Annotated in this window: 197 protein-coding genes, 3 tRNA genes and 2 pseudogenes (1 of these 202 cut by a window edge); 87 read left to right on the plus strand and 115 right to left on the minus strand. The window is 74.2% G+C overall.

Features of this window, described 5'->3' with window-relative positions; translation table 11 throughout:
- A pseudogene (locus C229_RS31065) lies at positions 1-423 on the minus strand (DNA-directed RNA polymerase subunit beta); the annotation flags it as partial.
- Between the two features lie 303 nt (positions 424-726).
- Between C229_RS31065 and C229_RS0118770 the strand changes: the two are divergent.
- Positions 727-1,107, plus strand: coding sequence for a VOC family protein (locus C229_RS0118770; RefSeq protein WP_018656640.1), 381 nt, complete (start codon positions 727-729; stop codon positions 1,105-1,107).
- 5 nt (positions 1,108-1,112) lie between these two features.
- Here C229_RS0118770 and C229_RS0118775 read toward each other — a convergent pair whose 3' ends face one another.
- The 7 genes from C229_RS0118775 to C229_RS35455 form a co-directional block, all read right to left on the minus strand.
- Positions 1,113-1,715: a TetR/AcrR family transcriptional regulator gene (locus tag C229_RS0118775; RefSeq protein ID WP_018656641.1), complete on the minus strand. Its 603-nt coding sequence runs from the start codon at positions 1,713-1,715 to the stop codon at positions 1,113-1,115.
- 239 nt (positions 1,716-1,954) lie between these two features.
- Positions 1,955-2,326 carry a lipocalin-like domain-containing protein gene (locus C229_RS0118780; protein ID WP_018656642.1) on the minus strand — a complete coding sequence of 124 codons (372 nt, stop codon included), beginning with the start codon at positions 2,324-2,326 and terminating at the stop codon, positions 1,955-1,957.
- The gene (wrbA, locus tag C229_RS0118785; protein WP_018656643.1) at positions 2,327-2,944 is read right to left on the minus strand and encodes an NAD(P)H:quinone oxidoreductase; all 618 of its coding nucleotides are present in this window, start codon (positions 2,942-2,944) and stop codon (positions 2,327-2,329) included.
- Positions 2,945-3,038: 94 nt separating this feature from the next.
- Positions 3,039-4,451, minus strand: coding sequence for a methyltransferase (locus tag C229_RS0118790; RefSeq protein WP_018656644.1), 1,413 nt, complete (start codon positions 4,449-4,451; stop codon positions 3,039-3,041).
- A gap of 20 nt (positions 4,452-4,471) precedes the next feature.
- Complete coding sequence (gene mhpA / locus C229_RS0118795; RefSeq protein WP_018656645.1) at positions 4,472-6,052, minus strand: bifunctional 3-(3-hydroxy-phenyl)propionate/3-hydroxycinnamic acid hydroxylase MhpA; 1,581 nt, start codon at positions 6,050-6,052, stop codon at positions 4,472-4,474.
- A complete protein-coding gene (locus C229_RS0118800; RefSeq protein WP_018656646.1) occupies positions 6,049-6,831 on the minus strand; it encodes an arylamine N-acetyltransferase family protein in 783 nt (260 codons plus the stop codon). Before C229_RS0118800 ends, mhpA begins: the two co-directional genes overlap by 4 nt.
- A gap of 1 nt (position 6,832) precedes the next feature.
- On the minus strand, positions 6,833-19,354 hold the full coding sequence (locus C229_RS35455; protein WP_018656647.1) for a type I polyketide synthase: 12,522 nt from the start codon (positions 19,352-19,354) through the stop codon (positions 6,833-6,835).
- Positions 19,355-19,657: 303 nt separating this feature from the next.
- On the opposite strand from C229_RS35455, the gene C229_RS0118810 reads away from it, so the two are divergent.
- Positions 19,658-20,317: a hypothetical protein gene (locus C229_RS0118810; RefSeq protein WP_018656648.1), complete on the plus strand. Its 660-nt coding sequence runs from the start codon at positions 19,658-19,660 to the stop codon at positions 20,315-20,317.
- Between the two features lie 45 nt (positions 20,318-20,362).
- On the opposite strand, the gene C229_RS0118815 is transcribed toward C229_RS0118810, so the two are convergent.
- From C229_RS0118815 to C229_RS0118845, 7 genes are all read right to left on the minus strand, one after another.
- Positions 20,363-21,307 carry a glutathione S-transferase C-terminal domain-containing protein gene (locus C229_RS0118815; protein WP_018656649.1) on the minus strand — a complete coding sequence of 315 codons (945 nt, stop codon included), beginning with the start codon at positions 21,305-21,307 and terminating at the stop codon, positions 20,363-20,365.
- On the minus strand, positions 21,304-22,167 hold the full coding sequence (locus C229_RS0118820; RefSeq protein ID WP_018656650.1) for an ABC transporter permease: 864 nt from the start codon (positions 22,165-22,167) through the stop codon (positions 21,304-21,306). Before C229_RS0118820 ends, C229_RS0118815 begins: the two co-directional genes overlap by 4 nt.
- Positions 22,164-23,162, minus strand: coding sequence for an ABC transporter permease (locus C229_RS0118825; protein ID WP_018656651.1), 999 nt, complete (start codon positions 23,160-23,162; stop codon positions 22,164-22,166). Before C229_RS0118825 ends, C229_RS0118820 begins: the two co-directional genes overlap by 4 nt.
- Positions 23,155-24,792 carry an ABC transporter substrate-binding protein gene (locus C229_RS0118830; RefSeq protein WP_018656652.1) on the minus strand — a complete coding sequence of 546 codons (1,638 nt, stop codon included), beginning with the start codon at positions 24,790-24,792 and terminating at the stop codon, positions 23,155-23,157. Before C229_RS0118830 ends, C229_RS0118825 begins: the two co-directional genes overlap by 8 nt.
- A 63-nt stretch (positions 24,793-24,855) precedes the next feature.
- Complete coding sequence (locus C229_RS0118835; RefSeq protein WP_018656653.1) at positions 24,856-25,539, minus strand: HAD-IA family hydrolase; 684 nt, start codon at positions 25,537-25,539, stop codon at positions 24,856-24,858.
- Positions 25,529-26,617 (minus strand): Gfo/Idh/MocA family protein, encoded by a 1,089-nt coding sequence (locus C229_RS0118840; RefSeq protein WP_018656654.1) that lies wholly within the window; start codon positions 26,615-26,617, stop codon positions 25,529-25,531. Before C229_RS0118840 ends, C229_RS0118835 begins: the two co-directional genes overlap by 11 nt.
- Positions 26,614-27,777, minus strand: a complete 1,164-nt coding sequence (locus tag C229_RS0118845) for a DegT/DnrJ/EryC1/StrS family aminotransferase (RefSeq protein WP_033424560.1) — start codon at positions 27,775-27,777, stop codon at positions 26,614-26,616. Before C229_RS0118845 ends, C229_RS0118840 begins: the two co-directional genes overlap by 4 nt.
- Before the next feature lie 237 nt (positions 27,778-28,014).
- Between C229_RS0118845 and C229_RS0118850 the strand changes: the two genes are divergently transcribed.
- From C229_RS0118850 to C229_RS0118910, 12 genes are all read left to right on the plus strand, one after another.
- Positions 28,015-28,449, plus strand: a complete 435-nt coding sequence (locus tag C229_RS0118850; RefSeq protein ID WP_018656656.1) for a type II 3-dehydroquinate dehydratase — start codon at positions 28,015-28,017, stop codon at positions 28,447-28,449.
- Between the two features lie 100 nt (positions 28,450-28,549).
- Positions 28,550-28,762, plus strand: coding sequence for a hypothetical protein (locus C229_RS0118860; RefSeq protein WP_018656658.1), 213 nt, complete (start codon positions 28,550-28,552; stop codon positions 28,760-28,762).
- Entirely contained in the window at positions 28,759-29,670 is a 912-nt protein-coding gene (locus C229_RS0118865) for an ROK family protein (RefSeq protein WP_018656659.1), read from the plus strand. The genes C229_RS0118860 and C229_RS0118865 overlap by 4 nt, the downstream gene beginning before the upstream one ends.
- A gap of 301 nt (positions 29,671-29,971) precedes the next feature.
- Positions 29,972-31,018: a 3-dehydroquinate synthase family protein gene (locus C229_RS0118870; protein WP_205624516.1), complete on the plus strand. Its 1,047-nt coding sequence runs from the start codon at positions 29,972-29,974 to the stop codon at positions 31,016-31,018.
- Between the two features lies 1 nt (position 31,019).
- Complete coding sequence (locus C229_RS0118875) at positions 31,020-31,802, plus strand: shikimate dehydrogenase family protein (protein ID WP_018656661.1); 783 nt, start codon at positions 31,020-31,022, stop codon at positions 31,800-31,802.
- Positions 31,803-31,869: 67 nt separating this feature from the next.
- On the plus strand, positions 31,870-34,542 hold the full coding sequence (locus C229_RS31075) for a helix-turn-helix transcriptional regulator (protein WP_205624517.1): 2,673 nt from the start codon (positions 31,870-31,872) through the stop codon (positions 34,540-34,542).
- A 124-nt stretch (positions 34,543-34,666) separates the two neighbouring features.
- Positions 34,667-37,171, plus strand: a complete 2,505-nt coding sequence (locus C229_RS0118885; protein ID WP_081639944.1) for an ATP-binding protein — start codon at positions 34,667-34,669, stop codon at positions 37,169-37,171.
- Between the two features lie 76 nt (positions 37,172-37,247).
- Complete coding sequence (locus tag C229_RS0118890; RefSeq protein ID WP_018656664.1) at positions 37,248-38,168, plus strand: LLM class flavin-dependent oxidoreductase; 921 nt, start codon at positions 37,248-37,250, stop codon at positions 38,166-38,168.
- 52 nt (positions 38,169-38,220) lie between these two features.
- On the plus strand, positions 38,221-38,964 hold the full coding sequence (locus C229_RS0118895) for a (Fe-S)-binding protein (protein ID WP_018656665.1): 744 nt from the start codon (positions 38,221-38,223) through the stop codon (positions 38,962-38,964).
- Positions 38,965-38,966: 2 nt separating this feature from the next.
- Positions 38,967-40,358, plus strand: coding sequence for a lactate utilization protein B (locus tag C229_RS0118900; RefSeq protein ID WP_026313931.1), 1,392 nt, complete (start codon positions 38,967-38,969; stop codon positions 40,356-40,358).
- Positions 40,345-40,974 (plus strand): LutC/YkgG family protein, encoded by a 630-nt coding sequence (locus C229_RS0118905; protein WP_018656667.1) that lies wholly within the window; start codon positions 40,345-40,347, stop codon positions 40,972-40,974. The genes C229_RS0118900 and C229_RS0118905 overlap by 14 nt, the downstream gene beginning before the upstream one ends.
- A gap of 132 nt (positions 40,975-41,106) precedes the next feature.
- A complete protein-coding gene (locus C229_RS0118910) occupies positions 41,107-42,558 on the plus strand; it encodes an MFS transporter (protein WP_018656668.1) in 1,452 nt (483 codons plus the stop codon).
- A 1-nt stretch (position 42,559) separates the two neighbouring features.
- Here C229_RS0118910 and C229_RS0118915 read toward each other — a convergent pair whose 3' ends face one another.
- Positions 42,560-43,339, minus strand: a complete 780-nt coding sequence (locus C229_RS0118915) for an SAM-dependent methyltransferase (protein WP_026313933.1) — start codon at positions 43,337-43,339, stop codon at positions 42,560-42,562.
- A gap of 68 nt (positions 43,340-43,407) precedes the next feature.
- Positions 43,408-44,058, minus strand: a complete 651-nt coding sequence (locus C229_RS0118920) for a DUF998 domain-containing protein (RefSeq protein ID WP_018656670.1) — start codon at positions 44,056-44,058, stop codon at positions 43,408-43,410.
- A 123-nt stretch (positions 44,059-44,181) separates the two neighbouring features.
- Here C229_RS0118920 and C229_RS0118925 point away from each other — a divergent pair, with 123 nt between their 5' ends.
- Both C229_RS0118925 and C229_RS31080 read left to right on the plus strand, forming a co-directional pair.
- The gene (locus tag C229_RS0118925) at positions 44,182-44,844 is read left to right on the plus strand and encodes a TetR/AcrR family transcriptional regulator (protein WP_018656671.1); all 663 of its coding nucleotides are present in this window, start codon (positions 44,182-44,184) and stop codon (positions 44,842-44,844) included.
- Between the two features lie 68 nt (positions 44,845-44,912).
- On the plus strand, positions 44,913-46,193 hold the full coding sequence (locus tag C229_RS31080) for a PP2C family protein-serine/threonine phosphatase (protein ID WP_018656672.1): 1,281 nt from the start codon (positions 44,913-44,915) through the stop codon (positions 46,191-46,193).
- On the opposite strand, the gene C229_RS0118935 is transcribed toward C229_RS31080, so the two are convergent.
- Entirely contained in the window at positions 46,165-47,568 is a 1,404-nt protein-coding gene (locus tag C229_RS0118935; RefSeq protein WP_033424561.1) for an MFS transporter, read from the minus strand. The genes C229_RS31080 and C229_RS0118935 overlap by 29 nt on opposite strands.
- Before the next feature lie 131 nt (positions 47,569-47,699).
- Here C229_RS0118935 and C229_RS31085 point away from each other — a divergent pair, with 131 nt between their 5' ends.
- Positions 47,700-48,242: a helix-turn-helix domain-containing protein gene (locus tag C229_RS31085; protein ID WP_018656674.1), complete on the plus strand. Its 543-nt coding sequence runs from the start codon at positions 47,700-47,702 to the stop codon at positions 48,240-48,242.
- A 98-nt stretch (positions 48,243-48,340) separates the two neighbouring features.
- Here C229_RS31085 and C229_RS31090 read toward each other — a convergent pair whose 3' ends face one another.
- From C229_RS31090 to C229_RS0119015, 15 genes are all read right to left on the minus strand, one after another.
- Positions 48,341-49,645 carry a lysine N(6)-hydroxylase/L-ornithine N(5)-oxygenase family protein gene (locus C229_RS31090; RefSeq protein ID WP_018656675.1) on the minus strand — a complete coding sequence of 435 codons (1,305 nt, stop codon included), beginning with the start codon at positions 49,643-49,645 and terminating at the stop codon, positions 48,341-48,343.
- 173 nt (positions 49,646-49,818) lie between these two features.
- Positions 49,819-50,292, minus strand: a complete 474-nt coding sequence (locus tag C229_RS33020) for a type II toxin-antitoxin system RatA family toxin (RefSeq protein ID WP_018656676.1) — start codon at positions 50,290-50,292, stop codon at positions 49,819-49,821.
- Positions 50,289-51,884 carry an aldehyde dehydrogenase family protein gene (locus C229_RS0118955; protein ID WP_018656677.1) on the minus strand — a complete coding sequence of 532 codons (1,596 nt, stop codon included), beginning with the start codon at positions 51,882-51,884 and terminating at the stop codon, positions 50,289-50,291. Before C229_RS0118955 ends, C229_RS33020 begins: the two co-directional genes overlap by 4 nt.
- On the minus strand, positions 51,881-53,716 hold the full coding sequence (locus C229_RS33025; RefSeq protein ID WP_051109024.1) for an MFS transporter: 1,836 nt from the start codon (positions 53,714-53,716) through the stop codon (positions 51,881-51,883). Before C229_RS33025 ends, C229_RS0118955 begins: the two co-directional genes overlap by 4 nt.
- Positions 53,717-53,872: 156 nt before the next feature.
- Complete coding sequence (locus C229_RS0118965; RefSeq protein ID WP_026313935.1) at positions 53,873-55,132, minus strand: sulfate adenylyltransferase subunit 1; 1,260 nt, start codon at positions 55,130-55,132, stop codon at positions 53,873-53,875.
- A gap of 74 nt (positions 55,133-55,206) precedes the next feature.
- Positions 55,207-56,121, minus strand: a complete 915-nt coding sequence (cysD, locus tag C229_RS0118970; RefSeq protein ID WP_018656680.1) for a sulfate adenylyltransferase subunit CysD — start codon at positions 56,119-56,121, stop codon at positions 55,207-55,209.
- Between the two features lie 13 nt (positions 56,122-56,134).
- Positions 56,135-57,280: an acyl-CoA dehydrogenase family protein gene (locus tag C229_RS0118975; RefSeq protein ID WP_018656681.1), complete on the minus strand. Its 1,146-nt coding sequence runs from the start codon at positions 57,278-57,280 to the stop codon at positions 56,135-56,137.
- 10 nt (positions 57,281-57,290) lie between these two features.
- On the minus strand, positions 57,291-58,979 hold the full coding sequence (locus C229_RS0118980; protein WP_018656682.1) for an AMP-binding protein: 1,689 nt from the start codon (positions 58,977-58,979) through the stop codon (positions 57,291-57,293).
- A 13-nt stretch (positions 58,980-58,992) separates the two neighbouring features.
- A complete protein-coding gene (locus tag C229_RS0118985; protein WP_018656683.1) occupies positions 58,993-59,751 on the minus strand; it encodes an SDR family oxidoreductase in 759 nt (252 codons plus the stop codon).
- 7 nt (positions 59,752-59,758) lie between these two features.
- Entirely contained in the window at positions 59,759-60,682 is a 924-nt protein-coding gene (locus C229_RS0118990; protein WP_018656684.1) for a sulfotransferase family protein, read from the minus strand.
- The gene (locus tag C229_RS0118995) at positions 60,679-61,575 is read right to left on the minus strand and encodes a family 3 encapsulin nanocompartment shell protein (protein ID WP_018656685.1); all 897 of its coding nucleotides are present in this window, start codon (positions 61,573-61,575) and stop codon (positions 60,679-60,681) included. The genes C229_RS0118990 and C229_RS0118995 overlap by 4 nt, the downstream gene beginning before the upstream one ends.
- Positions 61,576-61,586: 11 nt before the next feature.
- A complete protein-coding gene (locus tag C229_RS0119000; protein WP_018656686.1) occupies positions 61,587-62,381 on the minus strand; it encodes a 2-amino-3,7-dideoxy-D-threo-hept-6-ulosonate synthase in 795 nt (264 codons plus the stop codon).
- An 11-nt stretch (positions 62,382-62,392) separates the two neighbouring features.
- Positions 62,393-63,661 carry an aspartate kinase gene (locus C229_RS31105; protein ID WP_018656687.1) on the minus strand — a complete coding sequence of 423 codons (1,269 nt, stop codon included), beginning with the start codon at positions 63,659-63,661 and terminating at the stop codon, positions 62,393-62,395.
- A gap of 238 nt (positions 63,662-63,899) precedes the next feature.
- The gene (locus C229_RS35810; protein WP_018656688.1) at positions 63,900-66,737 is read right to left on the minus strand and encodes a helix-turn-helix transcriptional regulator; all 2,838 of its coding nucleotides are present in this window, start codon (positions 66,735-66,737) and stop codon (positions 63,900-63,902) included.
- Positions 66,738-66,768: 31 nt separating this feature from the next.
- Positions 66,769-67,398: a TetR/AcrR family transcriptional regulator gene (locus tag C229_RS0119015; protein WP_018656689.1), complete on the minus strand. Its 630-nt coding sequence runs from the start codon at positions 67,396-67,398 to the stop codon at positions 66,769-66,771.
- 612 nt (positions 67,399-68,010) lie between these two features.
- Between C229_RS0119015 and C229_RS0119020 the strand changes: the two genes are divergently transcribed.
- The 5 genes from C229_RS0119020 to C229_RS0119040 all read left to right on the plus strand — a co-directional run bounded on the left by C229_RS0119020 (position 68,011) and on the right by C229_RS0119040 (position 72,875).
- The gene (locus tag C229_RS0119020; RefSeq protein ID WP_018656690.1) at positions 68,011-68,559 is read left to right on the plus strand and encodes a DUF4262 domain-containing protein; all 549 of its coding nucleotides are present in this window, start codon (positions 68,011-68,013) and stop codon (positions 68,557-68,559) included.
- A gap of 32 nt (positions 68,560-68,591) precedes the next feature.
- On the plus strand, positions 68,592-69,101 hold the full coding sequence (locus C229_RS0119025) for a GNAT family N-acetyltransferase (RefSeq protein ID WP_018656691.1): 510 nt from the start codon (positions 68,592-68,594) through the stop codon (positions 69,099-69,101).
- A 282-nt stretch (positions 69,102-69,383) separates the two neighbouring features.
- Complete coding sequence (locus C229_RS0119030) at positions 69,384-70,013, plus strand: hypothetical protein (RefSeq protein ID WP_018656692.1); 630 nt, start codon at positions 69,384-69,386, stop codon at positions 70,011-70,013.
- A 101-nt stretch (positions 70,014-70,114) separates the two neighbouring features.
- Entirely contained in the window at positions 70,115-72,202 is a 2,088-nt protein-coding gene (gene glgX / locus C229_RS0119035; RefSeq protein ID WP_018656693.1) for a glycogen debranching protein GlgX, read from the plus strand.
- A 19-nt stretch (positions 72,203-72,221) separates the two neighbouring features.
- Complete coding sequence (locus tag C229_RS0119040; RefSeq protein ID WP_026313937.1) at positions 72,222-72,875, plus strand: SDR family NAD(P)-dependent oxidoreductase; 654 nt, start codon at positions 72,222-72,224, stop codon at positions 72,873-72,875.
- 3 nt (positions 72,876-72,878) lie between these two features.
- Here C229_RS0119040 and C229_RS0119045 read toward each other — a convergent pair whose 3' ends face one another.
- Positions 72,879-73,286, minus strand: coding sequence for a hypothetical protein (locus C229_RS0119045; RefSeq protein ID WP_018656695.1), 408 nt, complete (start codon positions 73,284-73,286; stop codon positions 72,879-72,881).
- 110 nt (positions 73,287-73,396) lie between these two features.
- Between C229_RS0119045 and C229_RS31115 the strand changes: the two genes are divergently transcribed.
- On the plus strand, positions 73,397-74,107 hold the full coding sequence (locus C229_RS31115) for an SDR family NAD(P)-dependent oxidoreductase (protein WP_018656696.1): 711 nt from the start codon (positions 73,397-73,399) through the stop codon (positions 74,105-74,107).
- 6 nt (positions 74,108-74,113) lie between these two features.
- On the opposite strand, the gene C229_RS33035 is transcribed toward C229_RS31115, so the two are convergent.
- Positions 74,114-75,277 (minus strand): tetratricopeptide repeat protein, encoded by a 1,164-nt coding sequence (locus tag C229_RS33035; protein WP_018656697.1) that lies wholly within the window; start codon positions 75,275-75,277, stop codon positions 74,114-74,116.
- Positions 75,261-75,974, minus strand: coding sequence for a dihydrofolate reductase family protein (locus C229_RS0119060; RefSeq protein WP_018656698.1), 714 nt, complete (start codon positions 75,972-75,974; stop codon positions 75,261-75,263). The genes C229_RS33035 and C229_RS0119060 overlap by 17 nt, the downstream gene beginning before the upstream one ends.
- 62 nt (positions 75,975-76,036) lie before the next feature.
- Between C229_RS0119060 and C229_RS0119065 the strand changes: the two genes are divergently transcribed.
- Positions 76,037-77,119, plus strand: coding sequence for an ATP-dependent DNA ligase (locus C229_RS0119065; protein WP_018656699.1), 1,083 nt, complete (start codon positions 76,037-76,039; stop codon positions 77,117-77,119).
- A gap of 43 nt (positions 77,120-77,162) precedes the next feature.
- Here the strand turns inward: C229_RS0119065 and C229_RS0119070 are convergent, their stop codons facing one another.
- Positions 77,163-78,842: an alkaline phosphatase D family protein gene (locus C229_RS0119070; protein ID WP_018656700.1), complete on the minus strand. Its 1,680-nt coding sequence runs from the start codon at positions 78,840-78,842 to the stop codon at positions 77,163-77,165.
- A gap of 180 nt (positions 78,843-79,022) precedes the next feature.
- Here C229_RS0119070 and C229_RS0119075 point away from each other — a divergent pair, with 180 nt between their 5' ends.
- Entirely contained in the window at positions 79,023-81,389 is a 2,367-nt protein-coding gene (locus tag C229_RS0119075; RefSeq protein WP_018656701.1) for a HelD family protein, read from the plus strand.
- On the opposite strand, the gene C229_RS0119080 is transcribed toward C229_RS0119075, so the two are convergent.
- Entirely contained in the window at positions 81,361-82,755 is a 1,395-nt protein-coding gene (locus C229_RS0119080) for a sulfatase-like hydrolase/transferase (protein ID WP_018656702.1), read from the minus strand. The two genes, C229_RS0119075 and C229_RS0119080, sit on opposite strands and share 29 nt — an antisense overlap.
- A gap of 137 nt (positions 82,756-82,892) precedes the next feature.
- Between C229_RS0119080 and C229_RS0119085 the strand changes: the two genes are divergently transcribed.
- Positions 82,893-84,335: an aldehyde dehydrogenase family protein gene (locus C229_RS0119085; RefSeq protein WP_018656703.1), complete on the plus strand. Its 1,443-nt coding sequence runs from the start codon at positions 82,893-82,895 to the stop codon at positions 84,333-84,335.
- Here the strand turns inward: C229_RS0119085 and C229_RS31125 are convergent.
- Positions 84,322-85,545 (minus strand): methyltransferase family protein, encoded by a 1,224-nt coding sequence (locus C229_RS31125; protein ID WP_018656704.1) that lies wholly within the window; start codon positions 85,543-85,545, stop codon positions 84,322-84,324. The two genes, C229_RS0119085 and C229_RS31125, sit on opposite strands and share 14 nt — an antisense overlap.
- Positions 85,542-86,420 (minus strand): hypothetical protein, encoded by an 879-nt coding sequence (locus C229_RS0119095; protein ID WP_018656705.1) that lies wholly within the window; start codon positions 86,418-86,420, stop codon positions 85,542-85,544. The genes C229_RS31125 and C229_RS0119095 overlap by 4 nt, the downstream gene beginning before the upstream one ends.
- Before the next feature lie 83 nt (positions 86,421-86,503).
- On the opposite strand from C229_RS0119095, the gene C229_RS0119100 reads away from it, so the two are divergent.
- A complete protein-coding gene (locus C229_RS0119100) occupies positions 86,504-87,121 on the plus strand; it encodes a TetR/AcrR family transcriptional regulator (protein ID WP_018656706.1) in 618 nt (205 codons plus the stop codon).
- Here the strand turns inward: C229_RS0119100 and C229_RS0119105 are convergent.
- The 4 genes from C229_RS0119105 to C229_RS0119120 all read right to left on the minus strand — a co-directional run bounded on the left by C229_RS0119105 (position 87,087) and on the right by C229_RS0119120 (position 90,038).
- The gene (locus tag C229_RS0119105) at positions 87,087-88,280 is read right to left on the minus strand and encodes a YibE/F family protein (protein ID WP_018656707.1); all 1,194 of its coding nucleotides are present in this window, start codon (positions 88,278-88,280) and stop codon (positions 87,087-87,089) included. The genes C229_RS0119100 and C229_RS0119105 overlap by 35 nt on opposite strands.
- A 33-nt stretch (positions 88,281-88,313) precedes the next feature.
- A complete protein-coding gene (locus tag C229_RS0119110) occupies positions 88,314-89,258 on the minus strand; it encodes a cation diffusion facilitator family transporter (protein WP_018656708.1) in 945 nt (314 codons plus the stop codon).
- 3 nt (positions 89,259-89,261) lie between these two features.
- Positions 89,262-89,765 carry a GNAT family N-acetyltransferase gene (locus C229_RS0119115; protein ID WP_240487343.1) on the minus strand — a complete coding sequence of 168 codons (504 nt, stop codon included), beginning with the start codon at positions 89,763-89,765 and terminating at the stop codon, positions 89,262-89,264.
- An 81-nt stretch (positions 89,766-89,846) separates the two neighbouring features.
- Positions 89,847-90,038, minus strand: a complete 192-nt coding sequence (locus tag C229_RS0119120; protein WP_018656710.1) for a DUF4236 domain-containing protein — start codon at positions 90,036-90,038, stop codon at positions 89,847-89,849.
- 271 nt (positions 90,039-90,309) lie between these two features.
- On the opposite strand from C229_RS0119120, the gene C229_RS0119125 reads away from it, so the two are divergent.
- Entirely contained in the window at positions 90,310-90,597 is a 288-nt protein-coding gene (locus C229_RS0119125) for a DegT/DnrJ/EryC1/StrS family aminotransferase (RefSeq protein ID WP_205624518.1), read from the plus strand.
- Positions 90,588-90,746 (plus strand): hypothetical protein, encoded by a 159-nt coding sequence (locus tag C229_RS34370; protein ID WP_155884929.1) that lies wholly within the window; start codon positions 90,588-90,590, stop codon positions 90,744-90,746. The genes C229_RS0119125 and C229_RS34370 overlap by 10 nt, the downstream gene beginning before the upstream one ends.
- Positions 90,747-90,748: 2 nt before the next feature.
- On the opposite strand, the gene C229_RS0119135 is transcribed toward C229_RS34370, so the two are convergent.
- Positions 90,749-91,801, minus strand: a complete 1,053-nt coding sequence (locus C229_RS0119135; protein WP_018656713.1) for a DNA polymerase domain-containing protein — start codon at positions 91,799-91,801, stop codon at positions 90,749-90,751.
- 70 nt (positions 91,802-91,871) lie between these two features.
- Here C229_RS0119135 and msrB point away from each other — a divergent pair, with 70 nt between their 5' ends.
- On the plus strand, positions 91,872-92,273 hold the full coding sequence (gene msrB / locus C229_RS0119140) for a peptide-methionine (R)-S-oxide reductase MsrB (RefSeq protein WP_018656714.1): 402 nt from the start codon (positions 91,872-91,874) through the stop codon (positions 92,271-92,273).
- A 3-nt stretch (positions 92,274-92,276) separates the two neighbouring features.
- Here msrB and C229_RS0119145 read toward each other — a convergent pair whose 3' ends face one another.
- A complete protein-coding gene (locus C229_RS0119145; RefSeq protein WP_155884930.1) occupies positions 92,277-92,702 on the minus strand; it encodes a hypothetical protein in 426 nt (141 codons plus the stop codon).
- Complete coding sequence (locus C229_RS34375; RefSeq protein WP_155884931.1) at positions 92,693-93,271, minus strand: hypothetical protein; 579 nt, start codon at positions 93,269-93,271, stop codon at positions 92,693-92,695. The genes C229_RS0119145 and C229_RS34375 overlap by 10 nt, the downstream gene beginning before the upstream one ends.
- 384 nt (positions 93,272-93,655) lie before the next feature.
- Between C229_RS34375 and C229_RS0119155 the strand changes: the two genes are divergently transcribed.
- The 4 genes from C229_RS0119155 to ggt are packed head-to-tail and all read left to right on the plus strand — an operon-like array spanning position 93,656 to position 97,347.
- Positions 93,656-95,278 (plus strand): L-lactate permease, encoded by a 1,623-nt coding sequence (locus C229_RS0119155; RefSeq protein WP_018656717.1) that lies wholly within the window; start codon positions 93,656-93,658, stop codon positions 95,276-95,278.
- A 36-nt stretch (positions 95,279-95,314) separates the two neighbouring features.
- Positions 95,315-95,497, plus strand: a complete 183-nt coding sequence (locus tag C229_RS34380) for a hypothetical protein (RefSeq protein WP_155884932.1) — start codon at positions 95,315-95,317, stop codon at positions 95,495-95,497.
- 1 nt (position 95,498) lies between these two features.
- Positions 95,499-95,687, plus strand: coding sequence for a hypothetical protein (locus C229_RS0119165; protein WP_018656719.1), 189 nt, complete (start codon positions 95,499-95,501; stop codon positions 95,685-95,687).
- Between the two features lies 1 nt (position 95,688).
- Positions 95,689-97,347 carry a gamma-glutamyltransferase gene (gene ggt / locus C229_RS0119170; protein WP_018656720.1) on the plus strand — a complete coding sequence of 553 codons (1,659 nt, stop codon included), beginning with the start codon at positions 95,689-95,691 and terminating at the stop codon, positions 97,345-97,347.
- Between the two features lie 532 nt (positions 97,348-97,879).
- Here ggt and hemQ read toward each other — a convergent pair.
- The 3 genes from hemQ to hemE all read right to left on the minus strand — a co-directional run bounded on the left by hemQ (position 97,880) and on the right by hemE (position 101,292).
- Positions 97,880-98,584 carry a hydrogen peroxide-dependent heme synthase gene (hemQ, locus tag C229_RS0119175; RefSeq protein ID WP_026313939.1) on the minus strand — a complete coding sequence of 235 codons (705 nt, stop codon included), beginning with the start codon at positions 98,582-98,584 and terminating at the stop codon, positions 97,880-97,882.
- Entirely contained in the window at positions 98,571-100,004 is a 1,434-nt protein-coding gene (hemG, locus tag C229_RS0119180; protein WP_033424562.1) for a protoporphyrinogen oxidase, read from the minus strand. Before hemG ends, hemQ begins: the two co-directional genes overlap by 14 nt.
- A 220-nt stretch (positions 100,005-100,224) precedes the next feature.
- On the minus strand, positions 100,225-101,292 hold the full coding sequence (gene hemE / locus C229_RS0119185; protein ID WP_420804671.1) for a uroporphyrinogen decarboxylase: 1,068 nt from the start codon (positions 101,290-101,292) through the stop codon (positions 100,225-100,227).
- Positions 101,293-101,748: 456 nt separating this feature from the next.
- On the opposite strand from hemE, the gene C229_RS0119190 reads away from it, so the two are divergent.
- Positions 101,749-102,342: a DUF3000 domain-containing protein gene (locus tag C229_RS0119190; RefSeq protein ID WP_026313941.1), complete on the plus strand. Its 594-nt coding sequence runs from the start codon at positions 101,749-101,751 to the stop codon at positions 102,340-102,342.
- Between the two features lie 76 nt (positions 102,343-102,418).
- A complete protein-coding gene (locus C229_RS31130; RefSeq protein WP_018656725.1) occupies positions 102,419-103,693 on the plus strand; it encodes a ribonuclease D in 1,275 nt (424 codons plus the stop codon).
- 915 nt (positions 103,694-104,608) lie between these two features.
- Here C229_RS31130 and C229_RS0119200 read toward each other — a convergent pair.
- The 7 genes from C229_RS0119200 to C229_RS35815 all read right to left on the minus strand — a co-directional run bounded on the left by C229_RS0119200 (position 104,609) and on the right by C229_RS35815 (position 111,576).
- Complete coding sequence (locus C229_RS0119200) at positions 104,609-104,965, minus strand: hypothetical protein (protein ID WP_018656726.1); 357 nt, start codon at positions 104,963-104,965, stop codon at positions 104,609-104,611.
- A 58-nt stretch (positions 104,966-105,023) separates the two neighbouring features.
- Positions 105,024-106,217, minus strand: a complete 1,194-nt coding sequence (locus tag C229_RS0119205; RefSeq protein ID WP_018656727.1) for an ABC transporter permease — start codon at positions 106,215-106,217, stop codon at positions 105,024-105,026.
- On the minus strand, positions 106,214-106,888 hold the full coding sequence (locus tag C229_RS0119210) for an ABC transporter ATP-binding protein (protein ID WP_018656728.1): 675 nt from the start codon (positions 106,886-106,888) through the stop codon (positions 106,214-106,216). Before C229_RS0119210 ends, C229_RS0119205 begins: the two co-directional genes overlap by 4 nt.
- Entirely contained in the window at positions 106,885-107,901 is a 1,017-nt protein-coding gene (locus C229_RS0119215) for a peptidoglycan-binding protein (RefSeq protein ID WP_018656729.1), read from the minus strand. The genes C229_RS0119210 and C229_RS0119215 overlap by 4 nt, the downstream gene beginning before the upstream one ends.
- 11 nt (positions 107,902-107,912) lie before the next feature.
- The gene (locus tag C229_RS0119220) at positions 107,913-108,422 is read right to left on the minus strand and encodes a hypothetical protein (protein ID WP_018656730.1); all 510 of its coding nucleotides are present in this window, start codon (positions 108,420-108,422) and stop codon (positions 107,913-107,915) included.
- Between the two features lie 1,440 nt (positions 108,423-109,862).
- Positions 109,863-110,135 (minus strand): hypothetical protein, encoded by a 273-nt coding sequence (locus C229_RS34385; RefSeq protein ID WP_155884935.1) that lies wholly within the window; start codon positions 110,133-110,135, stop codon positions 109,863-109,865.
- Positions 110,136-111,441: 1,306 nt separating this feature from the next.
- Positions 111,442-111,576, minus strand: coding sequence for a hypothetical protein (locus C229_RS35815; RefSeq protein WP_018656732.1), 135 nt, complete (start codon positions 111,574-111,576; stop codon positions 111,442-111,444).
- A 30-nt stretch (positions 111,577-111,606) separates the two neighbouring features.
- Between C229_RS35815 and C229_RS0119235 the strand changes: the two genes are divergently transcribed.
- The 3 genes from C229_RS0119235 (at position 111,607) to C229_RS0119245 (ending at position 114,186) form a co-directional block, all read left to right on the plus strand.
- Complete coding sequence (locus C229_RS0119235; protein WP_026313942.1) at positions 111,607-112,329, plus strand: hypothetical protein; 723 nt, start codon at positions 111,607-111,609, stop codon at positions 112,327-112,329.
- Positions 112,330-112,393: 64 nt separating this feature from the next.
- A complete protein-coding gene (locus tag C229_RS0119240; RefSeq protein ID WP_018656733.1) occupies positions 112,394-113,047 on the plus strand; it encodes a response regulator transcription factor in 654 nt (217 codons plus the stop codon).
- An 8-nt stretch (positions 113,048-113,055) separates the two neighbouring features.
- Positions 113,056-114,186 carry a sensor histidine kinase gene (locus C229_RS0119245; protein ID WP_018656734.1) on the plus strand — a complete coding sequence of 377 codons (1,131 nt, stop codon included), beginning with the start codon at positions 113,056-113,058 and terminating at the stop codon, positions 114,184-114,186.
- Here C229_RS0119245 and C229_RS0119250 read toward each other — a convergent pair.
- Complete coding sequence (locus C229_RS0119250; protein WP_018656735.1) at positions 114,178-115,821, minus strand: AMP-binding protein; 1,644 nt, start codon at positions 115,819-115,821, stop codon at positions 114,178-114,180. The two genes, C229_RS0119245 and C229_RS0119250, sit on opposite strands and share 9 nt — an antisense overlap.
- Positions 115,822-116,082: 261 nt before the next feature.
- On the opposite strand from C229_RS0119250, the gene C229_RS0119255 reads away from it, so the two are divergent.
- The 5 genes from C229_RS0119255 (at position 116,083) to C229_RS0119275 (ending at position 123,506) form a co-directional block, all read left to right on the plus strand.
- A complete protein-coding gene (locus C229_RS0119255; RefSeq protein ID WP_033424565.1) occupies positions 116,083-117,285 on the plus strand; it encodes a thiolase family protein in 1,203 nt (400 codons plus the stop codon).
- The gene (locus tag C229_RS0119260) at positions 117,282-119,396 is read left to right on the plus strand and encodes a 3-hydroxyacyl-CoA dehydrogenase NAD-binding domain-containing protein (protein WP_018656737.1); all 2,115 of its coding nucleotides are present in this window, start codon (positions 117,282-117,284) and stop codon (positions 119,394-119,396) included. Before C229_RS0119255 ends, C229_RS0119260 begins: the two co-directional genes overlap by 4 nt.
- A gap of 761 nt (positions 119,397-120,157) precedes the next feature.
- The gene (locus C229_RS0119265) at positions 120,158-121,642 is read left to right on the plus strand and encodes an amino acid permease (RefSeq protein WP_018656738.1); all 1,485 of its coding nucleotides are present in this window, start codon (positions 120,158-120,160) and stop codon (positions 121,640-121,642) included.
- A 48-nt stretch (positions 121,643-121,690) separates the two neighbouring features.
- Complete coding sequence (locus C229_RS0119270; protein WP_033424566.1) at positions 121,691-123,043, plus strand: FAD-dependent oxidoreductase; 1,353 nt, start codon at positions 121,691-121,693, stop codon at positions 123,041-123,043.
- A 97-nt stretch (positions 123,044-123,140) separates the two neighbouring features.
- Positions 123,141-123,506: a hypothetical protein gene (locus C229_RS0119275; protein WP_018656740.1), complete on the plus strand. Its 366-nt coding sequence runs from the start codon at positions 123,141-123,143 to the stop codon at positions 123,504-123,506.
- A 52-nt stretch (positions 123,507-123,558) separates the two neighbouring features.
- On the opposite strand, the gene dxs is transcribed toward C229_RS0119275, so the two are convergent.
- Positions 123,559-125,475, minus strand: a complete 1,917-nt coding sequence (gene dxs / locus C229_RS0119280; RefSeq protein ID WP_018656741.1) for a 1-deoxy-D-xylulose-5-phosphate synthase — start codon at positions 125,473-125,475, stop codon at positions 123,559-123,561.
- Between the two features lie 153 nt (positions 125,476-125,628).
- On the opposite strand from dxs, the gene idi reads away from it, so the two are divergent.
- The 4 genes from idi (at position 125,629) to C229_RS31135 (ending at position 128,821) form a co-directional block, all read left to right on the plus strand.
- Positions 125,629-126,204, plus strand: a complete 576-nt coding sequence (gene idi / locus C229_RS0119285; RefSeq protein ID WP_018656742.1) for an isopentenyl-diphosphate Delta-isomerase — start codon at positions 125,629-125,631, stop codon at positions 126,202-126,204.
- A 515-nt stretch (positions 126,205-126,719) separates the two neighbouring features.
- Positions 126,720-127,574 (plus strand): hypothetical protein, encoded by an 855-nt coding sequence (locus C229_RS0119290; RefSeq protein WP_051109026.1) that lies wholly within the window; start codon positions 126,720-126,722, stop codon positions 127,572-127,574.
- Complete coding sequence (locus tag C229_RS0119295; protein ID WP_018656744.1) at positions 127,574-128,221, plus strand: class F sortase; 648 nt, start codon at positions 127,574-127,576, stop codon at positions 128,219-128,221. Before C229_RS0119290 ends, C229_RS0119295 begins: the two co-directional genes overlap by 1 nt.
- A 174-nt stretch (positions 128,222-128,395) precedes the next feature.
- Entirely contained in the window at positions 128,396-128,821 is a 426-nt protein-coding gene (locus tag C229_RS31135; RefSeq protein WP_018656745.1) for an ASCH domain-containing protein, read from the plus strand.
- On the opposite strand, the gene mug is transcribed toward C229_RS31135, so the two are convergent.
- Complete coding sequence (gene mug / locus C229_RS0119305) at positions 128,769-129,350, minus strand: G/U mismatch-specific DNA glycosylase (protein ID WP_018656746.1); 582 nt, start codon at positions 129,348-129,350, stop codon at positions 128,769-128,771. The two genes, C229_RS31135 and mug, sit on opposite strands and share 53 nt — an antisense overlap.
- A gap of 385 nt (positions 129,351-129,735) precedes the next feature.
- On the opposite strand from mug, the gene C229_RS31140 reads away from it, so the two are divergent.
- Genes C229_RS31140 through C229_RS31145 form a run of 3 tightly spaced genes read left to right on the plus strand, consistent with a single transcriptional unit; the run spans position 129,736 to position 131,020 of the window.
- Positions 129,736-130,062 carry a YciI family protein gene (locus C229_RS31140; RefSeq protein ID WP_018656748.1) on the plus strand — a complete coding sequence of 109 codons (327 nt, stop codon included), beginning with the start codon at positions 129,736-129,738 and terminating at the stop codon, positions 130,060-130,062.
- Between the two features lie 21 nt (positions 130,063-130,083).
- Entirely contained in the window at positions 130,084-130,299 is a 216-nt protein-coding gene (thiS, locus tag C229_RS0119320; RefSeq protein ID WP_018656750.1) for a sulfur carrier protein ThiS, read from the plus strand.
- A gap of 1 nt (position 130,300) precedes the next feature.
- The gene (locus C229_RS31145) at positions 130,301-131,020 is read left to right on the plus strand and encodes a beta/alpha barrel domain-containing protein (RefSeq protein ID WP_018656752.1); all 720 of its coding nucleotides are present in this window, start codon (positions 130,301-130,303) and stop codon (positions 131,018-131,020) included.
- A 59-nt stretch (positions 131,021-131,079) separates the two neighbouring features.
- Here the strand turns inward: C229_RS31145 and acnA are convergent, their stop codons facing one another.
- Positions 131,080-133,848, minus strand: a complete 2,769-nt coding sequence (acnA, locus tag C229_RS0119330) for an aconitate hydratase AcnA (protein WP_026313945.1) — start codon at positions 133,846-133,848, stop codon at positions 131,080-131,082.
- A gap of 461 nt (positions 133,849-134,309) precedes the next feature.
- Between acnA and C229_RS0119335 the strand changes: the two genes are divergently transcribed.
- Positions 134,310-134,762, plus strand: coding sequence for a DUF1707 SHOCT-like domain-containing protein (locus C229_RS0119335; RefSeq protein ID WP_018656754.1), 453 nt, complete (start codon positions 134,310-134,312; stop codon positions 134,760-134,762).
- 64 nt (positions 134,763-134,826) lie between these two features.
- Here C229_RS0119335 and C229_RS31150 read toward each other — a convergent pair whose 3' ends face one another.
- Positions 134,827-135,405, minus strand: coding sequence for a response regulator transcription factor (locus tag C229_RS31150; protein ID WP_169513849.1), 579 nt, complete (start codon positions 135,403-135,405; stop codon positions 134,827-134,829).
- 58 nt (positions 135,406-135,463) lie between these two features.
- The gene (locus C229_RS0119345; protein ID WP_240487344.1) at positions 135,464-136,390 is read right to left on the minus strand and encodes a LysR family transcriptional regulator; all 927 of its coding nucleotides are present in this window, start codon (positions 136,388-136,390) and stop codon (positions 135,464-135,466) included.
- A 73-nt stretch (positions 136,391-136,463) separates the two neighbouring features.
- Between C229_RS0119345 and C229_RS34720 the strand changes: the two genes are divergently transcribed.
- Entirely contained in the window at positions 136,464-136,616 is a 153-nt protein-coding gene (locus tag C229_RS34720) for a hypothetical protein (protein ID WP_169513850.1), read from the plus strand.
- A 4-nt stretch (positions 136,617-136,620) separates the two neighbouring features.
- Here the strand turns inward: C229_RS34720 and eda are convergent, their stop codons facing one another.
- The 3 genes from eda to edd form a co-directional block, all read right to left on the minus strand.
- Positions 136,621-137,238 carry a bifunctional 4-hydroxy-2-oxoglutarate aldolase/2-dehydro-3-deoxy-phosphogluconate aldolase gene (gene eda / locus C229_RS0119355; protein WP_018656758.1) on the minus strand — a complete coding sequence of 206 codons (618 nt, stop codon included), beginning with the start codon at positions 137,236-137,238 and terminating at the stop codon, positions 136,621-136,623.
- 430 nt (positions 137,239-137,668) lie between these two features.
- The gene (gene glk / locus C229_RS0119360; RefSeq protein ID WP_018656759.1) at positions 137,669-138,643 is read right to left on the minus strand and encodes a glucokinase; all 975 of its coding nucleotides are present in this window, start codon (positions 138,641-138,643) and stop codon (positions 137,669-137,671) included.
- Complete coding sequence (gene edd, locus C229_RS0119365) at positions 138,640-140,478, minus strand: phosphogluconate dehydratase (RefSeq protein ID WP_018656760.1); 1,839 nt, start codon at positions 140,476-140,478, stop codon at positions 138,640-138,642. The genes glk and edd overlap by 4 nt, the downstream gene beginning before the upstream one ends.
- 121 nt (positions 140,479-140,599) lie before the next feature.
- On the opposite strand from edd, the gene C229_RS33040 reads away from it, so the two are divergent.
- Both C229_RS33040 and C229_RS0119375 read left to right on the plus strand, forming a co-directional pair.
- Positions 140,600-142,126: an ROK family protein gene (locus C229_RS33040; protein WP_026313946.1), complete on the plus strand. Its 1,527-nt coding sequence runs from the start codon at positions 140,600-140,602 to the stop codon at positions 142,124-142,126.
- A 28-nt stretch (positions 142,127-142,154) separates the two neighbouring features.
- Positions 142,155-143,249, plus strand: coding sequence for a baeRF2 domain-containing protein (locus tag C229_RS0119375; RefSeq protein ID WP_018656762.1), 1,095 nt, complete (start codon positions 142,155-142,157; stop codon positions 143,247-143,249).
- Positions 143,250-143,343: 94 nt separating this feature from the next.
- On the opposite strand, the gene C229_RS0119380 is transcribed toward C229_RS0119375, so the two are convergent.
- The 3 genes from C229_RS0119380 to C229_RS0119390 all read right to left on the minus strand — a co-directional run bounded on the left by C229_RS0119380 (position 143,344) and on the right by C229_RS0119390 (position 145,159).
- Positions 143,344-143,589: a hypothetical protein gene (locus tag C229_RS0119380; RefSeq protein WP_018656763.1), complete on the minus strand. Its 246-nt coding sequence runs from the start codon at positions 143,587-143,589 to the stop codon at positions 143,344-143,346.
- A 146-nt stretch (positions 143,590-143,735) separates the two neighbouring features.
- Positions 143,736-144,491 (minus strand): nucleotidyltransferase domain-containing protein, encoded by a 756-nt coding sequence (locus tag C229_RS0119385; protein WP_018656764.1) that lies wholly within the window; start codon positions 144,489-144,491, stop codon positions 143,736-143,738.
- Entirely contained in the window at positions 144,488-145,159 is a 672-nt protein-coding gene (locus tag C229_RS0119390; RefSeq protein ID WP_018656765.1) for a nucleotidyltransferase domain-containing protein, read from the minus strand. Before C229_RS0119390 ends, C229_RS0119385 begins: the two co-directional genes overlap by 4 nt.
- A 115-nt stretch (positions 145,160-145,274) precedes the next feature.
- Between C229_RS0119390 and C229_RS0119395 the strand changes: the two genes are divergently transcribed.
- The 6 genes from C229_RS0119395 to C229_RS0119420 all read left to right on the plus strand — a co-directional run bounded on the left by C229_RS0119395 (position 145,275) and on the right by C229_RS0119420 (position 152,654).
- Positions 145,275-146,894 carry a glycoside hydrolase family 13 protein gene (locus tag C229_RS0119395; protein ID WP_018656766.1) on the plus strand — a complete coding sequence of 540 codons (1,620 nt, stop codon included), beginning with the start codon at positions 145,275-145,277 and terminating at the stop codon, positions 146,892-146,894.
- A 150-nt stretch (positions 146,895-147,044) separates the two neighbouring features.
- A complete protein-coding gene (locus C229_RS0119400; protein WP_018656767.1) occupies positions 147,045-148,310 on the plus strand; it encodes an ABC transporter substrate-binding protein in 1,266 nt (421 codons plus the stop codon).
- Between the two features lie 70 nt (positions 148,311-148,380).
- The gene (locus C229_RS0119405) at positions 148,381-149,352 is read left to right on the plus strand and encodes a carbohydrate ABC transporter permease (protein ID WP_018656768.1); all 972 of its coding nucleotides are present in this window, start codon (positions 148,381-148,383) and stop codon (positions 149,350-149,352) included.
- Positions 149,349-150,224, plus strand: coding sequence for a carbohydrate ABC transporter permease (locus C229_RS0119410; protein WP_018656769.1), 876 nt, complete (start codon positions 149,349-149,351; stop codon positions 150,222-150,224). The genes C229_RS0119405 and C229_RS0119410 overlap by 4 nt, the downstream gene beginning before the upstream one ends.
- A complete protein-coding gene (locus C229_RS0119415) occupies positions 150,221-151,597 on the plus strand; it encodes a GH1 family beta-glucosidase (RefSeq protein WP_018656770.1) in 1,377 nt (458 codons plus the stop codon). Before C229_RS0119410 ends, C229_RS0119415 begins: the two co-directional genes overlap by 4 nt.
- Before the next feature lie 46 nt (positions 151,598-151,643).
- On the plus strand, positions 151,644-152,654 hold the full coding sequence (locus C229_RS0119420; protein WP_018656771.1) for a LacI family DNA-binding transcriptional regulator: 1,011 nt from the start codon (positions 151,644-151,646) through the stop codon (positions 152,652-152,654).
- On the opposite strand, the gene C229_RS0119425 is transcribed toward C229_RS0119420, so the two are convergent.
- From C229_RS0119425 to C229_RS34395, 6 genes are all read right to left on the minus strand, one after another.
- Complete coding sequence (locus tag C229_RS0119425; protein ID WP_018656772.1) at positions 152,614-154,014, minus strand: GH1 family beta-glucosidase; 1,401 nt, start codon at positions 154,012-154,014, stop codon at positions 152,614-152,616. The two genes, C229_RS0119420 and C229_RS0119425, sit on opposite strands and share 41 nt — an antisense overlap.
- Before the next feature lie 53 nt (positions 154,015-154,067).
- Positions 154,068-155,228 (minus strand): xylose isomerase, encoded by a 1,161-nt coding sequence (gene xylA / locus C229_RS0119430; RefSeq protein ID WP_018656773.1) that lies wholly within the window; start codon positions 155,226-155,228, stop codon positions 154,068-154,070.
- A complete protein-coding gene (xylB, locus tag C229_RS0119435) occupies positions 155,225-156,619 on the minus strand; it encodes a xylulokinase (protein WP_018656774.1) in 1,395 nt (464 codons plus the stop codon). Before xylB ends, xylA begins: the two co-directional genes overlap by 4 nt.
- A gap of 256 nt (positions 156,620-156,875) precedes the next feature.
- Positions 156,876-156,948 (minus strand) — tRNA-His (locus C229_RS0119440).
- 2 nt (positions 156,949-156,950) lie between these two features.
- Positions 156,951-157,023, minus strand: a tRNA-Arg gene (locus C229_RS0119445).
- Between the two features lies 1 nt (position 157,024).
- Positions 157,025-157,097 (minus strand) — tRNA-Met (locus C229_RS34395).
- 349 nt (positions 157,098-157,446) lie between these two features.
- On the opposite strand from C229_RS34395, the gene C229_RS0119450 reads away from it, so the two are divergent.
- The 3 genes from C229_RS0119450 to C229_RS0119460 all read left to right on the plus strand — a co-directional run bounded on the left by C229_RS0119450 (position 157,447) and on the right by C229_RS0119460 (position 160,506).
- Complete coding sequence (locus C229_RS0119450; protein ID WP_018656775.1) at positions 157,447-159,135, plus strand: AMP-binding protein; 1,689 nt, start codon at positions 157,447-157,449, stop codon at positions 159,133-159,135.
- Positions 159,136-159,144: 9 nt separating this feature from the next.
- Positions 159,145-160,155, plus strand: coding sequence for a phosphotransferase family protein (locus C229_RS0119455; protein ID WP_018656776.1), 1,011 nt, complete (start codon positions 159,145-159,147; stop codon positions 160,153-160,155).
- Between the two features lie 63 nt (positions 160,156-160,218).
- Positions 160,219-160,506, plus strand: a complete 288-nt coding sequence (locus C229_RS0119460) for a TFIIB-type zinc ribbon-containing protein (protein WP_026313951.1) — start codon at positions 160,219-160,221, stop codon at positions 160,504-160,506.
- A 42-nt stretch (positions 160,507-160,548) separates the two neighbouring features.
- Here the strand turns inward: C229_RS0119460 and C229_RS0119465 are convergent, their stop codons facing one another.
- The 4 genes from C229_RS0119465 to tal all read right to left on the minus strand — a co-directional run bounded on the left by C229_RS0119465 (position 160,549) and on the right by tal (position 167,194).
- The gene (locus C229_RS0119465) at positions 160,549-163,092 is read right to left on the minus strand and encodes a polynucleotide kinase-phosphatase (RefSeq protein WP_018656778.1); all 2,544 of its coding nucleotides are present in this window, start codon (positions 163,090-163,092) and stop codon (positions 160,549-160,551) included.
- Positions 163,089-164,918, minus strand: a complete 1,830-nt coding sequence (locus C229_RS0119470) for a 3' terminal RNA ribose 2'-O-methyltransferase Hen1 (RefSeq protein WP_018656779.1) — start codon at positions 164,916-164,918, stop codon at positions 163,089-163,091. The genes C229_RS0119465 and C229_RS0119470 overlap by 4 nt, the downstream gene beginning before the upstream one ends.
- Positions 164,919-164,961: 43 nt before the next feature.
- Positions 164,962-165,795 (minus strand): DUF3152 domain-containing protein, encoded by an 834-nt coding sequence (locus tag C229_RS31160; RefSeq protein ID WP_155884938.1) that lies wholly within the window; start codon positions 165,793-165,795, stop codon positions 164,962-164,964.
- Positions 165,796-166,066: 271 nt separating this feature from the next.
- A complete protein-coding gene (gene tal / locus C229_RS0119480; RefSeq protein WP_018656780.1) occupies positions 166,067-167,194 on the minus strand; it encodes a transaldolase in 1,128 nt (375 codons plus the stop codon).
- A gap of 471 nt (positions 167,195-167,665) precedes the next feature.
- On the opposite strand from tal, the gene C229_RS0119485 reads away from it, so the two are divergent.
- Positions 167,666-168,481, plus strand: a complete 816-nt coding sequence (locus C229_RS0119485) for a TIGR02452 family protein (RefSeq protein ID WP_026313952.1) — start codon at positions 167,666-167,668, stop codon at positions 168,479-168,481.
- Between the two features lie 4 nt (positions 168,482-168,485).
- Here C229_RS0119485 and C229_RS0119490 read toward each other — a convergent pair whose 3' ends face one another.
- From C229_RS0119490 to C229_RS0119505, 4 genes are all read right to left on the minus strand, one after another.
- A complete protein-coding gene (locus C229_RS0119490; protein WP_018656782.1) occupies positions 168,486-169,412 on the minus strand; it encodes an LLM class F420-dependent oxidoreductase in 927 nt (308 codons plus the stop codon).
- 119 nt (positions 169,413-169,531) lie between these two features.
- The gene (locus C229_RS0119495) at positions 169,532-169,807 is read right to left on the minus strand and encodes a hypothetical protein (RefSeq protein WP_018656783.1); all 276 of its coding nucleotides are present in this window, start codon (positions 169,805-169,807) and stop codon (positions 169,532-169,534) included.
- Positions 169,808-169,971: 164 nt separating this feature from the next.
- Positions 169,972-171,312 carry a class I SAM-dependent RNA methyltransferase gene (locus tag C229_RS0119500; protein ID WP_018656784.1) on the minus strand — a complete coding sequence of 447 codons (1,341 nt, stop codon included), beginning with the start codon at positions 171,310-171,312 and terminating at the stop codon, positions 169,972-169,974.
- The gene (locus tag C229_RS0119505; protein WP_018656785.1) at positions 171,305-173,323 is read right to left on the minus strand and encodes an APC family permease; all 2,019 of its coding nucleotides are present in this window, start codon (positions 173,321-173,323) and stop codon (positions 171,305-171,307) included. The genes C229_RS0119500 and C229_RS0119505 overlap by 8 nt, the downstream gene beginning before the upstream one ends.
- Before the next feature lie 158 nt (positions 173,324-173,481).
- On the opposite strand from C229_RS0119505, the gene C229_RS0119510 reads away from it, so the two are divergent.
- Together C229_RS0119510 and C229_RS0119515 are read left to right on the plus strand one after the other, a co-directional pair.
- Positions 173,482-174,147, plus strand: coding sequence for a potassium channel family protein (locus C229_RS0119510; protein WP_018656786.1), 666 nt, complete (start codon positions 173,482-173,484; stop codon positions 174,145-174,147).
- Positions 174,147-174,806, plus strand: coding sequence for a potassium channel family protein (locus tag C229_RS0119515; protein ID WP_018656787.1), 660 nt, complete (start codon positions 174,147-174,149; stop codon positions 174,804-174,806). The genes C229_RS0119510 and C229_RS0119515 overlap by 1 nt, the downstream gene beginning before the upstream one ends.
- Before the next feature lie 39 nt (positions 174,807-174,845).
- On the opposite strand, the gene C229_RS0119520 is transcribed toward C229_RS0119515, so the two are convergent.
- The 4 genes and pseudogenes from C229_RS0119520 to murJ form a co-directional block, all read right to left on the minus strand.
- On the minus strand, positions 174,846-175,577 hold the full coding sequence (locus C229_RS0119520; RefSeq protein WP_240487352.1) for a DUF3159 domain-containing protein: 732 nt from the start codon (positions 175,575-175,577) through the stop codon (positions 174,846-174,848).
- A gap of 71 nt (positions 175,578-175,648) precedes the next feature.
- Positions 175,649-176,059, minus strand: coding sequence for an OB-fold nucleic acid binding domain-containing protein (locus C229_RS0119525; protein ID WP_018656789.1), 411 nt, complete (start codon positions 176,057-176,059; stop codon positions 175,649-175,651).
- A 26-nt stretch (positions 176,060-176,085) separates the two neighbouring features.
- Complete coding sequence (locus C229_RS35475; RefSeq protein WP_018656790.1) at positions 176,086-176,547, minus strand: hypothetical protein; 462 nt, start codon at positions 176,545-176,547, stop codon at positions 176,086-176,088.
- Between the two features lie 65 nt (positions 176,548-176,612).
- Positions 176,613-177,875: pseudogene (murJ, locus tag C229_RS35480) on the minus strand (murein biosynthesis integral membrane protein MurJ); the annotation flags it as partial.
- Positions 177,876-177,992: 117 nt separating this feature from the next.
- Between murJ and C229_RS0119545 the strand changes: the two are divergent.
- Positions 177,993-178,769: an ABC transporter ATP-binding protein gene (locus C229_RS0119545; RefSeq protein ID WP_018656793.1), complete on the plus strand. Its 777-nt coding sequence runs from the start codon at positions 177,993-177,995 to the stop codon at positions 178,767-178,769.
- A 1-nt stretch (position 178,770) separates the two neighbouring features.
- On the plus strand, positions 178,771-180,123 hold the full coding sequence (locus C229_RS0119550) for an FtsX-like permease family protein (protein WP_018656794.1): 1,353 nt from the start codon (positions 178,771-178,773) through the stop codon (positions 180,121-180,123).
- Here the strand turns inward: C229_RS0119550 and C229_RS0119555 are convergent.
- Positions 180,113-181,126, minus strand: a complete 1,014-nt coding sequence (locus C229_RS0119555) for a DUF418 domain-containing protein (RefSeq protein WP_018656795.1) — start codon at positions 181,124-181,126, stop codon at positions 180,113-180,115. The two genes, C229_RS0119550 and C229_RS0119555, sit on opposite strands and share 11 nt — an antisense overlap.
- A 63-nt stretch (positions 181,127-181,189) precedes the next feature.
- Between C229_RS0119555 and C229_RS0119560 the strand changes: the two genes are divergently transcribed.
- Positions 181,190-181,903 (plus strand): PIG-L deacetylase family protein, encoded by a 714-nt coding sequence (locus tag C229_RS0119560; protein ID WP_018656796.1) that lies wholly within the window; start codon positions 181,190-181,192, stop codon positions 181,901-181,903.
- A gap of 4 nt (positions 181,904-181,907) precedes the next feature.
- Here C229_RS0119560 and C229_RS0119565 read toward each other — a convergent pair whose 3' ends face one another.
- The 6 genes from C229_RS0119565 to C229_RS0119590 form a co-directional block, all read right to left on the minus strand.
- Entirely contained in the window at positions 181,908-182,690 is a 783-nt protein-coding gene (locus tag C229_RS0119565; protein WP_018656797.1) for an ABC transporter permease, read from the minus strand.
- Complete coding sequence (locus tag C229_RS0119570) at positions 182,687-183,469, minus strand: ABC transporter permease (RefSeq protein ID WP_018656798.1); 783 nt, start codon at positions 183,467-183,469, stop codon at positions 182,687-182,689. Before C229_RS0119570 ends, C229_RS0119565 begins: the two co-directional genes overlap by 4 nt.
- Entirely contained in the window at positions 183,466-184,431 is a 966-nt protein-coding gene (locus tag C229_RS0119575) for a daunorubicin resistance protein DrrA family ABC transporter ATP-binding protein (RefSeq protein ID WP_018656799.1), read from the minus strand. Before C229_RS0119575 ends, C229_RS0119570 begins: the two co-directional genes overlap by 4 nt.
- Positions 184,432-184,509: 78 nt before the next feature.
- On the minus strand, positions 184,510-185,343 hold the full coding sequence (locus tag C229_RS0119580; protein WP_018656800.1) for a DUF3710 domain-containing protein: 834 nt from the start codon (positions 185,341-185,343) through the stop codon (positions 184,510-184,512).
- A 3-nt stretch (positions 185,344-185,346) separates the two neighbouring features.
- Positions 185,347-185,826: a dUTP diphosphatase gene (dut, locus tag C229_RS0119585; protein WP_018656801.1), complete on the minus strand. Its 480-nt coding sequence runs from the start codon at positions 185,824-185,826 to the stop codon at positions 185,347-185,349.
- Between the two features lie 15 nt (positions 185,827-185,841).
- Positions 185,842-186,387, minus strand: coding sequence for a PaaI family thioesterase (locus tag C229_RS0119590; RefSeq protein ID WP_018656802.1), 546 nt, complete (start codon positions 186,385-186,387; stop codon positions 185,842-185,844).
- Between the two features lie 92 nt (positions 186,388-186,479).
- On the opposite strand from C229_RS0119590, the gene C229_RS0119595 reads away from it, so the two are divergent.
- The 3 genes from C229_RS0119595 to C229_RS0119605 all read left to right on the plus strand — a co-directional run bounded on the left by C229_RS0119595 (position 186,480) and on the right by C229_RS0119605 (position 188,824).
- Positions 186,480-186,722, plus strand: a complete 243-nt coding sequence (locus C229_RS0119595) for a DUF6412 domain-containing protein (protein ID WP_018656803.1) — start codon at positions 186,480-186,482, stop codon at positions 186,720-186,722.
- Between the two features lie 63 nt (positions 186,723-186,785).
- Positions 186,786-187,460: a YidC/Oxa1 family membrane protein insertase gene (locus tag C229_RS0119600; protein WP_018656804.1), complete on the plus strand. Its 675-nt coding sequence runs from the start codon at positions 186,786-186,788 to the stop codon at positions 187,458-187,460.
- A gap of 65 nt (positions 187,461-187,525) precedes the next feature.
- Positions 187,526-188,824, plus strand: coding sequence for a cytochrome P450 (locus C229_RS0119605; protein WP_018656805.1), 1,299 nt, complete (start codon positions 187,526-187,528; stop codon positions 188,822-188,824).
- Here C229_RS0119605 and C229_RS0119610 read toward each other — a convergent pair.
- Both C229_RS0119610 and C229_RS31170 read right to left on the minus strand, forming a co-directional pair.
- On the minus strand, positions 188,821-189,702 hold the full coding sequence (locus tag C229_RS0119610) for a metal-dependent hydrolase (RefSeq protein WP_018656806.1): 882 nt from the start codon (positions 189,700-189,702) through the stop codon (positions 188,821-188,823). The genes C229_RS0119605 and C229_RS0119610 overlap by 4 nt on opposite strands.
- Positions 189,699-190,637, minus strand: a complete 939-nt coding sequence (locus C229_RS31170; RefSeq protein ID WP_033424570.1) for an alpha/beta fold hydrolase — start codon at positions 190,635-190,637, stop codon at positions 189,699-189,701. The genes C229_RS0119610 and C229_RS31170 overlap by 4 nt, the downstream gene beginning before the upstream one ends.
- A gap of 74 nt (positions 190,638-190,711) precedes the next feature.
- On the opposite strand from C229_RS31170, the gene C229_RS31175 reads away from it, so the two are divergent.
- A complete protein-coding gene (locus C229_RS31175; RefSeq protein WP_018656808.1) occupies positions 190,712-191,347 on the plus strand; it encodes a TetR/AcrR family transcriptional regulator in 636 nt (211 codons plus the stop codon).
- 13 nt (positions 191,348-191,360) lie between these two features.
- Here the strand turns inward: C229_RS31175 and valS are convergent, their stop codons facing one another.
- Complete coding sequence (gene valS, locus C229_RS0119625; RefSeq protein ID WP_018656809.1) at positions 191,361-193,877, minus strand: valine--tRNA ligase; 2,517 nt, start codon at positions 193,875-193,877, stop codon at positions 191,361-191,363.
- Between the two features lie 69 nt (positions 193,878-193,946).
- Between valS and C229_RS0119630 the strand changes: the two genes are divergently transcribed.
- On the plus strand, positions 193,947-194,234 hold the full coding sequence (locus C229_RS0119630; RefSeq protein WP_018656810.1) for a DUF4235 domain-containing protein: 288 nt from the start codon (positions 193,947-193,949) through the stop codon (positions 194,232-194,234).
- An 88-nt stretch (positions 194,235-194,322) separates the two neighbouring features.
- Positions 194,323-194,910 (plus strand): maleylpyruvate isomerase family mycothiol-dependent enzyme, encoded by a 588-nt coding sequence (locus C229_RS0119635; RefSeq protein WP_018656811.1) that lies wholly within the window; start codon positions 194,323-194,325, stop codon positions 194,908-194,910.
- Positions 194,911-194,923: 13 nt separating this feature from the next.
- On the opposite strand, the gene C229_RS0119640 is transcribed toward C229_RS0119635, so the two are convergent.
- Together C229_RS0119640 and C229_RS0119645 are read right to left on the minus strand one after the other, a co-directional pair.
- A complete protein-coding gene (locus C229_RS0119640; RefSeq protein ID WP_240487345.1) occupies positions 194,924-195,751 on the minus strand; it encodes a hypothetical protein in 828 nt (275 codons plus the stop codon).
- Between the two features lie 16 nt (positions 195,752-195,767).
- On the minus strand, positions 195,768-196,064 hold the full coding sequence (locus tag C229_RS0119645) for a DUF4193 domain-containing protein (RefSeq protein ID WP_018656813.1): 297 nt from the start codon (positions 196,062-196,064) through the stop codon (positions 195,768-195,770).
- Positions 196,065-196,557: 493 nt separating this feature from the next.
- Between C229_RS0119645 and C229_RS0119650 the strand changes: the two genes are divergently transcribed.
- The gene (locus C229_RS0119650) at positions 196,558-198,240 is read left to right on the plus strand and encodes a serine/threonine-protein kinase (RefSeq protein WP_018656814.1); all 1,683 of its coding nucleotides are present in this window, start codon (positions 196,558-196,560) and stop codon (positions 198,238-198,240) included.
- A gap of 45 nt (positions 198,241-198,285) precedes the next feature.
- On the opposite strand, the gene C229_RS0119655 is transcribed toward C229_RS0119650, so the two are convergent.
- Both C229_RS0119655 and C229_RS0119660 read right to left on the minus strand, forming a co-directional pair.
- A complete protein-coding gene (locus C229_RS0119655) occupies positions 198,286-199,536 on the minus strand; it encodes a sensor histidine kinase (RefSeq protein WP_018656815.1) in 1,251 nt (416 codons plus the stop codon).
- Positions 199,533-200,186 (minus strand): response regulator transcription factor, encoded by a 654-nt coding sequence (locus C229_RS0119660; protein WP_018656816.1) that lies wholly within the window; start codon positions 200,184-200,186, stop codon positions 199,533-199,535. Before C229_RS0119660 ends, C229_RS0119655 begins: the two co-directional genes overlap by 4 nt.
- 198 nt (positions 200,187-200,384) lie before the next feature.
- Here C229_RS0119660 and C229_RS0119665 point away from each other — a divergent pair, with 198 nt between their 5' ends.
- On the plus strand, positions 200,385-200,573 hold the full coding sequence (locus C229_RS0119665) for a hypothetical protein (RefSeq protein ID WP_018656817.1): 189 nt from the start codon (positions 200,385-200,387) through the stop codon (positions 200,571-200,573).
- 60 nt (positions 200,574-200,633) lie between these two features.
- Here C229_RS0119665 and C229_RS0119670 read toward each other — a convergent pair whose 3' ends face one another.
- Genes C229_RS0119670 through C229_RS0119680 form a run of 3 tightly spaced genes read right to left on the minus strand, consistent with a single transcriptional unit; the run spans position 200,634 to position 203,682 of the window.
- On the minus strand, positions 200,634-201,440 hold the full coding sequence (locus C229_RS0119670; protein WP_018656818.1) for an inositol monophosphatase family protein: 807 nt from the start codon (positions 201,438-201,440) through the stop codon (positions 200,634-200,636).
- A complete protein-coding gene (locus C229_RS0119675; RefSeq protein ID WP_018656819.1) occupies positions 201,437-202,444 on the minus strand; it encodes a ferrochelatase in 1,008 nt (335 codons plus the stop codon). Before C229_RS0119675 ends, C229_RS0119670 begins: the two co-directional genes overlap by 4 nt.
- Positions 202,445-202,488: 44 nt before the next feature.
- Positions 202,489-203,682: a lytic transglycosylase domain-containing protein gene (locus tag C229_RS0119680; protein WP_240487346.1), complete on the minus strand. Its 1,194-nt coding sequence runs from the start codon at positions 203,680-203,682 to the stop codon at positions 202,489-202,491.
- A gap of 129 nt (positions 203,683-203,811) precedes the next feature.
- On the opposite strand from C229_RS0119680, the gene C229_RS0119685 reads away from it, so the two are divergent.
- Positions 203,812-205,002, plus strand: coding sequence for an MFS transporter (locus tag C229_RS0119685; RefSeq protein WP_018656821.1), 1,191 nt, complete (start codon positions 203,812-203,814; stop codon positions 205,000-205,002).
- Between the two features lie 37 nt (positions 205,003-205,039).
- The gene (locus C229_RS0119690; RefSeq protein WP_018656822.1) at positions 205,040-206,350 is read left to right on the plus strand and encodes a D-arabinono-1,4-lactone oxidase; all 1,311 of its coding nucleotides are present in this window, start codon (positions 205,040-205,042) and stop codon (positions 206,348-206,350) included.
- Between the two features lie 57 nt (positions 206,351-206,407).
- On the opposite strand, the gene C229_RS0119695 is transcribed toward C229_RS0119690, so the two are convergent.
- Positions 206,408-207,334 (minus strand): hypothetical protein, encoded by a 927-nt coding sequence (locus tag C229_RS0119695; RefSeq protein WP_018656823.1) that lies wholly within the window; start codon positions 207,332-207,334, stop codon positions 206,408-206,410.
- Between the two features lie 386 nt (positions 207,335-207,720).
- On the opposite strand from C229_RS0119695, the gene sepH reads away from it, so the two are divergent.
- The gene (gene sepH / locus C229_RS35820; protein WP_018656824.1) at positions 207,721-209,871 is read left to right on the plus strand and encodes a septation protein SepH; all 2,151 of its coding nucleotides are present in this window, start codon (positions 207,721-207,723) and stop codon (positions 209,869-209,871) included.
- Between the two features lie 623 nt (positions 209,872-210,494).
- On the opposite strand, the gene C229_RS0119705 is transcribed toward sepH, so the two are convergent.
- Complete coding sequence (locus C229_RS0119705; protein ID WP_018656825.1) at positions 210,495-211,970, minus strand: PH domain-containing protein; 1,476 nt, start codon at positions 211,968-211,970, stop codon at positions 210,495-210,497.
- A complete protein-coding gene (locus C229_RS0119710) occupies positions 211,967-212,524 on the minus strand; it encodes a PH domain-containing protein (protein WP_018656826.1) in 558 nt (185 codons plus the stop codon). The genes C229_RS0119705 and C229_RS0119710 overlap by 4 nt, the downstream gene beginning before the upstream one ends.
- A 285-nt stretch (positions 212,525-212,809) precedes the next feature.
- Between C229_RS0119710 and C229_RS31190 the strand changes: the two genes are divergently transcribed.
- Positions 212,810-213,799, plus strand: a complete 990-nt coding sequence (locus tag C229_RS31190) for an ATP-binding cassette domain-containing protein (protein WP_018656827.1) — start codon at positions 212,810-212,812, stop codon at positions 213,797-213,799.
- Positions 213,796-214,638, plus strand: coding sequence for an ABC transporter permease (locus C229_RS0119720; RefSeq protein ID WP_018656828.1), 843 nt, complete (start codon positions 213,796-213,798; stop codon positions 214,636-214,638). Before C229_RS31190 ends, C229_RS0119720 begins: the two co-directional genes overlap by 4 nt.
- A 334-nt stretch (positions 214,639-214,972) precedes the next feature.
- On the opposite strand, the gene C229_RS35020 is transcribed toward C229_RS0119720, so the two are convergent.
- The 5 genes from C229_RS35020 to C229_RS0119745 form a co-directional block, all read right to left on the minus strand.
- Complete coding sequence (locus C229_RS35020) at positions 214,973-218,113, minus strand: ATP-binding protein (protein WP_018656829.1); 3,141 nt, start codon at positions 218,111-218,113, stop codon at positions 214,973-214,975.
- 625 nt (positions 218,114-218,738) lie between these two features.
- Positions 218,739-219,458, minus strand: a complete 720-nt coding sequence (locus C229_RS0119730) for an SGNH/GDSL hydrolase family protein (RefSeq protein ID WP_018656830.1) — start codon at positions 219,456-219,458, stop codon at positions 218,739-218,741.
- Positions 219,455-219,895, minus strand: a complete 441-nt coding sequence (locus C229_RS0119735) for a cupin domain-containing protein (protein ID WP_026313956.1) — start codon at positions 219,893-219,895, stop codon at positions 219,455-219,457. The genes C229_RS0119730 and C229_RS0119735 overlap by 4 nt, the downstream gene beginning before the upstream one ends.
- Positions 219,896-219,962: 67 nt before the next feature.
- Positions 219,963-220,787: an AraC family transcriptional regulator gene (locus tag C229_RS0119740; RefSeq protein ID WP_026313957.1), complete on the minus strand. Its 825-nt coding sequence runs from the start codon at positions 220,785-220,787 to the stop codon at positions 219,963-219,965.
- A gap of 101 nt (positions 220,788-220,888) precedes the next feature.
- On the minus strand, positions 220,889-222,274 hold the full coding sequence (locus C229_RS0119745) for an NAD(P)/FAD-dependent oxidoreductase (RefSeq protein WP_033424571.1): 1,386 nt from the start codon (positions 222,272-222,274) through the stop codon (positions 220,889-220,891).
- A gap of 516 nt (positions 222,275-222,790) precedes the next feature.
- On the opposite strand from C229_RS0119745, the gene C229_RS0119750 reads away from it, so the two are divergent.
- The 3 genes from C229_RS0119750 to C229_RS0119760 all read left to right on the plus strand — a co-directional run bounded on the left by C229_RS0119750 (position 222,791) and on the right by C229_RS0119760 (position 227,793).
- Positions 222,791-223,363, plus strand: a complete 573-nt coding sequence (locus tag C229_RS0119750; RefSeq protein WP_018656834.1) for a YbhB/YbcL family Raf kinase inhibitor-like protein — start codon at positions 222,791-222,793, stop codon at positions 223,361-223,363.
- A gap of 175 nt (positions 223,364-223,538) precedes the next feature.
- Complete coding sequence (locus tag C229_RS35825; protein ID WP_020608194.1) at positions 223,539-225,395, plus strand: hypothetical protein; 1,857 nt, start codon at positions 223,539-223,541, stop codon at positions 225,393-225,395.
- A 148-nt stretch (positions 225,396-225,543) separates the two neighbouring features.
- Entirely contained in the window at positions 225,544-227,793 is a 2,250-nt protein-coding gene (locus tag C229_RS0119760) for a SulP family inorganic anion transporter (RefSeq protein ID WP_240487347.1), read from the plus strand.
- A 153-nt stretch (positions 227,794-227,946) separates the two neighbouring features.
- Here the strand turns inward: C229_RS0119760 and C229_RS0119765 are convergent, their stop codons facing one another.
- Complete coding sequence (locus C229_RS0119765) at positions 227,947-228,162, minus strand: hypothetical protein (RefSeq protein WP_018656836.1); 216 nt, start codon at positions 228,160-228,162, stop codon at positions 227,947-227,949.
- 320 nt (positions 228,163-228,482) lie between these two features.
- On the opposite strand from C229_RS0119765, the gene C229_RS0119770 reads away from it, so the two are divergent.
- Positions 228,483-229,355: an alpha/beta hydrolase family protein gene (locus C229_RS0119770; protein ID WP_018656837.1), complete on the plus strand. Its 873-nt coding sequence runs from the start codon at positions 228,483-228,485 to the stop codon at positions 229,353-229,355.
- Here the strand turns inward: C229_RS0119770 and C229_RS0119775 are convergent.
- Together C229_RS0119775 and C229_RS0119780 are read right to left on the minus strand one after the other, a co-directional pair.
- On the minus strand, positions 229,352-230,524 hold the full coding sequence (locus tag C229_RS0119775; RefSeq protein WP_018656838.1) for a PucR-like N-terminal domain-containing protein: 1,173 nt from the start codon (positions 230,522-230,524) through the stop codon (positions 229,352-229,354). The two genes, C229_RS0119770 and C229_RS0119775, sit on opposite strands and share 4 nt — an antisense overlap.
- A 105-nt stretch (positions 230,525-230,629) precedes the next feature.
- Positions 230,630-230,686 carry the 3' end of a hypothetical protein gene (locus C229_RS0119780; RefSeq protein ID WP_018656839.1) on the minus strand. 363 nt of this gene lie beyond the right edge of the window, so only the last 57 of its 420 coding nucleotides appear in the window; its start codon lies beyond the right edge, outside the window; the stop codon is at positions 230,630-230,632.

Below are 230,686 nucleotides of genomic sequence, written 5' to 3' on the forward strand. Positions count from 1 at the left end.
GGTCATGAGCGGGAAGTCGCCCATGAACACCGTCTGGCTCTTGATCTCACCGGTGGTGTTGTTGATGAACTCCGCCGTGACGAACATCGGAGCGGAGAACGTCATGTCCTTGTCCTTGCACTCCTCCACGGAGTACTTCGGCGGCTCGAACCGGTGATCCCGGAAGGACAACGACATGGTTCCGGAGAAGTCCTCGATGGGACTGATCTCCTCGAAGATCTCGTCCAGACCCGACTGGGCGGGGACGCTCCGGTCCCCGTTCTCGCGGGCGGCCGCGACGCGGGACCGCCATCGCTCGTTGCCCAGCAGCCAGTCGAACGAGTCGGTCTGGACGGCGAGGAGGTCGGGGACTTCGAGCGGCTCCTGAAGACGGGCGAAGGAGACGCGGCGGGAAGCGGAGGAGGCGTTCGAGACGGCCAACAGATGTCCTTCCGAGGGATCGCGGCGGACTGACGACACGCGCGCCGGACGACATCACCGCCAACGGAAGGGAGAGAGTCGAGGGCAGGCGCAAGAGAGCAGCATAGAGCAGAACGCAGAGAAATGCCCACACCTATTTGCAGTGTCAACCTCGATCCCGCAATCAGAATCACACACCGACCGGGAAACCGTCAAGCCGCACCTCGGAAACCTCGGAGAAACGGACGGGCGGTCCCCACCGGCGACGCGCGCATCCCCGCGCCGTCGCCCACACTGGAGGTCCGGCGAAGTTCTGGAGGTCGCACCATGACGGTCGAGCTGAACCACACCATCGTGCAGTCGCCCGACAAGCGCGAGTCCGCCGAGTTCCTGGCGCACGTCCTGGGGCTGGACGCCGGAGCCGACTGGGGGCCGTTCGTCCCCGTCGTCACCGGCAACGGCGTCACGCTCGACTTCGCGACGGCCCCGCGCGGGACGATCGTCCCGCAGCACTACGCGTTCCTCATCTCCGAAGAGGAGTTCGACGCGGCGTTCCAGCGCCTCCGGGACGCCGGGGTCACGCACTACGCCGACCCCCATTTCCGGCGCCCGAACGAGATCAACCGCAACGACGGCGGCCGGGGCGTCTACTTCCGCGACCCGGGCGGTCACGCCATGGAGATCATCACCCGCCCCTACGGCGGCTGAGCCGGTCAGAGGAGGGTCAGCAGGTCGTTCACGCCGGACTTGATCTCGTCGGCGGTGCGGTGCTGGTGGCGGCGCTGGAAGACGACGAGGCCGGGGGTGACGGCGGCCAGCAGCGCGTCGGCCAGGTAGTGGACGTCGGCGCCGGGGCGCAGGGACGTCAGGAGCATGACCGTGTGCAGGCGGCGGGCGGAGTGGTGGCCGTTGCCGTAGCGCTGGCCGGGGGTGGTGTTCTCGGTCATGAGCAGCAGGTCGGGGTGGGCCTCGACGCGGTCGACGAGGGCGTGCAGGAAGGCGCGCAGCCGGTCGGCGGGCGGGGCGCCGGGGCCGAGCGGCGGCGGGCCGTGCAGGAACGCCTCCTGGAAACGCAGTTCGGTGTCGTCCAGGAGGGAGAGCAGCAGCCCGGCGCGGTCGCCGAACCGGCGGTAGACGGTGCCGACGCCGACCTCGGCGGCGTGCGCGACCTCGGCCAGCGACAGCGCCTCGGCGCCGTCCTCCGCGAGCATCCGCGCGGCCACTTCGAGGATCTTGCGGCGGTTCCGGACGGCGTCGGCGCGTTCGGCGGGCCGCTGCCCGACCACCGGCAGAACACCGCCCGACCGGCTCGCCATCGCGCCTCCTCCACCCCGCTTCCACCCGAAGTCTAACCGGCCCCACCTCGCCCGCTCCCGCACGGCGGGAGCGGGCGAAGCGGGTTCACCCAGGCGACCTCGACCCCCGCGCGGACGCGTTAACTGCCCGGCGAGGCCAAGCCGGAGGCGAGCCTCGTCGGGCAGATCGCGAAGCGATGCCGCGTCCGCAAAGTCCTGGTTAGGCCGCGAGCCCCCGGCGAGCGGCCGTAGGCCGGGACTCATGAACGCAGCCAGGTGAGGGTGGCTCGGAAGGGGGTGCCGTCGATGGTGTCGTGGCGGGTCAGGACGAGGCGGTCGCCGTCCAGGTCGACGTCGCGGTGCTGGTCGCCGCCCGCCCAGGACGGGTCGGACGAGACCGCCACCGTGTGCGTGACCCGGCCGCCGTCCGGCGAGGGCGCCCACGTCCCGGCGTAGCCGATGTAGCCCGCGCCCTCGGCCGGGTCGCGCATGAGGTGGACGGACATGTACCCGTCCTCCCCGTAGTACAGCGAGCCGCGCGGCCGGGCGCCGAGCGGCCCGTCGCGGGGCGTCCCCGCCGGGTCGTGCTCGACCATCGCGACGAGCCGCCAGTGCCCGGCCAGGCCGCCCATCTAGACGGGCGCGCCCGCGCGCAGCCGGGCGGTGATCTCGGCCAGGTAGCGGCCCTGGAAGTGCGCGGCGGCCAGCGCCTTCTCGTCGGGGACGTCGCCCGCCGCCTTCGTCGGGTGCGAGACGCCGTAGGGGTTGCCGTAGGCGTCGGGGACGCTGGTGTCGTTGTAGCCGGGCGGAACGATGACCGAGCCCCAGTGGAACGCCTGGAGGTACAGGGCGATCAAGGTGGCCTCGCTGCCGCCGTGCAGGTTGATCGTGCTGGTGAAGCCGGTGAACGGCTTGCTGGTGAACGTGCCGTCGAGCCAGAGCTGGCCGGTGGTGTCGAGGAACTGCTTGAGCTGCGCGGCGACGTTGCCGAAGCGGGTGGGGGTGCCGAAGGCGTAGCCGTCGGCCCAGCGCAGGTCGTCGTGGTCGGCGACGGGCACCTCGGCGTGCGTCTCCTCGACGTGCGCGCGCCAGGCCGGGTTGGCGTCGATGGCCTCCTGCGGCGCCAGTTCGGCGACGCGGCGGACGCGCACCTGCGCGCCTGCCTTCTCGGCGCCCTCGGCGACCGCGTGGGCGAGGCCGTGCACGCTCCCGGTGGACGAGTAGTAGATGACGGCGATCTTCACGGACATCGTGGGGTTCCTTGTCTGACGGGGGCGGCACGGCTTAACGGAAAGATTCCGCTTAGGGTCGAGCGTACGCACGCGGACGACGGGGCGGCAACCCCTATACGGAATCATTCCGCTTGGGCTTGGTCGCGGTGACGAGCCGGTCGAACCCCGACAGCGCCCGCACCTCGACGCCGTCGAAGCCCGCGTCCCGCAGCCAGCCCGTCACCTCGCCCGCCGTGTAGCTCGGTCCGCCGCGCTGGTCCACGAGCATGTGCAGGCTGACCAGCAGCCCGGCGGCGCTGGCGGCGTCGCGGGCGTCCTCGACGAGCGTGTCCACGACGAGGACGGTGCCGCCCTCGGGCAGCGCGTCGAACGCGCGGGCGAGCAGCAGGCGGCGGACGTCCTCGTCCCAGTCGATGAGGACGTGCGCGAGCAGCACGGCGTCCGCCGCCGGGAACGGGTCGGTGCGGAAGTCGCCGCCGGCGAACCGCAGCCGCCCGGCGGTGCCGTAGCGGGCCACCGTGCGGTCGAAGCCGGGCTCGGCGGTGGGCAGGTCGAAGCCGGTTCCGGCCAGGTGCGGGTGGGCCGTCAGGACGCGGGACAGCAGCGCGCCGTCCGCGCAGCCGACGTCGGTGACGGTCGCGAAGCCGCGCCACAGGTCCAGCCCGGCCAGCGCGGCGCGCAGGGCCGTGGACGCGCCCGCCATGGCGCGCTGGAAGCCTTCGGTCACGCCGGGGTCGGCGTGGATGGCGTCGTAGGGGGCGGCGCCGCCGTACGACTGGGACTCCCCCGTCCGCAGCGCCTCGGGAAGCCTGCCCCACGACCAGTACCAGTGGCTTCCGACGTAGGCGAACAGGCCGCCGAGGTAGGGGTCGGCGTCCGGGTCGGCCAGGTAGCGGGCGGTGACGGGCGTGGTGCCGTACCGGCCGTCCGCGCGGGCGAGCAGGCCGAGCGCGGCGAGGGCGTCGAGGAAGTCGGCGGCGCCGCGCGGGTGCAGGCCGGTGCGGGCGGCCAGCTCGGCGGCGGGCAGCGGCCCGTCCGCGAGGGCGGGGAAGACGCCGAGGTCGACGGCCGAGCGCAGGAGCTGCGAGAGCATGAAGTCGGTGGACAGCCCGCGCAGCCCGTCTCCGCCGTCGGCGGCGAGCACGTCCCGCGCGGGCGCCGTCGAGTGACGCCCGGCGACCTCGACGGCCCGTCCGTCCGCGAACCGCCACACATCGACGAACGGTGCGCTGCCGGACGTCCCGGTCAGCGCGCCCCGGACGGCGGCGGTGCCGAACACGACGATCTGCTCGTCGCCCGCGACGGTCTCGTCCACTTCGGGCCGGACGTCCAGCACCTCCCGTGCGCGGGCGAGCAGCGCGCCGATCTCGCCCGGCCCCTTGACGACGCCGCTCAGCCCGGCGTCCTCCAGCCCCGGCGGCGCGCTCCACACCGCCTCGTCGCCGAACACCGCGACGGCGGCGTCCAGGTCGCCCCTCCCCCACGCCGCGTAGAACTCCCGGACCGCGTCCGTCTCGTGCGCCATGCCGTTCCCTTTCGCCGTGCTCAACTGACCGGTGCCGTCTCGGACGAGGCCGCGCGGGCGGTGAGCCGGTCGCGCAGGTCGTCCAGGAGCGCGGCGACGTCGTGGGGACCGGTGGCCGCGCCGAAGACGTAGAAGTCGGGGCGGACCAGGACGGCCCGCGCGTTGTGGCCCGCGAGGAAGGGCAGCAGCACGTCCTGCGTGTCGACCACCGCCGCCGGGCTCGGCCCGCGCGAACCGGGCGGGACCACGTGGACGATCCGGCCGCCCAGAGCGGCCAGGAGGGCGTGATGGGCCGGTTCCAGCAGGTGGTCCGGGGGGACGGCGGTGAGCAGGACGAAGCCGGTGCCCGCGACGTCGTCCAGGCGGGCGGTGCGGTCGCCCTCGCGCACGACCGGGTTGGGGGCGAGGTCGCCCGCCGCCGCGTCCGCGTGCAGGAGACCGCCGTGCAGGCGCTGCACCTCCAGGACCGGGCCGTCGTCGCCGTCCTTGGCGGCGAGCAGGGCGGCGTCGCGGGCGGCGGCGGCCACCGGGTCGGGCTCGCAGATGACCTTGCCCAGCTCGACCGACCGGTCGATGGCGGCCTGGACGTGCGCGCGCCGCTCCTCGGTGTAGGTGTCGAGCACGCCGGGACCGGCCAGCCCGTCCTGGACGAGGTTGAGCTTCCACGCCAGGTTGCGCGCGTCGCGGAAGCCCGAGCAGAGGCCCTGCCCGGCGAACGGCGGCATGAGGTGCGCGGCGTCCCCGGCGAGCAGGACGCGGCCCGTCCGCCACCGCGCGGCGTGCCCGGCGAGGAACGTGTAGACGGCGTGCCGGTCGAGCGTCACGTCGGCGCGCGACTCGCCGCCCAGTTCCAGCAGCCGCCACGCGGCCTCGGGCGTGTTCAGCTCGTCCAGGGTCTCCCCCGCGACCCGCATGAACTCCCAGCGGCGGTGCCCGGGACCGGCCGCGACGGACGTGCGCGGACGGGCGGGGTCGCAGATCTGGAGGTTGTCGGGGTCGTAGGGCCGGTCGCTGGTGATGTCGCAGATCAGCCAGTCGTGGCTGAACCCGCGCTCCTCGAACGGGACGCCGAGCGCGCGGCGGACGACGCTGTTGGCGCCGTCGCAGCCGACCGCCCAGGCGGCGCGGACGTGCAGCGGCGCCCCGTCGGGCCCGGTCGCGGTGACGGTCGCGGCGTCGCCGTGGTCCTGAACGGCGGTGACCTCGGCGCCGCGCAGCACCGTCAGGCCCGGCAGTTCCGCGCCGCGCGCGATGAGCGCGTCCTCCAGCCCCGGCTGGTACATGGACGTGACGCCGGGCCAGCCCTGCGGCCCGATCTCGTGCAGGCCGGTGAACGCGAGCAGTTCGACGCCGTCCTGGTTGCGCCACACATAGTCGCCGAGCGGGCGGCCGTGCGGGCCGAGCGACGGGTCGATGCCCGTGGTGGCGAGGATGCGGGCGGACTCGGCGTCGTAGGCGACCGCGCGCGGCAGCGGGTACGGGTCCGCCCAGCGCTCCAGGACGACGACCTCCCGCCCCGCCTGCGCGAGCAGCACCGCGAGGACCTGCCCCACCGGCCCGTACCCGACGATCACGATCTCCGTCTCCCGCACGCCGGTCATCCGGCCTCCCCTTCCCGGATGTCGCGGACGGCCGCCGCCAGGTCGTCGGCGGCGACCAGGACGCGGGTGCGCTGCGCGCCCGCGTCCACGGTGGTGAGCAGGCGGCCGATCAGCACCCGCTGCCCGCTCCCGGTCGCGCGCGACCGCATGACCGAGCCGGGTTCGAGCAGGTCGCCGTCCGGGGTGCAGCCCGCGCCGCCGACGCCCGCGTACCAGTCCGCGAAGCGGCGGGGGCGGTCGGTGAAGCGGTAGAGGGGCTGCCAGTCGCCGTCCCTGGGGCGGCGCTCCACGACGTGGCGGCCGGCGGCGTCGCGGGGGACGCGGTAGGCGACGCCGTACTGCTCGACCTCGTCGGGGGCCGCCCGGAGCGGTTCGATGAAGCCGGGTCCGGCGAAGCCGACGTCCGCGAGCCACAGGTCGGCGCCGAACCGGACGCCGACGAGCATGTGGGCGTCGGCGGTGCTGAACCGCCCGTCGGGCTCGCGGAGGGCGGCGCCGAGCAGGTGCGCGTCGAAGCCGAGATCGAGCAGCAGCCGGTGGAACGACCCGGCGAGTTCCAGGCAGTTCCCGCCGCGCCCGTCCCGGACGATCCGGTCGAAGTCGGCGTCCAGGTCGATGTCGGCGGCGACCAGTCCGGCGCGCCCGCTCCCGACCCAGTGCGCGTTGTCGTAGGGCAGCCGCCGGACGTGCCGCAGGTGCAGCCGCCGCAGCGCCTCCACGTCCGGTTTCTCCGGCGCGGTCAGGCCGAGGGCCGCCAGGTAGGCGGCGGGGTCGAACATGTCAGTGCGCTCCTTCCGTCGGGTCGAGGCGTTCGGCGAGGTGGTCCGCGAGCATGGCGGGGGTGACGTGGTCGAAGACGACGGTGGGGCTGAGCTTGGCGCCGGTGCGGGTGCTGAGGCGGTTGCGGAGTTCGGTGGCGCGGATCGAGGTGAAGCCGACGTCGAAGAAGACCGTGTCGGGGGTGAGGGGGTCCGGGGAGCCGAGCGTGGCGGCGGCCTCGGCGGCGACCAGGTCGCGCAGGGCGGTCAGGCGTTCCTCCGGGGCGAGGTCGTCGAGGGTGTCGGCGGGTTCGTCGGCGGGGGCGGGCGGGGGTGCTCCCTGGGCCGTCACCCGGGGCCAGTAGGGGCGGTGCTGGAAGGCGTAGGTGGGCAGCGGGACCGGGCGCGCGTCCGGGAACAGGGCCGTCCAGTCGACGGTGACGCCCCGGACCCACAGCTCGGCGGCCGAGGCGAGCAGGCGGTCCGCGCCGCCGTCGTCGCGGCGCAGGGTGCCCGCGACGACGCCCGTGACGCCCGCGTCGTCCAGGACCTCCTGGATCGCCGGGGTCAGTACCGGATGGGCGCTGACCTCCAGGAACGCGCGGTGGCCCTCGGCGGCGAGCGCGGCGACGGCCTCGCCGAAGCGGACGCGTCCGCGCAGCGAGCGGTACCAGTACGCCGCGTCCAGCCCGGCGTCCCGCACGGGACGCACCTCGGCGGCCGAGAAGTACGGGACGCGCGGCGCCTCGGGGCGGAGGTCGCGGAGGGCGGCGGCCAGGTCGTCGCGGACGGCCTCGACCTGCGCGGTGTGCGAGGCGTAGTCGACGGGCAGCCGCCGGACCCGGACGCCGTCGGCGGCCAGCTCGCGTTCCAGCGCGTCCAGCGCTCCGGGCGCGCCGCCGACGACGGTCGCCGCCGGGCCGTTGACGACGGCGACCTCGACGCCGTGCCGGAGCCGCTCGGCGGTCTCGTCCTCGGGGAGGGCGACGGCGAGCATCCCGCCGCGTCCGGCCAGCGTGCGGGCGACGGCGCGGGCGCGCAGCGCGACGACCCGCGCGGCGTCGTCCAGGCTGAGCGCGCCCGCGACGTGCGCGGCGGCGATCTCGCCCTGCGAATGTCCCACGACGGCGGCGGGCACGACGCCCAGCGCCTCCCACACCGCCGCGAGCGCGACCATCACGGCGAACGACGCGGGCTGCACGACGTCCACGCGCTCCAGCGACGGCGCTCCGGGCGCGTCCCGCAGCACGTCGGTGAGCGACCATCCCGTCAGCGGCGCGAGCGCCCGTTCGCACTCGGCGATCTTGGCGGCGAACACGGGCGACGCGTCCAGCAGCGCCGCGCCCATCCCGGCCCACTGCGCGCCCTGCCCGGGGAACACCAGCACCGGCCCGGCCGCCGCGACCGCGACGCCCTCGACGAGCGCGGGGTGCGGAGCGCCGTCCCGCAGCGCGGCGAGCCCGTCGAGCAGCCCGGCCCGGTCACGTCCGACGACGACGGCCCGGTGCGCCAGCGGCGCCCGCGTCGCGGCCAGCGAGTACGCGAGATCGCCCGGCTCCGCCTCCACGAACCCGGACAGCCGCCCCGCCTGCGCCCGCAGTCCCCCGGCCGACCCCCCGGACACCACGAACGGCAGCGCCCCGGCGTCGGGCTCCGACCCGGCGACGTCACGCGCCGGGACGGCGCCACCTTGCGCGTCGGCCGACGCGGTGCCGGGCCGAGCGGGTTGCGCGCGCTCGCTCGGGGCGGCGGGTCCGGCGCCGGTGGCGGGGCCGGGGGGAACACCTCGTCGGCCGGGGGTGAAGACCGGTGTGGTGCCGGGCCGGGCGGGGCGCTCGGGCTCGGGCGGGGCGGGGGGCGGCTCCTCCAGAATGACGTGGGTGTTGGTGCCGCTGACGCCGAAGGCGGAGACGGCGGCGCGGCGGGGGCGGCCGTTCGCGGTCCAGGGGCGGTTCTCGGTGAGGAGCCGGACGGTGCCGCCGGACCAGTCGGCCTCGGGCGTCGGGGCGTCCACGTGCAGGGTGCGGGGCAGGACGCCGTGCCGCAGCGCCAGCAGCATCTTGATGACGCCCGCGACGCCGCCGGCGGCCTGGCTGTGCCCGATGTTCGACTTGATCGAGCCGAGCCACAGCGGGTGGTCCGGGTCGCGTTCGCGGCCGTAGACGTCCAGCAGCGCGCCGACCTCGATCGGGTCGCCCAGCGTGGTGCCGGTGCCGTGGCCCTCGACGGCGTCGACGTCGGCGGGCGTCAGGCCCGCGTCGGCGAGCGCGCGCCGGATCACGCCGCTCTGCGCGCTGCCGCTCGGCGCGGTGAGGCCGTTGGAGGCGCCGTCCTGGTTGAGCGCGGACCCGCGCAGGACGCCCAGGACGTCGTGCCCGGCGCGCCGCGCGTCCGACAGCCGCTCCAGGAGCAGCAGGCCGACGCCCTCCGACCACGCGGTGCCGTCGGCGGCGGCGGCGAACGCCTTGGCGCGCCCGTCCGGGGCCAGGCCGCGCTGGCGGGAGAAGTCGATGTAGTTGTCCATCGTGGACATGACCGTCGCGCCGCCCGCGATGGCGAGGTCGCACTCGCCGCGCCGCAGCGCGTGCGCGGCCAGGTGCAGCGCGACCAGCGACGACGAGCACGCCGTGTCCACGGTGATCGCCGGGCCGCTCAGCCCCAGCGTGTACGCGACCCGTCCGGACGCGACGCTCCCGGCCGTCCCGGTCAGGCGGTATCCCTCCAGCTCGGGCGGGGGCGGCGACAGCAGCTTGGTGTAGTCGTGGTGGATCACGCCGGTGAACACCCCGACCGGCGCGCCGCGCAGCCCGTGCGGGCTCAGGCCCGCGCGCTCCAGCAGCTCCCAGGTGACCTCCAGCAGCAACCGCTGCTGCGGGTCCATCGCGACGGCCTCGCGGGCGGAGATGCCGAAGAACTCGGCGTCGAAGCCCGTCGCGTCCACGAAGGAGCCCTTGCGCACGTAGTAGGTGCCGGGGCGGTCGGGGTCGGCGTCGTAGGCGTCGAGGTTCCAGCCGCGGTCGGTGGGCAGGTCGGTCATGGCGTCGACGCCGTCGTGGACGAGGCGCCAGAAGCCGTCCGGGTCGTCGGCGCCGCCGGGGTAGCGGCAGCCGATGGCGACGATCGCGATCGGGTCGTCGTCGTCCGGACGTGCCCGGACGACGACCGGGGCGGGCGCGGCGGCGGGCTCGTCGCCGGTGATCTCGGCGGCCAGGTGCGCGGCGAGGCGGGCGGGGGTCGGATGGTCGAAGACGGCGGTCGCGGGCAGCCGGAGGCCGGTGGGCCCGGCGAGCCGGTTGCGCAGCTCGACGGCGGTGAGCGAGTCGAACCCGGCCTCCTTGAACGTCCGGGCGGGTTCGACGGCGTCGGCTCCCTCGTGGCCGAGGACGGCGGCGGCGTTGCGGCGCACCAGGTCGAGCAGGACGCGGGTCCGCTCGGCCGGGGCGAGGCGGGCGTACTCGGACGTGGCGTCGGCCTCGGGCGGCGTGGCCTGCTCGCGCGACGGGGGGACGAGGGCGCGCAGCAGCGGGTGCGGCGGCTCGTCGGCGGCGCGCAACCCGGCCAGGTCGAGCGCAACCGGGACCGGGGCCGGGTGCGCGGCGGCCAGGCCCGCGTCCAGCAGGGCCAGACCGGTCGCGGTGGGCAGCGGCAGGACGCCGGAGCGGCGGTGCCGGGCGGCCGACGTCGCGTCGATCCGCGCCGTCAGCTCGCTCTCGGCCGCCCACCAGCCCCATGCCAGCGACACGGCGGGCAGGGCCCTCGCGCGCCGGACGTGCGCGAGCGCGTCGAGGTAGGCGTTCGCGGCGGCGTAGTTGCCCTGGCCCGGGTTGCCGAACGTGCCCGCCGCCGAGGAGAACAGGACGAACCAGGCGAGATCGGCGTCGCGGGTCAGCGCGTCCAGGTGGGCGGCGGCGTCGGCCTTGGCGGCGAGGACGGCGTCCAGGCGTTCGGGGGTCAGGGCCTCGATGACGCCGTCGTCGAGGACTCCGGCGGCGTGGATCACGGCGGTCAGCGGATGCGCGTCCGGGACGTCCGCGAGCACCCGCGCGACCTCGGCGCGGTGCGCCAGGTCGGCCGCGACGACCCGCACCCGCGCGCCGAGCCCTTCCAGCTCGGCGGCCAGCGCGTCCGCGCCCGGCGCCTGCGGCCCGCGCCGGCTGACGAGCAGCAGGTGCCGGGCGCCGTGCTCGGTCACCAGGTGCCGCGCGACGAGCCCGCCCAGCGTGCCGGTGCCCCCGGTGACGAGCACCGTCCCGTCGGGGTTCAGCGGCGCGCCGGACGCGGCGGCGGCGGGCAGCTCGGCCAGATGCGGTGTGTGCAGGCGGCCGTCGCGCAGGGCCAGTTGGGGTTCGTCGTCGGGCAGCGCCGGGAGCGGCGCGCCGGGGGCGTCGGTGTCGAGGAGGACGATGCGGCCCGGGTGCTCGGACTGGGCGGAGCGAACGAGACCCCAGACGGCGGCGGCGGCCGGGTCGGTGACATCACCGGGCCCGCGCGCGGCGACGGCACCGGCCGTGACCACGACGAGCCGGGCACCGGGCTCGCCCGCCAGACCATGCAGCGCGGCGAGGACGCGACCGGTGACCTCGCGCAACCGGTCCAGCCCGCCCGACGCCACGGCCGGGTCGCCTGACGCAGCCAAGACATCCGGCACGGCCGAGACATCCGGCATGGGCGGGACACTCAGCGCGGGCAGGACATCCGGCGTGAGAGGGCCATCCGGCGCGAGTGGGGCCTCCGGCACGACCGAGATACCCGGCGCGGCCGGGACATCCGGCGCGGCCGGGACATCCGGCACCGCCGAGACATCCGGCGTGAGCGGGATATCCGGCGTGAGCGGGTCATTCGGCGCGAGTGGGGCCTCCGGCACGACCGAGCTATCCGGCGCGTCCGGGATATTCGGCGCAGGCGGGACGCCTGGCACGGCCGAGACATCCGGCGCGGGCGGCGCATCCGGCCCGGGTGGGGCATCCGGCCTGGGCGGGGCATCCGGCGTGGGTGGGGTATCCGGCGTGGGTGGGATGCGGACGATGCGCAGGTCCGGGTCTGCCGTGCCGGAGGCCGGGCCGTGCGGGGTCCAGGTGAGGCCGTAGAGCGGGGGGCGGGTGTCGCGTTCGGGGCGTTCTGGGATGAGCCAGTAGTGCTCGTGCTGGAACGGGTAGGTCGGGAGGTCGACGGGGCGGGCGGGGAGGCCGTCGAAGAGGGTGGACCAGGTGACGGGGACGCCGCGGGTCCACAGGTGGGCGGCGGAGGCGAGGAGGCGGGCGGGGCCGCCGTCGTCGCGGCGGAGGGTGCCGGTGACGACGGCGGGGGTGCCGTCCAGGACCTCTTCGATCGCCGGGGTCAGGACGGGGTGGCTGCCGCACTCGACGAAGACGCGGTGCCCGGCGTCGGCCAGCGCCGCGACGGCGTCGCCGAAACGGACGGGTTCGCGCAGGTTGCGGTACCAGTAGCCCGCGTCCAGCGCGGCGTCGGTGACCCAGCGCGCCTCGGACGTCGAGTAGAACGGCACCTTCGGCGCGGACGGGCGAATCCCGCCCAGATCGCGCATCAGGTCGCCCTCGATGGCGGCGACATGCGAAGTATGCGACGCATAGTCGACGGGCAACCGCCGCGCCCGCACCCCCGCGGCCTCGTAGGAGGCCGACAGCGCCTCGATCGCCTCGGGCGCCCCGGCCACCACGGTCGCGGACGGCCCGTTGACGACCGCGACCTCGACCCCGTCCGGCAACGCCGAGGCCGCACCGTCCAGCGCACCCGGGATGACCGCGCCGGGCAACCCTGGCGCGCCGTCCAGCGAGGCCGAGGTGACCCTGCCCGGCGAGGCCGCGCCGTCCAGCGCGCCCGGGATGACCCTGCCGGGCGACCCTGCCGCGCCGTCTGGCGGGTCGGGGGACAGGTGGGCGGCGGGGAGGGAGACCGCGAGCATGGCGCCGTGCCCGGCCAGTGTGCGGGCGATGGCCTGGGCGCGGAGGGCGACGACGCGGGCGGCGTCCTCCAGGGTCAGCGCGCCCGCCACGCAGGCCGCCGCGATCTCGCCCTGCGAGTGGCCCAGCACGGCGGCGGGCGCCACGCCCAGGGACTCCCACACCGCCGCGAGCGCCACCATCACCGCGAAGGACACGGGCTGGACGACGTCCACCCGGTCCAGCGACGGCGCCCCGGGCACCCGGCGGACGACGTCGAGCGCCGACCAGTCCACGACCTCGGCCACCGCGGCGTCGGCGGCCGCGAACCGCGCGGCGAACACCGGCGAGGCGTCCAGCAGTTCCGCGCCCATCCCGGCCCACTGCGCCCCCTGCCCGGGGAACACCAGCACCGGCCCGGACACCGGCGCGGCCTCTCCGGTGACGAGTCCCGGCACGTCGTCCGCGCCGTCCGCGAACGCCCGCAGCGCCGCGTCCGCCTGCTCCGGCCCGCTCACCGCGAGCACGGCCCGATGCTCCAACCGCGCACGCGCCGTCACCAGCGCGTGCGCCACGTCGACCGCACGCGACGACCCCGACGACGGGTCACCGATGAGATCCGCCAGACGGCCCGCCTGGGCGCGCAGCGCGGCGGGGTCGCGGGCCGAGAGGACCCACGGGAACACCGACGGCGCCTCGGCGGGTTCGTCCTCGGCCGCGGCCTCGGCGGGGGCCTCTTCGAGGATCACGTGCGCGTTCGTGCCGCTCACGCCGAACGACGAGACCGCCGCGCGGGCCGGGCGGTCCGCCTCCGGCCACGGCCGCGCCTCGGTGAGCAGTTCCACCGCGCCCGACGCCCAGTCGATCCGGCCGCTCGGTGCGTCCACGTGCAGCGTGCGGGGCAGGACGCCGTGCCGCAGCGCCTGGATCGTCTTGATGACGCCCGCCACGCCGGCGGCGGCCTGCGCGTGCCCGAGGTTGGACTTGAGCGAGCCCAGCCACAGCGGACGGTCCGCCGGACGGCCCTGACCGTAGGTGGCGAGCAGCGCGCCCGCCTCGATCGGGTCTCCGAGCGCGGTGCCGGTGCCGTGCGCCTCGACGGCGTCCACGTCGGCGGGGGTGAGGCCCGCGTCAGCGAGGGCGCGGCGGATGACGCGCTCCTGCGCGGGGCCGCTCGGCGCGGTCAGGCCGTTGGACGCGCCGTCCTGGTTCACGGCCGACCCGCGCAGCACCGCCAGGACGCGGCGGCCCGCGCGGCGCGCGTCCGACAGGCGTTGCAGCAGCACGACGCCGACGCCCTCCGACCACGCGGTGCCGTCCGCGCCGTCCGCGAACGCGCGGCACCGCCCGTCGGGCGACAGGGCGCGCTGCCGGGAGAACTCCACGAACGAGTCGGGACGCGACATCACGGCCACCCCGCCCGCGATGGCGAGGTCGCATTCGCCCGCGCGCAGCGCCCGCGCCGCCAGGTGCAGCGCGACGAGCGACGACGAGCACGCCGTGTCCACCGTCAGCGCCGGGCCGCGCAGCCCGAGCGTGTACGCGATCCGGCCGGACGCGACGGCGCCCGACGCGCCCGTCCCCCGGTAGCCCTCCAGCTCGGCGGGCACCTCGCCGCCGGTCCCGTAGTCGTGGTACATGACGCCCGCGTAGACGCCGACGTCGGTGTCGCGGACCGACGCCGGGTCGAGGCCCGCGCGTTCCAGCACCTCCCACGACGTCTCCAGCAGCAGCCGCTGCTGCGGGTCCATGGCGAGGGCCTCGCGCGGCGAGATGCCGAAGAACGCGGCGTCGAACCCGCCCGCGTCGTCGAGGAAGCCGCCCTCGCGGACGTAGGAGCGGCCGGGGGTGCCGGGCTCGGGGTCGTAGAGGGCGGCCAGGTCCCAGCCCCGGTCGGCGGGGAAGGGGCCGATGGCGTCACCGTCCTCGGTGACGAACCGCCACAGGTCCTCCGGGGACGTGATGCCGCCGGGGAGTCGGCAGGCCATGCCGACGACGGCGATCGGGTCGCCCGGGTCGGCGGGGTCGGCGGGGTCGGCGGCGGGTGCGGCGTCCTCCGGCTTCGCGCCGAACAGCAGCCCGGCCAGGTGGCGGGCGACCGCGTCCGGCGTCGGGTGGTCGAACGCCAGCGTGACCGGCAGCCGCAGCCCCGTGGCGCGGACCAGCCGCTCCCGCAGCGCGACGGCCGACGCCGACGTGAGCCCGAGGTCGCGGAACGCGGTGCCGGTCCGTACCTCGCCGCCCTCGGGCAGCTCGTGGAGCGCGGCGACCTCGTCCCGGACGATCCCCGCCAGCGCCTCCTCGCGCGCCGCCTCGGTCTCGCCTCGCAGCCGCCCGCGCAGCGCGTCGGTCACGGCGGAGTCCGGCACGGCGTCCCCGTCCGGGGCACCTTCCCGGACGTATCCGCCCGTCCCGACCAGATCACGCAGCGGCGCCGGTACGGGACCATCCGAACGAAAACCCTCCCCGCCCGCCTCGGCGCCACGATCGACCCCGGCACCCGAGGCACGGCCGTCCCAATCCGTGGGCACCCCGGCCGTGTCCGTGCCGGGTCGGCCCGCGTCCGTGCCGGGTCGGCCCGCAGGCGTGGCGGGTCGAATCGCGTCCGGGGCGGGTCGGCCCGCGACCGGGGCAGGTCGGACCGCGACCGGGGCGGGTCGGACCGCGTCCGAGGCGGGTCGGACCGCGTCCAAGGCGGGTCGGCTCGCGTCCAAGGCGGGTCGAATCGCCTCCGACGCGGGTCGAGTCACATCCGTGGCGGGTCGGCCCGTGGGCGTGGCGGGGCGAATCGCCTCCGAGGCGGGGCGAATCGCCTCCGAGGCGGGGCGAATCGCCTCCGAGGCGGGGCGAATCGCCTCCGAGGCGGGGCGGACCGGGTCCGAGGCGGGGCGGACCGGGTCCGAGGCGGGGCGGACCGGGTGTGGGGTCGGGGTCGGGTCGGGGCGTAGGGCGTAGGTCACCGGGTGCGGTGCGTGCAGGGCGGCGTCCAAGGCCGTGGTGCGGTCGGCCGGGGTGAGGGGGGCGAGGTGGGGGATGGTGTCCGGTTTGTCCGGGCCGGTGCCGAGGAAGGTCGCCGGGAGGCCGTGGGACGCGCGCAGGCGGGCCAGGGCCTCCAGGGCCGCCGCGCCCGCCGCCGCGGCGGCGTCGCCCGGGGTGCCGAGGACGCCCGCGAGCGAGGCGATCAGGACGAAGGACGTCACGGTGTCGCCGGTCAGCTCGTGCAGGTTCCAGGCGGCGTCTACGACGGCGGACGGCCGGGCGTCGTCGCCGGCGACATGGACGACGGCGGACGGACGGTGGGCGGCGTCGGCGAACAGGGAGGCGAGCGCGGCGCGGTCGGCGGCGTCGCAGGCGGCGAGCACCACGTCGGCGCCGCGCTCGGTCAGCTCGTCGCGGAGCCCCGCAGCCCCCGCGTCGGCGCCCCCCAGGTCGCAGACCAGCACGAACCGCCGCACCCCGTGCGCCGCGAGGAGATGCCGCGCCACGGCACCGCCACGCACCCCGCCCGCACCCGTGATCAGGACGACACCGTGCCCCCCGACCGACCCGTCGCGCGCGGAACCCGCACCGTCGGGAACGAACGCGGGCCGCAGCGCGGCACCCTCACCCACCTCGACCTGCCGCCCTTCGGGGGCGGTGTCCGCGTGCAGATCGGCGCTCTGCCCCCTGACCGCCCTGTCGCGCGCGGAACCGGCGCCGTCCTGGACCAGGGTGGGACGCAGCACGGCACCCTCGCCCACCCCGACCTGCGGTCCCCCGGGGGCGATGTCCGCGAGCGGACCAGCACCCTGCCCCCCGAACGACCCGGCGCGGGCGGAACCCGCGCCGTCCCGGACCAGGGTGGGACGCAGCGCGACGCCGTGGCGTACCGCGATCTGCGGCTCCCCGGAGGCGACGGCCGCGAGCAGACCGGCGGCGTCCGGGTCGCCGCCGGGATCGAGGTCGACGAGCCGGACGCGACCCAACGCCGTGAGCTGAAGGTGCCGCAGGGCGCCCCAGACGGCGGCCCCCACCGGATCGGGCGCCGCATCGGCCACCGCCCCCCGCGTCACGACGACGACGGCGGCGGACGTGGCCGCGAGCCGGGCGGCGACCTCGGCCGCCAGGTCGGCGGCGTCCGGAACGGCGCGACCGGGCTCGCCACCGCGCGGAGCGAAGAACAGGACGACGCCCCCGCCCGCCGCCTCGACGGCGGAAGCGAGCGAACCGTACCGAGCCACCCCCGACCCCACCACGCCGTACGGATCACCCCCGGCGAGCACCACGACGTCCGCGCCCTCACCGCCGGACCCACCGGCGAGCCGACCCCCCACGACGGGAGCCACCACGCCGTGCGGATCGACGGCTGTGGGCTCGGCGTCCGCGCCCTCGGCGCCGGACGCACCGGTGAGCCGCCCGGCCACGGCCGGAGCCGCCACGTCGTGCTGATCGGGTTCACCGTGCGGATCGGCGGCTGCGGGCTCGGCGCCGGGCGCGCCGGTGAGCCGATCCGCCACGGCGGGGGCCACCACGCCGTACTGATCGGGCACACCATGCGGAACGGCGTCCGCGCCCTCAGCGCCGGACCCACCGGCGAGCCGCCCGGCCACGGCCGGAGCCGCCACGTCGTGCTGATCGGGTTCACCGTGCGGATCGGCGGCTGCGGGCTCGGCGCCGGGCGCGCCGGTGAGCCGATCCGCCACGGCGGGGGCCACCACGCCGTACTGATCGGGCACACCATGCGGAACGGCGTCCGCGCCCTCAGCGCCGGACCCACCGGCGAGCCGCCCGGCCACGGCCGGAGCCGCCACGTCGTGCTGATCGGGCACACCGTGCGAATCGGCGGCTGCGCCCTCAGCGCCGGGCGCGCCGGTGAGCCGATCCGCCACGGCGGGGGCCACCACGCCGTACTGATCGGGCACACCGTGCGAATCGGCGGCTGCGCCCTCAGCGCCGGACGCACCGGTGAGCCGATCCGCCACGGCGGGAGCCGCCACGTCGTGCTGATCGGGTTCAGCGTGCGGGTCGGCGGCTGTGGGCTCGGTGTCCGTGCTCTCGATGGGGGTCCAGGTGAGGCGGTGTAGGAGGCCGGGGCGGGTCGAGGCGACGGCGCGGAGGCGGGCCGGGTGGGAGAGGAGGGCGAGGCGGCGGGGCTTGCCGGACGGGGTGCGGGGCACCTCGTCGATCTCGTAGATCTCCTCGGGCACCTTGTAGGCCGAGAGGTGTTCCCGGCAGGCCGCCAGCAGCGCATGCGGGTCGAAACCGGACGGTTCGGGCACCGCGTACGCGACGGGGACCTCGCCCAGCACGTCGTGCGGGCGGCCCGTGACGGCGACGTCCGCGACGCCCGGAACCGTGCGCAGCACCGCCTCGACCTCGCCGGGGTGGATGTTCTCGCCGCCCCGGATGATCAGTTCGCTGATGCGGCCGGTGACGGTGAAGAAGCCGTCCGCGTCGCGGCGGGCGAGGTCGCCGGTGCGGTACCAGCCGTCGCGCAGCGCCGCCGCCGTCTCCTTCGGCCGGTCGTGGTAGCCGAGCATGACGCTCGGGCCGCGCACCCACACCTCGCCCTCGGCGTCCGGGCCCGCGTCCGCGCCGGTGTCGGGGTCGACGAGCCGCACCCCGAGCCCCGGGACGGGCAGCCCGCACGACCCCTCGACCCGCGCCCCGGTCGGCCAGTTGACGGTGATGGCGCCGCACGTCTCGGTGCTGCCGTAGGCGTCGAGCAGCGCGACGCCGAACGCGTCCTCGAACGACCGGCGCAGCTCGGCGGTCGTGACCGCCCCGCCGACGAGGCAGACCCGCAGGTCGGGCGCGGTCACGCCGCGCGTCCGGGCCGCCCGGACGAGCTGGTGGTACATCGCCGGGACGCCCGCCAGGAACGTGATCGACCGTTCCGGCAGCGCCTCCAGCACGTCGCCGGGCGCGAACCCGTCGAGCAGGTGGGCGCTCGCGCCGACGGCGGTGACGGCCAGCACGCACGCGATGTGCGACAGGCTGTGGAACAGCGGCAGCGGCCACAGCACCCGGTCGTCGCCGGTCAGCCCGGGGATCGGCGCGTAGCAGGCGGCGACCGACCACAGGCAGGACCGCTGCGACGACAGCACGCCCTTGGGGCGGCCGGTCGTCCCGGACGTGTAGAGCATCCACGCGGGGGCGTCGAGCGGGAGGTCGTCGCGGGCGGGCAGCCGGGGCTCGCTCCGCGCCAGCTCCTCGAACCGCAGCGCCCCGGCGGGGACGTCCCCGCCCCCCGCGACGACGAGCTTCGGCGCCGGTCCCGGCAGCGCGAACCCGGCGATCCGCTCGGCCAGCGGGGCCGTGGTCAGCACGACCGACGCCCCGCTGTCCGCGAGCAGGAACGCCAGCTCGGCGTCGGTCGCGCGCGGGTCGAGCGGCACTCCGATCCCGCCCGCCCGGACGACGGCCAGGTACGCCTCGACCATCTCGACCCGGTTGCCGAGCAGCAGCGCGGCCCGCTCCCCCGGCTGCAAACGGGGACCGCCCGGGTGCGCCGACAGGTGCCCGGCGAGGCGACCCGTCCGCCGTTCCAGGTCGGCGTAGGTGACGCCCCGCCGCGCGTCGGTGAACGCGACCTTGTCCCCGTGCCGCCGGGCGTGGGCCGTCAGGAGTTCGGGCAGCGGGCGGATCAGTTCCGTGCGCAGCATGGCGTCCTCTCGTCGGCACCGCCTTCCGTTCCTCAGTGTCGTTTCGGCGTTCCGGCGACGATCCCCAGAGCACTCCCCTACGACCCCCCTAAAACCCCGAGTGGCCCATATCACGGCGCACCGGAATCGGCGGGAGAACGGAAAGAACGCGGCGGCCGGTTAAGGACGGCGGAACGTCCGGGCCGATTCCGGGAAAACACGCCGCCGGGCCGCCCGGTATCTAGGGTCACTCACGTAAGGCGGTCGTTGTAGCTCCCGCACGCCGCGTCTCAGTCCGCAGTCTTCTTCGCTGGAGGAATCGTCATGGGAGCCATCCGGGACGTCATCACGTCGTTCGACGCCTCGTCGGATCTGCTCAAGGAGGCGAAGGCCCACCTGGAGACGCTGGAGAACCTCGCCGAAACGAAGGTGAACCTGTTCCAGGAGCAGACGCTGGTGGCGCTGCTGGGCGCCGGCGTCGGGACGGACAAGTCCCCGGCCGTCTCCAGCTTCGGGTCGGAGTTCAAGGAGACCCACGCCATCCAGTCGACGAGCGCGTCGGTCGTGCCCGACGCCGTCATGTCGGCCGTCCGCAGTTTCGTCGCCGGAGGCGGCGACAACATCGTCAACGGCATCGCGACCCTCTTCACGACCACCGTCCAGACCCTGCTGGGCCAGGAGAACACCGAGGGCGGCACCGCCGACACCCTGCTCATCGCGCTCGACGGCGACTCCCTCGTCCGCCTGGACTTCCACGCCTGGGCCCAGTCGGTCCAGTCGACGGCCCTCCAGTCACAACTGGAGCAGGTCTCCGCCTTCTACGCCCGCAAATCCATCATCGACACCACCAAGCTCGACTTCTCCACGTTCAGCGACTACTTCCAGCCGATCGTCAAGGCCGACAACCCCGACCTCAACCACCTCGACCTCCTGGAAGAGACCAAGAAGTACTTCCACGAGTACACCGACCAGGCCACGCCGTGACCTCGGCGCCCCGGCGGCCGCAGGCGTGCCGCCGGGGCGTGCCGGTCAGCTCCAGCCGGGGTGGACGGGCTCGATCCGCAGGCGCCGGACGCCGGGGTTGACGATCGTCGCGGCGCGGGCGAGCAGCGGCGGCAGGGCCGGGAGGTCGGTGGCCTCGCGGAAGGCCGGGCGGGCGTAGAGGTCGCGGGCGTAGGCCCACAGGTGCTCCCACGACGAGAGGGGACGTTCGGTGAGGCCGCTCATCGGGTTGTAGAGCAGGTCGAAGCGGGCGAGGGTCGGCCAGAGGCGGACGTCGGACTCGGTGAGGGCGTCGCCGTGCAGGTGGCGGCGGTCCGCGAGGCGGCCGTCCAGGGTGTCGAAGGCGTCGGTGAGGCGGGCGCGCCAGGCGTCGTGGTCCGCCTGCGTGGTCGCCGCCGCGGCCTGGTACGGGGCGTTGTTGACGTTCTCGTAGACCCAGGCGTTCAGCTCGTCGATCTCGGCCCGCAGATGCTCCGGGTAGAGCCGGACGGACGGGTCGCCGTACGCGTCGAACGCCGTGCCGAGATCCAGCGAGATGTCCGGGAAGTTGTTGCTGACGATCCGCCCCTCCGCCCGGTCCCACAGCACCGGGATCGACAGGTGGCCCGGATAGCCCGGTTCCGTCGCGTCGTACGCCTCCTGGAGCAGCGCGAAGCCGTTCACCGGGTCGGGTCCGCGCGCCGCGCGGAAGGCCCAGCCGCGTCCGTCGCGGGCGTCGTCCACGTAGGAGACCGACACCACGTCCCGCAGCCCCGTCAACCCGATGACGATCACGCTGCGCTGCGACCACGGGCACGCGTACGACGCGTACAGGTGGTACCGGCCCGGTTCGGCCGGATACCCGCTGGAACCGTCGGCCGTGACGCGGCCCCGGAACGGGTAGCGGGGCCGGTTCCAGCCGGACGACACGTCCAGCCGGCCGGGCCCGTACTCGCCGTACCGCTCCACGTCGGCCGGGCTGGCGAAGGTCATGCGGGCCTCCCTTCGGAGCGCTGTTGCAGGGCGCGGCCGACGGCGGTGATCGCCAGGACGGTCGCGGTGATGGCCAGGCCGGGGAAGACCGCCATCCACCAGGCGATCGCGAAGTACTGCTGGCCCGCCGCGAGCATCGCGCCCCACTCGGGCGCGGGCGGCTTCGGGCCGAACCCCAGGTAGCTCAGCGACGACGCCGCGACCATCGCGGCGCCGACCTCGATCGTCGTGAGCACGACCAGCGGCGCGAACGCGTTCGGCAGGACGTGCCGCAGCACGACGCGCGACGGCCGCAGCCCCAGCGACACCGCCGCCTCCACGTACACCGACCGCCGCACCACGTTCGCCTGCACCCGCACCAGCCGGGCGTAGATCGGCATCGTGTACAGCGCGATGGCCAGCACCGACGGCAGCGGCCCCGGCCCGGTCACGGTCAGCACGACGAGCGCGAGCAGCAGCGACGGCAGCGACAGCACCACGTCCATCAGCCGCATGACGATCTCGTCGGCGGCCCGTCCGCCGAGCGCGGCGAGGAGCCCGAGCAGCGTCCCGCTCACCAGCGCGAGCGCGGTCGCGCCCACCCCGGCCAGCAGCGACGGCCGCGCCCCGTGGATCACGCGGGACAGCACGTCGCGGCCGTTGGCGTCGGTGCCGAACAGGTGCGCGCCGCCCGGCGCCTGGAGGGCGCGCAGCGCGTCGGCCGCGTCGGGCGCCTCGGGGGCCAGCAGCCCCGGGAACGCGGACGCCAGCAGCACCAGCGCGACGAACGCCCCGGCGGCCCACAGGCCCGGACGCCACCGCACCCCCCGTCGCGGCACGACGGCGGTCACCTCGGGGACGACGGCGGCCGGGGCGGTCATGACACCCCCCGCAGCCGCGGGTCGATCACCGGGTAGAAGAGGTCCAGCGCGATGTTGATGACGATGTACAGCGCGGCCGTGCAGATGACGACGCCGAGCACGACCGGCAGGTCCTTGGTCACCACGGCGTCCACGACGAGACGGCCGAGGCCCGGCCGCCCGAACACCTTCTCCGTCACCACGATGCCGCCGAGCAGCGCCCCGAACAGCCACCCGACGAGCGTCACGACGGGCAGCAGGGCGTGCCGCAGCGCGTGCCGGAGCCGGACGGCGGCGTCGGTCATGCCGCGCGCGCGGGCGGTCAGCACGAACGGCTCGTCCAGCGCGCGTTCCAGCCCCTCCCGCATGACCTGGGTGAGGACGGCGGTGACCGGGATCGCGATGGCGACGGCGGGCAGGACGAGCGCGGCGACGCTGTCGCCGCCGACCGCCGGGAACCAGCCGAGCCGGAATGAGAACAGCGTGAGCAGCAGGATCGCCGCCCAGAACACCGGCACCGACACCCCGACGAGTTCGACGCCGGACGAGATCGACCGCACCGCGCGCCGCCGGTGCGCGGTGGCGAGCGCGAGCGCGGTCGCGACGGCCAGGCCGAGCGCCAGGCCGGCGGCGGTGAGCTGGAGCGACGGGACGATCGCCGCCCCGATCGCCCCCGTCACCGGCTGGTCGAGCTGGTAGGACCGGCCGAGGTCGCCGAGCAGCGCGCGTCCCACGTAGGTGAGGTACTGGGCGTGCAGCGGCCGGTCCAGGCCGTAGTCGCTGATGATCTGCTGCCGGACCTCCATCGACGCGTCGTTGTTGCCGAGCAGCGCGTCCACGGTGGAGCCGGGGATCGCCTGGAGCGCGAAGAACGACGCCGTCAGCGCGCCCCAGAACACCAGCAGCGACGTCGCGAGGCGCACCGCCGCGCGGCGGGCCGCCCGCCCCGTGATCCGGGACGGGCGGCGATGCGAGCGGACGGGTGCCTTGACGGCGGGCGGGGCGGTCTCAGCCACGGCCGATCCACGCGGTCTGGAACAGCGGGAAGCCCTGCGGCTCGAAGGTGATGCCGCCGACCTTGGCGTTCCGCCCGACCAGAGTGGACTGCACGTAGACCGGGACGACGACGCTCTGCGCGATCACCTTCTGCTGCACCTTCTCGTACAGCTCCAGCCGGGTCTTGGCGTCGGAGCTGGCCAGGGCCTGCTGGAACCAGCCGTCCACCTCCTTGTCGGAGTAGCGGGCGGCGTTCTGCGTGAGGCGCGGGCCCTTGGTGATGTTGCCGGTGTCGAAGAGGCTGCGCAGCGAGTCGGCGTCGGCGCGCATGCTGTAGTCGAGCAGGTCGTACTCGGCCTTGCCGTACTTGACCAGGTACTCGTTGAACGTGACGTTCTGGATGTCGACGTGGAAGCCGACCTTCTTCACCTCGGCCTGCACCTGCTCGGAGAGCGTGACGCGCGACTCCCGGTCCAGGGCCTTCAGGATGGGCCAGCGCAGGGTGAGGCGCTTGCCGTCCTTGGTGCGGTAGCCCTCGCCGTCGCGGGCGGTCCAGCCGGCCTCGTCCAGCAGCCGGTTCGCCTTGGCCGCGTCGAAGCCCCACTGGCTCTCGGTGCCCTTGTCGTAGCCGGGCGCCTGCGGCGACAGCGGGCTGTACGCCTTGGTGAACGCGCCGAAGTAGAGCTTGTCGACGAGCGTCTTGAAGTCGACGGACGAGCGGAACGCGTCCCGCACCTTCGGGTCGGTGAAGACGCCGTGCGTGGTGTTGAGGAAGTAGGAGTAGGTGCCGACCGGCACCCGGTCCACCTTGAGCCGCTTGTCGGCCTCGGCGAGCCGCAGGCTGGACGGCGGCACGGCGAGGATCGCGTCGACCTGGCCGCTGGTCAGCGCGCCGTAGCGGACCGAGTCCTCGACCAGCATCTTGATCTCCAGCCGGTCGAGGCGCGCCGGACCCTGGTGGGACGACGTGGGCGGCGCCCACCTGTAGTCCGGGTTGCGGCGGTAGGTGGCGCTCTGGTGCGCGGTGTACTTCTCCAGCAGGAACGGCCCGGAGCCCACGATGTTCGACGCCTGCGCCGCCGGGCCCTTGGCCAGTTCCTTCGGCGAGTGGATGCCGAAGAAGACCGTGGACAGCACGTTGAGGAACGGCGAGTGCGGGCGCTCGAAGTTCACCTTGGCCGTGTAACGGTCCACGACCTCGGTGTCCTGGTACGGCCCGAACTGCGACGCCGCGAGCTGCGACTTGGTCTTCGGGTCGACGATGTGGTCCAGGTTCGCCTTGACGGCGGCGGCGTCGAACGGGGTGCCGTCGGTGAACTTCACGTCCTGGCGCAGCTTGAAGGTGTAGCTGCGCTGGTCCGGCGAGATCTCCCACGACGTGGCGAGCCACGGCTTGATCGTGCCGTCCTTCTCCTGCGACACCAGCGAGTCCAGGATCGGCCGGGTGAAGATGGCCGTGACGTCCTGCGGGCTCGTGTGCGGGTCCAGCGCGAGCGGTTCGCTGTTGACGGCGAACGTCAGCGTGCCGCCCTGGACCGGCGCGCCGCCGCCCGCCGCCGCGCCGCCCGCCCCGTCGCCGCCGCAGGCGGACAGGGTGAGGGGCAGGACGGCCGCGAGGACGGCGAGCGTTGATCTTCTTGGTCGGAACAACGGAGACCTTCCGGATGTCTTCAGGGGTCGGGTGGGGGGCGGGAGCGGCGGGGTCGGGGGACGTCAGTCGGCCAGCGCGTCGGTGAAGGGCAGCCGGGCCGGGCACAGCTCCAGCAGTTCGGCGGGACGGCGGACGACGACGTCGGGATAGGCGGCGAGCAGCTCGGCCTCGTTGGTCTCGCCCCACAGCGCGGCGACGGCGGTGACGCCCGCGCCGTGCGCGCTGGCCAGGTCGGTGACGGCGTCGCCGACCATCAGCGCCCGGTCCGGCGCGGCGTCGAGCAGGTGCAGCGCGCGCCGCACGATGTCGGGCGCGGGCTTGGGCCGGGCGATCTCGTCGGAGCCGATGACGTAGGCGAACCGGTCCAGGACGCCGAGCGTGTTCAGCAGCGAGCGGGCGCGTGGCCCGCTCTTGCCGGTGGCGACGGCGAGCCGCAGCCCGCGCCGGCGCAGCTCGTCGAGCAGGTCCGCGACGCCGGGGAACAGCGTGACGCGGTGGGCGAGCCGGTAGCTCTCCCGGACGAAGGGCTCCTCTAGCTCCGGCGGGAGCCCCATGATGCGCATGATGTCCGGGAAGTACCGGCCGAGGTGGCGGCTGTACTCGGTGAAGGGTGCCGGGCCGTCGCCGACCACCTCGGCGTAGGCGGTGTGGAACGCCTCGCGCATCACCGCGAAGCTGTCCACGAGGACGCCGTCGAGGTCGAAGACGACGACGTCGGGGGGAGGAAGGGTCGCGTCACCCGGCACGGCGGGCCTCCTGGAGGGGAACGGGCAGCGCGGACGCGTACAGCCGCTCGATCGTGCCGATCATCCGGCGGGCCTGGCCGATGGCGCGGCCCCGGCTCGCCGGGTCGGACAGCCGGGCGGGCAGCGCGTCGAGCTGCCGGACGTACTCGGTGCCGATCGGCTCGTCGGGGACCGGGACGGGCGCGGTGACGCCGTGCCGGGTGCGGGTGAGCGCCGAGCCGGGCCAGCGGTTGGTGCTGAACCCGAACGTGCAGGTCAGGGCGGCGGTGCCCGCCTCGCCGTCGATGGTGAGGCGGGTGGTGTCGCGGGCCTCGTGCGACGCCCAGCTCACCCGCAGCGACACCGAGACGCCGCCGGGGGTGACCAGGAAGCCGCGCGCGGTGTCCTCGACGTCGCCGGACGCGCCGCCGTCCGGGCCGGGGCCGGTGTGCCAGGCGGCGCGGCGGGTGCCGCTGTTGACGAAGTCCGCCGACACCGACCCGACGACCTGGGAGAACTCGGCGCTGTCCAGCGACGGACCGGCCGCGTCGAGCAGGTGCCAGCCGAGGTCGACCAGCGCGCCGCCGCCCGCGCGGCTGCGGTCGGTGAACCAGCCGCCCGACCCCGGGACGCCGCGCGCCCGCACCCAGGCCAGGTCCACGTGCCGGACGGGCCCGAGCCGCGCGGCCAGCTCGTGCAGCGCCGCGACGTCCGCGCGGTACCGGGCGGCGCTGCCCGCGAGCAGCACCGCGCCGCCGTCGCGTTCGGCGGCGGCGAGCCGGTCGGCCTCCGCGACGTTCAGGCAGACGGGCTTCTCCACGAACACCGGGATGCCGCGCCGCAGCAGCCGTTCCGCGACGGGCGCGTGCAGGTGGTTGGGGACGGCGACGACGGCGAGGTCGACCTCCGCGGGGTCGATCTCGGTGACGTCGGCCAGCAGCCGCCCGGCGGGCGCCGCCGCACGCGCGGCCGGGTCGGGCTCGACCACCGCGACGACCTCGTAGCGGGGGTGCGCGCGCAACCGGGGCAGCCAGATCGTCCGGCCCGCCCAGCCGTGGCCGACCAGGACGACGCGGACGGGCCGCTCGGGGGCGCTCACACCGACTCCAGCGCGGCGGCGATGATCCCGGGGATCGCACGGACCGCGTCCTCGTCGGCCAGCAGCGTGCGGTGGTGCAGCCAGATCCCCTCGGAGTGGATCAGCTCGGTGTTGGGGTTGCGTTCCGCGAGTTCGTCCACCGACAGGGCGGGCGCCCCGGTCTCCCAGAAGCCGTTCGTCCGGTAGACGGCGCGGAAGACGACGAAGGCGGGCAGCCCGCGCCGGACCAGTTCCGCGACCAGCGCGTTGCGGCGTTCCTCCCCGATGCCCGGGACGCGGAACATCGCCATGTAGTGCGGGACGCGGGTGGCGCGCTCGTCCCGGCTCTGCGGGACGACGCCGGGGACGGCGGCGAGCAGCGGGGCGAGCAGCGCCGCGCGGCGCTCGCGCGTCTCGACCTGGGAGCCGAGCCGGGCGAGCTGGGCGCGCAGCACGCTCGCGGAGAACTCGTTCAGCCGGAAGTTGGAGCCGGACGTGGCGTGCAGGTAGCGGATGTCGGTCGGTGGGCGGCCGCAACTGTGCCGGAGGAAGCCGTGGTCGCGGCCCTCCTCGTCGGCGAACAGCACGAGGCCGCCTTCGCCGGCCGTCATCAGCTTGCCGTTCTGGAAGCTGAACGCCGCCACCGAGCCGAGTTCCCCGACCTTGCGGCCGCGCCATTCGGCGCCGTGCGCGTGCGCGGCGTCCTGGAGCAGCGGGACGCCGGTGCGTTCGGAGATCTTGCCGAGGGCGTCCAGGTCCGCGATCTGACCCGCCATGTGCACCGGCATGATCGCCTTGGTGCGGGGGGTGATCGCGGCCTCGGCGGCGGCCGGGTCGAGGTTGTAGGTGCCGAGGTCGACGTCCACGGGCACCGCCGTGGCGCCGAGCCGCTGCGCGGCCTGGGAGGACGAGATGAAGGTGAAGGCCGGGACGATCACCTCGTCGCCGGGGCCGACGCCGAGGACCTGGAGGGCCAGTTCCAGCGCGTGCGTGCCGTTGGTGACCGCGAGCGCGTGGCCGCCGCCGTGGAACGCGGCGAACTCGCGCTCGAACGCGTCGACCTCACCGCCGCCCATGCGCCACCACTGGCCCTGTTCCAGCGCCCGCACCAGTGCGGTCCGTTCTGCGTCGTCGTACTGCGGCCATTCTGGGAATTGCGGCGCCGTCAGTGGAGTCGTCATGAGTCGCGCTTTCCTCCGTGCTCGAAAGACGTCGTTCTCGCTCCGGACAAGGGCGTACGCCGGGCGAAACGCCCGACTGCTCGAACGCTAGCGAGAAAGGGGCGCGGCGTTATCCCCTGACGACCCCCCTACATCCCCCCAGCCTTGCCGTCCGGCGGCCGGTTTCCCTTGGCCCGTTTCCCGGGCTGTTGTTATAACCGGGGCGATACGGCGCTCCACCGGAAGGCGAGGCAACACGTGTCCGACCTGCTGCTGCTCAACGGCCCGAACCTCGGCACGCTCGGCCGCCGCGAACCCGAGGTGTACGGCACCGACACGCTCGCCGACATCGAGGCGGCCGTCGCGGACGAGGTCGCGGGCCGGGGCTGGAAGGTCGTCTCGGTCCAGCGCGAGTCGGAGGGGGAACTGATCCACACCCTTCAGGCGAACTACGACGCGGCCGGTGCGATCCTCAATCCGGGCGCGCTGATGATCGCGGGCTGGAGCCTGCGCGACGCCCTCGCGAGCTTCCCCCCGCCGTGGATCGAGGTGCACCTGTCGAACGTCTACGCCCGCGAGTCCTTCCGGCACCAGTCGGTGCTGGCGCCGCTGGCGAACGGCGTCGTCATCGGCCTCGGCCCCCTCGGCTACCGCCTCGCCGCCCAGGCCCTCCTGGCCAAGGTCCCGACGTGACCGTGACGCGCGCACGACTCAGCTTCGACACCGACGGCCCGGCCGCGAGCCGCGCGCGGGACGCGCGGCCCGGCTCCACCCGCACCTACCGGGAGACGCGATGAGCGGCCCGGGCACGCGGCTGGGGATCGACCCCGGCGCCCCGGCCACGCGCCGCGCGCAGGAACGCGCGGCCCGGCTCCACCCGCACCCACCGGGAGACGCGATGAGCGGCCCGGGCGCGCGGCTGGGGATCGACCCCGGCGCCCCGGCCACGCGCCCCGCGCAGGACACACGACCCGACGCCACCCACACCCACCGGGGGACGCGATGAGCGGCTCGGGCGCGCGGCTGGGGATCGACATCGGCGGCACGAAGGTGGCGCTGCGGATCGAGGACGGGCACGGGGCGCGCGAGAGCGTCTTCCGGTGGCCCGCGTCCGCCGATCCGCGCGCCGACCGGGACGCGCTGCGGGCGGGCGTCGCGGAGCTGCGGCGGGTGTGGGACCGGCCCGTCGGTGCGGTCGGCGTGGCCGTGCCCGCCGCGCTGGACGCGGCCGGGCGGGTGACCGCGTGGCCGGGGCGGCCCGGGTGGGCGGGGCTGGACCTGCGCGGGCTGCTGCGGGAGTTGTTCCCCGCCGTGCCGGTGCGGTGCGGCGACGACGGGGACCTCGCGGCGCTGGCGGAGGCCGGGCACGCCGGGGTCCGGCACGTCCTGTACGTCGGGGTCGGGACGGGCGTCGGCGGCGGGATCGTGCTGGACGGCGCGCCGGTGCCGGGCCCCGGGCGCGGGTCGTGCGAGGTCGGGCACCTGGTCATCGACCGGTCCGGGCCGCCGTGCGACTGCGGGCGGCGCGGCTGTCTCCAAGCGTTCGCGTCCGGCCCGGCGACGCTGCGCCGCGCCGCGCGGCTGCGCGGAGAGCCCGCCGGATACGACGAGCTGCGCGAGGGTCTGGCCACGGGCCGGATCTGGGCGCGGGCCGCGCTGCGGGAGACGTCCGCCGCGCTCGCCACCGCCGTCATCGGCGTGACCGAACTCGTCCGCCCCGACGCCGTGATCATCGGCGGCGGGTTCGCCGCCGGGCTCCCCGAACTGGTCCCCGGCGTCCGCGACCACCTGCGCGCCCTGGCCCGCCCCGGCTTCCCCGCTCCCCCGGTACTCCCCGCCCGCCTCGGCGCCCTCTCCTCCCTGCACGGCGCCCTCCTCCTCGCCAAGCCCACGCCCCCGGCCGACGCCCCATGACCGGCCCGCGACGTGGCACGAACCCCGCCCGACGCCCCACCACCGGCCCCCCATCGAGCACGAACCCCACCAAACGCCCCACCACTGCACACGAACCCCGCCGGACGCCCCACCACTGACCCACAACCGCAGACGAACCCCGCCAGAAGCCCCGCCACCGGCCCACGACCGAGCACGGAACCCGGGAGACGCCCCATGACCGCACGACGGCCGAGCAGGACGCGCGCCACAATCCCGGGAGACGTCCCATGACCGCACGACGAGCGAGCAGGACGCGCACCGCGATTTCGGGAGACGTCGCGTGAGCCCGCCCGCGATGGACGCGGGCGTCCGGGACGTCCGGGTCGAGCTCGGTGAGCGCGGGTACCGGGTTCGCATCGGGCCGGGGGTGCGGCGCGGGCTGCCCGGTGTGCTCGCGCGGCTCGGCGTCCGCCGTGTCGCGGTGGTGACGGCGCGGCCGCCGGAGTGGACGCCCGATCCCGGTGTCGAGGCGCTGGTGATCGAGGCCCGCGACGGCGAGCGGGACAAGACGCTCGCGTGGGTGCAGGAGCTGTGCCGCCGCTTCGCCGCGTTCGGCCTGACCCGCGCCGACGCGGTCGTGGCCGTCGGCGGCGGGACGACGACCGACGCCGCCGGGCTCGCCGCCGCCCTCTACCACCGGGGCGTCCCGGTCGTGCACCTGCCGACGTCGCTGCTGGCGCAGGTGGACGCGAGCGTCGGCGGCAAGACCGCCGTGAACCTGCCCGAGGGCAAGAACCTCGTCGGCGCCTACTGGCAGCCCGCCGAGGTGCTGTGCGACACCGACTACCTGACGACGCTGCCCGACCGCGAGCGCGCCAACGGGTACGGCGAGATCGCCCGCTGCCACTTCATCGGCGCCCCCGGCCTGCTCGGCCTGCCGGTCACCGACCAGATCGCCGCGAGCGTCGCGCTCAAGGCGTCGATCGTCGCCGCCGACGAACGCGACACCAGCCGCCGCCACCTGCTCAACTACGGCCACACCCTCGGCCACGCCCTGGAGCACGCCACCGGCCACCGCGTCCGGCACGGCGAGGGCGTCGCGATCGGCACCGTCTTCGCCGGACGGCTCGCCCGCGCCCTCGGCCGCGTCGGCGCGTCCCGCGCGGCCGAGCACCACGACGTCGTCGCCGCCCACGGCCTGCGCACCCGGCTGCCCGCCGGGGTGGGCGACGACGAGCTGATCGGCTACATGCGCGCGGACAAGAAGCGCCAGGGCGACGGTCTCGCCTTCGTGCTCGACGGCCCGGCCGGGGCCGAGCTGGTGCCGGGCGTGCCGGAGGCGACGGTCGCGGCCGTCCTGCGCGCGATGCCGCGCGAGGAGGGGTGACGTGCCGATCAGCGGGACGACCCGGCTGTACGGGGTGCTGGGCGACCCGGTCGCGCAGGTCCGCGCGCCCGCGCTGCTGAACCCGCTCTTCGCGGAGCTGGGCCGGGACGCGGTGCTGGTCCCCGTCCACGTCGGCGCCGCCGACCTGGGTACCGTGCTGGCCGGGCTGGCGGCCGTCCGCAACCTGGACGGACTCCTGGTCACCGTCCCGCACAAGATCGCCGCGCGTCGCCTCGCCGCCGCGCGCAGCCGCGCCGCCGACGTGTCGGGCAGCGCGAACGCGCTCCGCCGCCACCCCGGCGGCGGCTGGTACGCCGACGACTTCGACGGCGCCGGGTTCGTCGCGGGCCTGGACGCGGCGGGCCACAAGGTGCGCGGCGCGCGGCTGCTCATCGTCGGCGCGGGCGGCGCCGGGGCGTCCATCGCGGCCGCCGTCCTCGCCGCCGGGGCGGACGGCGTCCGGCTGCTCGACACCGACCCCGCCCGCACGGCCGCCCTCACCGCGCGGCTGGAGGCGCACTGGCCCGGCCGCGCCGCCCCGGCGGACGGCCCCGGGGAACCGGACATCGCCGTCAACGCGACCCCGCTCGGCCTCCGCCCCGGCGATCCCCTCCCGTTCGACCCGGCGGCCCTGCCGCCCGGCCGCGTCGTGGCGGACATCGTCATGCGCCCCCGCGACACCGCCCTGCTCCGCACGGCGGCCGCGCTCGGCCACGCCGTCCACCACGGCGACCACATGCTCGATCACCAGGTCGCCCTGTACCGGGAGTTCTTCGCCCTCTGACCCGCGCGGCGGGCCAGTGGACGCGCGATTGCCGGGCAGTGGGCGGGCCGACCCGATGATGGGCGGCGTGACGGACTTGATCGAACGTGACGAGCACCTGCGCCGGCTCGACCGCCTGCTCACCGACGCCGCCGACGGGCGGGGCCGCGTCGCCGTGCTGGAGGGCCCGGCGGGGACCGGACGCACCGAACTGCTGCGGGCGCTGACCGACGCCGCCGCCCGGTCCGGCTTCGAGGTGCTGAGCGCCGCCTGTTCGGCGGACGAGCGCGACCTGCCGTACGGGGTCGTGGAACAGCTCACCGGGCCGGGCACCCGCCCGGCGGCGGCGTCGGGCCCCGAGCGGCTGCGCGAGTACCGGGCGCTGGCCGCCCGGCTGCTGGAGGCGGCGCGGGACCGTCCGCTGCTCATCGGCGTGGACGACCTGCGGCACGCCGACGAGGAGTCGCTGCACTTCCTGCTGCACCTCGCCCGGCGGCTGCGGTCCTCGCGCGTCCTGCTGGCGCTCACCGACTCGGCCGCCGCCGGTGCCGCGCACCGGCTGCTGCTGTCGGACCTGTGCCGTCAGCCGCACGCCCGCCGCCTCACGCTCGGCCCGCTGTCGCCCGAGGGCACCGCCCGGCTGGCCGGGCGCGGCGACGCGTACGCCGCGAGCGGCGGCAACCCCCTGCTCGTGGACGCGCTGCGCGAGGACCGGCACGTCCCCGGCGCCGCCTACGGCCTGGCGCTCGTCGGCATCCTGCGCGGCGGCGGGCCCGGCCACCTCGCCACCGCCCGCGCCCTCGCCGTCCTGGACGAGGACGCCGATCCCCGCACGCTCGCCCGCCTCACCGGCGGTGAACCCGCGACGGCCGGTCATCTGCTCGACGCGCTCACCGCCGCCGGACTGCTCCGCGACGGGCGGCTGCGGCACCCGGTGGCCCGGACGGCCGTCCTGGACGACGTCCCCGCCGACGAACGCGCCGGGCTGCACCGGCGCGCCGCCGAACTGCTCTACGACGAGGGCGCCCCCGCCGTCCGCGTCGCCCGGCATCTCGTCGCCGCCGAGCACGTCGGCGCGCCGTGGGCGGTGACGGTCCTGTCGGACGCCGCCGAGCACGCGCTGCTGGACGACCGTCCCGCCCTGGCCGCCGAGTGCCTGCGGCTGGCCCGCCGCCAGGGCGGCGACGACCGGTTCCGCGCCGGGCTGCGGGCCCGGCTGGCCCGCGCCGAGTGGCAGGTCAACCCGGCGGCGGCGGCCCGGCACCTGGCGCCGCTCGTCACGGCGGCCGGTGCCGGGTGGCTCGGCCACGACGACCTGCTCATCCTCGTCAAGCACCTGCTCTGGCACGGCCGCGACGGCGAGGCGGCGCGGGTGCTCGCCGGGCTGCGCGAGCGGTTCGACCGGGCCGGGCCGCGCGGCGCCGACGCCGAGGGCCTGGCCGACCTGGAGACGTGGCTGGCGTTCCGGCACCCGCCGCTGGCCCGCGACCGGCGCGCCCCCGCGCCGCCTCCGGCGCGCGGCCCCGTCCGCACCGGCGCCGACCCGCAACTGCGCTGCGCGGCGATCCTCGCGGGCGCGCTCGGCGGCAGCGACAGCGCGGCGGCGGCCGACCTCGCCGAACGGGTGCTGCGCGACCTGCGGCTGCACCAGCGCAACCCGTGGACGGAGGAGGCCGTCCTGCTGGCCCTCCAGGTGCTCATCCTGGCCGAGCGGCTGGACGCCGTCGCGCGCTGGTGCGCGCGGTCGGCCGAGGCGGCGGGCGGCGGCGCGGTCCCGACGGTCAGCGCGGTGTTCGCCGCCGCGCGCGCCGAGGTGTGCCTGCGGCTCGGTGACCCGCGCGGCGCGGCCGAGCACGCGCGGGCCGCGCTGGAGCACCTGCCCGCGCAGGCGTGGGGCGTGCACGTCGGGCTGCCGCTCGGCACGCTCGTGCTCGCCGCCACCCGGCTCGGTGACCACCGGGCCGCCGCCGAGGCGCTGGCGCGGACCGTCCCCGAGCCGATGTCGGAGAGCTTCGCGGGCGTCTACCACCGCTACGCGCGGGGCCATCACCACCTGGCGACGGGCCGTCCGCACGCCGCGCTCGGGGACTTCCTGCACTGCGGCGAGGTGCTGCGCGCGTGGGGACTGGACGCGGCGGCGCTCATCCCGTGGCGGACGGACGCGGCCGAGGCGTGGCTGCGGCTCGGCGAACGCGACCAGGCGCGGCACCTGGTGCACGAGCAACTGGGCCGTCCGGGCGCGCACGCGTCGCGGGCGCGCGGCCCGGCGCTGCGGCTGCTGGCCGGGCTCGGCCCGCGCGGCCGCCGGCTCGTGCTGCTCGGGGAGGCGCTGGAGCTGGCCGAGGCGTCCGGCGACCGGTTCGAGCAGGCGCGGGTGCTGGCCGGGCTCGGCCGCGCGTATCTGGAGCGCGGCAACCGGCGGCGCGGGCGGCTGCTCGTCCGGCAGGCGCTGCACATCGCGGAGGTGAGCGGGATGGCGGCGCTGGCGCGGGAGCTGCTGTCGATCTCCGCCGGACCGGACGCGGCGGACGAGCGCGCCGCCGGGACGCGGGCCGTCCCGCTCGACGAGCTGACCGAGTCGGAGCGGCGGGTGGCGTCGCTGGCGGTGCTCGGCTACACCAACCGGGAGATCGCCGCGCGGCTGTTCGTCACGCCGAGCACGGTCGAGCAGCATCTGACGCGGGTGTACCGCAAGCTGAACGTCCGGCACCGCCGGGAGCTGCCCGTGACACTGCGGGCGGAGCTGCACCGGGTGGGGTGACGCGGCTCGCGTTACGGGGATACGCCGCGCATATTTCCTACATTACAGGTATGTTTAGCCTTGTAATCGCGGCACGCCCCGGCGGTCCCGCCGGTCCCGGACGGCCGCGGCGACTCGGAACGGGGTGAAAGTGCACGTCAACCTGCTCGGTCCCCTGGAAGTGCTCCGGAACGGCGAGCCCGTCGCGCTCGGCGGCGTCCACCGGCGGGCCACCCTCGCCTATCTTCTCCTGCACGCGGGCACCGTCGTGTCCACCGGCGACCTGGTCCAAGCGCTGTGGGGCGACGACGCGCCGCCGACCGCGCGCAAGATGGTGCAGAACGCCGTGGCCGGACTGCGCCGGGCGCTGCGCGCCGACGACGCCCCGGACGCCCCCGCGCTGCTCACCGCCGCCCCCGGCTACCTGCTGCGGGTCTCCCCCGCCCAGGTCGACGTCACCCGGTTCCACGAGCTGGTCCGGCAGGGCCGCACCGCGTTCCGGGCCGCCGCCTGGCAGCCCGCCGCGCGGCTGCTGCGCGAGGCGCTGGCGCTGTGGCGCGGGCCCGCGCTGGCCGACGTGGCCGAAACCGGCCGCGCCGTCCGTCCGGCGTGGCCCGAACTGGCCACCCTGGACGAGCAGCGGCTCACCGTCCTGGAGGACTGCGTCGAGGCCGAGCTGGCGCTCGGGCTGCACCGCGAACTCGTCGGCGAGCTGACCCCGCTGGCCGAGGAGGAGCCCGCCCGCGAACGGCTCTGCGGGCTGCTGATGCTGGCGCTGTACCGATGCGGGCAGCAGTCCGAGGCGCTGGCCGTCTTCCGCCGCACCCGCGCCGCCCTGGTCGAGGAGCTGGGCATCGACCCCGCGCCCGAACTGCACCGCCTCCAGCACGCGATCCTCAACCAGGACCCGGCGCTGACCACGTCCACGGTCGCGGTCGGGACGGCCGCGCCGGAGCCGGACGAACGTCCGGCGCGGCCCGCGCCGGACGGCGCGCCGCGCCCGCTCGTGGAGCGCAAGCACGCCAGCGTCCTGCTCGTCCGGGCCCGCGTGCCGGACGGGATCGACGACCCCGAGCAGGTCGCCGAGGCGCTGGCCGCGCTGGACCGCGCCGTCACCGACGAGGCCGCCCGCTACGGCGGGCTCGTGCGCGCCACGCTCGGGTCGGTGCGGCTCGTGGTGTTCGGCGTCCCGCGCGTCCGCGAGGACGACCCGGTGCGCGCCGTCCGCGCCGCGCTGGCGATCCGCGCCCGGCTGACCGGCCCGGCCGCGCCCGCCATGGCGCTGCGGCTCGCCGTCGCCACCGGCGACGTGCTCGCCTCCTACCGCGACGAGGACGACCCCGAACCCGCCGAACTGGCCGGCGGCGTGCTCGAACAGTGCGAATGCCTGCTGGAACGCGCCACCGGCGACGCCGTCCGCGTCTGCGACCGGACCCGGCAGGAGGTCGGCGCGCGGTTCGGCCACGCCGACGTCGACCCGGCGGGCGGCTGGCGGGTGACGGCACCGCGCCCGCCGCGCCCCGCGCCCGCGCCGGACCGGCGCCCCCTGCTGGGACGGGACCGCGAGCTGACACGCCTGTTCGACGTCCTCGACGACGTCCGGCGCCGCCGCCGCCCGCACCTGGTCACGGTGCTCGGCGAACCGGGCCTGGGCCGGACCCGGCTCGCCGCCGAGTTCCGCACGCTGCTGCCCGACCGGGCCGCCGACGTACGCTGCCTGCACGCGGCCGTCCCGCCGTCCTACGAGGGCGAGGCCGACCCGCTGGCGGAGATCGTCCGCTCGCACGCCGGGTTCACCGTCGCGCCCGGCCGCGCCGGGCCCCGGCCCGGCGACGGCCCGCCCCGGCCCGCCTGCCCCGCCGACCGCCTCGCCCGCGCCACCGGCCCCGCCGAGCTGTTCGCGGCCTGGCTGCGGTACCTGGAGGTCACCGCCGCCGATGGGCCGCTCGTCGTCGTCCTCGACGACCTGCACCACGTCGGCGCCGAACTGCTCGGGCTGCTGGAGGAGCTGACCGAGCGCGTCGCGGCCGTGCCGCTGCTCGTCGTCGCGACCGCGCGGCCCGAACTGCTGCACCGGCGGCCCCGCTGGTGCGGCGGACGCCGCGACGCGCACGTCCTCACGCTCGACCCGCTGCCCGACGACGCGACGGCCGCGCTGCTCGGCGGCGCCGACGACCTGCTGCCGCTCGTCGCGGGCAACCCCCTCGTCGCGCTGGAGTACGCGCAGGCGTACCGGCGGCACACCGCCGCCGGTACGCCGCCCGTGCCGCGCCGCGTCACCGCTCTGTTCAGCGCCCGGCTCGACACGCTGCCCGCCGCGCAGAAGGCCGTGCTGCGGCACGCCGCCGTGCTCGGCCCGGCCGTCCGGCCCGCCGGGGTCGCGGCCGTCTCCGGCCGGGCCGGGGACGAGGTCGCCGCGCTGCTGCGCGCCCTGGACCGCGAGGGACTGCTGCGCCGTCTCGTCCCGGGGCCGACGCCCGGCGAGGACGAATACGCGTTCGCGCACCCGCTGCTGCGCGACGTCGCCTACGCGCAGGTGCCGCACCGGCACCGGGCGGCCGGGCGGCGCCGTGCCGAGGAATGGGCGGCCGTGCCGGACGACCGGCGCGCGCGGACGCTCACCGGCCGCCCCGGCGGCCGGGGCTCCTGACCGGCGGATTACCGGACGGTTCCCGCGCCGCGCGTAGCGTGCGGCGCGTCCCTCGACGTCGAGAAAGGCGGGCACGATGCCGCAGACCCCGTCCAAGGTGCTGTTCGGATACGGACCGGGCCCCTTCATCCCCGTCGCGCGCGCCGCGCGGCTGCTGGAGGAGGCCGCCCAGGCCGACCGGGAGGGGCTGGACCTGATCACCGTCACCGACCACCCCTACAACGGCGTGAACCTGGAGGCGTACGGCACGCTCGGCGTGATCCTCGGGCGGACGACGAACCTGACCGTCGTCGCGACCGTCACGAACCTGCCGGTCCGGCCCGCGCCGCTGCTGGCGCGGACCGTCACGACGCTGTCGGCGCTGTCGGGCGGCCGGATCGTCCTCGGCGTCGGGGCGGGCTCGCTGTGGGACGGGATCGTCGGCTTCGGCGTGGACCGGCTCACGCCGGGGCAGGCCGTCCGGCAGCTCGAAGAGGGGATCGTCCTCATCAAGGCGCTCGCGGGCGGCGGGACCGAGCCGGTCACCTTCGACGGCGAGTTCTACCGCGTCGACGCCCTGGACCCGGCCCCCGTCCCGGTGCCGCCGATCTGGACGGGGTCGGTCGGCCCGCGCTCGCTCGCCGTCACGGGCCGGCACGCCGACGGCTGGTCGGCGCCGCACGCGTCCGACTGGGACAGCAAGCTGTACCGCGAGGCCCGTCCCCTCATCGACGAGGCGGCCGTCGCGGCGGGGCGCGCCCCGTCCGACGTCGGCGACTACTTCAACGTCCGGGGCCGCATCACCGCCGAGCCGCTGCCGTCCACCCATGACGAGAACGGCACCTTCCTCGGCGGCTCCCCCGCCCAGTGGATCGACCACCTCACCACCGGCGCCCTGGACCACGGCGCGTCCGGCTTCGTCTTCTTCGACCCGGACGACCCCCGCTCGGACCGCACCCTCGGCCGCTGGACCCAGGAGGTCGTCCCCGCCGTCCGCGAGGCCATCGCCAAGGACTGAGCCGCGGTGTGCGAAGCTCGGGGCATCGCGCTCCCGGGGAGTCCACGCCGCCATGAAGATCGCGCTGTTCGTCACCTGCGTCAACGACACGCTGTTCCCCGAGACGGGACGGGCCGTCGTCACCGTGCTGGAGCGGCTGGGGCACGAGGTCGTCTTCCCGGCCGGGCAGACGTGCTGCGGGCAGATGCACCTCAACTCGGGGTATCCGGAACGGGCGCTGGCGATGGTGTCCGCGTTCACCGGCGTGTTCGAGCCGTACGACGTGATCGTGGCGCCGTCCGGCTCGTGCGCGGCGACGGTGCGCGAGTGGCACGCCCGGCTCGCGGCGCGGGCGGGGCGCGACGACCTGGCGGCGCGGGCGGCGGAGCTGGCGCCGCGCGTGCACGAGCTGTCGGAGCTGCTGGTGGACGTGCTCGGCGTCACCGACGTCGGCGCGGCCTTCCCGCACCGCGTCGCCTACCACCCGACCTGCCACTCGCTGCGGACGCTCCGCCTCGGTGACCGGCCGCTGCGGCTGCTGCGCGAGGTGCGCGGCCTGGACCTGGCGGACCTGCCGGACGCGTCCGAATGCTGCGGGTTCGGCGGCACGTTCGCGCTCAAGAACGGCGACGTGTCGGCCGCGATGTGCGCCGACAAGGTCGCGGCCGTGAAGTCCACCGGCGCCGAGGTGCTGTGCGCGGCCGACAACTCGTGCCTGATGCACGTCGGCGGGGCGCTGGCGCGGCAGCGCGCGGGGGTGCGGGTCGCGCACCTCGCGGAGATCCTGGCGGGCACCGGCGAGGGGAGCCCGGCGTGAGCATGCCGACGTACCTGGGGATGCCGCCGTTCCCGGACGCCGCCCGCGAGGCCGTGGCCGACACCCGGCTGCGGCGCAACCTCGCGCGCGCCACCGGCACGATCCGGGAGCGCCGCGCGGCGGCCGTCGCGGAGCTGGCCGACTGGGACGAACTGCGCGAGTGCGCCAAGCAGATCAAGGACCACACGCTCGGCCACCTCGGGCACTACCTGCGGATGCTCGAAGAGCGCGTGACGGCGGCGGGCGGCGTCGTCCACTGGGCGCGCGACGCCGCCGAGGCCAACGCGATCGTGACGCGGCTCGTCCGGGAGACCGGGGAGACCGAGGTCGTCAAGGTCAAGTCGATGGCCACCCAGGAGATCGGGCTGAACGAGGCGCTGGCCGAGGCGGGTATCGCCGCCGTGGAGACCGACCTGGCCGAGCTGATCGTCCAGCTCGGGGACGACCGGCCCTCGCACCTGCTCGTCCCGGCCATCCACCGGAACCGGGCCGAGATCCGGGAGATCTTCCGGCGGGCGATGCCGTCCGCGCCCGCCGATCTCACCGACGACCCGGCGGCGCTGGCCGAGGCGGCGCGGCGGCACCTGCGCGCCCGGTTCCTGGCGGCGAGGGTCGCGGTGTCGGGGGCGAACTTCGCCGTCGCCGAGACCGGGACCGTGCTCGTCGTGGAGTCGGAGGGCAACGGGCGGATGTGCCTGACGCTGCCCGAGACGCTGATCACCGTGATGGGCATCGAGAAGGTGCTGCCGACGGCCCGCGACCTGGAGGTGTTCCTCCAGGTTCTCCCGCGTTCGTCGACGGCGGAGCGGATGAACCCCTACACCTCGGCGTGGACGGGCGTCACGCCCGGCGACGGGCCGCGCGCGTTCCACCTCGTCCTGCTGGACAACGGCCGCACCGCCACCCTCGCCGACGCGGTCGGCCGCCAGGCGCTGCGCTGCATCCGGTGCTCGGCGTGCCTGAACGTCTGTCCCGTCTACGCCCGCGCGGGCGGCCACGCCTACGGCTCGCCCTATCCCGGCCCGATCGGCGCGATCCTGTCCCCGCAGCTCCGCGGCCTCGGCTCGGACGTGGACGCCTCGCTGCCGTTCGCGTCGTCGCTGTGCGGGGCGTGCTACGAGGTGTGCCCGGTCGCGATCGACATCCCCGAGGTCCTGGTCCACCTGCGCGGCAAGGCGCCCAAGAAGCCCTCAGAACGCCTGGCCATGGGCCTCGCCGGGGCCGCGCTCGCCTCGCCTCGCCGTCTCGCGGCGGCCCAGTTCGCGGCGGGCCGGTCCCGCCGCGCCGTCCGCCGCCTGCGCGCGCCCCGCGCCTGGACCGACACCCGCGACGTGCCCGTCCCGCCCGCGCAGTCGTTCCGCGCCTGGTGGAAGGCGAACCGTGACCGGACCTGACGCCCCGGGCGGGCCGGACCCCGCGACCGCGCGCGACGACATCCTCGGACGGCTCGGTGCGCCGGACGATTCCGTGGCGGAGGCGTACGGGGCGATCCGCCGCGAGTACCTGCGGCGGCACTCCGAGGGCGACGTGCGGGCGCTGTTCGCGGAGCGGGTCGCGCACTACCGGGCCGTCGTGCACACCGTGACCGAGGCCCGCCTGCCCGGAGCGCTGGCGGCGGCCCTGCGGCCCGGCGCCTACGTGCTCGCGCCCGGACTGCCCGCCGCGTGGGCCGCCGCGATCCCGCCCGACCGGCGGGCGGCCGACGGCGCCGAACTCGACGCCGTCGCCGGGGTCGTCACCGGATGCGCGGCCGCCATCGCCGAGACCGGCACGATCGTGCTCGACCACGGCGCCGGGCAGGGACGCCGGGCGCTGACGCTCGTCCCCGACCACCACCTCGTCGTCGTCCCCGCCGACCGGATCGCCGCCGACGTCCCCGAGGCCCTCGCCCGGCTGGACGTCACGCGCCCGCTCACCTTCGTGTCCGGCCCGTCCGCCACCAGCGACATCGAACTGACCCGCGTCGAGGGCGTGCACGGCCCGCGCTCCCTGGAGGTCTTCGTCCTCTGATCCGGGACGGCGACCGCGCCCCGGCGGGGCGGCGTCGTGACCCCCGCCACGTCATCGGCGCGCTGGTATTGCATGATGCAATGCACATGTACGATGCACAGGTTCCGCTCGCGTTCCGCCGAGGAGATCCCGATGCACTCCCCCACGCACCCCGCCCGCCCGGGCGGTGTGGTCGCCACGCTGGCGCTCGCCGGCGTCACGGCGGCGATCATGCAGACGCTGGTCACACCGCTGCTGGCGGAGCTGCCGACGATGCTGGACACGGCGCCCGCCAACGCCGCGTGGGTCATCACCGCGACGCTGCTGGTGTCCGCCGTGTGCGTGCCGGTGTTCGGACGGCTCGGTGACCTGGTCGGCAAGCGGCGGATGCTGCTCGTGTGCTCGGTGCCGCTGATCGTCGGGTCGGTGGTGTGCGCGCTGGCGTCGTCGGTCGTGCCGATGATCGTCGGACGGGGGCTCCAGGGCGTCGGGATGGGCATGGTGCCGCTCGGCATCGCGCTGCTGCGCGACGTCGTCCCGCAGGAGAAGCTGAGCTCGTCGATCGCGCTGGTCAGCGCGTCCATGGGGATCGGCGGCGGGCTCGGGCTGCCGATCGCGGCGGCCGTCGCGCAGTACGCGCACTGGCGGGTGCTCTTCTGGGGCGCCGCCGCGCTCGCCACCGCCGTCGCCGTGCTGATCTTCCTGCTGATCCCCGACGTGCCCGCCGGGGCGCGCGGCGAGCGCTTCGACGTGCCCGGCGCGCTCGGCCTCGGCGCCGGCCTGGTCTGCCTGCTGCTGGCGGTGTCCAAGGGCGCCGACTGGGGCTGGGCGTCGGGGACGACGGTCGGGCTGTTCGCCGCCGCCGTCGTCGTCCTGGCCGCCTGGGGCGTCTGGGAGTGGCGGACGCGGCAGCCGATCGTCGACCTGCGCACCACCGCGCGCCCCCGCGTACTGCTCACCAACCTCGCGTCGATCTTCGTCGGGTTCGGCATGTACTCGGCGATGCTGGTGATGCCGCAGCTCCTCCAGTTCCCCGCCGCGACCGGGTACGGGCTCGGCCAGTCGATGCTGGCGGCGGGCCTGTGGATGATGCCCGGCGGCATCGTGATGATGGTCGTCTCACCGCTCGGCGGGATGCTCACCAACGCGCGCGGGCCCAAGCTGACCCTGGCCTGCGGCGGGCTCGTCCTGGCGGCGGGCTACGGGGCGTCGCTGGCGCTCATGGGGTCGGCGCCGGGCGTCATGGTCGCCCTCATGATCATCAACAGCGGGGTCGGGCTCGCCTACGGCGCGATGCCCGCGCTGATCATGGGATCGGTGCCGCTGTCGGAGACCGCCGCCGCCAACGGCTTCAACACGCTGATGCGCGCGCTCGGGACGTCGGTCGGCGCGGCCGTCATCGGCGTCGTCCTGTCGCACATGACCGTCGGGATGGGCGGGCACACGCTGACGTCCGAGGCGGGTTTCCGCACCGCCCTCATCATCGGCGCCGCCGTCGCGCTGCTCGCCACCGTGATCACGGCCGCGATCCCGGCGGCGCGGCGGGCCGCCGCGCCGGACGCCGCGCCGTCCCCCGCGCCCGCGGCCGTCGCGGCGGAGAACTGACCTACGGCTTGCGGGCGACCGCGCCGTAGGCGTCGATCGCCGGGGCGTCCGCGATCGGCGGGCGCCACCGGGTGATCGGCACCAGGCCCGGCTCGACCGGCTCCAGGCCCGCGAAGCAGGACGCCAGCTCGTCCGGCGCCCGCAGGACGTAGGGGACGCCGCCGCTCTCGGCCAGCCGGTCCGCGCCCGCGACGACCGACGGGCTGGTGTTCGTCCCGTCCCACAGGACGAGGAACGACCCCGGCGCCAGGGCGTCCACGACGGTCGCGACGATGTCCCGCACGGCGTCCAGGTCGGGTTCGTAGCCGAGGACGCCCATGAACATCGCCGCGACGGGCCGGTCGAAGTCGAGCATGGCCGCCGCCTCCGCCAGGATGCGGCGCGGCTCGTGGTAGTCGGCGTGCAGGTACGTCGTCCGGCCCTCGCCGCCGGTGAGCAGCGCGCGGGCGTGCACGAGCACGAGCGGGTCGTTGTCGACGTAGACGACGCCGGCGTCCGGCGCGATCTCGTGCGTGTTCTGCATCGTCGGCAGCCCGGTGCCGATGTCGAGGAACTGCGCGACCCCGGCCTCGTCCGCCAGGTACCGCACCGCCCGGGTGAGGAACCCCCGCGACTCCCGCGCCATCACCGCGATCTCGGGATAGACCCGGACCACCGCGTCCCCGGCGGCCCGGTCGGCCGCGTAGTTGTCCTTGCCGCCCATCCAGTAGTTCCAGATCCGCGCCGCGTGCGGCACATCGGACTGGACACGAGCGGCGAAACCGTCATCGAGCTGAGCCATGACCGAACTCCTGCGCAGGGGGCGGCGGCGACCCCCCGATCCTAGACGCCCGCGCGGTCCCTGCGGGGTCAGGCGTGCGCCAGGCGGGGCGTCTGCGGCTCGGCCGGGGCGGGGGTGCGGAGCAGGTCGGCGGCGAGGAAGGACAGCCAGCCCCAGGAGAAGGCGGCGGCGGCGAGCAGCAGCAGGCCGGTCTGGCCGGGAACGGTCCACGGGACGATGAGGAAGACGACGGCGGCGACGATGCTCGTGATCGCGCGGGGCCGGGAGCCGCGGGCGGAGAAGTGGCGCGCGAGGACGAGCAGCGCGGCGGTGACGACGACGCCCGACAGCGCCGCCGAGACGCCGTGCAGGACGCCGTGCCAGGTGGTGCCCTCGGCCGCGCCGACCGGGTAGCCGGCGGCGGGGTCGGCCACGAAGAGGCCGGAGGCGATGAACGTCCCGCCGAACGCGGCGATGAGGCGCGGTGCCCAGATCCGGCCGGGCGCGTCGGGCAGGGCCCGGCGGAATCCGGCGGCGGCGGCCAGGAACAGGACGCCGGTCACGAGGAAGTTCGCGATCTGCATCCAGCCGTGCTCACCGGCGGAGAGCTGGCTGGCCATGTGCGGGCCGAGTTCGAAGCCGTCGCGGGTGACGGCCTGCGCGACGGCGACGGCGACGAACAGCGGCGTGGCGGCGACACCGGCGGCGAGCAGGGCGGGAGTGGGGACGGGCAGGCGCATGACGACCTCGTTAGGGGCTGGGAGGCGCGGCCGGGAGGACCGCTTCGGAACTAGACGGTACAGTACCCAAAGCGGAACTGGACTGTCCAGTACCCTTCTGGAAACGACCGAAGGAGCCCGCCGATGCCGACCGCGCACTCCCCCGCCCCGCCCGAGGGCGGCCGCTCCGCCCGCAGCCGCCGCAAGATCATCGACGCGGCCACCGAGACGTTCCTGCGCAAGGGTTACGCGGGCACGAGCATGGACGAGATCGCCGCCTCCGCGGCGGTGTCGAAGCAGACCGTCTACAAGCACTTCGCGGACAAGGAGACGCTGTTCGTCCAGATCACCCGGGCGATGTCGCAGCGGGCCGACGAGGCGACCCAGCGCGCCGTCCTCGCCCTCGGTGACCTGGACGACCCGCGCCCCGGGCTCGTCGACCTCGGGCAGCGGTTCCTGACCGTGGTCGTCCGGCCGCAGGCGCTGCTGCTGCGCCGCCTCGTCATCGCGGAGGCCGAGCGCTTCCCCGAGATCGGCCGCGCCTTCTGGGAGAGCGGGTTCGAGCGCGTCATCGGCCACCTGTCGTCCGGTTTCGCGCGGCTCACCGATCGCGGCCTGCTGCGCACCCCCGACCCGGTCGCCGCCGCCCACCACTTCGCGGGCCTGGTGCTGTGGATTCCGATGAACCGCGCCATGTTCTGCGGCGACGCGAGCGCCCCCGGCCCCGACGAGATCGACCGCCTCGCCACCGCGGCCGCCGACGCCTTCCTCGCCGCTTACGGCCCGCCGCCGGGACGGACGGGTTGATGTCGGTCTTGTGACGGTCTGGTCGCGGCGGCGGCCGGGTCCGGGAGCCGCCCGCTAGGTTGACGCGGGTGAGCGGGCGGAACACCGGACGGGACGGCGGCGCGACGCGGGCCGCGCTGGAGCGGGCGGCGCTGCTGCTGCGGGCCGCCGAGGACCTCGGCGCCTGCGTCACGCTGCTGGACGTCCGGCGGACGGTGCGGGCGCTCGTCGTCGAGGACTTCGAGCCCGCCTACGTCGGGCTCGTCCTGGCCGAGCAGGGGCGGCTGCGGCGCGTCACCGACCCCGACCATCCGGTCGCCGTCGAGTCCGCGTACGCCGTGTACGGGCCGGGCGACGCCTGGCCGAGCGCGCGGGCGGCGCGCGACGGCGCGATCGTCACCGTCGCCGACCGGGACGAGCTGCGCGCGCACTACGCGCCCGAGGCACTGGCCATGTACGACGAGCTGGAGCTGGCGTCGGCGGTGTGCGTGCCGCTCCCGGGGACGCGCGGCGTCGTCGGGGTGCTCGTCCTCGGGTGGGACGCGCCCTACGCCGTGGACCTGGCCGACCGGGCCGTCCTGACCACGATCGCCGGGTACACCGCGCAGGCGGTGGAGCGTGCCCGCCTGGTGGACGACCGGGTGTCGGTGGCGCGCGAACTCCAGGCCGCGATGCTCACCGACCTGCCGCTGCTGCCGCGCATCGGGCTGGCGGGGCTGTACCGGGCGTCGTCGTCGGGCGACCTGGTCGGCGGCGACTGGTACGACGCCTACGCGCTGCCCGCCCCCGCGCCGGAGGGGACGATCGCGCTGACCGTCGGCGACATCACCGGCCACGACATGCGCGCCGCCGCCATCATGGGACAGGTCCGCGCGATGCTGCGCCAGGCCGACTTCGACCACCCCGAGCGCGGCCCGGCCGCCGCCGTCGCCGCGCTGGAGAACGCCTGCGAGTCGCTCGAACTCGACGCCACCGGCACCCTCGTCCACGCCCACCTGCACCGCGACGGCCGCGAGTGGGAACTGCGCTGGACCAACGCCGGGCACCCGCCGCCGCTGCTCGCCCTGCGCGACGGCACCGTCCACAAGGTCCTCGGCCACGACCGCCTGCTCTGGCCCGGCCTCGTCGACACGCCCCGCACCGAACACCGGCTGCCGCTGCCGCCCGGCTCGACCCTCCTGCTGTACACCGACGGCTTCATCGAACGCCGCGGCCACGACATCGAGGACCACCTGACGACGGTCGCCACCCGTCTGGCCGACCACGCCGACCTCCCGCTGCCCGCCCTGGTCGACGTCCTCGCCACGCACGCCGCCGACACCACCGACGACCTGGTCCTCCTCACCGTCCGCGTCCCGGCCCGGATCTGAGCACCCTCGCACGCCCGCTCCGGACGGCCGGGGCCAACGGCGCCAAGGCGAGGACGACGACCCCGCACCCGGCCACGACGCCCCATCCGGGCCGCGCCGCTCCGGCGAGCCCGCCGGGCTCCACCCCGGCGACGAGCCCGCCCGCGACGGCGACGCCCACCGCCGAGCCGAGCTGACGAGCGCTGGAGGTGATCCCGCCCGCCACCCCGGCGCGGTCGGGCGGGAGCGCGGCGACGGCGGTGGCCGTGATCGGCGCGTTGGCGAAGCCGAACCCGACGCCGACCAGCAGGAACGCCGCCGACAGTGCCCGCAGGCCGGTGCCGTCGGTCACGAACAGCAGGCAGAACCCGCCGGCGGTGAGGAAGGCCCCGGCGGCCAGCAGCGGAAGCCGCGCGCCGAAACGTCCGACCAGCACGCCGGACAGCGGGGCGCAGACGGTCGCCGCGAGCGCGAGCGGAAGCGTCACGAGGCCGACGATGAACGGCGCGACCCCCCGGGCTTGCTGGAGATACAGGGTGTTGAGCAGCAGCGCCGCGTTCAGCGCGACGAACACCACGACCGCGCCCGCGGCGGCCGCGGCGAACGAGACCCGGCGGAACAGCGCCGGGTCGACCAGCGGCTCGGCCCGCCGCGCCTCCACCCGGGCGAACACCACCAGCGCCACGGAGACGGCCGCGTAGCCGCCCACCATCGCGCGCGACCCCCAGCCCACGTGCGGCCCCTCGATCAGCAGCGCCACCGCGCCGCCGACCACCGCGACGAGCAGGAGCTGCCCCGGAACGTCCAGCCGACGCGGCCGCTCCGCGCGCGACTCGGGGACGAACACCGCCGCCAGCCCCGACGCGACCGCCACGACCGGCACGTTCACCCAGAACACCGACCGCCAGCCCGCCGACTCGACGAGCAGCCCGCCCACGAGCGGCCCGGCCGCCATGCTCGCCCCGAACACCGCCGCCCACACGCCGATCGCGCGGGCCCTCTCCCCCGGCTCGGTGATCACATTGACGACGATCGCCAGCGCCACCGGGCTCAGCATCGACGCGCCGACCCCCTGCGCGACGCGGGCCGCGATCAGCACCCCCGCGTCCGGAGCCAGCGCGCACGCCACCGACGCGGCGCCGAACACCGCGAGGCCGAGGCGGAACACGCGGCGCCGGCCAAACCGGTCGGCCAGCGCGCCGGAGGAGATGAGGAGGGCGGCGAGCGTGAGCGTGTAGGCGTCGACCGTCCATTCCAGGCCCCGGGTGCCGACGCCGAGACCGGCGCCGATCGCGGGCAGGCCGACGTTCACGATCGTGGTGTCGAGCCCGACCAGGAACAGGCTCAGGCAGCAGATCGCGAGCACCGTCCGGCGTCTCGGGCCGGGGTCGGGCATGGTTCCTCCAGGTCGTCGGGGGCGGGTTCCCGGTGACGACGGTGCGCGCGCCGGACGCGGAAGCGGTAGCGTTCTTGCGGAAACCGCAAAAGATCGGCGGCGTCCGCGCACCGTGACGGCACACTGGTGCCGTGGACATCGACGTGGAGGGCGTCCTGGCCGCGATCGGGCCGCGCCTGCGGGCGCTGCGCCGCGAGCGCGGGCTGACGCTGGAGGCGCTGGCGGCGGTGACGGGCCTGTCGGTCAGCGCGCTATCGCGCCTGGAGTCCGGCAAACGCCGCCCCACCCTGGACCTGCTGCTCCCGCTCGCCCACGTCCACGGCATCGCCCTCGATCGGCTCATCGCCGCGCCCGCCACCGGCGATCCCCGCGTCCACCTGACCCCGCGCCGGAGCCCGAACGGCAGCGTCGTCGTCCCCCTCACGCAGTATCCGGGCCGCCACCGCGTCTTCAAGCAGGTCCTCGCGCCCACCCCCCGCCGCCTCGTCACCCACCCCGGCCGGGAATGGCTTCACGTCCTCGCGGGCGACGTCCTCCTCGTCCTCGACACCCACGAAACCGTCCTCCACCCGGGCACCACCGCCGAATTCGACACCACCCGCCCCCATTGGTTCGGCCCCACCACCCACCACCCAGCCGAAATCCTGCACATCTTCACCCCCGAGGCGCTTTGAATCGCCCATGTGATGCTGACCACGGAGGACGTCCTGCCGGGAGCCTGGGTGACGGACGTGTCACCGTCCACGTGCGGGAGGGTGAGTGGTGGTCGGGGTCAGTTGGAGAGGGCGTAGGCGTTGTGGCGGCCGTTGGTGAGGGAGGCGGCGATCTCGCCGGCGCGGATGGCCGTGTTGGACAGGAGGGTGGAGGTGATGCCGTGGGTGTGCTCGCTGGCGCCCTGGACGTAGATGCCGCAGCGCAGGGTGGCGTCGGTGACGGCGCGGTAGTCGCGGCCCAGGGTGACGCGGCCGTCGTCGCGGCGGACGCAGTGCTCGCCGGTCGCGCCGAGCAGCGTCAGCGGGTCGGTGGGGCGGTAGCCGGTCGCGTAGACGAGCACGTCGGCGTCCAGGACCTGCTCCTCGCCCGTCGGCAGGAACCGGACCGTCGCCTTCACGCCGCCCTCGTGCGCGGTGACGTCGGTGAGGCGCGAGGCGTTGAGCAGCCGCAGCCGCTCCACGCCCTGCACGCGCTCCTGGTAGTGGCGCCGGTACAGCTCCTCGATGAGGTCCATGTCCACGACGGAGTAGTTCGTGGACTGGTGGTAGGCGCGCAGCAGTTCCTTGACGTCGTCCCCGGCGGCGTAGAAGTGGTCGACGGCGCCCGGGTCGAAGATGCGGTTCGCGAACGGGCTGTCGTCGGCCGGGGTGTAGCCGTAGCGGGCGAACACCGCGCAGACCTCGGCGGCGGGGAACGTGGTGTGCAGGTGGTCGACGACCTCGGCGGCGCTCTGCCCGGCGCCGACGACCAGGACGCGGCGCGGGTCCTCCAGCGTGGGCAGCCTGCGCAGCAGGTCCTCGCTGTGCCAGATCCGGTCGCCGTTCGGGACGCCCTCGGGCAGCACGGGCTCCAGCCCGGCGGCGACGACGAGGTTGCGGGTGCGGTAGGTGCTCAGCTCGCCGCTGCCGCCGTCCTGGCGGGCGACGACGTCGAGGTACTCGACGTGGCCGTCCACGGTGACGGGCGTGACGGCGACGACCTCCGAGCCGTAGCGCACCTGGTCGGCGAACGGCGCCGCCGCCCATTCCAGGTAGTCGTGGAATTCCACCCGGGAGGGGAACATCGTCTTGTGGTTGATGAAGTCCACGAGACGGCCCTTGTCCTGGAGGTAATTCAGGAATCCGAACTCGCTGGACGGATTCCGCATCGTGACGAGATCCTTGAGAAAGGAGACCTGCATCGTCGTGCCCTCGATCAGCATGCCCCGGTGCCAGCCGAACGCCGGCTGCTTCTCCAGGAACACGGCGTCCACCGGGGTTCCGGACCCGGCGGCCTGCTCGCGCAGCGCGATCGCCAGGGCGAGGTTGGACGGGCCGAAGCCGATGCCGACGAGATCGTGGACACGCTGCTCCGCACGGGACATGGAGGGACCTTCCGGGGGGATCTCGACTTAGGTTAGGCTTTCCTAAGATCAGGAGCGTAACCCGCTTCCCACTCCCCCACAAGGCGACTGTGACACGCGTCGCCCTGTTCCCCTGCCGGAGCCGAGGGCTCCCGCCCCGGCCGCCCGCGCGGCGCGGGCCGGTCCGGGACGGGTCAGTGCGGCAGCGCCCCCGAGGGGGTGCGGTCGGTGAGGTGGTGGTCGCCGATGAGGATCTTGGTGGGTGGGGCGAGGGCTTCGATCGTGGTGGCGATGGAGCGGAGGATCGTGCGGGCGGCCATCGGGTCGATCGCGCCCGCCAGGTGGGCCACCGAGGTGCGGAAGTCGATCGTGTAGCGGACGGTCGAGCCGGTGCCGCACGGCTCGATCGACCAGGAGCCCGTCATCGCCGCGAAGTCGCCGGTGGTCTGCTCGAAGTCGACGGCGAGGCCGTGCCCGCGGTGGCGGTCGCGCTGCGTCCAGCCGAGGGACGCCCCGTTGAACGCCAGGTCCCAGGTGGCGGTGTCGCCGTCGCGGGTCACGGCGCGGACGTCCGGGGCGTGCTCGGCGAAGACCGACGGATCGGTCAGCGCCGCGTACAGTTCCCCGGCGTCGCGGCCGGTGGCGATCTCCAGCGTGTAGGCGGTCATCGGGCACCTCCCGGACGCACCAGACCGACGCCTTGCAGGTGCGTCGTGCGGAGCATCAGATAGTTGGCCTCGCCGAACGCGCCGCCCGTCAGCCCCCGGCCGCCGTGGGTCGGGAGGAACGGCCGGAACGCCGAGTGCGAGTCGTTGATGTTGAGGACGCCGCAGTTCGTGACGTCCCGCACGAGCCGGTCCACGACGGACGTCTCCGACGCCCACGCCGAGACGCGCAGCCCGTACCGGTTCGCCGCGACGAACGCCAGCACGTCGTCGAGCATCGCCTCGTCCGGGCCGCCCGCCGGGACGACGACCGGCAGCAGCGGCGAGAACGTCTCGTTCACGACCGCGTTGGTCGCCCGCGCCGCGTCCAGGCCGTCGACCCGAAGGATCGTCGGCTCCAGGAACAGGCCCGTGTCGGACGCGTTCCCGTGGACGTCGAGCCGCCGGCCGCCGTGCGCCAGCGTCGCCCCCGACTCGACCGCGTCGGCGATGTCGTCGAAGAACGTGTCCGCCTGGAGCACCGGCGTCAGCACGACGCCCGGTTCGTCCGGGAAGCCGGGACGGGCCCGCGCCGCCTCGGCGGCCAGCCGCGACAGCAGCTCGTCCGCGATGGCCGGATGCGCGATGACGTGGTTGGGGATGTTGCAGATCTGCCCCGACATCCGGAAGTTCTCGGTCAGCGACCGCACCGCGCCGTCCAGGTCGGCGCCCCGCCACACGATGCAGCAGTCGTTCCCGGCCAGCTCCAGGATCGGCTTCTTCCCGGCGCGGACGGCGGCCTGCTCGAACGCCAGGCCCTTCCCGCTGCCGCCCACGTAGACGACGTCGGCGACGTGCGGGCTGTTCAGCCACGTCTCCATCATCGGCGGCCCGCACAGGATGTTCAGCACGCCCGGCGGCGCCCCGAACTCCTCCAGGACGGGCAGCACGACCTCGTGCAGCGCGTACGTCGTGGCCAGCGGCACGCCGCGCGGCGCGCGCAGCACGACGGTGTTCCCGGCGAGCAGCGCGGTGATGCCGAACAGCGCGTTCGGCGCGGACGCGTTCTGCGGCGGGTTGACGCACACGACCCCGTCGGGGACGCGCCGCAGCACCGACGTCCGGTCGCCGTCGCTCCGCTCGAAGCGCATCTGCGACGCGCACCACTCCAGGGTCGGGCGGCTGAAGTCGGCCTGCCAGTACTCGTCCATCGTCGGCCCGGCCAGGTCGATCGGCTGACCCTCCGCGACGAGCACCCGCGCGATGGCGTCGCGCTTCTCGCGCAGCCGCTCACCGATGGCGAGCCCGATCTCCACCCGGGTCTCCAGCGGCACCCGCGACCAGGCGGGCAGCGCCCGCGCGGCGGCGGCCAGCGCGCGTTCCATCATGGGCTCGTCCGCGAGCGCGCACGCGCCGGCGAGCGCGTCCCCGGCGTCGCGGGCGTCCACGCGCCCGGCGTCCAGGTCCTGTTTGAGGCGCAGCGCGGCGAACGTGTCCTCCAGGACGGCCCGCGCCCGCACGGTGTGCACGGCGCGCCCGTTCGGGTTCTCGACGGCCTCGCCGCCGATGTGGGCGGGGAACCACAGGGCCCCGCGCTCGGTGAGGGTGGCGGTCATGACGGGACCTCCTTCTCGGTACGGGTGCGGACGGCGACGCGGCCGTCCTCGACGGTGAACCGCACCCGCGACAGGTCGGTCAGCCGGACGTCGGCGCCGCTGCCGTCCTCGGCGGCGGAGCCGATCGCGAGGGTGGCGCAGCCCGCGGCGCGGCCGGACTCGACGCCCGCGGCGGAGTCCTCGACGACCAGGCAGCGCGCCGGGTCGAGCGAGAGCGCCCGCGCGCCCCGCAGGTACGGCTCGGGGGCGGGCTTGCCGCTGTCCACGTCGTCGGCGGTGACGACGGCGCCGGGCAGCCCGAGCCCGGCGGCGTCCATGCGGGCGCGGGTCACCGAGCGGGTGCAGGACGTGACGATCGCCTTGAGGTCGCCGGTGTCGGCCAGCGCCTCGGGGGCGCCGGGCAGGACGACGACGCCCTGCACGGTCTCGCTGGCGATGCGGTCGTAGTCGGCCACGGCGTCCGCGACACGGTCGGCGGGAAGCAGGTCGGCGACGATCTCCTTGGCGGGGCGCCCGGTGGAGCGGGCGACCAGCTCGGGGTCGACGCCGTGCCGTTCGGCCCAGGTGCGCCAGGCGCGGGCGACGGCGGGCTTGGAGTCGATGAGGGTGCCGTCCATGTCGAACAGGACGGCGTCGAACCGGCGTCCGTCGAACAGGTCGTCCACGGGTTCTCCTTCCGCTTCGGTCGCGCGTTTGCGCAGGTACGAGATGAGCAGGACGACGAGCCCGACGGCGACGAGCGACAGCCCGGCGCCGAGCAGCACGACGGAGGTGAGCCCGCCGAGGTCGAGGGCGACCCCGCCGAGCCCGGCGCCGCCGACGATGCCGACGTTGAAGCCGGACACCGCGAACGAGACGGCGAGGTCGCCGCCCGGTCCGGCGGCCTGGTACAGCGCGGCCTGGACGGCGGGGACGAACGACCACGCGGCGAGCTGCCACACGGCGACGAGCGCGATGGCGCCGCCGGGCGAGTTCACCAGCGGGAGCGCGGCGACGAGCGCCGCGGCGGTGATCGCGGAGGTGAGCAGCAGGGTGAGCGGCAGCCGCGCGTCGGCGCCGCGCCCGCCGATGATGTTGCCGAGCACCGCGCCGAGCCCGGCGAGGAACAGCACCGCCGTGACGGGTGCGCCGTGCAGGCCGGAGCGCTGCTCCAGCAGCGGCACCAGGTAGGTGTAGACGGTGAACGAGGCGCCCCAGAACACGGTGATCGCGGCGAGTCCGACGATCACCGGCCGGTTGCCGAGGGCGCCGAGCCGGGTGCGCAGCGGCGGGCCGTCGTCGGCGCCCGAGCGCGGGACGCGCAGCGCGATGATCGCGATGGCGACGCCGGCGAGCGCGGCGATGCCGAGCATCGGGACGCGCCAGCCGGTGCGCTGCCCGAGCAGTGTGCTGACCGGGACGCCGAGCGCGGTGGCGGTGCTGACCCCGGCGACGATCGTCGCCATCGCCCGCGCCCGGCGTTCGGGTCCGGCGAGCTTGGCGGCGGTCGCGATGGCCGTCGCGAGGTAGAGGCCCATCATGGCCCCGGTGACGAGGCGCGAGACGAGCAGGACGGCGAAGTTCGGCGCCGCTCCGGCGAGCAGGTGCCCGCCGACGAAGGCCGCGAGCGTGCCGAGCAGCAGCTTGCGCCGGTCGACGCGGGTGAACAGGGCGGCGAGCAGCGGCGCGCCGACCGCGAACGCGAGGGCGTTGGCGGTGACGAGCTGCCCGGCGACCGATTCGGAGACGCCGGTCTCCTCGGCGATCTGCGGGAGGAGGCCGACGGGGATGAACTCGGTGCAGGAGACGGCGAACGCTCCGGCGAACAGCGCCATGATGGCTGACCGGTTCATTCCGTTCTTGCCTTTTGTCGCGTCGGGTGGAGAGGACCCGGCGCCGGTGTTCGCATCGTGCTGGGTGTCGGTCACCACGGATTGTCCTTCGGTCGTCGTTTCCGGGGGAACGGCCGTTTCTGTCAAGTAACCTGACCGGACCGTTGACCGGTCCGGCTAACCGGCCGAGACGATCATCCCCGCGCCGATCGTCCTATCCGTCGCCTCGTCGATGAGAATGAAACCTCCCGTCAGCCTGTTCCTGGTGTACTCGTCCGCGAACAGGGGCGCCGCGACGCGCAGGCCCACGCGTCCGATCTCGTTGAGTTCGAGCGCCGTCGCCTCCTCGTCGCGGTGCAGGGTGTTGACGTCCAGCCGATAGTGCAGTTCCTTGACCATCGCCTTCGCGGTCTGCGTCGTGTGCTTCAGGAGCACCTTCGAGCGCGGGGTGAGGGCCTGGTCGGGCGTCATCCAGCAGACCATCGCCTCGACGTCCTGCACGGACTTCGGCCGGTTGTTCGGTCGTGCGATCATGTCGCCGCGGGAGATGTCGATCTCGTCGGCGAGCCGCAGCGTGACCGACATCGGCGGGTGCGCCTCGGGCACCGGGCCGTTCGGGCCGTCGATGTGGGTGATCGTCGTGGTGAGGCCGGACGGCAGGTGCACGACCTCGTCGCCGGTCTTGAGGACGCCGCCCGCGACCTGCCCCGCGTAGCCCCGGTAGTCGTGCAGCTCGGGGTCGTCGGTCGCCTGCGGCCGGATGACGTACTGCACCGGGAACCGCACGTCGATGAGGTTGCGGTCGGACGCGATGTGCACGTGCTCCAGGTGGTGCAGCAGCGACGGCCCGCGATACCAGGGCGTGTTCGGGGACGGCTCGACGACGTTGTCGCCGTTCAGCGCGGAGACCGGGATGAACGTCAGGTCACCGGCCTTGAGCTTGGCCGCGAACGCCGAGAAATCGTCCACGATCTTCTGGTAGGTGTCCTGGTCGTAATCGACCAGGTCCATTTTGTTGACCGCGACGACCAGGTGCGGGACGTTCAGCAGCGTGGCCAGGAACGCGTGCCGCCGCGACTGTTCCAGCATGCCCTTGCGGGCGTCCACGAGAATGATCGCCAGATCGGCGGTGGACGCGCCGGTGACCATGTTCCGCGTGTACTGGATGTGGCCCGGCGTGTCCGCGATGATGAACTTGCGGCGCGGCGTCGCGAAATAGCGGTACGCCACGTCGATCGTGATGCCCTGTTCGCGCTCGGCGCGCAGGCCGTCGGTGAGCAGCGCGAGATTGGTGTCCTCGCCCCGGTCGGCGCTGGTGCGCTCGACCGATTCGAGCTGGTCGGCGAAGACGGCCTTGGAGTCGTGCAGCAGGCGGCCGATCAGCGTGGACTTGCCGTCGTCCACGCTCCCGGCGGTGGCGAACCGCAGCAGGTCCATGGTCCGGGTGTCGCGGGGGTCGGTCTCCGCCAGAGCGGCGGGCGTGGTGGTGGGTGCGGTCGTGGGGGCGGTCATCAGAAGTAGCCCTCCTTCTTGCGGTCTTCCATCGCGGCCTCGCTGGACCGGTCGTCGGCGCGGGTCTGGCCGCGTTCGGTGATCCGGGTGGCGGCGATCTCGTCGATCACCTCGTCGAGCGACGTCGCGGACGACTCGACGGCGCCGGTGCAGGACGCGTCACCGACGGTCCGGTACCGGACGGTCGCCTCGAACGGGGGCTCGTCGTCGCCCCGGTTGGCGTAGGGCAGGTCCGCGAGGAGCATCCCGTCGCGCTCGAACACCGCGCGCTGGTGCGCGAAGTAGATCGGCGGCAGCTCCAGCTCCTCGCGCCGGATGTAGTCCCAGATGTCCAGCTCGGTCCAGTTGGACAGCGGGAACACCCGGACGTGCTCGCCCTTCTTGATCCGCGTGTTGAACAGGTTCCACAGCTCGGGCCGCTGGTTCTTGGGGTCCCACTGCCCGAAGTCGTCGCGGAACGAGACGACGCGCTCCTTGGCGCGCGCCTTCTCCTCGTCGCGCCGGGCGCCGCCGAACGCGGCGTCGAACGCGTGCTCCTCGATCGCGTCGAGCAGCGTCACGGTCTGGAGCCGGTTGCGGCTCGCGCGCCGCCCGGTCTCCTCCTGGACGCGGCCGGCGTCGATCGAGTCCTGGACGGACGCGACGACGAGCCGCACCCCGAACTCCTCGACCGTCCGGTCGCGGAACTCGATGACCTCCGGGAAGTTGTGTCCGGTGTCGACGTGCATGACGGGGAACGGCAGCGCGGCGGGCGCGAACGCCTTCTGCGCGAGCCGCAGCAGGACGATGCTGTCCTTGCCGCCCGAGAACAGCAGCACGGGCTTCTCGAACTCGGCCGCGATCTCGCGGATGATCTGGATGGACTCGGCCTCCAGCAGGTCGAGCTGGGAGAGCAGGTAGTCGGACTGCGTCATGGCTTCTCCTTTCTCAGGGCGCGGCCTCGCGGCCCAGCAGCGTGCGGGCCACGACGAGCGCGGTGGCGTTGGCGGTGCCGTCGGCGATCTCCAGGCCGACGCCGTCGCGGAGCCGCCGCGTGACGGGGTTGTCGGTGCTCCAGCCGTAGTGGCCGAAGGTCAGCAGCGCCTGGTGCAGCGCCTCGACGGCGACGCGCGGCGCCCAGTTCTTGGCCATGTTCGCCTCGGCGCGGTGGTCGAGGCCCTGGTCCTTGCGCCACAGCGCCTCGTAGGCGAGCAGCCGCGCGGCCCGCAGCTTCGTGACGTGCTCGACGAGCGGGAACGCGACGCCCTGGTAGGTGCCGATGGCCGCGCCGAACGCGGTGCGCTCGCGGGCGTACTCCAGCGCGGCGTCCACCCCGGCACTGGCCGAGCCGATCGCCTCCAGCGCCATCAGCGCCCGCGAGTAGTCGAACCCGCGCATGACGCCGACGAACCCCTCGCCGAGGCCGCCGACGACGTTCTCGGGGCCGACCGGCAGCGCGTCGAACTCCAGCGTCGCGCGGCGCCCGGCGCGGTGGCCGAGATCGTCCAGCACGGTCCGCTTCACGTGGGAGTCGGGCAGTTCGGTGAAGAACGCCGTGATGCCGCGCGCGCCGTCGTCGCCGGTCCGGGCGAAGACGAGCCCGTGCGTGGCGTAGCCGCCGATCATGATGGACGTCTTGGTGCCCTCCAGCCGCCAGCCGCCGCCGTCCGGGCGGGCGGCGAGCCCGATCCGGGCGGCGTCGGTGCCGCGCTCGGGCTCGGTCAGGCACAGCGCCACGACCGCCTCCCCGGACGCGATCTTCGGCAGCCAGGCCGCGCGCTGGTCGTCGTCGCCGTTGGCGGCGATGATCGAGCCGATGAGCGCGGCGTTGAGCACCGGATGGCAGGCGGCGGCCTCGCCGCGCGCCAGCTCCTCCAGCGCGACGCCGACGGTGACGGCGTCGTGCCCGGCGCCGCCGTACTCGGCCGGGACGCTCAGCGCGAACAGCCCGGCGCCGGACAGCGCGCTGAAGAACTCGGGCGGGAACCGGCCGTCGGCGTCGTGCCGGTCGGCGTGCGGGGTCACCTCGTCGGCGACGAAGGCCCGCACCTTGTCGGCGACGGCCCGCTGGTCGTCGGTGAACCGGAAGTCCATGGTCGCCTCCTCACGCGTCCTGGAACTGCTCGCGGAGCTTGAACTTCTGCACCTTGCCGCTGGGGGTCTTCGGCAGCGCGTCGGCGTACTCGATGCGCTCGGGCCAGTACTGCTTGGCCATGCCGATGCCGCCCAGGTGCTCCTGGAGGTCGGGGATGCCCAGATCGGCGTCGCCCTCGGGGACGATGACGGCGCAGGCGCGCTCGCCCAGCCGCTCGTCCGGGTACGCGACCACCGCGATGTCCTTGATGTCGGGGTGGCGCAGCAGCGCGGCCTCGACCTCGACCACGGGGATCTTCTCGCCGCCGCGCGAGATGACGTCCTTCTCGCGGCCCGCGATGCGGATGCCGCCGTGGCCGTCGGCGCGGGCGAGGTCCTCGGTGTCGAACCAGCCGTCGTCGGTCAGCGCCTCGGCGTAGACGTCGGGACGCCGGTAGTAGCCGAGGCACTGGTTGGCGCCGAGCACCTGGAGGCGCCCGTTCTCGCCGTCCCCGACCGGCTTCCCGTCCCGGTCCACGATCCGGACCCGGTTGCCGGGCAGGACGCTGCCGTCGCTCTCGGCCGCCCGCATCGGCGGGTCCTGCGGCCGGGTGACGGTGACGCAGCCGTTCTCGGTCATCCCCCACAGCGCGTACAGGCGGCAGCCGAGGACGTCCCCGGCCTGCTCGACCAGCACGGGCGGGATGGGGGCGCTGCCGGTCGCGAAGGTGCGCAGCGCCGACAGGTCGCGGCCCCGCTCCTTCTGCTCACCGATCAGGTCGACCAGGAACGGCGGGGCGCCCATGAAGAAGGTGACCTTCTCCTCCTCCAGGATGCGCAGCATCGCCCCGGCGTCCCAGGCGTCGATGTGCACGCACGTCGCGCCGACCGTGAGCGGCATGACGAAGTTCCACGTGTAGCCCGCGTTGTGCGTCGTCGGGGAGCCCATCGCGGTCACGTCGTCGCCGGTGACGCCCAGCGCCTCGGCCTGCACGTGGTTCGTCGCGTACAGGGTGTTGTAGGTGTGGACGGCGCCCTTCGGCTCGCCCGTCGTGCCCGAGGTGAACATGATGTAGGCGATGTCGTCGGCCGTGGCCGGGACGACGTCGTCGATGCCGGTGTGCACGGCGTCCTCGCCGCCGGGGTCGCCGAGCAGCGCGGCGTGCAGGTCGAGCGCGCCCGCCAGGCCCGGCCCGGCCGGGTCGGCGTCGGCGGCGCCGAGCAGCACCCGGTGCCGCAGCGTCGGGACGTCCTGGGCGACGTCGGCGCTCATGTGCGCGTAGGAGAAGCCGCGGTACTCGGCCGCCGCGATGTAGACGGGCGCCTCGGTCAGCTCCAGCATGAACTTGATCTCGCGGTGCCGCATGATCGGCACGACCGGCACGATGACGGCGCCGATCCGCGTGCACGCCAGGTTGACCGCGATGAACTCCCACGAGTTGGGGAGCTGCACGACGACGGTGTCGCCGCGTCCGACGCCCAGCGCCGCCAGCCCGCCCGCGACGCGCTCGGCGGCGCGCTCCAGCTCGGCGTAGGTCAGCGACTCGGGCGGACGGCCGTCGGTGCGGTGCGCGACGACGGCGCGGTGCCCGGGACGCTCGCGGGCGTGCCGCCGGACGTCGTCCAGCAGCGTCGCGTCCTCGCGCCACACCCCCAGCTCGCGGTAGTGCGCGGCCTGCTCGCCGGTGGGGGTGAACAGTTCGGTCAGTGCGGTCGTCATGGGTCGTCTCCTCTCAGAGCACGGCTCGGGTGTTGCCGCCGTCCACCAGCAGCAGGGCGCCGGTGACGAAGGACGCCTGCTCGCTGGCCAGGAACGCGGCGAGGGCGCCGAAGTCGTCCGGGTCGCCGACCCGGCCGAGCGGCACCTCGGACCCGCACGTCTCCGGGTCGGAGCCGTTGGGGCCCTTGAGGGCCTTCGTCGCGTGGTAGCCGGGGGCGAGGACGTTGACGGTCACGCCCGCCGGGCCGAGGGTCTGCACCAGGCTGCGCGCGTACCCGAGGACGCCGAGCCGGGCCGTGCCCGACAGGACGTTGTGCGCCATCGGCTGCTTGACCGACTCGGAGGTGACGAGGACGACCCGCCCCCACCCGTTCTCCTTCAGGTACGGCAGCGCCGCCTTGGTCATCGCGATGTGCGGCAGCATCGTCGTCTCGACGGCGCCGCGGTAGTCCTGCACGCCGAAGTCGTCGGTGGTGCCGAACGTGACGCCGCCGGTGTGGCTGACCAGGACGTCGATGCCGCCGAGGTCGCTCGCGCTGTGCTCGACCCACCGCTCGACGGCGGCCGGGTTGGACAGGTCGACGACGGCGCTGCGCACGTCGCCGGACCCGGCGGCGGCGACGTCCTTGTGCGCCTCGGCGAGCCTGTCGCCGTCGCGGGCGCAGATCGACACGCTCGCCCCCTCGGCCGCCAGCGCGCGGGCGGCGCCGAGGCCGAGCCCGCTGCTGGCCGCCGCGACGAGCGCGACCTTGCCGTTCAGTCCGAGATCCATGGGGGGTTCACCCTCCGTATCCGTAGCGGAGGAGCTGGGGGGCCGCGGCGGCCGTGGTGACGGCGCGGGCCTTCCAGTCCAGGTCGGTGCGCCAGCGCTCGTCCGCGCGGATGGCGACGGCGCCGGTCTCCAGGCGGTCCGGGTTGCCGGTGACGGTGTGGTTGCCGGTCAGCTCGACCGTGCCGTCGTCCACCGGGTTCGGGCCGCGCACCCCGGCGAACGCGAGCACGCCGGCGACGACGCCGCGCGGGTCGCGGCCGAAGTCCTCGTGCCGGACGCGCGTGAAGCGGTCGCCGGGCAGCGCCCCGGGCAGCCCGATCAGGTCGGAGGCGAGGTTCACCGCCGACCACGTCGCGGTGCTGCGCGCGGGGGGCATGGCGTCGATGTACTTCTTGGAGCGGCTGTAGGAGTAGGCGGTGGCGCGCGGGTCGCGGACCATGTGCAGGACGCGCAGGTCCAGGTCGTCGCGTCCGCTGAGCGCCGCCGCCTCGGCCGGGTACTTGGAGCTGTCGACGATCAGCTCGACGCCGGGCTGTTCGGCCAGCGCCCGGTAGATGTCGGCGGTCACGTCCAGGACGCGCCGCACCCCGGCGGGCGCGGGCAGCCCGAAGCGGGCCTCGGCCAGCCGCGCCGGGGTGTCGCGGTGGCGCAGGTGCCGGTCCTGGATGCGGGAGATGAGGCGGGCCGCGTCCTGGCTCGTCGGGACGCTCGCGCGGTCCAGGATCACCGACCACATCGGGCACTCGCCCAGGTCGCCGCCGCAGCCGCAGGTGGAGTTCGTCCCCGAGCGCAGGATGCCGTTGCGCCACAGGTAGTGCAGTTCGCCGATGTGGACGACGCCGGGCACCTCGTTGAGGACGTTGCCGAGCATCGTGGAGCCGCAGCGCGTCATCCCGGTGATGTAGAGGACCTTGGGCCTGCCGCCGCTCATGCGTCGCCCCCGAACGTCAGCTCGACGAAGTGCTGGGGCAGGTGGACGGCGAGCGCGAACCGGCTGCGCGCCTCGATGACGCCGCCGTCCTCGGGGCCGTCGCCGCGCCGCAGCGTCAGCGACGACACGTGCGGGTCCAGGACGGACGCCGCCGCGCGGAAGTCCCCGAGCAGCAGCCGGTCCTGCGGCATCATGCGGGTCCGCGCGACGCGGACGCCGGCCTCGGCGAGCCGCTCCAGCATCCCCGACTCCACGAACTGCCAGTACACGTTGGGGTGCGCGACGATCCCGTCGCACGATCCGCCGGTCTCCTCGACCAGCGCGGCGGCCTCGGTGACGGCCGCGACCGGGCGCCGGCCGGTCTCGGCGCGGCGCAGCTCCGGCAGGCTCAGCAGGCCGGGCAGGTCGCCGCCGTCGCCGTGCAGCAGGAGCTGGTTCTCCCGGACGCCGATGCGGACCAGCACGCGGTAGTCGATGAACGCCGCGAGCAGGCTCGGGTGGCCGAGCGCGCCGGGCGGCAGCGGCACGGCGATCTCGACGTCGAGCGGCTTGGCGTGCTCGATGCGGGGCGTGAAGCCCCATTCGAGGGTGGCGTCGTAGCTGGTGCCGCTGGTGGCGCGGCCGTCCCCGGCGGGCGCCTCGGCGAAGTACGGCCACGGCTCGTCGCGGATGTTGGCCATCCGCAGCAGTTGCCGGACGGTGTAGCGGGGCCGGTTGGCGAACAGGGGGAACGCCGTCGGCAGGTAGACGCGGTAGGGGACGGTCACGTCGCCGCCGGAGCGCAGGTCCGCCGTCGCGGCGAACTCCTCGCCCGGCGACCGCGACGTCGCGGCGGGATCGGCCAGGAGCTGCCGGGGCTCGGTGTCGGAGATGGTGTTCTGCTGAACGCTCACGTCGGCTCCTCTCAGCGCACGGCGGCGAAGCGGCGGGCGGGCTGGTGGACGGCGTCGGACACGCGGCGGGCGACGGCCGCGGGGTCGTCGGCGGCGAAGACGTTGCGGCCCATGGCCACTCCGGCGGCACCGGCGGCGATGGAGGCCGACACGCGGTCGCACAGGGCGTCGGTGTCGTCCACCTGCGGGCCGCCCGCCATGACGAGCGGGGCCGGGCAGGCGCGGACGAGTTCGGCCACGCCCGCCTCGTCGCCCGGGTGCGGGATCTTCACGACGTCGGCGCCGAGGTCGGCGGCGAGCGTCACCGCGTGCGCCAGGATCTCGACGTCCTTGGGGTCGTCGATGTTGGGGCCGCGGGCGTACATCATGGCCAGCAGCGGCAGGTTCCACCGGTCGCACGACTCGGCGACGTTGGCGAAGTCGGCGACCTGCTGCGCCTCCTCCCGCGAGCCGATGTTGACGTGGACGCTGACCGCGTCGGCGCCGAGCCGCAGCGCGGCCTCGATGCTGGCGACGAGGTACTTGGCGTCGGGGTCGGGGGCATGCGCGGTGCTGGCGCTCAGGTGGACGATCAGCGCCATGTCGGCGAAGTGCGCCGGGTCGACGTGCTTGGCCGCGCCCTTGTGCAGGACGACGGCGTCCACGCCGTTGCCCGCCAGGACGCCGACGAGGCCGTCCAGCGAGGCGTCGGTGTCCAGCGGCCCGTCGGTCACGGAGTGGTCGAGCGGCACGATCATCATGCGGCCGTCGCCGGTGCCGAGACGGCTCAGACGCAGCCTGGTCCCGAAGGGGGTGTGCTCGGTCATCAGGGGTCCTCTCAGGCGGGTACGGTGGCGTCCTTCTCGTCGTCCAGGCCGAGGTGGTGGAACAGGGTCGCGACCGAGTCGGGGACGCGGTCCTCGGGGACGAGGAGGGACGTGCGGGACGGAGTGCAGGCGATGCATTCGGCCCCGATCCCCCGCGTCGCCAGCTCGCCGAGGAGTTCGGCGGTGAGCGCGGGGCGGCGCAGCAGTCCGGCGCCGACGATCGAGACCTTGCCGAGGGGGACGCGGGCCTCGATCGACCCGTGCCACCCGACGCGGGGGGTGAGCGCGGCGCGGACGTCCTCCAGCTCGGAGCCGGGGACGCAGAACGCCAGGTGCAGGTCCTCGTGGGGTTCGGCGGCCCAGCCGACCGCGTCGGCCGTGATCTGCATGTCGGCGAGCGTGTCCAGCACGCCGACACCGGTCAGGCCGTGGTCGCGGGGCGCGCGGACGACGACGCGGGCGACGCCGAGTTCGTGGGTGACCGCGACGACGTCGGCGCGTTCCCCGTGCATGACCCGGTGGAGCATCTCGGTCTTCCTTCCGACGATGGTGCTTCCGGTGCCGGAGCCCGCGGTGTTCCGCACGACGATGTCCAGGTCGTAGGCGGCGGCCAGTTCCACGGCCCGGCAGTGCAGGACGCGGGCTCCGGCGACCGCCATCTCGGCCATCACGCGGGCGTCCACCGCCGGGAGCACCGGCGCCCCCGGCACCAGCCGGGGGTCGGCGGCGTGCACGCCGTCCACGTCGGTGTAGATCTCGCAGACGGGGGCGCCGAGCGCGATGGCCAGCGCGATCGCGCTGGTGTCCGAGCCGCCGCGTCCGAGCGTGATGACGTCGGTCTCCTCGGCGGTGCCGTCGTCGCAGCGGGCCTGGAAGCCCGCGACGATCACGGCGTGGCCCTTGTCCAGCCAGGCGCGGACGGGTCCGGGCTCGACGCCCGTGACCACGCCCGCGCCGGGGCGGCCGGTGGCGCGCAGCCCGGCCTGCGGGCCGGTGAGCGAGACGGCGGGGACGTCCCGCTCGCGCAGCGCGATGGCGAGCAGCGCGGCCGAGGCGACCTCGCCGGTGGCGAGGAGCTTGTCCACCTCGGCGGGCTGCGGGGAGACGCTGACGGCGCCGGCGGCCCGGATCAGCGCGTCGGTGGTGTCGCCGCGCGCCGAGACGACGACGACCTGCGCGGTGCCGCGCCCGTGGGCGCCGGCCACCTGCTCGGCGACCGCCGCGATCTGCTCGTCGGTGGCCAGTGAGCTGCCGCCGTATTTCCGGAGGGTAATGTTCATGGAACGGTACCTCGCGCGAGTTCGACACGTTGTTCGCGTGATTACCAATATGCGCGGCCCGGCCGGTTCACCACCATCCCGAGAACACGGGATGCCCGCGGGGTCACGTGCCCGGTGGCGGCGACGGGCATCGCGTATTCACGGGATAAATGGCTGTGAACTGCGAAAACACGTCAGGCGCGGCCGGAGGGCCACGCCTGAACGGTAGCTGAAAGTTTGCTGAAAACGTTTCAATCGGTCAGGTGCCCTGGGTTCGCTCCCAGGCCAGGAATTCGCGCGTCATCTCGACGCGATTCGTCACCCCGAATTTCCGGAAGCTGTTCCGGACGTGCGTGTCCACGGTGTGCGGCGAAATGCGCAGGCGGGAGGCGATCTGCCGGTTCGTCAGGCCGTCGGCCACGAGCCGCGCCACCCGCCGCTCCGACCGCGTCAGCACCGGCCCGTCCGGCGCCACCGGCACCACGGGCGGCGCCGCCGCCGGTGCGGCCGGACGCGGCGCGGGCGCGGGCGCGACGCCGGGCGACGCCGCGTCGGTCAGCAGCTTGCGCACCCGGTCGGCGTCGCGCACCGCTCCCCCGGCGTACCAGGTCTCGGCCGCCTCCTCCAGCAGCGCCTGCGCGCGGGCCGCCGAGCCCGCCGCGCGTTCGGCCGCCGCCGCGTCCTCCAGGGCCGCCGCGCGGGCGAACGGCCGCTCGGTCCACCGGTACAGCTCCACCGCCTCGGCCAGGTCGTCGGGGGCGCCGGTCACCAGGCCGTGGCCGTGCGCGGCGACCGCCGACGGCCACGCCACCCCCGGCAGCCCCGCCGCCTGCTCGCGCAGCGCCGCCACCAGCGCGCGGGCGTGCCGTCCGTCGCCGCACCGCGCCGTCAGCCGGACGAGCGTCCCCGCCACCAGCGGGCAGCCCTTGATCAGCGAACTGCGCGCGGGCGGCGCCGTGCACAGCCCGACCGCCGTCCGGCACGCCTCCTCGTGGCGGCCCGCCGCCTCCTGGAACAGCAGCCGCCGCCACGCCAGGTGCCCGCCGTGGTCGCCGTTCAGCCCCGACACGCGGCCCGCGCGGCGCAGCGTACGGTGTGCCGCCGCCAGGTCGTCGCCGCGGATCTGCGTCTCGGCCAGCAGCGTCAGCAGCGGCAGCGCCAGCGGCCCCGGCTCCGGGCCCGGCAGCCGCCGCAGCCCCTCGGACGCGTCCTCGGCCGCCTCGCGCAGCCGTCCCGCCGACAGCCGGAGCTGCGCCCGGTGCAGGCACCACAGCGGCCCCGACCACGTCGTGCCCAACTCCGCCGCCTCCTGCTCGGCCAGGTCCAGCACCGTCCCGGCGTCGGCGAAGCGGTCCAGCCCGATCAGCGGGCGCACCAGCCACAGCCGCGGGTGCCGCTGCCGCTCGCGCGGCCCGGCCGCGTCCGCGACGGCCACCGCCTCCCGTGCCGCCGCCAGCGCCCGCGTGTAGTCGCCGCGCGCGCTCGCCGCGACGCTGGCCGCGATCCCGCCGAGCACGCGGGCGCCGTCGCGTCCGGTCAGGCGGCCCAGCTCCTCGGCCTGCGCGGCGGCGCACTCGGCGTCGTCGGCGGCGCCGCCGCTCATCAGCCCGTACGCCTGGAGCGCCAGCAGCTCCGCGCGCAGCGGGTCGGTCACGCCGGGCCGGGCGAGCGCGCGCCGGGTGTGCTCCACCAGGACGGCGTCGTCGCCCAGATGCCGGAGCGCGTCGGCCAGCCCGGTCAGCAGCCGGGTCTCGGTCTCGGCGTCCGGCGCCGCCGGGAGCGCCCGCTCACCGAGCGCCCGCGCCCGCGACGCGCGGCCGGACAGGGTCAGCAGCCGCATCGCCTCCACCGTCAGCTCGGTCACCGAGCGGGTGCCGTCGTCCGACCCGTCCGGCGGGGTGAGGTCGAGCGCGCGCATCGCCAGGTCGGCGGCCTCGGCGGGCGACCGCGCCGCCCGCCGCCGCACCGCCTCGCGCAGCACCCCGACGGCCTGCGCCGCGCCCGGGTGCCCGCTGCGCAGCAGGTGGTCGGCCGCCTCGGCCGCGCCGCGCCCCTCCTGGCGCACCACCCCGGCGGCCTCGCGGTGCAGCGCCGCCCGGACGGGCTCGCCCAGCCCCGCGTACACCGCGTCGCGGACCAGCCGGTGCCGGAAGTCCAGTTCGGCGCCGGTCGCGCGCAGCATCCCGGCCGCGTCGGCGTCCTGAGCCGCGCCCGCCAGCTCCACCGCCGACCGGCCCGTGAGCCCCGCCACCTCGTGCACGGTGAACGGACGGCCCAGCACCGCCCCGGCCTCCAGCAGCCGCCGGGCCGAGTCGGGCAGGTCCCCGAGCCAGGCGCCGACGCGGTCGCAGAAGCGCGGCGGCAGCGGGCCCGCCTCGACGAGCCGCACCCTCCCGTCCACCACGCGCACGCGCCCGGCCGCGCTCAGGCAGCGCAGCAGCTCCTGGCACAGGAACGGGTTGCCGCCCGCGCCCGCCAGCAGCTCCGCCAGGTCGTCGCCGGGCGGGGCCCCGGCCGCCCGCGCGCACAGCCCCGCGACGTCCTCGTCGGACAGGTCGTCCAGCACCACGCGGTCGGCGCCGTCACCGACGAGCGCGTCCACCGCGTCCCGGGCCGGGCCGCGCGTCCCCGCCGGACCCGCCGCGAGCACCCACAGCACCGCGCCGGACGCCGCCGTCAGCGTGGGCAGGCCGTGCGCGGTCAGCTCGTCGGCGAGGTGGACGTCGTCCACGCCGATCAGCAGCGGCCGGTCGGGGCGGACCGCGCCGAGCCGTCCGGCCAGGTCCGACAGCAGCAGCCGGTCGCGGGCCGGGCCCGCCCGGTCGTCCGGCCAGGGCGCCAGCAGCGGGCAGCCCGCCAGCACGCCGGTCAGCGTCGCCAGCGGCGCGGCACGGTCCAGGCCGGTCGCGCGGCCGGTCGCCGTCGTCATGCCCGCCCGGCGGGCGAGCGCGACGGTCTCGGCCAGCATGCGCGTCTTGCCGGTGCCGCGCGCGCCGTCGAACACCAGCACGCCGCCCCGGCCGGTGCCGAGCCGCCGCAGCGCCGCCTGCGCGGCCCCGGCCGCCGCGGCACGGCCGGGCGGAGGAGAAAGGTCCACGGGAACGTCCCCCACAGCGCTGGGCGCGGGTCTAGGCCCGGGCCGGCGCCGGGCCGGTCAGGACGCCCGACAGGACGATCTCCGTGGCCGCCGCCAGCGCGGGGCCGAGCGGGAACGGCGGCTCGGCGTCGCCGCCCGCCCAGCGGTACAGCGTGCCGAGGTACAGGTCGCGCAGCACGACGCCCGCCGTCATCGGGTCGACGTCGGCGCGGACCTCGCCGCGCGCCACGCCCTCGCTGACGACCTGGGCGAAGCTGTAGGCGATGTAGGGCGGTTCGGTGACCGGGGCGCCGGTGCGGACCCACGCGGGCAGCAGCGCGCGCGTCACGTGCCGGTCGCGTTCCTCGCGTTCGGCGAGCACGCGCATGCACCGCAGCAGACGCCCGGCGAGGCCGGGACCGCGGGTGCACTCCTGGAGGATCGTCACGCCGATCTCGCGGCGCCGCTCCTCGCCCCAGGCGAGCAGGATGTCGTCCTTGCGGGGGAAGTAGTTGAAGACCGTGGCGCGCGCGACGTCGGCCGCCGCCGCGATCTGCCCGAACGACGTCGCGGCGTAGCCGTGCTCGACGAACAGCGTGACGGCCGTCTCGTACAGGGTGGCGCGCAGCGCCGCGCGGCGGCGGGCACGGCGGCCCGGAGAGGAAGGCGGGGGGTCGGGCATCTCCCCGTTGTAGTGCGGAAATTCCCGTCGATCAAGACGATCACCACTTTCGGTGACCCCGCGAGCGCGTTCGCGTGAACATTTCCCCCACCTGCTCAAATGGTCACCAAAAGTCGACTGGACTCGTGTCGGCGACGGCCGCGAAATGGTGTTTCCGCTGGACGTCGGCGTGATCACTAGATCGGCTCGCATCATGAAGGTTCGACTCTCCACTCGGTGGCCGGGGAACGGACCTTGGACCGCGCTCCAGGTCCGTGGGCGGAACCGGCAGCTCGGGCGCGCCGCGCGGCATCGCGTCGGCTTCCGCATCGTTCCCCGCGACAGGCGTCCATCCACCTTGACCCTGTCCGGAGTCGGCCAGTGGAAAGACTCGTCATAGAGTGGACCCGCGTCCACGTTCCCGAACCGCCACCACCGCTCGGCAGGCACCGGGAAAAACACGCCGCATTTCGATCGCGCACACCCGTGAACGGCTTGGAAACCGGAAGTGGACGACCTCGGGACACCCCTCTCGCGCCCCCGTCCTCCGTCACGGACGCCGCGAGCGGAAGACGCCGCCCAAGGCGGACGGCGGCGCGAAGGCGGCCGCGCGGTCCCCGTTAGGCTGCGGGCATGTCGGACGGTCCGCCCCCCTGCGCCTGCGTGCTCTGCCACGACTACGGCGACCGCGACCGGATGGACACGTTCCTGCTGCGCACGATCGTGCACATCTCGCAGTACGGGTGGAGCGTCGTCCTCGTCCCGGCCGACGAGCGCGGCCCCGGCTGGGCGTTCACGATCGGCCTCTGGCACGGGCACCGCGCCCCCGAGCTGGCCATGTTCGGCGCCGACCTCTACGAGATGGAGGAGACGCTGAACACCCTCGGCCGCGCGGCGGCGGAGGGCCGCCCGCCCGCCGACGGCGAACGCCGCCCCGGCCTGCACCGGGGCCGCCCGGTGGCGTTCCGGCAGGTGGAGACCCGCTGGTACGAGGCGCTGTTCCGGGGCGCGACGGCCTTCTACCGGCGTCCGCCGCTGCCGTTCCTCCAGGTCGTCTGGCCGGATGAGGACGAGCTGTTCCCGTGGCAGCCCGGCACGACGCTGGAGTTCCGGCACACGCAGCCGTGGCTGTGGCTGAGCCCGCGCGCCCACCCGTCCGGCGCCTGGACCCGCCACCTCTGACGCGCCCCGAGGACGGCCGTTAGGGTCGGCGGGTGCACGCACCCCTGGCGGAGACCCTCACCACGCGGCGCCTGACGCTGGAGCCGCTGACGGTCCACCACGCCGCCGAGATGGCCGCCGTCCTCGACGACGACCGCCTGCACACCTACATCGGCGGCGCCCCGCTCTCGCCGGCCGAACTCCGCGCCCGCTACGAGCACCTGGCGGCCGGTCCGTCGCCGTACCACCAGGAGGCGTGGCTGAACTGGATACTGCGCCGCACCCGCGACGCCCGCCCGATCGGCTACGTCCAGGCGACGATCACCCCGGCCCCGGCGGGCCTCCAGGCGTCGATCGCCTGGGTCACCGCCATGCCCTACCAGGGCTTCGGCTTCGCCACCGAGGCCGCGGCGGCGATGCTCGCCTGGCTGCGCGGCCACGGCGTCACGTCGATCGTGGCGAGCGTCCACCCGGACAACGCCCCGTCGACGGCGGTCGCCCGCAAACTCGGCCTCCACCCCACCGAGCCCCACGACGGCACCGAAATCCTCTGGCGGCTTTAGTTTTGTCCTTTTTGACAGGCAATGCCGCCAATGTGGAATGGTGGTAATTGCACGACAGAGAAGTCCCGGTTAGGGTCAACGCACAGAAAAAGCCCGGCCAAGTCTTCACCGATGGCCGGGCCAGAAAATAGCTATGCCCCGGGCGGCATGTCCAGACGAGCTGGACAGAGGCGGACCCGGGGCTTCCACGGACAACGTTACCACAGTCACGCGGACACGCCACCCCGCTCCGCGCTCCACCTGGGAGACCACCGATGACCGAAGCGCCCCCCGCCTGGACAGATGTTCTCCTCTGTCCGGCTCGCGCCCTACCTTCGGGCGGCGGACGGCGACCTTGACCGCGCCTTGGCCCTTTACCGGTGGAATCTGGAGGTCTCATCCGGGTTCTACGCACCGCTGCACTTCCTGGAGGTCGCCTCGCGCAACGCGATGCACACCCGGCTGCGGGAGAAGTGGCGGCGCGACGACTGGTGGCGCAAGGCCCCGCTGTCCGACGAGGGCCGCCGCAAGGTCGACCGGGCCCGCCGTCAGGCGTCCGAACGCCTGGCCCGGAGCGGGCGCCGGGTCATGATCCCCGACGACGTGGTGGCCGAACTGACCTTCGGTTTCTGGGTCGAACTGCTCAGCCGGCCCGCCGACCGCGATTTCTGGGTTCCGTCGCTGCACGGAGCGTTCCCCGGTTACCGTGGTCGCCGCGCCGAGCTGTACCGGCTCATGAAGCACATGGTGCTGTTCCGCAACCGGATCATGCACTACGAGCCGGTGCACCACCGCGACCTCGGCGCGGATCACCGCACGCTCTACCTGCTGCTCGGCTGCCTCAGCGGCGAGATGGCGGAGTTGTGCCGTGAGCTGGACGCCGTCCCCGCCCTGCTCGCGCGGCGGCCCGATCCGGGGAGCGCCTCCCGATGAGCCCGCACGGATGCGGTGCGTGTCACAGGCTGGTCTCGGTGACACTGGGTGGGCGGGGAACGGGGTAAAAGTCTGACACCAGAGCGCGAGGGAGCGGTTCCATGCAGGAGGTCTGGCCGGGTGACGCCTATCCGCTGGGGGCCACCTGGGACGGGTCGGGGACGAACTTCGCGCTGTTCTCCGAGGTCGCGCACCGGGTGGAGCTCTGCCTGTTCGACGAGGACGGCCGCGAGACGCGGTACGACCTGCCCGAGGAGGACGGGCACGTCCGGCACGGCTACCTGCCCGGCGTCGGGCCGGGCCAGCGGTACGGGTACCGCGTGCACGGGCCCTACAGCCCCCGCGACGGCGACCGCTGCGACCCGTCCAAGCTGCTGCTCGACCCGTACGGCAAGTCCGTCGAGGGCGAGGTGCGCTGGCACGAGTCGCTGTTCGCGTACCGCTTCGCCGACCCGGGCAGCCGCAACCACGACGACTCGGCCGCGTACATGCCGAAGAACGTCGTCATCAACCCGTTCTTCGACTGGGGCGACGACCGGCCGCCCCGCACCCCCTACCACGAGACGATCATCTACGAGGCGCACGTCAAGGGCCTGACGGCGCTGCACCCGGACGTCCCGGAGGAGCAGCGCGGCACGTACGCGGGGCTCGCGCACCCGGTGATGATCGACCACCTGCGCGATCTCGGCGTGACGGCCGTCGAGCTGATGCCCGTCCACCAGTACGTCCCCGAGCACGCCATGGTCGCGCGCGGCCTGACGAACTACTGGGGCTACAACACGATCGGGTTCCTCGCGCCGCACAACGCCTACAGCGCGTCGGGGCAGCGCGGCGAGCAGGTGATGGAGTTCAAGGCGATGGTCCGCGCGCTACACGAAGCGGGCATCGAGGTCATTCTCGACGTCGTCTACAACCACACCGCCGAGGGCGACCACCTCGGGCCGACGCTGTCGTTCCGGGGCATCGACAACAACGCCTACTACCGGCTCCGCGACGACGACCGCCGCTACCACCTCGACTACACCGGCTGCGGCAACTCGCTGAACGTCCGCAGCCCGCACGCGCTCCAGCTCATCATGGACTCGCTCCGCTACTGGGTCCTGGACATGCACGTCGACGGGTTCCGCTTCGACCTGGCCTCGGCGCTGGCCCGCGAGCTGCACGACGTGGACCGGCTCGCCGCGTTCTTCGACCTCGTCCAGCAGGACCCCGTCGTCTCCCAGGTCAAGCTGATCGCCGAGCCGTGGGACGTCGGCGAGGGCGGCTACCAGGTCGGCAACTTCCCGCCGCTGTGGACGGAGTGGAACGGCAAGTACCGCGACACCGTCCGCGACTTCTGGCGCGGCAGCTACGCGACGATGCCCGAGTTCGCGTCCCGGCTGACCGGCTCGTCCGACCTGTACGAGAACAGCGCCCGCCGCCCGTTCGCGTCGATCAACTTCGTGACCTGCCACGACGGCTTCACCCTGCACGACCTCGTCTCCTACGACGAGAAGCACAACGCCGACAACGGCGAGAACAACCGCGACGGCACCGACGACAACCGTTCGTGGAACTGCGGCGCCGAGGGGCCGACCGACGATCCGGGCGTCCTCGGCCTGCGCGCCCGGCAGAAGCGCAACTTCCTGGCGACGCTGCTGCTGTCGCAGGGCGTCCCGATGCTGTCGCACGGCGACGAGCTGGGCCGCACCCAGCACGGCAACAACAACGCCTACTGCCAGGACAACGAGCTGGCGTGGGTGCACTGGGACGACCGGCAGGACCTGGAGTTCGTGCAGGCCCTCATCCGGCTCCGCCGCGAGCACCCGGTGTTCCGCCGCCGCCGCTTCTTCGACGGCGTCGGCACCGGCGCCCAGGCCGACCTGGCCTGGCTGACCCCGGCGGGCGACACGATGACGGGCGGCGACTGGGACGCCGGCTACGCCAAGTCCCTCGGCGTCTACCTCAACGGCGACGCGATCAACGAGCCGGACCGGCGGGGACGTCCCGTCCGCGACGACTCCTTCCTGCTGCTCATCAACGCCGGGGCCGACCCGGTCACGTTCACGCTGCCCGGCCCCGACTACGGCGAGCACTGGACGTGCGAACTCGACACCGCCGCGCCCCGCACCACGCCCGACCGCGCCTCCAAGGCTCGCGACCGCATCGCGGTGGCCGACCGCTCCCTGACGGTGCTGCGGCGGGTCTGAGCGCGGGACAATGCCCGGCATGGATGCACCCGTGTACGTCGTCGTCGGCGCCGGTCCCGGCCTGGGGCTCGCCGCCGCCCGCCGCTTCGCCCGCGCGGGCCACCGCGCCGTCCTGGCCGCCCGCCGCCGCGAGGACGCCGAACCCCTCGCGGCGACGCTGCGCGCCGAGGGGCACGCGGCCGAGGGCGCGGGCGTCGATCTCGCCGACGCCGACGACGTGACGCGCGTCGTCGCGGAGATCGGCGCGCGGCTCGGCCGCATCGACGTCCTGCACTTCAACCCGAGCGTGTGGCGGGCGAAGGGCCCGCTGGAGCTGACGGTCGCGGAGCTGCTGGAGGACGTCACGCTCGGCGCCGCCGCACTGCTCCCGGCCGTGCAGGCGGCCCGTCCGTTCCTGCGTCCGGGCGCGCGGGTCCTGGCCACCGGCTCGGTCGCGGCGGACGCGCCGCCGGTGTCGGCGGCGTCGCTGGGCGTGCAGAAGGCCGCCGTCCGGAACCTGATCACCGCGCTCGACGCGGCCCTGTCCCCCGCCGTCCGGGCCGTCACCGTCCAGGTCAACGGGACGCTCGCCGACGACGGCCCGTTCGCCCCGGCCGCCGTCGCCGACGCGCTGTGGGCCGCCGCCGCCCGCCCGGACCGCGACTGGACCCCGTACGTCGCCTACGACGGCTGAGGTTCAGCGCCCCATCCGCAGCGCCGTGGCGAAGACGAGGACGAACGTCACGGCGGCGAGCAGCCCGTGCGTCAGGACGGCGGCGCGCGGGAAGCCGTCCTCGGTGCCCCGGGCGTGCCGTCCGCCGCGTCCCACGAGCCACCGGGTGAACAGCAGGAACCCTTGGAACGCGACCAGCACCAGCAGCCCGAACGCCACCCACGCGAACGCGGGATGCCCGCCGAGCAGGTGGACGACCCAGGCGCAGAGCCCGGTCAGGGCCGTGAACGGATGCGCGGTCAGCAGCAGCAGCGGATACCGGGTCACCTTCGTGGCCTGCCGCCGCAACCCCCCGCGCCCCCACCAGCGCGTCAGCAGATAGGCCCCGACGGCGGCCGTCACCGACCACGCGAGCAACGCGGCAACGCCCATCCCGCCTCCTCACCGAACCCCCAGTCTCCCCCCACCCCACCCACCCCCGCCCCCTTTCCCCAACATTCGTCACCCACCGTGGACACCACCCGTCCCGCTACGCTCGCCCCATGGCGGAGCACACGTACGTGGTGGCAGGCGGGGCCGGGATCGTCGGCGCCTGCGTCGTCACGTCCCTGCTGGCGCGGGGCGCCACCGTGTACGTTCCGTCACGATCACCCGAGCGTCTCGCCGCACTGCGCGAGAGCGTCCCCGCGCCGCACCGGGCGCGGCTGCGTGCGGTCCGCGCCGACGTGGGCGACCCCGCAGGCGCCGCCCGGTTCCGCGACCTGGTCGCGGCCGAGGCGGGCGCGCCCGACGGCGTCGTGGCGGCGCTGGGCCGCTGGTGGGAGGGCCTGCCGCTCACCGAGGTCCCGCTGGACACCTGGACCCGCGTCCTGCGCGACAACCTGACGAGCCACTTCGTCGCCGCCCAGGCGTTCGTGCCCCTGCTGGCGGACCGTCCGGGCGGCGTCTACGTCTCCCTCAACGGCATCGCCGCCCTCAAGCCGGTCCCGCTGTCCGGCCCGGTCTCGGCCACCGACGCCGCCCAGCACATGCTCATGCGGACGTTCGCCGCCGAGAACCCCGCCGTCCGCATGCACGAGATCCTCGTCCTCACCCCGGTGGTCACCCCCGCCTGGCCCGCGGACGACCCCGTCGACGCCCGCTGGCTGTCGGGCGAGACCGTGGGCGCCTACGTCGCGGACGTCGTCACCGGCCCCGGCGACGGCACTCCGTTCGACCTCCGCCTCCCGCACGACTGGGACGTCTGGTCCTGACGGCGGTCAGGGCGAGGGGTTCTCCCGCGACCGGCGCCGCAACCGGCGGCGCCCGCGCCGGTCCGCCCCGGCGTGCGGCACCCGCACGATCATCTGGAGCACCGTGAACAGCGCGACGGACCCGCCGAGCAGCAGCGCGATACTGCCGAAGTTCTGCCAGAAACCCCCGGCCTTGAGCACCAGCGCCCCCGACCCGACGAGGAAGCCGACCAGCGCCACGAATACGGCGAGGACCTCGATGAGGTTGACCAGGCTCTGCGACACGATGCGCTGCGCCGTCTGCGAGTAGCCCGACAGGTCGGCCTTGACGTCGTCCAGATACGCCTCGGACTCGGCCCTCAGCCGGGCGCTGATCGCCTCGGCGGCCCGCTCGACCTGCTCGTTGAGGAGCTGCGTCGTCTTGATCAGCTCCCGTTCCCGGACGTAGTCCTGGTGGACGAGGTTCATCCCCACCGGCAGCAGCGCGATCGCCCGGTCGACCGAGTGCAGCGCGTCGTCGAGCCGGCCGAGCCGGCGCAGCGCGTACGCGCGCCAGAAGTACAGGTTGTAGCCGTCCTCGCCGCGCCCGATCATCTCGTCGGCGAGGTCCATCATCTGCTCCGCCTGGTCGTCCAGGTCGACGCCGAACCAGAGGGCGTGCAGGCACGTGTAGCGCGTGGCGCTGTCGGTGTCGGGCATGGCGCGGGCCCGCTCCAGCAGCGGACGTCCCCGCTCCGAGCGCAGGCCCAGCGCGGCGAGCGCGGCCATCGACGCGAGGTAGCCGTCGTCGCGGAAGTCGCGCAGCCAGACCTGGCAGCGGTCGTCCAGTTCCTCGAACTTGAAGTCGAAGCGCAACCGGCTGCCGTGCGCGTAGGCGACGACGCGGGCCGCGTGCTCCGGATACGGCTGCGCCGAGCAGGCTCCGGCGTCCTCGGCGGTGGGGATGCGCTGCCCCACCTCCCGCGCCTGCCAGCACAGGTTGGAGGTGACGCGGCGCAGCACCTCGCGGGAGACGTCCGCGCGGCCGGTGATCTCGGCCAGTCGGAAGATCCAGTCGAGGGAGCCGTCCGCCTCGATCAGCGGGGCGATCTCCTGCTCCAGGATCTCGACCTGGCCGGTGTAGGAACTCACGCGCCGCAGCGCCTGTTCGGCGCGCCCGGTCTGGGAGGGGATTTCAGGCGTGGGAGGCACGTGAGCACCCTAGGCGATAGCGCACGAAGAGAACATCTTCATCCACGTAGAGCGCGGACGTCGTCAGCGGGCGTTCGCGGGTGAGCGCGCCGAGCATGCGCGTGTGGTGCGCGGTGCCGTGCAGGGTGGGCGCGATGTTCAGGCAGAGTTCGTCGGCCAGATCGGCGTTGATGAGGGCGGTGGCGAGCCCCGGACCGCCCTCGCAGAGCAGCCGGTCCAGGCCGTGCTCCTCGCGGAGGAGGCGGCAGGCGAGGGCGAGGTCCACGTCGTCGTCCCCCGCCTCGATCACCGTGGCGGGGACGCCGGGGCGGGCGGCCCGCCGCGACGTGACGACGAGGGTCTGCGTCTCGGCCGCGGTGAACAGCGGCAGCGTCCAGTCCAGGTCGAGCGTGCGGGTGAAGACGACGATCGGCGCGGGCGGCGCCCCCCGGCGCTCGCGGAGATCGGCGCGGAGGCGGGCGGGGCCGAGCCGCCCGGTCCGGGCGGTCGCCGCGCCGACGAGGATCGCGTCGCTGAGCGCGCGCAGAACCCGGAAGACGCGGAAGTCGGCGTCTCCCCCGATCCCGTTCGTCCACCCCTCGGCGTCGGTGACCGAGCCGTCGGCGCTCGTCACCATGCCGATGCGCAGGGGTGGGGGGTCCGCGTAGGCGGTCCAGGGGTCGGTGTCGGTGGCGGGTTCGGGTAGGAGGCGGCGCATGACCTGGAGGTTAGCCGGACCCGGTCGCGCGTTCTGTCGGGGGCGGGGCGCAGGATGGGGGTATGGAGCTGCCGATCAGTCCGCCGCTGGCGCCGATGCTGGCCAAGGCCGTCAAGACCATGCCGCGGGGCGACATCCTGTACGAGCCGAAGTGGGACGGTTTCCGGTGCATCGTCTTCCGGGACGGTGACGAGGTCGAGCTGTCCAGCCGGGGCAAGAAGCCGCTCACGCGGTACTTTCCCGAGCTGGTCGAGGCCGTGAAGCGGGAACTGCCGGAGCGGTGCGTCGTCGACGGGGAGATCGTGCTGCGGCACGGTTCCCGGCTCGACTTCGACCGGCTCCAGCAGCGCATCCATCCGGCGGCGTCGCGGATCAAGCTGCTGTCGGAGGAGACGCCCGCGTCGTTCGTGGCGTTCGACCTGCTCGCGCTGGACGGCACGTCCTACCTGGACACGCCGCTCGGGGAACGCCGCGAGCTGCTGACCCGCGCCCTCGCCGACGTGAGCGCACCGATCCACGTCACCCCGGCGTCCGACTCCTACGACCTCGCGCTGCGCTGGTTCGACGTGTTCGAGGGCGCCGGGCTGGACGGCGTCATCGCCAAGCCGACCGACCTGGCCTACCAGCCCGACAAGCGCGTCCTGTTCAAGGTCAAGCACGAGCGCACCGCCGACTGCGTCGTGGCCGGGTTCCGCTGGCACAAGTCCGGCCCGATCGTCGGGTCGCTGCTGCTCGGCCTCTTCAACGACCAGGGGCACCTTCAGCACGTCGGCGTGGCGGCGTCGTTCACGATGGCGCGCCGCGCCGAGCTGGTGGAGGAGCTGGAGCCCTACCGCGCGACCGATCTGTCCGGGCATCCGTGGGAGGAGTGGGCGCGGCAGAGCGAGGCGACGGTCGACCGGATGCCCGGCGCGGTCTCGCGCTGGACGGGCAACAAGGATCTGAGCTGGGTCGCGCTGCGGCCGGAGCTGGTGGTCGAGGTCGCCTACGAGGCGATGGAGGGCGACCGTTTCCGGCACACGGCCCGGTTCCGCCGCTGGCGCCCCGACCGCACGCCCGAGTCGTGCACGTACGAGCAGTTGGAGGTCCCGGTCGCCTACGACCTCGACGACATCTTCTCCAACCCCCACCCGGACCGGGCGTGACCGTGCCCGGCCGTCCGGCGCGCGGACGGCCGGGCACGGGCCGTCAGGGACGCTCGGTCTCGTTGCCGACGGTCTCGCGGATGAGCTGCTCGTCGCTGCGCCGCAGCTTGGTCTCGGCGTGGGGACGCAGGTACGCCTGCTGCGGGCCGGGCACCCGGTCCTCGATGACGTAGGTGGCCTTGGTGGAGATCGGCGCGCCCGGCGTGCGGACGGTGGGCAGCGTCCGGAAGTCGGCGCGGAACTCGGTCTGGCTCACCTTGGTCAGGACGTAGCCGCGCTGGTTGTTGTAGAAGCGCAGATGCGGGTTGATCTTGAGGAACGGCTGGCTGGACGGGTCGGAGTCGGCGCCGTCGCCGTTGCTGGTGACCGAGGTGCAGACGAGTTCGGACCCGACCGTCTTGGACGACGGGTCGTCGTAGTCGGCCTTGAGGTCGCTGGCCCAGTGCGCGTGGACGTCGCCGGTGAGGACGACGGCGTTGCGGACGCGCGCGTCGACCCAGCCCTTCGTGATGCGGTCGCGGGAGGCGGCGTAGCCGTCCCAGGAGTCCTGGCTGGTGACCTTGAGCGGCCCGGCGTTGTTGTCGCGCTGGGCGAAGAAGACCTGCTGGCCGAGGACGTCCCAGCGGGCGGCCGACCGGCGGAAGCCCTCCAGCAGCCACTTCTCCTGCGGCTCGCCGGTGATGGAGCGGGCCGGGTCGGTGGCGGCGGGGCAGTCGCGGTAGCCGTCGCCGCAGCCCTGGTCGTCGCGGAACTGGCGGGTGTCGAGCATGTGGAAGTTCGCCAGGCGGCCCCACGGGACGCGCCGGTAGAGCTGCATGCCGGGGCCGCGCGGGATCGAGCCGCGCCGCAGCGGCATGTTCTCGTAGTACGCCTGGAAGGCGGCGGCGCGGCGGCGCTCGAAGTCGGCGGGGTCGGGGGTGTCCGACGACGCTTCTGGGAACGTTCCAGCCCAGTTGTTCTCGACCTCGTGGTCGTCGAAGACGACGAGCCACGGCGCGACGGCGTGCGCGGCCTGGAGGTCGGGGTCGGCCTTGTACTGGGCGTGCCGCTGCCGGTACCCGGCGAGGGTGACGGTCTCGGGCCCCTCGTGGTCGCGGACGTTGCCGCCGGGGATGTTGTAGACGCCCGCGCGGTACTCGTACTGGTAGTCGCCGAGGTGCAGGACGAGGTCGGGCTGCTCCTCGGCGAGCCGCCGGTACGCGGTGAAGTAGCCGTGCTCGTACTGCGAGCACGACGCGAACGCCATGGTGAGCGCGGGGCCGAAGGTGTCGGGCCGGGGCGCGGTGAGCGCGCGGCCGGCGGGCGAGAGGTGGCGGCCGACCTTGAACCGGTACCAGTACTCGGTGCCGGGCCGCAGCCCGCCGAGTTCGACGTGGACGCTGTGCGCGGCGGAGGGCCGCGCGACGGCGGTGCCCCGCCGGACGATCCGCCGGAATCCGGCGTCGGCGGCGACCTGCCACTCGACGGTGAACGGGAACGACGGCATGCCACCGAGCCCGTCGTCGGCGAGGGGGTCGCGGGCGAGCCGCGTCCACAGGACGAAGCCGTCGGGCGCGGGGTCGCCGGAGGCGACGCCGAGCGTGAACGGGTCGCCGAGCAGTTCGCGGGTGGGCGCGGCGACCGCGGTGGCGGTCACGGAGGCGGGGAGCGCGGTGGCGAGGGCCGCGGTCGCTCCGGCGGTCACGAAGGAGCGGCGGGCGAGAACGAAGGGAGCATTGGCCATCAAATCGACCTTTCACGGCGTGTCCGGCACTTGATCCGCCGGACAGCCTCGCGAAGGCCAATGGCCGGAGGTTTCCACAAAGATGACCGTTGGCACAACGTCGCGCCAACAGTGCTAAGATAGCTCGCCTCTGGTTTTGACGCAGAGAACCCCCATCCTGAAAAGGAGAGTAGCCGACACATGGGTGCCCGTCAAGTCAAGTCCGCTCGCGCCACGGCCCTGGAGACCGAGCAGCGGCACGTCTCCCGCGTCTACGCCCGGCTCGACGCCGAGCGCGCCGCGGCCGAGGACGCCGTCGCGGCGGGCCCCGGCGCGGGCGGCGGCGCCGGGTTCCAGGCGCGCGTCGAGCGGCAGGCGTCCGTCGAGGAGGGCGCGCGGCGGCTCGCCCGGCTCGGCGGCGTCGAACGCGCCCTCTGCTTCGGCCGCATCGACCACCGCGACGGCGACACGTTCTACGTCGGCCGCATCGGCCTGCGCGACGAGGACCGCGAACCGCTGCTCATCGACTGGCGCGCCGAGGCGGCCCGTCCCTTCTACACCGCCACCGCGGGCGACCCCGGCACCCTCGCCCGCCGCCGCCACCTGCACCTGCGCGGCCGCACCGTGCAGCGGGTGGACGACGAGGTCTTCGACCTGGCGGGCCTCGCCGAGGACGACCGGGCCGCCATCGTCGGCGAGGCGGCCCTGCTCGCCACCCTGCGCCGGGGCCGGACGGGCCGGATGGGCGACGTCGTCGCCACGATCCAGGAGGAACAGGACGAGGTCATCCGCGCGGGCCTGCACGGCGTGCTCGTCGTGCAGGGCGGTCCCGGCACCGGCAAGACCGTCGCGGCGCTGCACCGGGCGGCGTACCTGCTGTACACCTACCGCGACGTGCTGGAGCGGCGCGGCGTCCTGGTCGTCGGCCCGAACGCGACGTTCCTGCGCTACATCGAGCAGGTGCTCCCCGGCCTGGGCGAGACCGACGTGGTGCTGACGACGGTCGGCGGCCTGTTCCCCGGCGTAGACGCGACCGAGGCCGACGTGCCGGACGTCGCGGTCGTCAAGGGCGATCCGCGCATGGCGGACGTGATCGAGCGGGCCGTCCGCGACCGGCAGCGCGTCCCGGCGGGCGGCCTGGCCGTGGACTGCGACGGGATGACGCTGCGCGCCGACGAGGACGCCTGCCGCGCCGCCCGCGACCGCGCCCGCGCGCTGCGCGCCCCGCACAACGTGCAGCGCCGCCTGTTCGTGCACGAGATCCTGGACGCGCTGGCGCTCGACCGCGCCCGCCAGTACGACGCGATGGTGGACGAACCGCTCGCCGAACTGCTCGAACCGGGCAAGACGCCGAAGTGGCTGCAAGAGCTGCTGGACGAGGCCGAGGACGACCCGCTGCTCGACGCCGAGGACATCCGGCTGTCCAAGGAGACCCTCTGGCAGGACCCGGCCGTCCGCGCCGCGATCGACGCGCTCTGGCCGGAACTGACCCCGCAGACCCTGCTGGACGCGCTGTTCTCCGACGCCGCGCGCCTGCGCTCGGCGGGCGCCGTGCTCACGGGCGCCGAACGCGCGCTGCTGGAGCGTCCGCCCGGCGTCCCGTGGACGGTCTCCGACGTCCCGCTGCTGGACGAGGCCGCCGAATGGCTCGGCGCCGACGATCCCGCCGAGCGCGCCCGGCTCCGCGCGGCCGAGCGGGCCCGCGCCGAGGAGGAGCGCTACACCCGCGAGGTGCTGGAGTCGGCGGGCGTCGACGAGTCCTTCATCGACGCCGCCGAGCTGGCCGACCGCACCACCGACCACGGCCCGCACCGCACGACGGCCGAGCGCGCCGCCGCCGACCGCACCTGGGCGTACGGGCACGTCATCGTGGACGAGGCGCAGGAGCTGTCGGCGATGGCGTGGCGGGCGCTGATGCGCCGCGTCCCGACGCGGTCGCTGACGGTCGTCGGCGACATCGCGCAGACGGGCAGCGCGGCGGGGGCGCCGTCGTGGGGCGCGATGCTCGACCGGTACGTGCCGGGCCGGTGGCGCGAACAGCGCCTCATGGTCAACTACCGCACCCCGGCGGCGATCATGCGGGTGGCGGCGGACGTGCTGGCGGAGGTCGCGCCGGACGAGACGCCGCCGGTGCCGGTCCGCGACGACGGCCCGCCGCCGCTGGCGCGGCACGTCGAGCCGGGCGACCTGGGCGCCGCGCTGCCCGGCCTGGTCGCCGCCGAGCTGGCCGAGGTCGGCGCGGACGAGCAGGCCGGACGGCTCGCGGTGATCGCGTCGGCGCGGCGGCACGCGGCCGTCCGCGCGGCCCTGCCGGACGCGGCGGCGGGCGCGACGCCCGAGGCGCTGGACTCCCCCGCCGTCGTGCTGACGGCGGAGGAGGCCAAGGGCCTGGAGTTCGACACGGTGATCGTGGTCGATCCGGCGGGGATCACGGCGGGCGGGCCGCGCGGCGGGCAGGACCTCTACGTCGCGGTGACGCGCGCGACGCGCCGCATGACGGTCGTCCACCACGGCGACCTGCCCGCCGCGCTGCGCCGGCTCACGGATACGGCAGCAGACCCGCGTTGATCTCCGTCCAGCGGGCGGCCAGCGCCCGCACCACCTCGGGCTCGCGGACGGCGAGGTTCGCCTGTTCGCGCGGGTCGGCGACGACGTCGTACAGGGCGTCCGCCGACCCGGCCCGCAGGTACTTGTACCGGCCCCGGCGCAGCGCGCGGGATTGGCGGGTGCGCCAGAACAGGTCGTGGCCGGGGGCCTTGGCGCCGCGCAGGAGGTAGGGGGCGAGGCTGCGGCCGTCGAGCGGGTGGGAGGCGGGCGGGGTGACGCCGGCGATCTCCAGCAGGGTCGCGGTCCAGTCCTGGGTGATGACGGGGACGTCGCTGACCTGGCGGGGCCGGATGCGGGCGGGCCAGCTCAGGATGTTGGGGACGCGGATGCCGCCCTCGTTCAAACTGGCCTTGGCGCCGCTGAGCGGCCAGTTGTACGACCAGCGCTCGCCGCCGTTGTCGCTGGAGAACAGCACGAGCGTGTCGTCCTCCTGGCCGGTGGCGCGGATCGCGGCCAGGACGCGGCCGATGGCGGCGTCCATGGCCTCGACCATGCGGCGGTAGGTGTCCAGGGAGCCGCCGTCGTCGTGCCAGAGGGCGCGGTTGTCACCGGCGTTGACGCGGGCGGTGATCTCCTCGCTGACCTTGCGGTCGCCGGGCGCCTCCCAGGGCCAGTGCGGGGCGGTGAAGTTGAGGTTCAGCAGCCACGGCTTGCTCCGCTTCTTCCGGACGTACTCGGCGGCGCGGTTCGCGATCGTGTCGGTGTAGTAGCCGAGGTCCTTGGTGGGGACCTCGCCCTCGTACAGGTCGACGTTGCCGGGGCCGCTGACCTTGGAGTAGTAGTCGACGGCGCCGGACAGGTTGCCGAAGAAGGTGTCCCAGCCGGATTTCAGCGGGCTGAACCACGGCAGGAAGCCGCAGTGCCACTTGCCGAACATGGCGGTGTCGTAGCCGGAGCCTTTGAGCAGGTTGCCGAGCGTGGGGTGGTCGGCGGGGATGCCGAGCAGTTCGTCCGGCCGGGCGATCGGTTCTTCCAGGCCGCCGCGCAGGCGTCCGGGGTAGCGGCCGGTGTAGAGGCCGAAGCGGGTGGGCGAGCAGACGGCGGCGGCCGAGTAGGCGTCGGTGAAGCGGACGCCCCGCGCGGCGAGGCGGTCCAGGTGCGGCGTGCGGATGTGCGGGGAGCCGTAGCTGCTGAGATCGGCCCAGCCGAGGTCGTCACCGAGGATGACCAGGATGTTCGGGCGCCGGTGCGGGCGTCCGTGGGCGTCGGCGCGGAACGGCCGCTCGTCGGCGCGCGCCGATCCGGCGGCGCCGATGAGGGCGCCGGACGCGGCGACGGCCCCGGCGGCGGTGACGGCGGTGCGGCGGGTGATCGCGGGGTCGGTCACAAAAACCTACTTTCTAGATCAATTCAACCGAGATAGTAGGGAATTAGATCGCAGGTCGTCCAGCCGGGACTACCGTCACACGTTGAGCAAGCGTACGCTTGGTTGCCGGGATCTCGGCCGAGCGAAAGGGACGCCGCATGACGCGCGACTATCGGAACCTCATCGGCGGTGAGCTGCGTGCGGCGGCCGACGGCGGCCTGCTCGACTCGGTGGACCCGTCCACCGGTGCGGTGTGGGCGCGGATTCCGCGCAGCGGCCCGGCCGACGCGGAAGCGGCCGCGGCAGCGGCCCGCGCGGCGTTCCCGGCCTGGTCGGACCTCCCGGCGGCGGTCCGCGCGCACCACCTGCGCAAGGTCGCGTCGGTCATCGGCGAGCACGCGCGGGAACTGGCGGAGCTGGAGACCCGCGACAACGGCCGCACGATCACCGAGACGTCCCGCCGCGACCTGCCCGCCATGGCCTACCTGTGGGGCAACGCCGCCGCCGAGTGCACGGCGGCCGTGCAGGGCCGCACGGTGGACTTCGGCCCCGGGAGCCTCGGCCTGACCCGCCGCGAACCGTACGGGGTGACGCTCGGCGTCATCCCGTGGAACTCCCCGATCTCGACGTTCTCGGCCAAGGCCGCGTTCGCTCTGGCGGCGGGCAACACGGTCATCATCAAGCCGGCCGAGCAGGCGACGGTGTCGTCCCTGCGCCTGGGCGAACTCCTGGCCGACGTGCTGCCGCCCGGCGTCCTGAACGTCGTGTCGGGCCTGGGCGAGGAGGTCGGCGACCCGCTCGTCCGCAGCCCCGAGGTCGACAAGATCAGCCTCACCGGCTCGGTCGGCACCGCCCGGGCCATCACCCGCGCGTCAGCCGACTCCCTGAAGCCCCTGGCCCTGGAACTGGGCGGCAAATCGCCCAACATCGTCTTCGCCGACGCCGATCTCGACCGGGCCGCCCCGGGCGTCACCACCCAGGCGATCTACACGGCCAACGCGGGCCAGATCTGCTACGGCGGCTCGCGCGTCCTGATCCAGCGCCCGGTCTACGACGAGATGATCGACCGCATGACCGAGATCGCCCGGGGCGTCCGCCTAGGCGCCCCGTCCTCCCCCGACACCACGATGGGGCCCATCGTCTCGCGCGACCAGTTCGACCACGTCACGTCCTACCTCGACCTGGCCCCCGAGGAGGGCGCCGACCTGGTCTTCGGCGGGCGCTCCGGCCCCGACGCCGTCGAGGACGAGGCTCTCAGGAACGGCTTCTGGGTCGAACCCACCCTCTACGCGACCACCGACAACTCCCTCCGCGTCTGCCAGGAGGAGATCTTCGGCCCGGTGGCGGTGGCGCTCCCCTTCGACACCGAGGACGAGGCCCTGGCCCTGGCCAACGACTCGCCCTACGGCCTGGCCGCCGGCGTCTGGACCCGGAACCTCGCGACGGCCCACCGCATGTTCCGCCACCTCCGCACCGGCACCGTCTGGGTCAACACCTTCCGCAAGGTCATGTTCCCCCTGGAGGGCGTCAAGAACAGCGGCTACGGCCACGACTCGGTCCTCGCCTACACCCGCGAGAAGGCCGGGATCATCGAGATCTAGCCGGTTCGGCGGCCGGGCCCGCGCCGAAGGCGTCGGCGCAGAGGCGGGTGAAGTGCCGGGGGCCGGGGAGCAGGAGCGTCCAGGCGAGGACGGCCCAGCCGAGGTGCAGGTGGGTGACGGCGTGGCACCAGGCGGACGGGCCGTCGGCGGTGAGGCCGTCGTCGCGTTCGTAGGTCATGCGACGGAGGCCGGACGGGTGCCGTTCGGCCGGGCGAAGGGCCAGCCGTACCGGGTTCCGGGCGCGGAGCCAGGCTTCGACCGGCCGGCAGCGGCCGCAGGTGGCGGCGATCCAGATCGTCGCGTCCGGCTGGGCTCCGCGCAGGCGGGGCAGCCACGGGCGGACGGTCCGGCGGTAGGTCGTCCAGGCGGCGCCGTGCGCCTCGGTGAGCAGGGCGTTCTCGTGCCAGGACGCCAGGCCCGCGCCGTAGGCGGCGGCCGTGGCCGCGCCCAGCAGGAAGACCGGGTCCAGCAGGGCCAGGAGCAGGTAGACGGCCGTCATGCCGGTCTGCATCGGGTTGCGGACGTAGGCGTACGGGCCCGTCGTCACCAGGCGCGGCGGCGGGTCGTAGGGCAGCGGGGTACCGCCCGCGCGGGCGAACTCGGCCACGGCGGCGGCCGTGACCGCCAGGGGGACCAGGGCCGCCTGGCCGACCAGCGCCAAGGCCCACGTGGGACGGGACGGGACGTCGCTCAGCGCGATCGGCAGCCCGAGCATCAGCACCGACGCGGCCACGGCCTGCAACGCCACGCGGGCGCGCAGGTGACGGCCGTCGAGCGTCCAGCGGGCGAGCAGCAGACCGGGGACGAGCGCGGCCACCGCCGCGACCGACTCCCCGAGCAGCCAGTCGCCGCCGAGCAGCACGACCGGCTCCCCCAGCGGCATGACGGCCAGATCAACCCAGACCGCCGCACCCGCGACGAGCGGCCACGGCAGCGCCCGCAGCGCGAGCACGGCCGCCCCGCCCCACAGGAAGGCCCAGCCGAGCAGCAGGTCCACCGGGACACCGGCGACGACGCCGCCCTCGGCCGCGAACGTCCACCAGCCCGCGCGCAGCGCCAGCGCGTTGACGCCCGACAGCGCCGCCAGGTTCCACGCGACGCCCAGCACCAGCGCCGCAACCTCGCGGCGGGACGGCCGGCGCAGCAGCGCGGCGGTCGCGAGCAGCGGGACGAACAGCGCGACGCCCCGGATCAGCGCGGGATCGGTCATGGCCGGGTGAACGTCTCGGCGAGGTAGGCCGCCGCCTCGGTCATCGCGCGGCGCTGCACCGGCCCGAAGTACCAGGACGGGTCGAACGTGCGCTCGTACCGCAGCGTCACCGCCAGGCGCGGGCCGGTCCAGCGGAACTCGGCCTCGGTGAGGCGCAGCCAGCGGGCGAGCGTGGTGTCGCGGGTGATCGCGAAGACGGCGTGGTCCGGGCCGGAGCGCAGCACGGTGAGGTCCATCGCGCGGGGCTCGGGCTTCGCGGTGAGGCCGAGGGAGCGGCGGGGCGTGAACGTGATGTGCCGGGTCGCGCCGGGCGTGAGGCCCGAGCCGTCCGCCGTCACGGGACGCGGGAACTTCAACCGGGCCATCCCCGCCGGGATCGGCCCGAACTCCGGCGGCGCGGCGAGCGCGGCGCCGGGATCGAACCCCGCCGGGGCCGTCCGGGCGGCCGACGCCTCCGCCCCGCGCGGCAGCGACCCCACGGCGCCCTCCGCGCTCAGCAGCAGCGGCACGATCAGCAGCGCCGACAGGCCCCGGCGCCGCGCGGCGTTGAGGATCAGCCCGACGACCAGCCCGCACAGGTAGAACAGCGGCGCCGCCATGACCAGGCACACGACGCCCTCGCCGAGCAGCGGACCGGCCAGGGCGAGGCCGACGGTGATCGTCGCCGTGATCGTGCCGAGCGGGCTGCGCGGACGGGCCGTGGCGACGACCGTCAGCGCGATCAGCGCGGGGACGCCGACGTAGAACAGCGCGGTCTGCTCCAGCCCGCTGTGGCCGAGGACCTTGACGGCCAGCATCGCGGCGAACAGCGCCGCGACGACGCCGAACAGCGTCCGGCGCGCGGCGCGCTGCCGCCGCGGATCGGGGACGACCATGGGCCACCTCGTTCAATCAGTCGGTTTAATCACTTGGTTAAACCGTATGATGAACGAAGCTGTCAACCCCGAGGAAGGCCCGTGTGACCAAGCAGAACAGCGCGGAGACCAAGGAACGCCTGCTCGCGGCCGCCGCCGCGACCGTCCGGACGGAGGGCTACGCGGGCACGAGCGCGCGCACGATCGCCAAGGCGGCGGAGTGCAACTCGGCGCTGGTCTTCTACCACTTCGGCGGCGTCGACCAGCTCCTGCTCGCCGCGCTCGACCGGTCGTCGGAGGAACGCATGAAGGCCCACAGCGCCGCCGTCGCGGACGCGCGGACGCTGGAGGAACTGGTGGAGGCCGCCACCGGGATCTACCGCGCCGACATCGAGGGCGGCCACATCACCCTGTTCAGCGAACTGGTCGGCGCCAGCATCGCGCGGCCCGAGTTGCGGGCGGAGATCGTCGCCCGCGCCGAGCCGTGGATCGCGTTCGTCGAGGAGACGCTCGACCGCGTCATCGGCGGCTCACCGCTGGCCCGGCTCATGCCGCCGCGCGACCTCGCCTACGCCGCGATCACCTTCTACCTCGGCGTCAACCTGTTCACCCACCTGGATGCCGACCGCACCCGCACCGACGCGCTGTTCGACCTCGCCGGACGGGTCGCGCCGCGCGCCCGGCTCCTCACCCTGCGTCTTCCCCGGCGGCGCGACGGCTAGGCACGTCCTCGCGGCGGACGCGGGCCAGCGTCGCCGCCGCCAGGGCCGTCGTCAGCGGCACCGCCGCGATCAGGCCGAGGGTGCCCGCGACGGACCGGACGATCTCCTGCGCGATGATCGGGCTCGTCATGACCTCGGCGAGCGGTTCGCGGCCGATGCTGAACAGCAGCAGCAGCGGCAGCGCCGCCCCCGCGTACGCGAGGATGATCGTGTTGATCACCGACGCGATGTGCGCGCGGCCGACGCGGGCGCCCGCCCGGTACAGCTCGGCGAAGCCCGCCGCCGGGTTCGCGCGCGCCACCTCCGAGACCGTCGCCGACTGCGTGACCGTGACGTCGTCCAGCACGCCGAGCGCGCCGATGATGATGCTCGCCAGCAGGATGCCGCGCGCGTTGATCGAGTGCTCGGAGTCCAGGAAGAACGAGCTGTCGTCGGTGATGCCGTTGAGGTGGGTGAACCCGATCGCGAACGTGGCGAGCAGGCCCGTCAGCACCAGGCTCGCGATCGTCCCGACGACCGCGACCGTCGTCTCGACCGTCACCCCGTGCGTCAGGTACAGCACGATGAACATGATCGCGGCGGCGCAGACGATCGCCGTCCACAGCGGCGGCGCCCCGCCCACGATCGCCGGGATGAGGAAGAACAGCAGCAGCGCGAACGTCACCGCGAGCCCGACCAGCGCGCGCAGGCCCCGCCACCGGCCGAACGCGACGACGGCCAGCACGAACGCCGCCCCGATGATCCACAGTTGCGTCGCGCGCTGATGGTCGCTGAGCTGGTACGGATTGTCGGTGATCTCGGCGTTGTGCAGCAGGACGACCTTGTCGTCCACCAGGTAGACGTGGCTGCCGGGCCCGTCGTTCAGCGGCACGTTCACCGCGCGCCCGGCGCCCGGCCCGTCCGCGAGCAGCACCGTCGCCTGCCCGCACTTGCGCGGATCGACCCGCTCGTTGGCGCACGGCGTCAGCCGGACGCTCGTCACCGTCCCCGCGTACTTCTCGATCCGCGCCCCCTCCTCGCCGGACGGACGCACGTCACCCGGCCACATCAGCACGAGCGAGGCCAGCGTCAGCAGCGCGAGCGGCGCGATCACCGCCAGGCAGGCGAGGACGACGGGACGGGAGGCGGGGGTCTTGCGGTGCGAGTGGCCGGCGCCCACGGGCGGGTTCTCCTTGGCGGGACGGGGGCCGCTTCACTCGTCGGCCCGGGTCTCCTCGGACCGTACCGGCATATCGGCACGATCGAGACCTATGTCGTCGTAGGAGACGGGGTCCTCGATGGGCTCCAGGTGCGTGAACACGGTCGCGTGCGGGATCGCCCGGCGCAGCGCCGCCTCGACCTCCTCGGCCTCGTCGTGCCCGCGCTGGACCGTCCACGCGCCGGGCACCAGCAGGTGCAGCGAGACGAACGAGCGCCGCCCTGACTGCCGGGTGCGGACGGCGTGGAAGGCGACGCCGTCGCGCTCGAATCCGGCCAGCACGTCGGTGATCGTCTTCTGTTCGGCGGGATCGACGGCGCGGTCCATCAGCCCGCCGCCCGAGCGGCGCAGCAGCCCCACCCCGGCCCGGACGATGTTCGCGGCGACGAGCAGCGCGATGATCGGGTCGAGGACGTACCAGCCGGTCAGCGCGACGGCCGCGACGCCGACGATCACGCCCGCCGACGTCCACACGTCCGTCATGAGGTGTTTGCCGTCCGCTTCGAGGACGATCGACCGGTACCGGCGTCCGGCGCGCAGGAGCAGCAGCCCGACCGCCAGGTTGATCGCCGACGCGACGGTCGTGACGATCAGGCCGACGCCGACGGTCTCCAGCGGCTGCGGGTCCAGCAGCCGCCCCACGGCCGTCCACGCGATCGCGACCGCCGCGACGAAGATCATCACGCCTTCGGCCCCGGCGGAGAAGTACTCGGCCTTGGTGTGCCCGAAGCGGTGCTCGTCGTCGGGCGGCTTGCTCGCCCAGCGCAGCGCGCCCAGCGCGACGACGGCCGCGACCAGGTTCACGATCGACTCGGCCGCGTCCGACAGCAGGCCGACCGAGCCCGTCAGCGCCCACGCCCCGGTCTTCAGCCCGATCGTGACGACCGCCGCCGCGACCGACAGCCACAGCAGCCGGAACAGCCTGCGCTCGTCGGTCACCGGTCAGTCCCGGCCGGCGACGGTGCTGCGGCGCTCCAGGAACACGACGTCGCGCCAGACGCGGCGCCCGCCGAACGTGTGCGCGCCCATCCGCTCCCGGACGCCGAGGACGCGGAAGCCGAGCGCCTGGTGCAGGTGCAGGCTCGCGGCGTTCTCCGGGAAGATCCCCGCCTGGAGCGTCCAGACGCCGCCGCGCTCGCTGGAGTCGATCACGGCGCCGAGCAGCGCACGTCCGACGCCCCGGCCCTGCGCGGCGGGGTGGATGTAGATCGACACCTCGGCGACGCCCGCGAAGACCGGACGCGGCGAGATGGGTGACAGCGCGACCCAGCCGAGGACGCGTTCGGCGTCGCGGGCGACGAAGCGGTGCTCCGGCGTCTTGGCCGCGTCGAACCGCTCCCACGTGGGGACTTCGGTGTCGAAGGTCGCGTTCCCACCCTCGATTCCGAGGCGGAAGATCCCGAGCACCTCGGCGGCGTGCTCGGGCAGCATCGGCGTGATCTCCACGCCGTCCACTCTACGGACCCGTGCCCCGCCACCTGCTGAGCGGGGCGGACGCGCGCCCCGGCGCCCGCCCCGGCCGTCGCGTCAGCGGCGGCTCTTCACCTGACGGCGCCACGAGATGCCGGTGCCGGGAATGCGGAGCGTCGTGTGCTTACGTCCGTCGGCGCCCTTGGTGTAGCGCACACCGCGCCCGCCGACACTGTGCCCGACCCCGCCCCGGGAGAAGTTGAGCCGGAAGGGCCCGAACTTGAGCGACTTACGGTAGGTCCAGCCCATGGTGTCTTCCTCCTTGCGAGTCGCGGCGGAGGTTGCCCCGGGGATCTCGTTCTAACCAAAGCCCTGATCACGGCATCGGTCCCGCCGCGACCGTCGTCCGAGGACGGAACCCGCTGGGCGCGCACGTGTCGGCACACGCTTCCCGGAATGCGCGGCCGGGCCCGAACCCCCTTGCAGGAATTCTCCCCGGCGGCGAAGACGGCAGTTCGTCCGCATTTCCGGAACGCCCCGGAATCGTGCGCCCGGTCACCCGGCCCCGGTTGTCAGCGTCGTGACATACGTGGTGCCGTGCAACGGCATCTCCAACCGGCTCGGCGCCCGCCACGTCCAGGCCACCAGATCCTGCACCAGCGCGCTGTACCTGGCGGCGCAGGTGCCCGGCCTCGGCCCCGGCGACGAGGTCATCACGACGCCGCAGACGTTCTGGGTGACGACCTGGCCGCTCCAGGCGCGCGGCTGCACGATCCGGTTCGCCGACATCGACGCCCGCACCCTCAACCTCGACCCGGCCACCGTCGAACCGCCGGGTTCCGGGTGTTCTCAGCCGGAATGGTGGTAGGGCGCCTCGCCGCCGTCCGCATCCGCGCGCGCCTCAGCACGCACGGGCTCGTCCTCGGCTGCGCCGTGATCGCCGCCGCCGGGGCGGCGTTCGCGGTGGCCGTCCCGCACCCCGGCGCGAGCCTCGCGACGCAGTTGCGGACGGGCTGACCTCAGTCGTCGCGGGCCTTGCTGGGCTGCACGCGCTTCGGCTCCCCCTTCATCTTCGGATAGTTCGGCGGGTAGGGCATGTCACCGAGGCCGTGGTCGCGCTCGTCGCGGTCGGCCAGCTCCAGCAACGGCTCCAGCGAGTGCGCCACGTCGTCGATCTCGGCGTGCACGTCCCCGATCTCGGCGAACCGGGCGGGCATCGTCGCGATGGTGAAGTCCTCGGTGGCGACGTCGGGCAGTTCCTCCCACGTGACGGGCGCGGACACGGTGGCGTCGGGAACGGGGCGGACGCTGTAGGCCGACGCGATCGTGCGGTCGCGCGCATTCTGGTTGAAGTCAACAAAGATTTGCTCGCCCCTTTCCTCCTTCCACCATTTCGTGGTGATCTCGGCCGGAGAGCGGCGCTCGATCTCCCGACCGAACGCCAGCGCCGCGCGCCGCACCTCGGTGAAGGTCCAGCGCGGCTCGATCCGCACGTAGATGTGGACGCCGTGCTTGCCGGACGTCTTCACGAACCCCCGGTAGCCCAGTTCACCGAGCAGCTCGCGGGCGGGACCGAGCGCGACGCGGACCGCGTCCGCGAACGTCGTGCCGGGCTGCGGGTCGAGGTCGATGCGCAGTTCGTCGGGATGGTCGACGTCGTCCGCGCGGACCGGCCACGGATGCAGCGTCAGCGACCCCAGGTTCGCCGCCCACGCGATGACGGCCAGCTCCGACGGCGCGACCTCGTCGGCGGACCGGCCGCTCGGGAAGTCGATGCGGGCGGTGCGCACCCAGTCGGGAGCGCCCTTGGGCACGCGCTTCTGGTAGAACGCGTCGGCGTTGCGGCCGTCCATGCGGGTCGCCAGTTTGGCGCCCTCGAAGACGCCGGACGGCCAGCGCTCCAGCGTCGTCGGACGGTCGCGCGTGGCGCGCAGCACGCCCTCGCCCACCGCGAGGTAGTACTCCACGAGCCGACGCTTGGTGTAACCATGCTCGGGAAAATAGACGCGGTCGGGATTGGACACTTTGACGAGCCGTTCCCCGACGGGAATCTCGATGTACGGCGAGGCCATGCATCGCACGTTAACCCAGGGGTCCGACACCGGACGTCGGCGGCCCGCGAGCATGACGTAACGTCGGGGTATGGACAAGATTCGCAAGAGTGACGAGGAATGGCGGGCACAGCTCAGCCCGGAGGAGTTCCACGTCCTGCGCGAGGCCGGGACGGAGCGCCCGTTCACCGGCGAGTACACCGACACCAAGACCGTCGGGGTCTACCACTGCCGCGCCTGCGGCGCCGAGCTGTTCCGGTCCGACACCAAGTTCGAGTCGCACTGCGGCTGGCCGTCGTTCTTCGAGCCGTCCAAGTCCGAGGCCGTCGTCCTCCTGGAGGACCGGGCGCTCGGCATGGTCCGCACCGAGGTGCGCTGCGCCACCTGCGACTCGCACCTCGGGCACGTCTTCCACGGCGAGGGCTACGACACGCCGACCGACGACCGCTACTGCATCAACTCGGTGTCGCTGCGGCTCGAATCCGTCGAGTAGGGGTCAGTCCACGCGGCAGTCGTCGGTCGCCGTGCGGCGGTTGGCGAGCACGATCGCGCCGTCGTCGCGGCTGTGGCCGTGGACGAAGACGCGGGGCGTCTCCTCGCCGCCGTCGGTGAGGAAGCGCGCCGCCCAGCCGCAGAGCCGCAGCGCGGGGCGCGCGTTCACGTCGCCCTCGCCCAGGTCGGTGTAGACGCGCAGGTAGTCGCCGCTCTGCCACACGTCGGTGACGTGGCGGACGGCGTCGCCCTCGTGGTCGCGGAGGCGGAAGTAGGCCAGCGCCTCGGCCCGCGCGTCGTCGGCGCCGGGGCGCTCGTCGTCCGGCGGCTGGACGCGGGCGGCGGGGCCGCTGCGCGCCGCGACCTCCGCGCGCGGCGTCTCGCGTCCGCCCGCCGCGACGACGGCCGCGCCGAGCACGATCACCGGCACGCCCACTGCCGCGCCCGCCAGCACGACGCCGCGTCGTCGGCGCGGAGCGCGGGACGCCGCGCGGTGCCGACCGGCCTCGATGCCCGCGATGACGGTGCGGGCGGCGCGACGCGCACCGGGCCGCCGCCGCGCGGGCACGACCGCACCGAGAGCCCGCAGCACGCGACGCGCGAAGCCGGACGTCCCCCGGCCTCCGGCGCGACGCCGCCGCGTTTGCGGAACGCCGCGCTGCTCCGACCCAGCACCGCGCCCTTCTGCCTGCGGAACATCACGCAGATCCGGCCCGGCACCGCGACCCGCCTGCGGAAGATCACGCTGATCCAGCCCGGCGCCGCGTCCCGCCCGAGGAACACCACGCTGATCCGGCCCAGCACCACGGCGTCCAGCCTGCGGGACGTCATGCTCGTCCGGCCCGACACCGCGACGACCCGCCCGAGGAACATCACGTTCATCCGGCCCGGCGCCACCGTGTCCTGCCCGAAGAACGTCACGCTGATCCGGCCTCGCGTCGCGGCGTCCGGCTTCCGTGGCGTGGCGCGAGACGGCAGGCCGTTCCGGCTCAGTGCCATGACGTTCCGCCTGTGGGGCGTCGCGCTGTTCCGGTTCGGCGCGGCGGCGGCTCGGAACGGCGGCGCCCACGGTTCGCAGCGCGCGACGGGCGGCCCGGGTCGCCGTCCGGCGGCGGGCGGGCGTGGCGGTGGGCTTGGCGTGCCTGCCGCGCGTACGTTCCGGTGATGTCTCGGTCACGGTGCGTACGCTACCGGGCGGACGGGCGCTCCACCCCCGTTTTCGCGCACTCTCACAGCGAGGTCCGGCGCGACCGGGTGTTGGCGTGTTTCGCGGACGAGTCTTGCCCGATCTTTACTTCCGGGGGCCGGGCGTGTCGGCGCGCCGGGATATGGTCACGAAGAGTGATCGAATGACCACCGAACGTCGCCGTACGGAGCCGCCGCATGACCGAGTCCACCGTGCCGATCAACGTCGGCACCTGGCTGCTCGCGATCAGCGTGATCGTGCTGCTCGTCGTGCTGCTGGCCGTCCTGCACTGGAAGGCGCCGCAGGCCGGGCCGGTGGGCATGTTCCTCGCGGTCGTCGTCGCGGTGGTGTTCTTCCAGGCGCCGTGGGAGACGATCGCGGTCGCGACCGGCAAAGGCATCTGGGACGCCGTCTTCATCCTGCTGGTGATCTGGCCGTCGTTGCTGCTGTACCAGGTCGGGGTGGCGTCGGGGGCGTTCGAGGGGCTGCGCCAGGGCCTGTCGCGGTACAGCCGCAACCACGTCTTCCTCGTGCTGGCGTTCGGCTGGGTGTTCGCGTCGTTCATGCAGGGCATCGCCGGGTTCGGCGCGCCGATCGCGATCGTGGCGCCGCTGCTGCTGGCGATCGGCGTCCGGCCGGTCTACGCGGTGGCGATCCCGCTGATCGGGCACGCCTGGGCCAGCATGTACGGCACGCTCGGCGTCGGCTGGATCGCGCTGCTCCAGGTCGTCGACATCGACGACGAGCTAGGCACCGCCCTCGCCACCGCCGCCCTGCTCGCCCCCGTCACGCTCGTCTCCGGCGTCACGATCGCGTGGATGGCGGGCAAGGGCCCGGCGCTGCGGCTGGCCTGGCCGCTCATCCTCATCGTCGCGGCGCTGCACGGCGGCATCCAGTTCGTCGTCATGTACTGGGAGCCGCTGCTGTCGAACTTCCTCGGCGGCGCCGCCGCGCTCGCCGCGCTGTACCCGCTGTCGCGCTGGTCGCGGTTCAGTCGCGCCGCCGACGACATCACCGACCGTCCGGCCATGCGCGACGACGGCGAGTCCGACGCCGAGGAGGCCGAGGAACCCGCCGTCATGAGCCTGCCGTGGGCGCTGCTGCCGTACGCGCTGCTGACCGCCGTCTCGGTGCTGACGCTGACGATCCCGCCCGTCGAAGACCTTCTCGGCCGGTTCGAGCTGGGCTTCCCGTTCCCCGAGGTCACCACCGGGTACGACGTCACGACCGAGGGCGAGTCCACCTACGACCCGATCGCGCCGCTGACCCATCCCGGGTTCGCGCTGATCGTGTCCGTCGTCGTCACCTGGCTGGCGTTCCGCGCGCAGGGCTTCTTCACGGCGCAGCGCCGCAAGGAGGGCGAGCAGCCGATCTTCTCGGGCCTGGTGACCAACGCGGCGCCCGCGTCGCTGGCCATCCTGTCGTTCCTGGTGCTGGCGAGCGTCATGGAGCACTCGGGGCAGATCGAGGTGCTCGCCGAGGGCATCGACGCGGTGCTGCCGCCGTGGCTGTCGGCGTTCTCGGCCGCGTTCATCGGCATCCTGGGCGCGTTCATCACCTCCAGCAGCACGTCGGCGAACGTGCTGTTCGGCCAGTTGCAGCAGAACATCGCGACCGGCGCGGGCCTCAACCCGACCGGGTTCCTCGCCGCCCAGGGCGCGGGCGGCTCGGTCGGCAACACGTTCGCCCCGGCCAACATCGTGCTCGGCACGAGCACCGCCGGGATCGTCGGCCAGGAGGGCAGGGTCCTGCGGATGACCCTGCCGTGGACGCTCGCCGTCGGCGTGCTGCTCGGCCTGCTGACCCTGTTCTTCGTCTGACCACGGGCCGGTGCGACCGGCCGGAAGGGAGCGACCGTGCGGGAGCCCATGTGGCAGCTCGTGGCGATGCTGCTGTTCCTGCTGGCACTGCCGGCGCTCAGCGCGGGCACCGAGAACGACGCCCCGGCGCTGTGGATCACCGGCCTGCTCGCGGTCACGGCGGCGGCGGCCGTCCCGGTCGTGCTGAAGTTCGCACCGCTCGACGACGAGGAGAGCTGACGTGAAGCACGAACGCCGCCGCCGCACGACGCACGGCGAGCGCGACCCCCTGCTCGTCGAGGACGCGACCGCCACGTTCGCCCCGTCCTACCGCGAGAACGCGGTCGTCTTCGGCCCCCGGCACCGCCGGGGCCTCACCACCGAACGGTTCGCGAAGCCCGAGCCGTCCACCGCCCGCACTGGAGGCTGAGATGGCCGCACCGCACGGACCCGACACCGGCCGCCCGCCCACGCGCGCCGACCGCGCGATGGTGACGTCGCCGCACACGCTGGCCAGCGGTGCGGGCGTGGACGTGCTGCGGCGCGGCGGCAGCGCGGTCGACGCGATGATCGCGGTCAACGCGGTGCTGTGCGTGGTCTATCCGCACATGGCCGGGCTCGGCGGCGACGGGTTCTGGCTCATCGCCGACCCGGACGGCGAGGTCGCGGGGCTGAACGCGTCCGGCCCGGCGGCCCAGGCCGCCACCCGCGACTACTACCGCGAGCGCGGCCACACCGACGAGATCCCGGTACGCGGCCCGCTCGCCGCCGTCACGGTGCCGGGCGCCGTGGACGGCTGGCGGCTCGCGCACGAACGGTACGGCCGGCTCCCCTGGAGCGAGCTGTTCGACGACGCGGTGCACTACGCGCGCCACGGCGCGCCGGTGGGCCGGTCACTGGCCGACTGGCTCGTCGACGACCTGGCCATGCTCACCGCGCAGGAGACCACGGCGCGGATCTTCGCGCCGAACGGGCGGGCGGCGGTGCGCGGCGAGCGGCTCCGCCAGGCCGAGCTGGCCCGCACGTTCGAGACCCTCGCCGCCGACGGCGCCCGCAAGGGCTTCTACGAGGGCGACCTCGCCCGCCGGTTCTGCGCGGCCCTGGAGCCGGGCGGGTCGCCGCTACGCTCGGGAGACTTCGCCGAGTACCAGGCCCACTGGGAGGAACCGCTCTCCACCGACTACCGGGGCCACACCGTCTACCAGCTCCCGCCGAACACGCAGGGCTTCACGGCGTTGCAGATCATCAACCTCGTCGAGGGCTACGACGTCGGCGCGTGGGGCGACGACACCCCCGACTACTACCACCACCTCGCCGAGGTCGTGAAGCTCGCGTTCTCCGACCGCGACGAATGGCTGACCGACAAGCACTGGGTCGACATCCCGCTCACCGAGCTGCTGTCCAAGCGCTACGCCGACCAGCGCCGTCAGCTCGTCCGCTCCGACCGGTCGATGGTCATGGAGGAGGTCGAACCCGGCCTGAAGTTCCGGGCCGGTGCCGACCGCCGCTCCCCCGCGGGCGACACCTGCGCGTTCAGCGTCGCCGACGCGGACGGCATGGTCGTCTCCGCGATCCAGTCGATCTACCACGACTTCGGTTGCGCGGTCGTCGCGGGCGACACCGGCGTCATTCCGCAGAACCGCGGCTCATTCTTCTCCCTGGACGACCGGCACGTCAACACGATGGAACCGGGCAAGCGCACCTTCCACACCCTCATCCCCGGCCTGGCCTTCCGCGACGGCCGCCCGTGGCTCGCCTACGGCTCGATGGGCGGCGAGGGCCAGCCCCAGACCGGCATCGCCCTGCTCACCCGCCTCATCGACTTCGGCTACGACGTCCAACAGGCCATCGAGGCCCCGCGCTGGCTCATGGGCCGCACCTGGGGCGAGACCGACCGCGACCTCTCGCTGGAGGGCCGCATCTCCGACGAGACCGTCCGCGACCTCAAACGGCGCGGCCAGCCCGTCCAGATGCTCCCCGACTGGGACGACAACGTGGGCCACGCCCAGGCCATCCGCCTGGACCCCGACAACGGCTTCCTGGAATCCGGCGCCGACCCAAGAGGCGACGGCGCAGCCATAGGCTTCTGACCCCGCCCAACACAAACCACCCACCCAGGCCGCCAGCGGCGAACTAAGCACAGCACAACACGAACCACACCGAGCACCGCGCCGCACAATCCACGCGAACACCACCAGCCCACCAGCCGCCGGAAACCCGACAAACGGCCACAGCACAAACCACGCCGAGCACATCGCCGCCCACCGACACGAACACCACCGCCCGCCGAGCGCCCGACACACGGCCACGGCCCACACCACGCCGGGCACATCGCCGCGCACCGACACGAACGCCACCGCCGCGGCGAGCGCCGGGCCGACGGCGGGGGGTGGACGGTCTCCAGCAGGATGCGAATGCCGACGTCGACGCGGTCGGTGAGGACATGCCGCGGTCGCCCACGGCCACGGCACGCATCACGCCGAGGACTTCGCCGCCCACCGACACGAACGCCATCGGCCCGCCGGGCGCCCGGGGAGACGCCGCAGGGCTGCGGCGTGGGTCACATCGGGGGATTCGCTGTTCTGGGTGGCGGGCTGGTCGAGGGCTTGTTCCGTGTCGGGGTTACGGGAGGGCGGCGATGAGTTCGGCGGGGGTCTTGCGGCGGCCCGTGTAGAAGGGGACCTCCTCGCGGACGTGGCGGCGGGCGGTGGAGCCGCGCAGGTGGCGCATGAGGTCGACGATGCGGTGCAGTTCGTCGGCCTCGAAGGCGAGCATCCACTCATAGTCACCGAGGGCGAACGACGAGACGGTGTTCGCGCGCACGTCCGGGTAGTCGCGGGCCATCTTGCCGTGCTCGGCCAGCATGGCGCGCCGCTCCTCGTCGGGCAGCAGATACCACTCGTAGGAACGGACGAACGGATACACGCACACGTAGTCGCGAACGCGCTCGTTGCCGAGGAACGCCGGAATGTGGCTCTTGTTGAACTCGGCGGGACGGTGCAGCGCCATCTGCGACCACACCGGCTCGCTCGCGCGCCCGACGCGGGTACGCCGGAACCGGCCGTAGACCTCCTGAAGGTCGTCGGACGACGGCGCGTGCCACCAGATCATGTAGTCGGCGTCGGCGCGCAGGCCCGCGACGTCGTACAGGCCCCGGGTGACGACGTCCTTCCCGGCGGCCTGGTCGAGCAGCTCGCTCAGCTCGGCGACGTCGCGGTCACCGAAATCGCCGGGCCGGGGCACCCGGAAGACCGACCACATCGTGTAGCGGATCACCTGGTTGAGTTCCCGCGCCCTGGGCCGGACGGTCTCTTCACTCGCTGCCATGGTTCGATTCTCCCCGAGATTCCAGATGGTCGAGTATGCGGGCCGCCGCCGCGTCCGCCGACGCGATGCAGGCGGGGATGCCGAGACCGTCGTAGGCGGCGCCCGCGACGGCCAGGCCCGGCACACCGGCGACGGCGGCGCGGACCCGCGCCACCCGGTCGCCGTGGCCGACGTTGTACTGCGGCAGGCCGCCGCCCCAGCGGCTGACGCGGTGCTCCAGCGGCAGCTCGGTGACACCGCGCGTGGCGGCCAGCTCGATCATCGCGGCGGCCTTCAGCTCCTCGTCCGACCGGTGCAGCGTGTGCTCCTCACCGAACCGGCCGATGGAGCACCGGACGGCCACGACGTCGGGCGCCTTGGCGCGCAGGTGCGGCCACTTCACCGAGCTGAACGTGACGGCCTTGACGTCGCGTCCCTCGACGGCCGGGACGAGGTACCCCGAACCGTGCTCGGTGCGCGGGAACGCCGACGGCCGGTACGCGAGCGTGATGATCGCCATGCTCGCGTACTCGACGCGCTCCAGCTCGCGGGCGGCGGCGGGCACGTCGGCGGCGAGGAGCCGCGCGGCCGGGGCGGCGGGGACGGCCACCACGACGGCGTCGGCGTCGAGCGCCTCCGGGTCGCGGGTGGAGCCGATGGTGAGCCGCCATCCGTGAGGGGTGCGGCGCAGTTCGCGGACGGTCGCGCCGGTGCGGACGGTGCCGCCGCGCCGCTCGACGTCGGCGGCGACGAGCCCCGGCAGCGTCCCGGCGCCGCCGGGCAGCGTCGCGAACAGCGGTCCCGGGTCGGCGGGGGCGGCGGCGCGCAGGCCCCGCGCGGCGGCGATGAGCGACCGGTGCCCGCGCGCGGCGGCGGCGAGCGCCGGCATCGTCGCCTCGAACGACAGGTGCTCGACGCGTCCGGCGTAGACGCCGCCGAGCAGCGGTTCGACGAGCCGGTCCACGACCTCGCGGCCGAGCCGCGCCCCGACGAACCCGGCGACGGACACGTCGGCGCCGCGCCGCGTCGCGGGCAGCGCGAGATCGAGCGGCACCCGCGCGAGCCCGGACGTGGACAGCACCCGCGATCCGGCGAGTGCCCCCAGATCGGTCGGCACCCCCATCATCTGCCCGCCGGGCAGCGGCCGCAGCTCGCCCCGGCTGAGCACCGACGACCCGGTGGTGCCCGGATGCACGAGATCGTCCCCGTGCCCCAGCTCACGGATCAGCCGCACCGCCTCGGGCCGCCGCGCCAGCATCGACTCGGCGCCCTCGTCGACCGGCACCCCCGCGATCTCGCTGACGCGCAGCTTCCCTCCGACGCGCGCTGCCGCGTCCAGCACGGTCACCCGCACCCCGCTGACCGCGAGCCGCCGCGCGGCGGCCAGCCCCGCGATCCCGCCCCCGACCACGACAACGTGCGGGCCAAGCACAGCGCTCATCCCCCCACCCTCCCAGACGCCACCCCCCACCCCACACCGACCCACCCCACCCGCCGAACAAGAACGCCCGCGTGCCGAGGGCGAACTGCCCAGGCGGACTGCGCTTCAGCGGGCCGGAGCAGTGCGTTGCGCGGTCATCTGCGACAGCGTGCCGGGAAGTGCGGTTGCCTGGGCGGGCTGTGAGGTTGTCCGTGTTCTACGGTGTGTCGTCGCGGGGCGGTTACTGGGCCGACGTCTCGTGGACGAGGTCCGTCAGGCGCTTCAGGACGTCGGGGTCGGTGGACGGCTGGACGCCGTGGCCGAGGTTGAAGACGTGGCCGTCGGCGGCGCGGCCCCGGGCGAGGACGTCGCGGGCGCGGCGTTCGACGGTCTCCCAGGGGGCGTAGAGGACGGCCGGGTCCAGGTTGCCCTGGAGGGCCTTGCCGGGGCCGACGCGGCGCGCGGCCTCGTCGAGGGGGACGCGCCAGTCGACGCCGACGACGTCGGCGCCCGCCTCGCCCATCAGGCCGAGCAGTTCGCCGGTGCCGACGCCGAAGTGGATGCGCGGGACGCCGAGCGGTTCCAGCGCGGCGAAGATGCGCCGCGAGTACGGCAGGATCGAGGCGCGGTAGTCCTCGGGGGCGAGCGCGCCGACCCACGAGTCGAAGAGCTGCACGGCGCTCGCGCCCGCCGCGACCTGCACGCGCAGGAACGCGATCGTGATCTCGGTGAGGCGCTCCATCAGCGCGGCCCACAGGTCGGGGCGCCCGTACATGAGGGCCTTGGTGAGGTCGTGGTTCTTCGACGGCCCGCCCTCGATGAGGTAGGACGCCAGCGTGAACGGCGCCCCGGCGAACCCGATGAGCGGCGTGCCGCCCAGCTCGCCGACGAGCCCGCGCACGGCCTCGGTGACGTAGGAGACGTCGTCGGGCGTCAGTTCCCGCAGCACGTCGAGCCCGGCCGCGTCGCGGATCGGGTCGGCGATGACGGGCCCGACGCCGGGCTTGATGTCGAGGTCGACGCCGATGGCGCGCAGCGGCACCATGATGTCGCTGAAGAAGATCGCGGCGTCGACGCCGTACCGCCGGACGGGCTGGAGCGTGATCTCCACGATCAGCTCGGGCCGCGCGCACGCCTCCAGCATCGGCACGCCCTCGCGGATGCGCAGGTACTCCGGCAGCGACCGTCCCGCCTGCCGCATGTACCAGACGGGCGTGTGCGGCACCGCCTCACGCCGGCACGCACGCAGGAACGCACTGTCGCCGAGCGCGGGGTGCGCGGCGGAGGAGTCGAGAGCATCAGCAGCCACCCCTCGATGCTCCCATGCCCACCCGGCGCCCGACGCCATCCCCCACCGACTCGCGCTCCAAGGCGCCCCAGCAGGCCGCGCGGCAATAAATACAGACACGCCGAGCGAAGTCCCGCATTCTGTCGGTCCCGCATGCGAACGTGATCCGTGTCATAACCGAGGGAGGTCCCCCGTGCACTGCTCCACCTGCGGCGACGAGCGATGGTTCGAGCAGCCGCCGTGTGAGGACGGGCACGGCGCCGACTGCCCCGAGCGGGCCTGCGCGAATTGCGGCGCGGCCGTGATCGTGGCCGACGTTCCCGCGCGGCCCGCCGACTTCCCACCCCCTACTCCGCGCCCCACCGTGCTCGCCGGTGCCTGACCGGCCTGGCCGCTGAGACGAAAACCTGTGCCGTGCCTGGATCTCCGCCACCCCCCTTCGCCCCTGTCCGCCCGCACCCGCCGCGCGGTGGCCCGATGACCCCGCCGTCCCCTGCCCCGGAGGCGGAACCGGCCGTGTTCCGCCGCGCCGCCGCGTCGTTGCGCTCGGTGCTGGACGGCCCGCCGCCGCGTCCCGAACTCGACCTGGAGGAGATCCCCGCGCCGCAGCGGCTCGCGCCGTACGCGGCGGCTCTGTCGGGCAGCATCTGGCGCGACGACGACACCGAGACCGCCAGCGGGCGGCTGATCCTGCTGTACGACCCGGCGGGCCGCGACGGCTGGGCGGGCGGGTTCCGGCTCGTCGCCTACATCCAGGCCGATCTTGAGCCGGAGGTCGCCGCCGACGAGCTGATCGGCCAGGTGGCGTGGAGCTGGCTGCTGGAGGCGCTGGAGCCCGCCGGGTTCACCGGCGAGTCCGGGACGATCACCCGCGCGGTGTCGGAGAGCTTCGGCGACAAGCGCGGCGAGCCGTCCGCGACCGAGCTGGAGCTGCGCGCGTCGTGGTCGCCGACGGGCGACGAGCTGGCCGCTCATGTGGCCGCATGGTGCGAGGTGCTGGCCAGTACGGCGGGCCTGCCGCCGGCCGGTGTCGCGGCGATGCCGCCGGGCGGGGGCGGGACGCGCCGTTGAGCGACGTACGGTAGGAGACGTGGGTAGCACAGCGTCGGAGACAGCGTCGGCCGGGGAGAGCACCGAGAACGTGGGAGTGCCTGAGACACGGCCGGAGACGGACGCGCACGTCCCGGCCGCCGAACCACTGCTGGAGCCGCGCGAGGGCGTGCCCCCCGTGCTGACGACGGCCGCCGAGCTGGATCGCGCCATCGCCGCGTTCGCCGGGGGCACCGGCCCGGTCGCGGTGGACGCCGAGCGCGCGTCGGGTTACCGGTACGGCCAGCGCGCCTATCTCATCCAGCTCCGCCGGGCGGGCGCGGGCTCGGCGCTGATCGACCCGATCGAGCTGCCCGACCTGTCCGGGCTGGACGCGGCGCTAGCCGACACCGAGATGGTGTTGCACGCCGCCAACCAGGACCTTCCCTGCCTGGCCGAGGTGGGCCTGGTCCCGCGCCGGTTGTTCGACACCGAGCTGGCCGGGCGGCTGCTGGGCTATCCGCGCGTCGGGTTGGGCTCGATGGTGGAGAACGTCCTGGGCTACACGCTGGAGAAGGGGCATTCGGCGGCCGACTGGTCGACCCGTCCCCTCCCTGAAGACTGGCTGCGGTACGCCGCGCTCGACGTCGAGCTGCTGGTCGAGCTGCGCGACGCCCTGTACGAGCGGCTCGTCGAGGACGGCAAGCTCGACTGGGCGCTGGAGGAGTTCGCGGCGATCCTGACGACGCCGCCGAAGGCGCCCCGGTCCGATCCGTGGCGCCGCACGTCGGGCATTCACCGGGTGCGGAACCGGCGGGCGCTGGCGATCGTCCGGGAGATGTGGGAGGCGCGCGACCGCATCGCCCAGGAACGTGACCTTTCGCCGGGCCGAGTGTTGCAGGATTCGGCGATCATCGAGCTGGCGACCAAGCCGCCGCGCACGGCGGCGGAGTTGCAGGCGCTGCCGACGATGCGCGGCCGGGGCGCCCGGCGGCACCAGACGGCGTGGCTGCGCGCGGTGAACCGGGGCCGGGCCCTGCCCGACAAGGCGCTGCCGGAGGCGGGCGTCGCGGGTGACGGCCCGCCGCCCGCGCACCGCTGGGCCGAGCGCGACCCGGCCGCCGCCGCCCGCCTGGCCGCCGCCCGCGCCGTCGTCACGACGCTGTCCGAGACGCACCACATGCCCGCCGAGAACCTGGTCCAGCCGGACACGATCCGCCGCCTGGCCTGGTCCCCACCCTCAGACCTCACCAAGGAAACCGTAGGCGAAGCCCTACGCCTCCTGGGCGCCCGCCCCTGGCAGATAACCCTGGCAGCCCCACCCCTGGCCACAGCCCTGAACAACGCCGACCACCCAGCAAACGAGAACGAGAACGACACCCCACCCGAGTAGCACCCACCCCGAGTGACGACCCACCCCGACGGCAAGAACCGCCCGTATACACGCGAACAACCGGGTCCGGGGTCAGGGCCGCACCGCCGCAGAGGGCTTGATCATCCGGACCGAAGGGAGGATGATCAAGCCCTCTGCGGCGGTGCCAAAAAGGCCCTGACCCCCCGCGACGCAGTCGCGGCAGCAAACACAGCTCCCTGCACCCACCAGCCCCGCCGAACAACCAAGCCAGATCCCCACCAACCCCAGCCCGCACCAAAACGAGCCCACCAACCCCAGCCCACACCGAAACCGCGCCGCCCCGCGCCGCCCCACACCGAAACCGCGCCGTGCCGCGCCGCGCCGCGACTAACTCGCGCCAAGCCCGGCCCACGCTGAGACTGACTCGCGCCAAGATCGCTCATGCCGACCCGCTCGCGCCGAGCGACCGCGCCAAGACCAACCCGCGCCGACATCACCCCGCGCTCAGAGCCGAGGAACACGATCCCGGCCGACGACTAGGTGAGCCGCGCGGTCAGAGCGCCCCAGCTCGGCGTGCTCAACACCGACTGCTGCTGTCGCTGGGCGCGGCGCACCCTCCCCGATTCCTCACCCTGCGTTCAGCGGACCAACCCGCCCCAAGACCGACCCGCACTAGGACCGGTCCGCGTCAGGACCGACCCGCGCCAAGATTGACCCGCACCACGATCACCCCACGCTGACACCGGCCCCGCTGGGACCAGCCCATCCCAGCACCAACCCGTCCCGCCACCAACCCGCGCCAAGACCGACCGACGCCAAGATTGACCCGCACCGCGATCACCCCGCGCTGACACCGGCCCCCGCTGAAACCAACCCGTCCCGACACCACCCCGTGCCAAGACCAACCCGCGCAGAGATCCCCCGCGCGAAGACCGCCCCACCACCCCCAGCCCACTAAAGATCAGGCAAAGGATCACGCGGCAAGCTCCCCCGATCGAACACCTCGGTATCAGCCGCGTTCACCAGCGGCACATACTCCCCATCAATCTCAAAATGCGACCCCCCGAACTCGAACCCACCCCCACCCCGCAAAGGCCCCAGCCGGGTCGTACGTGGATAAGTCCCCCAGACGCTGCGCGGCCGCGAGCGGCCAAGGGAGCCCGTCGTCAGCACGAGAACCTGATCGGCGGTCACGACGAACAGGAACGACGTGCCGCCGCCGCGTGCCCGCGCGGGGAAGACGTAGTGGAACTCGTCGTCGATCCCGAGGAACTCGCGGCAGCGGTCCCGGACCGGACGGGGCACGGGCATGACGGACACCTCCGTGCGTGACGCACATCACCGACCCGCCACATGATGCACCGAATGATCACACGGTCGCCAGTGCCGACGTCGGCGACATCCGGGCGGCCCGCACCGCCGGGTAGGCGCCCGCGAGCGCGCCGACGAGCAGCGTCGCGCCGACCGCGCCGAGCAGCGCCCACGGTGGAACCACCGGTGGCCAGCCCCGGTACAGGGCGAACGCGACGGTCGCGCCCGCCCCCAGCGCCGCGCCCGCCGTCCCGCCGAACGCCGAGAGCAACAGCGACTCGCCGAGGAACTGCGTCCTGACCTGGCCGCGCGTGGCGCCGAGCGAGCGGCGCAGGCCGATCTCGCGGCGCCGCTCCAGCACGGAGATCACCATCGTGTTCGCGACGCCGACGCCGCCGACGAGCAGTGCGACCGCGCCGAGCCCGAGCAGCAGCCCGGTGAACGCCCCGGCGGCGGCGGCCTTGGCGGCGAGGGCGTCGGACGGGCGGCTGACCTCGACCTCCTCCGGGTTCTGCGGGTTGACGGTCCGGGCGAGCACGTCCCGCACGTCCTCGACGGCGGCGTCCCGGGACCGTTCGTAGAGCGTCGTGGGATGTCCGTCGAAGCCGAGATGCCGGGCGGCAACGTCCGCGCCGACCAGGACGGACCGGTCGATCTCCGGCGCGAGGTCGGCCGTCTCCAGTACGCCGAGCACGGTGAACCAGCGTCCGCCGATCCACACCTGCGCGCCGGGCCGCTCCAGCCCGAGCCGCTCGGCCGCCTCGGCGCCGAGCACGACGCCGGGGTACCGGCCGGTCGCGGCGTTCAGCCACGTCCCGGTCCGCATTCCGACCCCGAGCGTGCCGGGCAGTTCGGGCGACGCGACCTGCACGGCCAGGCCGTGCGTGACGGCGACGGGGACGCGGTCGGTGCGCCGGACGGTCGCGTCGAGCCGCGCCGTCGTCGCGACCCGCGTCACGGGTCCGACGCGGGCGACCATCGCGGCGGCCTCCTGCGGCAGCTTCGACTCCTGCCCGAACAGCGTGTCCCCCGCCTGGACGGTCAGCAGGTTCGTGCCGATCCGGTCCAGTTTGCGCAGCAGGTCCTCGCGGCTGGACGCGGAGATCCCGATCACCGCGACCATCGTGGCGATCCCGAGCGCGATGCCAAGCGCCGACAGCACGGCGCGCGCGGGCCGGGCGCGCAGCCCGGCCAGCCCGGTGCGCAGGACGTCGCGGCCGCTCATGCGGGCCGGGCGCGGCGGCGCGTTCACCGCGTCACCGCCGGGTCCGCGAGGAGGCCGTCGCGCACCCGGACGCGGCGCGGCGCGTGCGCGGCGACGTCCGGGTCGTGGGTGATGATCGCGACGGTGGCGCCGTCGCGGTGCAACGCGTCCAGCAGTTCCAGGACGCCCGCGCCCGCCGCCGAGTCCAGGTTCCCGGTGGGTTCGTCCGCGAGCAGCAGGTCGGGTTCGCCGACGACGGCGCGCGCGACCGCGACCCGCTGCTGCTCACCGCCGGACAGCTCCGGCGGCCGGTGCCGCAGCCGGTGCCCGAGCCCGACGCGGTCGAGCGCGGCGGTGGCCCGCGCGCGGCGCTCCCGCAGCGGCACCCCCGCGTACAGCAGGCCCTCGGCGACGTTGTCGAGCGCGGACAGGCCCGCCGCCAGGTGGAACTGCTGGAAAACGAACCCGATGTGCCGGGCGCGCAGCGCCGACAGCCGCCGGTCGGTGAGGGCGGCGACGTCGTGGCCCGCGATGCGGACCGTGCCCGACGTCGGGCGGTCCAGCGTCCCGATCATGTGCAGCAGCGTGGACTTGCCGCTGCCGGACGGGCCGACGATCGCGACCTGCTCGCCGCGCTCGATCGTCAGGTCGACGCCGCGCAGGGCCGCGACGCCGCCGGGATACTCCTTGGTCACGCCGGTCAGCTCCACGATCGTCACGACGCCGCCACCCCGACCCGCACGCCCTCGGTGATGCCCGCGCCGGAGATCTCGACGCGCCCGCCGCCGAACGCGCCCGTCGTCACCGCGACGACCCGGTCCCCGACCTCGACGCCGAAGCCGCCCTCGCGCAGCGCGAGCAGCGCCTCGACCGGGACCGACAGCACGTTCTCGCGCCGCTCCCCCGCCAGCTCGACGGTCACCGGGGCCTCGTCGAACCGTCCGGTCTCGGCCTTGGCGTCCAGTTCGACGTCGACGCCGATCGTGGTGGCGTCCTGCTTCTTGGTGGCGACGCGGTCCACCGACGCGATTCTGCCCTTGACCGTGCGGCCGTCCGGCAGCTCGACGGTGACGGGCGCGCCCTCGCGGGCGAGGTCCTGCTTGGCGGCGTCCAGGTCGACGTGGACGGACCGGCGGGTGCTCGCCACGGTCAGCGCGGGCTGGCCGGGCGCGGTGCGGGCGCCCTCGGCGGCCTTGACGCCGGTGACGCGGACGGCGCCGGACAGGAACACGATCTGGGCGGCGTCCACCGAACCGGTCTCGGGCAGGCCCCGGTCGTCCTGCCAGGCGCGGACGGCGGCGGCGGTCGCGGCGGTGAACGCGGTGTCCACGGTCATGCCGGAGCCGTAGCCGAGGGCGCGCAGGTTGCGTTCGAGGTCGCGGACGTCGCGGCCGTTCGGGACGCCCGGTGCGAGCGTCCGGTACATGGGGGTTCCGCCGTAGAACAGGGTGACGGGTTCGCCCTGGACGCGCAGCAGGGTGCCGCCACGGCGGATCGTCCGGCCTTCGGCGGGGGCCCAGGTCACGGTGCCGGACGCGCCCGTCCAGACCTGGCGGGCCCCGGCGTGGCCGAGCGTGCCGTCCACGGTCTCGGTGTCCACGAGGTCGCCCCGGGTGACCGGGGCGGTGGCGCCCGGGGCGGGGGCCGCCCCGGCGGGCGGCGCGTCGCCGCCCGCCGCGAACGCGGCGCCGCCCGCGACGACGGCCGCCGCCCCGGCCGCGCCGAGGATCACGGTCCGCCGCCTCAACGGGGACGCTCCGGCATGAGGTGGCGGCACGCCTGCTGCGCCCGGTCCATCTTGGGCTGGTCGCCGGGCTTGCCCTTGATGCGGATGCCGCCGTCGGCGCCCGGGTCGGGCATGTCGACGCCGTTCTCCCGCATGCACTGCGCGAACTTCGTGAGCTGGTCACGGACCTTGGGGTCGTTCATGTCGGGCATGAGCCCCCCGGCCTCCAGGAACGACCGGCACTTCTTCATCGCGGTCTCCATGCGCCCGCGATCACCGTCCTTCTCCGTGACGCGGAACTGCTTCCCCTTGTCGGAGCCGGGGTCGGGCACGTCGACGCCGTTCTCGCGCATGCACCGGGTGAACTTCAGGCGCGCGTCCTCGGGGTTCATCGTCGGGCGAGCGCTCGCCGACGCGCTCGTCCCGCCCTTCGCGGCGCTGGCGACGCCCGTCTCCCTCGTCTCGCCGCCGCAGCCGGCGAGCGCGAGCGCCGCCGCGACGACGACGCCGCTGATCCGGTACCGCATGGATGTCCTCTCCCCGGCCGCGCTCTGCCGCCGGTGAGCCACATCCGACCGGGGCCCGGGTTAAACCCGCGTTAGACGCCCAGTGGGGGAACCACCGGTGTCACCTGGATGACAAAACGGGCGCCATAACACGTGAACCAGTCTCAATACAGGCGCCGGATACGTCGCGATAATCCGTTCGGTGTCCAGCCACATCGGGGCTCCGCCGTCCGACGACGACCTCCGCCTGACCGAAGCCCTGCGCGCGCAGCGTCCGGGCGCGGTCGGCCATGTGTACAACGTCTACGGCCCCTGGCTCTTCGCCTACGCCCAAGAGATCATCGGTGACCGCGACCAGGCGGTGCAGGCCGTCCGCGCCGCGCTGCTCACCGCCCGCTCCCGCCCGGACCGGGTGCCCGCGCCCGACCGGTTCCAGGGCTGGCTGACCGATCTCGTCCGCGCGGAGTGCGAGTCGCAGCTCGGCGCGAGCGCCGCCGGGACGCCGGGCGGCGGCGCACCCGCCGCGTCCCCGAGCGCGCCCACCGGCCGCAACGCACGCGCAAGGGCGTCCCGCAAGGGCACCGCCCCCGCCGACGCGCCCGGCACCCCCGATGGCCGCACCACACCGCGCCGAACCACCCCCGGCACCACACCCGCACCCACGGGACGACCCGGCACGGGCACCCCGCCCGCCGGACGTCCCGGCACGGGCGACACGCCAGGCCGAGCCTCCGTCACGGGCACCCCGCTCGCCGGACGCCCCGGCACGAACGGCTCCGGCACTGGCTCCGCACAACCCGGTTCGGGCGACACGGCAGATCGAGCTTCCAGCACGGACACCACGCCCACGGCAAGGCCCGGCACGGGCGACACGCCAGGCCGGGAGTCCGATGCGGGTATCGCGCCCGCCGGACGACCCGGCACCGACAGCCCCGGCGCTGGCTCCACGCCCACGGGAAGGCCCGGCACGGGCGACACGGCAGGTCGAGCCTCCGGCACGGGCACCGCGCCCGCCGGACGACCCGGCACGGACGGCTTCGGCGCTGGCTCCACGCCCACGGGACAGCCCGGCACCCGCGACACGGCAGGTTGGGCGTCTGGTGCGGGCACCACGCCGACGGGACGGCCCGGTTCGGGCGACGCGGCAGGCCGGGCCTCCAGCACGGGCACCGCGCCCGCCGGACGACCCGGCACGGGCAGCTCCGGCGCTGGCTCCACGCCCACCGGGCGACCCGGTGCGGGTGACGCGGGAAGTCGGGCGTCCGGTGCGGGCACCGCGCCTGGTGGGCGGTCCGGTGCGGGTGACGTGGCGGATCGAGCGTCCGGTGTGGGTTCCGTGTCCGGTGGCGTTAGTGGGGCGGCTGCCGAGGGGGCGGCGCCTCTGATCGAGGAGGAGCCGCAGGAGCGGCATCGGCGGCTCAGTATGCGGGCGATGCGGTCCCTGCTGGGGCGCCCGGCGGCTCAGCCCGCGCCCGCGCCGGAGCCGCCGCCCGCTCCGGCGGAGGAGAAGGCCGACCCCGGGCCCGCGCCCGAGCAGACGCGCCCGGCGCTGCGCTCGCCGCTGGCCATCCGTCCTCTCCCGGTGCAGAGCCCCGGGCCCGAGTCGCGCCCCGCGCCGCAGGAGCGGCCCGCCCCGCCCCGCCGGACCGCCCCCGCTCCGCCGCCCCGGCCGCACAGCGCGCCGCCCGCCTTCGGCACCGCGACCTCGGCCGAGATCCCGCTCTTCGACGCCACCGCCCCGCAGCGCACGCCCGACCCCGCGACCCCGGCGACGCACGGCTCAGTCGCGAATCCGGACGAGCGCACCGGTCCGGACACCCGTGAGGACCCGCGCCCGGACGAGCCGGACGCCTGGGAGGCGCCCGGACGCGCGGACCGCAGGCGCGGCGGCACGCGCCCCGCGCCGGTCACGCGGGAGGACCCGCTTCCGGCGCCGACCACCGCGCCCCCCAAGGAGCAGGACGTCCCCGTAGCGGGGAAGGCCGTCGGCAAGGGTTCCGCCGCCGCCGGTGTGGCGGCGCTCGCCGCGCTCGGCGCGACCCGGCGCGACGGCGGCGACGAGACCGCGGCTCCGCATACGGAGGCCGGAGCCGCCCCCACCCAGACGGCGTCCGCCGACCCGGACGCCGTCTCAAGCGGCGACGACGCCACGGCCGCGCCGACCGTGGCGGCGCCGCCCGCCGAACCGAACACCGACAAGGCGAACACCAGCACACCTGACGACCCCGACACAGCCGCCGGTGCAGGTACGGCCACCGCCACCGGTGCGCCCACCGACGCGCGCACGAGCTCAGACACGACCACGGCCGCAGACACCGATGCGACCGCCAACGCGGGCACGCACGAAGGCGCGGGCACGACCACCGCCCTAGGCACAGCCGCTGCCGTCGGCGCTGCCGCAGGCGCGGGCACGGCCACCGCTGCGCGCACCGGCGCGAAGACGAGCACTGACACGAACGCGGCTACCGGTGCAGACACCGATGCCAACACGGGCACGGGCACCGGCGCGGGCGCGCCTGCCGACGCAGGCACGGACCGACTCGCAGGCACGGCCACCGCCGCAGGCACGGCCGCTGCCGTCGGCGCTGCCGCAGGCGCGGGCACGGCCGCCGGTGCAGGCACCAATGCTGACGCGGGCACACGTAGCGGGGCGGGCGCGCCTGCCGACGCGGGCACGCACGAAAGCGCGGGCGCGCCTGCCGACGCGGGCACGCACGAAAGCGCGGGCACGCCTGCCGACGCGAACACGGACCGAGGCGCAGGCACGGTCGCCGCCGCAGGCACGGCCGCTGCCGCAGGCGCGGGCACGGTTCCCGGCGCGGGCACGCGCGAAGGCGCGGGCGCGCCTGCCGACGCGGGCACGCACGAAAGCGCGGGCACGCCTGCCGACGCGAACACGGACCGAGGCGCAGGCACGACCGCCGCCGCAGGCACGGCCGCTCCCGCAGGCGCGGGCACGCTTCCCGGGGCGGGCACGGATGCCGCCACGCGCCCGCCCGAAGGCGCAGGCACGCGCGACGGTGCGGGTGCGACCGCCGTCCTAGGTACCGCCGCTGTCGTTGGTGCTGCCGCAGGTGGGGGCGCGGCTGTCGTTGCGGGCAGCGGCGCGAACGCGGGTGCCGGTGCCGGTGCCGGTGCCGGTGCCGGTGCCGGTGGGGACGTTGCCGTTGCGCATGGGCAGGGGTCGGGGGACGGGGCTACGCGGGTGCTCATTCCGCCCGGCGGGATTCCCGTCGCGGGTGCGCCGGTGGACGACGAGCCGAAGCCGAAGCGGCGGCCCGCCGGGCTCAAGGTGGGGCAGGCGCGGGTGCTGGCCGTCGCGGGGGCCATCGCCGCCGCGATCGTCATCGCGGTCGCGTTGCTCGTGCCCGGGGACGGGGGCGAGCCGCAGCGCGGGTCCGCCGCGCCGCCGCCGGTGACCGAGGCGCCGTTCCCGTCGCAGACCGTGCCGCCGACCGGGACGCCGAGCCCGAGCGGGTCGCCGTCGGCGTCCCCGAGCAAGTCGCCGTCGAGCCGCCCGAGCGCGAGCAAGCGGCCCAAGCCGCCGACGAGCAGCAAGCCGAAGCCGCCCAAGAAGCGCCCGAGCCGCCCCGGCGGCGGGGGCGGCGGTGGCGGCGGCGGCTCGCCGCGCCTGGCGATCAACGGCTCGGGCTGCCAGGGCGTCGGCGTCGCCGGGCTCCCCCGCTCCTGTTCGATCCGCCTCACCGCGTACAACGGCACGATCCGCTGGCGCGTGACGGGCGCGGGCGGCCGTCCCGGACGCGTCAGCGCGTCGGGCGGCGGGACGCTCCGCGCGGGCCGGTCCACGACGGTGTCCGTCCGGATCTACCCGACGGTGACGTGCTACATCGCCGGACGCGGCTCGGGCAGCGTCTCGTTCTCGCCCGGCGGCTCGGTCGCGGTCACCTATAGCTGCTGGCGGGGCTGACCTCCTTATCCTCGTTTAACGCCCCGGCCCGCATGCTCGTCCCAGCCGAAGAACGGGGACGGGCATGCGGGTTCTGGTCGTGGAGGACGAACGGGTCCTCGCCGACGCCATCGCGGAGGGACTGCGGGAGGAGGCGATGGCCGTCGACGTCGTCTACGACGGCGACGCCGCCCTCGACCGCACCTCCTACACCGCCTACGACGTCGTCGTGCTCGACCGGGACCTCCCGCTCGTGCACGGCGACGACGTCTGCCGCGACCTGGCGGGCCGCGCCGAACCGGCCCGCATCCTCATGCTCACGGCCGCCGGGGACGTCACCGAGCGCGTGCACGGCCTGCGTCTGGGCGCGGACGACTACCTGCCCAAGCCGTTCGTGTTCAGCGAGCTGGTCGCGCGCATCCGCGCGCTGGGCCGCCGTTCGGCGCCGCCCGTCCCGCCCGTCCTGGAACGGGACGGGGTGCGGCTGGACCCGCACCGCCGCCGCGTCACGCGCGACGGCGCCGAGGTCCGGCTGACGCGCAAGGAGTTCGCGGTGCTGGAGGAGCTGCTGCGCGCGGACGGCGGCGTCGTCAGCGCCGAGACGCTGGTGGACCGCGTGTGGGACGAGCACCTTGACCCGTTCAGCAACATCGTCCGCGTGACCATGGCGACGCTCCGCCGCAAACTCGGCGAACCGGCCGTCATCACGACGATCACCGGCGCGGGGTACCGGCTGTGAGGCCCCGGATGAGCCTGCGGGCGCGGCTGACGCTGGTGTACGGGTCGCTGTTCACGGCGTCGGCCGCGCTGCTCGTCGGCGCCTGCTACCTGCTGACGCGCCGCGCCCTGAACGGCAACCTCATGCCCGTCAAGGTCCTGATGCGGCGCCGGGAGCCGATCGACCTCGGCGACCCGGCCGGGATCATCGAACTGCGCCGCGAGGTCGACGCCGAGATCGCCCGGCAGAAGGCCGAGATCCTGACCCAGCTCCTCCAGGCGTCGGTGCTCCTGCTGCTGGCGTTCGGCATCCTGGCCGTCCTCATCGGCCACGTCGTCGCGGGCCGGATGCTGCGTCCCCTGCACACCGTGACCGCGACGGCGCAGCGCCTGTCGGAGAGCACGCTGCACGAGCGCATCGCGCTCCAGGGCCCGCAGGACGAGATCAAAGACCTGGCCGACATGTTCGACCGGATGCTGGACCGCCTGCACCGCGCGTTCGACGGGCAGCGCCGCTTCGTCGCCAACGCCTCGCACGAGCTGCGCACCCCGCTGACGATCAACCGGACGGTGCTGGAGGTCGCGCTGGCCGGGTCGCGGAACCCGCCGGAGACGAAGGCGCTGGCCGAGGTCCTGCTGGGCAACACCGCCCGGCACGAACGGCTCATCGAGGGCCTGCTGTTGCTGGCCAAGTCGGAGCGGGAGCTGTCCACGACGGTGCCGGTGGCGCTGCCGGACGTCGCCCGCAGCGCCCTGGACCAGGTCGAGCCGCCCTCCGGCGTGACGGTGACGGCCGACCTGGCGGACGCGCCCGTCACCGGCGACCCGGTCCTGCTGGAGCGCTGCGCGGTCAACCTGCTGGAGAACGCCGCGAAGTACAACGTCCCGGACGGCACGATCGACCTCGCGACGGGCACCCACGACGGCTGGGCGTACCTGCGCGTCCGCAACACCGGCCGCCCGGTCGCCGGCTACGAGATCGCGATGATCTTCGAGCCGTTCCGCCGGCTGCGCGGCGACCGCGTCGCGTCGGCCGAGGGCGCGGGCCTCGGCCTGTCGATCGTCGCCGCCGTCGTCGCCGCCCACGGCGGCACCGTGGACGCCCGTCCCGGCACGTCCGGCGGCCTGGACGTCACGGCCCGCTTCCCCGCGTCAGGATGAGTGCTGCGGCCAGGCGACGCGGCCCTCCGGCCGGACCGGATAGGGGCCGCTGGAGAGCCAGCGGTGCACGACCTTGCCGGTCGCGTTGCGCGGCAGTTCCCGGATGAAGTGGACGTCGCGCGGCACGGCGTACCGGGCGACGTGCTCCTGGACGTGGGCGCGGACGGTGGCCTCGTCCAGCTCGGCGCCCTCGCGCAGCACGACGTAGGCGGCGAGCCGCTGCCCGTAGGCTTCGTCGGGGACGCCCACCACGGCGACCTCGTGGATCTGCGGCAGCCGGAGCAGCGCGTCCTCGACCTCGCCGGGCACGACGTTCTCGCCGCCGGAGACGATCATGCCGTCGCGGCGGCCGTCCACGAACAGCAGGCCCCGGTGGTCGACGTGGCCGAGGTCGCCGGTGGCCAGCAGGCCCTCGCGGACGCGCAGCGGCTCGCCGCTGGTGTAGCCCTCGAAGATCAGCTCGTTGGCGGCGTGGATCTCGCCCATGGTGGAGCGGCCGACGGGCCGTCCCTCGTCGTCCAGGATGGACAGGGCGGTGTTGCGCGGCGGCCGTCCGGCGGTGCGCGGGTCGATCCGCAGGTCGCGCGGGGTGGCGATCGACACCCACGACGCTTCGGTGGAGCCGTACACGTTGTAGAGCCGGTCGCCGTAGACGTCCATGAACCGGGTCGCGAGGTCGCCGGGCAGCGCGGCGCCGCTCAGCGCGACGATCTTCAGCCCGGACGTGTCGTACAGTTCGCGCGTCTCCTCGGGCAGGTCCAGGATGCGCTGGAGCATGATCGGCACGGCGAACAGCACGGTGTTGGGGTAGGCGGTGATCGCGCCGAGCGTCGCGGCCGGGTCGAACCGGCGCCGCAGCACGATCGGCGCCCGCAGCGCCCACGCCATCTGGAGCGCCGCGTAGCCCCAGGTGTGGAACAGCGGCGCCTCGATGATCATCGTGTGCCGGGTGCGGAGCGGGATGCGCGACGTCATCGACGCCAGCGGCCACAGCCCCGGCCGGGGCGGGCGCCGCGCGCCCTTGGGACGGCCGGTCGTGCCGGAGCTGAGCACGATCGTGCGGCTGAGCTTCTGCGGCGGCGCGATCTTGCTGACGGGGGTCGCGGCGACGATCTCGTCGATCGTCGGCCCGGCGCCGGGCGCGGGCGTGCGATCGGTCCACACGATGCTGCGCCGGAGCGCGTGCGGCGACGCGGCCAGAATCCGGACGAACTCGGCGTCGGCGACGATGAGGTCCATCCGCATCTCGCCGAGCACGGCCCGCACCTGGCCCGCGCCGAACCCGGTGTTGAGCAGGACGACCTCGACGCCGCGCTTGCTGCACGCGACGAGCGTCTCGACCATGCCGCGGTGGTTGCGGCACAGGACGCCGACGCGCTGCGCGGGCCCGTCGAGCGGGAGCCCGGCGGCGAGCCGGGTGCTGCGCAGGTCCAGCTCGCCGAAGGTGAGCGTGCCCGCCTCGTCCATGAGCGCGACGCGCGTGGGGTTGCGCGCCGCGGCGGCGACGACGATGCCCGCGAGCGTCGTGTGCCAGCGGCGCAGCGCCCGTATCTGGAGCGGTCCCCTGAGGGGCGCGCCGGAGAAGACGAGACCCGTGCGCAGCAGCAGCCCGGCGAGGTCGCGCCAGAGTCCCATCCGGCGGCGAAGACCCGGACGGTAATGGGGCCTGGCGTGCACCACCGCGACCTCCTCGGCGACTTTGCCGTCACGTTACCCAGCGGCTTTCACGGCGACAAGAGCTGGAGCGCTTTGACTCCGCGTCAGTAGTTACTGACGAGTAGCATTGACGGTTACCAGCGAGTAGCATCGTGCTCGTGGGTACTCGTGCCGCCCCGCGACAGCCACGGGCGGCACGGGGCTCAACCACATCGACCATCCCCGAGGGAGGGACGACCCGTGCCTCGCACCGCACGTGACGTCGTGTTCGTCGACGGCGTCCGCACGCCGTTCGGCAAGGCGGGCCCCAAGGGCCTGTACGCGGAGACCCGCGCCGACGACCTGGTCGTGCGCGCCATCCGCGAACTCATCCGGCGCAACCCGTCCCTGCCCCCGGAGCGGGTGGACGAGGTCGCCATCGCGGCCACCACGCAGACCGGCGACCAGGGCCTCACCATCGGCCGCTCCGCCGCCGTCCTGGCGGGCCTGCCCAAGAGCGTGCCCGGCTACGCCGTCGACCGCATGTGCGCGGGCGCGATGACGGCCGTCACCACCTCCGGCGCCGGCATCTCGTTCGGCTCCTACGACGTCGTCATCGCGGGCGGCGTCGAGCACATGGGCCGCCACCCGATGGGCGAGGGCGTCGACCCCAACCCGCGCTTCCTGGCCGACAAGCTGGTGGACCCGTCCGCGCTGGTCATGGGCTCCACCGCCGAGAACCTGCACGACCGGTTCCCCGGCATCACCAAGGAGCGCGCCGACGCCTACGCCGTGCGCAGCCAGCAGAAGGTCGCCGCCGCCTACGCCGCCGGGAAGATCCAGCCGGACCTGGTGCCGACCGCGATCCGCTCGGCCGACAAGGGCTGGGGCCTGGCCACCGAGGACGAGCCGCCGCGTCCGACCACCACGATGGAGAGCCTCGCCGGGCTCAAGACCCCGTTCCGCGTGCACGGCAACGTGACCGCCGGTAACGCGGCCGGGCTCAACGACGGCGCCACCGCGTGCCTGCTCGCCGCCGAGGACGTCGCCCGCGAGCTGGGCCTGACGCCCAAGATGCGGCTGGTCGACTTCTCGTTCGCGGGCGTCGAGCCCGAGATCATGGGCGTCGGGCCGGTCCCGGCCACCGAGAAGCTGCTCGCCCGCAACTCGCTGACCATGGACGACATCGGCCTCATCGAGATCAACGAGGCGTTCGCCGTCCAGGTGCTCGCGTTCCTGGAGCACTTCAAGATCGACGACGATGACGCGCGCGTGAACCCGTGGGGCGGCGCCATCGCCGTCGGCCACCCTCTCGCGTCCTCCGGCGTGCGGCTGATGAACCAGCTCGCGCGGCTGTTCGAGGAGCGCACCGACGTCCGCTACGGCCTCACCACCATGTGCGTCGGCATGGGCATGGGCGGGACCGTCCTCTGGGAGAACGTGAACTGGGAGGGTGGCAAGTGAGTAGCGTAGAGACGTGGCGCTCGCTGCTGGCGAGCGAGGATCGCAACCAGGACGAAGTCGTCACGCACGCCTACGTGCGCGACGTCGCGCTGCCGTTCGGCGCGGGCACCGCCGCCCTGATCACCCTGGACAACGGCTTCGACCACACGAAGCCGAACACGTTCGGCCCGCGCGGCCTGCTCGCGCTGAACGACGTGCTCGACACCGTCGAGGCCCGCGACGACATCGTGGCCGTGGCCGTCACCGGCAAGCCGTTCATCTTCGCCGTCGGCGCGGACCTCAAGGGCGTCTCCTCGCTCTCGGACCGCGATGAGGCGGCGCTCATCGGCAGGCTCGGCCACGACGTCTTCCGCCGCCTCGGTGAGCTGAACGTCCCGTCGTTCGCCTACTACAACGGCGCGGCGATGGGCGGCGGCGTCGAGATCGGCCTGCACTGCACGTACCGGACGATCTCGGCGGGCATCCCGGCGTTCGCGCTGCCCGAGACGTTCCTCGGGCTCGTCCCCGGCTGGGGCGGCACGTACCTGCTGCCGCGGCTGATCGGCGTCGAGAAGGCGCTGAAGGTCGTCATCGACAACCCGCTCGCGCAGAACCGGATGCTCAAGGGCCCGCAGGCGTTCGACCTCGGCATCGCGGACGCGATCTTCGAGTCGGCCGACTTCCTGGAGGAGTCGCTGACCTGGACGGCCCGCGTCCTCACCGGTCAGGTGCGGGTGAAGCGCCCCGAGGTCGACACCGGCAAGGCGTGGGACGACGCGGTGGCGCTCGCCCGCTGGAACATCGACGGCAAGCTGCACGGCGCGGCGCCGTCCTTCGTCCGCGCGCTGGACCTCGTGGCCGCCGCCAAGGACCGCAGCCGCGACGAGGGTTTCGCCGCCGAGGACGAGGCGCTGGCCGACCTCATCATGAGCGACGAGCTGCGCGCCGGTCTCTACGCGTTCGACCTGGTGCAGAAGCGCGCCAAGCGTCCCGCCGGGGCGCCGGACAAGGCGCTGGCCCGCAAGGTGACCAAGGTCGGCGTCGTCGGCGCGGGCCTGATGGCCTCGCAGCTCGCGCTGCTGTTCGCGCGCCGCATGGAGGTCCCGGTCGTGCTGACCGACCTCGACCAGGAGCGCCTGGACAAGGGCGTCGGCTACGCGCACGCCGAGATCGACAAGCTGCTCGGCAAGGGCCGCGTCTCCGCCGATAAGGCGAACCGCCTCAAGGCTCTCATCTCGGGCTCGCTGACCAAGGACGCGTTCGCCGACGCCGACTTCGTCATCGAGGCCGTCTTCGAGGAGATGTCGGTCAAGCAGAAGGTCTTCGCCGAGGTGGAGGAGCACGTCTCCCCCGAGGCGATCCTGGCGACGAACACGTCCTCGCTGTCGGTGTCGGAGATGGCGTCCAAGCTGCGGCACCCCGAGCGGGTCGTGGGCTTCCACTTCTTCAACCCGGTCGCGGTGCTGCCGCTGCTGGAGATCGTCCGCGGCGAGCAGACGGACGACGCGGCGCTGGCGACGGCGTTCGCGGTCGGCAAGCAGCTCAAGAAGTCGTCGGTGCTGGTCAAGGACGCTCCGGCGTTCGTGGCGAACCGCATCCTGCTGCGCCTCATGGCCGAGATCATCCAGACGGTCGACGAGGGCACCCCGATCGACGTGGCCGAGCGCGCCGCCGCGCCGCTCGGGCTGCCGATGCCGCCGTTCGTCCTGATGGGCCTGGTCGGCCCGGCGATCGCGCTGCACGTCAACGAGACGCTGCACGGCGCCTTCCCGGACCGGTTCCCGCTGTCGGAGAAGTTCGCGAAGTTCGTCGCGGCCGGGAAGAAGGGCGTCTACCAGCCCGACTTCTCCCTGGACCCCGAGGCCGTGGAGCTCTTCGGCGGCGGCGCGAACCCGTCCACCGAGGAGCAGGTGCTCGACCGCGCGCTGCGCGCCCTGGCCCAGGAGATCCGCCTCATGCTGGACGAGGGCGTCGTCGCGGCCGCCGAGGACATCGACCTGTGCATGATCCTCGGCGCCGGCTGGCCCTTCCACCTGGGCGGCATCACGCCCTACCTCGACCGCTCGGGCGTCTCCGAGCAGGTCAACGGCTCCCGGTTCCTGGAGCCGGGCGTCGCGTCCGTCCCCCGGTAGGGACGCACCACGACCCCGCGGGGCGGCATCCGGATCACCGGGTGCCGCCCTGCGGCCATTTCGGCACGGGGAAGCCGGGACGGTCCACACATGGCAGCAATGGTCCCGCCCCGGCCTCACACCCGGAGAAGAATCCGATGAGGGATTCCGCTCAGCTCCGAACGCTCCACACTCCTACCACGGCGCCGTACCGGCACTCGACCGGATATCTCCGGCGGCACCCCAGCCCACGGAACCCCTCGTTGTCAGCCCCGACCAGACGCCGCCGCACGGTGGTCTCACGCCCTCTTCTCGGCGGTGCTCAGCCGACCGGCGCGTGCGCCCCGACCCGGGTGGGGATCCCGTCTCCGGGTCCAGGTCCGGCAGCGCGGGGATACGCCCGGTAGCCGTCCCGAGCGACCGGGGGCACCGACCGGTGATCCCGCCGTGTCGGTGCACAGAGGTCTTCCTGTCCGGGATCGGCCGTGCCGCCGCCGGGGTTCGGCGGACGCGGACCGACCGTACGGACGCGGCGCCCGGCCGGGCGATGGCGGACGGTACCGGGCGTTCGGTGGTGTTCTCGGAGGTCATGGGTGGACCGGGCACCACCGTGCCGATTCGGCCTCGGTTCGGGAGAGCGATTTCCGCGCGCTTTCGCTACCCGTTTCGCCATCGGCTGAACAGGTCTTTTCCGGCACATCGGAGACTTCCGGGCGGTCGCGTGTTTGGCGCGTCACATTGGGGCGATCATGGCTGGAGATCCCGGCGGAACGGAGTGGGCCGTGCACCTCTTTCGCACCAAGTCGGTGGAGCAGTCCATCCGCGATACCGAGGCGCCCGAGCACCGGTTGCGGCGGGAGCTGTCCGCCTTCGACCTGGTCGTGTTCGGCGTCGGGGTCATCATCGGGACGGGGATCTTCGTCCTCACCGGCCAGGTCGCCCGCGACAAGGCCGGGCCCGCCGTCGCGATCTCGTTCATCCTGGCCGCCGTCGTGTGCGGGCTCGCCGCGCTGTGCTACGCCGAGTTCGCCTCGACCGTGCCGGTCGCCGGATCGGCCTACACGTTCTCCTACGCGACGCTCGGTGAGTTCCCGGCCTGGATCATCGGGTGGGACCTCATCCTCGAACTCGCGCTCGGCGCGGCCGTGGTGTCGGTCGGATGGTCGGGCTACTTCGTGTCCCTGCTCGACTCGATAGGGATCACCTGGCCGGAGACGCTGGCCAATCCACCCGGCGAGGGCGGCGTCGTCAACATCCCGGCGATCCTGCTGGTGCTGCTGGTGACGGTGCTGCTCGTCATCGGCACCAAGGTGTCGTCCCGCGTCAACGCGATCGTCGTCGCGATCAAGGTGTCGGTCGTGCTGCTGGTCATCGTGGCCGGGCTGTTCTTCCTCAAGGCCGACAACTACACGCCGTTCATCCCGCCGTCGCAGCCGAGCGAGTCGACCGAGGGCATCCACGCGCCGCTGCTCCAGGTGCTGTTCGGGGTGACGCCCGTCAGCTTCGGCTGGCTCGGCATCTTCGCGGCCGTCGCCGTCGTGTTCTTCGCCTACATCGGGTTCGACGTCGTCGCCACCACCGCCGAAGAGGCGCGCAACCCGCAGCGCGACCTGCCGATCGGCCTCATCGGCTCGCTCGTCATCACCGCCGTGCTGTACGCGGCGGTCGCGCTCGTCGTCGTCGGCATGCAGAACTACGCCGACCTGAGCACGGCCGCGCCGCTCGCCGACGCGTTCAAGGCCGTCGGGCATCCGGCCTTCGCGACGATCATCTCGATCGGCGCCGTCGCCGGGCTCACCACGGTCGTGCTGATCCTGCTGCTCGGGCAGATCCGCGTCATGTTCGCGATGGGCCGCGACCGGATGCTGCCGCCGTGGCTCGCGCAGGTCCACCCGCGCTTCGGCACCCCCTACCGCGTCACGATCATCATGGGCGCGCTCGTCGCGGTGCTCGCCGGGTTCATCCCGCTGGCGCAGCTCGCCGAACTCGTCAACATCGGGACGCTGTTCGCGTTCGTCGTCGTGTCGATCGGCGTCGTCATCATGCGCCGCACCCGGCCCGAGCTGCCGCGCGCGTTCCGCACGCCGCTCGTCCCGCTCGTCCCGATCCTGTCGGTGCTGGCCTGCGTGTTCGTCATGCTGAACCTGCCCGTCGAGACGTGGCTGCGCTTCCTGGCGTGGATGGTCCTCGGCACCCTGATCTACTTCGCGTACGGCCACCGGCACAGCCGGCTCCGCGTCGCGGAGAAGGGCGCCGAACCGAAGTAGGCACGGCGCGCGATGCCGAAACCAGACGTTCGTGGGCACAATGCCCGCATGGTGGTTCCTGTGCGCGTCGCAGTCATCGGGTCGGGCCCCGCGGGGCTCTACACGGCCGAAGCCCTGATCAAGCAGGCCGCCGGGGGCGTCCGCGTGGACGTCTTCGACCGGCTCCCCACCCCGTACGGGCTGGTCCGTTACGGCGTCGCCCCCGACCACACCTCCATCAAGTCCATCGCCCGCTACCTCCAGCGGGTGCTGGAGAGCCCCGGCGTGCGGTTCTTCGGCTGCGTCGAGCTGGGCCGCGACCTCACCCGCGACGAGCTGCTCACCTGCTACGACGCCGTCGTCTACGCGACCGGCGCCATGGTGGACCGGCGGCTGCGCGTCCCCGGCGAGGACCTGCCGGGCAGCGTCGCCGCGACCGACTTCGTCAACTGGTACTGCGGCCACCCCGACGCCGCCGGGCACGCCTTCGACCTGTCCGCCGAGGACGTCGCCGTCATCGGCGTCGGCAACGTCGCCGTCGACGTCGTCCGCATCCTCGCCAAGACGCCCGACGAGTTGCGCTCCACCGACATCCCCGAACACGTCCTGGACGCCCTCACCGCGAGCCGCGTCCGCCGCGTCCACCTCATCGGGCGGCGCGGCCCCGCCCAGGCCAAGTTCACGACGAAGGAGGCCCGCGAACTCGGGCAGCTCCCCAGCGCCGAGATCCACGTCCGCCCCGAGGACATGGAGCAGGACGTCACCGCCGACGACGCCGCCGCCGAACGCGACCGGCTCGTGCGCGGCAACCTCAAGGTGCTGCGCGGCTGGACGGGCGCGCCCACCGGCGACCGGCCGCGCCGCATCGACGTCCGCTTCTGGCGCGCCCCGGTGGAACTGCTCGGCACCGGCCGCGTCGAGGCCGTCCGGCTCGAACGCACCCGGCCCGACGGCGCGGGCCGCGTCGTCGGCACCGGCGAGTACGAGACGCTTCCGGCGGGCCTGGTGCTGCGCTCGGTCGGCTACCAGAGCGTCGCGCTGGAGGGCGTCCCGTTCGACGAGGACGCGTTCGTCGTCCCCAACGACGGGGGCCGGATCGTCGCCGCCGACGGGACGCGCCAGCCCGGCGAGTACGTCGCGGGCTGGATCAAGCGCGGCCCGACCGGCGTCGTCGGCACCAACAAGTCCGACGCCGCCGAGACGGTCGCGCACCTGCTCGCCGACCTGGCGGCGACGCCGTACCGCGCGGCGGCCTCGGTGGAGGAACTGCTGGCCGCGCGGGGCCTCACGCCCGTCTCCTACACCGACTGGCTCAACCTCGACGCCGCCGAGGTCGCCCTCGGCGCGTCCCTCAGCCGGGGCGAGCGCGTCAAGCTCGCACACTGGGACGCCATGCGCGACGCGTGCCGCCGTACCGAGTGATCCCGGCCGCCGTCTGGCGCCCAGAGAACAGGAAACCGGCGACATACCGGCCGTCAAGGCAGTGACGCGACCCCGGGCGGGACGCTACGGTGCGCGTGTGACCGTCGGTCCCGAGTTGTTCGGTTTCCCCCCGCCCGTCGCGCTGCCGGATCTTCGGTGGCTCGGCCCCGACTACGTGTCCGTCCTGGTGTACGACCTGACGCGGGGCCTCCTGCGCCAGGACCCGGGGACGCAGGTCATGGGCGTGCGGTGCGAGGGAGACCCCGACCTGCGCGCGTCGGTCGACTCGGCGGGCGTCATCCGCTCCCACGACGCCGCGTTCCCGCTCCAGGTCTTCGTCCAGGACGGCGACGGCCGCCCCTGGCGGCTGCGCGGCCGCTGGACCTACTCGGGCCGCGACCTCGGCACCGCCTCGGCGTCGATCAACCACTACTGGCAGATGCACACCGCCGAAGGCGTGTGACCGCAGCACCGCGCACCCCGCCGGGCGGGCCGGTGGGGTGCGGGCGGGCGCCTTACTCGGCGGACGCCGTGCTGCGGCTGCGCGCGTGGGCGAGCAGCGACGCCGCCTCGGTGATGTCGCGGGCGAGGTCCTGCGGGTTGAGGCCGATGTCAGCGAGGATCTGCGCGCGGGAGGCGTGGTCGAGGAACTCCTGCGGGATGCCGAACGTGCGCAGCGGGACGTCGTTGCCGGCGTCGCGCAGCAGCCGGGCGACGGCGTCGCCGACGGCGCCGGTGCGGCCGTTGTCCTCCACGACGGCGACGAGCGAGTGCCCGGCGGCCAGCTCGACGATCGCCGGGTCGAGCGGCTTGATCCAGCGGGGGTCGACGACGGTGACGCCGATGCCCTGCGCGGCGATCAGCTCGGCCGCCGCGACGGCGGTGCCCGCCATCGAACCGGCCGCGACGATCAGCGCGCGGGCGCCGTTGGCGCCCTCGTGCCGGGCCAGCACGTCGACGCCGCCGACGCGCTCGATCGCGGCGAGGTCGGCGGCGGCGGGGCCCTTGGGGTAGCGGATGGCGGTGGGGCCGTCCTGGACGGCGACGCACTCGCGCAGCAGCTCGCGCAGCCGGGCGCCGTCGCGCGGCACCGCCACGCGCAGGCCCGGGACGAGGCTGAGGATGGACAGGTCCCACATGCCGTTGTGGCTGGCGCCGTCGTCGCCGGTGACGCCGGAGCGGTCCAGCGCGAACGTGACGGGCAGCCGGTGCAGCGCGACGTCCATGAGGAGCTGGTCGAACGCGCGGTTCAGGAACGTGGCGTAGAGCGCGACGACGGGATGCAGCCCGCCGAGCGCGAGCCCGGCCGCCGACGTGGCGGCGTGCTGCTCGGCGATGCCCACGTCGTAGACGCGGTCGGGATACGCCTCGGCGAACGGGGCGAGGCCGACCGGGTAGAGCATGGCGGCGGTGATGCCGACGACGTCGGGCCGCTCGGCGCCGAGCGCGACCATCTCGCTCCCGAACACCGACGTCCAGCTCGGCCCGCCGGACTTGACGTGGAAGCGGCCGGTGGCGGGGTCGAAGGCGCCGCCGCCGTGCATGCAGTCCTCGGTGTCGTTCTCGGCGGGCGCGTAGCCCTGGCCCTTGCGGGTGATCGCGTGGACGATCACGGGCGCGCCGAAGTCGCGGGCGCGGCGCAGCGCGTCCTCGACGGCCTCGGTGTCGTGGCCGTCGATGGGGCCGACGTACTTGATGCCGAGGTCTTCGAACATGGCCTGCGGGGCGAAGACGTCCTTGAGGCCCTTCTTGATGCCGTGCAGCGCCTCGTAGGCGGCGTTGCCGACGACGGGCGCGCGCGGCACCGTCTTCTTGATCAGGTCGAGCGCCTGCTCGTAGCCGGGGGTGACGCGCAGGCCCGCGAGGTGGCTGGCCAGGCCGCCGATCGTCGGCGAGTAGGACCGGCCGTTGTCGTTGACGACGATGATCACGGGCCGGTCGGGGCCGCCCGCGATGTTGTTCAGCGCCTCCCAGCACATGCCGCCGGTGAGCGCGCCGTCACCGACGACGGCGACGACGGAGCGGTCGCTCTCGCCGCGCACCTGGAACGCCTTGGCCAGGCCGTCGGCGTAGGACAGGGCGGTGGAGGCGTGGGAGTTCTCGATGAGGTCGTGCGGGGACTCGGCCTGGCTCGGGTAGCCGGACAGCCCGCCGCGGCGGCGCAGCTCGGTGAAGTCCTGGCGGCCGGTCAGCATCTTGTGGACGTAGGCCTGGTGGCCGGTGTCGAAGAGAATCTTGTCGTGCGGCGAGTCGAAGACCCGGTGCAGGGCCATCGTCAGCTCGACCACGCCCAGGTTGGGCCCCAGGTGACCGCCGGTCTTGGCGACGGCCTCCACCAGGGCCTCCCGGATCTCCTCCGCGAGACGAGGCAGTTGCGTGGCGTCCAGTCGCTTGAGGTCCTCCGGACCTGTGATCGACTTCAGCAGGGTCACGCGTTTCAACTCCTCCATCAGGGATCTTGGGGTACCCCTGGTCGTCGGGCCGTTCCGAGTTTAGTCCGGTCCGGGCGGGCGAACACCCGTCGCGGACCCCGTCGGGGTCTCCGCGCATCATCCGTACAGCAACGATTGGGGCGGGATACACAGATGGGTGTCGAGGAGATCGTGCTGCTCAACGCGGCCGACGAGGCCATCGGGACGGCGCCCAAGGTCGCCAGCCATCACGCGGAGACCCCGTACCACCTCGCTTTCTCGTCCTATGTCGTCGACCCTCGGGGTCAGGTGCTCATCACCCGCAGGGCACTGGCCAAGCGGACGTTCCCCGGTGTCTGGACGGGTAGCTGCTGCGGGCACCCGGGCCCGGGCGAGGGCCTGCGCGACGCGGTCGAGCGGCGGCTGCGCGACGAGCTCGGTGTGAGCGTCGACACGGTGACGCCGGTGCTGCCCGCGTTCCGGTACCGCGCGGTCGCCGCGGACGGGACGGTCGAGTTCGAGCGCTGCCCGGTGGTGCGGGCGACGACGTCGCGCCCGGACCTCGTCGTCAATCCGGACGAGGTCGAGGACGCGCAGTGGTGGCCGTGGGAGCGGTGCGTGGAGCTGGTGGACCGGCCCGAGGCGTCGCCCTGGTACCGGCTCCAGATGGCGGAACTGATCCCGCTGGGCCCGCCCGCGCAGTGGCCGGACGCGGGGACCGGCGGCCTTCCGCCGGCGCTCCCCTGGTGACCGGTCCTTTCCAGCGCGTGCCGTCCGGGGAACTTTCCTCCGGGCGGCACGCGTTTTTCGTGAATCCGTTCCTGGCCCGTTCCCGATTGGTCGCCTGAAATGGCACCCCGTGCCATGACCCGTTCATCCCGGCACCCGGACGCGGCCGCGTTGACGTGCTGCGACACGCGTCACAAAACAACGACAAAACCCGACAGAATGGCGGCCGGATCAGGCCAGAACCAAACGGCGGCGACGAACGTCCCCTCGTCCGCCACGCCCCTCCTCCCTGCGCGAACGCCGACAGGTGACGGCCGCATCGCTCACCGCACATGCTCCGTCCATCCACTGTTCGCCCCTTTCTCCCTTGTCGCACACGCCGTTCTCGTTAAGCTGCCGCCCCGTTGTCTCTTTTCGCTCCCGTCCTCCGCGGACCCCCGGTCCGGTCGTCTGTCGGCGCCCCCGCCCGCCGACCCCGCCTTCGGCCACCGCCCTGCTCCGGGCGACGGAAGCCTCCGAAACGCAGAGGAGAACCCATGCGCGCAGCACGACTCGCCGCGGCAGGTGCCGTGGCGGGAGCCGTTGTGCTCGGGACGGCGGGCCCCGCCTTCGCCGACCCCACGATCTCGGCGTCGCCGAACCCGTTCACGCCGGGCCAGAAGCTCACCGTCAAGGTCACCGAGTGCCTGGAGGCCCCGACCGGTGACGCCACGGCCATCTTCACCGCGAACCCCGCGTTCACCGGTGCGGCGGGCAAGACCTGGACGGCCGTCGCCGCGACGCGCGCCGACCTCAAGCCCGGCACGACCTACACCGTCGTCTTCAGTTGCAAGCTCGAAGGCGGCACGGCCAAGTTCTCCCTGAAGGTGAACCCCGGCAAGCCCAAGCCGACGCCCACCCCGACGCCCACGACGCCGGAGCCGCCGAAGTTCTCCTTCGGCTACGACGACGTGAAGCTCACGACCCGCAAGGTCGTGCCGGGCGGCAAGATCGGCTTCACCGTCAACTGCCCCACCGCGGTCACGATCACCGGCAACGGCTTCACGACGAAGGCGCTGGCCGTCAAGCAGACCGGCAAGGGCACGTTCAAGGCCGTCGGCGCGTTCCGCGCGGGCACGCTGCCCAACCCGACGACCGCCACCGTCGCCTGCAAGGGCCACGGCTACGTCAAGTACAGCACCAAGCCGGGCCAGGCGATCAAGCCGAAGCCGGGCGGCAACCCGGAGATCCCGGTCGGCGCGCCCAACACCGGTGACGGCACGCTGTACGGGCACGCCGACGGCGGCTCGTCCACGGCGCTGCTCGCGGGCGGTTCCGCCGCGGGTCTGGCCGTCGTGGGCGGCGGGCTGCTGCTGCTGCGTCGTCGCTCCGCCGGACGCGAGCAGGCGTAGTGGCGCGTGTGACCACACCGGCCGCCGGCCGCCGCGGCTCGCTCGCGGTGGCCGGTGTGCTGGCCGGGGGACTCCTGCTCACCGGCTGCGGCGGCGACGGCGGGAAGCCGGTCGCGGCGTCGTCGCCGGCCGTCTCGTCCCCGGCCGCGCCCGCGGCCGAACCGGTGGCGGCGGGCAAACCGCTGGACCGGTCGCCGCCGAAGACGATCCGCATCCCGAAGCTCCGGGTGGAGGCGCCGGTGTCCCGGCTGGGCCTGCGACCGGACGGCCGGATCGAGGAGCCGCCGCTGTCGCGGCCCAACCTCGCCGGTTGGTACGAGAAGGGCCCGACGCCGGGCGAGGTCGGCCCGTCGGTCGTGCTCGGGCATGTGGACGCCCACAAGAAACCGGCCGTCTTCTTCCGGCTGCGGGAGCTGAAGAAGGGGGACCGGATCGAGATCGCCCGCCAGGACGGGTCGGTCGCGACGTTCGCCGTGCAGAAGCTGGAAAGCGTGCCGAAGAAGAAGTTCCCCGGTGAGAAGGTCTACGCCGAGGACATCGACTACGCCTCGCTCCGGCTGGTGACCTGCGGGGGCGCGTTCGACGCGAGTACCGGCCACTACCTGGACAACACGATCGCCTACGCCAAGCTGGTCGAATCGGCTTGATCAGGCGCGGGAACCGGCCGCCGGAATGATCTCCGGCGGCCGGTTCGGCGTGTTTCGGGGCGATTGATGGGGGAAGGCGGAAGCAACGGCGCTTTCCCCGGCTTGCCGACCCCTATGGTGTGAGACATCATCTTGTGCACCAATCGTCGCTTACGCGCCCGGGAGGTGACGCGCATGCGGGCCATCAGCGTCCAGCAGCCCTGGGCCTTCGCCATCGCGCGCGGTGCCAAGACGGTCTCCAACCGGCCCGAGCCGACCTCCTACCGGGGTCCGGTCCTCGTGCACGCCTCGATGCGCGTCGATCTCACCGCCTGCGACTCGGCGCTCGTCCGCTCGGCGGGCTGGGACGCCTCGGACCCGCTCGCCACGATCGGCGCCGTCATCGCCCTGGCCGAACTCACCGCCGTGTGCCCCGGATCGCCCTGCGAGTGCGGACCGTGGGCGGACGCGGGCGCGTTCCACTGGACGCTGGACGACGTGCGGCCCCTCCCCCGGCCCGTCGTCGCGCTCGGCCGCACCGACCTGTGGGAGCCGTCCGCGTCGCTCGTCACGACGATCCGGACGATGCTCGCCCCGGCCGCGCTGCGGCGCTCTCCCTGAGCCGCGCGAACTCGGCCGCCAGCCGCTCGGGCTGCCAGCTCGCGTTGAGCCCGCTCGGATTGGGCAGCACCCACACCCGCGTCGCGCCGAACGGCTCGTCCTGCGGGCCGATCGCGGTCTTGGGGCGGCCGAACGCCGTCCGGTAGGCGGTGACGCCGCAGACGGCCAGCACGGCGGGGCGGCGCTCGTCCAGCAGCGCGCGCAGCCGCTCGCCTCCGGCGCGCAGTTCGGCGGGGGTCAGCTCGTCGGCGCGGGCGGTGGCGCGGGGGGCCAGGTTGGTGATGCCGAGGCCGAGCGCGCCCAGTTCGTCCTGCTCGGCGGGGGCGAGCAGGCGCGGGGTGAAGCCGGAGCGGTGCAGCGCGGGCCAGAAGCGGTTGCCGGGACGCGCGAAGTGGTGGCCGGTCGCCGCCGAGTACAGGCCGGGGTTGATACCGGAGAACAACACCCGGAACGGGACTCCCGGAGGCGGGAGGACGTCGGCGAGCACACGGTCGCGGGCGGCTTCCATGTCGGTCTTGGTGGGACGCATCAGACCAGGCTACGGACGATCAGCGCCACCGCGGACGTGGCCAGCGGCAGCAGCGCGGCGACGCCCCCCACCACCAGCACGAACTCCCATCCCGGCATAACGCCGGAACGTTACCTCCCTCCGTTCCCGGCCGCCCTCCCGGGGGCGGCGACACGGTCACCGTCCGAGAATCTCCGCCAGCCCGACCTTTCTCCACCAAAGATGCCATTGGGGCGAATAGTGCAGTAAGCAATTTCCGTCCCTCGCTTCTCTGAAATGATCTGCCCGAACCTATTTCTGCAAGATTCTTGACCGATTTCGATTTCTTTTCCCGGCCACCGGGTAGACGTGCATCACGGCCGCACGGCCACGTGAACACCAGCCGATCTCCCCCGGAAGGTCACCCGTGTTCCTCCTGCTCAACACCTACACCGCACCCCTCGAACGGATCGACGAACTGATCCCCGAACACCGCGCCTGGGTCAAAGACCATTTCGCGAACGGCACGTTCCTGTTCGGCGGCAGGCGCCTCCCCCGCACGGGCGGATTCGTCGTCGCCGCCGGAGACGACCCCGACGCCATCGCCGCGCTGCTCGCGGACGACCCGCTCGTCCGCCACGGCGTCGTGGAATGGCATCCGGTCCACGTCGAGGCGCAGTTCACCAACAGCGAGACCTGGCGGGCGCTGCTCGCCGAGGCCGGCGCCCCCACCGAGGTCGCCGATCATGCCTGAACCCCGCACCGAAGGAGTCTCATGACCGGAAGCGACATCACCGTCCACATCAACGGCCAGCCGTTCGACCTGCCCTCCGGCAGCACGCTCGGCGACCTGGCCGACCGCCTCGACGCCCCCTGGGACCAGGTCTCGCTGGAGATCGACCACCAGATCGTCCCCCGCGACCTGTGGCCGTCGCACCGGCTGAAGGCCGGTGAGCACATCGACGTGGTGACCATCGCCCCGGGAGGCTGACATGTCCGACACCTGGCAGCTCGGCGGCGTGACGCTCGCGTCCCGGCTCATGCTCGCCCTCCCCGAGGACGCCGACCTGACGCGGCTCCCCCAGATCCTCCGCGCGAGCGGCACCGAGATCGTCACCGCGCGCACCGACCGCGTCGGCCCCGACGACGACGACCTGCTGCTCGGCACCCTGCGCGACAGCGCCGTCCACGTCCTGCCCAACACCGAGGGCGCCCACGACGCGGCGGGCGCCGTCCAGGCCGCGCTGCACGGCGCCGAACTCGTCGGCCGCCGCTGGGTGAAGCTCATCATCAGCGACGACCCCGACCACCACGTCCCCAAGGCCGACGAGATCCTCGTCGCCGCCCGCGAGCTGGTGCGGCTCGGCTTCGAGGTCGCCCCGCTCATCCCCGACGATCCGGGCCTCGCACAGGCCCTCGCCGACCTGGGCTGCGCGGCCGTCATGCCGCAGGGCTCACCGGTCGGGTCCGGGCAGGGCATCGCCAACCCGCTCAAGTTCGAGATCATGATCGACCGGCTCGACGTGCCGATCATCGTCGGCGCGGGCATCGGGACGGCCGCCGACACCGTCCGCGCGCTGGAGATCGGGTGCGACGGCGTCGCGTCGGCCAAGGTCGTCTTCGGCGCGAGCGACCCCGTCGCCGCCGCGCGGACGCTCGGCGACGCCGTCGCCACCGGGCGCCGCGCCCATCTGCACCTGGCCGGTTCCTGACGCGGGAACGCGGACGGGCCGCCCTCCCGTGGGAGAGCGGCCCGTACGGCGGGTGCCGGTTACTTGCGCAGCAGGTTGCGCAGCACGTACTGCATGATGCCGCCGTTGCGGTAGTAGTCGGCCTCGCCCGGGGTGTCGATGCGGACGACGGCGGTGAACTCCCTGCCGTCGGCCTTGACCGTCACCTCGGACGGGACGCCGCCCTCGTTCAGCGCCTCGACGCCGGTGATGTCGAACGTCTCGGTGCCCGTCAGGCCGAGCGCGTCGGCGGACTCGCCCTCCTTGAACTGGAGCGGCAGCACGCCCATGCCGATGAGGTTCGAGCGGTGGATGCGCTCGTAGGACTCGGCGATGACGGCGCGGACGCCCAGCAGCGCGGTGCCCTTGGCGGCCCAGTCGCGCGAGGAGCCCGAGCCGTACTCCTTGCCCGCCAGGACGACGAGCGGGGTGCCCTGCGCGGCGTAGTTCTGCGCGGCGTCGTAGATGTAGGACTGCGGGGCGCCGTCCTGCGTGAAGTCGCGGGTGAAGCCGCCCTCGACGTCGTCCAGGAGCTGGTTGCGCAGCCGGATGTTCGCGAACGTGCCGCGGATCATCACCTCGTGGTTGCCGCGCCGCGAGCCGTAGGAGTTGAAGTCGCGGACCTCGACGCCGTTCTCCTGGAGGTACTGCGCGGCCGGGGTGCCGACCTTGATCGAGCCCGCCGGGGAGATGTGGTCGGTGGTGACAGAGTCGCCCAGCTTGGCCAGCACGCGGGCGCCGCGCACGTCGGTGACGGGCGCGGGCTCCATCTCCATGCCGTCGAAGTAGGGGGCCTTGCGCACGTAGGTGGAGGCCGGGTCCCACTCGAAGGTGCCGCCGGTGGGGATGTCCAGGCCGCGCCAGCGCTCGTCGCCCTTGAAGACGTCGGCGTAGTTGCGGGTGAACATCTCCTGGCCGATCGACGATTCGACGATCTCGGCGACCTCCTCGGCGGACGGCCAGATGTCGCGCAGGTAGACCGGGCCGTCGGTGCCCTCCGCGATCGGGTCGTTGAGGATGTCGATGTCCATCGTGCCCGCGAGCGCGTAGGCGATGACCAGCGGCGGCGACGCGAGGTAGTTCATCTTCACGTCGGGGCTGATGCGGCCCTCGAAGTTGCGGTTGCCCGACAGGACGGCCGTGACGGCGAGGTCGTTGTCGTTGACGGCCTTGGAGATCTCCGGCTGGAGCGGTCCGGTGTTGCCGATGCACGTCGTGCAGCCGTAGCCGACCAGGTTGTAGCCGATCTTGTCGAGGTACGGGGTGAGACCCGCGCGCTCGTAGTAGTCGGTGACGGCCTGGGAGCCGGGGGCCAGCGACGTCTTCACCCACGGCTTGCGGGTCAGGCCCTTCTCCACGGCCTTCTTCGCCAGCAGCCCGGCGCCCATCATGACGTACGGGTTGGAGGTGTTCGTGCACGACGTGATGGCCGCGACGGCGACGTGCCCGTGGTCGAGCTCGAAGGACGTGCCGTCCTCCAGGGTGACCGTGACCGGCTTGTGCGGGCGCCCGCCGTCCCGCGAGGTGGACTCGCGCGGCTTGTCGTCGGCGTCGCCGTTGCGGCTGACGGCCGGGGAGTCGGACGCGGGGAACGACTCGGCGACGGACTCGTCCACCGGGCCCAGCTCGGCCTTGACGTAGTTGCGGACGTCGCGGCGCCAGGTGGCCTTGGCATCGGAGACCGAGATGCGGTCCTGCGGGCGCTTGGGACCGGCCAGCGACGGGACGACCGTCGACAGGTCCAGCTCCAGGTGCTCGGAGAACTCCGGCTCGGCCGTCGGCTCCAGCCACATGCCCTGTTCCTTGGCGTACGCCTCGACCAGGGCGATCTGCTCTTCGCTGCGGCCGGTGAGGCGCAGGTAGGACAGGGTCTCGCCGTCGATCGGGAAGATCGCGCAGGTGGAGCCGAACTCGGGGCTCATGTTGCCGATCGTGGCGCGGTTGGCCAGCGGCAGCGCGGCGACGCCCTCGCCGTAGAACTCGACGAACTTGCCGACGACGCCGTGCTGACGCAGCATCTCGGTGATCGTGAGGACGAGGTCGGTGGCGGTGGTGCCGGGGTTCAGCTCGCCGGTCAGCTTGAAGCCGACGACGCGCGGGATCAGCATGGAGATCGGCTGGCCGAGCATCGCGGCCTCGGCCTCGATGCCGCCGACGCCCCAGCCGAGGACGCCGATGCCGTTCTCCATCGTGGTGTGCGAGTCGGTGCCGACGCAGGTGTCGGGGTAGGCGACGCCGTCGCGGTCGAACACCACGCGGGCCAGGTGCTCGATGTTCACCTGGTGGACGATGCCGGTGCCCGGCGGGACGACCTTGAACTCGTCGAAGGCGGTCTGGCCCCAGCGCAGGAACTGGTAGCGCTCCTTGTTGCGCTCGTACTCGACCTGCACGTTGCGCTCGAAAGCCTGCGGCGTGCCGAAGTAGTCGACGATGACCGAGTGGTCGATGACCATCTCGGCCGGCGCCAGCGGGTTGATCTTGGTGGGGTCGCCGCCGAGGTCGCGGACGGCCTCGCGCATGGTGGCGAGGTCGACGACGCACGGGACGCCGGTGAAGTCCTGCATGATCACGCGGGCGGGCGTGAACTGGATCTCCTGGCTGGGCTGGGCCTGGCTGTCCCAGCCCGCCAGCGCGCGGATGTGGTCGGCGGTGACGTTCGCGCCGTCCTCGGTGCGCAGGAGGTTCTCCAGCAGCACCTTCAGGCTGTACGGGAGCCGCGCCGAGCCCTCGACGGCGTCCAGCCGGTAGATCTCGTACGCCTTGTCGCCTACTTGCAGCGTGTTACGGCTGCCGAAGCTGTTCGCGGACACGGACTCCTCCTCCGTCACCACCGCGCGGCCCGGTCCGGGACATGACGGCGCGGCGTACACCCAACTTGTCGTTCAGCGACCCCGCGTCGAACCCGGGTCCCGGGGGGACGTCCTCCGGGCCACGAGCGGGGCTCTTCTCTTAGGCATCCTGCCCTAGTCAGAACCCTTGCCTGGACTCAGGCTCGCCTAACTTCCGCAGGATTTCTCTTGATGTCAAGCTATCTCTGATTTATCTCGACATCAAGTTACCTGCCGATCCGGCCCGTCACGGCTGCGCACCGGGCCAGAACTCTTTCCGTTCGCCTGCCCCTTCCAGCCCACCACCGGGGCGCGCGCGGCCGGACCCCGTCCTGGCGAAAACGCGGCAACGTCCTTCTTGACCGGGGCTACCGCCGATCGCTCGACCGATATATCGTTGCGATATCGCGAACGCTCATCAGACGATCCCGGAAGGACCCGTTATGACGACGCGCACCGACGACCTGCGCATCGGCGACGCCGAGCGCGACGCGGTCGCCACGGCCCTGCACGACCACTACGTCCAGGGACGCCTGGACCGCGCGGAGCGGGACGACCGGCTCGACGCCGTGCTCGCCGCCAAGACGGGCGGCGACCTGCGGGCGGTCGTGCGCGACCTGCCCGGCGCCAACGGGCTCGCCGCGCCCGTCCCGGCCGCGTTCCGGGGGCCGGGCCGACCGCCGTGGGCCGGGCGTCCGCCGGGGCCCTTCCCGCCGCACCGACGGCGCGGCGGGCCGCTCGGGCCGCTGCTGCTCGTCGTGCTCGTCGCGGTGCTGTTCACGGCGGGACCGGGCGCCGCGTTCGCCGCGGCACTGCACGTGCTGCTGATCGCATGGATCGTGCGCGCGGCCGTGCACACCCGGCGCAGGCGCCCACCGCTGACCCCCGGGTCGTAGCGCCGTTCCCGGAGACGGCGACAGCGCTGCGCTGCGTCCGGCGTCGGGACGGTGACGTCCGGCTTCAGAGGCCCGTCTGGTAGGCGATGAGGGCCGCTTCGGCGCGGTCGGCGCAGCCGAGGTGGTCGATGAGGGCGGCCACGTGGCCCTTGACGGTGGCGGGCGGCAGGTGCAGGCAGCGGGCGATCTGGGTGTCGGACAGGCCCTCGCCCAGGCAGGCGAGGATCTCGGCGTCGCGGCCGGTGAGGCGGCGGGCGCGGGAGGCCGGGGCGGGCGGAGCGCCGTCCGGGCCGAGAACCTGGCCGCCGCCCGCGACGGCGCGCAGCGTCGCGGTGAACGCGTGCGGCGGCAGCGTCCGGGGCAGGAACCCGGCGGCGCCCGCGCGCAGCGCGCGGACGACGTGCCGGTCGGCGCGGCCGACCGTCAGCACGACGACGGGCGGCGCGTCCGGCGCCGCCGTCAGCCGCGCCAGCCGGGACGACGCGTCGGGCAGCGTGTGGTCGAGCAGGACGACGGCGGGAGCGTCCGCGTCGCCGGGTCCGAGGAGGCGCACGCCGGGCACCCCGGCCAGGCGCTCGCGGAGGGCGGGATCGTCGGTCACGGCCCGGACGGGCAGCGCACCGGCCGTTCGGCGGAGGGGCACCGCCTCACCGTAGGACGCGCGGCCGCGCCGCCGGGATAACGCGAAGGGCACATCCTTCTCACGCCGCCACGAACCGGCAGTGCTCGGGAACGGCCGCGCGCAGGGCCGCGAGGCCGCGCGCGATCAGCGGCTGGCCGGCGCTGCCCGCGCGGACGGCGGCCAGCACGCGGCGGGTGGGCACGGCCGGGCCGGTGAGCGGGACGCGCGAGACCGGCGTTCCGGCGGGGCCGTCGGCCAGGCGCGGGACGAGGGAGACGCCGAGGCCGTGCGCGACCAGCGACCAGATCCCCGCCCACGTCGTCGCGGCGTGCTCGATGCGGGGCAGGAAGCCCGCCGCCGTGCAGTAGGCGGTGACCTGGCGGTGGTGCGCGCACGTCTCGGGCTCCACGACGACCCACGTCTCCCCCGCCGCCGCGCCGAGCCCGGTTCCGGACGAACCGGCCAGCGGATGGCCCGCCGCCACGATCAGGTCGTAACGCTCCTCCAGCAGCTCGGTCCGGGCGAAGCGGACGTCTCCCGGTGGGGAGCCGTCCTCGCCGCCCTCGATGACGGCGATGTCGACGTCCCCGGCGGCCAGCAGGCCGAGCGCGGGCGCGGTGTCGCACTCGCGGACGGCCACGCCGAGGCCGGGCTCGTCGCGGCGCAGGGCTCCGGCGGCGGGGGCGATCAGCCCGGAGACGGCCGTGGTGAAGCCCGCGAAGCGCAGCGGGCCGGTGCGGCCCGCGCGGTGGGCGTCGAGGTCGGCGAGGGTCCGTTCCCAGCCCGCGAACAGGCCGTCGGCGTGGCCGAGCAGGACGGCGGCGGCGGGTGTGAGCCGCACGCGGCGCCCGTCCGGTTCGAGCAGCGGGACCTTCAGCTCGCGGGACAGTTCGCGCAGGTGGTGCGAGACGGCCGAGGGCGTGAGGCGCAGCGCCTCCGCCGTCGCCGTGACGGTGCCGAGCTGGTCGAGGAGCCGGAGCATGTGCAGACGCCGGAGGTCAATCATGTAACGATATTGCACGATCACGCACGAAAACGTGCGATGGACGCGCACGGTCCCGGTGACGCAGACTCGCCGCATGGCGAAAATCCTCTCCCGGCACAGCACCAGCGAAGGCACGGTCGTGTGGAGCCGCTGCGACTGCGGACGGCTGCACATGGTCCTCGTCCCCTACGACACCGCGCGCCGCCCCCTCACGGCGGGCACCTGCCCGGCCTGCGCCGCCGGGTGACGCCTCAGAGCGCGGCGGCGGCGCGGGCCAGGGCCTCCACCCGGTCCCAGTCGCCGGCCGCGACGGCGTCGGCGGGCGTGAGCCAGGTGCCGCCGACGCAGCCGACGTTCGGCAGCGCCCGGTACACCGGCGCGTTCGCGGGCGTGATGCCGCCCGTGGGGCAGAAACGGGCCTGCGGCAGCGGCCCGGCCAGCGCCTTCAGGTAGGGCGCGCCGCCCGCCGCCTCGGCGGGGAAGAACTTCAGCGCCCGGACGCCCTCCTCCAGCAGCGCGAGCGCTTCGGAGGCGGTCGCGACGCCCGGCAGGAACGGCAGCCCGGTGGCGGTCATCGCGTCCCGCAGGCTCGGCGTGCAGCCGGGACTGACGAGGAAGCGGGCGCCCGCGCGCGCGGCGGCGTCGGCGTCGGCGCGGCGCACGACCGTCCCCGCGCCGACGACCGCGTCCGGTACCTCGGCCGCGATCCGCTCGATGGCCGCGAGCGCTGCGGACGTCCGCAGCGTCACCTCCACGACGGGCAGGCCGCCCGCCACCAGTGCCCGCGCGAGCGGCACGGCGGCGTCCGCGTCGTCGACCACGACGACGGGCACGACGGGCGCGAGGTCCAGCAGTTCAAGGGCGTTCATGCGACCTCCAAGAAACGACGCAACCGATCCGACGCGAGCTGAAGCCCGTCACGGCACCACCCGTACGACCTCCGGCAACAGCACGGCCGAGCCACCCGCGAACACGACTCCGACACGGCACCGATGCAACCTCCGGCAACAGCACGGCCGGTTCGGTCGCGAACAGGATTCCGGCGCGGCACCGCCGACCTCCGGCAACAGCACGGCCGAGCCGCCCGCGAACACGACTCCGACACGGCACCGATGCGACCTCCGGCAACAGCACGGCCGGTTCGGTCGCGAACAGGATTCCGGCGCGGCACCGCCGACCTCCGGCAACAGCACGGCCGAGCCGCCCGCGAACACGACTCCGACACGGCACCGATGCGACCTCCGGCAACAGCACGGTCGGTTCGGTCGCGAGCGAGGTTCCGGCGCGGCGGCGCGGCGTTCACGCGAACTCCAGTGGCGGCGCGGGCGCCCGGTCCGCCGGGAGGAGCGCGGCGGCGCCGAGCAGCGCCGGGCACGGGTGGGTGATCAGGCGCGTCGGGATGGCCGCGACGTAGTCGGATACAGGTGACTTCAGCTCGAAACGGGTGCGGAACGGACTCCGCGCCAGAAAGTCCGCGATGCGCGGCAGGATGCCGCCGCCCAGGTAGACGCCGCCGGTGGCGCCGAGCGTCAGCGCGACGTTGCCCGCGAACGCGCCGAGCAGGCCGCAGAACATGTCCAGCGTCGCCGCGCACAGGGGGTCGTCCTGCCGTTCGCAGATCCGCGCGGCCGTCAGCGGCTCGGCCGGGACGCCGCGCAGCGCGGCCAGGTGCCCGTGCAGGCGGGCCAGCCCGGCGCCGCAGAGCACCAGTTCGGCCGAGACCGATCCGTGCTCGGCGCGCAGGCGCCGCAGGACGGCCGTCTCCTCGTCCGTCGCGGCGGGCAGGTCGGCGTGACCGCCCTCCCCCGGCAGCGGCAGGTGACCGCCCGGGATCGGGGCGAGCCCGGCCGTGCCCAGGCCCGTTCCGGGGCCGACCACCGCGACGACGCCGCGCGCGTCGGGCGACGCCGGGCCGATGGCGCGGACGTCGCCGGGGCCGAGGACGGGCAGCGAGCGGGCCAGCGCGGCGAAGTCGTTGACGACCGTCACCTCGGGCAGTTCCAGCGCCCGCGCGACGCGGGCGGCGGAGTCGGCCGCCCATCCGGCATTGTTCAGGCGGAACCGCCCGTTCACCACCGGACCGGCGATGGCCAGACACGCGGCCTCGATCCGGGCGTCAGGCACGTACTGCCTCAGATAGGCGGCGGCCGCCTCGGACAGCCCCGGATACGCACGCGTCGGCAGCGCCGCCACATGCTCGGGCGAACCGCCCGGTTCGGCCACGAGTCCGAAGCGTGCGTTGGTGCCGCCGACGTCCGCGACGAGGGCGTTCATCGGAAAACGCCCGCGCCCAGCTCCGCCGGGCCGACCGCCGCGCGGAACGCCGCGAACAGCTCCCGTCCGGTGCCCCGGCCGCTCTCGGGAGCGCCCCCGCCGGGCTCCCGGGCGGCGAACTCGGCGTCCGCCACCAGCACCTCCAGCAGTCCCTTGTCCGGGTCGAGCCGGATGACGTCGCCGTCGCGGACCCTCGCCAGCGGGCCGCCCGCCGCCGCCTCCGGCGACACGTGGATCGCCGCCGGGACGGCGCCCGACGCGCCCGACATGCGGCCGTCCGTCACCAGCGCGACGCGGTGGCCCCGGTCCTGGAGGACCGACAGCGGCGGCGTCAGCCGGTGCAGCTCGGGCATTCCGTTGGCGCGCGGCCCCTGGTACCGGACGACGACGACCACGTCGCGGTCCAGCTCGCCCGCCGCGAACGCGTCCTGGAGCGCCTCCTGCGACGCGAACACCCGCGCCGGCGCCTCCACGACGCGGCGACCCGGGTCCACCGCCGACACCTTGACCACCGCGCGGCCCAGATTGCCGCGCACCGTGTGCAGACCGCCGTGCGCCTCGAACGGCGCGCCGACCGACCGCAACACACCGGTGTCCCCCGACTCCCCCGCAACACTCCGCCAGACCACCCCATCCTCACCCAGCTCGGGCACCCCCCGGTACCCGGGGTCCGAGGCGTCGTGGTGGGCGGAGAGGGTGGGGGCGCCGACTGTGCGGGCGTCGGCGTGGAGCAGGCCCGCGTCGAGTAGTTCGCCGATGAGGAAGGCGGTGCCGCCCGCCGCGTGGAAGTGGTTCACGTCGGCGGTGCCGTTGGGGTAGAGGCGGGTGAGCAGCGGGGTGACCTCCGACAGCGCGTCGAAGTCGTCCCAGGTCAGGTCGATTCCGGCGGCGGCGGCCATCGCCACCAGGTGCAGCGTGTGGTTGGTGGAGCCGCCCGTGGCCAGCAGCGCGACGACGCCGTTGACGAACGCGCGTTCGTCCAGCACGTCCGCGATCGGGGTGTAGGCGGGGCCGAGGTCGGTCAGCTCCAGGACGCGGCGTCCGGCGGCGTCGGTGAGGGCGTCGCGCAGCGGCGTGCCCGGCGTGACGAAGCTCGCGCCCGGCAGGTGCAGGCCCATGACCTCCATGAGGAGCTGGTTGGAGTTGGCCGTCCCGTAGAAGGTGCACGTTCCGGCCGCGTGGTAGGACGCGGACTCGGCCTCCAGCAGCTCGGCGCGGTCGGCCTCGCCCACCGCGAACCGCTTGCGCACGGCGGCCTTGGCGGCGTTCGGCAGCCCGGACGGCATCGGCCCGGCGGGCACCAGGATCGCGGGCAGGTGCCCGAACGCGAGCGCGCCGATGACCAGGCCGGGGACGATCTTGTCGCAGACGCCGAGCAGCAGCGCGCCGTCGAACATGTCGTGCGAGAGTGCGACGGCCGTCGCCATCGCGACGACGTCGCGGCTGAACAGCGACAGCTCCATGCCCGCGCGGCCCTGGGTGATCCCGTCGCACATCGCCGGGACGCCCCCGGCGAACTGGGCGGTGCCTCCCGCGTCGGCGATGACGGACTTGAGGCGGTCTGGGTAGTCCTTGAGCGGCTGGTGCGCCGACAGCATGTCGTTGTACGCCGACACGATCGCGATGTTGGGCGTGACGTCGCCGCGCAGCCGCAGCTTGTCGGCGGGGCCGCAGGCGGCGAAGCCGTGCGCGAGGTTGGCGCAGCCGAGGCCGCCGCGCGCGGGCCCGGCGGTGCGGGCGTCGGCGACGCGGGCCAGGTAGGCGGCGCGGCCCTCCGCGCTGCGCTCGGCGAGGCGCGCGGTGACCCGGGCGAGGACGGGGTGCGGGCTGCTCATGGACACGGGAACCTACCCGGGCTTCGGCATCCGGACAAGAGACTTCGGGAAACTCAACTTACCTAAGTGGTCGATCCTCGGGACATCGACAGGCCGAAGTCCGGCGTGCTTGACTGGCCGGATGAGCAGACGCCCCGCGACCAGCGGCGAGGTGCTGCGGCTGGTCCGGGAGGGCGTCGCCACCCGCGCCGACCTCGGCCGCGTCACCGGCCTGTCCCGCCCCGCCGTCGCCGCCCGCGTCGCCGAACTGCTCGCCGCCGGGCTCCTCACCGAACGCGACGGCGGCCCCTCCACCGGCGGCCGCCCGCCCGCCCGCCTGGAGTTCGCCGCGACGGGCGGCGCCGTCCTCGTCGCCAACCTCGGCCACTCGCGCGGCCAGATCGCCGTCTGCGACCTGGCCGGCACCGTCCTGGCCGAGGCTCCTGCCGACCCGCCCCCCGACGCCACCCCCGCGCAGATCCTCCCCCGCGTCCTCGACCAGTGGACCGACCTCCTCACCAAGACGGCAATCCCCCCGCACCACGTGCACGGCGCGGCCCTGGCCATCCCCGCCGCCGTCAACTCCGGTCCGCCCCCGAACGAGCCACCCGTCACCGCCCCCACGGGCGCCCCCCGGCCGACATCCGCCCAGGCACGCCATGCCGCCCCCGCCAGCGAACCCAGGACGAACCCGGACAAGCGGCGCGGCACCACCCCCACGAGTGACGCCACACTCGGCGCCGGAGCGCTGGTTTCTGCCGGTGGAACCGGGACGAACCCGGGTGGGCCACCCGGCACCGCCCCCACGGGTGACGCCGCGTTTGGTGGCGGAGCGTTGGTTTCTGGCGGTGAGCACGTGAGCAGCGCGGATCGGGTTCCGGGTTCCGGGTTCGGGGCGGAGCAGGGGGGCGGGGTCGGTGTTCCGGGGGTTCGGGGTGGTGATCCGGGGTTCGGCTGGGTGGTGGGGGACGTCGCGGCCGCTGTGCGGGAGCGGTTCGGGGTCGTGGCCGATGTGGAGAACGAGGCCAATCTCGCGGCGCTCGGCGAGCACGCGGCCGGGGCGGCGCGGGGTGCCGATGATGTGCTGTTCGTGAAGGTCTCCACCGGTATCGGCGCGGCGCTCATCATGGGTGGGCGGTTGCAGCGCGGGGCGCTCGGCGCCGCCGGGGAGATCGGGCACGTGCGGGTCGCGGAGGGCGGTGACGTCGTCTGCCGGTGCGGGGGCGTCGGGTGCCTGGAGGCCGTCGCGGGCGGCGCCGCGCTGCTCGCCCGCTCCCCCGCCGCCGACCTGGCCGGGCTCGCCGCGCTCGCCCGGGGCGGCGACCCGGCGGCCGTCGCGCTCGTCCGCGAGGCGGGACGGCGCATCGGCACCGTCGTCGCGGACGCGGTGAACCTGCTCAACCCGTCGCTCGTCGTGCTCGGCGGCGACCTCACCGCCGCCGCCGAACCGCTGCTGGCGGGCGTCCGCGCCGCCGTCTACGAGCGCGCCACGGCCGTGGCGACGAGCCGCCTGCGCATCGAGCCGAGCCGTCTGGGCGACGCCGCCGGGCTGCGCGGCGCCGCCGCGCTCGCGCTGCGCCGCGTCCTGTCGCCGGACGCCGTGGACGCCGCGCTCAGCGCGCCAAGGAGCGGCAAATCACACTCAACGAATGCGGCGCCGGAGGATTAGGACGCGCGCAGACGCGCAGCTAGAGAGTATGGATCTGGAGTTTCTGCGACCGCTGTACGCGTCCACCGGCCCCGTCGCCTCGGTGCACCTGGACACCTCCCGCGACACCGCGGACGCCGACAAGCAGATCGAGCTGCGCTGGCGCGCCCTGCGCGACCGCCTCGCCGGGCAGGGCGCCGACAAGGCCACCCTCGACGCGCTGGAGGAGGTCGTCGGCGGCGTGCGCGGCATCGGCGGGCCGCAGGGCGAGGCGCTGTTCGCGTCCGGCGGCCGGGTGCTGGCCGTCCACACGATGACGCGCCCGCCCGCGCGCGACCACGCGTCCTGGCTTCCCGTCCCCGACCCGTTCGACCTGGTGCTCGACCGCGACCACCAGCTCCCCTACGTCGTGGTGGCGATCGACCGCGAGGGCGCCGACATCGACGGCTACCACGCGGCGGCGCACGACCCGGCGACCGAGCGCAGCTTCAACGGCAGCACGCTGCACATCCAGAAGGTCCGGACGGGCGGCATGGCGCAGGCCACCTACCACCGCCGCTCGGAGAACCTCTGGGCGGAGAACGCCGCGCACACGGCGGCGGACGTCGAGAAGGCCGTCAAGCGGGTCGACGCCGAGGCGATCTTCGTCGCGGGCGACGACCGCTCGATCAACATGATGCGCGCGCACCTGGAGAAGCTCGGCCCGCCGGTCGTCGAGATCCCCGGCGGACGCGACGACGGCGCCCAGGACCGGCTGCGCGAGGCCCTCGACGCCGCGCTGGAGAAGGAGATGATCGGCAACCACGACGCCGCCCTCGCCGACTTCCGCGCCCGCGAGGCGCAGGGCACCGCCGTCGAAGGCACCCCGCGCACCCTCCAGGCGCTCTCGGACGGGCAGGTCGAGACGCTGCTGCTCGGCGCGGACCGTCCCGAGGACGAGCCCTGGCTCTACGCGTCCGCCGAGTCGCCGCTGCTCGTCGCGACCGACCCGAACGGCCTCGACAGCCCCACCGACCCCGTCCATGCCCCGGCGACGACGCTGCTGCTCCGCTCGGCCGTCCTCGGCGACGCGGGCTTCACCGAACTCCTCGATCACGGCGACCCGACCGAGGGCACGGCGGCGACGCTCCGCTACACCCTCTGAGCCGCCGCCGGGCATGGCGATGCCCGCCGGCGTGAGCGGGCACGCGCTCGGGCCGGCGGGCATCGGGTGGTTCAGGGGACGGCCGGTCCCTGGCTCAGCGGGTGCCGGGCAGGTGACGGCCGTCCTTGTCGACGACGGAGCCGTTGTAGCAGTCGCCGGACTCGTCGCTGACACCGAGCACGTTGCGGATGGCCGCGCCGATGCCGACGATGTCGATCGAACGGCAGGTCTGGATGCCGATGATCTGCGTGTTCTGGTTGTCGTCGGCCTGAGCCGGGGCGGCGAAGGCCGTGAAGCCGGCCACGCCGATCAGCCCAGAGACGATCAGTCGCTTGAGCACTGGATCTCCGTTTCTTGGACATGCTTCGGTCCGGCCGGTAAACCCCGGCCGGGCACGGAGCGATGCCATCGCATCGCAAACGCCCCGGCAACGAGAACTGCCGAGCCTTTCCCGAAACATTGCCTTCTCCGGACCCTCGGTTACTCTTATGCCCGCCCCAGCCGCACCCGGACGACGAATGCGTGCAAATCAACCTCTGCCGGTGATTCATCCGGAAGGTTCGACTTGTCGCGCTCATGCGTCAGCCGCTCGACGAGCCCCGCGACGTCGTCAGCCAGCCGCGCGTGCGACGGCGCCCAGGACGGCAGCCCGCCCCGCTCCGCCGCCGCCTTCGCCGCGATGAGGTCGGGCAGGTAGTCGGGCCCGTACTCGGGCGCCAGCCGCGTCAGGTCGGCCTCCACCTCGCCCGTGCGCATCAGGTGGATGCCCGTGTGCAGCGCCCGGTGCGTGTAGAGCAGCGCCTTGAGCCCGCCGTGCTCCTGGAACGCCCGCCACCTCGCCTGCCCGAACCCCAGGTAGTGGTGCGCGAAGCGGGTCGTGACGAGGCGGGGCAGGTGGCCGCGCAGTTCCTCGTGCTGCGGCGTGGTCTCCACGACGAGCGGCGAGGCGAGCTGCTCCAGGACGTCGCCGCTGCGCCGCAGCAGCAGCGTGCAGAACTTGGCGAGGTCGTGGGTGACGACGTCGGCCTCCACGCCGTCGTGGTCCCACATGCGCGTGAACGTCGTGCGGCCCTCGGTGAGGCCGACGAGTTCCTCCAGGGGAAGGAGGTGGACGCCGCGCAGGTCCACGTCGGAATCGGCGGACGGGAAGCCGTACAGGTGCGCGCCGCTGACGGTCACGAACGCGCGCGGGTAGGGGTGGAGTTCGGCCATGCGGGCGTGCAGGCCCTCGGGGAGTCTCACGCGGCCAGGCTCCTTCGGCGGACGTCGGTCAGGAAGTTCTCCGCGCGGGTTCGGTCGGGGGTGGCGGGGAGGGCCGAGGGGCCCGTGGTGATCTGCGTGGTGAGGCGGTCGCGCCAGGCCGTCACGTCCGGCCAGGGGACCTCGCCGCGGCGGACGGCCAGCAGGGGTTCGCGGAGGGCGCCCACCTCGACCAGCGGTTCGCCGTGCCGGACGAGGTGCGCGCCGCTCTCCAGCAGCCGGAGCAGGTGCATGACGTGCTTCCAGCGGATCTCGCCGCCGTGGGTGCGGGCGTGGTTCTCCGCGCGGCGCAGTTGCGTCCGCGCGTAGTGCAGGAACGTGTCGCGCGCCCGCTCGGACAGGAACGCCGTCCGCAGCGCCAGCAGCTCCTCTCCGACGGGCGTGACGACCTCCCGCAGCGGTGACCACAGGCACTCCAGCACCGTCGGGTTCGCGGCCAGGGCCAGCGTGACGAACCGCTCGATCTCCCAGGAGAACTGCTCGGGGAGCGGTCCGTCGAGGTGGGTGGGCGGCTTGTCCAGGCGCCAGAACAGCGCGGCCGGGGCCGCGAAGACGCCGCGCCGGTCGGTGTCGCTGGCGTCGGTCGCCAGCCCGTAGGCGCGGGAGCCGGTGACGACCGACAGCACCGTGTGGTCGAGAAGTGCGGACATGGGCGGCAAGGCTGCCGCATCCGCCCAGAGCACGACAACCGAGATTGCCGGGTTCGGCGGCGCGCGACCGGGCATCGTGATCGCGGACGATCCGTGGGACGAGGGAGCAGACGCGATGACGCAGGAGTCCGTTCGCGCGACGTCGGCCGCGGCGACCGGCGGCGACCGCTGGTGGCGCGACGCGGTGATCTACGAGGTGTACGTGCGGTCGTTCGCGGACGCGGACGGCGACGGCGTGGGCGACCTGGACGGCATCAGGTCCCGGCTGCCCTACCTGGCCGGGCTCGGCGTGGACGCGCTGTGGATCACGCCGTTCTACCCGTCCCCCATGGCCGACTTCGGCTACGACGTCGCGGACTACCGCGCCGTCGACCCGCTGTTCGGTGACCTGGAGGCCGCCCAGGCCCTCATCGACGACGCCCACGCGCACGGCCTGCGCATCATCGTCGACCTGGTCCCGAACCACACCTCCGACCGCCATCCGTGGTTCCGCGCCGCGCTCGCCGCCGGGCCCGGCTCGCCGGAGCGGGCCCGGTACGTCTTCCGCGACGGGCGGGGCCCGGACGGCGGCGAGCCCCCCAACGACTGGGAGTCGGTGTTCGGCGGCTCCGCGTGGACGCGCGTGCCGGACGGCCAGTGGTACCTGCACCTCTTCGCCGTCGAGCAGCCCGACCTGGACTGGGAGCACCCCGAGGTCCACGACGAGTTCCTCGACATCCTGCGCTTCTGGCTCGACCGGGGCGTGGACGGCTTCCGGGTGGACGTCGCGCACGGCATGGTGAAGGCCGCCGGGCTGCCCGACGTCGGTGACGCCGCGCAGAGCGGGATGCTCGGCAGCGTCGTCGTGCCGTACTTCGACCAGGACGGCGTGCACGACATCCTGCGCTCGTGGCGGCGCCTGCTGGACTCCTACCCGGGCGGCCGGATCGGCGTCGCCGAGGCGTGGGCGCCGACGCCGGAGCGGCTCGCGTACTACACCCGCCCGGACGAGATGCACCAGGCGTTCAACTTCCACTACCTGACCGCCCCGTGGGACGCTGGCGCGCTCCGCGACGTCGTGGACGCGTCGCTGGAGGCGGCCCGCGAGGCGGGTTCCCCGGCGACGTGGGTGCTGTCGAACCACGACGTCCGCCGCCACGTGACCCGCTACGGCGGGGGCGCGACGGGCGTCGCCCGCGCCCGCGCCGCCGCGCTGCTGACGTTCGCGCTGCCCGGCTCGGTATACGTCTACCAGGGCGAGGAGCTGGGCCTGCCCGAGGTGCTGGACCTGCCCGCCGAGGTGCGCCGCGACCCGCAGGAGGCGCGCGGCGCGGGCGAGGGACGCGACGGCTGCCGCGTCCCGGTGCCGTGGTCGGGCGACGCGCCGCCGTTCGGTTTCGGCGCGGGGTCGAGCTGGCTGCCGATGCCTCCTGACTGGAAGGCCCTGACCGTGGAGGCGCAGGACGGCGACCCCGGCTCGATGCTCGCGCTCTACCGCGAGGCGCTGGGCGTCCGCCGCGACCATCCCGCCCTGCGCGCCGACGCGTCGTTCTCCTGGCTGCCCGCGCCGCTCGGCACGCTCGCCTTCGTCCGCGCGGGCGGCGGCGCGACGCTGGCCTGCGCGGTGAACCTCGGCGACGCCCCGGCGGAACTCGCGCCGGGCACGCCGCTGCTGGCCAGCGGGCCGGTCCGGGAGGCGGCCGACCGGATCGTCCTGCCGCCCGCGACGGCGCTCTGGTGGACGCCCGCCGGCTGACCGCGCCGCATCACGGTTGGGTCACGGGGATTGACAGTGACGTGGCTCACGGTCTTTTCTTCGTGGGAGCGCTCCCACACCCACCCACCCTGAAGCGAGAGGGGCCCGCGGATGCGAGGCAACGGACGGAACGGACCCCGGTTCCTGGCAGTGGCGGCCATAACCGCGCTGCTCGCGAGCACGGCCGTCGCCTGCGGCGGCGGAGACGACGCCGGCTCCGGCGACGTCGAACTGACCGTCGACACCTTCGGCGAGTTCGGCTACGAGCAGCTCTACAAGCAGTACGAGGCGTCGCACTCCGGCGTGAAGATCAAGCAGCGCAAGGTCTCGGTGCTGGACGACTACATCCCGCGCCTCCAGCGCTGGATCGCCACCGGCAGCGGCGCGGGCGACGTCGTCGCGCTGGAGGAGGGCATCCTGCCCGCCTACATGCAGCAGCCGGACAAGTTCGTGAACCTCTTCGACCACGGCGGACGCGAACTCCAGAACGACTACCTGCCGTGGAAGTGGCAGATGGGCGTCACGCCCGACGGCAAGCGGCTCGTCGGCCTCGGCACCGACATCGGGCCGCTCGGCCTGTGCTACCGCAAGGACCTGTTCGCCAAGGCGGGCCTGCCCACCGAGCGCGACGAGGTCACCGAGCTGTGGCCGACGTGGGACGCGTTCCTGGAGACCGGCAAGCGGTTCCAGGCCAAGGAGCCGAAGACCAAGTGGCTCGACGGCCCGGCCGCGCTGCTGCGCGCCACCGTCCTCCAGGACGCGGGCGCGGGCCCCGGCCACAGCTACTTCGACAAGGCGAACAACCTCGTCGTCGAGACGAACCCGGCGGTGCGGTCGGCGTTCGACAAGGTGCTGAAGTTCCAGGAGGCCGGGCTCACCGCCGACATGCAGATCTTCACTCCGCCGTGGCAGACGGCGCTCAAGCGCAGCACGTTCGCGACGCTGCCGTGCCCGTCGTGGATGCTCGGCGGCATCGAGGAGTTCACCGGCGCCGAGGGCAAGGGCAAGTGGGACGTCGCGGGCGTGCCGGGCGGGTCGGGCTACTGGGGCGGCTCGTGGCTGGCCGTGCCCAAGCAGAGCAAGCACCCGAAGGAGGCGGCGGAGCTGGCGAAGTTCCTGTCGAGCCCGCAGGGCCAGATCGGCGCGTACAAGGACAAGAACACCTTCCCGTCGTCGCCGCAGGCGCAGCGCGACCCGGCCGTGGCGGGCGCGACCAGCGCCTACTTCAGCGACGCGCCCACCGGAAAGATCTTCGGTGACATGGCGTCGCAGGTGAGGCCCGTCCACCTCGGGCCGAAGAACGAGGACGTCCGGCAGGCCGTGGAGAACGTGCTGATCTCGGTCGGCCAGGGCCGCGTCAAGCCCGGTGACGCCTGGGCCCGCGCCGTCGAGGCGGCGAAGAAGGCCGCGCGCTAGCCCGGCCCGATCGCCCGGGGGCGCCGCCCGGCGGCGGCGCCCCTCCCCCGGCCTCCCCGGAAAGGACGTCATGAGCCTCGATCTGCGGCCCGCCCGCACCGACCGGCGGGCGCGCCCCGCCGCCAAGGCGCCGCCGCGCAGCCGCCTCGCCCGGTTCGAGCTGAAATTCTCCCCCTACCTGTTCATCTCGCCGTTCTTCCTGGTGTTCCTCGTCTTCGGCGGGTTCCCGCTCGTCTACACGCTGTGGGTCTCGCTGCACGACTGGGGCCTGCTGTCGGGGAACCGCGACTTCGTCGGGCTGGACAACTTCGCGTACCTGGCCGGGGACGGTGACTTCTGGCGCGCGGTCGTCAACACCGTCGGCATCTTCCTGCTCGCGACGATCCCGCAGCTCCTGCTGGCGCTCGGCGTCGCGGCGGCGCTCGACCGGCGCATGAAGGCGAGCACGCTGTTCCGCGTCGGGATGGTCGCGCCGCTGGTCACCTCGACCGCCGCCGTCGCGATCGTGTTCACGCAGATCTTCGACCGCGACTTCGGCGTCGTGAACTACCTGCTCGGCCTGGCCGGGATCGGCCCGATCGACTGGACGGTCGCGCGCGGCTGGTCGTGGGTGGCGATCTCGGCCATGGTCAACTGGCGCTGGATCGGCTACAACGCGCTCATCTACCTCGCCGCGATGCAGGCGATCCCGCGCGACCTGTACGAGGCCGCCGCGATCGACGGCGCGTCCCGGCTGCGCCAGTTCTGGCAGATCACCGTCCCGCTGCTGCGTCCGACGATCGTCTTCACGGTGATCATCTCGACGATCGGCGGGCTCCAGCTCTTCACCGAGCCGGTGCTGTTCGGCGCCGGTTCGTCCAACCGGATGGACGGGGGCGCGATGCACCAGTTCCAGACGATCACGATGTACATGTTCGACAACGCCTTCGGTGAGGACCGCTACGGCTACGGGGCCGCGATCGCCTGGGCGCTGTTCCTCATGATCATCGCGTTCTCGCTGGTGAACTTCCTGCTGGTGCGGCGCGCGGGAGGCACCCGGTGACCGCGCCGCTCGCGGCGCGCGTCCGCCGCCGTCCCGGCCGGATGCGCGGCCTGTGGGACGCCAGCCCGCTCACTTACCTCGCGCTCGTCGTCGCGATCGTGCTGTCGCTGTTCCCGATCTACTGGATGATCGTCATCGCGACGCGCGGCAACGACGTCGTCGCGGACGTCCCGCCGCCGATGCTGCCGGGCGGACAGTTCGGCGAGAACGCAGCGCGGCTGTTCGCCAATGAGGACGCCTACTTCCTCAAGGGCCTGCTGAACTCGGCGGTCGTGTCGGGTGCGGTGACGCTGTCCACGGTGTTCTTCGCGTCGCTGGCCGGGTTCGCGTTCGCCAAGCTGCGCTTCCGGGGACGCAACGCGCTGCTGCTGACGATCGTCGCGACGATGATGATCCCGGTGCAGATGGGCATCATCCCGCTGTACATGATCATGGTGCGGCTGGGCTGGCAGAACAGCCTGCAAGCCGTGATCGTCCCGTTCCTGGTCACCGGGTTCGGCGTGTTCATGATGCGGCAGTACGCCGACCAGGCCGTCCCCGACGAGCTGATCGAGGCCGCCCGCGTGGACGGCTGCACCACGTTCGGCATCTACTGGCGCGTCGTGCTGCCCGCGCTGCGCCCGGCGGCGGGCGTCCTCGGCCTGCTGACGTTCATGCAGACGTGGAACGAGTTCATGTGGCCGCTCGCGGTGCTGAACCCCGACAACCCGACCGTCCAGCTCTCCATCAACAACCTCGCGAACGCCTACTTCGCGGACTACTCGCTCATGTTCGCGGGGACGACGGTCGCGGTCCTGCCGCTGCTCGTCGTCTTCGTGATCTTCGGCCGCCAGATCATCGGCGGCATCATGGAAGGTGCGGTGAAGGCGTGACCTCCTTCGCGTTCCCCCCGTCGTTCCGGTTCGGCGCGGCCACCGCCGCGTACCAGATCGAGGGCGCCGCCGCCGAGGACGGGCGCGGCCCGTCCATCTGGGACGACTTCTGCCGCACCCCCGGCAAGGTCCTGCACGGCGACACCGGCGACGTCGCGGTGGACCACTACCACCGGTACGCCGACGACATCGCGCTCATGCGGGACCTCGGGCTGCGCGCCTACCGGTTCTCGATCTCCTGGCCGCGCGTCCAGCCCGCCGGGACCGGGCCGCTCAACCCGGCCGGAGCCGACTTCTACCGGCGCCTCGTCGACGGCCTGCTGGAGGCGGGCATCGAACCGTGGCCGACGCTCTACCACTGGGACCTGCCGAGCCCGCTGGAGAAGGCGGGCGGCTGGCCCGAGCGCGACACCGCCGCCCGCTTCGCGGACTACGCCGCCGCGATCCACGACGTGCTCGGCGACCGCGTCCGGAACTGGACGACGATCAACGAGCCGTGGTGCGCGGCGTTCCTCGGCTACGCCTCCGGCGAGCACGCGCCCGGCCGGGTCGAACCGGCCGCCGCGCTGCACGCCGCGCACCACCTGCTGACCGGGCACGGCCTGGCCGTGCGGGCGATGCGGGCGCAGCGGCCCGGCAACCGGTTCGGCGCCGCCGTCAACCTGTACGCGGTGTCCCCGGAGACCGGCGACCCGGCCGACGCCGACGCCGCGCGGCGCGTCGACGGGATGCAGAACCGGTTCTTCCTCGACCCGCTGTTCCGGGGCCGCTACCCCGCCGACGTCCTCACCGACCTGGCGCCGTACGGGTTCGACCCGTCCGGCACCGAGGTCGCCGCGCAGCCGCTCGACCACCTGGGCGTCAACTACTACAGCCGGTTCACCGTCTCGGGGCTGCCCGGGACGGCGGCGCAGGCGGTGTCGTCGCCGTACTCGACGCTGTCGCCGTGGGTCGGCAGCGAGTCCGTCCGGTTCGTCGCGACGGGCCGTCCCGTCACCGGCATGGGCTGGGAGATCGACGAGAGCGGCCTGCTGGAGGTCCTGACCCGGCTGCACCGCGAGTATCCGGCGGTGCCGCTGCACATCACCGAGAACGGCGCCGGCTACGACGAGGACGCCGCCCCGGGCGCGACCGTGGACGACCGGGAACGCATCGCCTACATCGCCGCCCACCTGCGCGCCTGCGCCCGCGCCCGCGAGCGCGGCGTGCCGCTGGAGGGGTACTTCGTCTGGTCGCTGCTGGACAACTTCGAGTGGTCCTGGGGGTACTCCAAGCGGTTCGGGCTCGTCCGGGTCGACTACGCCACCCAGGAGCGGACGCCCAAGGCCAGCGCGCGCTGGTACGCGGACGTCATCGCGAACGGCTCGCTGTAGCCGGGGGCGTGCGGTAAAGGTGGTGCATCGCGGCGAAGGGGGAGCCATGGCGGAGCGGAGCGCGCGGCCGACGCTGGAGGAGGTCGCGGCGCGGGCGGGGGTCGGGCGCGGCACGGTGTCGCGGGTCGTCAACGGCTCGCCGCGGGTCAGCGCGCAGGCGCGCGAGGCGGTGCTGAAGGCGATCGACGAGCTGGGCTACGTGCCCAACCGGGCGGCCCGCTCGCTCGTCACCCGGCGCACCGACACCGTGGCGCTCGTCGTCGCCGAGTCCGAGCAGCGGCTGTTCGGTGAGCCGTACTTCGCCGGGATCGTCCGGGGCATCAGCACCGTCCTCGGGGACACCGGGCTGCAACTGCTGCTGGCCCTCGCCCGGTCCCCGCAGGAGTACGCGCGGCTCGCGGACTACCTGACGCCGCAGCACGTGGACGGCGTGCTGCTCGCCTCCCTGCACGCGCAGGACCCGCTTCCCGCGCGGCTGGAGGCGGGCGGCACGCCGACCGTGCTCGGCGGCCGCCCGCCCGGCGTCACGCCCGTCAGCTACGTGGACGCCGACAACCGCTCCGGTGCCCGCGAGGCCGTCGAGCACCTGGTGCGGACGGGCCGCCGCCGCATCGCCACGATCGCCGGGCCGCAGGACATGGGCGTCGGCATCGACCGGCTCACCGGCTACCGCGACGCGCTCACCGCCGCCGGGCTGCCCGAGCTGGTCGCCTACGGCGACTTCGGGGAGCCGTCCGGCATCGCCGCCGCCGAGGAGCTGCTGGCCCGCGACCCCGCGCTGGACGCCGTGTTCGCCGCCGACGACCCGATGGCGCTCGGCGCGCTGCGCGTGCTGCGGCGGCACGGGCGGGACGTGCCCGGGGACGTCGCCGTCGTCGGGTTCGACGACTCGGCGGCGGCGCCGCTCGCGGACCCCCCGCTCACGACCGTGCACCAGTCGGAGGAGGAGATGGGCCGGGAGATGGCGCGGCTGCTCGTCTCCCGGATTCGCGGCGAGGCCGTCGCCGAACCGGTCGTCATCCTGCCGACGCGTCTCGTGGTGCGCGAGTCCGCCTGATCGTGTCGCGGTACCAGCGGGCGCTGTCCTTCCAGGTGCGGCGCCCGGTCGGGTAGTCGACGCGGATCAGGCCGAACCGCTTGGAGTACCCGTGCGCCCACTCGAAGTTGTCCAGCAGCGACCAGGCGAAGTAGCCGCGCACGTCCACGCCGCGCACGGCGGCGCGGGCGACGGCGTCGATGTGGTCGTGCAGGTAGGCGATGCGGTCGGCGTCGTGGACCTCGCCGTCCGGGCCGGGTTCGTCGGGGAACGCGGCGCCGTTCTCGGTGACCGTCAGCGGCACGCCGGGATGGTCGCGGTGCAGCCGGACGAGCAGTTCCTCCAGCCCGGACGCGTCGATCGGCCAGCCCATCGCGGTCAGCGGGCCGCTCGGCGCGGGGAACTCCACGTCGTCGCAGCCGACGAACGGGGACGCCGCCGCGACCGCGTGCCCGTGGCCGTTCGCGGGGGCGCCGTCGCCGCGCCACATCCGGACGCGGGTCGGGTTGTAGTAGTTGACGCCGAGGACGTCAAGGGGCTGCGCGACGTCCGCCAGGTCGCCGTCGCGGACGAAGGACCAGTCGGTGACGGCGGCGGTGTCGGCCAGGACGTCGGCGGGGTAGGCGCCGTCGAGCATCGGGCCGAGGAAGACGCGGTTGGCGACGCCGTCGGCCTTGCGGACGGCCTCGGGGTCGCCGCGGAAGTGGTGGACGTTCAGCGTCACCGAGTACCGCGCGGGGCTCCGGACGACGCCGCGCAGCGCGCGCAGCGCGAGGCCGTGCCCGAGGTTGAGGTGGTGCGCGGCGGCCAGGGCGGCGGCGGGGTCGGCGCGGCCGGGGGCGTGCACGCCCGAGCCGTAGCCGAGGAACGCGGTGCACCACGGCTCGTTAAGGGTCGTCCAGGTGTGCACGCGGTCACCGAGGACGCGGCCCGCCTGCTCGGCGTACTCGGCGAACCGGTGCGCGGTGTCGCGCGCGGGCCAGCCGCCGCGGTCCTCCTCGTCCTGCGGGAGGTCCCAGTGGTAGAGGGTGGCGACGGGCTTGACGCCGCGTTCCAGCAGGGCGTCCACGAGCCGGGAGTAGAAGTCCCAGCCCCGGGGGTTGGAGTGCCCGCCGGGCAGGACGCGCGGCCAGGAGATCGAGAACCGGTAGGCGTCCAGTCCGAGGTCCGCGACGGCGGCGACGTCCTCGCGCCAGCGGTGGTAGTGGTCGGTCGCGACGTCGCCGGTGTCGCCGTCGCGCACCCGTCCGGGCGTGCGGCTGTAGGTGTCCCAGATGGAGGGGGCCCGACCGTCCTCGGCGGCGGCGCCCTCGATCTGGTAGGCGGCGGTGGCGGCGCCCCACAGGAAGCCGGCGGGGAATCGGCGGGTGCTGTCGGTCACCCCCGCATCCTATGGGAGCGCTCCCATTCTGTCAGCCTCCGGTGCCCGGCGGCTCAACGGACCCCGTACAGGTGCTCCAGCGCGAGCTGGTCCAGGCGCTCGAAGGCGGCGCCGCGCGCGGCCAGGGCCGCGATGTCGAGGGACGCGGCGCGGACGTCGCGCCAGGTCTCGCCCGGGGCCAGGGTGGGACGGGCCAGCTCGTCCACGCGGGCCTCCCGCAGCGCCTCCGCGACGTCGGGGTCGGCGCGGAAGGCGCGGGACTTGGCGCGCAGGATCAGCCAGTTGCGCATGCAGGCGCGCGCCGACGCCCAGACGCCCGCGTCGTCCTCGGTGCGGGGCGGCTTGAAGTCGAAGTGGATCGGGCCCGCGTAGTCGCTCGCGTCGATGAGGTCCGCGACCCAGAAGGCGCCGCGCGCGTCGCCCGCGCCGAAGCGCAGGTCCTGGTCGTAGCGGGGGCCGTGCTGGCCGTTGAGGTCGATGTGGAACAGCTTGCCGTGCCACAGCGCCTGCGCCAGGCCGTGCGCGTAGTTGAGCCCGGCCATCTCCTCGTGCCCGACCTCGGGGTTGACGCCGACCAGCTCGGGCCGCTCCAGTTCCCCGATGAACGCCAGGGCGTGCCCGACGGTCGGGAGCAGCAGGTCGCCGCGCGGCTCGTTCGGCTTCGGCTCGATCGCGAACCGCAGGCCGTACCCCTGGTCGGTGACGTAGGCGCCGAGCACGTCGAACGCCTCCTTGTAACGATCCAACGCGACACGGACGTCCTTCGCCGCCCCCGACTCCGCGCCCTCCCGGCCGCCCCAGCACACGTACACCTCCGCGCCCAGCTCGGCGGCCAGGTCGAGGTTGTCCATGACCTTGCGCAGCGCGAACCGGCGGACGTCGCGGTCGTTGGCGGTGAACGCGCCGTCCTTGAAGACGGGGTGGCCGAACAGGTTCGTCGTCGCGGTCGTGACGACGAGGCCCGTCGCGTCCAGCGCGCGGCGGAACGCGGCGATCCGCTCGGCCTTCTCGGCGGCGGACGCCTCGAACGCGTACACGTCGTTGTCGTGGAAGTTCACCCCGTACGCGCCGATCTCCGCGAGCCCGGCGACGGCGCGTTCGGCGGACATCGGCGGGCGGGTGGCGGGGCCGAAGACGTCCACGCCCTGCCAGCCGACCGTCCAGAGGCCGAACGAGAAACGGTCCTGCGGCTGCGGGGCGTACGGGTCGGTCATGGGGTGCCTTTCTGCGGGAGGGCGGGAGCGGCGTCGCGCAGCGCCGCGTAGCGGGCGCGGGCGTCGCGTGCGGTGGCGGGGTCGGCGGTGTGCTCGGTGGCGGGCGGATCGGGCCAGTCCGGCGGTCCGGGCGTGCCGCGCAGCGCCCAGGCGGCCTGCCGGGCGGCGCCGCGCGCGACGTACTCGTCCGGGCGCGGGACGGTCACGGGACGCCCGAAGAACGCCGGGGCGAGCGCCCGGACGGCCGCGTTCGCGGCGCCGCCGCCGATCAGCAGGACGCGGCGCGGCCGGACGCCCTGCGCCGCCAGGTGCCCCACGGCGTCCGCGAGCGAGCACAGCAGCGCCTCGACGGCGGCGCGCGCGAGGTTCGCGGGAGTCGCGTTGCGGGTAGTGAGTCCGGTGAGGACGCCGGAAGCCTCGGGGCGGTCGGGGGTACGCTCCCCGTCCAGATAGGGCAGGAACGTGAGCCCGTCCGCCCCGGGTGCGGCGGTCAGCGCCAGCCGCGCGAGGTCGTCCACGGCCACGCCGGTGAGCGCGGCGGCCGACGTCAGCACCCGGGCGGCATTCAGCGTGCAGACCAGCGGCAGGTAGCGTCCGGTCGCGTCCGCGAACCCCGCCACCAGCCCGGACGCGTCGGCGGCGGGCGTCTCCGCCACCGCGTACGCCGTCCCGGACGTGCCGATCGACACCGCGACGTCCCCCGGGCGCAGCCCGAGGCCGAGCGCGGCGCCCATGTTGTCGCCGGTGCCCGGCGCGAGCGCGGCGCCCCACGGCGTCGTGCCGACGCGTTCGCCGGGCGCGGCGACGCGCGGGACGGCGGGCGCGTGGCCGAGCGCGGCGCGGAGCAGGTCGTCGCGGTACTCCCCGGTGGCGGGCGACCAGTAGCCGGTGCCGGACGCGTCGCCCCGGTCGGTGACGGGGGCGTCAGCGCCGAGGCGCAGCGTCAGGTAGTCGTGCGGGAGCAGGACGGTCGCGACGCGGCGGGCGCGTTCGGGCTCGTGCTCGGCCAGCCAGCGGAGCTTCCCGACGGTGAACGCGGCGAGCGGGACGCTGCCGACCGCGTCCGCCCACGCCTCCGGCCCGCCGTGCCCGGCGACCAGGGCGCGGGCCTGCGGGGCCGAGCGGGTGTCGTTCCAGAGCAGCGCGTCGCGGACGGGCGCGCCGGTCTCGTCGAGGGCGACCATGCCGTGCTGCTGCGCGGCGACGGCAACCGCGTCGGCGCGTTCGAGGAGGTCGCGGACCGTCTGGAGGGCGTCCCACCAGCGGCGGGGATCGACCGAGGTGCCGTCCGGGTGCGGCGCGGCGGCGCGGGCGACCTCCGTCCCGTCCTCGGCGCGGCACAGCAGGACCTTCACCGACTGCGTCGAGGAATCGACTCCGGCGACGAGCATGTGACCTCCCGCACACCACGCTAGACGGGCGGCGCACCGCCGGACAACGCGCCCCGGCCCGGCGTGTGATCATGAACGCTTGACAGCGTGGGCCGGGGAACGGGAGATTGTCCACCGCCGGGACAGGAAACCTTCTTTTCTGTCCGCTGGCACGGGTCTTCCCCGGGGTTGGCAGGACGTTCCCGGCCGGTCCGGCTCCCAAGGCCACGACCGGACCGGCCGGGAACGTTCACCGTTCCCGGCCGCCGGCCGTCAGGGCGACCACCCGGAATCGAACCGAGGACCTCCAGGACCACAACCTGGCGTGCAGACCGCCACACCATGGCCGCCGCGTCTCCGGCAGGATTCGAACCTGCGATCTCCGGATTCGTAATCCGGCGCGCTGTCCACTGCGCTACGGAGACGTGACGGGAGCGGGAATCGAACCCGCCTGGAGCGGCTTATGAGACCGCCGGACGCGCCAGCGTCCCTTCCCGTCGCGGAAATGCGAGAACCGCCCTGCGGACCGTGTTCGGGGCGGTTCACCTGGGGGGCTGACCTGGACGGTCACGCCTCCCGGTGCGCACGCCGGAAACGGCGGTCTCGATGGCTCCGCATACGTCGCGTCATGATCCCGTCCTTTCCGTCCGGCGTGTTCATGACCTTCACTGTGCCCGTTCCCGTGCGGCCCGGCAACCCATTATCGGCGGCGACCTCCCGTTCGCTGCGCAGCGCCGTCAGCGCCCGGTGAACCCGTGCTTTCACCACGTCCTCCGGCACCCCGAGCGCCGCGCGGGCGGCCGGAAGTGGTCCGGGGCGGGTGCCGGGGAAATGGTTGAATCCGGAGTATGTGGGCGCCGTCACAGGAGTCGCGTCCGTGGCTGCGGCTCTATCCGGAGGACGTGCCGGTCGAGCCCGAGGTCCCGGACGTGCCGGTCACGCGGTTGCTGGACGACGCCGCGCGGCGGCATCCGCGCCGGAGCGCGCTGTGGTTCGCCGGGCGGCGGACCCGCTACCGGGCGCTGCGCGACGCCGCCGACCGGTTCGCCGCAGGGCTGGAACGGCTCGGCGTGCTGCCCGGCGACCGCGTCGCGGTGCTGCTGCCGAACTGCCCGCAGCAGGTCGTCGCGGTGTTCGGGACGTGGCGGCGCGGCGCCGTCGTCGTGCTGCTCGACCCGCTGGCGGCGCCGGCGGAGCTGCGGCACCGGCTGACCGACTCCGGCGCGCGCGTCGCCGTCGTGCTGGACCGCTGCCACCCGGCGCTGCGCGCGGTCCGCCGGGACGTCCGGCTCGATCACGTCGTCGTCGCGTCGCTGTACGACGCGCTGCCGCTGCGCGCCCGGGTCGCGCTGCGGCTGCCCGGGATGCGCGCCCGCCGCGCCAGGGTCGGCGTGCCCGTGCCGGACGAGCCGGGCGTCGTGCCGTTCCGCTCGCTCGTGCGCCGCGCGCGGGGCCGCGCCGTCCAGCATCCCCTCGACCCCGCGACCGACCTCGCCGCGATCCAGTACACGTCCGGCACCGAGGGTCGCCCCAAGGGCGCCATGTGCACGCACCGCAACCTCGTCGCCAACGCCGTGCAGGAGCACGCGTGGGACGTCGGCGGCCGGGACGTGGACGACACGACGCTCGCGCTGCTGCCGCTGTTCCACTCGTTCGGCCTGACGAGCTGCCTGGTCGCGCCGGTGATGAAGGCCGGGACGATCGTGCTGCTCCCCCGGCTCGATCTCGGCCGCGTCGTGCGCGCGCTGCGCCGCCACCGGCCGACGGTGTTCCCCGGCGTCCCCACCCTCTACGACCAGGTGCTGGACGTCGCCGGGCCCGCCGACCTGGCGTCGGTCCGCGTGTTCATCTCCGGCGCGTCCGGGCTGCGCCGCCCCACGATCGCGCGGATCGACGCGCTCGGCGGGCACCGGCTCATCCAGTGCTACGGCCTCACCGAGGCGTCGCCCGCGCTCACCGCGAACCCGCCCACCGCCGAGGCCCGCAACGAGACGGTCGGGCTGCCGCTGCCGCTCACCGACGCGGTGGTCGTGGACCGGGACGAGCCGACGCGCGTCCTGCCGCCGGGCGAGCCCGGCGAGCTCGTGGTGCGCGGCCCGCAGGTGTTCCGGGGGTACTGGAACCAGCCGCTGGCGACCGCGCGGGCACTGTCCCGGGGCTGGCTCCGCACCGGCGACATCGCGATCATGGACGCGGCCGGGTTCGTGACGATCCTGGAGCGCCGCGCCGACCTGATCAAGGTCAGCGGGTTCAGCGTGCTGCCGTCCGAGGTCGAGGAGGTGCTGCGCGAGCATCCGGCCGTGCTGGACTGCGCCGTCGTCGGCGTCCCCGACCCGCGCCGGGGCGAACGCGTCGTCGCGTACGTGGTCGAGCATCCCGCGTACCCGTTCAGCGCGGACGAGCTGCGCCGCCACTGCGCCCGCCGCCTCACCCGCTACAAGGTCCCGCGGGAGTTCCGCCCCCGGTCCGCGCTCCCCCGCGACGCCCTCGGCAAGGTCCTGCGCCGTGAACTCCGCGCGGCTGCCCGGAATGGTTGACTATCGGGCGTGCCTTCTCCCCCCGGAAGCGGCGCGACGCCCGCGCGCCTCGAACGCCTGGCCGCCGCCGCGCGGTCCGTGCCCGGCGGCGACGGCGAGGTGAGCGTCCTCTACGACCGGCACGGCGTCCTCGTCGTGCGGACCGGCGACGTCGTCGCCAAGCTGCACCAGGAGGGCCGCGCGGGCGGCGCCGCGCTCCATCGGCGCCTCACGCTCGCCGCCGAACTGCCCGAACTGCTGCCGCCGCTGGCACCGCCTGAAGAGTGTGACGGCCGCGCCATCACGTTGTGGCCCTTCGGCGAGCCCGTCGATCCCCACGACCCTCCGTGGGCGGACGCCGGCCGCCTCCTGGCCCGCCTGCACCGCCGCCCCGTCCCGCCCGGCGCGCCGCCGATGGGCCGCCCCGGACGCCTCGCCCGCGTCGTCGGCGCGCTCGGTGAGGGCACCGCCGAGACCGAGATCCGCCGAGCCTTCGCGACCCTCCCCGCCCGGCTGCGCGGGGAGCATGACGGGACGCCGCCCCGGCACCCCGGTCACGTCGTCGGTGAGCATGGCGAAGGCACCGCCGAGGACGAGATCCGGCCCGCTCGGGCGACCCTCGCCGCGCGGCCGCGCCGGGAGGCGGAGCCGTCCGGGGGTGGGCGGGGGTTGGTCCACGGGGACTGGCATCTGGGGCAGATGGTGCGGTACCGGGGGGAATGGCGGCTCATCGACGTCGAGGATCTCGGAATCGGGAATCCGGCGTGGGATCTGGCGCGGCCCGCCGCGCTGTACCTGGCGGGGGTGCTGCCCGCCGACGACTGGACGACGTTCCTCGGCGCCTACCAGGGCGCGGGCGGTCCCGTGGGCGCCACCGAGCCGCTGTGGACGGTCCTCGACCTGCCCGCGCGAAGTCTCGTGATCCAGATCGCCGCGACGTGCGTCCAATCGGCACGAGCGGAGGGCAGGCCGCTTACCGGCGCCGAGCAGGCGGTGGTGGACGCGGCCGGGCGGGTCGCGCGGGTTCAGGCACCCGCATGACGCGCCGTCCCGCCTGCCCTAGATTGACCCTTAACCGGGGAAATGAATGGAAGGAAGACAGCGATGCACTGCCCTAAGTGCCGCGGCGTCATGCGGACCTACACCCGCAACGGCGTCCACATCGAGCAATGCGACAACTGCCGGGGGATCTTCCTCGACTACGGCGAGCTGGAGGCGCTGAGCCGCATGGAGGCCCAGTACTCCGCGCCGCCGCCCCCGGCCGGCGCCGCGCCGGGCTGGGCCGCGCCGCCCGCTCCCGCCGCGCAGGTGCACCACCATCACCACGGGCGCCCGGGGCACCACCACCGCCCCTACGGCGGCGGCGTCTTCCACATGCTGTTCTCGACGTGACCCCCCGGCGTCCCGTCACCCCGTGACGGGACGCCGCCGTCGCTACAGGCGCGGGTCCACCGGCTCGGACTCCAGCGCGAGCGTCGCGAAGACCGGCTGGTGCCGCCGCCACAGCGGCTCCCCGGCGGTCAGCCGGTCCAGCGCCTCGATGCCCAGCGCGTGCTCGCGCGTCGCCAGCGAGCGCTTGCGGCCGAGCGACCGCGCCCGCAGCCGCTCCAGGTGCTCGGGCTCGGTGTAGTCGGGGCCGTAGATGATGCGCAGGTACTCCCGGCCCCGGCACTTGAGGCCGGGCTGCACCCGGCGCCCGTCCGGCTCGGGGCCGAGCGGCTTGACGACCATGCCCTCGCCGCCGCCCGCCGTCAGCTCCTCCCACCACCGCGTCGCCGCGTCCTCCGCGTCCGCGTCGGCGAGGTCCACGACCCGGGACGCCGTCGCGGCCAGCAGGCCGGACGGGTCCGCCGCCGCCAGCCGCGCCGCCCGCTCCAGGTGCCACCGGTGGTCCTCGGCCACCGCCCACGTGCGGCCCTCGGCCGCGAGGATCTGGAACGGCGCGAGCCGGACGCCGTCCAGGCCGTCGGTGTCCCAGCAGTAGCGGGCGTAGGCGTCGCGGAACCGGGCCGCGTTGGCGGCGCGGGCGTCCACGCGGGCGGCCAGGCCGCCGACGTCCAGGCCGCGCGCGGCGGCGCGGGCCACCGCGTCCCGCGCGGCCGGGAGCGCGGCGCGGGCGGCGGCGCCCGTCGCCGCGTACTGGACGCGGATCAGCTCGCGGGCCTTCAGCGACCACGGCAGCAGCTCGGCGTCCAGGACGAGCCAGCCGGTGTCCAGCTCGTCCCACAGACCGGCCGCGTCCGCCGCCGCCCGCACCCGGTCCAGCACCGCCTCGGTGGTGGCCGGGTCGCGGAAGAAGGGGCGGCCGGTGCGGGTGTGGACGGCGCCGGTGGTGCCGTCGTCCACGCCGAACCGGGCCGCCGCGACCGCCGCGTCGCGGGTGACGACGACGACCGCGCGCGAGCCCATGTGCTTCTCCTCGCACACGACCTGATCGACCCCCATGCTCCGGTACGCGGCGAACGCCTCCGCCGGGTGCTCCAGCAGGCCGGGCCGCGCCGACGTCGCGGCGGGCGCCATCGTCGGCGGCAGGTACACCAGCCAGCGCGGGTCGATCGCGAACCGGCTCATCACCTCCAGCGCCGCCATGGCGTTCTCCTCGCGCAGCGCGACGCGGCCGAGCAGCCGCGTCTCGACGCCGCCGACGCGCATGACGTCGTCGTAGGTGAGCCGGTCCGGCGCGCGGGCGTCCATCGCGCCGCCGCTCTCCAGCGGACGGACCGGCTCGTACCAGACCTTCTCGGCCGGGCGGGCGACCAGCTCGCCCTCCGGATAGCGCAGCGCCGTCAGGCTGCCGCCGAACACGACGCCGGTGTCCAGGCAGATCGTGTTGTTGATCCACTCGGCGCGCGGCACCGGCGTGTGCCCGTATACGACCGTCGCGGTGCCCCGGTACTCGTTCGCCCACGGGTAGCGGACGGGCAGGCCGTACGCGTCGGTCTCGCCCGTGGTGTCGCCGTACAGCGCGAAGGCGCGGACGCGGCCCGACGTGCGCCCGTGGTACGCCTCCTTCAGGCCCGCGTGCGCGACGACGAGCCGCCCGCCGTCCAGCACGTAGTGGCTGATCAGGCCGTCCATGAACTCCAGGGCGGCGGCGCGGAACTCCGCGGGTTCGGCGGCGAACTGCTCCAGCGACTCGGCCAGCCCGTGCGCGATCCGTGCCTTCCTGCCGCGCAGCACCCGCGCCAGCTTCGCCTCGTGGTTGCCCGAGACGCACAGCGCCGTCCCGGCCGCGACCATGCCCATGACGAGCCGCAGCACCCCCGGCGTGTCCGGGCCGCGATCCACCAGGTCACCGACGAACACGGCGGTGCGCCCGCCGGGGTGGCGGGCCCCGGCCGGGCGGCCGAGCGCGTCGTGCTCGACGGCGTAGCCGAGGTCACCGAGCAGGCCGACGAGCTCGGCGCGGCAGCCGTGCACGTCACCGATGACGTCGAAGGGGCCGGTCAGCTCGCGGCGGTCGTTCCACGGCCGCTCGGGACGCACCGTCACGGCGTCGATCTCCGCGACGTCGGTGAGCGTGTGCACGCGCTTGAACTCGCGGTGCAGCGACCGCAGCCCGCGCTTCAGCTCGCGGTGCTGGCGCGGCACGACGTGCGGCGGCAGACGGCGGCCTTCGGCGTTGCGGGCGGCGGCGACCTCGCGCGGCACGTCCAGCACGATCGCGCAGCTCAGCACGTCCTGCTCGCGGGCGAGGGCGCGCAGCGACTCGCGCGCCCTCGGCTGCACGTTGGTGGCGTCCACGACGGTCAGCAGGCCGCGCCGCAGCCGCGTCCGGACGATGTGGTGCAGCAGCTCGAACGCGTCGGCGGTGGCGGACTGGTCGTTCTCGTCGTCGCCGACCAGCGCCCGGCACGCGTCCGACGACACGACCTGCGTGGGCGTGAAGTGGCGGCGGGCGAAGTGCGACTTGCCCGAGCCGGTCACGCCGACCAGCACGACGAGCCCGTTGGCGGGGATCGGCAGTTCACGGCTCATCGGGTGAAGACCCCCATCTGGGTCGGCGCGCCGACCCGCTCGTCGTCGTCCCCGACGCCCTCGAAGCGCACCCGGTAGCCGTGCGCGGCGGCGACGCGCCCGGCCCAGGCGGCGAACTCGGCGCGCGTCCACTCGAACCGGTGGTCGGCGTGCCGGAACCCCGTCAGGCCCTCGTAGCGGACGTTGTACTCGGCGTTCGGCGTCGTCACGACGACGACGCGGGGCCGCGCGTCACCGAACACGACGTCCTCGACGGCGCCCAGGCGCGGCGGGTCGACGTGCTCGATCACCTCCATGAGGACGGCGGCGTCGTACCCCTTGTAGCGCTCGTCGGCGTAGGTGAGGGCGCTCTGGAACACGTCCGCGACGCGGCCGCCCTCGCGGCGTCCGCGCCGCAACCGACGGTCGGCCGCCTCCAGCGCACGCCACGACACGTCCGTCGCGGCAACACACGTGAAGAAGTCGTCCTGAAGCAACCGCGCGACGAGCTTCCCACCACCGCACCCGAGATCGATGACCCGCGCCGCGTCCTCCCGCCGCAACACCGCGACGACGGCACCCAACCGCCGCTCCGCCAGCGAAACAGCCACCACCTCCCGCCCAGCGACACCCCCGACAGCACCAGAGGCGCTGCCGGTGTCGGAAGCAGCGTCGGCATCGGCGGCGGGGGCGGCATCCGAGGCAGCAGCACCGATGTCGGCGGGCACTGCGGCGTCGGCGTCGGCGGCGGCGGCGTCGGCGTCGGGGGCGCCGACTGCGGCACCGGGGGCGATGGCGGCGGCGAGGGCGGTGCCGGGGGCGGCGGCGATGTCTGCGGGGGCGCCGACTGCGGCGGCGTCGGTGGCGCCGGAGGCTTCGTCGTCGTCGGGGGCGGCGGCGTCGGCGGCGGCGGCGGCGTCGGCGGTGTCGGGGGCGGCGGTGTCGGGGGCGGCGGTGTCGGGGGCGCCGGGGGCGATGGCGATGGCGGCGGCGTCGGGGGCGGGGGTGATGTCTGTGGGGGCGCCGATTGCGGCGGCGGCGGTAGGGGCGGTGTCGTCGGGGGTGGGGTCCTCGTCGAGGGTTGTGGGGTCGAGGGTTTCTTCGGTGGTGTCGTCGGTGTCGGCTAGGCGGGCGAAGGCCGTGCGGACCAGGGTGTGTCGGTCGTTGAGGTAGCGGCGGGTGATCGGGCCGCGCTCGGGGTGCGCGGTGAGCCAGCCGGTGCCCGCGCGCAGGAGCTTGTCCACCTCGTCGGGTGCGAGCCAGTAGTGCTTGGCCTCGTCCAGGACGGGCAGCAGGACGTAGAGCTGGTTGAGGGCGTCGGCGAGGCGGAGTTCTCCGCGCAGCGTCAGGTTCAGGTGACGCGAGTCGCCCCAGTCCGGGAACGCCGGGTCGAGCGGGACGGTCGTCGCGGTCACGTCCCAGCCGAGCGGGCCGAAGAACCGCTCCGCGCGCTCGGGGCCGCCCCGGCACGGCAGCGACGGCAGCGTGATCTCCAGCGGCAGCGCGGCGGCGGCCAGCTCCGGGCGGGCGTCGCAGCGGCCCCGCATCGCCGTGCGGAACACGCCCGCCATGGCCGACGCCAGCAGCGACGACGCCGCGTACGGCCGGTCGTTCACGTACTGGCCAAGGGAGAAGTCCGGTGTGTTCCGGGCGCGGGTGCGGACGAGACCGACCGGGTCGACCTCCAGCAGCAGCGCGGCCGTGCAGCGTTCGGGCGCCGCGTCCGGGAAGAACACGTGCGCGGTGCCGAACGCGCGGTCGAAGCGCTGCACCCGGTCCGGATGCTTGTGCAGCAGGAAGCCGAGGTCGGTCGCCGGCGGCGCGGTCGTGGAGATCGTCAGGAGCACCCGGTCAGTGTGGCCGAGCCCGGGCCGCCGCGACCATCGCTTTTCAGGCGTCCGGGCCGCTGAGGAACCGCGCCCGCCGGTCGAACGGCCACGCGTTCGCCGTGCAGCCGTTCAGTCCCTCGTGCTGCGTCTGCATCACCGGCGCCGCGCGTCCCTCGCCGGGGCACGCCATCGCCTTGAGGCCGAGCCGCCGCCCCATCTCGTGGTTGAGGACGTAGGCGCGGTGCTCGGCGGGCTGGGCGTCGAAGGGGCTCTCCGGAACCGCCCAGCGGTGCAGGTTCAGGACGATCTGCCGTCCGGCCGTGCAGTTCGCCGCGCCCTCGGTGCGGATCTTGTAGGCGCTGCACAGCTTCTCCGTCGTCTGCGCCGACGCGAGCCGCACCACGAAGTCGGGCGAACTGCGCACACGCTGGAACGTGCGGCGCCCACCGGCCGTCCAGCCGCGCGGGCCGCCGAGAATCCGTTCGACCTCCTGCGCGAACGCGACCGGGCCGCGGCCGATGCCGCCCTCCACCTCGACGGCGTAACGCAGCACCCGCCCGCCGGTCCCGCCGGGCTTGCCGGTGCCGGGAACCCGGTGGAACGTGCCGCTGCCCCCTTCGGGCAGGGTCGCGGCGGTGCCGGACGGCCGGGCGCTGACGGTCGCGGGCGCGCTGAGCGGCATGTCGATGTCGGCGCCGCTCGTGACGACGCCCGCCGCCACGAGCGCGACGACGCCGGTCACCGCGATGGCGCCGAACGTCCCGACCGTGACGACGAGATGCCGGATGCGGCTGCGCCGCGCGCCCTCGAACGCGCGGTCGAGGTCGCCGCCGATGCCCTGGAGCGCGTCGACGGCGAAGGGGTCGTCGCGGTACTCGGGCACGGCGTCGAACACGCCCGGTTCCTGCGACATCGGGCGCTGCGGGGGAGTCGCGCCACGGCGGTGCGAGTTGACGCGCCGCCGTCCGGGACCACGTTGAGGGGGCTGCATGGCGCAGTTCAGCATGCCAGATGCACGGGCCTGCGATGATCAGATCGGAGGGTCCGGTCGCGCCATAAATCCGTGGCACGGTCCCATCCGGCTCCCCCGCCGTCGGGAAGCACGGTTGCCGCCGGGGCCCTCGCGGCGCGGCGCGAGGGCCCCGGCGGCGGCGTCCGGGCGGACGTCAGAGGGCGGGCGCGGCGTTCTCGTACTCCTGGAACACCTTGCCGATGCGGCGGTGCAGCTCCTCCCAGTCGGCGACGAACCCGTCGATGCCCTGCTGCTCCAGGCTCCGCGCGATCTCCTCGTAGGAGATGCCGAACTCGGCCAGCTTGTCGACCAGGTCGCGCGAGGTCGCGTAGTGCTCGTCGGCGGGCCGGCTGAGCGGGCCGCCGTGCGTGGCGACCGCGTCCAGCGTGTGCGCCGGCATCGTGTTGATGGTGCCGGGGATCGCCAGCGCGGTCACGTAGCGGGCCTTGTGGAAGCGGTCGTCCTTGACGGCGGTGGACGCCCACAGCAGCCGCTGCGGGCGCGCGCCGCGGTCGGCGAGGATGCGCCAGCGCGGCGAGTCCATCGTCTCGCGGTAGATCTGGTGCGCGAGCCGGGCGTTGGCGATGGCCGTCTGCCCCCGGAGCCGCTCGGCCTCGGGCGAGTCCGCCTGCTCCAGCAGCTCGTCGACCGCGCGGTCGAGCCGGGAGATGTAGAACGACGCGACCGAGGAGATCTGCGACGGGTCGGTCCCGGCCGCGACGGCGCGCTCCAGCCCGGTCAGGTACGCGTCGATGACCTCGCGGTAACGGTCCAGCGAGATGATCACGGTGGCGTTGACGCTGATGCCGCGCGCGACCAGCTCGGTGATGGCCGGCAGGCCCTCGGTGGTCGACGGGACCTTCACCATGACGTTCGGGCGGCTGACCAGCCAGGACAGCAGCCGGCCCTCGGCCACGGTCCGCGCGGTGTCGCGCGCGTAGCGGGGGTCGACCTCGATGGAGACCCAGCCGTCGCGCCCGCCGGTGGACCGGTACACCGGCTCCAGCAGGTCGGCGGCCTGGCGGACGTCCATGACCGTCAGCATCCGGACCGCCTCCGGCCCGGTGACGCCGATGCCGCCCATGAGGCGCAGGCGGTCCTCGTAGTCGTCGGTCTCGGTCAGCGCCGCCGAGAAGATCGACGGGTTGGTCGTGACCCCGGTGACGTTGTACGTGGAGATGAGGTCCGTGAGGTTGCCGGACTCCAGCCGCTTCCTGCTGATGTCGTCCAGGTACAGCGAGACCCCGCGCTCGGCGAGACGTGCGGTGTTGCGGTTGCTCATGTGCTTGCCTTCCCTGCGTTGGGTGCACGACGGACGCGGCGCGCCCGCCGTGCGCGTCGGATGACCGACGAGATGGCTCGGGGACCGACGCATGATCGGCTTGGGGATTTTTTTGGGGCCCGGGAACGTACCGGGTTGCCGCCGTGGTGACGGCCTTGAGAGTCGCGCGCCGGGCGACGGTCCTCCGTCGTTGCCTCGGCCGGGCGATGGTGGTCCTGTTCCGGTGCCCGTACGGGTCCGGCGACCTTTGCCATGACTACTGACAGTGATATTAACGCTACGCAACGTCTTTGGCTAGAGGAACACGCCGAAACGTTTGCCGAGGTAGAGAGGCTGGCATGGATCAGCCCGCCTCCTCGGACGATCACGTTGCGTAGCGATGATCACGCGGCGTCACCGGCGGGGCGGACACGCGCTGCACCGTAAATCCGTGGCGCGACCCCGGCCCGGGCCGCACAATCGGGAGGCACGATGAGCAGACACCCCCGCCGCGCCGTGGCCGAGCAGACCGTGACGATCCTCGACACCGGGCGCTACCGCGCCCCGTCCGGGCACGACGTCGACCTGTCGGACGCGCTCGCGGCCAGCGTGCGCGGCACCGTCCTGCACCGCCCGGCCGAGCCGGTGCCCGCGATCCCGCCGCCGGGCGCGGCGGGCCGCGTCGAGGTGACCGGCGAGACGACCCTGGCCGCCGCCCGCCGCCTGGGCGGTGACGGCACCGTCCCGCTCGCGCTCAACTTCGCGTCCGCGAAGAACCCGGGCGGCGGCTTCCGCAACGGCGCGCACGCGCAGGAGGAGGGGCTGGCCCGCTCGTCGGGCCTGTACGCGTCCCTGCGCGCGGCGCCGGAGTACTACGCGTTCCACCGCGCCCAGGGCGACCTGCTCTACAGCGACCACATGATCTACTCGCCGTCGGTCCCGGTGTTCCGCGACGACGCGGGCACGCTGCTGGACCACCCGTACCCGGTGGCGTTCCTGACGTCCCCGGCACCGAACCGGGGCGCGATCCGCGACCCGGCGCACGCCGCGCGGGTCTCCGGGGCGCTGGCGCGGCGCGCGCACCGGGTGCTCGCGACGGCGCTGCACCACGGCCACGCGTCGATCGTCCTCGGCGCGTGGGGCTGCGGCGTCTTCCGCAACGACCCGCGCGAGGTGGCCGAAACGTTCGCCGGGCTGCTCGGCGGCCCCTTCGCGCACCGTTTCGGCCACGTCGTCTTCGCCGTCTGGGACACCGCCGCCGGTGCCCCGCGCCACACGGCGTTCGCCGAGGTCTTCGCCCCGGCGTGACCGCTCAGAGCTTGTCGAGCACCTCGAAGGCCAGCAGTTCGAGGTGGTTCAGGTCGTCGAGGTCGAGCACCTGGAGGTAGACGCACTCGGTGCCCGCGTCGGCGAAGCGGCGCAGCTTGTCCAGCAGTTCGGCCGGCGTGCCCGCCAGGCCGTTCTCGCGGAGTTCGGCGGGCTCGCGGCCGATCGCGGCGGCGCGGCGGGCGATCTCGTCCTCGTCCCGGCCGCAGCAGACGACCTGCGCGGCCGAGTAGACCATGGGCGCGGTGCGCCCGGCGGCCTCGACGGCGGCGCGGACGCGGCCGTAGGCGGCCACCGTGTCGTCCAGGGTGTGGAACGGGACGTTGTACTCGTCGGCGTAGGCGGCGGCGAGGCGCGGGGTGCGCTTGGCGCCGAAACCGCCGATGATCACCGGCGGGCCCTCGGGCCGGACGGGCTTGGGCAGCGCCGGGGAGTCCTTCAGGGTGTAGTGGGCGCCGTCGAAGTCGAACGTCTCGCCCTCCGGCGTGCGCCAGAGGCCGGTGCAGATCCGGAGCTGCTCCTCCAGCCGCTCGAAGCGCTCGTTCAGGCTGGGGAACGGGATGCCGTAGGCGGTGTGCTCGGCCTCGAACCAGCCGGTCCCGATGCCGAAGTCGACGCGTCCGCCGCTCATCCGGTCGACCTGGGCGACGGAGATCGCGAGCGGTCCCGGATAGCGGAACGTCGCCGCCGTCATCAGCGTGCCGAGCCGGACGCGGCTCGTCTCCCGGGCGAGGGCGCCGAGCGTGATCCAGGCGTCCGACGGTCCCGGCGTTCCCGCCACGTCCCCCATCTTGAGGTAGTGGTCGGAGCGGAAGAAGGCGTCGAACCCGAGATCCTCGGTCGCCTTGGCGACGGACAGCAGTGTCTCGTAGCTGGCCCCCTGCTGGGGCTCGGTGAAGATCCGAAGGCGCATGTCCCCATCTTGGTACGCGCGCCGCCCGGGCCGCGCCACCGGGGGGCGTGTCGCCCCCGCGGGGAGTGGAGGGTTGAGGAGCCGGGCGTGCGGCCCGGCTCCTCCGGATGCGGGTCGGGTCAGTGACCCGAGACCGCGGTGCCCGGCACGCAGGTGAACGACGAGGCGTCGTTCTGGGCGTGCAGGCCGACGAGCTGGAGGAGACCGCTGTCGGGGCGGCTGATGTTGCTCTGGCACGCGTTCATGACGACGGTGGAGCCCGGTCCGTGGCCGCCGCCGTGGTTGCCCGCGTTGTTGTACGAGTCGCCGCCGGCGAGCATCGTGGACAGCACGGCGCGCTCCGGCAGGACCTCACCGGTCAGCGACTCGAGCTCGGCGTAGCTGAAAGCCTTCATGAACTCTTCCTTCTTCCCCCGGGTACCGACCGCCGGATGACGGTCGGTGGCCGCCCCGTCACACAACCCCGTGGGCGGCCACGACAGGTATATCAACGCTCACCCATCGTGACAACACAGAACCGGGAAACGTTCCGCCGCGTGCCGCGTCGGCTCGGGCGGAATCAGCCCTTGACCAGCACGGCGAGGCATTCGACGTGCTGCGTCATGGGGAAGGCGTCGAAGGCGCGGAAGGACTCGACGGTCCAGCCCCGGGCGCTGAAGTAGGACAGGTCGCGGGCGAGGGTGGCCGGGTCGCAGGAGACGTAGGCGATCTTGCGGTCCGTCAGCCGGGCGATCTGGTCGACGACGGCCTTCCCGGCGCCCGCCCGGGGCGGGTCCAGCACGGTGATGTCGGCGCCGCGCACGCGGGCGCCGCCGCGGTGCCCGGTGCCCGAGCGCTTGTTCTGCGTGCGGGACGTGGCGTCGGCGCGGCCGAACTCCAGGTCGCGGACGATCTCCTCGACGGAGCCGCGCTCGACCGACACCTGCGGGAGGTCGCGCAGGTTGAACTTGGCGTCGCGGACGGCCTGCCCGTCGGACTCGACGCCGACGACGAGCCCGTCGCGGCCGACGCGGTCGGCCAGGACCCCGGCGAACAGGCCGACGCCGCAGTACAGGTCGAGGGCGATGTCGCCCGGCTTGGGCTCCAGGGCCTGCACGACCGCGTCGGCCAGGAGCTGCGCGGCGCCGGGGTGCACCTGCCAGAAGCCGCTGCCCGACACCTGGAACAGCCGCCCGGAGACCTCCTCGCGGACGTACGGGAGGCTCGCACCGGCCTCGGGCTTGCCGCGCACGAGCCGCACCGGCACGTTCAGGCGGGGCACGCGCGCGTTGCGGCGGCCCTTGAGGACGACGAGCCGGTCACCGGTGGTGGACGACACGATGCCCTCGACGGACGCCGCCCCGGGCCACCGCTTGCGCTCGATGCCCATCATCTCGACGCCCGGGTGCGCGATCAGGCACTCGTCGATGTGCTCCAGGTCGTGCGAGCGGTGCCGGCGCAGCCCGATCGCGCCGTCGGCGGCGGCGAACTGCACGCGGGTGCGCCAGCCGAGGCCGGGCGGCGGGGTGAAGTCGTCGGAGACCGGATACGGGACCTCCTCGACGACGACCGTCCGCTCGATGCCCGCGACGCGCGCGAGCTGTTCCTGGACGACCAGCGCCTTCAGCGCCCGCTGCGCGGGCAGCGACGCGTGCTGCCAGTCGCATCCGCCGCAGCGGCCCGGCCCGGCGAACGGGCACGGCGGGTCGACCCGGTCGGGCGAGGCGGTGACGATCTCCTCGGCGTCGGCGCGCAGGAACCGCTTGGTCACCTCGGTGACGCGGGCGCGCACCCGCTCCCCCGGCAGCGCGTGCCGGACGAACACGACCCGTCCCTCGTGCCGGGCGACGCAGAATCCGCCGTTGGCGACGTTGCCCACGTCGAGGTCGAGCAGGTCACCGGCTTCGGGGTTATCAGTCACGGTCGGAAACGATACCGCCGCCGCGGACCTCGCCGTCCGTGTGCGGCGGGCGCCGCGACGACCCCGGCCCGGGGGGTTCGGTGCGGCCCTTGAGCCGGTCGGACGACTGGAGCTGCCACGCCACGCTGGTGACCATGACGCCCGGCTGGAACAGCAGCCGGCCCTTGAGCCGCAGCGCGCTCTGGTTGTGCAGGAGCTGTTCCCACCAGTGGCCGACGACGTACTCGGGGATGAAGACGGTGACGACGTCGCGGGGGCTCTTGCGCCGCACGCTCTTGACGTAGGCGAGGACGGGCCGCGTCACCTCGCGGAACGGCGAGTCGAGGATCTTGAGCGGGACGGGCAGGTCGAGCGCGTCCCACTCCTCGCGGAGCCGCCGCGACTCCTCGGCGTCCACGGCGACCGACAGCGCCTCCAGCGTGGACGGCCGCGTCGCCCGCGCGTACGCCAGCGCCCGCAGCGTCGGCTTGTGCACCTTGGACACCAGGACGATGGCGTGGTTGCGGGCGGGCAGCGCGACGTCCTCGCCGGACGGCTCCAGCTCGGCGGCGATCCGGTCGTAGTGCCGCCGGATGCCCTTCATCATGAGGAACAGGACGGGCATCGCGATGACGACGATCCAGGCGCCGAGCGCGAACTTGGAGATCAGCACGATGACCAGGACGATCCCGGTCAGCGCCGCCCCGAACGCGTTGATCGACCGGGACACCATCATGCGGCGGCGCCGCGCGGAGTCGTTCTCCGCAGCCAGCAGCCGGTTCCAGTGCCGCACCATGCCGATCTGGCTGACGGTGAACGACACGAACACCCCGACCGTGTACAGCGGGATGAGCTTGGACACCGACGCGTTGTAGGCGTAGATCAGCAGCCCGGCCAGCGTGGCGAGGATGATGATGCCGTTGCTGAACGCGAGCCGGTCGCCGCGCGTGTGGAGCTGGCGCGGCAGGTACCGGTTCTGCGCGAGCACCGAGCCGAGCACCGGGAAGCCGTTGAACGCGGTGTTGGCGGCGAGGAACAGGATGAGCGCCGTCATCACGGTGACGACGGCGAACCCGATCGAGAAGTCGCCGAACACCGCGTGCGCGACCTGCGCGATGACGGGTTCGGCGTCGTGGATCTCGCGTCCGGTGGCGGGGTCGACGAGGTGGCTGCCGAGGTCGGGTTCGGCGTACTTGGCGCCGGTCAGGTAGGCCATGGCGGTGACGCCGCCGAACATCGTGATGGCGATGGCGCCCATCATGAGCAGCGTGGACGCCGCGTTCTCGCCCTTGGGCTTGCGGAACGCGGGCACGCCGTTGCTGATCGCCTCGACGCCCGTCAGCGCCGCGCATCCGGACGAGAACGCCCGCAGCAGCAGGAACACCATCGCGAACCCGGCCGCGCCGGACTCGTCGCCCTGGATCTCGAACCCGGCGGTCTCGGCGCGCACGTCCTCGCCGAGGACCATCCGGACGGTGCCGAACAGCAGCATCCCGACGATCGAGGCCATGAACAGGTACGTCGGGATGGCGAACGCGACGCCCGCCTCCCGCAGCCCGCGCAGGTTCCCGACGGTGAGCAGCGCGACGATGACGACCGCCACGAGCACTTCGTGGGGCCGCAGGAACCGCAGGAACGCGCCGAGGTTCTCCACCCCGGCCGACACCGACACCGCGACGGTGAGGACGTAGTCGACGAGCAGCGCCGAGGCGACGAGCACGCCCCAGTTGCTGCCGAGGTTGACGGTCGCGACCTCGAAGTCGCCGCCGCCGCTCTGGTAGGCGCGGACGTTCTGCCGGTAGGAGGCGATGACCGTCAGCAGGATGACGACGACGGCCGCCGCCACCCAGGGTGTGTAGTGGTACATGACGAGACCGCCCGCGCCGAGCGCGAGCAGGATCTCCTGGGGGGCGTACGCCACCGACGACAGCGCGTCGCTGGCGAACACGGGCAGCGCCACGCGGCGCGGCAGAAGTTGTTCGTGCTGCTGCGCGCTGCGCAGGGCGCGGCCCACGAGCAGCCGCTTCGTCAAGTCCGGAACCGTCGGCACGACAGGAGACTCTAGACCCGCCCCCGCGCGACACCCCGCTGGCCCGCCGGGTAGTGCTCCCCTGCGCGGATGTGTAGCTTTGCAGGCCGCGAGGATCGGCGCGCCGCGGACCATCCGCGGGACCGGGGAAAGGGACGGCCGTGCATATCGTGATCATGGGGTGCGGGCGGGTCGGGTCGACGCTCGCCCACATCCTGGAGGACAAGGGGCACTCGGTGGCGATCATCGATCAGAGCCCCGAGGCGTTCCGGCGGCTGCGCAGCGGGTTCCGGGGGCGTCGCGTGACGGGGTTCGGGTTCGACCGGGACGTCATCGCCGAGGCCGGGATCGAGCGGGCGGCGGCGTTCGTGGCGGTGAGCAGCGGCGACAACTCCAACATCATCTCGGCGCGGGTGGCGCGCGAGACGTTCGGCGTCGACAACGTCGTGGCGCGCATCTACGACCCGCGCCGCGCCGAGGTCTACCAGCGGCTCGGCATCCCGACGGTGGCGACGGTGCGGTGGACGGCCGACCAGATCCTGCGGCGGCTGCTGCCCGAGGGCGCCGAGCCGCTGTGGCGCGACCCGAGCGGCCAGGTGGTGCTGGCCGAGCTGGAGACGGGCGCGCAGTGGGTGGGCGAGCCGGTGTCGGCGCTGGAGGAGGCGGCGTCGACGCGGGTGGCGTTCCTGACCCGGATGGGCGATGCGCTCGTCCCGGACGCGGGGACGATCGTGCAGGACGGCGACGTGGTGCACATCATGGCCCGCGCCGCCGAGCTGGAGCGGATCAACGCGGCCGTCGCCGCGCGGAACGAGGGGGACGCCTGATGCGCGTCGCGATCGCCGGGGCGGGCGCGGTGGGCCGGTCCATCGCGCAGGAGCTGCTGGAGAACGGGCACGAGATCCTGCTGATCGACAAGAGCCCCAAGGCCATCAAGGTCGAGATGGTGCCGCGCGCGGAGTGGCTGCTGGCCGACGCGTGCGAGATCGCCTCGCTGGACGACGCGGCGCTGGAGCGCTGCCAGGTCGTGGTGGCCTCCACCGGGGACGACAAGGTCAACCTGGTGGTGTCGCTGCTGGCCAAGACCGAGTACGGGGTGCCGCGCGTCGTGGCGCGGATCAACCATCCGAAGAACGAGTGGCTGTTCAACGAGTCGTGGGGCGTGGACGTGGCCGTCTCGACGCCGCGCCTGCTGTCGGCGCTGGTCGAGGAGGCGGTGAGCGTCGGCGACCTGGTCCGGCTGATGACGTTCCGGCAGGGCGAGGCGAACCTGGTGGAGCTGACGCTCCCCGAGGACGCGCCGCTCGGCGGGCACCGGGTCGGGTCGGTGGACTGGCCGCGCGACACGGCGCTGGTGGCGATCATCCGCGAGGGGCGGGTGCTGGTGCCGAGCCCGGACGACACGCTGGAGCCCGGCGACGAGCTGATGTTCGTGGCGAGCCAGGACGTCGAGGACGACCTGGCGGCGCTGCTCGGCGGACGCTGACGCGGCGGGGGGCGGGCCGGGCGGGCCCGCCCCCTCGGTTCACGACGTCGCGGCGGAGCCCTTCAGCGGCGTGCGGCCCCGCGCCAGCAGCCACGCCATCGCGGCGAGCGCGGCGACCTGGAGCGGCCAGCCCATGAGGATCTTGGACGTGCCCAGCAGCGCGCTCTGGTCGCCGTCGGCGAGCCAGATGGGGTACTGGACGACGACGCGCGCGACGCACGGCAGCATGAGCAGCCACGTCAGCCGCGTGCAGAGCTTGACGACGCCGGGATCGGAGCGCCAGGCGGTCGGGTCGCCGGTGACGGAGCCGACGATGAACCCGACCAGCGGCCAGCGGACCGCGATCGAGAACAGCATGGCCGCCGCGTAGACGGCGTTGTAGACGATGCCGGGCAGGAACGCGTCCTCGGCGTTGCCCGAGCGCAGCGCGAAGAACGCGGCGATGCCGATGCCGATGAGGCTGTTCAGCACGAACTGCGGGTTCTGCCGCTGCACGAGCCGGACGACCAGCAGCAGCACGGCGGCGCCGACACCGGCGAACACGGCGGTGCGGACGTCGTCGCGGACGACGTAGGTGACCGTGAACGCGATCGTGGGGACGGCGGCCTCGGCCATGCCGCGCACGCCGCCGAGCGCCTTGGAGAGCTGGGCGCGGACGGCGGCCTCGACGGTGTCGTGGGCGGCGTCGTCCGGCCGTTCCCGGGGGGCCTGCGCGCGGGCGGTCCCGTCGCCGGTGCCGTCGCGGACGTCGTCCGTCACTCCGTCGTTCACCGCACCGTCCAACGCGCCGCTCCTGGCGTCGTCCACACCGTCTCCCCCGTCCGGGCCGTGTCCCGGGCGGCTCACGCGGCTCCGCGCAGCTCGTACCGGGGGTTGAACATGACCTTGCGTCCGTCCTGGAGGCTGACCAGCCCCTCGGCGCGCAACCGGCGGCCGGGGTCGATGCCGGCGATGCGGCGGCGGCCCAGCCAGACCAGGTTGATGACGTCGGTGCCGTCGTACAGCTCGGCCTCCAGGGCGGGTGCCCCGCCGCGCGGGCGGAGCGTCACCGTACGCAGCGTACCCGCCACGCAGTGCCGCGCGCGCTCGCCGCACGCGTGGATCGGCGTCGCGCCCTCGGCGTCGGTGTCGCGCCGCAGCTCGGCGGCCTCCAGCTCGGCGTCGCTGGACGCCATGCGCCGCAGCAGCCTGCGCAGGCCGCGCCGGGGCGGCCGTCCCGTCTCCGGCGTCGTCTCCGCCGGGCGTTCGTCCATGGGTGGAAGCGTAAGGCATGGGACGTTCATTCCGATCGCCCGGAACGGCGCATCCGGCGGCGGGCCAGTTCGAGGAAGTAGCCGAGTTCGCCGACGCGCAGCAGCCGCGCGGCGCCGAGGAACACCAGGCCGCCCGCCAGGGAGCCGGTGAGGACGGCCAGGACGGCGGGCAGCCGGTCGCCGGGCAGGTGCCCGCATCCCCACACGGCCGCCGCCGCGACGAGCCCGCCGGGCACCGAGGCCGCGTAGAGCTTGGCGAGCGTGCGGGTGATGCGGCGGCCGTCCATGCCGCCGAGGCGGCGCCGCAGGATCGCGACGGCGCCCGCCGAGCCGAGCACGAAGAACAGCCCGTACGCGAGCGGCAGGCCCACGACGACGTCGGCGGGGTCCGCGAGGGCGAGCAGCGCGACGGCGACGGCGGCCTGGGCGAGCGCTGCCGGGATCGCGAGCAGGCCGGGGGTGCGGGTGTCCCCGAGCGCGTAGAACACGCGGGCAGCACCATCGGCGCGAACACGGCCATGACGAGCCCGATCCGGCGCGCGTCGTCGGGGCCGGTGCTGCCGTAGCCGAACAGCAGGACGGCGCCGGGCACCGCGAACACCAGCAGCGCGGCCGACAGCGGGACGAGCGGCACCGACGCCAGCCGCAGGCCCCGGGAGAAGTCCTCGCGCAGCAGGTCGCGGCGCTCCTGGGCGACGTGCGCGCTCATCCGCGGCAGCAGCGCGGTGATCACCGACACCGCGATGATCGCGTACGGGAGCTGGAACACGACCATCGCGAGCTTGTACGCGGCCGGTCCCGCGCCCGCGACGGGCTGGCCGGAGGCGTCCACGGCGCGGTCGCCGGCGCGGGTGGCGACGTTGGAGGTGACGAGCAGCGCGGCCTGCCAGGCGACGATGTAGAGCATCATCCACCCGGCGTTGCGGGCGGCCTCGCCGAAGCCCGAGCCGCGCAGATCGAACCGGGGCCGGAACCGGAACCCGGCGCGGCGCAGCGTCCAGCCGAGCAGGACGGCCTGGAGGACGGTGCCGAGGGTGGAGCCGAGGCCGATGACGGCGAGCTGGGCGTCGGTGACGGTGGCGATGCCCCGGTTCGGCCCGGCGTACCAGAGGAACGCGAGCCCGGCGGCGATCGTCACGGCGTTGTTGAGGACGGGCGCCCACATGGGCGCGCCGAACCGGCTCCGGACGTTGAGCAGCGTCGCGGCCAGGCCGCTCGCGCCGATGAAGAACACCTGGAGCAGCAGCAGCCGGGTGAACAGGACGGCGACCTCGCGCTGCCGTCCGGTGTAGCCGCCCGCGTAGAGGGAGATCAGCCCGTCGGCGGCGGCCACCGCGACGATCGTCAGGACGGCGAGGGCGGGCAGCGCGACGCTGACGAGGCGGTGTTCGGTGGCGGTGCCGCCGTCGGCGTCCAGGGTCCGGCGTTTCACCAGGAACGGGACGAAGACGCTGGCCAGCAGCCCGCCGAGCAGCAGTTCGTAGACGGTGTACGGGATCATGTCGGCGGTCTGGAACGCGTCACCGAGCAGGCCGACGCCGAGCGCCGCCGCGAGCACGGTCGTGCGCAGGAACCCGGTCGCGCGGGACACGGCCGTCCCGATCGCCATGATCAGCCCGGACCGGGCGAGGCCGGGCGGGCCGCCGATCTCCTCGCGCTCGGTGCCGGTGCGCTCGGCGAGGCTCGTCCCCTCGCCGATGCGCGTCGGGTCACCGACCGGGCGCAGGCCCGGTTCGGGTTCGGTGGCGGGCTCGGCGCGCTCGGCGGCGTCGATGACCTCGGGCAGGAACGGGCGCCGCCCCGGTTCGCTCGCCATTCCCCGCAGTATGCCGCAGGTGGGCTTTTCCCCACCCCGACCGGCTCCCTACGCCCATCGGCGCCGGTCCGCGCGCTCCGTAGCGTCGATCACGAGAACGCTACGAGGGAGACGACGATGACGGTGAGAACCGCCGCGGGCGAGGCACTGCGGCTGGAGAACGTGCGGAAGGTGCACGGAACGGGCGACGGCAAGGTCGACGCCCTGGCGGGCGTGTCGGTGGCGCTGCCCGCCGGGTCGTTCACGGCGGTGATGGGGCCGTCCGGGTCGGGCAAGAGCACGCTGCTCCAGTGCGCCGCCGGGCTCGACACCCCGACCGGCGGGCGGGTGTTCGTGGACGGCGCCGAACTGGCCGGACGCAACGAGGCGGCGCTGACCCGGTTCCGGCGCAGCCGGATCGGGTTCGTGTTCCAGCAGCTCAACCTGCTGCCGACGCTCGACGTGCTCCAGAACGTGACGCTGCCGCTCAAGCTGGCCGGACGCCGCGTCGACACCGCGCACGCGGTCGAGACGCTGCGCCGCGTCGGGCTCGGTGACCGGTTGCACCGGATGCCCGCCGAGCTGTCGGGCGGGCAGCGGCAGCGGGTGGCGATCGCGCGGGCGCTGGTGGCGCGTCCGCCGGTGCTGTTCGCCGACGAGCCGACCGGCGCGCTGGACACCCGCAGCGCCCGCGAGGTGCTCGGGCTGCTCCGGGAGACCGTCCGCGCGCACGGCCGCACGGTGGTCATGGTGACGCACGACCCGGTGGCCGCCGCGCACGCCGACGCCGTGCTGTTCCTGGCGGACGGACGGCTCGTCGGGCGGCTCGCCGCGCCGACCGCCGAGGCCGTCGCGGAGCGGATGACCCACCTCGGGGACGACGCCGAGGTCCAGCGCGCGCGGACGGGGGCCTGACATGCTCGGACTGGCCCTGCGCTCGCTGCGCCGCCGCGTGAGCGCGTTCACCGCGTCGCTGCTGGCCGCGTTCCTCGGCGCGACGATCATCATGGCGTTCGGGTCGCTGCTGGACACCTCGGTGTCGGGCGGCGCGACCGGCGCCGCCGCCGAGACCCTGACGACGATGGCGGCCGTTGTCGGCGGCTGGGGTCTCGTGCTCGTGGTGTTCGCGGTGACGTCCACGCTGACGCTGTCGGCGCGGCAGCGCGCCGGGGAGCTGGCGCTGCTGCGCAGCGTCGGGGCGACGCCGGGGCAGATCCGGCGGATGCTCGTCGGGGAGGCCGCCGGGCTGGCCGTCGCGGGGGCGCTCGCGGCCGTGCTCCCGGCGTGGCTGGCCGGGCGCGGCATCGTCGGGCTGCTGCACGACGCGGACATGGTCCCCCGGTCGATCGGGCACACGTTCGGGGCGTTCGCGGCCGGGACGGGCTTCGGCATCACGCTCGTCGCGGCCGTCGTCGCCGCGCTGCTCGCCGCGCGCCGGACGGGCCGGGAGCGGCCGGCCGACCCCTACGCCGACGCCGCCGACGCGGCCCGGCTGCCGTGGCCGCGGATCGCGGCGGCGGTGCTGCTGCTGGGCGCGGCGGTGAACTGCGCGGTGCTGACGATGACGGTCATGCGGGACGAGGGCACGATGGCGATGCCGATCGCGGCGCAGGCCGCGATCCTCGGCTCGCTCAGCCTGGCGCTGCTGTCCCCGGCGCTGCTGCGCGGCGCGACGCGGCTGCTGGAACGTCCGCTGGGCGCGTTCGGCGTGGCGGGCGAGCTGGCCGTGGTGAGCCTGCGGCGGCGGACGCGGCGGCTCGCCGCCGTCATGGCGCCGATCATCCTGTTCACCGGCGTCGGCGTCGGGACCGTCCACCTCCAGCGGACCGAGAACGCGGCCCTGGCCACGGCGACGGACCTGCCGGAGGCCGACGCGCGGACGCTGGAGACGCTGAACTACGTGGTGATCGGGATGATCGTCCTCTTCATGGCGATCATGCTGGTGAACACGCTGCTGGCGGCGACCGCGCACCGGCGCCGCGAGTTCGGCCAGCAGCGGCTGGCGGGCGCGACGCCGGGACAGGTGCTCGGCACGGTCGCGCTGGAGGCGGCGGTGCTGGCGGCGGTCGGCGTGGTGTGCGGCGCGGCGGTGTCGCTGCTCGGCATCGTGCCGTTCGCCGTGGCCCGGATCGGCTCGCCGGTCCCGGAGGGCGGCCCGGCGGCGGTCGTGGTGGTGGCCGTCCTCGCGGCCGCCCTGACCCTCGGCACGGCCTACGGCGCCGCCCGCCGCGCCCTGGCGAGCCCCGCCGTGGACGCCGTCACGCCGTGACGTCGCCCCCCGGTCCGGCGGAGCCGCCGGGCCGGGGGTTCCTGATCGGCAGGATCTGCCAGTACGTCACGCAGCGCCAGACCCACTCCAGCGGCCCCTGCTGGAACCACGCCAGCCACAGGCGGCTCCAGACGGCCTGGACGACCAGGATCGCGGCGGCGAGCAGCATCGCCGTCCCCCACGCGGACGAGTGCCGCAGCCCCAGCGCCGCGCCCGCCGGGACGAAGATCATCGCGGCGGTCACGTAGTTGGTGAGGGCCATCCGGCCCATCGGGGCCAGCACCGCCGACACGGCCGGGCCGAGCGGCGTCCGCAGCAGGAGCAGGAACGCGGCGGCGTAGGCGGCCGACATCGACGCCGACAGCAGCAGCCCGACCCGGGCGCCGACGGACTCGGGCGGCCCGGCCGCCAGGACGAGGACGGCCGCGAGCGCCGCGCCAGCCGCGACGGCGAGGACCGCCGCGAGCCGGAACGGGTCGCCCGGCAGCGTGCGCGGGACGTCCCACCGGGCCAGCGCGAACCCGATCGCCAGCACGCCGGGCAGCAGCCCGAAGCCGCCCGCCCCGGCCAGCCAGCCGAACACGACGAGCGCCACGCCGGTGACCAGGGCGTCGCGCGGCCCGACGAGGCTCGCCGGGAGCAGGACGAGCGCGCCGGCCACCGCGAACGGCAGCAGCACCTCGCCCGGCTGGATCAGGTGCAGCAGCACCCCGAACACCGCCAGCGCCGCGAGCCGCCGCGCCATCGGGACGAGCGGGCGGCCCGTCCGCCGCTCCGCCGAGCGCAGGAACAGCCCGAACCCGATCCCGAACAGCAGGTAGAAGATCGGATAGAAGCGGCCGAGCGCGAACAGCCGCAGCGGCGCGGGCAGTTCCCCCGCCGCGCGGAACATCTCCAGCGTCTGCGGGATGTTGATCAGCAGGATGCCGCACACCGCGAACCCGCGCAGCGCGTCCAGCGCGGCGATCCGCCGGGCGGGGGCGACGGGGGCGGGACGGCTCATGCGTCCAGGGTGCCGCCCGCGCGGCGGGTTCGCCCACCCGGCGCTCCGGGGATCATGGAACGTATGAACGACGCGATGACGGCCGTCCCCGAGGACTGGGGCACGGCACTGGCGCTGGTGGCCCACCCCGACGACCTGGAGTACGGCGGCTCGCTGGCCGTCGCGAAGTGGACGGCGGCGGGCAAGCACGTCGTCGAGGTGCTGGCCACGCGCGGTGAGGCCGGGATCGACTCCATGGACCCCGAGGAGGTGGCGGCGGTCCGCACGGAGGAGCAGATCGCGGCGGCGCGCGCCGTCGGCGTCGAGACCGTCGAGTTCCTCGGCTTCCCCGACGGCGTGCTGGAGTACGGGCTGCCGCTGCGCCGCGCCGTCGCCGGGGCGATCCGGCGGCACCGGCCCGACGTCGTCCTGTCGGTCAACTTCCGCGAGACGTTCGCGGGCGGGGGCTTCAACATGGCCGACCACCGCGCGTTCGGGCTCGCCGTCCTGGACGGCGTCCGCGACGCCGCCAACCGCTGGGTCTTCCGCGACCTCGACCTCGACCCCTGGCCGGGCGTCCGTTTCGTCCTGTTCGGCGGGTCGCCGGAGGCCCGCCACCACGTGGACGTCACCGGCCACCTGGAGGCGGGCGTCGCCTCCCTGGAGGCGCACCGGGTCTACTTCGCCAACCTCGGACAGGACTTCGACCCGCGCGCCTTCCTCACCGGCATGTGCGAACCCGCCGGCGCCGCCGCGGGCGTCGAGCTCGCGGTGCCGTTCGAGCTGATCGAGATGTGAGCCGTCAGCGGGCCGGCCGCGCGCGGTAGGCGCGGACGGCGAGCGGCGCGCACACCAGCGTCAGCCCCGCCGTCCACGCCGCCGCCCGCAGCAGCGGGCCGGTGAGCGCGCCGCCGTGCGCGAGGACCCGCATCGCCTCCACGACGGCCGACAGCGGGTTCGCCGCCGCGATCGGACGCGCCCACGACGCCAGGTCGTCGCCGGGCACGAACCCGGTCGACAGGAACGACAGCACCAGCAGCAGCGCGTTCAGCGCCGCCCCGGCCGTCTCGGCGGACGTCACCCGCACCGCCAGCAGGCACATGAACCAGGCGACGCCGAACCCGAACAGCAGCGGCACCGCGAAGAACGCCACGACGTGCAGCGGCCCGGTCGTGAACCGGAACCCGAGCGCGATCCCGGCCACGACGACGATCGCGACCGTCAGCGCGTTGCGGACGGTGTCGGCGGCGATCCGCCCGAGCAGCGGCGCGACGCCCGCCACCGGCAGCGTCCGCAGCCGGTCGTCCATGCCGCCGTGCACGTCCTCGTGCAGCGCGCGGGCGGTGTTGAGCGCCGCGAACACCACGCCCATCGCGACGAACAGCGGCAGGCTGAGATCGACGTACTCGCGGTAGCTCCGGCCCGGCAGCACGATCTCGGCGAAGCTCACCGACATGAGCAGCAGCAGGATCAGCGGGAAGAACGCGCTGAGGTAGAGCGCGGCGGGGTCGCGCCACAGCAGCCGCAGGGCGCGTCCGGCGAGCAGCGCCGAGTCGCCGAGCACGGCGGGACGCGGGGCGGTCATGCGGTCCTCCCGAAGGCGCGCGCACCGAGCACGAGGAACAGGACGAGGAGCCCGGTCAGCCAGCCGAGCGCGATCAGCGCCGGGCCCGCCGAGGGGCCCTCGGCGGACGCCAGCGCCCGCAGCAGGTCCGCGACCCGCGACACCGGCTGCTGCTCCACGACCGGCCGCAGCCACTCCGGGAACGCCCGCGCGGGCGAGAACGCGCTGGACAGCAGCAGGAACGGGAAGAAGAACAGGTTCGCGAGCACCTGGAACGCCTGCACCGACCGCACCCGCAGCGCCAGCGTCAGGTATCCGGCGGTGAGCGTGACGACGAGCAGCAGCGCGACGGCCGCGAACCCGGCCGCGCCCGCCGCGCCGCCGTGGAACCGGAAGCCGAGCAGGTGCCCGACCGCCACCAGCAGCACCAGCGCGACCGCCGACACCGCCGTGCGGCCCAGCAGCCAGCCGGTCAGCGGTGCCGACCGCGCGACGGGGGCGCCACGCAGCCGCCGCAGCATCCCGCTCGCGGCGTCCTCGTGGCCGCCGAGCCCGGCCGCCATCGCGTTGAAGAACATCGCCTGCACGATCACGGCGGGCAGCAGGTACTGCGCGTAGTCCACGCCCGCGCGGGCCATGACGTTCTGGAAGACGCCGAAGAACAGCGCGGCGAACAGCAGCGGCGTCAGCACCGGGCCGATGATCGCGCCGGGGCGGCGGGCGAGCAGCCGCAGGTGCCGTCCGGCGAGCAGCACGCCGTCGAGCAGCGCGGCGGGGGCGGGCGCGGCGGCGGCGCTCACGCCGGGTCTCCGGCCGCGCCCGCCGCCGCCGGTTCCGGCGCCGCGTCGGCGCCGCCGCCGGTCAGCGCGAAGAACACGTCGTCCAGGGTGGGGCGGCGCAGCGCGATGTCGGCGGGTTCGATCCCCGCCGCGTCCAGCGCGCGCAGCACGGCGGTGAGGGTGCCGCTGCCCGCCGCCGGGACGGTGAGGCCGTCGTCGGTCGGCGTGACCTGGTGACCGGCGGCCAGCACCTCGGCGGCGCGGTCGCGCGTCTCGGCGGGCAGCACCAGGTGGCACACCGACCCGCCGACCCGCGCCTTCAGCTCACCGGCGGTGCCCTCGGCGATCGCCCGGCCGTGGTCGATGACGGCGATCCGGTCGGCCAGCTCGTCGGCCTCCTGGAGGTACTGGGTGGTGAGCAGGATCGTGACGCCGTCGGCGCGCAGCGCGCGGACCACGTCCCACAGCAGGGCGCGGCTCGTCGGATCGAGGCCGGTGGTGGGCTCGTCCAGGAACAGCACGGCGGGCCGGGCCACCATCGACACGGCCAGGTCGAGGCGGCGGCGCATCCCGCCGGAGAAGCCGCCGGTGCGGCGGTCGGCGTCGGCGGCCAGGCCGAACCGGTCGAGCAGTTCGGCGGCGCGTTCGCGGGCCCCGGCGCGGCCGAGTTTGAGCAGCCGACCGAACAGCACGAGGTTCTCGCGGGCGGTGAGGCCGTCGTCCAGCGCGGCGAACTGGCCGGTCAGCCCGATCACCGAGCGGACCCGGCCGGGTTCGCGGACGACGTCGTGCCCGGCGACGCGGGCGGTGCCCGCGTCGGGGCGCACCAGCGTGGTCAGCACGTTGACGGCCGTCGTCTTCCCGGCGCCGTTCGGGCCGAGCAGCCCGACGATCGTGCCGCGTTCCACCCGCAGCGACAGCCCCCGCAACGCGTGGACCCGCCCGAAGGAACGGTGGACGTCCTCCAGCTCGACGATGCTCACACCCGGCCTCCCGAAGTTAGGTAAGGCTAACCTAACAACGAGGACCGGGTGCGGCCACCCCTTCGCGGGATCTCGTTCTCAGCGGACCTCGGTGATCTCCGGGCCGCGCTCGAACGGGTTGAACGACTCGCCCTCGGCCTCGGCGCCGTCGTCGTCGCCCGCCTCGGTGAACTCGTCCGGGATCGTCAGCTCCAGCAGCTCGCGCGGCGGCATCGGGGCGTCGCCGCGCGACACGACGATGCCGCGGAAGACGTCCTCCAGGACCTGCCACTGCTCCTCGTCCTCGATGGCCGCGCCCTGCACGACCGCCTGGAGGAACCAGCGGGGACCGTCCACGCCGATGAAGCGGATGATCTGCGGCGCCCAGCCCTGCTCGACGAACTCGGCCGGGATCTGCTCGCGGACCTCGTCGGGCATCTCGGCCAGGACGTCCTCGGTCAGCGCGGCCGGGACCATCGCCAGCAGCTCCTGCCCGAACGGGCCCTCGCCCTCCTGCACCTGGCCCTGCGCCTGCTCGGTGACCTCGCGGGCGGTCTCGGCCCGGACGTCGGCCCAGATGCCGGTGCGCTTCGGCGCGGCGAACACCTGGATCTGCATGGCGCTCTCGCCGTACTGGACGAGCACCGCGACCGGGCGGCCGTTCAGCGGGTTGCCCTCGTCGTCGACCTCGGTGGCCTCGAAGTTCACCTGGAACCCGAGCCCCGGCGCGACGGGGATCTGCATCGCCCCGAAGTCGAGCCGCTGGAGTTCGGGGAAGGACTCCTCGGAGTCCCACGGGCCGCCCTCGATCTCGGCCTTGTCCTGCTCTGCGGGAGCCTCCGCGGCGGAATCCGCGGCGGCCTCCGCCCGCTCCTCGGCGGGCTCGGTGCCCTTCGCGGGCTCGTCGGCCGGCCGGCGACGTCCAAAAGCCACGACTCACGCTCCTTCTCTGCTGGTGGGCCCATTATCGGCGATCCCGCCGGTGGAGCCGAATCCGCCGTGACCGCGCGCGGACCCCGGAAGGTCGGTGACCTCGTGGAACACCGCCCGCGACACACGCTGCACGACCATCTGGGCGATCCGGTCACCGCGCCGGAACCGGACCGTCTCCCGTAGATCGGTGTTGAGCAGGGTCACCTTGATCTCGCCCCGGTAGCCGGCGTCGACGGTACCGGGTGCGTTCACGATGGTCACCCCCAACCTAGCGCCCAAACCGGAACGCGGGTGCACGAAGGCGGCGTAGCCGTCGGGCAGGGCGATCGCGACGCCGGTCGGCACGACGGCCCGCTCGCCGGGCGCCAGCTCGACGTCCACGCGGGCCACCAGGTCGGCGCCGGCGTCGCCCGGGTGCGCGTAGCCGGGGATCGGGAGATCCGCGTCCAGGCGCTGGATCAGGACGTCGACCTTGTCGCTCACGCTCTCACCTCGTCGTCAGGGGTTGACCTCGCGGTCGGGTGCCATGCCGCCGACTCCGTCGCCGTGCTCGGCGAAGTGCGTGACCGGCACCTCGATGAACAGCGCCGCGCCGCGCACGGCCACCGGGCCGTCCGGGGAGCCGATCCGCGCCTCGGCCTCAAGGTACGCCTTGCGTCCGACGACGCCGGTGCAGCGGGTCCGGATGTAGAGCGTCGTCCCCACCGGGACGGGCCGGACGTAGTCGACCTCCAGCCGTCCGGTGACGTACGGCTTGCGGAGCAGCCAGACGACCATACCGAGCGCCTCGTCCACGGCGGTCGCCAAAACGCCGCCGTGCGCCAGGCCGGGCGCGCCCTGGTGGTCGTCGCCGACCTTGAACTGCGCGGCGACGCTGAGCCCGTCGCGGCTGACGGCCTCCAGGTGCAGGCCGGTCGGGTGGTCGGGGCCGCAGCCGAAGCAGCGCGCGTAGTGCGGGCCGAGGGGCTGGTCCACCGGCGCGTCGGGATGCGGCGGCGGGATCGGGGTGCCCGCGGGCGGGACGGTGAGGTGGGAACGGTTCACGGAGCGAGATTACCTGCGCGAATGCGGCATTCTGGAACCGGAACGGCGTCCCGTGCGTCGTTGTGATGGAGACCGCATCGGAAGGGAATCGCTTGCTCGCGTGGCTGCTGGACGTCGCGGCCGGGCCCGGCCCGCTGCTCGCGCTGGCCGCGCTCGCACTGGCGCTCGCCGCGTTCGCGGCGGCCCTCGCGGCTCCCGTCCGCGCCTCCGGCGCCGAGCACCGCGCCCGGTTGCGCACCACGCTGCGCGACCGCACGCTCCGCACGTCCTACCTGCCGCTCCGCGATCCCGGCATTCCCGGACGTTCCCAGCCACGCGCGCCCGCACTCGCCTGACGCCCCCGCCTGACGGGGGCCGCGACGTCCCCTTCAGTTCAGGCGAAAGGTGAGTGTTCCCGGATGGATTTCCTCGTGGCGCCGTTGCATGACGCGATGGTCGGTCTCACGGCCCTTCTCACGCCGTTCGCGGGCGATCTCGCGACGGCCGGCGCGATCGTCGTGCTGACGCTCGGCGTCCGCGCCCTCCTGCTGCCGCTGGCCGTGCGCGCGGCGCGCGGGCAGCGCGCGCGGGCGCGGCTGGCGCCGGAACTGGCGGAGCTGCGGCGGCGGCACGGCGCCGACCCGGTGCGGTTGCGGGAGGAGTCGGCGGCGCTGTTCCGCCGGGAGGGCGTGTCGCCCCTCGCCGGATTCGGGCCCGCGCTGCTCCAGGCGCCGTTCTTCCTGGTGCTGTACCGGCTGTGCACGGCCGGGAGCGTCGCCGGGCACCAGAACGCGCTGCTCGCGCACACGCTGCTCGGCGCGCCGCTGGCGCAGAACTTCGCCGGCGTCGTCGGCGGCGGCCTGTTCGCGCCGCCGTCGCTGGTGTTCCTCGGGCTGTTCGCGCTGCTGGCCCTGGTGGCGTGGTGGACGGCGCGGCAGGTCCCGGCGGACGCGCCAATGGCCGGGGTCCTGCGCGTGCTCCCGTTCGGGACGGTCGTCGCGGCGGCGTTCGTGCCGCTGGCGGCGGGCGTCTACCTGCTCACCAGCGGCCTGTGGACGGCGGCCGAGCGCGCCGTGCTGACCCGCCCCGCCTGAGACGTCAGTAGGCACTTACACTGGGTCGGGCGGACGTCTTGACGGCCGGGAGGCGGACGCGTTCCATGAACCCGGGAGGGATCGCCGTGACGACGACGCTCGACGCCATCGACCTGTCCGCGCTGGACTTCTGGGCCCGGCCCCGCACGGAGCGCGAGGCCGCGTTCGCCGCGCTGCGGCGCCGCGACCGGCCCGCGTTCTACCGGGAACTGAAGCTGCCCTTCCTCAAGACGGGCGACGGCTACTGGGCGCTGGTCCGGCACGCCGACGTGGTCGAGGCCAGCCGGACGCCGGAGGTGTTCAGCAGCGAGCCGTGCTCCAACAGCGTCGCCGACCTGCCACCGTACCTGGCCCGCTACTTCGGCTCGATGATCAACATGGACGACCCCCGGCACGCCAAGATCCGCAGGATCGTGTCGCGGGCGTTCACGCCGCGCGTCCTGGCCAAGCTGGAGGCCGACCTGGCCGCGTCCGCGACCGAGATCGTGGACGAGCTGCTCGCCACCGGCCCCGGCGACTTCGTGGACCAGGTCGCCGCCCGCCTCCCGCTGCGCGTCATCTGCGACATGATGGGCATCCCGGAGCGGGACCGCGCGCGGGTCTACGCGCACACCAACACGATCCTCGGCCTCGGCGACCCCGACTACACCGGCGGGCGCGACTTCATGGACACCGGCGTCACGCGCGGCGGCATGCTCTACGGGCTCGCGGCGGCGATGGCGGCCGGGTTCGAGCTGAACCACCTGGCGATGAAGCTGGCCCGGCGCCGCCGCCGCGAACCCGCCGACGACCTGACGTCCGCGCTCGTCGCGGCGGAGATCGACGGCGAGTCCCTGACCGACCAGGAGATCGGGTCGTTCTTCATCCTGCTCGTCGTGGCGGGCAACGAGACGACCCGCAACGCGATGACGCACGGGCTCCGGCTGCTCACCCGCAACCCCGACCAGCGGGACCTGCTGCTGGCCGACTTCGACGGCCGCATCGGCGGCGCCGTCGAGGAGATCGTCCGCGTGGCGACGCCGGTGATCCAGTTCCGCCGCACCCTCACCCGCGACCACGAGATGAACGGCCACCGCTACCGCGAGGGCGACAAGGTGCTGCTGTTCTACAACTCGGCCAACCGCGACGCGTCGGTCTTCCCCGACCCCGACCGGTTCGACATCACCCGCTCCCCCAACCCGCACGTCGGCTTCGGCGGCCCCGGCCCGCACTTCTGCCTCGGCGCCAACCTGGCCCGCCGCGAGATCACCGTCATGTTCCGCGAACTCTTCACCCGCGTCCCCGCCATCCGCGCGACGGGCCCCGCCGACTGGCTCTACTCCAACTTCATCAACGGCATCAAACGCCAGAACTGCACCTTCTAGCGGCGCTTCGCTGCCCGGGCCGCCGGGGAGACGGCCAGGTAGTCGAGGGCGCGACGGGTCGAGCACTCGCGGGACGGGTGGTAGTCGCGGCGCAGGTAGCGGCGGGCGGCGGCGACCATGAAGCGGTTTCCGGGGAACAGGCCGCGGCGGACGGCGCGGCGGTAGTCGCGGACGCGGGGGCGGACGCCGTGCAGGGTGGGGTCCTTCGCGCACAGGAACGCGGCCCCGAAGTAGACGGCGAGCGGCATCGCGATCACGCCCGCGAAGAACGCCAGGAAGCGCCGCCAGTAGGCGCCGGAGACGTGCTGGTAGACGTCGAAGGCCACCGAGCGGTGCTCGACCTCCTCGGCGCCGTGCCAGCGCAGCAGGTCCAGCATCGTCGGGTCGGCGCCCGCCGCGTCGAGTTCGCGGGCGTCCAGAATCCACGCGCCGAGGACGGCCGTGTAGTGCTCGATGCCCGCGATGATCCCGATGCGCAGGTTCAGCCAGGCCCGCCGGGTCATGATCGGCAGGGGCCGGCGGTCGCCCAGCAGCCGGGTGAAGATCCACTCGATCCGGAGCGTCAGCGCGCGGGGGTCGAGGCCCCGCTCGCGCATCTGCCGGTCCAGGACGCCCTGGTGCGAGTAGGCGTGCACCGCCTCCTGGCCCATGAAGCCCCGCACCTCGCCGTGCAGGCGCGGGTCGTCCGCGACCAGCGGCAGGGCCTGCTTGTAGACGTGGACGAACCAGCGTTCGCCCGCCGGGAGCAGCAGGTGCAGCACGTTGATGAAGTGCGTGGCGACCGGTTCGTCCGGAATCCAGTGCAGCGGCGTCTCCGACCAGTCGAACCTGACCCGCCGGGGCGTGATCTCCGGGTGCCGTTCGTCGATGCCGCTCATGCCGTCCTCTCCGCCGTCAGCCGCGCGGCGCGCAGGTCCGGGGACTCGGCACCGCCCTCCACATACCGGACGAACTCCGTCACCTGACCGGCGAGGACGTCCGGGTTCCGCAGCAGCGCGCCCCAGTGCCCGGCGCGGATCTCGCGCCGCCACAGCCGCGCCGCGTAGGGGGCGAGCGACGCCGACGGGTGCGGCGAGACGAACGCGTCCCGCGTCGGCACGACCACCTGGACGGGCACGTCGGTGACGCGGTCGCGGGCGGGCCGCAGGAACCGCGCCGCGTTGGCGCGGTAGAGCCGGACGCCGTGCAGCGCGTCGGCCCGCAGCGTCGGCGCGGGGCGGCGCCGGACGCCTTCGAGGAGCCGGACGGCGGCCGGGAACAGCCGCGTCCCGCCGCACCGCCAGAACACCCACGACACCCCGGGGACCGCGCCGAGCAGCAGGTACCAGGACCGGGCGAACTGCCCCGCGAGCTGCGCGGCGTCGCGCGGCGCGGGCCGCCGCAGCCGGTCGCGCGCCCACTGCCCGAAGTGCTCGATGCACGGCCCGGACACCGAGGTGAACGACGCGACCCGCCCCTCGACGCCGCCGCCGGTCAGCGCGCCCCAGAGCTGCACCGATCCCCAGTCGTGGCCGACGAGGTGGACGGGCCGGTCCGGGGAGACGGCGTCGAGGACGGCGCGCAGGTCGGCGGTGAGGCGCTCCATCGCGTAGTCGGCCGTGCGGCGCGGCCGGGTCGAGCCCCCGGCGCCGCGCACGTCGTAGGTGACGACGCGGAACCGCTCGGCCAGCAGCCGCGCGACGGGTTGCCAAACGCCCTGCTCGTCCGGGTATCCGTGCACGAGAATGAGGGTCGGGGCGGACGGGCCGCCCGGCGCCGAATACTCACGTACCGCAAGTTCGACGGCGTCGTTTTTGATCCTGAGCGACTTCACCCGACCCCCAGCAGCGCAATTAGACTGTCGATCTAATATGGGAGCGACTTGAACCAAAGTCAAGAGGGGGCGGCATGACGGCCGGATCAGAGCAGGAGACCACCCGGAGACCCGCCGGGGGACGCGGCGAGGCCCGCCGCGCGGCCATCCTGGACGCCGCCGCCCGGCTGTTCGCCGACCGCCCCTACGACGCGCTGCCCATCGACGAGATCGCCGAGGCCGCCGGCGTCGCCAAGGGCCTCATCTACTACTACTTCGGCAGCAAACGCGGCCTCTTCCTCGCCGTCATCGAGTCCGCCACCGACGCGCTCAACACCCTCGCCGAGGAGTACGACGAGCTGACCCCCGTGGACCGGCTGATGCGCACCCTGGACGGCTTCCTGTGGTGGGCCGACACGCACCGCTCGGCCTTCCACACCATCGTCAGCGGCGGCATCGGCGTCGACCCCGAGGTCAACGCCTTCTACCGCCGCTCCCGGGGCCGGATGCTCGCCGCCATCAGCCAGGGCCTCATCGGCGCCTCCACGCCCCGGCCCGCCCTCCGCATCGCGCTGGAGGGCTGGCTGTCCTTCGTGGAGGGCGCCACCGAGGCGTGGCTCACCGAGGGCGACCTGCACCGCGACGAGGTCCGCGACCTGTCCGTCCGCGCCCTCGGCGGCGTCCTCCAGGCCGCCGGCGCCACCGACCCCGACTCCGACCGCCCCGCCTGAGCGGGCGGCCCGGTCAGGCCAGGACGACCTCGACGGCGAGGTCGGCGGAGCCCTCGCGGACGTCGAGGTCGGTGATGTGCCCGGCGGCGGCCAGGTCGTCGCGGGCGATCTTGGCCGCCTCGGCGCCCGCCACGACCGCCCGCGCCACCTCGGCGCGCATCGACGCCTTCGCCGCCGACTTGGCCTTGCGCACCTGGCGCAGGGCCTCGGCCGTGACGGTCAGCGTGATCGTGTCGCCGGTGCCGGGCAGGTCGTCGGCCGACGGCCACGACGCCCGGTGCACCGAGCCGTCGCGCCACCACGACCAGACCTCCTCGGTGACGAACGGCAGGATCGGCGCGAACAGCCGGAGCAGCACCGACAGGGCCGTGCGCAGCGCGGCGCGGGCCGACTGCGCCTCGGCGCCCTCGCCGTAGGCGCGGGTCTTGACGAGCTCCAGGTAGTCGTCGCAGAACTCCCAGAAGAAGCGCTCGGTGCGCTCCAGCGCGCGGGCGTAGTCGTAGGCGTCGAAGGCGCGCGTGGCGTCCGCGACGACGAGCGCCAGCGCGCGCAGCATCGCCTGGTCGAGCGGGTGCGCGACGGGCGCGTCCGGGGCGACGTCCCCGATGCCGAGCACGAACTTCGACGCGTTCAGCAGCTTGATCGCCAGACGGCGCCCCACCTTGATCTGCCCGGTGTCGAACGCGGTGTCGGTGCCCGGACGGCCGCTCGCCGCCCAGTACCGCACGGCGTCGGTGCCGAACTCGCGCAGCAGGTCGATCGGCGTGACGACGTTGCCCTTGGACTTGGACATCTTCTTGCGGTCGGGATCGAGAATCCAGCCCGCGAGCGCGGTGTCCGTCCACGGCGGCGACCCGTGCTCCAGGTCGGCGCGGACGACCGTGGAGAACAGCCAGGTGCGGATGATGTCGTGCGCCTGCGGGCGCAGGTCGTAGGGGAACACGCGACGGAACAGGTCCGGGTCGCGCTCCCAGCCGCCCGCGATCTGCGGCGTCAGCGACGACGTCGCCCAGGTGTCCATGACGTCGGGGTCGCCCAGGAACCCGCCCGGCCTGCCGCGCCGATCCTCGGTGAACCCGGACGGGACGTCCGACGCGGGGTCGATCGGCAGGTCGTCCTCGGCGGGCAGGATCGGCGCGTCGTAGCGGGGCTCGCCCGCGTCGTCCAGCGGATACCAGACCGGGAACGGGACGCCGAAGAACCGCTGCCGCGAGATCAGCCAGTCGCCGTTCAGGCCCTCGACCCAGTTCTCGTACCGGGCCCGCATGTACGGCGGGTGCCAGGCGAGCTGACGGCCCCGGTCGACGAGGCGGTCGCGCACGGCGGCGTCGCGGCCGCCGTTGCGCAGGTACCACTGCCGCGTCGTGACGATCTCCAGGGGCTTGCCGCCCTTCTCGAAGAACTTCACCGGGCGCGTGACCGTGCGCGGCTCGCCGTCCAGGTCGCCGGACGCGCGCAGCAGCTCGACCACGCGCTCCTTGGCGGAGAACACCGTCTTGCCGGCCAGCTCGTCGTACGGGCTCGCGGGCACCCCGGCGGGCGGCTCGGCGGCGAACCGGCCGTCCCAGCCGAGCACGGGCCGGGTGGGCAGGTCGAGTTCGCGCCACCAGGTGACGTCGGTGACGTCGCCGAACGTGCAGACCATCACCAGGCCCGACCCCTTCTCCGGGTCGGCCAGGCGGTGCGCGAGCACCGGCACCTCGACGCCGAACAGCGGCGTGCGGACCGTCGTGCCGAACAGCTCCCGGTAGCGCTCGTCGTCGGGGTGGGCGACCAGCGCGACGCACGCGGGCAGCAGCTCGGGACGGGTCGTCTCGATGTAGACGGGGCGTTCCCCGCCGTGGAACCTCAGCCGGTAGAACGCGCCGGGCTGGTCGCGGTCCTCCAGCTCGGCCTGCGCGACGGCCGTGCGGAACGTGACGTCCCACAGGGTCGGCGCCTCGGCCAGGTACGCCTCGCCCCGGGCCAGGTTGCGCAGGAACGCGCGCTGCGACGCGCGCCGGGCGTCGGCGCCGATCGTCGTGTAGAGCAGGCTCCAGTCGACCGAGAGGCCGACGCGGCGCCACATCTCCTCGAACGCCTTCTCGTCCACCTCGGTGAGCCGCTCGCACAGCTCGATGAAGTTCCGCCGAGAGATGGGGATCTGCCGTTTGGGGTCCGGTTTGGCCGGGGGCTCGAAACCGGCGTCGTACGGGACCGACGGATCGCAGCGGACGCCGAAGTGGTTCTGCACCCGCCGCTCGGTCGGCAGGCCGTTGTCGTCCCAGCCCATCGGATAGAACACGGCCCGGCCGCGCATCCGCTGGTAGCGGGCGATCGCGTCGGTCTGGGTGTAGGAGAAGACGTGCCCGACGTGCAGCGACCCCGACACCGTGGGCGGCGGGGTGTCGATCGCGTAGACCTCCGCGCGGGGGCGGTTCCGGTCGAACCGGTAGACGGCGTCGTCGTCCCAGACGCGTACCCACCGGTCCTCCAGGCCGTCCAGGGAGGGCTTGGCGGGAACGTGCGGCGTACGCGGCTGGTCGGTCATCGCCCCATCGTATTTGGGCGGTCCGATTCCGGTAGCGTCGGACGCGCAGAAGGACGACGGGAGGACGACATGGCGGACAGAGGTGACATCGGCTGGCGGCTCACCGCCGGAGCCGCGGCCTTCGCGGGCGGCTTCGTCGCCAAGAAGGCGATCGCGCTGGCCTGGAAGAAGGGCACCGGCAAGGAGCCGCCGACCAACCCCGAGTCGCCGGAGGTCGCGCTGCGCGAGGCCGTCGGCTGGGTCATCGTGATGGGCATCGGCATGGAGGTGGCCCGGCTGCTCGCCACCCGCGCCGCCGCCCAGCAGTGGGCCAAGGGCACCGGCGAGCTGCCGCACCACCTGAAGATCGAGGTCTGAACCGTCCGCATTGGACGGGGGGTCGAGTAAGAGCCCCGGACCCCGCGTGCGTATCGTGGTCGCTCCCCCGACGAAGGGACCGACCGCGATGCGCGCGCCCACCCTCCCGTACGAGACGTCGCTCCGCGCCGAACGCCACCGCCTCATCGCCACCCTCGACGCGCTGAGCGACGAGGAGTTCGACTCCGGCCCCACGCTGTGCGCCGGCTGGGCGCCGCGCGACGTCCTCGGCCACGTGATCGGCCTCGACTACCTCACGACCTACCTGCCGTACGGGCCGCGCGTCAACGCCGCCAACCAGGCGCAGGCCGACCGCGCCCGGACGATCTCCCGGACGCGGCTGATGCGATGGGCGGCGCACTGGGCGGACAACCCGAGCCTCACCAGCCGCCTCGGCGCGGCGATCCTGCTCGGCGACCTTGGCGTCCACCACCAGGACGTCGTGCGGGGCCTCGGCCGCAGCCGCCCGGTCCCCGGCGACGTCGCCACCGCGATCTTCCGCGAGGGGCTTCAGCTCAGCCTGTGGCTCAACCGCCGCTCGCTGCGGCACCGGCTCGTCCCCACCGACGGCCACCGCCCGGTCGGGCGCGGCCCGGAGGTGCGCGGCACCCGCGAAGCCCTCGGGATGTGGCTCACCGGACGCGACTCGGTCGCCGGGGAACTCGACTTCCGCTGACCGCTTCCGGCCGCTAGCGCGCGCCCGGAGGCATAATCGGCACGCCGGGAGGGGGAATCCCGGGGCCGCCGCGCAGGTCGTTGCGGACGACCTGGGCGAGCTTCTTCGTCGCCGCCCGGTTGAGCACGGCGCCCGCCGCCGCGCCGGTCAGGAACGGGCCGAGCGTGCTCATGCTCCGCCCCATCGTTTTCAGCAGCCGCTTGCGCAGCGCCGCCTTGGCGGCCGTGCCGACCACGCTGGCCAGCGTGCCGTCCTCCAGCGGGTTGACGCCGCGCTGCTTGGCCCAGGCCGTCAGGAACGACGCGCCGCGCACCGTCCCCGACCCCTCGACCCGCACGCCGTAGATCTCGTGCAGCTCGGCGATCATCTTGACCTCGATCGCCGCGATGACGAGCGTCTCGGCGGCCAGCCGGGCCGGGGTCGACAGCAGCAGCGGCGGGGCCGCGTAGGACACCGCCGCCAGTGCGCCGCCGGCCGCGCCGACGGCCGTGGTCGCGTTGCCCGCCACCCGCACGACGTTGTCGGCCAGCTCCTCACCGAGCAGGCCGTGATGATGCTCGCGGAGCGTCGCCAGATCGCGGATCGGGATGTGCGGCCCGGCCGCGATCAGCACGTCGCTCAGCCACCGGCCGCGGGCGACGCCCGCCGCACCGGCCTTCTTCGCGCTGGAGGCCAGCAGCCGGGCCAGGCGGCCCAGCAACCGGCCGCGCGTCTCGCCGTCCATGTCGTCGCCGGCGCTGAGCCGGCCGATCAACGCGCCGATCTCGGCGGAACCGGCCGTGTCGTCGGCCGGTTCCACCGCGCCGTCCGTCCTCCCGGATCGCTCCAGTTCTCCCGTCACGGCGTTACTCCTTCGTTCAGGCGGCGCACTCGCGGCAGATCAGCCGGCCGTTCTTCTCGCTGGCGAGCTGGCTGCGGTGGTGCACCAGGAAGCACCGCGTGCAGGTGAACTCGTCCGCCTGGCGCGGCACGACGCGGAAGGTCAGCTCCTCGTTCGACAGGTCGGCGCCCGGAAGCTCGGCGACCTCGCCGGCGTCCAGGTCCTCGTCGATGATGCTGGCCGCCTTGTCGGCCCGCCGGGCCTGGAGCTCCTGAAGGCTGTCCTCGTTGATGTCGTCGTCGGTCTTGCGTGGGCTGTCGTAGTCGGTCGCCATCTTCTGTCTCCATCCCCCTCGATGCTTTATGCGCCCCGTCGCGCGGATCTAACGCACGAGAGGCCGTTCTTGTGCCCGAACCGGGCGGGAAATTCTGTCACGTCCGGTGACGCTCGCCACACGAGGCGCGACGATTCCCACACGTGACGGCCATCACCCACCCGCACGGCGGAACATGTGGTTTCCGTCACTGCGGGCCGGGACGTCGTGCGATGGACCAGGCCACGGTTCCCACCGGGGCGACCCGCGGCGGCGGGATCATATCGGTATGCGCGCCGTCGCGCGCGTCGGCCTGCCAGTCCCACACGACCTCCGGGCGTCCCCGCCGGCGCGTCGGCGTGACGTCCGGTCGGCAGGTCTCGATACCCGCCCGCCGAAGCGGCGAACCAGAACGTGCGGTGAAACGTCTGAACTAACGCGATATCGTGCCCGCCTGTCACCGAGGGACGAAACCTCGGGCGGGCACCGAACAACGCCGCACAGGAGGATTTCGATGCCGGATGCCGCTCCCCTGGAGCCTGGCGACCCCCGGGCACTGGGACAGTACGAGGTCGTCGGCCGCCTCGGCGCGGGCGGGCAGGGCGCGGTCTTCCTCGGCCGGGTCCGCGGCGGTGGCGATTACGTCGCCATCAAGCTGCTGCACGCGCAGATGGCCAGCGACCCCTCCGCCCGCGCCCGCTTCACCCGCGAGGTCGCCGCGGCGCAGAAGGTCGAGCCGTTCTGCACCGCGCGGGTGCTGGAGGCCGACGTCCACGGCGACCAGCCCTACGTCGTCAGCGAGTTCATCGACGGGCCGTCCCTGCACGACCTGATCGCCCGGCAGGGGCCGTTCGGCCTCCAGGACCTGGAACGGCTCGCCATCGGCACCGTCACGGCCCTCGCCGCGATCCACGAGGCCGGGATCGTGCACCGCGACTTCAAGCCCAACAACGTCATGCTGGCGTCCGACGGCCCGCGCGTGGTCGACTTCGGCATCGCCCGGACGGTCAACTCGCAGGAGAGCGCCGTCACCGCGACGGGCATGGTCGTCGGCACCCCCGGCTACCTGGCCCCCGAGCAGCTCACCGGCGCGCCGCTGACGCCCGCCGTGGACATCTTCGCCTGGGGCGCGACGATGGTGTTCGCCGCGACGGGGCAGTCCCCGTTCGAGGCCGAGACGCTGCCCGTCATCATCAACAAGATCCTCAACGAGGAGCCGGACCTGTCGGCGCTGCCAGCCGGTCCGCTGCGCGACGTCATCGCGCGCTGCCTGTCCAAGGACGCGGGGCTGCGTCCCCCGGCCGCGCAACTGCTGCTCAACCTGCTTGACGCCGCAGGCGCGGCGCCCGCGGGGTCGGCCGACTCCGAGGACCTGCTCAACCAGGGCACCCGGATCGCGTCGCAGCTTCCCTCGCCGCCGCCCGTCCGGCAGCGCCCGCACACGCCTCCCCCGCAGCCGCTGACGCCGCCGCCGATGCCGCTGCACCAGGCGCAGCAGGCCGCGCACCAGCAGGGTCCGCCGCAGTACCAGCCGCAGCAGTTCCACACGCCGCCGCCGCGCGCCGTCACCCCGCCGCCCATGCCGATGTACCAGGGCGGTCCGGGCCCGCAGCACACGCCGCCGCCGATGCACACGGCGCCGCCCGGCCCCTACGGTCCGCCGCCGCAGCAGCGGTCGGGGTCCAACACCGGGCTGATCGTCGGCATCGGCTGCGGCGCGGTGCTGCTGGTCGGCATCCTGCTCATCGTCATGTTCGCCGTGCTGGCGAGCGGCGACGACGAGCCGGAGATCCCCACCTCGCTGCCGTCGAGCTACTCGGCCCCGGCGATCCCCGGGCCGACGTTCACCTCGTCGCGCGGCGGGCTCCTCGGCACGTTCCGCGGCACCGGCAACCAGCCGGGCGCGGTCGCGTCGGCGCGCGTGTTCGAGCCGTCGTTCTTCCTGCTCGGCCGGTCCGGGACGGCGTCCTACCGCTACCCGACCACCGAGCACCGCACGTGCGTGACGCGGCTGACGCTGCTCTCGGAGGACGACGGCAGGTTCGTCTACCGCGAGGAGGCGATCAGCACGGGCAGCGACTGCGCCAGCGGCTACGTCACGTTCATCCCGTCGGGCGGCGGCCTGCGCTGGGAGTGGCGGCAGAACAGCGCCGGCACCGGCAGCGCCGAGGCGTACGGCCAGGTCAGCAAGCAGTGACGCGGGCGCCCCGTCCCGGCGCGGCCGGGACGGGGCGGCGCGCGCTCAGGACGGCGCGAGCGGCAGCCGGATCGTGACGATGAGGCCGCCGCCGTGGCGGGGCGTGGCGTAGACGGTGCCCCGGTGCGCCAGCACCACCGAACGGACGATCGACAGCCCGAGCCCGGCGCCCTTGGCCGACTCCAGCCGGTCGGCGTTGAGCCGCCGGAACGGCTCGAACAGCCGCTCCACCTCGTAGCCGGGGACGATCGGGCCGGTGTTCTCGACCTGGACGGTCGCGTGGCCGTCCAGGACGCCGGTGCGGACCCACACCTCGCCGCCGTCGTCGTTGTGCTTGATCGCGTTGTCGACCAGGTTCGACACCAGGTGCTCCAGCAGCACCGGGTCGCCGGGGGCGGTGCCGCTCGTCAGCTCGCGGTGCACGGTGACGTCGTTGGCGAGGTCGTGGCGGGCGGCGTTCTCCAGGACGGTCCCGGCGACGTCGGCGAGGTCGACGGCGCTGCGGGTGGTCAGCTCGCGTTCGCTGCGGGCCAGCAGCAGCAGTCCTTCGATGAGCCGTTCGTGGCGGGCGTTGGTGGCCAGCAGGGTGCGGCCGACCGTGCGCAGGTCGTCGGACGCCTCCGGGTCGCCCAGAGCGACCTCCAGCAGCGTCCGGTTGATGGCCAGCGGGGTGCGCAGCTCGTGCGAGGCGTTGGCGACGAAGCGGCGCTGGGAGTCGAACGCCTGGCCGAGCCGTTCCAGCATCGCGTCGAACGTGTCGGCCAGCTCCTTGATCTCGTCGTCGGGGCCCTGCAACGCGATGCGCTCGTGCAGGGTGCTCTCCGACAGCCGCCGCGCCGTCGCGGTGACGCGCTGGAGCGAGCCGAGCGCGCGGTCGGCGACGAAGTAGCCGAGGACGAGCGCGATGATGCCGACGCCGACGAGCGCCACCAGCGAGCGGGCGACGAGCTGCCGCATCGTCTCCTCGACGAACTGGTGCTGGAGGGCGGCGGCCTCCTCCTCGCTCATGTTGAAGCCGATGACCTTGATGTTGCCGAGGATGTCGGCGACCAGCACCGACATGACGAACAGCAGCAGCGCGCCCGCCATGAAGAACAGCAGCCCGTAGAGGGCCGTGAGGCGCACGCGGAGGCTGACCCGGGGCATCCCCGCCGTCCAGCCGCCCTCGCGCCGCAGGCCGCGCGTGGCGGCCGGGCGGGGGAACTGCTGCGGGCCCGGGCCGGGCCACCGCCGCACCGCGTGCTCGCCGGTGTCGCGTTCGCGCGGGGACGCCCCGCCGGGCTGCTCGGCCGTCACAGCCGGTATCCCACGCCCGGGACGGTCTCGATGACGGGCGGGTCGCCGAGCTTCTTGCGCAGCGTCATCATCGTGACGCGGACGACGTTGGTGAACGGGTCGATGTGCTCGTCCCACGCCTTCTCCAGGAGCTGCTCGGAGGAGACGACGGCGCCGTCCGCGCCGAGCAGCACCTCCAGCACGGCGAACTCCTTGCGGGTCAGCTCGACCGGGCGCCCGTCGCGCAGCACCTCGCGGCGGGCCGGGTCGAGCCGGACGCCCGACCGCTCCAGGACGGGCGGGCGCGGCGCCCCGGCGCGGCGGCCGAGCGCGCGGACGCGGGCGATCAGCTCGGTGAACGCGAACGGCTTGGCGAGGTAGTCGTCGGCGCCGATCGTCAGGCCCTCGACGCGGTCCTCCAGTTCCCCGGCGGCGGTGAGCATGATGATGCGGGCCGGGTAGCGGTCGGTGATGAGGCGGCGGCACACCTCGTCGCCGTGGACCCTGGGCAGGTCGCGGTCGAGGACGATGACGTCGTAGTCGTTGACGCCCGCGCGCTCCAGCGCGCCCGCCCCGTCGTAGGCGACGTCCACGGCGAGCGCGTCGCGGCGCAGCCCGGTGGCGATGGCGTCCGCGAGGACGCGTTCGTCCTCGACGACCAGAACACGCACGTGCTTCTCCTCGTTCTCGGTCCGTGACCGCGCCGGTCCCGCCCCATCATCTATGGCACGCGGCTCGTAAGACGTCCGTAAGGCGTCGTGCCACGTCAGGGCGGGCCCGCGAAACATGCGCTGAAAATCTCGCCGCGACCACGTTTATCCGGAGGATTGCGATGGGTATCGAAGGGCACGATCCCGGGAGGAGGCCCTATGGGCGAGTTGTCGCAAGTCATCCAGCAACGCCTTGAAGACGCCTACGCGTCCCTGCGCACCGCCCGCGCCGAGGGCGACACCTACCTGGCCGACATCCGCCAGGAGGAGATCAACGAGCTCCGCCGCATCGCCGCCAACAACGACGTCGGCGTCGTCCCACCCCGTACCCCGCCGGACAACGACTAATCCCGGCATCTCGGTCACGCCCCTCCCGGTCTCCGGCGAGGGGCGTGGCCGTGTCCGGGCTCAGTCGTGGGCCGGGTCGAGCGGGGCCAGCAGGTCGTGCAGCGCGCCGAACAGGTCGGGCGCGGCGGCGATGGCGAACTCCGGGCTCACCGGGGCGCCGTGCAGGCCGCCGGTGCGGCCGCCCGCCTCGGCCACGATCAGGGCTCCGGCGGCGACGTCCCACGCCTGGACGCCGCGCTCGAAGTAGGCGTCCACCCGGCCCGCCGCCAGCGCGCACAGGTCGACGCAGGCCGAGCCGCCGCGCCGGATGTCGCGGATGTTCGGCAGCACGCCGGTGAGGACGGCGGCCTGGTGGGCGCGGCGGTCGGCGCCGTAGCCGAACCCCGTCGCGACGAGCGCGCGGTCCAGCGGGACGCCGGTGTTGACGCGGAGTTCCCGGACGCCGGAGGCGGTGTGCAGGAGCGCGCCGCCGCCCTCGACGGCCGTGAACGTCTCGCCCCTGCGGGGCAGCACGACGGCGCCCGCGACGGCCGTGCCGTCCACCTCGGCGGCGACGCTGACGGCCCAGTCGGGCAGGTCGTACAGGTAGTTGACGGTGCCGTCGATCGGGTCGATGACCCACCGGACGCCCGCGCCCTCGCCGCCCTGCTCGCCGCCCTCCTCACCGAGGAACGCGTCGCCGGGGCGCTCGGCGCGGATGCGCTCGACGATGAGGCGTTCGGCGGCCTTGTCCATCTGGGTGACGACGTCGGTCGGGCTGGACTTGGTCTCGACCTCCAGCCCGGCGGGCCGCTCGTCGACGAGCATCCGGCCCGCCTCGGCCGCCACGGCGACGGCGAGTTCCAGCAGGGCCTGCGGGCTGGTCATGGCGCCTCCCGGACGCAGCAGTCGGACGGGCACACGTCCGGGCGCGGGCCGAGCGACCCGAGCGCCGGACGGCCGGGCGCGCCGGTGGCGCGCTCGGTCAGCAGTTCCCGGACCATCGCGACGAAGCGCGGGTCGGTGCCGGGGGTGGCGGCCCGCGCGTAGGCGAGGCCGAGACGTTCGGCGGTCTGGGCGGCCTCCACGTCGAGGTCGTACTTGACCTCCATGTGGTCGGACACGAACCCGATCGGCGCGGCGACGACGGCGCGCACCCCGGCGGCGTGCAGTTTCTCCAGGTGGTCGACGATGTCGGGTTCGAGCCACGGCTGGCTGGGCGGCCCGCTGCGCGACTGGTAGACGAGGTCCCACGGGTGGCCGGGCGCGGCCTCGGCGGCGACGTACCGGGAGACGTCGGCCAGTTCGGCGGCGTACCGCTCGCGGCCGGGCTGGCTCATCGGCACGCTGTGCGCGGTGAACGCCACGTGCGCGCCGTCGCGCAGGTCGGCGGGCAGCGCTGCGAGCGCGTCGCGGACGGCGTCGGCGGCGGGCTCCACGAACCCGGGGTGGTCGTAGTAGACCCGCAGCTTGTCGATGCGCGGCGCCCCGGGGACCTCGGCGCGGGCGCGGTCGATGTCGTCCAGGTACTGACGGCAGCACGAGTAGCCGCTGTAGGCGGAGGTGACGAACGCGGCGGCGCGCCGGACGCCGTCGTCGCGCATCCGCCGGACGGTGTCGGTGAGGTAGGGGCTCCAGTTGCGGTTGCCCCAGTACACCGGGAGGTCGAGGTCGTGGGCGGCGAAATCGGCCTCGATCGCGGCCTTCAGCGCCCGGCACTGGTCGTTGATCGGGCTGACGCCGCCGAACAGGTGGTAGTGCTCACCGACCGCCGCCAGGCGCTCCCGGGGGATGTTCCGGCCGCGCGTCACGTTCTCCAGGAACGGGATCACGTCGCCCGGCCCCTCGGGGCCGCCGAACGACACCAGGAGCAGCGCGTCGTAGGACGTCATGCCTCCATCCAACCAGGCGGCGCGCGGTGCCCCGTCCCGGCCCGTCACCCGTACTGGGCCTGGTAGGCGCGGGCCAGCCCGAGCACCTTCTGCACGTACCAGTCGGCGTGGTTGTAGTGCCAGACCGCCTTGTAGAGCGCCTGGCCGCCGCCCGCCGCGCCGTGGTCGCACAGGTACTTGGCGGCGCTGGGGATGGCGTCGTAGGGGTTCATGATGTCGGCCTTGCCGTCGCCGTCGCCGTCCAGGCCGAACGACTTCCAGGTGGCGGGCATGAACTGCATCGGGCCGAGCGCGCCCGCGCTGGAGACGCCCGCGTTGCGGCCGTGGTCGCTCTCGACCTGGCCGATGGCGGCGAGGACCGTCCAGGACAGGCCGGGGCAGCGCTTGGCGCCCTCCCGGTACAGGCCCATGTAGTCGGCGGGACGGCCGCTGCCGTCACCGGCGACCTGGTGCTTGTCCTCGTGCAGGTTGACGGCCGACACCTGCCCGAGCGTCCTCCCGACGTGCTCGGCGAGCTTGGCGGGGTCGACGCCGGGCGCGTTGACGAGGACGGCGACGTTGTCGACCAGGCCCATGTCGGCGCCCGCCTTGCGGCCGACGAGCAGGTCGATGCCGGGCAGGCCGAGCGCGCCGGTGCCGCCCATCGTCAGGTTCGGGGAGGTCCGTCCCACGACCGGGTACGGCATGCCCGCGTGCAGCCGCAGGTCCTTGGCCGCGCCGGTGGACACGACGAAGCCGCCCTCGGCCAGCGCCGTCCACAGGTCGGTCTTCTTGGCGGTGCCGGGCGGCGTCCAGGAGCGGAACGCCGACGGGTCCACGGCGAGCGCGTTGACCGAGCGGCCCTGGAGCTGGACGGCGCCGCCCGCGACGGTGATCACTTCGCGGACGGCCCTGTTCCGGCCGAGCCGGTCGATCCGTTCCTGTTCGATCGGGGCGCCGGACGACACCGCGAGCACGTCCGGCGGGACGACCCGGCGCAGCGGCGCCAGCCGGCTCTCCTCGGTGATCGTCGTGACCTGGCCGCGCGGCGGGTCGCTCGCGGCGGGGCCGGACTCGCCGCCCGCCGTGACGGCCGCGACGACGCCGCCCGTGACGGCGGTCACCGCGAGGACGGCCGCGCCCGCGATGAGCAGCGGCCTGCCCGGACGGCGGCGGGGCGGCGGCGCCGCCGGGCGGGTGCGCACGGCGGTGCGGTCCTTCTTCTCGCCGCGCGGGCGGCGGGGAGCGGGAGACGTCACGTTCAGCCCCAACCAGAGTCGCTGCGCGCGGGAAAAAGCGGTTGCCGCGCCCGGATACCGTGATCACGCTTCTGACGTCGCAGGATAGGGCCGGTGCGCGCGTGCGCCGGTGCCGGAGGGAGATCACGGGTGGTCAGTCCGTACCGGGCGCTGCTCGCCGTGCCGGGTACCCGGCCGTTCGTGGCCGCCGGGTTCGTGGGGCGGATGTCCATGTCGATGACGGGAATCGGCATTGTCCTGCTCGTCTCGGCGGTTACCGGATCGTACGGTATCGCCGGATTGCTGGCGGCGGCGCTGTCGCTGGCGTACGCGGCCGGGGCGCCGCTCTCGGCCCGGTTCGCCGACCGGTACGGGCAGCGGCGGGTGCTCGTCCCGCTGGTGCTGACGAACGCGTCGGCGACCGCGCTGCTCATCGCGCTCGTGCTGGCCGGGGCGCCGCGCTGGTCGCTGTTCCCGGCGGCGGTGCTGGCCGGGGCGTCGCAGCCGTCGCTGGGCGCCTGGGTGCGGGCGCGGTGGGCGCACGCGCTGCGCGACTCCCCCGGCCGGCTGCACACGGCGTTCTCGTTCGAGTCCGTGGTGGACGAGTCGATCTTCGTGGCGGGGCCGATCCTGGTCACCGCGCTGGCGACGGGCGTCCATCCGGCGGCGGGCCTCGGCGCGGCGGCGGCGTGCACGCTGGCCGGATCGCTGGCGCTGGCGGCGCAGCGCGGCTCGGAGCCGCCGCCCCGGCCGCGCACGCCGGGCGTCCGGGCGCGCGGCGTGCTGGCGAACCCTGTGGTGTTCGCACTGGCGCCGGTGTTCCTCATGCTGGGCGTGGTGTTCAGCGCCATCGACATCGGCGCGGTGGCGTTCGCCGACGAGCAGGGCCACCGGCGGCTGGCGGGCGCGCTGCTGGCCTGCTACGCGCTCGGCAGCGGCGTCGCGGCGCTCTGGTACGGGGCGCGGCGGTGGGAGTTCCCGCTGGAGCGCCGGTTCCGGATCGGGCTGGCGGTGCTGACCGTCGTGCTCGTCCCGCCGGTGCTGGTGGGGAATCTATGGCTGATGATGCCCGTTGTGTTCTTCTCCGGGCTCGCGATCTCGCCCACGATCATCCCGGGGTACGGGCTGGTGGAGCGGCTGGTGCCGCCCGCGCAGCTCACCGAGGGGCTGGCGCTGGTCTCGACGACCGTCGGGGTGGGCGTCGCGCTCGGGTCGTCACTGGCCGGACGGGCGGTGGACGCGTCCGGTTCGCGGGCGGCGTTCGGGCTCTCGCTAGGCGCGGCGGCGCTGGCCGCCGTGATCGGGGCCGCCGCGACTTTCCGGAAAAAGAAGGAAACATGAACTATCCTCACGATCCTTCCACGAGTAGCATCGCCGCATGTCCCCCGTGAACTCGCAGAAGTGGCGGAACTGGGCGGGTAACCAGACCGCCACCCCGCAGCGCGTCGTGTCCCCGGCCAGCACCGACGAGGTCGCGGCGGCCGTCACCGCCGCCGCCGACGCGGGGCAGACCGTCCGGATGACCGGCTCGGGCCACTCCTTCACCGGCGCCGCCGTCGCCGAGGGCGTCCTGCTGCGCCCGGACGCGCTCACCGGCGTCCGCTCGGTGGACACCGCGACCGGGCTCGTCACCGTCGAGGCCGGACTGCACCTGCACCGGCTCAACCGCCTGCTCGACGACCACGGCCTCGCGCTGGCCAACATGGGCGACATCCAGGAGCAGACCGTCGCCGGAGCCCTCCAGACCGCCACCCACGGCACCGGCCGCGACGCCGCCGGGCTCGCCTCCCAGGTGCACGCGCTCGAACTCGTCCTCGCCGACGGCGGCGTCGTCACCTGCTCGCGCGACGAGCGCCCCGACCTCTTCGCCGCCGCCACCGCCGGGCTCGGCGTGCTCGGCGTCGTCACCGCGATCACCTGGAAGACCGTCCCGGCGTTCCTGCTGCGCGCCCAGGAGGCGCCGATGCGGTGGGACGAGGTGCTCGGCCGCGTCGACGAGTTCGACGAGGCCAACGAGCACTTCGAGTTCTACTGGTTCCCGCACACCGAGGGCTGCCTCACCAAGCGCAACAACCGCGTCGAGGGACCGGCCGCGCCGCTGTCGGCGTTCCGGCACTGGATGGACGACCGGTTCCTGTCCAACACCGTCTTCGGCGCGATCAACCGGCTCACCCACGCCGTCCCCGCCACCACGCCGACGATCAACAAGGTGTCGGCGCGGGTGCTCGGCGCCCGCACCTACACCGACACCTCGTGGAAGGTGTTCACCAGCCCCCGGACCGTCCGCTTCAAGGAGCAGGAGTACGCGATCCCGCGCGAGGACCTGGTCCCCGCGCTGCGCGAGCTGCGCGCCCTGTTCGCCCGCCGCGACTGGCGGATCAGCTTCCCGATCGAGGTCCGGATGCTGCCCGCCGAGGACGCCTGGCTGTCCATGGCGCACGGCCGCCGCTCGGCCTTCATCGCCGTGCACGTCTTCAACAAGGACCCCCACGAGGACTACTTCCGCGCCGTCGAGGACCTGCTCACCGGCATGGGCGGGCGCCCGCACTGGGGCAAGCTCCACACCCGCGACGCGTCCTACCTGGAGACCGTCTACCCGCGCTTCAAGGACGTCCGGGCCCTGCGCGACGAGCTGGACCCCGGCCGCCGCTTCGCCAACCCCTACACGCGCAAGGTCTTCGGCGACTGACCGCCGCACGGCGACGGCCCCCGCGAACCTTCGCGGGGGCCGTCTCGGCGTCCGGGGTCACTCCTCGGGAGCGGCCGGGCGGTCCTGCGAACCGGTCGGGCCCGTGGTGGGAGCCTCCTGCGTGGGGGTGGGCCGCGGGGTGGTCGGCGCCGTGGTGGGCGGCGCCTGGGTGGACGGGGTGGTGGACGGCGTCCGCGTCGCCGGAGCCGACGTCTCCGGCCCCGGGGTCTCCTGCGTGCCCGTCGGGCTCTGCGTCGGAGCGGGGCCGTCGTCGCGCGTGACGCTCGGGGTCGGGGTGGTGGGAGCGCGGTCGGTGTCGCCGCCGAAGACGCGGACGACCGTCGGGCCCTTCTCGCCGCCCTCGCCGATCCCGCCCGCGACCAGTTCCCAGACCGTGATCGTGCCGAGGACCAGGACGAACACCGTCGCCGCCGACGCCGCCAGGCGCAGCCAGTGGCGGCGCGCCCACGCCACCGTGTTCGCCCAGGCCGCCTTGCGGGCCGCCTCCCGCTGCGACTCCTCGCCCGCCTCGGCCGCCAGGTGGTCCGCGACGGTCTCGGCGGCCGGACGGTCGACGCGCGTGGCGTTCGGGTCGCCGCCGAGGGCGTGCAGGTCGACGCGGGTCGCGTTCGGGTCGCCGCCGGACGCGTCCAGCCGCGTCGCGTTCGGATCGCCGCCGCCGACGTGCGCGGCGCCCGCCCGGCGGGTCGGGTCGGCGGACGTCGCCTCGGCCATCGCGTCCACGGCGTCCCGGCGGGCCTCCGCCGACGCGCCCAGGTGGCCGCGCTCCTTGATCTGCTGCTTGCCCTGGTCGAGGTAGTACTTGCCGACGACGGCCCCGGCGGTGGAGACCACGCTCATGAAGGCCGTGCCGATGACCGTGCCGTACACGCCGATGTACGACGCCCCGACCGCGGCGGCCAGTGTGGCCGCTCCGCTCGCGACCAGTTGGGTGTTGCTCCAGTCCGGCAACTTGCGCGGCATGCCGATGAGACTCCTTCCTCGCGGGCGGACGTGCTCCACCACGACATCTCGAACTAACGGGGTGAAGAAGGTGTTCCGGTACCCCGACGTGAGCTTCACAACCCGAAACCACTGGAGTCACGGGAGCGCTTCAGGCACAGTGTGGAAAAGGGAACGGTAAGAATCGGCAGGCGGCCCACGGGCGGCCGACGGCGCGGGCAAGCTTGGTCAGGTGCCCTCTTCTGCCTCGTGAAGAGGGCTGCGAGAGCGGCGATGTTCGGACATGCCGGGTACGGTGCTGGCAGCAGGTGTGTCCGAAAGAGAGACTCGGGAATCCGGGGGAAGGGCACGCATGCGCCCCTCGGTGGCACCCTCCGTGCCGTCAGGACAGGGCAGGAAGGACACGCATGCAGGAGCTCCGCCTCGTCGCGGTCAGCGAGGACGGTACGTACCTCGTCCTGGCCACCGCGGGCCGAGGCACCCGGTTCACCCTGCCCGTCGACGACCGGCTGCGCGCGGCGGTCCGTGGGCACTTCTCCCGCCTCGGCCAGTTCGAGATCGAAGTGGAGAACCCCTTGCGCCCCAAGGAGATCCAGGCTCGTATCCGGTCCGGCGAGACCGCGGAGGAGATCGCCGAGTCGGCCGGTATCCCGGTCGAACGCATTCGCTGGTTCGAAGGTCCCGTCCTTCAGGAACGCGAGTACATGGCCCAGCAGGCGCAGCGTGTCGCGGTGCGCCGGCCCGGCGAGTCCGCGCCCGGCCCGGCCCTCGGTGAGACCGTCGAGGAGCGCTTGGCGCGCGGCGGCGTCGACCTCGAAGAGGCCGAGTGGGACGCGTGGAAGTGCGAGGACAGCACCTGGCGCATCCGGCTCTCGTTCTTCGAGGGCGGCCGTCCGCACGCCGCCGAGTGGGTGTTCGACCCGCGCCGCCGGCACGTGTCCCCGCTGGACGAGGTCGCCGCGCGGCTCACGTCCGTCGAGTGGGACGACGACGCCGTCTCGCCCACCGTCACCCCGCTGGTGCCGCGGCGGCCCGCCATGAAGGTCGTCAGCGACCCGCCGCCCGCGCGCGGCCTGCCCGAGGCCGAGACGCCCCGTCCCGAGCCCGCGCGCGCCGAGTCGCCGCGCGCCGCCGACCTGCGCCGCGAGTACATCGTCGAGCGCGGCCGCATGGTCGACGCCCGCCCCGCGTTCCGCGAGGTCCCGCCGCCCGCCGTCCCGCCGCGCCCGGCGCCCGCGCCGCGCCCCGAGCCCGCCGAGCCGACGGTCGTCCGCGCCGAGGTCGAGGACGTCCCGTCCCGCACCGACCCGCGCGCGGACACCCGCGAGCCCCGCCCCGACCCCCTCCGGCCCCGCCCGGAGCCCCGCGACGCCCGCCCCGACGAGCCCCGCCGCGAGACCCGCCCGGAACCGCGCGAGACCCGCCCGGAGCCCCGCGAGGCCCGCGCCGAGACCCGCGAAGTCCGGACCGAGCCGCGCGAAGTCCGCGCCGAAGCCCGCGACGACCGTCCCGCACCACGCGACGACCGCTCCGACACCCGCGAGGCCCGTTCAGAGCCCCGCGAGGTTCGCGCCGAGACCCGCGAGAACCGTCCCGAGCCCCGCGAAGACCGGCCCGACACCCGCGAGGCCCGTCCGGAAACCCGCGAGGTCCGCGCCGAGCCGCGCGAGGTTCGCGCCGAGACCCGTGACGACCGGCCCGCCCCGCGCGACGACCGCTCCGACACCCGCGAGGCCCGTTCAGAGCCCCGCGAGGTCCGCGCCGAGACCCGCGAGGACCGGTCCGAGACCCGTGAGGCTCGTCCCGCGCCGCGCGACGACCGGTCCGACACCCGCGAGGCCCGTTCGGAGCCCCGCGAGGCCCGCGCTGAGACCCGCGACGACCGGCCCGAGACCCGTGAGCTTCGTGCCGAGACCCGCGAGGACCGTCCCGCGCCGCCCGAAGCCCGGGAGGTTCGGGCCGAGCCGCGTGAGACCCGGCCGGAGGGCCGGGAGGAGGCGCGCGAGGTCCGTGCCGAGCCGCGCCAGGAGCGTTCCGACGCCCCGGAGGCCCGCGTCGAGACGCGTCCGGCGAAGGACGAGGACGCGCGGCCGGAGCCGAGGGCCGAGTCCCGCGTCGAGGACGAGCCGCGCGAGGCGGCCCGCGAGAAGCCCGCCGCCGAGCCCGTCGCGGAGAAGGAGCCGGAGGTCGCCACCGAGGAGACCGCTCCGGAGCCGGAGCCCGCCACGGCCGAGGACGACGGCCCGGCGCCCGCCGAGGACGAGGCCGAGCGCCCCGCCCCGGAGCCGCAGCCCGTCGCGGAGAAGGAGCCGGAGCCCGACGACGCGGCCCGGCCCGCCCCTCCGCAGCGTCCGCAGCACCAGCGCCCGGCGCAGAAGAAGAAGGCGCCGACGCGCCCGTCGATGCCCGCAGCGGCGGCCGACAAGCCGTCGACGCCCGCGTCCGACACCCCGGCCGCCCAGCGCGCCGCCCGCGGCGGCCGCCGCAAGCCCAAGGCCAAGCGCGCGTCCGTCCCCTCCTGGGACGAGATCATGTTCGGCGCCCGCCGCCCCGAGTGACCACCACCAGCGCCCCGCCCCACCTCAAGGTGCGGCGGGGCGCCCTCACGTCCACCCTCGCAGCCACGACCGTTCACGACACCGCCCGGTGCGCGGCGCCCACCGCCCCGAGTGACCACCACCGACGCCGCGCCCCACTTCACATGCGGCGGGACGCCCTCGCGTCCGCCCTCCCTGCCATGACCACGTGCACGACACCGCCCGATGTGCTGCTTCCGCCGCCCTGAGTGACCACCACCGGCACCCCGCCCCACCTCACCGTGCTGCGGGGCGCCCTCGCGTCCACTCTCCCTGCCATGACCGCTCGCAACACCGCCCGGTGTGCGGCGCCCGCCGCCCCGAGTGACCACCACCAGCGCCCCGCCACACCTCACAAGTGCGGCGGGGCGCCCTCGCGTCCACCCTCGCAGCCACGACCGCTCGCAACACCCCCGTACGTAGCTCTCGCCGCCCCGAGTGACCGCCAGCCCCGCCCCGCCTCACGGGGCGGGTCGGGGCGGGGCGTCCTGGCGTTCGCGACGCCGCCCGGTGTGCGGTTCACGCCGTGCATCCGTCCGGCGGGGGCGGGCCGACCGGGCGCAGCGGCCGCTTCGGCGCCGCTAGAGCGTGCGAACGTTTGGCCGTTACTCGGTGTCCACCGCGTGGGACGGGCTCGCCGTCGGGGTGGGGGTCTCCAGGAACGGTGTGACCCAGGCGGGCGTGATGGACGCGGCGAAGGTGACCGCGTCGGCGGTGGCGAGGTCGGTGGCCGGGTAGCCGCCGTCGCCCGCGCCGACGCCCGCGTCGAGGGTGGCCAGGTCGAGGCGGCGCTGGAAGAGGGTCTGCCGGAGGCGCCAGCCGACGATGGCCGAGTGGTCGATGACGACCTGGCGGCGGCGCAGCGACCCCGCGCGCAGGGTGAAGCGCTCAGCGTCGGCGGCGTGGCCGAGCTGCCGGTAGCGGTCCAGGCCGAGCGGGACCGCGCACACCGCAAGCACCGCGCACAGCGCCACCACCCAGGCGTGCCCGGCGGTCGCCGCGAACACCCCGACGACGACCGGCCCGGCCGTCGCCCGCACCAGCCGCCGTCCCCGCGCGGCGGGCGGATGCCGCAGCAGCGGGCCCGGCAGCGGCCCCAGCACCTCGGCCGCCAGCCGCGCCGCGACCGGCCGGGGCGCGGCGGGCAGCAGCCGCCCCCGGTGGACGGCGTCACCGAGGCCCGTGACGAGCGCGCCGAGCCGCACCACCCGGGCCGCCCGCTCGAACGGGTTGTCGGTCAGCTCGACGCCCCGGATGCGGCGGCGCTCCAGCGACACGCTGCGCCGCGTGACGATCCCGCGTTCGGCGACGATCGACCCGTCCCGCGCGGTGACCGTGAACTCCCAGTTGAACAGCGCGAACACCACGACCGACATGACGGGCATCGCGACGAGCAGCAGCACGCCCAGCACCGCCGCCACCACCGGCGGCAGTCCGACGACGTCGTGCCCGAGCCGGGTGAGCCGGTCGCGGGTGATCAGGCCCAGGTCGTCGCCGAGGTTGTAGAGGGTGCCGAGGAGGCTGCCCGCGAGCGCGAACGGCGTCAGCAGGTAGGCGCCGCTCAGCGGCGCGTACAGGAACCAGCGGCGGCGCATCCGCGCCAGCGTCCGGCTCGGCGGCCCGGCGTCCCGCTCCCCCGCCCCGTCCGCAGGCGCGGTCCGGGCGAGGAGGAGGCCGCGCAGCCGGTCGGCCTCGGTCCGCGACACCGCGTTCAGCGTGCCCTCGCCGCCGTCGGCGCCCGCGTCGATGTGCAGGATCGCGACGCCCAGCAGCCGGTGCGCGAGCGTGGCGCTGACGTCCACGCCGCGGATGCGCTCCCGGGGGATGCTCTTGACGGACCGTCCGATCAGGGCGCGGCGCAGCTCGATCCGGTCGTCGAACAGCGTGTAGGTGAACGTCGCCCACGACGCGACGTGGATCAGCAGGCCGATCGCGAGCGCGGCCAGCGCGAAGTAGAACGCCATCGACGCGCCGCCGACGAGCAGCACCGTCGCGCCCGCCGCCAGCAGCGCGAGCAGCTCCCGCACGGCCCCCACCACGAACGTCAGCGGATGCAGCCGCTGGGGCGCCGCGACGCTCACGTGGCGTCGTCGCGCAGGTCGTGGGCGCGGCGCGCGAGCACCTCGGCGAGCCCGGTCGCGACGTCCACCGGGAGCCCCGCCACCTCCGACGACCCGGTGTGCGACGCGGTGTTGATCTCGATGGTGGCCAGGCCGAGGAGCCGTTCGATCCAGCCCTGCTCGGTGTCGACGGTCTGGATGCGGCCCACCGGCACCAGCAGCCATTCGCGGTTGAACCAGCCGGTGCGGGTGTAGACGACGTCGGAGCTGACCTCCCACCGGTGCACCCGGTACCGCCAGACGGGCGCGACCGCGACCATGAACACCCCGGCGACCCCGATGACGACGGGCAGCCACGCGATCCGCTCGACGAGCCATTCCGGGCGTCCGGACCAGTCGGAGGTGCGGACCCAGGCGGCCACGCCCCAGGCGAGGCCGGAGCCGATCCCCCACAGGAGCAGCGCCTCGATCGCCCAGTGGGCGACCGCGCGCGGGGAGACCCGGTGCGCGGGCGCCCGGAGCCTCGGCGGGGACGGGCCGTCCGCCGCCTCATCGGTGCCGCGCACCTTCGTCACGTGACGAGTCTAAAACGCCCCGAGGTCACATCTCTCCCTTCCACCCCCTGTGGATCTTCCGTTTCAGGGGAGATACTGGACAGGTGGGCGGACGTTCCGGTCGCGGACACGTTCTGTCATACCCGGGTGCGAGGGTGACAGAGGACGCCGGCGACATCTCAGCGTCCTGTCAGCGGCGGGCAGAAAACTGGATGCGGGTCGTGCGCTTCGGCGCCTAAGTTGGCTTGCCGCGGCGGCGAGTAACGAACGTGTGGCCCAGCAGAGACCATCCGTAAGGAGTTCCACATGTCCCACGCCATCCGGGCCGAAGGTCTGGAGAAGCGTTTCGGCGAGACCCACGCGCTGCGCGGTGTCTCCCTGACGGCAGACGCCGGCACCGTCCTCGGCGTGCTCGGCCCCAACGGGGCCGGCAAGACGACGATGACGCGCATCCTGGCGACGCTCAGCCAGGCCACCGCGGGCCACGCCGAGGTCGGCGGTTTCGACGTGCGCACCGAGGCGCACCGCGTCCGGCAGCTCATCGGCCTCACCGGCCAGTACGCCGGCGTCGACGAGATGCTGACCGGCACCGAGAACCTGGTGCTGATCGCGCGTCTGCTGGGCCTCTCGCGGAACGAGTCCAAGGCCCGCGCCGCCGAGCTGCTCCAGCGCTTCGCCCTGACCGACGCGGCCGAACGCGCCGCCAAGACCTACTCGGGCGGCATGCGCCGCCGGCTCGACCTGGCCGCGAGCCTCGTCGGCCGGCCGCAGATCCTCTTCCTGGACGAGCCCACCACCGGTCTCGACCCGCGCAGCCGGGGCGACCTGTGGGAGATCGTACGCGGCCTCACCGCCGACGGCGTCACCGTGCTGCTCACCACGCAGTACCTGGAGGAGGCCGACCAGCTCGCCGACGACATCGTCGTCATCGACCGGGGCGAGATCATCGCGCACGGCACGTCCGACATGCTGAAGGCGCAGGTCGGCGGGCAGACGCTGGAGGTCCGGCCGATCCAGGCGGGCGACGGCGAGGCCGTCGCCGCGATCGTCGGCGATCTGGCCGACGCGCCGCCGGAGGTCCGCGAGGGCCTGGTGTCGGTGCCCATCGCCGACCCGGCGATGATGCCCGCCGTCGTGCGCCGCCTCGACGACGCCGGCATCGCCGTCGGCGAACTGGCGCTGCGCAAGTCCAGCCTCGACGAGGTGTTCTTCGCCCTGACCGGCCACCACTCCGACGACATCGACGCCGAGGCGAACGAGCTGGCCGCCGGAGCCACGAAGGAGACGTCCGCATGACCACCGCACTCGCGCCCGAGCGGGCGGGGACGATCGAGAAGAGCGTCTCGCCGCCGCAGGCGATCCGCCAGACCTTCACGATGACCTGGCGGAACCTCGTCCAGATCAAGCACAACCCGATGGAACTGATCGACCTCAGCATCACGCCGATCATGTTCGTGCTGCTGTTCTCGTACGTGTTCGGCCCGGCGATGGCGGGCAGCGTCAGCGCCTACATGCCGATCCTCATTCCCGGCATCATCGTGCAGAACGCGCTGTTCGCGTCGATGACCACCGGCATCGGGCTCAACACCGACGTCAGCAAGGGCGTCTTCGACCGTTTCCGCAGCCTGCCGATCGCGCGCAGCGCCCCGCTGATGGGCCGCATCATCGCCGACACCGGCAAGCAGGCGTGGTCGATGTTCATCGTGCTCGTCATCGGCCTGCTCATCGGGTTCCGCATCGAGACCACCTGGCTCGCGCTGATCCCGGCGTTCTTCCTGCTGCTGGCGTTCGCGCTGCTGTTCTCGTGGGTGTCGGTGTTCGTCGGGCTGTCGGTCCGCGATCCGGAGAAGGTGCAGATCTTCGGGTTCGTGATCATTTTCCCGATCTCGTTCCTGTCCAACGCCTTCATCCCGGTCTCGGACGCCTACCCGGGCTGGATTCGCACGGTCATGGAGGCCAACCCCGTCTCCCACCTGGCGGACGCCCTGCGCGGCCTGCTGGTCGGCCACGACGTGGTCAACCCGGCCGTGGGCCAGCCGGTCCTGGTCCCGGCGCTGTGGGCGCTGGCGTGGGGCGCGGTCTTCGCGGCCATCTTCGTCCCGCTGTCGATGGCCCGCTTCCGCAAGCACTCCTGACACCGTCAGCCGCGCCGCACCCCCGCGCGGCGGGGGCCGCCCTCCAAGGACGGCCCCGCCGCGCGGGCGCGCCCGGCCGCGCGCCTCCGCCCGCCACGACATCTCCGCACGCCCGCGCCCGCAGATCGGGTCATCCGAGCCGCGACGCCCGCGGCGGGCAGAGCCACCGGGAACCAGCGGGGGACGTCTCCGGGCGCCCGCAGACCGGTCGTCCGGCGAGCCCGACGCCTGGGTGAGCTCAGGGCGGCGCGCCCGCACGACGTCTTCGTGCGGCCGTTGGATCGGTCGGCCGGCGGGCTGCGGCGGGTGCGGTGGGCCGAGTTGTCGGGTGGGGTCAGGGTGGGGGGTCGGTGATGAGGGACGTGATCTCGTCGCGTGTTCGGGCTCGGCCGCGGGCGCGGGCGGCGGCGTGGTCGGTGGGAGAGAGGGCCGCCGCCACGGACTCCTCGGTCGCGGTGACGTCGGGCTGGGACAGGTCGTGGCCGCCGCGCAGCGCCTCGGCGGTTCCGAGGAGTTCGGCCGCGCGCACGGGGTCGCCCAGGTGCAGGTCGAGGGCGGCCTGACTCGCCAGGATGTAGGCGACGCCCTGCTGCTCACCGACCGGGAACGTCAGCCGCAGCGCCTCGGCTAGGCGGCGGCGGGCGGCGGGCACGTCGCCGCAGGCCAGGTCGACGTGGGCGCGGGCGCACAGCGTATTCCACTGCCCGCGCGGCGCCGGCACGCCCGGCGGCAGCGTCAGCGCCAGGTCGAGCAGCCGCCGCGCGTCGTCGATCCGCCCGGCCCGCAGCGCGAATTCGCCCAGCCGGTAGTGCATCGTGCTGACCGCCTCCGGCTGGAGGCGGCCGTCGGCCGTGGCCAGCGCGTCCTCCAGCAGCGCCACGGCCTCGTCCACGCGGCCCGCCAGATGCAGTTCGTTCGCCAGCAGCGTCAGCGGCATCGACCGCATGTCGGCGCTGCCGCCGACCAGGTCGAACACCGTCAGCGCCTCCTCCAGGAGCGCGACGGCGGCGGAGTGCTGCCCCTCCCGGCCGAGCAGTTCGCCGCGCGCCGCCAGCGCCAGGCACAGCCCGACCCGGTCGCCCGACTCGCGGAACGCCTTCTCCGCGTGCGCGAAGTCGTCCGCGAGCCCCGCCGTCAGGCCGAAGTTCAGCACGACCACGCCGTGCAGGAAGTGCGCGAAACCGCGCGTCCAGGCGTCTTCGTCGGCGAACAGCGGGACCAGCGCCTCGACGGTGGCGCGCTCGTGCGGCCCGACGCCCGCGAGCCCGAGCGCCTCGGCGTTCCAGTTGCCGAACATCACCGTGAACGCGGTCGCGGCCAGCCGCAGCTTGGGATGGCGCGGCGGACGGCCCAGCCCGGCCGCGATCTCGATGCCGCGCGCCAGCCACGTCCGTCCGGCGTCGCCCTCGCCCGGCAGGTCCATCAGGTTGAGCGCCCCGAAGACGTAGGCGAGCGCGGTGGTCTCGTCGCGGGGCGCGTCCGGCAGCGCGAGCGTCTGCCGCAGGTGCTCCACGCCCTCGTCGTACCGCCCGGTCATCAGCCAGTACCAGCCGAGGTCGGCGCACATCCGCAGGGCCGTGCGCGTGTCGCGCGCCTCCACGGCGTACCGGGCCGCCGCCGCGAGGTTGTCGTCGTCGGCGGTGAGCCGGGCGATCCAGGTGAGCTGACCGTCGGTGGTGAGGTGCGGTTCGGCGGCGGACGCCAGCGCCGCGAACGCCCGCGCGTGGGCGCGGCGGGCGCGGTCCTCGCCGCCGGACGCGGCCAGCCGCTCCAGCCCGTACACCCGGATCGTCTCCAGCATCCCGTAGCGCCCGGAACCGTCCACCGTGACGAGCGACTTCTCCACCAGCGCGAACAGCGTGGCCGCGACGTCGGCGCGGGCCAGGCCGTCCCCGGCGCAGACCTCCTCGGCGTCGGTGAGCGTGGCGCCGCCGTGGAACACCGCGAGCCGCTGCCACAGCAGCCGTTCGCGCTCGTCCAGCAGGTCCCAGCTCCACTCCACGACGGCGCGCAGCGTGCGGTGCCGGGGCAGCGCCGTGCGGCTGCCGCCGGTGAGCAGCGCGAACCGGTCGTCCAGCCGTTCGGCGAGCAGCCGGGGCGGCAGCGTCCGCAGCCGTGCCGCCGCCAGTTCGATCGCCAGCGGCATCCCGTCGAGGGCGCGGCAGACGCGGGCGACGTCGGCGGCGTTCTCCGGCGTGACCGCGAAGCCGGGGACGGCCGCCGCCGCGCGGTCGGCGAACAGCGCGACGGCGTTCTCCGGCGCCAGCGGCGGCACCGGCCAGACCGCCTCGCCTGTGATGCCCAGCGCTTCGCGGCTCGTCGTCAGCACCCGCACGCCGGGGCATTCGGCGAGCACCCGGTCGGCCAGCCGCGCGGCGGCGTCGAGCACGTGCTCGCAGTTGTCCAGGACGAGCAGCATCCGGCGCCCCCGCAGCCCCGCGCAGAGCCGGTCGAGCGGGTCGGCGGGCCCGGCCCGCTGCCCCGGCAGCACGATGCGTTCGCGCAGGCCCAGTGCGTTCAGCGCCGCCGCCGCCACCTCGGCCGCGTCCGTCACCGGCGCCAGCTCCACCACGCCGGTGTCGCCACCGGCGAGGGCCGCCGCCGCCAGCGACAGCCGCGTCTTGCCCGCGCCGCCCGGACCGGTCAGCGACACGAGCCGGTACGTCTCCAGCAGTTCGGCGATCCGGGCGAGGTCGGCGTCGCGGCCGACGAAGCTGGTCAGCGCCGACGACGGCGCCTCCCGCCGCGGCGGGCGCAGCGCCGGGTCCTGCCGGAGCACGGCGAGCCGCACCGCCTCCAGCTCCGGCGAGGGATCGACGCCCAGCTCGTCCGCGAGCAGCGCCCGGATCGCGTCGTACTCCGCGAGCGCCGCCACCTGGTCGCCCGCCGCGTACCGGGCGCGGACGAGCAGTGCCCGCAGCGGCTCGCGCAGCGGGTCGGCGGCGACGAGCGCCTCCAGCTCAGGGATCAGCGCCGCGTGCTCACCGACCGCCAGGGCGGCGTCGGCGCGCTCCTCGGTCGCGGCGCGGCGCAGCGTCTCCAGCGGCACGGCGCGCGCGTCGGCGGCGGGCGTCCCGAGCGCGTCCGCGAGCGCCGGGCCGCGCCACAGTTTGAGCGCGGCGGCCAGGACGTCCCGGCGGGCGGCGGCGTCCGGCAGCGCGCGGGCGCGGGCGACCTCGGCGCGGAAGACGCGGGCGTCCACGGCGTCGGCCGGGACGGCGAGCCGGTACGCGCCGGGCCGGGAGTCCACGGCGTCGCGGCCGAGCGCCGCGCGCAGCCGCGACACGAGCGACTGGAGCGCGTTCGGAGCGGGCGGGTCGTCGCCCCACAGGGCGTCGACGAGGTCGGCGGCGGGCACGAACCGTCCCGCGTCGAGGGCGAGCAGCGTGAGCAGGGCGCGCAGCCGCGCCCCGGCGACCGCGACGGCGCGGCCGTCGGCGGTGACCTCGACCGGTCCGAGGATCGCGACGCGCATCGTTCGATTCTCCCCCAAGTCCCCGGGCGACGCCGACGCCCCGCCGGTCGGATGACCGGCGGGGCGTCGGGACACGCGCTGAGGACCCGCTGAGGCCGAACGCGCGGCGCCCGGCCCGGCGGCCCGGCGAACGGGTCGCCGCACGGGCCCGGACGTCGTCCGGGCCGGGCCCGGCGATGGGAACGCGACGTCGTCGCGCGGCCGGGGGCGGCCAGGCACGGCCAGGCACGGGCGGGCGCAGCCAGGCGCGGCCGGGTGCGGGCGGGCGCGGCCGGGCACGTCCGGGAACGGGTGGGCCCGGGTGCGGCCGGGTGCGGCCGGGTGCGGCCGGGTGCGGCCGGACACGTCCGGGTGCGGCCGGACACGTCCGGGTGCGGCCGGACACGGCCAGGCACGGGCGGGAGCGGGCGGGCCCGGGTGCGGGCGGGCGCGGCCGGACACGTCCGGGTGCGGGCGGGCGCGGCCGGACACGTCCGGGTGCGAGCGGGCACGGCCAGGCACGGGCGGGCGCAGCCAGGCGCGACCGGGTGCGGGCGGGCGCGGCCGGACACGTCCGGGTGCGAGCGGGCGCGGCCAGGCACGTCCGGGAGCGGGCGGGCGCGTCTGGGCGCGGGCGGGGAACCGCCTACTCGTCCCGGGTCAGGAGAGCGGTGTCGATGACCTCGGCGATCAGGGTGGCGCCCCGGCTGTTCTGGTGGATGTGGTCGGTCGTGAGCACGAGGTTCCGGCGTCGCGAGATCGTGTCGAGGTCGCGGCGCAGCACCACGTGCTGGACGAGGACGCCGAGGCCCGCCGCCGGGGTCACGTCCCGGTAGGGAATCGGCGGCGGGTCCGCTCGGCGGAGTTCCTCGGTCTGGCGTTCGTGCAGCGGAAGGTAGATCGCCTTCTCGGCGGTGGCGACGTCCGCGATCATCCGGCTGTACCGTCGCGACGCCCGCGCCGCCTCGTCGTCGAGCCGCTGGCCGAGAACCGGGAGCGACAGCAGGCCGATCGTCGCGTCGGTCTCCGCTCGCAGTCGTTCGACGACGGCGCCCAGGCACTGCTGGAACCAGCCGGCCGACGGGCGTTCGGGGAGCCGTTTGCGTTTCATGAGCTGATCGACGCGGTCACCGGCGAGGCTCGCCCGGGCGTCGTTGGTCCCGATCAGCACCGTGATGACCTCGGGCGGATCGGTGATGACGGCGTCGAGGTTCTGCAAGAGGTTGTAGGCGAAGTCACCGTTGGTGCCGAACCGGGCGAGCCGCAGGTCGCCGGGAGGGCGGCGGCGTTCGAGGATGTCCAGGTAGTCGACGCTGATCAGGGCGCGGGTGAGGCTGTCCCCGAGGCAGGCGACGCGCGTCGTCATGATGCGTCCGGTTCCGGCGCGCCGGTGCGGGGACGGTGGTCGGTGCCCAGTCCGGCGGTGATGGTCAGCAGGGACGTCGGCCCGTTCAGGTCGACCGCGTGCCAGACCCCGGCGGGGTTGACGGTGGCCTCGCCGGGCCCGAGCAGAACGCGTTCGGGCACGCCGTCCCGGTCGCGGGTGACCGTCGCCGACCCGCTGAGGCAGACGACCAGTTCGTCCCCGGCGGGGTGGCTCTCCCAGTGTTCGCCGGGGCCGTCGCCGTCGAAGATCATCACCATCCGGCCCTCGGCGCCGTCCGCCGCGACCGCGGCGCTGTAGGCCCGGAGCACGTCCGGCTCCCAGGCGAAGCCCTCGACGGATCGCGCCGTCGATCCCCGTCCGAGGTGCACGGGGGTGGTTCGTAGGTCGAGGGTGTCCGATGCGTTGACGAGTCTCATGCCGACGATCGTCGTACTTCGGTGACCGGGTGGTCTTGAACGAATGGGAACACCCGCTGGGCGGCGGCTACGCAGTCCCGAGCAGGACCTCGCCGTGGCGCCAGGCCGTCGGCGTCCGGCCCGTGAACACGCTCCAGTCCCGCACGAGGTGGGACTGGTCGGCATAGCCGGCGATGGTCGCCACCTCGGCCCACGGGAGCCGGTCGCGCGCCGTCGCCAGGTCGTGCGCGTGCTCGAAGCGCAGCACGCGGGCGACGGACTTCGGTGACAGGCCCAGTTCGCCGCGGAACCGTTCGGTGAGGTGGCGGCGGCTCCAGCCCAGTTCCGCCGCGACCGCACCGACCTGGACGCGGCCCCGCGCGGCGACGAGGCGGCGCCACGCCTCGGCCACCTCGGGGCGCATCCGGCGCGCGGGGTCGCCGCCGGAGCCACGGCCGACGGCGCGCAGGAGCACCTCGTCCAGCACGGCGAACCGCGCCGCCCAGGTCGATGCCGCTCGGAGCCGGTCGGTGAGTTCGACGCCGGGCGCTCCGAGGATCTCGTCCAGGGGGACCAGCCGCTGGGCGAGCGCGGCGGCGGGCACGCCGTAGACGGCCCGGGCCCCGAGCGGCGTCAGCGCCACCTTCACGCCTAGCTGGCGTCCGTCGTGGTGGATCGCGACGGACCGGTCCATCAGACCCGCGGCCACGCTGTCGAACCGGGTGACCGGTGACCCGTCCCCGACACCCGCCGCCAGCTCCAAGGGGTCCGACAGGCTGATCACCGCGGTGAGAACGCGGCTCGGCGGGCCGGAGTGCACCCCCGCCGGGAGCCCGCGGAGATCGAAACCGACGTACGAGTCGACGTACCGCCGCAAGGCGGGCACCGGACGTGCACCGACCCCGAGTGCCATGTGACCTTCCTCCCTGCTCGGCGTCCGATTCTGCCCCAACTCCCCGGACGACGCCGACGCCCCGCCGGTCGGATGACCGGCGGGGCGTCGGGACACGCGTGTCAGGCGGCCGTCTCCGAGGAGGCGGGCTTGGCCTCGGTCTTCGGCTTGGCGTCCCCGAGGGCGGCCAGCTCGAACTCGGCGCGCGGCTGCTCGATGCTGCCGAGCGACACCGTCTCGCGCTTGAAGAACAGCGCGAGCGTCCAGTCCGCGAGCACGCGGACCTTGCGGTTGAAGGTCGGCACGCGCGACACGTGGTACGTGCGGTGCATGACCCAGGCCGGGAAGCCCTTGACCTTGATCCCGTAGGTGTTCGCGACGCCCTTGTGCAGGCCGAGGCCCGCGACCGAGCCGACGCTGTTGTGCACGTACGGCTTGAGCGACTTGCCGCGCAGCGCCCGGACGAGGTTGTCGGCCAGCACCTTGGACTGGCGCACCGCGTGCTGGGCGTTGGGCGCGCAGTACATGCCCTCCTGCGTCAGGTCGGGCACCTGCGCGTTGTCCCCGGCGGTGTAGGCGCGGACGACGCCCTCGACCGTCAGGTACTCGGTCGCCTTGACCTGGCCGCGGTCGCTGAGCGGCAGGTCGGAGTTGCGCACGACCGGCGACGCCTTCACACCGGCGGTCCACACGAGCGTCCCGGCGGGGAAGCTGCTCCCGTCCGAGCATTCGACGACGCCGCCGACGGCGGACTGGAGGAACGTCTTGAGCTTGACGTCGATGCCCCGTCCGCGAAGCTGCTCGGCGGTCCACTTGCCCATGTCGGGGCCGACCTCGGGCAGGATGCGGTCGGCGGCCTCGACCAGGACGAACCGCAGGTCCTGCGCGGTGACCTTGCGCATGTACTTCACGGCGCCGCGGGCCATGTCCTCCAGCTCGGCCAGCGCCTCGACGCCCGCGAAGCCGCCGCCGACGAAGACGAAGGTCAGCGCCTTGCGGCGGATCTCCTCGTCGTCGGTGGACTCGGCGATCTCCAACTGCGCGAGGACGTGGTTGCGCAGGTGGATCGCCTCACCGATCGTCTTGAAGCCGATGCCGTGCTCGGCCAGGCCGGGGATCGGCAGCGTCCGGGAGACGGAGCCGGCGGCCATGACCAGGTAGTCGTAGGAGATCCGCTCCGGCGGACCCGCGAGCGGCTGGACGATCGCCCATCGCTCGGCGTGGTGCAGCTCGGTCACACGCGCGTTGCGCACGGTGCAGCGCGGGAGGACCCGGCGCAGCGGCGCGACGACGTGGCGCGGCGAGACGTTGCCCGCGGCGGCCTCGGGGAGGAACGGCTGGTACGTCATGTACGAGTTGGGGTCGACGACCGTGATGGTCACGTCGCCCCGCTTCAGCTCGCGGCGCAGCTTCTTCTGCAACCGCAGTGCGGTGTACATGCCCACATAGCCGCCACCCACGATGAGGATGTGGGGAGCGCCAGGGGTTCCCTCGGCGGTCCTGGCCATTGCGGCCTCCAATGTCACGGTCGGCTTGTGAAGACATTCACAAGCTAGCCGATGGCACGGACCAAAAGCCAACCAAAGACCATGAAAGAACCTCGGAAGTTTCCAAATCAGCAACCTGGACCGCACCCACGCCGTGAACTTCACCACTCCTTCCCGATTAAACGGACAAACGACCCCAAATATCCCATGGCCAACGTCACACGCGCGACCTTCCCGCCCCCCGGCCGGGCCAGGGCCGTGCCGCCTCGGAGGGCATGATCCTCCGGACCGAAGGGAGGATGATCATGCCCTCCGAGGCGGCACTGAAGGGGCCCTGGCCCCGCCGCGCCGGAGGCGCGGCAAAGCGAGCAGGGCAAAGCAAGCAGGGAAAAGCCCGTTCCACTACCGCGCACGCTCTAAGGTTGGGGCGGACGAGGAAGGGGGCGCCGCCGGCGACGGCCGACGCCGCACGAGCCGGCCGGGACCACCCGCAGCCGGCGCCGCACGGCGTACGATCTCGCGCGGGAGCGAATCACCATGAGCATTGACCGCCGTCCGGCCGCAGCGGCCCTGAGCGCGCTCGCGCTCGCCGGGTCGCTCGGCGGCTGCGCGCTGATCGGCCAGCCCGAGAACGCGAGCGCCGAACTCACCGAGTGGTTCACCGTCACCAGCCCGGCCTTCCGGGACGAGGGCGAGCTACCGGCCCGGTTCGGCTGCCGCGCCTACGCGGGCAACGGCCGCGACGGCCAGACGCCGCCGCTGCGGTGGTCGGGCGCTCCCACCGCCACGAGGTCGTTCGCGATCGTCATGGACGCGACCGACAGCGCCTACGTGCACTGGGTGTACGCGGGCATCGACGGCGACAAGCACGAACTCGTCGAGGGCACCCAGCTCGACAAGACCGTCGAGGGGCTCAACACCGGCAAGAAGGCGGGCTACACGCCGCCGTGCCCGCCCAAGGGCGAACGGCACCGGTACCGCTTCACGATCTACGCGTTGGACGCGCCCGCCCCGTTCCGGGCCGGTGCCCCGCTGAAGGAGTCGCTCGCCGCGATCGCCGAGCACACCATCGGCCGGGGCCGGATCACCGGGAACTTGGGCGACGGGTAGGCGCGTTCATGAGGGGACCGCGAGGGTATATGTGCGCGAATGGTGTGACAACGGTCATAGCGGTCGGCCAGAATCGTTCCAGGTCCGCGGGGAACCGGTCGCCCCGCACGCAGCAGGGCGCGGGTTCCGGACCCGCGCCGGGAACGCCCGCCGGGCCGAGGCATGGGGTGATGGCATGACATCCAACATCGTGATTATCGGCCTGGTCGTGGTCGTGGTCTGCGTCGGCGTCCTCGTGGCGCTCGGCATGCGCGCCAGCAAGGGCGGCCAGGACGACGACTGGACCGACGAGGACGCCCAGGCGGCCCCGCGCGGACGCCGCGCCGCGCCGCCCGCCGAACACGACCAGGGCGACGACGGCTACGGCTACGACGGCTATGAGGACAACGCCGGTTACGCCCCCGAGCCCGAACAGCAGCAGCGCCAGCCGGAGCACGACCGCCGGGTCGCCGGTGGCGGCGCGCCGCTCGCCGCCCCGGCCGCCGCGCCGCAGCCCGCGCCGTCCGGGCAGGGCAGCGACGAGATGGGCGACGACGACTACTGGGCGACGATCACCTTCGACAAGCCCAAGTTCCCCTGGCAGCAGGCCGGTGGCGAGCGTCCCGAATCCGACCCCGCGGCCGACCCGCTGAACGCGCAGCCGCCCGCGAACCAGGCGCAGGGGCAGGCGCAGGGTCAGGGCCAGGCCGAGCCGCCCGCGCTCACCCAGCCCGTCACGCCCGACCTGCTCCAGCAGAGCGGCGCCGGACGGAACCCGCAGCAGTCGGGCGGCTACGGCTACGGCGCCGACCCGACCGCCACGGCGGGCGACCCGATCCCCGTCGACCAGAGCGGCCACGACCAGGGCTACGACCAGGGCTACGAGCAGCCCGGTTACGACAAGCCCGGGTACGACCAGCCCGTCTACGGCCAGGGCTACGAGCAGGGCGGCGGTTACGAGCAGCCCCAGCAGCCGCAGTACACCGAGCAGCAGCCCTATGCGGAACAGCCCTACACCGAACAGCCCTACGCGGAGAAGCCGTACGCGGAACAGCCCTACACCGAACAGCCCTACGCGGAGAAGCCGTACGCCGAGCAGCCGTACGCGGAACAGCCCTACGCCGAGCAGCAGCAGTCGTCCTACGACCAGCAGCCGTACGGCGACCCGCTCGGGCGGCAGTCCGGCGCGCAGCCCGTGCCGTCCGCCTACGACCGGCCCGCTCCTGCCGACCCGCGCGCGTCCGACCCGCTGGGGCTGCCGCTGGGCCGCACCGACGAGCAGGCCGCGCCCGCCGCGAGCTGGGACCAGGGGCCGCTGAGCCCGCCGCCCGCGCAGCCTCCGGCGCCCGCCGCGCCCGCTCCGGCGGCGTCCGGCCCGTCCGACACCGACAGCGGCAAGCTGCCGACCGTGGACGAGCTGCTCCAGCGCATCCAGTCCGACCGGGCCCGGTCGGCGCCGTCGAACGAGTCGCAGGGCTCGTTCGGCACCGCGTCGGCCGACCCGCTGGGCGGCGACCCGCTCGGCGGCGGCTCCCCGTCCTACGGCGGCTCGTCGTGGACGCCCGGCCCGGCGACGTCGCCCGGCGCCGCGTCGTCCGGCTACGAGTCCGACACGGGCTCCTACGCGTCCGGCTACGGCACGGGCGGGCAGAGCTCCGGCGCCGAGGGCTACCCGACGGCGCCCTACGGCGACCCGCCGCGCTACGACGACCCGCTCGGCTACGGCCAGCAGGGCGAGCAGCAGTCCGCCGACCCGGGCCGCTACGGCGACTTCAGCGGCAGCAGCTACGCCCCCGAGCCGCTGGGCGGCGGTCAGCCCGGCGGCGGTCAGGGCGGGTACGACGCGGGCCGGGGCGGCTACGACCCCGGCGCCACGCAGGCGTACGGCTCCCCCTACGGCCAGGAGCAGGGCGGCTATCCGCAGTCCGGCGACAACGGCCAGTACGGCGGTCAGTACGGCCAGGGCGGTCACGGCGGCGGCCAGGGCGGGCAGGGCGAGCGCCCGCCCGCGCAGGACGACTGGGAGAACCACCGCGATTACCGCTCCCGCTAACACCCAACGCTAAAAACCAGGAAACGCCTCATACGGGACCGCTCTGTAACGGAGCGGTCCCGTACTGTTTACTTCACGGCTCTCCCTGCCAACGGGAAATCATGGTTAACTACGCTAGGTGACTTCAAAGCCACTCAACGTATCCACTTTGCGGCGAGATCTGCTGGCCTCCTTCGTGGTCTTCCTCGTCGCGATCCCGCTCTCCCTCGGCATCGCCGTCGCCTCGGGCGCTCCGATCGCCGCCGGTCTCATCGCCGCCATCGTCGGCGGCATCGTGGCCGGGCTGGTCGGTGGATCTCCCTTGCAGGTCAGCGGCCCCGCCGCCGGCCTCACCGTCATCGTCGCGAGCATGGTGCAGACCTACGGCTGGCGCGCCACCTGCACGATCACCATCCTGGGCGGGCTGCTCCAGCTCGGCCTCGGCCTGTGCCGGGTCGCGCGGGCGGCGCTCGTCGTCTCCCCCGCCGTCGTGCACGGCATGCTGGCGGGCGTCGGCGTCGTCATCGTGCTCGCGCAGGTGCACGTCGTGCTCGGCGGCAGCCCGCAGCAGTCGGCCCTCGACAACCTCGCCGAACTGCCCGGCCAGCTCGCGGCGCCGCTGTGGCAGCCCACGCTGATCGGGCTGCTCACGATCGCCGTCCTGCTGGCCTGGACGTGGCTGGCGCGGGTCGGGCCGCCCGCGCTGCGCTGGTTCCCGGGCCCGCTCCCCGCCATCGTCGTCGCGACCGGCGTCGCCTGGGTGCTCGCGTCGGACGCCCCGCGCGTCGACCTGCCCGACAACCTGCTCGCCGATTGGGGCCCGCCGGAACTGCCGTCCGGGTCGCTGCCCGGCATCGCGGGCGCGGTGCTGGCGATCGGGCTCGTCGCCGCCGTCGAGTCGCTGCTGTGCAGCGTCGCGATCGACCGGCAGCGGCCCACCGGCGTCGCCCGCACCGACCTCGACCGCGAACTGCTCGGGCAGGGGTCGGCGAACATGGTGTCGGGCTTCCTGGGCGGCCTGCCCGTCGCGGGCGTGATCGTCCGCAGCACCGCCAACCTCCAGGCCGGGGCGCGCACCCGGATGTCCACGATCCTGCACGGCGTGTGGGTGCTCGTGCTCGCGCTGCTGTGCGGGCCGTTCATCGAGCAGGTGCCGCTGGCGGCGCTGGCCGCGCTGCTGATCGCGCTCGGCGCGAAGATGGTGAAGGCTTCGCACGTCCGCAACCTGCGCCACCACCGCGAGGTGCCGTCGTACTTCGCGACGCTCGGCGGCGTCGTGGTGCTCGGCCTGGGCGAGGGGGTGCTGGTCGGCATAGCGGTCGCGGCGATCATGGCGCTGCGGCGGCTCACCCGGCTCTCGGTGCGGGTCGAGGAGGCGGTGCCGACCGCCGACGACCTGCCCACCCAGGCCACCTGGCACGTCGTCGTGGAGGGGACGCTCACCTTCCTCGGCGTGCCCAAGGTCGCGGCGGCGCTGCAACGCGTTCCGGCGGGCACCGTGGTCGATCTCGACCTGAACGTCGACTTCATGGACAACGCCGCGTTCGACACGATCCACCAGTGGCGGCTCGCCCACGAACGCCAAGGGGGGAGGGTGGACATCGATGAGGTGCACGAGTCTTGGTATGAAAGAGCTGTGACAGGCGATATGTCCTCACCGCGCAAGTCGCCCCCGCCCGCCCGCTGGTGGGCGCCGTGGGCGACCCGTGGGCGGCGGGGCGAAACCTCTGAACTCGACGCTCCCGGTGTCTCGCCGAGCGCCCTGCTGCTGGCGGGCGTCCGCGACTACCACGGGCGTACCGCGCGACTCGTCCGGCCGATCATGGCCGAGCTGGCGTTCGAACAGAAGCCCGAGCATCTGTTCATCACCTGCGTCGACTCGCGCGTCGTGCCCAACATCATCACGTCCAGCGGTCCCGGCGACCTGTTCATCAACCGCAACGTCGGCAACCTGATCCCGCGCTCCGGCTCGCGGACCACCGACGACTCGGTCGCCGCCACCGTCGAGTACGCCATCAACGTGCTCGGCATCCGGACCATCACCGTCTGCGGCCACTCCAACTGCGGGGCGATGGCCGCGCTGCTGGCGGGCGGCACCGAGGTCGAGCACCTGCGGTCGCTGACCCGGTGGCTGCGCCACGGCAACCACAGCCTCGCGCGGTTCCTCGACACCGAACCCGACGGCCAGCCGCCGCTCGCGCGTCTGTGCCAGATCAACGTGGCGCAGCAGCTCGACAACCTGCTCACCTACCCGTGGCTGCGCGAGCGCGTCGAGGCGGGCGAGGTCGAACTGGTCGGCCTCTACCTCGACCTGGAGTCCGCGCAGGTCAGCGTCCTCGACCGGGCGTCCACCACGTTCGCCCCGGTCCCCGGGGACAACCCGGGCGACTCCCAGACGGCCCCGACCACGGTCGCCTGAGCCCGTTCCGTCCAGCGGGGCCGTCCATCCGGACGGCCCCGCTCCTTGCGTCCGGGTCCGCGCCGGGCGCGCGGCCCCGCCCGGCGCGGACGATCCTGGAGTCGGCCGTCTCCGCGCACGCGCCCTCCCGGGCTCGCCGGGAGGGCGCCGCCGTCAGTGGCTGATGAGGCGGTCGTCGTCGGTGCGGTCGTCCGGCGCCGGGCCGGACCCGCGAACGTACATTCCGGTGAGGCGCCGGGCTCGGCGGTTCTGCGCCGAGGACGCGGGCGTGAACAGGGCGTCGTTGCGGCTGGCACGGGCGAAGTCGACCAGCCAGGTCAGGATGAGCAGGACGGGCACGAGCGCGGCCACCGCCAGAACGATGATCATGAGCGCTCCTCCTCTCCGCGGGGCCTCCCAGGGCCCCGCCACCACCGCCGGTCTCCCCTTGCGACCGGCCGTATCTCGACGGTAAGCGGCTCAGGCCGAGGATTCTGTGTCGTATGACCCGAAGTCCGGAGAAATTTTCACCGCTACCGGCGTCGAGGGCGAGACGGGACGGTTTGTCCGTCTCCGATAACAACCGGGCGCGCGAAGTATCGGCCACCGAGAAGCGCCCCTCCCCCGCCGCGCCCCATGCTGGCTCCACCTCCCGGCACCCCCGCTTCCCCCACCCCGCCGCGAGGACTCCACGTCGAAGGTGAGCCCCCATGAGAGCCGCTCTCCCGCGCGCCGCGCGTTCGCTGCTGGCCGCCGGAACCCTGCTGTCCGCCGTCACGCTCGCGGCCCCGGCGCAGGCCGCCGCCAACCCCTACGAACGCGGGCCCGCCCCCACCGAGCAGAGCGTCACCGCCGAGAAGGGCCCGTTCGCCGTCGAGACGATCGAGGTCCCGGCGGGCAGCGGAACCGGCTTCAACCTCGGCACGATCTACGCGCCGACCGACCGGAGCCAGGGCACGTTCGGCGCCGTCGCCATCGCGCCCGGGTTCGTCACCCCCAAGGCGCTCATCGACTGGTACGGGCCGCGCCTGGCCTCGCAGGGCTTCGTCGTCATGACGCTGGAGACGATCGGCCTGACGAACCTGCCCGACGAGCGCGCCGCGCAGCTCCTCGCGGCGCTCGACTACATGGTCGCATCCAGCCGCGCCAAGGACCGCATCGACGCGTCCCGGCTGGCCGTCATGGGGTACTCGATGGGCGGCGGCGGCACGCTGCGCGCCGCGCAGGAACGTCCCGCGCTGAAGACCGCGATCCCGCTGGCGCCATGGCACGTGGAGCGCGGCTGGCAGCGCGTCACCGTCCCCACGCTGATCTTCGGCGCCGACAACGACTTCATCGCCGGCGTCGCCACGCACGCCGAGCCGTTCTACCAGAACCTCACGGCGGCGCGGGAGAAGGCGTACCTGGAGCTGAAGGGCGCCGGGCACTCGTCGTTCGTCGCGCCGAACACGACGGTCGCCAAGTACTCGATCGCGTGGCTGAAGCGGTTCGTCGACGACGACACCCGCTACGACCGCTTCCTGTGCCCGGCGCCCCGGCCGGACGCCGCCATCGCCGAGTACCGCGACACCTGCCCGAACTAGGCGCGCATCCGCACCTGGAAGTGCAGCAGGAGCAGCAGTTCGATGCGGTGTTCGGGGTCGTACATGACGTCCCCGAGCACCGCTTCGAGCCGTCGGACCCGGTACCGGACGGTCTGCTCGTGCACCATGAGCCGTTCGGCCGTCGCGACCGCGTTGTCCCGGTTCTCGATGTAGGCGAGCAGCGTCGTCAGCAGCGACTCGCGCCGCGCGGGCGGCAGGTCGAGCAGCGGGGCGAGGCGGGCGCGGGACGCCATCTCCAGCAGTTCGGCGCCGAGCGACGCCGTCAGGTCGGGCACGTGGTCCAGGCAGCGGATCGGCTCCTCGGCCGCCACCGCGCCTCCGTCGAGCAGCGCCAGCCCCTCCCGCGCCCAGCGCAGCGACACGGCGCCGCGCGTCACCGGGACGGTCGGGCCGATCGCGGCGGGCACGTCCGCGAGCAGCGTCGCGACCAGCCGCTCCTGCCCGGCGGGGTCGGGCACGACGAGGTAGGGGACGTCGGCGTGCCAGTCGGCGAGCATCGCGGGCGGCAGCACCGGCGCGCGCCCGCCCGCCGCCGGGCGCGCGGCGACGACGGCGAGCGTGCGCGGCGCCACCCAGCCCGCCGCGGCGGCCAGCTCACCGATCGCCTCCACGCTGGGGGGCGGGTCGGCGACGAGCACGTCCCGCAGCCGCCACCGGTGCCGTTCCCGCTCCCCCGCGAGCTGGCCCTGCGCCCGCGCGTAGCCGCTCGCCGCCGCGCCCGCGATGCGCTCCAGGAACACGAACAGCGACTCGGTGATCTGGCCGAGGACGCTGAGCGGCCAGTCGAGCCGCCGGGCGTCCTTGATGAACCGGCGGCAGGCGACCTGGCCGCTGACCCGGATCGCGGTCTGCACGTCGTCGAGGCTGCGTCCCCGGCGCGCCTCGTACGCGCCGATCTCGGCGAAGATCCCGGTCACGGTGTCCCAGGCGACCTCGCGCTGCCCGATGGCCGCGACGAACTGCCGGACGGTCTCCTCGACGGCCCACCGCATCCGCCGCCCGTACCGGCTCTCGGCCGGGCGGGCGTACTCGGGGACGAGCCGCTGGATCTCGCGGACCATCTCCTCGGCCGCCGCCGCCAGATGCGGCAGCAGCGGCTCGGCCGTGACCGCGGGCACGGCCGTGGCGGGAAAATCGGACACGTTCACGCACACCTCCCGGCACGGGCCTCCATCGTGGAGCCGGGACGGCGTGGCAAGTTAGTGGCCGTCTTCAGGGGTTGACGCGCGAAGTTGTGCCGTACGTGACAAGCGTCACTTCTTGCGCAGTCCGTCCAGCAGCAGCGTCGCGCCGATGCCGAGGAGCCAGAA

The sequence above is a fragment of the Actinomadura flavalba DSM 45200 genome (genome assembly GCF_000374305.1).
In the GTDB taxonomy this organism is placed as follows: domain Bacteria; phylum Actinomycetota; class Actinomycetes; order Streptosporangiales; family Streptosporangiaceae; genus Spirillospora; species Spirillospora flavalba.

Bases quoted from the DNA above. Each gene is read 5' to 3' on its own strand.
- C229_RS0118770 (WP_018656640.1), top strand. From the start codon at position 727: ATGACGGTCGAGCTGAACCACACCATCGTGCAGTCGCCCGACAAGCGC.
- C229_RS0118775 (WP_018656641.1), bottom strand. From the start codon at position 1,715: ATGGCGAGCCGGTCGGGCGGTGTTCTGCCGGTGGTCGGGCAGCGGCCC.
- C229_RS0118780 (WP_018656642.1), bottom strand. From the start codon at position 2,326: ATGGGCGGCCTGGCCGGGCACTGGCGGCTCGTCGCGATGGTCGAGCAC.
- wrbA (WP_018656643.1), bottom strand. From the start codon at position 2,944: ATGTCCGTGAAGATCGCCGTCATCTACTACTCGTCCACCGGGAGCGTG.
- C229_RS0118790 (WP_018656644.1), bottom strand. From the start codon at position 4,451: ATGGCGCACGAGACGGACGCGGTCCGGGAGTTCTACGCGGCGTGGGGG.
- mhpA (WP_018656645.1), bottom strand. From the start codon at position 6,052: ATGACCGGCGTGCGGGAGACGGAGATCGTGATCGTCGGGTACGGGCCG.
- C229_RS0118800 (WP_018656646.1), bottom strand. From the start codon at position 6,831: ATGTTCGACCCCGCCGCCTACCTGGCGGCCCTCGGCCTGACCGCGCCG.
- C229_RS35455 (WP_018656647.1), bottom strand. From the start codon at position 19,354: ATGCTGCGCACGGAACTGATCCGCCCGCTGCCCGAACTCCTGACGGCC.
- C229_RS0118810 (WP_018656648.1), top strand. From the start codon at position 19,658: ATGGGAGCCATCCGGGACGTCATCACGTCGTTCGACGCCTCGTCGGAT.
- C229_RS0118815 (WP_018656649.1), bottom strand. From the start codon at position 21,307: ATGACCTTCGCCAGCCCGGCCGACGTGGAGCGGTACGGCGAGTACGGG.
- C229_RS0118820 (WP_018656650.1), bottom strand. From the start codon at position 22,167: ATGACCGCCCCGGCCGCCGTCGTCCCCGAGGTGACCGCCGTCGTGCCG.
- C229_RS0118845 (WP_033424560.1), bottom strand. From the start codon at position 27,777: ATGACGACTCCACTGACGGCGCCGCAATTCCCAGAATGGCCGCAGTAC.
- C229_RS0118860 (WP_018656658.1), top strand. From the start codon at position 28,550: ATGAGCGGCCCGGGCACGCGGCTGGGGATCGACCCCGGCGCCCCGGCC.
- C229_RS0118865 (WP_018656659.1), top strand. From the start codon at position 28,759: ATGAGCGGCTCGGGCGCGCGGCTGGGGATCGACATCGGCGGCACGAAG.
- C229_RS0118890 (WP_018656664.1), top strand. From the start codon at position 37,248: ATGCCGCAGACCCCGTCCAAGGTGCTGTTCGGATACGGACCGGGCCCC.
- C229_RS0118895 (WP_018656665.1), top strand. From the start codon at position 38,221: ATGAAGATCGCGCTGTTCGTCACCTGCGTCAACGACACGCTGTTCCCC.
- C229_RS0118900 (WP_026313931.1), top strand. From the start codon at position 38,967: ATGCCGACGTACCTGGGGATGCCGCCGTTCCCGGACGCCGCCCGCGAG.
- C229_RS0118910 (WP_018656668.1), top strand. From the start codon at position 41,107: ATGCACTCCCCCACGCACCCCGCCCGCCCGGGCGGTGTGGTCGCCACG.
- C229_RS0118915 (WP_026313933.1), bottom strand. From the start codon at position 43,339: ATGGCTCAGCTCGATGACGGTTTCGCCGCTCGTGTCCAGTCCGATGTG.
- C229_RS0118920 (WP_018656670.1), bottom strand. From the start codon at position 44,058: ATGCGCCTGCCCGTCCCCACTCCCGCCCTGCTCGCCGCCGGTGTCGCC.
- C229_RS0118925 (WP_018656671.1), top strand. From the start codon at position 44,182: ATGCCGACCGCGCACTCCCCCGCCCCGCCCGAGGGCGGCCGCTCCGCC.
- C229_RS0118935 (WP_033424561.1), bottom strand. From the start codon at position 47,568: ATGCCCGACCCCGGCCCGAGACGCCGGACGGTGCTCGCGATCTGCTGC.
- C229_RS31090 (WP_018656675.1), bottom strand. From the start codon at position 49,645: ATGTCCCGTGCGGAGCAGCGTGTCCACGATCTCGTCGGCATCGGCTTC.
- C229_RS33020 (WP_018656676.1), bottom strand. From the start codon at position 50,292: ATGACCGCCTACACGCTGGAGATCGCCACCGGCCGCGACGCCGGGGAA.
- C229_RS0118955 (WP_018656677.1), bottom strand. From the start codon at position 51,884: ATGACCGCCACCCTCACCGAGCGCGGGGCCCTGTGGTTCCCCGCCCAC.
- C229_RS33025 (WP_051109024.1), bottom strand. From the start codon at position 53,716: ATGAACCGGTCAGCCATCATGGCGCTGTTCGCCGGAGCGTTCGCCGTC.
- C229_RS0118965 (WP_026313935.1), bottom strand. From the start codon at position 55,132: ATGGACCTGCTGCGGTTCGCCACCGCCGGGAGCGTGGACGACGGCAAG.
- cysD (WP_018656680.1), bottom strand. From the start codon at position 56,121: ATGACGCAGTCCGACTACCTGCTCTCCCAGCTCGACCTGCTGGAGGCC.
- C229_RS0118975 (WP_018656681.1), bottom strand. From the start codon at position 57,280: ATGGACTTCCGGTTCACCGACGACCAGCGGGCCGTCGCCGACAAGGTG.
- C229_RS0118980 (WP_018656682.1), bottom strand. From the start codon at position 58,979: ATGACGACCGCACTGACCGAACTGTTCACCCCCACCGGCGAGCAGGCC.
- C229_RS0118985 (WP_018656683.1), bottom strand. From the start codon at position 59,751: ATGGATCTCGGACTGAACGGCAAGGTCGCGCTCGTCGCGGCGGCCAGC.
- C229_RS0118990 (WP_018656684.1), bottom strand. From the start codon at position 60,682: ATGAGCGGCGGCAGGCCCAAGGTCCTCTACATCACCGGGATGACGCGC.
- C229_RS0119000 (WP_018656686.1), bottom strand. From the start codon at position 62,381: ATGACCGAGCACACCCCCTTCGGGACCAGGCTGCGTCTGAGCCGTCTC.
- C229_RS31105 (WP_018656687.1), bottom strand. From the start codon at position 63,661: ATGAACATTACCCTCCGGAAATACGGCGGCAGCTCACTGGCCACCGAC.
- C229_RS0119015 (WP_018656689.1), bottom strand. From the start codon at position 67,398: ATGCCCGACCCCCCGCCTTCCTCTCCGGGCCGCCGTGCCCGCCGCCGC.
- C229_RS0119020 (WP_018656690.1), top strand. From the start codon at position 68,011: ATGTCGGACGGTCCGCCCCCCTGCGCCTGCGTGCTCTGCCACGACTAC.
- C229_RS0119030 (WP_018656692.1), top strand. From the start codon at position 69,384: ATGTTCTCCTCTGTCCGGCTCGCGCCCTACCTTCGGGCGGCGGACGGC.
- glgX (WP_018656693.1), top strand. From the start codon at position 70,115: ATGCAGGAGGTCTGGCCGGGTGACGCCTATCCGCTGGGGGCCACCTGG.
- C229_RS0119040 (WP_026313937.1), top strand. From the start codon at position 72,222: ATGGATGCACCCGTGTACGTCGTCGTCGGCGCCGGTCCCGGCCTGGGG.
- C229_RS0119045 (WP_018656695.1), bottom strand. From the start codon at position 73,286: ATGGGCGTTGCCGCGTTGCTCGCGTGGTCGGTGACGGCCGCCGTCGGG.
- C229_RS31115 (WP_018656696.1), top strand. From the start codon at position 73,397: ATGGCGGAGCACACGTACGTGGTGGCAGGCGGGGCCGGGATCGTCGGC.
- C229_RS0119060 (WP_018656698.1), bottom strand. From the start codon at position 75,974: ATGCGCCGCCTCCTACCCGAACCCGCCACCGACACCGACCCCTGGACC.
- C229_RS0119065 (WP_018656699.1), top strand. From the start codon at position 76,037: ATGGAGCTGCCGATCAGTCCGCCGCTGGCGCCGATGCTGGCCAAGGCC.
- C229_RS0119070 (WP_018656700.1), bottom strand. From the start codon at position 78,842: ATGGCCAATGCTCCCTTCGTTCTCGCCCGCCGCTCCTTCGTGACCGCC.
- C229_RS0119075 (WP_018656701.1), top strand. From the start codon at position 79,023: ATGGGTGCCCGTCAAGTCAAGTCCGCTCGCGCCACGGCCCTGGAGACC.
- C229_RS0119085 (WP_018656703.1), top strand. From the start codon at position 82,893: ATGACGCGCGACTATCGGAACCTCATCGGCGGTGAGCTGCGTGCGGCG.
- C229_RS31125 (WP_018656704.1), bottom strand. From the start codon at position 85,545: ATGACCGATCCCGCGCTGATCCGGGGCGTCGCGCTGTTCGTCCCGCTG.
- C229_RS0119095 (WP_018656705.1), bottom strand. From the start codon at position 86,420: ATGGTCGTCCCCGATCCGCGGCGGCAGCGCGCCGCGCGCCGGACGCTG.
- C229_RS0119120 (WP_018656710.1), bottom strand. From the start codon at position 90,038: ATGGGCTGGACCTACCGTAAGTCGCTCAAGTTCGGGCCCTTCCGGCTC.
- C229_RS34370 (WP_155884929.1), top strand. From the start codon at position 90,588: ATGGTGGTAGGGCGCCTCGCCGCCGTCCGCATCCGCGCGCGCCTCAGC.
- C229_RS0119135 (WP_018656713.1), bottom strand. From the start codon at position 91,801: ATGGCCTCGCCGTACATCGAGATTCCCGTCGGGGAACGGCTCGTCAAA.
- msrB (WP_018656714.1), top strand. From the start codon at position 91,872: ATGGACAAGATTCGCAAGAGTGACGAGGAATGGCGGGCACAGCTCAGC.
- C229_RS34375 (WP_155884931.1), bottom strand. From the start codon at position 93,271: ATGGCACTGAGCCGGAACGGCCTGCCGTCTCGCGCCACGCCACGGAAG.
- C229_RS0119155 (WP_018656717.1), top strand. From the start codon at position 93,656: ATGACCGAGTCCACCGTGCCGATCAACGTCGGCACCTGGCTGCTCGCG.
- ggt (WP_018656720.1), top strand. From the start codon at position 95,689: ATGGCCGCACCGCACGGACCCGACACCGGCCGCCCGCCCACGCGCGCC.
- hemQ (WP_026313939.1), bottom strand. From the start codon at position 98,584: ATGGCAGCGAGTGAAGAGACCGTCCGGCCCAGGGCGCGGGAACTCAAC.
- hemG (WP_033424562.1), bottom strand. From the start codon at position 100,004: ATGAGCGCTGTGCTTGGCCCGCACGTTGTCGTGGTCGGGGGCGGGATC.
- C229_RS0119190 (WP_026313941.1), top strand. From the start codon at position 101,749: ATGACCCCGCCGTCCCCTGCCCCGGAGGCGGAACCGGCCGTGTTCCGC.
- C229_RS0119200 (WP_018656726.1), bottom strand. From the start codon at position 104,965: ATGCCCGTGCCCCGTCCGGTCCGGGACCGCTGCCGCGAGTTCCTCGGG.
- C229_RS0119220 (WP_018656730.1), bottom strand. From the start codon at position 108,422: ATGCGGTACCGGATCAGCGGCGTCGTCGTCGCGGCGGCGCTCGCGCTC.
- C229_RS35815 (WP_018656732.1), bottom strand. From the start codon at position 111,576: ATGCGCAACGGCAACGTCCCCACCGGCACCGGCACCGGCACCGGCACC.
- C229_RS0119240 (WP_018656733.1), top strand. From the start codon at position 112,394: ATGCGGGTTCTGGTCGTGGAGGACGAACGGGTCCTCGCCGACGCCATC.
- C229_RS0119245 (WP_018656734.1), top strand. From the start codon at position 113,056: ATGAGCCTGCGGGCGCGGCTGACGCTGGTGTACGGGTCGCTGTTCACG.
- C229_RS0119250 (WP_018656735.1), bottom strand. From the start codon at position 115,821: ATGGGACTCTGGCGCGACCTCGCCGGGCTGCTGCTGCGCACGGGTCTC.
- C229_RS0119270 (WP_033424566.1), top strand. From the start codon at position 121,691: ATGGTGGTTCCTGTGCGCGTCGCAGTCATCGGGTCGGGCCCCGCGGGG.
- idi (WP_018656742.1), top strand. From the start codon at position 125,629: ATGGGTGTCGAGGAGATCGTGCTGCTCAACGCGGCCGACGAGGCCATC.
- C229_RS0119290 (WP_051109026.1), top strand. From the start codon at position 126,720: ATGCGCGCAGCACGACTCGCCGCGGCAGGTGCCGTGGCGGGAGCCGTT.
- C229_RS31135 (WP_018656745.1), top strand. From the start codon at position 128,396: ATGCGGGCCATCAGCGTCCAGCAGCCCTGGGCCTTCGCCATCGCGCGC.
- mug (WP_018656746.1), bottom strand. From the start codon at position 129,350: ATGCGTCCCACCAAGACCGACATGGAAGCCGCCCGCGACCGTGTGCTC.
- thiS (WP_018656750.1), top strand. From the start codon at position 130,084: ATGACCGGAAGCGACATCACCGTCCACATCAACGGCCAGCCGTTCGAC.
- C229_RS31145 (WP_018656752.1), top strand. From the start codon at position 130,301: ATGTCCGACACCTGGCAGCTCGGCGGCGTGACGCTCGCGTCCCGGCTC.
- C229_RS0119335 (WP_018656754.1), top strand. From the start codon at position 134,310: ATGACGACGCGCACCGACGACCTGCGCATCGGCGACGCCGAGCGCGAC.
- C229_RS0119345 (WP_240487344.1), bottom strand. From the start codon at position 136,390: ATGATTGACCTCCGGCGTCTGCACATGCTCCGGCTCCTCGACCAGCTC.
- C229_RS34720 (WP_169513850.1), top strand. From the start codon at position 136,464: ATGGCGAAAATCCTCTCCCGGCACAGCACCAGCGAAGGCACGGTCGTG.
- eda (WP_018656758.1), bottom strand. From the start codon at position 137,238: ATGAACGCCCTTGAACTGCTGGACCTCGCGCCCGTCGTGCCCGTCGTC.
- glk (WP_018656759.1), bottom strand. From the start codon at position 138,643: ATGAACGCCCTCGTCGCGGACGTCGGCGGCACCAACGCACGCTTCGGA.
- edd (WP_018656760.1), bottom strand. From the start codon at position 140,478: ATGAGCAGCCCGCACCCCGTCCTCGCCCGGGTCACCGCGCGCCTCGCC.
- C229_RS33040 (WP_026313946.1), top strand. From the start codon at position 140,600: ATGAGCAGACGCCCCGCGACCAGCGGCGAGGTGCTGCGGCTGGTCCGG.
- C229_RS0119375 (WP_018656762.1), top strand. From the start codon at position 142,155: ATGGATCTGGAGTTTCTGCGACCGCTGTACGCGTCCACCGGCCCCGTC.
- C229_RS0119390 (WP_018656765.1), bottom strand. From the start codon at position 145,159: ATGTCCGCACTTCTCGACCACACGGTGCTGTCGGTCGTCACCGGCTCC.
- C229_RS0119395 (WP_018656766.1), top strand. From the start codon at position 145,275: ATGACGCAGGAGTCCGTTCGCGCGACGTCGGCCGCGGCGACCGGCGGC.
- C229_RS0119405 (WP_018656768.1), top strand. From the start codon at position 148,381: ATGAGCCTCGATCTGCGGCCCGCCCGCACCGACCGGCGGGCGCGCCCC.
- C229_RS0119420 (WP_018656771.1), top strand. From the start codon at position 151,644: ATGGCGGAGCGGAGCGCGCGGCCGACGCTGGAGGAGGTCGCGGCGCGG.
- xylA (WP_018656773.1), bottom strand. From the start codon at position 155,228: ATGACCGACCCGTACGCCCCGCAGCCGCAGGACCGTTTCTCGTTCGGC.
- xylB (WP_018656774.1), bottom strand. From the start codon at position 156,619: ATGCTCGTCGCCGGAGTCGATTCCTCGACGCAGTCGGTGAAGGTCCTG.
- C229_RS0119450 (WP_018656775.1), top strand. From the start codon at position 157,447: ATGTGGGCGCCGTCACAGGAGTCGCGTCCGTGGCTGCGGCTCTATCCG.
- C229_RS0119460 (WP_026313951.1), top strand. From the start codon at position 160,219: ATGCACTGCCCTAAGTGCCGCGGCGTCATGCGGACCTACACCCGCAAC.
- C229_RS0119465 (WP_018656778.1), bottom strand. From the start codon at position 163,092: ATGAGCCGTGAACTGCCGATCCCCGCCAACGGGCTCGTCGTGCTGGTC.
- tal (WP_018656780.1), bottom strand. From the start codon at position 167,194: ATGAGCAACCGCAACACCGCACGTCTCGCCGAGCGCGGGGTCTCGCTG.
- C229_RS0119485 (WP_026313952.1), top strand. From the start codon at position 167,666: ATGAGCAGACACCCCCGCCGCGCCGTGGCCGAGCAGACCGTGACGATC.
- C229_RS0119490 (WP_018656782.1), bottom strand. From the start codon at position 169,412: ATGCGCCTTCGGATCTTCACCGAGCCCCAGCAGGGGGCCAGCTACGAG.
- C229_RS0119495 (WP_018656783.1), bottom strand. From the start codon at position 169,807: ATGAAGGCTTTCAGCTACGCCGAGCTCGAGTCGCTGACCGGTGAGGTC.
- C229_RS0119515 (WP_018656787.1), top strand. From the start codon at position 174,147: ATGCGCGTCGCGATCGCCGGGGCGGGCGCGGTGGGCCGGTCCATCGCG.
- C229_RS0119525 (WP_018656789.1), bottom strand. From the start codon at position 176,059: ATGGACGAACGCCCGGCGGAGACGACGCCGGAGACGGGACGGCCGCCC.
- C229_RS0119545 (WP_018656793.1), top strand. From the start codon at position 177,993: ATGACGGTGAGAACCGCCGCGGGCGAGGCACTGCGGCTGGAGAACGTG.
- C229_RS0119550 (WP_018656794.1), top strand. From the start codon at position 178,771: ATGCTCGGACTGGCCCTGCGCTCGCTGCGCCGCCGCGTGAGCGCGTTC.
- C229_RS0119555 (WP_018656795.1), bottom strand. From the start codon at position 181,126: ATGAGCCGTCCCGCCCCCGTCGCCCCCGCCCGGCGGATCGCCGCGCTG.
- C229_RS0119560 (WP_018656796.1), top strand. From the start codon at position 181,190: ATGAACGACGCGATGACGGCCGTCCCCGAGGACTGGGGCACGGCACTG.
- C229_RS0119565 (WP_018656797.1), bottom strand. From the start codon at position 182,690: ATGACCGCCCCGCGTCCCGCCGTGCTCGGCGACTCGGCGCTGCTCGCC.
- C229_RS0119600 (WP_018656804.1), top strand. From the start codon at position 186,786: ATGGATTTCCTCGTGGCGCCGTTGCATGACGCGATGGTCGGTCTCACG.
- C229_RS0119605 (WP_018656805.1), top strand. From the start codon at position 187,526: ATGAACCCGGGAGGGATCGCCGTGACGACGACGCTCGACGCCATCGAC.
- C229_RS0119610 (WP_018656806.1), bottom strand. From the start codon at position 189,702: ATGAGCGGCATCGACGAACGGCACCCGGAGATCACGCCCCGGCGGGTC.
- C229_RS31175 (WP_018656808.1), top strand. From the start codon at position 190,712: ATGACGGCCGGATCAGAGCAGGAGACCACCCGGAGACCCGCCGGGGGA.
- valS (WP_018656809.1), bottom strand. From the start codon at position 193,877: ATGACCGACCAGCCGCGTACGCCGCACGTTCCCGCCAAGCCCTCCCTG.
- C229_RS0119630 (WP_018656810.1), top strand. From the start codon at position 193,947: ATGGCGGACAGAGGTGACATCGGCTGGCGGCTCACCGCCGGAGCCGCG.
- C229_RS0119635 (WP_018656811.1), top strand. From the start codon at position 194,323: ATGCGCGCGCCCACCCTCCCGTACGAGACGTCGCTCCGCGCCGAACGC.
- C229_RS0119645 (WP_018656813.1), bottom strand. From the start codon at position 196,064: ATGGCGACCGACTACGACAGCCCACGCAAGACCGACGACGACATCAAC.
- C229_RS0119650 (WP_018656814.1), top strand. From the start codon at position 196,558: ATGCCGGATGCCGCTCCCCTGGAGCCTGGCGACCCCCGGGCACTGGGA.
- C229_RS0119665 (WP_018656817.1), top strand. From the start codon at position 200,385: ATGGGCGAGTTGTCGCAAGTCATCCAGCAACGCCTTGAAGACGCCTAC.
- C229_RS0119670 (WP_018656818.1), bottom strand. From the start codon at position 201,440: ATGACCAGCCCGCAGGCCCTGCTGGAACTCGCCGTCGCCGTGGCGGCC.
- C229_RS0119675 (WP_018656819.1), bottom strand. From the start codon at position 202,444: ATGACGTCCTACGACGCGCTGCTCCTGGTGTCGTTCGGCGGCCCCGAG.
- C229_RS0119690 (WP_018656822.1), top strand. From the start codon at position 205,040: ATGTCCCCCGTGAACTCGCAGAAGTGGCGGAACTGGGCGGGTAACCAG.
- C229_RS0119695 (WP_018656823.1), bottom strand. From the start codon at position 207,334: ATGCCGCGCAAGTTGCCGGACTGGAGCAACACCCAACTGGTCGCGAGC.
- sepH (WP_018656824.1), top strand. From the start codon at position 207,721: ATGCAGGAGCTCCGCCTCGTCGCGGTCAGCGAGGACGGTACGTACCTC.
- C229_RS31190 (WP_018656827.1), top strand. From the start codon at position 212,810: ATGTCCCACGCCATCCGGGCCGAAGGTCTGGAGAAGCGTTTCGGCGAG.
- C229_RS0119720 (WP_018656828.1), top strand. From the start codon at position 213,796: ATGACCACCGCACTCGCGCCCGAGCGGGCGGGGACGATCGAGAAGAGC.
- C229_RS35020 (WP_018656829.1), bottom strand. From the start codon at position 218,113: ATGCGCGTCGCGATCCTCGGACCGGTCGAGGTCACCGCCGACGGCCGC.
- C229_RS0119730 (WP_018656830.1), bottom strand. From the start codon at position 219,458: ATGACGACGCGCGTCGCCTGCCTCGGGGACAGCCTCACCCGCGCCCTG.
- C229_RS0119735 (WP_026313956.1), bottom strand. From the start codon at position 219,895: ATGAGACTCGTCAACGCATCGGACACCCTCGACCTACGAACCACCCCC.
- C229_RS0119740 (WP_026313957.1), bottom strand. From the start codon at position 220,787: ATGGCACTCGGGGTCGGTGCACGTCCGGTGCCCGCCTTGCGGCGGTAC.
- C229_RS0119745 (WP_033424571.1), bottom strand. From the start codon at position 222,274: ATGGCCAGGACCGCCGAGGGAACCCCTGGCGCTCCCCACATCCTCATC.
- C229_RS0119750 (WP_018656834.1), top strand. From the start codon at position 222,791: ATGAGCATTGACCGCCGTCCGGCCGCAGCGGCCCTGAGCGCGCTCGCG.
- C229_RS35825 (WP_020608194.1), top strand. From the start codon at position 223,539: ATGACATCCAACATCGTGATTATCGGCCTGGTCGTGGTCGTGGTCTGC.
- C229_RS0119765 (WP_018656836.1), bottom strand. From the start codon at position 228,162: ATGATCATCGTTCTGGCGGTGGCCGCGCTCGTGCCCGTCCTGCTCATC.
- C229_RS0119770 (WP_018656837.1), top strand. From the start codon at position 228,483: ATGAGAGCCGCTCTCCCGCGCGCCGCGCGTTCGCTGCTGGCCGCCGGA.